Source organism: Duganella sp. CF517 (genome assembly GCF_900110275.1).
GTDB lineage: Bacteria > Pseudomonadota > Gammaproteobacteria > Burkholderiales > Burkholderiaceae_D > Rugamonas.
The window spans coordinates 1-230,686 of sequence record NZ_FODC01000003.1 but is presented as its reverse complement, the minus strand read 5'-3'; the positions used below and the strand labels follow the sequence as shown (position 1 = coordinate 230,686).

At 65.6% G+C, this 230,686-nt stretch carries 189 protein-coding genes, 4 pseudogenes and 2 riboswitches (1 of these 195 cut by a window edge); of the genes and pseudogenes, 97 read left to right on the top strand and 96 right to left on the bottom strand.

Translation table 11 applies throughout. From position 1 onward, the window contains the following. Both BMX85_RS12805 and BMX85_RS12800 read left to right on the top strand, forming a co-directional pair. Positions 1–44, top strand: partial view of a TonB-dependent receptor gene (locus BMX85_RS12805; RefSeq protein WP_090318283.1) — the end only. It extends 3,640 nt beyond the left edge of the window; 44 of the gene's 3,684 nt are visible here — the last part of the coding sequence; its start codon lies beyond the left edge, outside the window; the stop codon is at positions 42–44. 171 nt (positions 45–215) lie between these two features. After that, complete coding sequence (locus BMX85_RS12800; RefSeq protein ID WP_090318279.1) at positions 216–737, top strand: hypothetical protein; 522 nt, start codon at positions 216–218, stop codon at positions 735–737. A 1-nt stretch (position 738) separates the two neighbouring features. On the opposite strand, the gene BMX85_RS12795 is transcribed toward BMX85_RS12800, so the two are convergent. The 5 genes from BMX85_RS12795 to queE form a co-directional block, all read right to left on the bottom strand. After that, entirely contained in the window at positions 739–1,659 is a 921-nt protein-coding gene (locus BMX85_RS12795) for an LD-carboxypeptidase (RefSeq protein WP_090318276.1), read from the bottom strand. Positions 1,660–1,686: 27 nt separating this feature from the next. After that, positions 1,687–2,634 (bottom strand): alpha/beta fold hydrolase, encoded by a 948-nt coding sequence (locus BMX85_RS12790; protein ID WP_090318273.1) that lies wholly within the window; start codon positions 2,632–2,634, stop codon positions 1,687–1,689. 108 nt (positions 2,635–2,742) lie between these two features. Beyond that, the gene (tadA, locus tag BMX85_RS12785; RefSeq protein WP_373923585.1) at positions 2,743–3,249 is read right to left on the bottom strand and encodes a tRNA adenosine(34) deaminase TadA; all 507 of its coding nucleotides are present in this window, start codon (positions 3,247–3,249) and stop codon (positions 2,743–2,745) included. Next, complete coding sequence (gene queD / locus BMX85_RS12780) at positions 3,242–3,688, bottom strand: 6-carboxytetrahydropterin synthase QueD (RefSeq protein WP_090318268.1); 447 nt, start codon at positions 3,686–3,688, stop codon at positions 3,242–3,244. Before queD ends, tadA begins: the two co-directional genes overlap by 8 nt. Positions 3,689–3,698: 10 nt before the next feature. Further along, a complete protein-coding gene (queE, locus tag BMX85_RS12775; RefSeq protein ID WP_090318265.1) occupies positions 3,699–4,334 on the bottom strand; it encodes a 7-carboxy-7-deazaguanine synthase in 636 nt (211 codons plus the stop codon). Positions 4,335–4,519: 185 nt separating this feature from the next. Between queE and BMX85_RS12770 the strand changes: the two genes are divergently transcribed. Together BMX85_RS12770 and BMX85_RS12765 are read left to right on the top strand one after the other, a co-directional pair. Continuing rightward, the gene (locus BMX85_RS12770) at positions 4,520–5,440 is read left to right on the top strand and encodes a sensor histidine kinase (RefSeq protein ID WP_090320003.1); all 921 of its coding nucleotides are present in this window, start codon (positions 4,520–4,522) and stop codon (positions 5,438–5,440) included. Positions 5,441–5,516: 76 nt separating this feature from the next. After that, positions 5,517–6,533: a sensor domain-containing diguanylate cyclase gene (locus BMX85_RS12765; protein ID WP_090318264.1), complete on the top strand. Its 1,017-nt coding sequence runs from the start codon at positions 5,517–5,519 to the stop codon at positions 6,531–6,533. Here BMX85_RS12765 and BMX85_RS12760 read toward each other — a convergent pair. The 5 genes from BMX85_RS12760 to BMX85_RS12740 form a co-directional block, all read right to left on the bottom strand. Beyond that, a complete protein-coding gene (locus BMX85_RS12760; RefSeq protein ID WP_090318260.1) occupies positions 6,520–8,235 on the bottom strand; it encodes a DUF4214 domain-containing protein in 1,716 nt (571 codons plus the stop codon). The genes BMX85_RS12765 and BMX85_RS12760 overlap by 14 nt on opposite strands. Before the next feature lie 127 nt (positions 8,236–8,362). Beyond that, a complete protein-coding gene (locus BMX85_RS12755) occupies positions 8,363–8,623 on the bottom strand; it encodes a hypothetical protein (protein WP_090318259.1) in 261 nt (86 codons plus the stop codon). Then, a complete protein-coding gene (locus BMX85_RS12750; protein WP_090318256.1) occupies positions 8,611–9,447 on the bottom strand; it encodes a DNA/RNA non-specific endonuclease in 837 nt (278 codons plus the stop codon). Before BMX85_RS12750 ends, BMX85_RS12755 begins: the two co-directional genes overlap by 13 nt. A 218-nt stretch (positions 9,448–9,665) precedes the next feature. Continuing rightward, positions 9,666–9,878, bottom strand: a complete 213-nt coding sequence (locus BMX85_RS12745) for a hypothetical protein (RefSeq protein ID WP_090318254.1) — start codon at positions 9,876–9,878, stop codon at positions 9,666–9,668. 107 nt (positions 9,879–9,985) lie between these two features. Further along, the gene (locus tag BMX85_RS12740) at positions 9,986–10,642 is read right to left on the bottom strand and encodes an HAD family hydrolase (RefSeq protein ID WP_090318251.1); all 657 of its coding nucleotides are present in this window, start codon (positions 10,640–10,642) and stop codon (positions 9,986–9,988) included. Between the two features lie 186 nt (positions 10,643–10,828). Here BMX85_RS12740 and BMX85_RS12735 point away from each other — a divergent pair, with 186 nt between their 5' ends. Then, positions 10,829–13,150, top strand: coding sequence for a diguanylate cyclase domain-containing protein (locus BMX85_RS12735; protein WP_090318248.1), 2,322 nt, complete (start codon positions 10,829–10,831; stop codon positions 13,148–13,150). 82 nt (positions 13,151–13,232) lie between these two features. Here the strand turns inward: BMX85_RS12735 and BMX85_RS12730 are convergent. Together BMX85_RS12730 and BMX85_RS12725 are read right to left on the bottom strand one after the other, a co-directional pair. Then, positions 13,233–13,457 (bottom strand): annotated as a pseudogene (locus tag BMX85_RS12730) (Tn3 family transposase); the annotation flags it as partial. Then, complete coding sequence (locus BMX85_RS12725) at positions 13,457–13,582, bottom strand: DUF4158 domain-containing protein (protein WP_177196736.1); 126 nt, start codon at positions 13,580–13,582, stop codon at positions 13,457–13,459. The pseudogene BMX85_RS12730 and the gene BMX85_RS12725, both read right to left, overlap by 1 nt. A gap of 239 nt (positions 13,583–13,821) precedes the next feature. Here BMX85_RS12725 and BMX85_RS12720 point away from each other — a divergent pair, with 239 nt between their 5' ends. From BMX85_RS12720 to BMX85_RS12705, 4 genes are read left to right on the top strand one after another with little or no spacing between them, the layout of a single operon-like run. Then, complete coding sequence (locus tag BMX85_RS12720; protein ID WP_090318245.1) at positions 13,822–14,097, top strand: CopG family ribbon-helix-helix protein; 276 nt, start codon at positions 13,822–13,824, stop codon at positions 14,095–14,097. Then, positions 14,097–14,372 carry a type II toxin-antitoxin system RelE/ParE family toxin gene (locus BMX85_RS12715; protein WP_090318242.1) on the top strand — a complete coding sequence of 92 codons (276 nt, stop codon included), beginning with the start codon at positions 14,097–14,099 and terminating at the stop codon, positions 14,370–14,372. Before BMX85_RS12720 ends, BMX85_RS12715 begins: the two co-directional genes overlap by 1 nt. Before the next feature lie 54 nt (positions 14,373–14,426). Beyond that, complete coding sequence (locus tag BMX85_RS31490) at positions 14,427–14,807, top strand: helix-turn-helix domain-containing protein (protein WP_090318238.1); 381 nt, start codon at positions 14,427–14,429, stop codon at positions 14,805–14,807. Next, positions 14,807–15,526: a hypothetical protein gene (locus BMX85_RS12705; RefSeq protein ID WP_090318235.1), complete on the top strand. Its 720-nt coding sequence runs from the start codon at positions 14,807–14,809 to the stop codon at positions 15,524–15,526. The genes BMX85_RS31490 and BMX85_RS12705 overlap by 1 nt, the downstream gene beginning before the upstream one ends. Before the next feature lie 195 nt (positions 15,527–15,721). Here the strand turns inward: BMX85_RS12705 and BMX85_RS12700 are convergent, their stop codons facing one another. Then, the gene (locus BMX85_RS12700; RefSeq protein ID WP_090318232.1) at positions 15,722–16,690 is read right to left on the bottom strand and encodes an MBL fold metallo-hydrolase; all 969 of its coding nucleotides are present in this window, start codon (positions 16,688–16,690) and stop codon (positions 15,722–15,724) included. Between the two features lie 182 nt (positions 16,691–16,872). Here BMX85_RS12700 and BMX85_RS12695 point away from each other — a divergent pair, with 182 nt between their 5' ends. Continuing rightward, a complete protein-coding gene (locus tag BMX85_RS12695; protein ID WP_090318230.1) occupies positions 16,873–18,162 on the top strand; it encodes an NCS2 family permease in 1,290 nt (429 codons plus the stop codon). Here the strand turns inward: BMX85_RS12695 and BMX85_RS12690 are convergent. Beyond that, on the bottom strand, positions 18,143–18,409 hold the full coding sequence (locus BMX85_RS12690) for a hypothetical protein (RefSeq protein ID WP_090318227.1): 267 nt from the start codon (positions 18,407–18,409) through the stop codon (positions 18,143–18,145). The two genes, BMX85_RS12695 and BMX85_RS12690, sit on opposite strands and share 20 nt — an antisense overlap. A gap of 125 nt (positions 18,410–18,534) precedes the next feature. Between BMX85_RS12690 and BMX85_RS12685 the strand changes: the two genes are divergently transcribed. Both BMX85_RS12685 and BMX85_RS12680 read left to right on the top strand, forming a co-directional pair. After that, on the top strand, positions 18,535–18,993 hold the full coding sequence (locus BMX85_RS12685) for an Lrp/AsnC family transcriptional regulator (RefSeq protein ID WP_090318224.1): 459 nt from the start codon (positions 18,535–18,537) through the stop codon (positions 18,991–18,993). Between the two features lie 140 nt (positions 18,994–19,133). Then, on the top strand, positions 19,134–20,186 hold the full coding sequence (locus BMX85_RS12680; protein ID WP_090318221.1) for a GGDEF domain-containing protein: 1,053 nt from the start codon (positions 19,134–19,136) through the stop codon (positions 20,184–20,186). Here BMX85_RS12680 and BMX85_RS12675 read toward each other — a convergent pair. Beyond that, on the bottom strand, positions 20,165–21,181 hold the full coding sequence (locus BMX85_RS12675; protein ID WP_090318219.1) for an NAD(P)H-binding protein: 1,017 nt from the start codon (positions 21,179–21,181) through the stop codon (positions 20,165–20,167). The genes BMX85_RS12680 and BMX85_RS12675 overlap by 22 nt on opposite strands. Before the next feature lie 93 nt (positions 21,182–21,274). Between BMX85_RS12675 and BMX85_RS12670 the strand changes: the two genes are divergently transcribed. After that, positions 21,275–22,192: a LysR family transcriptional regulator gene (locus tag BMX85_RS12670; protein ID WP_090318216.1), complete on the top strand. Its 918-nt coding sequence runs from the start codon at positions 21,275–21,277 to the stop codon at positions 22,190–22,192. On the opposite strand, the gene BMX85_RS12665 is transcribed toward BMX85_RS12670, so the two are convergent. Further along, positions 22,189–22,593, bottom strand: a complete 405-nt coding sequence (locus tag BMX85_RS12665; protein WP_090318213.1) for a DUF4124 domain-containing protein — start codon at positions 22,591–22,593, stop codon at positions 22,189–22,191. The genes BMX85_RS12670 and BMX85_RS12665 overlap by 4 nt on opposite strands. 154 nt (positions 22,594–22,747) lie before the next feature. Between BMX85_RS12665 and BMX85_RS12660 the strand changes: the two genes are divergently transcribed. Continuing rightward, positions 22,748–23,497 carry a DUF481 domain-containing protein gene (locus tag BMX85_RS12660; protein ID WP_090318210.1) on the top strand — a complete coding sequence of 250 codons (750 nt, stop codon included), beginning with the start codon at positions 22,748–22,750 and terminating at the stop codon, positions 23,495–23,497. A 30-nt stretch (positions 23,498–23,527) separates the two neighbouring features. Continuing rightward, positions 23,528–24,739 (top strand): formate-dependent phosphoribosylglycinamide formyltransferase, encoded by a 1,212-nt coding sequence (gene purT / locus BMX85_RS12655; RefSeq protein WP_090318206.1) that lies wholly within the window; start codon positions 23,528–23,530, stop codon positions 24,737–24,739. Between the two features lie 51 nt (positions 24,740–24,790). On the opposite strand, the gene BMX85_RS12650 is transcribed toward purT, so the two are convergent. From BMX85_RS12650 to BMX85_RS12635, 4 genes are read right to left on the bottom strand one after another with little or no spacing between them, the layout of a single operon-like run. After that, the gene (locus BMX85_RS12650; RefSeq protein WP_229210428.1) at positions 24,791–25,537 is read right to left on the bottom strand and encodes a LytR/AlgR family response regulator transcription factor; all 747 of its coding nucleotides are present in this window, start codon (positions 25,535–25,537) and stop codon (positions 24,791–24,793) included. A gap of 53 nt (positions 25,538–25,590) precedes the next feature. Continuing rightward, positions 25,591–26,781 (bottom strand): sensor histidine kinase, encoded by a 1,191-nt coding sequence (locus BMX85_RS12645; RefSeq protein WP_090318199.1) that lies wholly within the window; start codon positions 26,779–26,781, stop codon positions 25,591–25,593. Then, on the bottom strand, positions 26,778–28,271 hold the full coding sequence (locus BMX85_RS12640) for a carotenoid oxygenase family protein (protein WP_229210427.1): 1,494 nt from the start codon (positions 28,269–28,271) through the stop codon (positions 26,778–26,780). The genes BMX85_RS12645 and BMX85_RS12640 overlap by 4 nt, the downstream gene beginning before the upstream one ends. 8 nt (positions 28,272–28,279) lie before the next feature. Beyond that, the gene (locus BMX85_RS12635; RefSeq protein WP_090318194.1) at positions 28,280–28,702 is read right to left on the bottom strand and encodes a DUF2141 domain-containing protein; all 423 of its coding nucleotides are present in this window, start codon (positions 28,700–28,702) and stop codon (positions 28,280–28,282) included. 210 nt (positions 28,703–28,912) lie between these two features. Here BMX85_RS12635 and BMX85_RS12630 point away from each other — a divergent pair, with 210 nt between their 5' ends. The 3 genes from BMX85_RS12630 (at position 28,913) to BMX85_RS12620 (ending at position 34,607) form a co-directional block, all read left to right on the top strand. After that, complete coding sequence (locus BMX85_RS12630; protein WP_090318191.1) at positions 28,913–32,677, top strand: CHASE domain-containing protein; 3,765 nt, start codon at positions 28,913–28,915, stop codon at positions 32,675–32,677. Positions 32,678–33,007: 330 nt separating this feature from the next. Continuing rightward, positions 33,008–34,186: a porin gene (locus tag BMX85_RS12625; RefSeq protein ID WP_229210426.1), complete on the top strand. Its 1,179-nt coding sequence runs from the start codon at positions 33,008–33,010 to the stop codon at positions 34,184–34,186. Positions 34,187–34,196: 10 nt separating this feature from the next. Then, positions 34,197–34,607 (top strand): type 2 periplasmic-binding domain-containing protein, encoded by a 411-nt coding sequence (locus BMX85_RS12620; RefSeq protein ID WP_090318185.1) that lies wholly within the window; start codon positions 34,197–34,199, stop codon positions 34,605–34,607. A gap of 66 nt (positions 34,608–34,673) precedes the next feature. Here BMX85_RS12620 and BMX85_RS12615 read toward each other — a convergent pair whose 3' ends face one another. The 3 genes from BMX85_RS12615 to BMX85_RS12605 all read right to left on the bottom strand — a co-directional run bounded on the left by BMX85_RS12615 (position 34,674) and on the right by BMX85_RS12605 (position 38,820). Then, positions 34,674–36,056, bottom strand: a complete 1,383-nt coding sequence (locus BMX85_RS12615) for an MATE family efflux transporter (RefSeq protein WP_090318182.1) — start codon at positions 36,054–36,056, stop codon at positions 34,674–34,676. A gap of 91 nt (positions 36,057–36,147) precedes the next feature. After that, positions 36,148–37,767, bottom strand: coding sequence for a methyl-accepting chemotaxis protein (locus BMX85_RS12610; protein WP_090318179.1), 1,620 nt, complete (start codon positions 37,765–37,767; stop codon positions 36,148–36,150). A gap of 102 nt (positions 37,768–37,869) precedes the next feature. Continuing rightward, on the bottom strand, positions 37,870–38,820 hold the full coding sequence (locus BMX85_RS12605; RefSeq protein WP_090318176.1) for a 2-hydroxyacid dehydrogenase: 951 nt from the start codon (positions 38,818–38,820) through the stop codon (positions 37,870–37,872). A 283-nt stretch (positions 38,821–39,103) separates the two neighbouring features. Between BMX85_RS12605 and BMX85_RS12600 the strand changes: the two genes are divergently transcribed. Then, complete coding sequence (locus BMX85_RS12600; RefSeq protein WP_090318173.1) at positions 39,104–44,074, top strand: hybrid sensor histidine kinase/response regulator; 4,971 nt, start codon at positions 39,104–39,106, stop codon at positions 44,072–44,074. A 103-nt stretch (positions 44,075–44,177) separates the two neighbouring features. Then, a complete protein-coding gene (locus BMX85_RS12595; RefSeq protein ID WP_090318171.1) occupies positions 44,178–44,432 on the top strand; it encodes an NHLP-related RiPP peptide in 255 nt (84 codons plus the stop codon). A gap of 67 nt (positions 44,433–44,499) precedes the next feature. Here the strand turns inward: BMX85_RS12595 and BMX85_RS12590 are convergent, their stop codons facing one another. The 8 genes from BMX85_RS12590 to cyoA form a co-directional block, all read right to left on the bottom strand. After that, positions 44,500–45,648: a putative peptide maturation dehydrogenase gene (locus BMX85_RS12590; protein ID WP_090318168.1), complete on the bottom strand. Its 1,149-nt coding sequence runs from the start codon at positions 45,646–45,648 to the stop codon at positions 44,500–44,502. A 185-nt stretch (positions 45,649–45,833) separates the two neighbouring features. Continuing rightward, positions 45,834–46,373: a response regulator transcription factor gene (locus BMX85_RS12585; RefSeq protein ID WP_090318165.1), complete on the bottom strand. Its 540-nt coding sequence runs from the start codon at positions 46,371–46,373 to the stop codon at positions 45,834–45,836. Continuing rightward, positions 46,363–47,739 (bottom strand): ATP-binding protein, encoded by a 1,377-nt coding sequence (locus BMX85_RS12580; protein WP_090318162.1) that lies wholly within the window; start codon positions 47,737–47,739, stop codon positions 46,363–46,365. The genes BMX85_RS12585 and BMX85_RS12580 overlap by 11 nt, the downstream gene beginning before the upstream one ends. 5 nt (positions 47,740–47,744) lie before the next feature. Beyond that, positions 47,745–48,542 carry an SURF1 family protein gene (locus tag BMX85_RS12575; RefSeq protein ID WP_090318159.1) on the bottom strand — a complete coding sequence of 266 codons (798 nt, stop codon included), beginning with the start codon at positions 48,540–48,542 and terminating at the stop codon, positions 47,745–47,747. Then, on the bottom strand, positions 48,539–48,955 hold the full coding sequence (cyoD, locus tag BMX85_RS12570) for a cytochrome o ubiquinol oxidase subunit IV (RefSeq protein WP_090318156.1): 417 nt from the start codon (positions 48,953–48,955) through the stop codon (positions 48,539–48,541). Before cyoD ends, BMX85_RS12575 begins: the two co-directional genes overlap by 4 nt. Continuing rightward, on the bottom strand, positions 48,952–49,581 hold the full coding sequence (gene cyoC, locus BMX85_RS12565; RefSeq protein WP_090318154.1) for a cytochrome o ubiquinol oxidase subunit III: 630 nt from the start codon (positions 49,579–49,581) through the stop codon (positions 48,952–48,954). The genes cyoD and cyoC overlap by 4 nt, the downstream gene beginning before the upstream one ends. Continuing rightward, positions 49,574–51,586, bottom strand: coding sequence for a cytochrome o ubiquinol oxidase subunit I (cyoB, locus tag BMX85_RS12560; RefSeq protein WP_373923576.1), 2,013 nt, complete (start codon positions 51,584–51,586; stop codon positions 49,574–49,576). Before cyoB ends, cyoC begins: the two co-directional genes overlap by 8 nt. After that, positions 51,583–52,575, bottom strand: a complete 993-nt coding sequence (gene cyoA / locus BMX85_RS12555; protein ID WP_090318148.1) for a ubiquinol oxidase subunit II — start codon at positions 52,573–52,575, stop codon at positions 51,583–51,585. Before cyoA ends, cyoB begins: the two co-directional genes overlap by 4 nt. Positions 52,576–52,710: 135 nt before the next feature. On the opposite strand from cyoA, the gene BMX85_RS12550 reads away from it, so the two are divergent. Both BMX85_RS12550 and BMX85_RS12545 read left to right on the top strand, forming a co-directional pair. After that, entirely contained in the window at positions 52,711–54,048 is a 1,338-nt protein-coding gene (locus tag BMX85_RS12550) for an MFS transporter (protein WP_090318145.1), read from the top strand. Positions 54,049–54,149: 101 nt separating this feature from the next. Beyond that, positions 54,150–55,130, top strand: coding sequence for a 2-dehydropantoate 2-reductase (locus BMX85_RS12545; protein ID WP_090318142.1), 981 nt, complete (start codon positions 54,150–54,152; stop codon positions 55,128–55,130). A 101-nt stretch (positions 55,131–55,231) separates the two neighbouring features. Here the strand turns inward: BMX85_RS12545 and BMX85_RS12540 are convergent, their stop codons facing one another. After that, positions 55,232–55,654 (bottom strand): hypothetical protein, encoded by a 423-nt coding sequence (locus BMX85_RS12540; protein ID WP_143067965.1) that lies wholly within the window; start codon positions 55,652–55,654, stop codon positions 55,232–55,234. A gap of 252 nt (positions 55,655–55,906) precedes the next feature. Between BMX85_RS12540 and ppk2 the strand changes: the two genes are divergently transcribed. Further along, entirely contained in the window at positions 55,907–56,752 is an 846-nt protein-coding gene (ppk2, locus tag BMX85_RS12535; RefSeq protein WP_373923729.1) for a polyphosphate kinase 2, read from the top strand. A gap of 168 nt (positions 56,753–56,920) precedes the next feature. On the opposite strand, the gene BMX85_RS12530 is transcribed toward ppk2, so the two are convergent. Then, positions 56,921–57,346: a hypothetical protein gene (locus tag BMX85_RS12530; protein ID WP_229210425.1), complete on the bottom strand. Its 426-nt coding sequence runs from the start codon at positions 57,344–57,346 to the stop codon at positions 56,921–56,923. A 104-nt stretch (positions 57,347–57,450) separates the two neighbouring features. After that, positions 57,451–57,900 carry a hypothetical protein gene (locus BMX85_RS12525; protein ID WP_143067964.1) on the bottom strand — a complete coding sequence of 150 codons (450 nt, stop codon included), beginning with the start codon at positions 57,898–57,900 and terminating at the stop codon, positions 57,451–57,453. A 280-nt stretch (positions 57,901–58,180) separates the two neighbouring features. On the opposite strand from BMX85_RS12525, the gene BMX85_RS12520 reads away from it, so the two are divergent. Next, positions 58,181–58,888 (top strand): PEP-CTERM sorting domain-containing protein, encoded by a 708-nt coding sequence (locus BMX85_RS12520; RefSeq protein ID WP_177196735.1) that lies wholly within the window; start codon positions 58,181–58,183, stop codon positions 58,886–58,888. A gap of 69 nt (positions 58,889–58,957) precedes the next feature. On the opposite strand, the gene BMX85_RS12515 is transcribed toward BMX85_RS12520, so the two are convergent. The 3 genes from BMX85_RS12515 to BMX85_RS12505 form a co-directional block, all read right to left on the bottom strand. Further along, entirely contained in the window at positions 58,958–59,380 is a 423-nt protein-coding gene (locus BMX85_RS12515) for a hypothetical protein (RefSeq protein WP_090318127.1), read from the bottom strand. Between the two features lie 117 nt (positions 59,381–59,497). Next, positions 59,498–61,843, bottom strand: coding sequence for a GH92 family glycosyl hydrolase (locus BMX85_RS12510; RefSeq protein WP_090318124.1), 2,346 nt, complete (start codon positions 61,841–61,843; stop codon positions 59,498–59,500). 131 nt (positions 61,844–61,974) lie between these two features. Next, complete coding sequence (locus BMX85_RS12505; RefSeq protein ID WP_090318121.1) at positions 61,975–63,216, bottom strand: cyanophycinase; 1,242 nt, start codon at positions 63,214–63,216, stop codon at positions 61,975–61,977. 172 nt (positions 63,217–63,388) lie between these two features. On the opposite strand from BMX85_RS12505, the gene BMX85_RS12500 reads away from it, so the two are divergent. Continuing rightward, positions 63,389–64,756: an amino acid permease gene (locus BMX85_RS12500; protein WP_090318116.1), complete on the top strand. Its 1,368-nt coding sequence runs from the start codon at positions 63,389–63,391 to the stop codon at positions 64,754–64,756. A gap of 205 nt (positions 64,757–64,961) precedes the next feature. On the opposite strand, the gene BMX85_RS12495 is transcribed toward BMX85_RS12500, so the two are convergent. Beyond that, the gene (locus BMX85_RS12495; protein WP_090318113.1) at positions 64,962–65,231 is read right to left on the bottom strand and encodes a GlsB/YeaQ/YmgE family stress response membrane protein; all 270 of its coding nucleotides are present in this window, start codon (positions 65,229–65,231) and stop codon (positions 64,962–64,964) included. Positions 65,232–65,899: 668 nt separating this feature from the next. Here BMX85_RS12495 and BMX85_RS12490 point away from each other — a divergent pair. From BMX85_RS12490 to BMX85_RS12475, 4 genes are all read left to right on the top strand, one after another. Then, a complete protein-coding gene (locus BMX85_RS12490; protein WP_143067963.1) occupies positions 65,900–67,588 on the top strand; it encodes a hypothetical protein in 1,689 nt (562 codons plus the stop codon). 47 nt (positions 67,589–67,635) lie between these two features. Beyond that, positions 67,636–68,145 carry a TspO/MBR family protein gene (locus BMX85_RS12485; RefSeq protein WP_090318107.1) on the top strand — a complete coding sequence of 170 codons (510 nt, stop codon included), beginning with the start codon at positions 67,636–67,638 and terminating at the stop codon, positions 68,143–68,145. Between the two features lie 103 nt (positions 68,146–68,248). Then, positions 68,249–68,788, top strand: a complete 540-nt coding sequence (locus tag BMX85_RS12480; RefSeq protein WP_229210424.1) for an REP-associated tyrosine transposase — start codon at positions 68,249–68,251, stop codon at positions 68,786–68,788. Then, positions 68,785–69,594, top strand: a complete 810-nt coding sequence (locus tag BMX85_RS12475) for a hypothetical protein (protein WP_090318104.1) — start codon at positions 68,785–68,787, stop codon at positions 69,592–69,594. The genes BMX85_RS12480 and BMX85_RS12475 overlap by 4 nt, the downstream gene beginning before the upstream one ends. 4 nt (positions 69,595–69,598) lie before the next feature. On the opposite strand, the gene BMX85_RS12470 is transcribed toward BMX85_RS12475, so the two are convergent. From BMX85_RS12470 to BMX85_RS12435, 9 genes and pseudogenes are all read right to left on the bottom strand, one after another. Next, entirely contained in the window at positions 69,599–72,994 is a 3,396-nt protein-coding gene (locus BMX85_RS12470) for an exo-rhamnogalacturonan lyase family protein (protein ID WP_090318101.1), read from the bottom strand. A gap of 17 nt (positions 72,995–73,011) precedes the next feature. Further along, positions 73,012–75,609, bottom strand: a complete 2,598-nt coding sequence (locus BMX85_RS12465) for a TonB-dependent receptor (protein WP_177196734.1) — start codon at positions 75,607–75,609, stop codon at positions 73,012–73,014. 115 nt (positions 75,610–75,724) lie between these two features. Then, the gene (locus BMX85_RS12460) at positions 75,725–76,087 is read right to left on the bottom strand and encodes a FecR family protein (RefSeq protein WP_090318095.1); all 363 of its coding nucleotides are present in this window, start codon (positions 76,085–76,087) and stop codon (positions 75,725–75,727) included. 33 nt (positions 76,088–76,120) lie between these two features. Continuing rightward, a pseudogene (locus tag BMX85_RS31565) lies at positions 76,121–76,216 on the bottom strand (hypothetical protein); the annotation flags it as partial. Further along, positions 76,192–76,665, bottom strand: coding sequence for a DUF4880 domain-containing protein (locus BMX85_RS12455; RefSeq protein WP_090318092.1), 474 nt, complete (start codon positions 76,663–76,665; stop codon positions 76,192–76,194). The pseudogene BMX85_RS31565 and the gene BMX85_RS12455, both read right to left, overlap by 25 nt. Continuing rightward, entirely contained in the window at positions 76,665–77,177 is a 513-nt protein-coding gene (locus BMX85_RS12450) for a sigma-70 family RNA polymerase sigma factor (RefSeq protein ID WP_090318090.1), read from the bottom strand. Before BMX85_RS12450 ends, BMX85_RS12455 begins: the two co-directional genes overlap by 1 nt. A 127-nt stretch (positions 77,178–77,304) precedes the next feature. Further along, positions 77,305–79,998 carry a hybrid sensor histidine kinase/response regulator gene (locus BMX85_RS12445; protein ID WP_090318087.1) on the bottom strand — a complete coding sequence of 898 codons (2,694 nt, stop codon included), beginning with the start codon at positions 79,996–79,998 and terminating at the stop codon, positions 77,305–77,307. A 43-nt stretch (positions 79,999–80,041) separates the two neighbouring features. Continuing rightward, positions 80,042–81,187, bottom strand: a complete 1,146-nt coding sequence (locus BMX85_RS12440; RefSeq protein ID WP_090318084.1) for a glycerate kinase — start codon at positions 81,185–81,187, stop codon at positions 80,042–80,044. Between the two features lie 12 nt (positions 81,188–81,199). Beyond that, positions 81,200–82,522 carry an MFS transporter gene (locus BMX85_RS12435; protein ID WP_090318077.1) on the bottom strand — a complete coding sequence of 441 codons (1,323 nt, stop codon included), beginning with the start codon at positions 82,520–82,522 and terminating at the stop codon, positions 81,200–81,202. A gap of 184 nt (positions 82,523–82,706) precedes the next feature. Between BMX85_RS12435 and BMX85_RS12430 the strand changes: the two genes are divergently transcribed. Next, a complete protein-coding gene (locus tag BMX85_RS12430) occupies positions 82,707–83,882 on the top strand; it encodes a sugar diacid recognition domain-containing protein (protein ID WP_090320001.1) in 1,176 nt (391 codons plus the stop codon). Between the two features lie 183 nt (positions 83,883–84,065). Beyond that, positions 84,066–85,454: a branched-chain amino acid transporter BcaP gene (locus tag BMX85_RS12425; RefSeq protein ID WP_090318074.1), complete on the top strand. Its 1,389-nt coding sequence runs from the start codon at positions 84,066–84,068 to the stop codon at positions 85,452–85,454. 81 nt (positions 85,455–85,535) lie between these two features. Here BMX85_RS12425 and BMX85_RS12420 read toward each other — a convergent pair whose 3' ends face one another. Then, positions 85,536–87,005: a pectate lyase family protein gene (locus BMX85_RS12420; protein WP_218147328.1), complete on the bottom strand. Its 1,470-nt coding sequence runs from the start codon at positions 87,003–87,005 to the stop codon at positions 85,536–85,538. 537 nt (positions 87,006–87,542) lie between these two features. Next, positions 87,543–88,226, bottom strand: a complete 684-nt coding sequence (locus BMX85_RS12410) for a pentapeptide repeat-containing protein (protein WP_090319998.1) — start codon at positions 88,224–88,226, stop codon at positions 87,543–87,545. Between the two features lie 28 nt (positions 88,227–88,254). On the opposite strand from BMX85_RS12410, the gene BMX85_RS12405 reads away from it, so the two are divergent. The 9 genes from BMX85_RS12405 to BMX85_RS12365 all read left to right on the top strand — a co-directional run bounded on the left by BMX85_RS12405 (position 88,255) and on the right by BMX85_RS12365 (position 96,642). Further along, positions 88,255–89,535: a DUF445 domain-containing protein gene (locus BMX85_RS12405; protein WP_090318063.1), complete on the top strand. Its 1,281-nt coding sequence runs from the start codon at positions 88,255–88,257 to the stop codon at positions 89,533–89,535. 65 nt (positions 89,536–89,600) lie between these two features. Further along, positions 89,601–90,521, top strand: a complete 921-nt coding sequence (locus BMX85_RS12400) for an ROK family protein (RefSeq protein WP_090318061.1) — start codon at positions 89,601–89,603, stop codon at positions 90,519–90,521. A 4-nt stretch (positions 90,522–90,525) separates the two neighbouring features. Then, a complete protein-coding gene (locus BMX85_RS12395; protein WP_090318057.1) occupies positions 90,526–91,269 on the top strand; it encodes a copper homeostasis protein CutC in 744 nt (247 codons plus the stop codon). Positions 91,270–91,374: 105 nt separating this feature from the next. Next, positions 91,375–92,046: an amino acid ABC transporter permease gene (locus BMX85_RS12390; protein WP_090318054.1), complete on the top strand. Its 672-nt coding sequence runs from the start codon at positions 91,375–91,377 to the stop codon at positions 92,044–92,046. Then, positions 92,046–92,717: an amino acid ABC transporter permease gene (locus BMX85_RS12385; RefSeq protein ID WP_090318051.1), complete on the top strand. Its 672-nt coding sequence runs from the start codon at positions 92,046–92,048 to the stop codon at positions 92,715–92,717. The genes BMX85_RS12390 and BMX85_RS12385 overlap by 1 nt, the downstream gene beginning before the upstream one ends. 1 nt (position 92,718) lies before the next feature. Beyond that, complete coding sequence (locus BMX85_RS12380; RefSeq protein WP_090318050.1) at positions 92,719–93,459, top strand: amino acid ABC transporter ATP-binding protein; 741 nt, start codon at positions 92,719–92,721, stop codon at positions 93,457–93,459. Beyond that, positions 93,456–94,376 (top strand): isoaspartyl peptidase/L-asparaginase, encoded by a 921-nt coding sequence (locus tag BMX85_RS12375; RefSeq protein ID WP_218147327.1) that lies wholly within the window; start codon positions 93,456–93,458, stop codon positions 94,374–94,376. Before BMX85_RS12380 ends, BMX85_RS12375 begins: the two co-directional genes overlap by 4 nt. Positions 94,377–94,393: 17 nt before the next feature. Further along, entirely contained in the window at positions 94,394–95,170 is a 777-nt protein-coding gene (locus BMX85_RS12370) for a transporter substrate-binding domain-containing protein (RefSeq protein ID WP_177196733.1), read from the top strand. A 167-nt stretch (positions 95,171–95,337) separates the two neighbouring features. After that, positions 95,338–96,642, top strand: a complete 1,305-nt coding sequence (locus tag BMX85_RS12365) for a cation:proton antiporter (protein WP_090318047.1) — start codon at positions 95,338–95,340, stop codon at positions 96,640–96,642. Positions 96,643–96,651: 9 nt separating this feature from the next. On the opposite strand, the gene BMX85_RS12360 is transcribed toward BMX85_RS12365, so the two are convergent. Next, complete coding sequence (locus tag BMX85_RS12360) at positions 96,652–97,107, bottom strand: MarR family winged helix-turn-helix transcriptional regulator (protein ID WP_090319988.1); 456 nt, start codon at positions 97,105–97,107, stop codon at positions 96,652–96,654. 117 nt (positions 97,108–97,224) lie between these two features. On the opposite strand from BMX85_RS12360, the gene BMX85_RS12355 reads away from it, so the two are divergent. The 7 genes from BMX85_RS12355 to BMX85_RS12325 all read left to right on the top strand — a co-directional run bounded on the left by BMX85_RS12355 (position 97,225) and on the right by BMX85_RS12325 (position 106,839). Continuing rightward, entirely contained in the window at positions 97,225–98,058 is an 834-nt protein-coding gene (locus tag BMX85_RS12355) for a p-hydroxycinnamoyl CoA hydratase/lyase (RefSeq protein ID WP_090318045.1), read from the top strand. Positions 98,059–98,087: 29 nt separating this feature from the next. Next, the gene (locus tag BMX85_RS12350; protein WP_090318042.1) at positions 98,088–99,533 is read left to right on the top strand and encodes an aldehyde dehydrogenase; all 1,446 of its coding nucleotides are present in this window, start codon (positions 98,088–98,090) and stop codon (positions 99,531–99,533) included. Positions 99,534–99,545: 12 nt separating this feature from the next. Continuing rightward, positions 99,546–101,417 (top strand): feruloyl-CoA synthase, encoded by a 1,872-nt coding sequence (locus BMX85_RS12345; RefSeq protein WP_090318040.1) that lies wholly within the window; start codon positions 99,546–99,548, stop codon positions 101,415–101,417. 23 nt (positions 101,418–101,440) lie between these two features. Then, positions 101,441–102,619 (top strand): ABC transporter substrate-binding protein, encoded by a 1,179-nt coding sequence (locus BMX85_RS12340; RefSeq protein WP_090318038.1) that lies wholly within the window; start codon positions 101,441–101,443, stop codon positions 102,617–102,619. 119 nt (positions 102,620–102,738) lie between these two features. Next, positions 102,739–104,466: a tannase/feruloyl esterase family alpha/beta hydrolase gene (locus tag BMX85_RS12335; RefSeq protein WP_090318034.1), complete on the top strand. Its 1,728-nt coding sequence runs from the start codon at positions 102,739–102,741 to the stop codon at positions 104,464–104,466. Positions 104,467–104,669: 203 nt separating this feature from the next. After that, positions 104,670–105,785, top strand: coding sequence for a DUF3466 family protein (locus BMX85_RS12330; RefSeq protein ID WP_090318031.1), 1,116 nt, complete (start codon positions 104,670–104,672; stop codon positions 105,783–105,785). A gap of 31 nt (positions 105,786–105,816) precedes the next feature. Next, on the top strand, positions 105,817–106,839 hold the full coding sequence (locus tag BMX85_RS12325) for a hypothetical protein (RefSeq protein WP_090318028.1): 1,023 nt from the start codon (positions 105,817–105,819) through the stop codon (positions 106,837–106,839). Here BMX85_RS12325 and BMX85_RS12320 read toward each other — a convergent pair. Beyond that, entirely contained in the window at positions 106,836–109,442 is a 2,607-nt protein-coding gene (locus BMX85_RS12320) for an excinuclease ABC subunit UvrA (protein WP_090318025.1), read from the bottom strand. The two genes, BMX85_RS12325 and BMX85_RS12320, sit on opposite strands and share 4 nt — an antisense overlap. Before the next feature lie 220 nt (positions 109,443–109,662). Between BMX85_RS12320 and BMX85_RS12315 the strand changes: the two genes are divergently transcribed. Together BMX85_RS12315 and BMX85_RS12310 are read left to right on the top strand one after the other, a co-directional pair. Next, entirely contained in the window at positions 109,663–111,378 is a 1,716-nt protein-coding gene (locus BMX85_RS12315; protein ID WP_090318023.1) for a thiamine pyrophosphate-dependent enzyme, read from the top strand. 232 nt (positions 111,379–111,610) lie between these two features. Further along, on the top strand, positions 111,611–113,257 hold the full coding sequence (locus tag BMX85_RS12310) for a GH35 family beta-galactosidase (RefSeq protein ID WP_090318020.1): 1,647 nt from the start codon (positions 111,611–111,613) through the stop codon (positions 113,255–113,257). Between the two features lie 48 nt (positions 113,258–113,305). Here BMX85_RS12310 and BMX85_RS12305 read toward each other — a convergent pair whose 3' ends face one another. The 5 genes from BMX85_RS12305 to BMX85_RS12290 form a co-directional block, all read right to left on the bottom strand. Continuing rightward, the gene (locus BMX85_RS12305; RefSeq protein ID WP_090318017.1) at positions 113,306–115,690 is read right to left on the bottom strand and encodes a glycoside hydrolase family 3 N-terminal domain-containing protein; all 2,385 of its coding nucleotides are present in this window, start codon (positions 115,688–115,690) and stop codon (positions 113,306–113,308) included. Positions 115,691–115,786: 96 nt separating this feature from the next. Beyond that, the gene (locus BMX85_RS12300) at positions 115,787–116,659 is read right to left on the bottom strand and encodes an SMP-30/gluconolactonase/LRE family protein (protein ID WP_090318014.1); all 873 of its coding nucleotides are present in this window, start codon (positions 116,657–116,659) and stop codon (positions 115,787–115,789) included. Further along, on the bottom strand, positions 116,656–116,799 hold the full coding sequence (locus BMX85_RS30460; RefSeq protein WP_177196732.1) for a hypothetical protein: 144 nt from the start codon (positions 116,797–116,799) through the stop codon (positions 116,656–116,658). Before BMX85_RS30460 ends, BMX85_RS12300 begins: the two co-directional genes overlap by 4 nt. A gap of 48 nt (positions 116,800–116,847) precedes the next feature. Beyond that, complete coding sequence (locus BMX85_RS12295) at positions 116,848–118,041, bottom strand: fumarylacetoacetate hydrolase family protein (protein WP_090318011.1); 1,194 nt, start codon at positions 118,039–118,041, stop codon at positions 116,848–116,850. Then, on the bottom strand, positions 118,038–119,435 hold the full coding sequence (locus BMX85_RS12290; protein WP_090318008.1) for an enolase C-terminal domain-like protein: 1,398 nt from the start codon (positions 119,433–119,435) through the stop codon (positions 118,038–118,040). The genes BMX85_RS12295 and BMX85_RS12290 overlap by 4 nt, the downstream gene beginning before the upstream one ends. A 51-nt stretch (positions 119,436–119,486) precedes the next feature. Between BMX85_RS12290 and BMX85_RS12285 the strand changes: the two genes are divergently transcribed. From BMX85_RS12285 to BMX85_RS12270, 4 genes are all read left to right on the top strand, one after another. Then, complete coding sequence (locus BMX85_RS12285; protein ID WP_090318005.1) at positions 119,487–120,803, top strand: SGNH/GDSL hydrolase family protein; 1,317 nt, start codon at positions 119,487–119,489, stop codon at positions 120,801–120,803. A 47-nt stretch (positions 120,804–120,850) separates the two neighbouring features. After that, the gene (locus BMX85_RS12280; RefSeq protein WP_090318002.1) at positions 120,851–123,721 is read left to right on the top strand and encodes a glycosyl hydrolase 115 family protein; all 2,871 of its coding nucleotides are present in this window, start codon (positions 120,851–120,853) and stop codon (positions 123,719–123,721) included. Positions 123,722–123,745: 24 nt separating this feature from the next. Further along, on the top strand, positions 123,746–125,938 hold the full coding sequence (locus BMX85_RS12275; protein WP_090317998.1) for an alpha-glucuronidase family glycosyl hydrolase: 2,193 nt from the start codon (positions 123,746–123,748) through the stop codon (positions 125,936–125,938). Between the two features lie 75 nt (positions 125,939–126,013). After that, entirely contained in the window at positions 126,014–127,108 is a 1,095-nt protein-coding gene (locus BMX85_RS12270) for a LacI family DNA-binding transcriptional regulator (RefSeq protein WP_090317995.1), read from the top strand. A 6-nt stretch (positions 127,109–127,114) separates the two neighbouring features. Here BMX85_RS12270 and BMX85_RS12265 read toward each other — a convergent pair whose 3' ends face one another. After that, positions 127,115–130,915 (bottom strand): ATP-binding protein, encoded by a 3,801-nt coding sequence (locus BMX85_RS12265; protein ID WP_090317992.1) that lies wholly within the window; start codon positions 130,913–130,915, stop codon positions 127,115–127,117. A 605-nt stretch (positions 130,916–131,520) separates the two neighbouring features. Here BMX85_RS12265 and BMX85_RS12260 point away from each other — a divergent pair. After that, a complete protein-coding gene (locus BMX85_RS12260) occupies positions 131,521–132,234 on the top strand; it encodes a hypothetical protein (RefSeq protein WP_090317989.1) in 714 nt (237 codons plus the stop codon). Between the two features lie 2 nt (positions 132,235–132,236). Here the strand turns inward: BMX85_RS12260 and BMX85_RS12255 are convergent, their stop codons facing one another. From BMX85_RS12255 to BMX85_RS12180, 16 genes are all read right to left on the bottom strand, one after another. Continuing rightward, complete coding sequence (locus tag BMX85_RS12255; protein ID WP_090317986.1) at positions 132,237–133,859, bottom strand: DUF4394 domain-containing protein; 1,623 nt, start codon at positions 133,857–133,859, stop codon at positions 132,237–132,239. Positions 133,860–134,016: 157 nt separating this feature from the next. Continuing rightward, positions 134,017–134,583, bottom strand: a complete 567-nt coding sequence (locus BMX85_RS12250; protein ID WP_090317983.1) for a HupE/UreJ family protein — start codon at positions 134,581–134,583, stop codon at positions 134,017–134,019. A 44-nt stretch (positions 134,584–134,627) separates the two neighbouring features. Beyond that, positions 134,628–135,737 carry a CobW family GTP-binding protein gene (locus BMX85_RS12245; protein ID WP_090317980.1) on the bottom strand — a complete coding sequence of 370 codons (1,110 nt, stop codon included), beginning with the start codon at positions 135,735–135,737 and terminating at the stop codon, positions 134,628–134,630. Continuing rightward, positions 135,734–137,278, bottom strand: a complete 1,545-nt coding sequence (gene cobJ / locus BMX85_RS12240; RefSeq protein WP_090317977.1) for a precorrin-3B C(17)-methyltransferase — start codon at positions 137,276–137,278, stop codon at positions 135,734–135,736. The genes BMX85_RS12245 and cobJ overlap by 4 nt, the downstream gene beginning before the upstream one ends. Next, positions 137,278–138,042 carry a cobalamin biosynthesis protein gene (locus BMX85_RS12235; protein ID WP_090317974.1) on the bottom strand — a complete coding sequence of 255 codons (765 nt, stop codon included), beginning with the start codon at positions 138,040–138,042 and terminating at the stop codon, positions 137,278–137,280. Before BMX85_RS12235 ends, cobJ begins: the two co-directional genes overlap by 1 nt. Continuing rightward, positions 138,039–138,812 carry a precorrin-4 C(11)-methyltransferase gene (gene cobM, locus BMX85_RS12230; RefSeq protein WP_090317971.1) on the bottom strand — a complete coding sequence of 258 codons (774 nt, stop codon included), beginning with the start codon at positions 138,810–138,812 and terminating at the stop codon, positions 138,039–138,041. Before cobM ends, BMX85_RS12235 begins: the two co-directional genes overlap by 4 nt. 1 nt (position 138,813) lies before the next feature. Next, complete coding sequence (cobI, locus tag BMX85_RS12225) at positions 138,814–139,548, bottom strand: precorrin-2 C(20)-methyltransferase (protein WP_090317969.1); 735 nt, start codon at positions 139,546–139,548, stop codon at positions 138,814–138,816. Continuing rightward, positions 139,545–140,717 carry a cobalt-precorrin-5B (C(1))-methyltransferase CbiD gene (gene cbiD / locus BMX85_RS12220; protein ID WP_229210423.1) on the bottom strand — a complete coding sequence of 391 codons (1,173 nt, stop codon included), beginning with the start codon at positions 140,715–140,717 and terminating at the stop codon, positions 139,545–139,547. Before cbiD ends, cobI begins: the two co-directional genes overlap by 4 nt. Continuing rightward, on the bottom strand, positions 140,680–142,293 hold the full coding sequence (locus BMX85_RS12215; RefSeq protein ID WP_090317965.1) for a precorrin-8X methylmutase: 1,614 nt from the start codon (positions 142,291–142,293) through the stop codon (positions 140,680–140,682). Before BMX85_RS12215 ends, cbiD begins: the two co-directional genes overlap by 38 nt. Then, positions 142,290–142,994: a cobalt-precorrin-7 (C(5))-methyltransferase gene (locus BMX85_RS12210; RefSeq protein WP_090317962.1), complete on the bottom strand. Its 705-nt coding sequence runs from the start codon at positions 142,992–142,994 to the stop codon at positions 142,290–142,292. Before BMX85_RS12210 ends, BMX85_RS12215 begins: the two co-directional genes overlap by 4 nt. A gap of 23 nt (positions 142,995–143,017) precedes the next feature. Then, the gene (locus tag BMX85_RS12205) at positions 143,018–144,940 is read right to left on the bottom strand and encodes a putative cobaltochelatase (protein WP_090317959.1); all 1,923 of its coding nucleotides are present in this window, start codon (positions 144,938–144,940) and stop codon (positions 143,018–143,020) included. 1 nt (position 144,941) lies between these two features. Next, positions 144,942–149,039 (bottom strand): cobaltochelatase subunit CobN, encoded by a 4,098-nt coding sequence (locus BMX85_RS12200; RefSeq protein ID WP_090317956.1) that lies wholly within the window; start codon positions 149,037–149,039, stop codon positions 144,942–144,944. Continuing rightward, entirely contained in the window at positions 149,032–149,370 is a 339-nt protein-coding gene (locus tag BMX85_RS12195) for a (2Fe-2S) ferredoxin domain-containing protein (protein ID WP_177196731.1), read from the bottom strand. Before BMX85_RS12195 ends, BMX85_RS12200 begins: the two co-directional genes overlap by 8 nt. Next, positions 149,367–150,119 (bottom strand): CbtA family protein, encoded by a 753-nt coding sequence (locus BMX85_RS12190; RefSeq protein ID WP_090317950.1) that lies wholly within the window; start codon positions 150,117–150,119, stop codon positions 149,367–149,369. Before BMX85_RS12190 ends, BMX85_RS12195 begins: the two co-directional genes overlap by 4 nt. 29 nt (positions 150,120–150,148) lie before the next feature. Continuing rightward, a complete protein-coding gene (locus BMX85_RS12185; protein WP_090317946.1) occupies positions 150,149–150,352 on the bottom strand; it encodes a CbtB domain-containing protein in 204 nt (67 codons plus the stop codon). Between the two features lie 158 nt (positions 150,353–150,510). Further along, a riboswitch (cobalamin riboswitch) is annotated at positions 150,511–150,740 on the bottom strand. A gap of 76 nt (positions 150,741–150,816) precedes the next feature. After that, the gene (locus tag BMX85_RS12180; RefSeq protein ID WP_090317942.1) at positions 150,817–151,338 is read right to left on the bottom strand and encodes a GNAT family N-acetyltransferase; all 522 of its coding nucleotides are present in this window, start codon (positions 151,336–151,338) and stop codon (positions 150,817–150,819) included. A gap of 218 nt (positions 151,339–151,556) precedes the next feature. Here BMX85_RS12180 and BMX85_RS12175 point away from each other — a divergent pair, with 218 nt between their 5' ends. After that, positions 151,557–153,107, top strand: coding sequence for a sensor domain-containing diguanylate cyclase (locus BMX85_RS12175; RefSeq protein WP_090317938.1), 1,551 nt, complete (start codon positions 151,557–151,559; stop codon positions 153,105–153,107). Positions 153,108–153,135: 28 nt separating this feature from the next. Here BMX85_RS12175 and BMX85_RS12170 read toward each other — a convergent pair whose 3' ends face one another. Then, the gene (locus tag BMX85_RS12170; protein WP_090317935.1) at positions 153,136–154,140 is read right to left on the bottom strand and encodes a ribonuclease T2 family protein; all 1,005 of its coding nucleotides are present in this window, start codon (positions 154,138–154,140) and stop codon (positions 153,136–153,138) included. 227 nt (positions 154,141–154,367) lie between these two features. Between BMX85_RS12170 and BMX85_RS12165 the strand changes: the two genes are divergently transcribed. The 21 genes from BMX85_RS12165 (at position 154,368) to BMX85_RS12050 (ending at position 186,065) form a co-directional block, all read left to right on the top strand. After that, positions 154,368–154,940: a Pvc16 family protein gene (locus BMX85_RS12165; protein ID WP_090317932.1), complete on the top strand. Its 573-nt coding sequence runs from the start codon at positions 154,368–154,370 to the stop codon at positions 154,938–154,940. A 3-nt stretch (positions 154,941–154,943) separates the two neighbouring features. Continuing rightward, positions 154,944–155,882, top strand: a complete 939-nt coding sequence (locus BMX85_RS12160; RefSeq protein ID WP_090317929.1) for a hypothetical protein — start codon at positions 154,944–154,946, stop codon at positions 155,880–155,882. Between the two features lie 40 nt (positions 155,883–155,922). Continuing rightward, positions 155,923–157,920 carry a phage tail sheath family protein gene (locus tag BMX85_RS30960; protein ID WP_229210422.1) on the top strand — a complete coding sequence of 666 codons (1,998 nt, stop codon included), beginning with the start codon at positions 155,923–155,925 and terminating at the stop codon, positions 157,918–157,920. Between the two features lie 45 nt (positions 157,921–157,965). Further along, positions 157,966–158,427: a phage tail protein gene (locus tag BMX85_RS12145; RefSeq protein ID WP_229210421.1), complete on the top strand. Its 462-nt coding sequence runs from the start codon at positions 157,966–157,968 to the stop codon at positions 158,425–158,427. Positions 158,428–158,440: 13 nt separating this feature from the next. Then, on the top strand, positions 158,441–158,917 hold the full coding sequence (locus BMX85_RS12140; RefSeq protein WP_090317926.1) for a phage tail protein: 477 nt from the start codon (positions 158,441–158,443) through the stop codon (positions 158,915–158,917). 24 nt (positions 158,918–158,941) lie between these two features. Next, complete coding sequence (locus BMX85_RS12135) at positions 158,942–159,136, top strand: DUF5908 family protein (RefSeq protein WP_090317923.1); 195 nt, start codon at positions 158,942–158,944, stop codon at positions 159,134–159,136. After that, complete coding sequence (locus BMX85_RS12130) at positions 159,137–159,820, top strand: CIS tube protein (protein ID WP_090317920.1); 684 nt, start codon at positions 159,137–159,139, stop codon at positions 159,818–159,820. Positions 159,821–159,829: 9 nt separating this feature from the next. Next, complete coding sequence (gene vgrG, locus BMX85_RS12125) at positions 159,830–161,626, top strand: type VI secretion system tip protein VgrG (RefSeq protein WP_090317916.1); 1,797 nt, start codon at positions 159,830–159,832, stop codon at positions 161,624–161,626. Between the two features lie 40 nt (positions 161,627–161,666). Further along, positions 161,667–161,966 carry a PAAR domain-containing protein gene (locus tag BMX85_RS12120; protein WP_090317913.1) on the top strand — a complete coding sequence of 100 codons (300 nt, stop codon included), beginning with the start codon at positions 161,667–161,669 and terminating at the stop codon, positions 161,964–161,966. 4 nt (positions 161,967–161,970) lie between these two features. After that, entirely contained in the window at positions 161,971–162,402 is a 432-nt protein-coding gene (locus BMX85_RS12115; protein ID WP_090317909.1) for a GPW/gp25 family protein, read from the top strand. Beyond that, positions 162,389–166,150, top strand: a complete 3,762-nt coding sequence (locus BMX85_RS12110) for a baseplate J/gp47 family protein (RefSeq protein ID WP_090317907.1) — start codon at positions 162,389–162,391, stop codon at positions 166,148–166,150. Before BMX85_RS12115 ends, BMX85_RS12110 begins: the two co-directional genes overlap by 14 nt. Continuing rightward, on the top strand, positions 166,131–166,970 hold the full coding sequence (locus BMX85_RS12105; RefSeq protein ID WP_090317901.1) for a hypothetical protein: 840 nt from the start codon (positions 166,131–166,133) through the stop codon (positions 166,968–166,970). Before BMX85_RS12110 ends, BMX85_RS12105 begins: the two co-directional genes overlap by 20 nt. Further along, positions 166,970–167,254, top strand: a complete 285-nt coding sequence (locus tag BMX85_RS12100) for a hypothetical protein (RefSeq protein ID WP_143067960.1) — start codon at positions 166,970–166,972, stop codon at positions 167,252–167,254. Before BMX85_RS12105 ends, BMX85_RS12100 begins: the two co-directional genes overlap by 1 nt. Then, positions 167,251–169,638: a hypothetical protein gene (locus tag BMX85_RS12095; RefSeq protein ID WP_090317895.1), complete on the top strand. Its 2,388-nt coding sequence runs from the start codon at positions 167,251–167,253 to the stop codon at positions 169,636–169,638. The genes BMX85_RS12100 and BMX85_RS12095 overlap by 4 nt, the downstream gene beginning before the upstream one ends. 3 nt (positions 169,639–169,641) lie before the next feature. Beyond that, positions 169,642–174,894, top strand: a complete 5,253-nt coding sequence (locus BMX85_RS30055) for a contractile injection system tape measure protein (protein WP_143067959.1) — start codon at positions 169,642–169,644, stop codon at positions 174,892–174,894. Continuing rightward, the gene (locus BMX85_RS12075) at positions 174,878–176,272 is read left to right on the top strand and encodes an ATP-binding protein (RefSeq protein ID WP_090317882.1); all 1,395 of its coding nucleotides are present in this window, start codon (positions 174,878–174,880) and stop codon (positions 176,270–176,272) included. The genes BMX85_RS30055 and BMX85_RS12075 overlap by 17 nt, the downstream gene beginning before the upstream one ends. A 7-nt stretch (positions 176,273–176,279) precedes the next feature. Next, entirely contained in the window at positions 176,280–179,006 is a 2,727-nt protein-coding gene (locus BMX85_RS12070; RefSeq protein ID WP_090317879.1) for a hypothetical protein, read from the top strand. A gap of 36 nt (positions 179,007–179,042) precedes the next feature. Continuing rightward, positions 179,043–181,037 (top strand): eCIS core domain-containing protein, encoded by a 1,995-nt coding sequence (locus BMX85_RS12065; protein ID WP_229210420.1) that lies wholly within the window; start codon positions 179,043–179,045, stop codon positions 181,035–181,037. Positions 181,038–181,195: 158 nt separating this feature from the next. Further along, entirely contained in the window at positions 181,196–183,070 is a 1,875-nt protein-coding gene (locus tag BMX85_RS12060; protein WP_090317875.1) for a hypothetical protein, read from the top strand. 122 nt (positions 183,071–183,192) lie between these two features. After that, positions 183,193–185,418, top strand: a complete 2,226-nt coding sequence (locus BMX85_RS12055) for a protein kinase domain-containing protein (RefSeq protein WP_177196730.1) — start codon at positions 183,193–183,195, stop codon at positions 185,416–185,418. Continuing rightward, positions 185,415–186,065: a hypothetical protein gene (locus BMX85_RS12050; RefSeq protein ID WP_143067958.1), complete on the top strand. Its 651-nt coding sequence runs from the start codon at positions 185,415–185,417 to the stop codon at positions 186,063–186,065. The genes BMX85_RS12055 and BMX85_RS12050 overlap by 4 nt, the downstream gene beginning before the upstream one ends. 321 nt (positions 186,066–186,386) lie before the next feature. On the opposite strand, the gene BMX85_RS12045 is transcribed toward BMX85_RS12050, so the two are convergent. Further along, on the bottom strand, positions 186,387–187,898 hold the full coding sequence (locus BMX85_RS12045; protein ID WP_090317867.1) for a sigma 54-interacting transcriptional regulator: 1,512 nt from the start codon (positions 187,896–187,898) through the stop codon (positions 186,387–186,389). Positions 187,899–188,106: 208 nt separating this feature from the next. Between BMX85_RS12045 and BMX85_RS12040 the strand changes: the two genes are divergently transcribed. Both BMX85_RS12040 and BMX85_RS12035 read left to right on the top strand, forming a co-directional pair. Further along, positions 188,107–189,810 (top strand): diguanylate cyclase, encoded by a 1,704-nt coding sequence (locus tag BMX85_RS12040; RefSeq protein ID WP_090317864.1) that lies wholly within the window; start codon positions 188,107–188,109, stop codon positions 189,808–189,810. 99 nt (positions 189,811–189,909) lie between these two features. Continuing rightward, positions 189,910–190,338, top strand: coding sequence for a DUF1801 domain-containing protein (locus BMX85_RS12035; RefSeq protein ID WP_090317861.1), 429 nt, complete (start codon positions 189,910–189,912; stop codon positions 190,336–190,338). A 26-nt stretch (positions 190,339–190,364) separates the two neighbouring features. Here the strand turns inward: BMX85_RS12035 and BMX85_RS12030 are convergent, their stop codons facing one another. The 8 genes from BMX85_RS12030 to BMX85_RS11995 all read right to left on the bottom strand — a co-directional run bounded on the left by BMX85_RS12030 (position 190,365) and on the right by BMX85_RS11995 (position 197,991). Beyond that, positions 190,365–191,753: a sensor histidine kinase gene (locus BMX85_RS12030; RefSeq protein ID WP_090317858.1), complete on the bottom strand. Its 1,389-nt coding sequence runs from the start codon at positions 191,751–191,753 to the stop codon at positions 190,365–190,367. Beyond that, entirely contained in the window at positions 191,750–192,415 is a 666-nt protein-coding gene (locus BMX85_RS12025; RefSeq protein ID WP_090317855.1) for a response regulator transcription factor, read from the bottom strand. The genes BMX85_RS12030 and BMX85_RS12025 overlap by 4 nt, the downstream gene beginning before the upstream one ends. A 20-nt stretch (positions 192,416–192,435) precedes the next feature. After that, a complete protein-coding gene (locus BMX85_RS12020; protein WP_229210419.1) occupies positions 192,436–193,098 on the bottom strand; it encodes a tetratricopeptide repeat protein in 663 nt (220 codons plus the stop codon). Between the two features lie 12 nt (positions 193,099–193,110). Beyond that, positions 193,111–193,905: an SDR family oxidoreductase gene (locus BMX85_RS12015; RefSeq protein WP_218147326.1), complete on the bottom strand. Its 795-nt coding sequence runs from the start codon at positions 193,903–193,905 to the stop codon at positions 193,111–193,113. Between the two features lies 1 nt (position 193,906). After that, positions 193,907–194,581 (bottom strand): iron-containing redox enzyme family protein, encoded by a 675-nt coding sequence (locus BMX85_RS12010; protein ID WP_090317852.1) that lies wholly within the window; start codon positions 194,579–194,581, stop codon positions 193,907–193,909. Then, entirely contained in the window at positions 194,578–196,077 is a 1,500-nt protein-coding gene (locus BMX85_RS12005) for an AMP-binding protein (RefSeq protein WP_090317850.1), read from the bottom strand. Before BMX85_RS12005 ends, BMX85_RS12010 begins: the two co-directional genes overlap by 4 nt. Continuing rightward, on the bottom strand, positions 196,061–196,696 hold the full coding sequence (locus tag BMX85_RS12000) for a thermostable hemolysin (protein ID WP_090317847.1): 636 nt from the start codon (positions 196,694–196,696) through the stop codon (positions 196,061–196,063). Before BMX85_RS12000 ends, BMX85_RS12005 begins: the two co-directional genes overlap by 17 nt. Before the next feature lie 74 nt (positions 196,697–196,770). Next, on the bottom strand, positions 196,771–197,991 hold the full coding sequence (locus tag BMX85_RS11995; protein ID WP_090317844.1) for a D-amino acid dehydrogenase: 1,221 nt from the start codon (positions 197,989–197,991) through the stop codon (positions 196,771–196,773). 163 nt (positions 197,992–198,154) lie between these two features. Next, positions 198,155–198,254, bottom strand: a riboswitch (glycine riboswitch). A 234-nt stretch (positions 198,255–198,488) separates the two neighbouring features. Between BMX85_RS11995 and BMX85_RS11990 the strand changes: the two genes are divergently transcribed. Beyond that, positions 198,489–199,016, top strand: coding sequence for a flavodoxin family protein (locus BMX85_RS11990; protein ID WP_090317841.1), 528 nt, complete (start codon positions 198,489–198,491; stop codon positions 199,014–199,016). Positions 199,017–199,050: 34 nt separating this feature from the next. Here the strand turns inward: BMX85_RS11990 and BMX85_RS11985 are convergent, their stop codons facing one another. Further along, on the bottom strand, positions 199,051–199,878 hold the full coding sequence (locus tag BMX85_RS11985; protein ID WP_177196729.1) for a lipid-binding SYLF domain-containing protein: 828 nt from the start codon (positions 199,876–199,878) through the stop codon (positions 199,051–199,053). A gap of 261 nt (positions 199,879–200,139) precedes the next feature. Here BMX85_RS11985 and BMX85_RS11980 point away from each other — a divergent pair, with 261 nt between their 5' ends. After that, positions 200,140–200,673 carry an ankyrin repeat domain-containing protein gene (locus BMX85_RS11980; RefSeq protein WP_090317834.1) on the top strand — a complete coding sequence of 178 codons (534 nt, stop codon included), beginning with the start codon at positions 200,140–200,142 and terminating at the stop codon, positions 200,671–200,673. A 37-nt stretch (positions 200,674–200,710) separates the two neighbouring features. Here BMX85_RS11980 and BMX85_RS11975 read toward each other — a convergent pair whose 3' ends face one another. Both BMX85_RS11975 and BMX85_RS11970 read right to left on the bottom strand, forming a co-directional pair. Then, the gene (locus BMX85_RS11975) at positions 200,711–202,066 is read right to left on the bottom strand and encodes a 3-oxoacyl-ACP reductase (protein WP_090317831.1); all 1,356 of its coding nucleotides are present in this window, start codon (positions 202,064–202,066) and stop codon (positions 200,711–200,713) included. Between the two features lie 59 nt (positions 202,067–202,125). Next, entirely contained in the window at positions 202,126–202,968 is an 843-nt protein-coding gene (locus BMX85_RS11970) for an NnrS family protein (protein ID WP_218147359.1), read from the bottom strand. Here BMX85_RS11970 and BMX85_RS31305 point away from each other — a divergent pair. After that, entirely contained in the window at positions 202,968–203,096 is a 129-nt protein-coding gene (locus BMX85_RS31305; RefSeq protein WP_255372381.1) for a hypothetical protein, read from the top strand. The genes BMX85_RS11970 and BMX85_RS31305 overlap by 1 nt on opposite strands. Positions 203,097–203,106: 10 nt before the next feature. Continuing rightward, positions 203,107–203,319 (top strand): DUF3079 domain-containing protein, encoded by a 213-nt coding sequence (locus BMX85_RS11965; RefSeq protein WP_090317824.1) that lies wholly within the window; start codon positions 203,107–203,109, stop codon positions 203,317–203,319. Between the two features lie 24 nt (positions 203,320–203,343). Here the strand turns inward: BMX85_RS11965 and tssK are convergent, their stop codons facing one another. Further along, a complete protein-coding gene (tssK, locus tag BMX85_RS11960; protein WP_090319967.1) occupies positions 203,344–204,702 on the bottom strand; it encodes a type VI secretion system baseplate subunit TssK in 1,359 nt (452 codons plus the stop codon). A 148-nt stretch (positions 204,703–204,850) separates the two neighbouring features. Between tssK and tssF the strand changes: the two genes are divergently transcribed. From tssF to BMX85_RS11920, 8 genes are all read left to right on the top strand, one after another. After that, positions 204,851–206,677 carry a type VI secretion system baseplate subunit TssF gene (gene tssF, locus BMX85_RS11955; RefSeq protein WP_090319965.1) on the top strand — a complete coding sequence of 609 codons (1,827 nt, stop codon included), beginning with the start codon at positions 204,851–204,853 and terminating at the stop codon, positions 206,675–206,677. After that, entirely contained in the window at positions 206,641–207,711 is a 1,071-nt protein-coding gene (gene tssG / locus BMX85_RS11950) for a type VI secretion system baseplate subunit TssG (RefSeq protein ID WP_090317821.1), read from the top strand. Before tssF ends, tssG begins: the two co-directional genes overlap by 37 nt. A gap of 89 nt (positions 207,712–207,800) precedes the next feature. Further along, a complete protein-coding gene (locus tag BMX85_RS11945) occupies positions 207,801–209,843 on the top strand; it encodes a phospholipase D-like domain-containing protein (RefSeq protein WP_090317818.1) in 2,043 nt (680 codons plus the stop codon). 87 nt (positions 209,844–209,930) lie between these two features. Then, the gene (locus tag BMX85_RS11940; protein ID WP_143067956.1) at positions 209,931–211,466 is read left to right on the top strand and encodes a tetratricopeptide repeat protein; all 1,536 of its coding nucleotides are present in this window, start codon (positions 209,931–209,933) and stop codon (positions 211,464–211,466) included. A gap of 22 nt (positions 211,467–211,488) precedes the next feature. Beyond that, positions 211,489–214,230, top strand: a complete 2,742-nt coding sequence (locus BMX85_RS11935; protein ID WP_090317812.1) for a type VI secretion system Vgr family protein — start codon at positions 211,489–211,491, stop codon at positions 214,228–214,230. 33 nt (positions 214,231–214,263) lie between these two features. After that, positions 214,264–216,300 carry a phospholipase D-like domain-containing protein gene (locus BMX85_RS11930; RefSeq protein WP_090317809.1) on the top strand — a complete coding sequence of 679 codons (2,037 nt, stop codon included), beginning with the start codon at positions 214,264–214,266 and terminating at the stop codon, positions 216,298–216,300. Continuing rightward, complete coding sequence (locus tag BMX85_RS11925) at positions 216,301–217,917, top strand: tetratricopeptide repeat protein (RefSeq protein WP_143067955.1); 1,617 nt, start codon at positions 216,301–216,303, stop codon at positions 217,915–217,917. Positions 217,918–217,945: 28 nt separating this feature from the next. Beyond that, a complete protein-coding gene (locus tag BMX85_RS11920) occupies positions 217,946–218,200 on the top strand; it encodes a PAAR domain-containing protein (protein WP_090317804.1) in 255 nt (84 codons plus the stop codon). 67 nt (positions 218,201–218,267) lie between these two features. Here BMX85_RS11920 and BMX85_RS30955 read toward each other — a convergent pair. After that, positions 218,268–218,918, bottom strand: a pseudogene (locus BMX85_RS30955) (carbonic anhydrase). Here BMX85_RS30955 and BMX85_RS30455 point away from each other — a divergent pair. Continuing rightward, entirely contained in the window at positions 218,892–219,302 is a 411-nt protein-coding gene (locus BMX85_RS30455) for a hypothetical protein (protein ID WP_177196723.1), read from the top strand. The pseudogene BMX85_RS30955 and the gene BMX85_RS30455 sit on opposite strands and share 27 nt — an antisense overlap. Next, positions 219,221–219,484, top strand: coding sequence for a hypothetical protein (locus BMX85_RS30450; RefSeq protein ID WP_177196728.1), 264 nt, complete (start codon positions 219,221–219,223; stop codon positions 219,482–219,484). Before BMX85_RS30455 ends, BMX85_RS30450 begins: the two co-directional genes overlap by 82 nt. A 119-nt stretch (positions 219,485–219,603) precedes the next feature. Here the strand turns inward: BMX85_RS30450 and BMX85_RS11905 are convergent, their stop codons facing one another. From BMX85_RS11905 to BMX85_RS11895, 3 genes and pseudogenes are all read right to left on the bottom strand, one after another. Continuing rightward, positions 219,604–219,957 carry a ubiquinone anaerobic biosynthesis accessory factor UbiT gene (locus tag BMX85_RS11905; RefSeq protein WP_177196727.1) on the bottom strand — a complete coding sequence of 118 codons (354 nt, stop codon included), beginning with the start codon at positions 219,955–219,957 and terminating at the stop codon, positions 219,604–219,606. Next, positions 219,954–220,721 carry a U32 family peptidase gene (locus BMX85_RS11900; RefSeq protein WP_090317801.1) on the bottom strand — a complete coding sequence of 256 codons (768 nt, stop codon included), beginning with the start codon at positions 220,719–220,721 and terminating at the stop codon, positions 219,954–219,956. Before BMX85_RS11900 ends, BMX85_RS11905 begins: the two co-directional genes overlap by 4 nt. 22 nt (positions 220,722–220,743) lie before the next feature. Next, positions 220,744–221,778, bottom strand: a pseudogene (locus tag BMX85_RS11895) (peptidase U32 family protein). Positions 221,779–221,923: 145 nt separating this feature from the next. Between BMX85_RS11895 and BMX85_RS11890 the strand changes: the two are divergent. The 3 genes from BMX85_RS11890 to BMX85_RS11880 are packed head-to-tail and all read left to right on the top strand — an operon-like array spanning position 221,924 to position 223,726. Then, positions 221,924–222,175 carry a DUF2249 domain-containing protein gene (locus BMX85_RS11890; RefSeq protein WP_090319962.1) on the top strand — a complete coding sequence of 84 codons (252 nt, stop codon included), beginning with the start codon at positions 221,924–221,926 and terminating at the stop codon, positions 222,173–222,175. Beyond that, on the top strand, positions 222,172–223,536 hold the full coding sequence (locus BMX85_RS11885; protein WP_177196726.1) for a permease: 1,365 nt from the start codon (positions 222,172–222,174) through the stop codon (positions 223,534–223,536). The genes BMX85_RS11890 and BMX85_RS11885 overlap by 4 nt, the downstream gene beginning before the upstream one ends. Next, a complete protein-coding gene (locus tag BMX85_RS11880) occupies positions 223,508–223,726 on the top strand; it encodes a hypothetical protein (protein ID WP_090317797.1) in 219 nt (72 codons plus the stop codon). Before BMX85_RS11885 ends, BMX85_RS11880 begins: the two co-directional genes overlap by 29 nt. An 8-nt stretch (positions 223,727–223,734) precedes the next feature. Here BMX85_RS11880 and BMX85_RS30950 read toward each other — a convergent pair whose 3' ends face one another. From BMX85_RS30950 to BMX85_RS11855, 5 genes are all read right to left on the bottom strand, one after another. After that, positions 223,735–224,286, bottom strand: coding sequence for a PEP-CTERM sorting domain-containing protein (locus BMX85_RS30950; RefSeq protein ID WP_090317794.1), 552 nt, complete (start codon positions 224,284–224,286; stop codon positions 223,735–223,737). Positions 224,287–224,366: 80 nt separating this feature from the next. Further along, on the bottom strand, positions 224,367–226,355 hold the full coding sequence (locus tag BMX85_RS11870; protein WP_090317791.1) for an LTA synthase family protein: 1,989 nt from the start codon (positions 226,353–226,355) through the stop codon (positions 224,367–224,369). A 19-nt stretch (positions 226,356–226,374) separates the two neighbouring features. Beyond that, on the bottom strand, positions 226,375–227,217 hold the full coding sequence (locus BMX85_RS11865) for a hypothetical protein (protein WP_090317788.1): 843 nt from the start codon (positions 227,215–227,217) through the stop codon (positions 226,375–226,377). 18 nt (positions 227,218–227,235) lie between these two features. Further along, positions 227,236–228,021, bottom strand: a complete 786-nt coding sequence (locus BMX85_RS11860) for a hypothetical protein (protein ID WP_090317785.1) — start codon at positions 228,019–228,021, stop codon at positions 227,236–227,238. Next, on the bottom strand, positions 228,018–229,142 hold the full coding sequence (locus tag BMX85_RS11855) for an exo-alpha-sialidase (protein ID WP_229210416.1): 1,125 nt from the start codon (positions 229,140–229,142) through the stop codon (positions 228,018–228,020). The genes BMX85_RS11860 and BMX85_RS11855 overlap by 4 nt, the downstream gene beginning before the upstream one ends. A gap of 409 nt (positions 229,143–229,551) precedes the next feature. Between BMX85_RS11855 and BMX85_RS11850 the strand changes: the two genes are divergently transcribed. After that, positions 229,552–230,292 carry a hypothetical protein gene (locus BMX85_RS11850; RefSeq protein ID WP_143067954.1) on the top strand — a complete coding sequence of 247 codons (741 nt, stop codon included), beginning with the start codon at positions 229,552–229,554 and terminating at the stop codon, positions 230,290–230,292. 129 nt (positions 230,293–230,421) lie between these two features. Next, the coding region (locus BMX85_RS30050; RefSeq protein ID WP_143067953.1) for a hypothetical protein at positions 230,422–230,686 on the top strand (265 nt) is incomplete at its 3' end.

Below are 230,686 nucleotides of genomic sequence, written 5' to 3'. Positions count from 1 at the left end.
ACGCCGGCCGCCGCATCATGGTGGGGGTCAATTTCAGGAACTGACGCCCGCCAACCGGCATCCACGAGCGCCCACGAGCACCAAGAGCACCAAGAGGAGGCGGTCTCCCTCCTCTCTTCGACAGCCCGGACGTTCACGCGCCCGGGCTTTTTTTTCCTACCGCTGCTGATCGGCGTATCGATATAATCAGGACATCTCAACCTGGAAGGTATTCGATGAAAGTTTTGCTTGTATTGCTGGCAATTTCCGGTTCCGCGCTGGCCGACGATCGCGCCCTGCTCCATTGCCGCACCATCGCCGACGTGGCCGGCCGCGTGGCGTGCTACGACGCGATCCCGGTAGGCGCAGCCGGCGCGTCGAAAGCCGCCGCGATCGCGGCGCCTGGCGCCATGCCCGCCGCAGTGGCGCCGGCGGCGCCCACCGCTGCGGCGGTCCCCGCGGCGTCGGCGCCGGCCGCCAGCGCCGACGCCGGCTTCGGCATGGAGACGATCGCCAAACGTAAAACCGACACGCCATCGTCGATCGAAAGCACCGTCGTCGGCAAGATCGAGGGCTGGGGACCGAACACCCGCTTCACCTTGGCCAACGGCCAGGTCTGGCGGGTGGTCGACGGCAGCTCGGAGTGGTTTATCGAGCGCACCAATCCCAGGGTGGTCCTGAGCCGCAACGCCATCGGCACCATCTTCTTCGAAGTCGACGGCGCCAAGCAACCGCCGCGCGTGCGCCGGGTGCAGTGATCTATAAGGTCGGATAGTCGCGCACGGTCAGGTCGAAGCCGCGCGCGTCCGACACCAGCCGCGCCATGCCGCCGTACGGCAAGGTGGCATGGCGCTTGATGTGGCCGAACGGCAAGCCGGTCAGCACCGGTATCGGCAAACGCTGGCGCAGATAGGCCAGCATGGTCTCGAAGTCGTAGCCGTTCTCCAGCGCACCCAATTTATAGCCGGAAAAATCGCCCAGCACCAGCGCCCGCTGGCCGTCCAGCGCGCCCGCATACAACAACTGCAACACCATGCGCTCGATCCGGTACGGGTGTTCGGAAATATCCTCGATGAACACGATGCCATCGTCGAGCGCGTGGAAATACGGCGTGCCCAGCAGGCTGACCATCATCGCCAGGTTGCCGCCCCACAGCCTGCCGGCGACATCGACCAGCGGATTGTCGGCGCCGCCGTCGGCCACCTCGCCGCGCACGGCGTGCGCCGGACCGCGCAGGCAATCCCAGAACTGCCCCAGCGTGTAGGCATCGGGCTCGTCGGGGAGGAAATCGGCGCAGACCATCGGCCCGGCGAAGCTGACGCGGCCGGTTTGCTTCATCAGCGCCATCTGGAAGGCGGTGAAGTCGCTATAGCCGACAAACAGCTTGCCGCTGTCGGCCATGGCGGCGAAATCGATCGCCGGCAGCAGCCGCGTCATGCCGTACGAACCGCGCAGGGCGATGACGACTTGCACCTCCGGATCGCTGGCGGCGGCGTCGAGCTGCGCCAGGCGGGCGGCGTCGGTGCCGCCGAAGCGCTGGTGGCGCTTGTCGTGCTCGTAGTAGTTGTGGACCAGGAAACCCTGGTGTTGCAGTCGGGCGATGCCGGCGTCGAGCGCGGCGGCGTTGGGCGCGGCGCCGCCGGGCGCGACGATGGCGATGCCGATGTTGTTGGTGTTCAAGTGGCGTCGGAGCTCGGTTGTGAAGCGCTATTGTTGAGGAGTGTCGCTGCCGGCGCGGCGCGCGATCAGCGCGGGCATGTCCGGCGTCATATTACCGCGCAGATGGCTGTCGAGCAAGGCGAGCAGGCGCTCGATGAGCTGCGGCGGCAGGTCGTGGCCCATGCCCTCGATCACGTGCAGCTTGGCGCCCGGGATCGCCTCGGCCGTGTCCACGCCGCAGGCCACCGGCACCAGCGGATCGGCCGCGCCGTGGATGACCAGCGCCGGACAGCTGATCTTGCGCAGCAGCGGCGTGCGGTCGCCCGAGGCGACCACGGCCACCATCTGCCGCGCCACCCCCGCCGGATTGACGTTGCGGTTGAGCGCGCGCTCGATATTGGCGCGCAACAGGCGCTCCGGCGTCGGGAACGACGGGCTGCCGATGGTGCGGAACACGCCGACGGCGTGATCGACCACCTGTTTGCGGTCGCTGGCGCTGCCGGGACCGCGCATCAGCGCCGCCCGCGCCGCCGCCGTCGGCCCGGGCAGGCCGCGGCGGCCGCTGCTCGACATGATCGACGTCAGGCTCAGGGTGCGGTCGCCGAAGCGCGACGCGAAGATTTGCGCGATCATGCCGCCCATCGAGGCGCCCACCACGTGCGCCCTGGCGATGCCGAGCGCGTCGAGCAGGCCGAGCGCATCGTTGGCCATGTCGTTGAGCGTGTAGGCCGGCGACTGCCGCCAGCCGACCAGCGACTTGAGGTAGGCCAGCATCAGGTTGGGCTTTTTGAACTGGTCGAACTTGCTCGACAGGCCGATATCGCGGTTGTCGTAGCGAATCACGTAATAGCCCTGCTCCACCAGACCGTCGACCAGGTCCTGCGGCCAGGCGATCAACTGCATGCCCAGGCCCATGATGAGCAACACGGGGATATCCTGCGGGTTGCCGCTGGTTTCGTAGGTGATCGTAATGCCGTTTGCTTTTGCGGTAGCCAAAGCGGTCTCCGGGAGGGGGCTGGCGGCGAAGCCGACGATGCGCCGCGCATCGTGGCGTCAGCATACCATTTTTGCCGGCGTCTGGAAACGCGGGCCCCGGGAAACCGTCTATTCGGCGGCGGCGCCACGCCGGGCGGCGGCGGCCGCGGCGCGGCGCGCGGCGAAGAAGCGCTTGAGCATGGCGCCGCACTCCTCGGCCATGACGCCACCGCGCACTTCGGTATGATGGTTGAGTTGCTCCTGTCCGAACAGGTCGAGCACCGAGCCGCAGGCGCCGGTTTTCGGATCGGTGGCGCCGTACACCACTTTGGCCAGGCGCGCGTGCATCATCGCCCCCGAGCACATCACGCACGGCTCCAGGGTCACATACAGCTCGCAGCCCGGCAGGCGGTAATTGCCCAGCACCTCGGCGGCCGCGCGCAGGGCGACGATTTCGGCGTGCGCGGTCGGATCGTGCTTGCCGATCGGCTGGTTGTAGCCGCGCGCGATCACCACGCCGTCCTTGACGACGACGGCGCCGACCGGCACCTCGCCCAGATCCCACGCGTGACGGGCCTGTTCGAGCGCCAGCCGCATAAAATCGTCGGACATCGCATGGGACATCGCGTCAGGCATCGGTGATCTCGGCCCAGCAGTTGGGCGTTTCGTGCAGCACCAGCTTGTGCAGGTGCAAACCGGTGCCGTAGCGGTCCTTGTAGGCCGCCTTGAGGATGGCGAACGCCACATGGGCCAGGTTTTCCACGGTCGGAATGCGGTCGATGACGACCGTCTTATGGCCCGGCAAGGTCGCCAGGAAGTCGCGCACCGCCGCATCCTGCTCGTAGACGATGAAGGCGTGGTCCCAGACATCGACCAGATGCTCCTTGGCCAGCGCCTTGATGTCGGAAAAATCCATGATCATGCCGTTGTCGGAATTGCCTTCGGCCGTGATGATGTTGCCCGTCAGGGTGATTTCCAGCGTATAGCGGTGGCCGTGCAGGTTGCGGCACTGGCTCTTGTGGTCGGGAATGCGGTGGCCGGCGTCGAATTCCAGCTTGCGGGTAATAGTCAGCATGACATCTTTTCTAGGGTATTTGTAAAAGTTTATGGGTTTGCAGGCTCAGCTTCCATTTCGGATTGCGCTTGCAGGTCTCGATCGCCAGACGGGTGTTGAACTCGGCCAGCGGGCCGTCCATCGCCTGCACATAGAAATTGTCGAAATCGAGTTGTTCGTAGGCCGCCAGGTCTTGGCCGGCCTGGGGAATCACGACCTTGATCTCGCTGCCCCTGGTCACCACCAGGGTCGAGCCCATCTTGGGGCTGACGCAGATCCAGTCGACGCCCTCGGGCACCGGCAAGGTGCCGTTGGTTTCGATGGCGATGGTGAAGCCGACGGCGTGCATGGCGGCGATCAGCGCGGTGTCCAATTGCAACAGCGGTTCGCCGCCGGTGAACACCACGTACTTGCTGGCCGGATAGGTGGCCGGCCACAGCGCGTCGATGGTCGCCGCCAGCTCCTGCGGCGTCTTGAACTTGCCGCCGCCTTCGCCGTCGGTACCGACGAAATCGGTATCGCAGAACTGGCACACCGCGCTGGCGCGGTCGCTCTCGCGGCCGGTCCACAGGTTACAGCCGGAAAAACGGCAGAAAACCGCGGGGCGGCCGGCGTGCGCGCCTTCGCCCTGCAGTGTGTAAAAGATCTCTTTGATGCTGTAAGTCACGATAATTCCTGATTGGACAACCCTCAATTATATCCCACGCGACACTTTCTCGCGGTTTCCGGCCGAAGTTGACCTTGCACAATGCTGCTCTGCGGCAACCACGGTATTTTCACAGGGTGCCGACCGACTTTACGCAGCTCACCGAGTGCAGCGGTCCGGCGCCCGACCACAGGGGACGAACCACCATGAACTACGCGCCGCAAGTCATCCAGATCGATCTCATCGTCAGCGGCGTTTGCGCGCTGGCCTGGCTCGCGCTGCTGCTGCTGTGGCGGCAGCAGCGCCAACGCGGCGCCTTCGCCCGCGTCGAAGCGCGCCTGCAGGCCAGCCTGTCGCACGAACGCGGCAACCGCGCGCTGGCCGAGCAGGCGCTGACCGACACCCGCCGCCAGGTGTGCCACCTGAGCAAGAGCCAGCAATCGCTGCGCGACGCCGAGCGCCGCCGCATCGCCCGCGACCTGCACGACGACCTCGGGCAGCAGCTGCTGGCGATGAGCTTTGAACTGGGCGCGCTGGCCGCGCAACACCCCGAGCTCAAGGAGGCGCTGCACAAGGTCGACGAGCGCATCGCGGCGACGCTGCGCTCGATGCGCTCCATCGTACGCGATTTGCAGCCGGAGGGCCTGCGCGACGGACTGCGCGGCGCGGTCGAGCAACAGGTGGCGCAATTCTCGCGCCTGAGCGGCATCGCTTGCCAGCTCGACGCCGAAGCCATCGCCGCCGACGCCGCCATCGATGGCGGCATGGACCAGGTCATCTACAGGATCTTGCAGGAATCGCTCAGCAATATCGCCCGGCACGCCAAGGCCTCGCAGGTCTCGGTCGGCATCAGCCGCGCCGAAGACGGGCTCAGCCTGACCGTGCGCGACAACGGCATTGGCATCGGCGGCCTCGGCCTCGACGGCGGCCACGCTGCCGGATCGGCCCGCGCCCCGGCCCGGGTAGCGGCGCCGCCGACGCCCCGGGCCGCTCCCCCGGCCGCCGGCCGGCGCGGGCATGGCTTGCGCGGCATGGCCGAGCGGGTCGCCGAGGCCGGCGGGCGGTTCGACGTCGCCAGCGCGCCCGGCATGGGCACGGCGCTGACGATGTCGTTCCCGCTGCCATGAGCACCCGCCGCCCGCCCCCTGCCAGCCCCCTTATTTAGCTCCCTGATTCAGCACCCTTCTCCCAAAGGCCGCCGTCATGAACCGCAAGCCCAAGATTCAACATGTGATGCAATACCCGCAGCCGGAGCAGCCGCACGGCTTCGCGCTCAAAATGCTGGAATTGCTGGTCATTCCAACCTTCGTGCTCGACTGCCACGGCAAAGTCATCATCTGGAACCGCGCGTGCGAACGCCTGACGGCGGTCGACGCCTGGGAAGTGCTGGGCACCACCGACCACTGGCGCGGGTTCTACCATGAACAGCGCACCACCTTGGCCGACCTGGTGCTCCAGGGGCGCGGCGCCGACCCGCACGGCCAGCGCCGCGCCGAGCCCGACGGCAACCTGCGCGCGGAGAACTGGTGCGACATGCCGCGCATCGGCCGGCGCCGCTACCTGGCGGCCGACGCCAGTCCCATCGTCGACAACGAGGGCAAGCTGCTGGCCGTGGTCGAGACGCTGCGCGATGTGACGGACGAGAAATGCGCGCAAGTGGCGCTGGAACAGCTGGCCACGCGCGACGGCTTGACCGGCCTGGCCAACCGGCGCTGCTTCGACAACACGCTCTACGCCGAGTGGCAGCGCGCGCTGCGCCAGCAACAGCCGCTGTCGCTGCTGATGGTCGATGTCGATAATTTCAAACAATATAATGATGCCTACGGCCACCTGGGCGGCGACGAATGCCTGCAACGCATCGCCAAGGCGGTGGCCAGCGAGATGCGCACCAACGACCTGGTGGCGCGCTATGGCGGCGAGGAGTTCGCCGTGATCCTGCCCAACCAGTCGCTCAAGGGGGCGGCCATCGTTGCCGAGCGCATCCGCTGTCGCGTCGAACAGCTGGACATGCCCAACCTGGGCAGCGAAGGCCACGTGGTGACGGTCAGCATCGGCGCGGCCACCGCGCTGGCGGCGCCGGACAACGATTCGAGCCAGCTGGTGGCGGCGGCCGACTCGGCGCTCTACCGCGCCAAGCACATGGGCCGCAACCGCATCAGCCTGCCCTCGGCGGACAGCGACATGGCGGCGGCCATCGCCGAAGCGCTTAAACGACCGTGAAGTCGATGCCGTTGCTGGTGACGCCGACCAGCGCGGCGCGATTCTCGGCCGACTCCGAAAAACCCATCAACACCACGGCTCTGGTGTTGATGCCGGACGTAAGGTTCCCGAGATGGAACTCGTAGCCGGCCGCGTCGGGCGCCCGGTGCAGCACGTTGGCATATAAGGTGGTCACGAACTGGGCATCGCTCAGCGTCCCGTAATCGGCCACGCCCTCTTGACTCTGCAGGAAATTCTGCGACATCGTGAGCAGTTCCATGCCGCTATCGAGGTGATTGAGCCAGAAGCCCATCCCGGGCAAATCCGGGGTGCGGTCGAAGGCGGCCTGGTACAGGCGATAGGTCTGCCCGGCGTGGCCGTTCACATCAAGCGCCACCCCGCTGCCGTCGGAAAACAGCAAGCGCTCGACCCCGCCCACCACATCGACGCCACCGGCGCCGGTTTTGTCGCTGACCGTGAACGAACCGCCGCCGCGGCTGCCGGCGATGGTGAAATTGGCGCGCGCGCCGTTGTAGGAGATGGTGTCGGTGCCCGCGCCGCCCGAAAACAACTCGCTGCCGGCGCCGGCGATGAAGGCGTCGGCGCCGGCGGTGGCGCCGTGCAAGGCGCTGAACTTGGACAGTTCCAGGTAGCGGTCGGTGAAATCCAGGGTGCCGATGCCGGTCAGCACGTCCACGCCCTCCCCCGCCACCGTCAACGCGGTCTTGCTACCCGAGAGCGCGTAGTAGCCGAATGCCATCTCGAAGACAACGGTATCCGACCCGCCGCCGCCACTGATCGTATCGCTGCCCTTGCCCTGATAGATCCAGTCGGCGCCGGCGCCGCCCATGATCACATTGCCGGCGTCGTTGCCGAAAATGCTGGAGCCGCCGCTGCCGGCGATCGCCCGTTCGATCGTCACGCCGTAAGCGATGGAAATATTGTAATAGCCCGGCGCGGTCGAGCTGAAACCCATCTGGTTCAAGTCGATGTCGGTGCGGCCGGTGCAGGCCGAAAAGTCGAGCGTATCGATGCCGTCGGCATCCCAGATGCACTGCAGCGCCGCGTCCTTGCCAAACCGGTAGGTGTCGGCGCCGGCATGGTACGACATGTTGGCGCCGTACATATACTGGATCGCCAGAATGTCGTACATCATCGGCGTAATGCCGTAGTTGCCGTTCAGTTCGAAGCCGTCGCCGGTGTTATACGACATCTGCGTGTAGTCCAGATTGTCGGTGGCGGTCGGCAGGAACGGACCGTCGACGTCGTTGCCGCTGGAATCGTAATCGCCCGGGTGCTTCAAACCAAGCGTGTGGCCGAATTCGTGGATCAACACGGCGCGGCCGTAATCACCCTCGCCAAAGCTGTTGTTGTAGCTGGCCTGGTTGTTGGTGTACATATAGGTCGGCCCCCAGCCGCTGGGCAGATAGGCGTAGGCGCCGCTGTCGTTGCCCTGGTTGTTGGTGCCGACCTGGATGTCGCCGCCCGACGCCACTTGCGTGAACGTGACGTTCGCCACGGCCGCCCAGGTATCCAGCGCCACCTTGACGGCGGCCTGCTGGGCCGCCGTCATCGGCTTGAAACCGTTGGCGTCGTCGGCGCTGGCGCCGCTCGGCGCGGCACTCAGGAAACTATAGGTCAGCGCGGCGCCGGCGCCCGGTGTGGTTGTCCAGCTGCTGTGCAGCAGCGCGTCGATGGCGTTGATTCCGGTGGGGGTGACCATGATTGTGCGGGCATAGATTATAATTGCCCCATGGTAACATCATCTCGCCGGGTTTGCTGGATTTACCCCTGGATTTAACGCCGCGGACACCCGGATGTTGCAAATTAGCCGTCACGGCGCCGGCGCGTTATTCGAACGGATTGTCCACGGTCCGCGTTGCCGGCGCCGGCAACGTCGCCGGCAACGCCATCGCCTCCAGCCGCGCGACGATATCGCCCAGCAGCCGGTGCAGCACGCGCGCGTCGGCCAGGCCGGCCTGGTCGGCCGTCAGGTCGACGTCGCCGCACAGGGTGACGCGGTCGACCCGGTTCTCGATCGTCAGATGCCCGATGTTCAGCACGTCCGACTCATTCGCGTAGGGAACGAATGTCTGGCTTAATTGGCCCATTGCCTGCTCCTCTCCTTGCCCTTGCGCTGCCGCACATTGGGCAGACGCAGCAGCTCCTGCTTGCGCGCCGCCGGCAACGACGGTAACAGATCGATGCCGATCCTGCTTTCCAGTTCGGCCACGCTGAGCGTCTCGTATTCCGCCTCGGCGCGGTTTTCGACGAAGTAGGCGGCGCCGGCGCGCTGGCGCGGGCTGTAGACCAGTTTATATAAATGCGTCGGCACCAGCACGTTGCCGACTTTTTGCAGGTCGCGGCCGAGGAAGGCCGGGCCGGTGACGACATACAGCTCGCCCTCCCTCTGCGCCAGCTTGCGCACCACGGCCTCGATGCCGGCCCACAGGTGGCGGTTGTTGTCGGCGTCCTGCGGCACCATGTTGGCCAGGGTGAAACTTTCGTGCTGCGTGCGCCGGTCCGGCATGTCGCCGTTGGGCGCCATGTGGCCGCGGTCGTAGCCGCTGCGGGCGTAGTCGTCCAGTTCGGCGCGGACGCCGGGCGGCAAGCGCTGCTCGGGGTGGAAGCTGTCCTCGCGCGATAGCGCCTTGGCGGCAGCGATGTTGTCGGCGGTCAGGTGCTCGGCCGACCACAACGGCGTGCGCGTGATTCCGGAATGCATGACGCCAAATACGCCATAACACAACTCGGTGGTGGCGGCCGCCAGCTTGTGGTTGGCGATCCGCGGCAGGCGGCCGTCGACATAGTGGGTGGAACAGCGGCTGTTCGCGGCGCGGGCCTCGATCGCCAGCGCGACGGACGACAGGCCCGACGTGGCGATCAGGCCGCAAGCGATGGCCGTCGCGGCCACGCTTCGTTGAAACAAATTCATATTTCCCTAGGGCGGATTTTGGAGGCGGCATTCTAGCGGAGCGCTCGCCAAACCGAAAGGACCAAACAAAAAGGGCCGAACCCATCAGGATTCGACCCTTTCGAAAAACATCCGCCCTACCAGAGGCCTTGTTTTATATTTCAATTGCTATAACACTGCTTGTTATTTTACATTGTTTTTCGCCGCTTGGGTAAAATAATGACAACGAAAACCAAAAGTCACGACGGCTTGTTGCGGCGCGTGGTGTTGCGGCGGCGATGGCCGGTGCCGGTGCGCCCCGGCTGCCCGGCCTCGCCGGCGTCGGCGCGCTGCTTGTTGACGATCCTGGCCGCCACCTCCTCCTCGCGGCCGGGATAGCGTCCTTCCTGTTCGAATGTACGTTCCAGCTCCTTGTATTCGTGCTCGCGCTTGGGGCTTGCTCCTCGGGGCATGATGGACTCCTTTCGTCAGAACATGTTCAGTGTCTACCCGAACCATGCTACTGAAAGCGGGGCGAGGATGTCGCACGGCTGCTACGCCGCAATCGCTGTTTCGCTTGTCAGCTTTCCGCCGACAACAGCAATTCGATTTCCGCGAGCAACTCCGCCATCGTGTCGACCACCCGGTACGCGCCGGGGAAAGCGTAGCCGCGCGTGAGCGCGTTGCGCAGCACCACGCAGCGGATGCCGGCCGCCATCGCCGCCCGCAAGCCGCGCGGCGAATCCTCGACCACCAGCGCGTCGGCCGCTGCCACGCCCAGCCGCTCCAGTCCGAGCAGATACGGGTCCGGCGCCGGTTTGCTGTTGGCGTACGATTCGTGCGTGAGCACGAATTCGAAGTGCCGCCGCAGCGGCAAGCGCGCGTGGATGATGTCGAAGTGCGCGCCGATGGAACTGGTGACGACGCCCATGCGCACGCGCGGCGCCAGGCGGGCCAGCACCTCGGCCACGCCGTCGATGGCCGGGATGTGCTCGGACGCCAGCCGCAGCGCGTAACGCCGGTTGCGGTGCGCGCGCCACTGCTGCTTGCTCGCCTCGCTCATGGCCGGCTCCAGCAAGTGCCAGGCGCCGCAGTTGTCGGCCAGGTACCAGTCGAAGAAGTGCTGCTCGCTGAGCTCCAGCCCAAGCGGCCTGAACAGCTCGCGGTTGGCTTCATAAAACAGCCGTTCGGTGTCGACCAGCACGCCGTCGTTGTCCCACAAAATTGCTTGCAGCATACTCCGCATTCCTTGTAAAGGCCGGCGAGCGGCCGCCAGATGGTCGCCACCGGCGCCCCTGCGCGCCCGCGGCAGCGGCGATTGTACCCGCTGGCCTTGCCCGTCGGGGTATGCAATACTTGCTCCAACGCATATAGGAGCGACATGGCCGTTTTTGCACGACTTCCGCGCAGCCTCAAATGCCGCATGACCGCGGTCGTCGTGATGCTGGTGCTGGCCGCCACGATGACCGTGGCCTGGGTCGCGCTGGTGCTCGCCGAGCGCGACATGAAAAGCGTGATCGGCGACCAGCAATACGCGCTGCTGTCGTCGGCCGCCGCCCAGGTCGACGCCCAGTTCACCGCCCGGCGGGTGCTGCTTGCCAGCCTGGCCGACACCGTGAGCGAGGGCGACGGCGCCAGCCCTGCGGCCATGCAGGCCTTCGTCGCCCGCCATCCGGTGGCGCGCGGGCGCTTCCTCAACCTGCACATCTACAACCGCCAGGGCGCGCTGCTCAACACCGACGGCGCCGGCGGCGGCGTGACCGTGCTGGACCCCGGCCAGTCCGCGCGGACCTGGTTCGAGCGCGCGCTGGCGGCCGGCAAGCCGGCCGTGTCGCCGCCGTTCAAGAGCATCCTGACGGGCCGGCCGGCCATCATGATCGTCCATCCGGTGCTCGACGGCGGCCGCGCGCTCATGCTGCTGTGCGGCAGCATCGACCTGAGCAGCCCATCGTTCACCGAACAGGTGGCCGCGCAAAAGCCGGGCAAGACCGGCTACACCTACATGATGACGGCCAAAGGCGTGGTGCTGCACCACCCCAACACCACGCTGCTGCTCAAGCGCGTCGACGAGCGTCCGGGCCACAGCAAGGCCACCGCGCTGGCGCTGACCGGCTTCGAGGGCTGGACCGAGACGACCGGCCGCGACGGCGTGCAGGCCATCTACTCGTTCAAGCGGCTGCGGGCCACCGACTGGATCATCGGCGCCCGCTTCCCGGTCGAGGAAGCGTTCGCGCCGATGATCGCCATGCGCCACAAGGCGATGCTGGGCGCGGCCGCGTTCGCCGCGCTGGCCGGGCTGATGGCGTGGGTCGCGGTGCAATGGATGCTGCGCCCGCTGTGGCGCCTGCGCGGGCACATCGACGACATCCGCGGCGGCCGCGCCGACATCGGCGTGCTGCAGCGCGGGCGCGCCGACGAGATCGGCGCCTTGAGCATCGCCTTCCACGAGCTGATGGCCGAACGCGAGGCCGCGCAGACGGCGATCCGCGACAGCGAGGCGCTCATCAGCAGCATCCTCGAGCGCGCCCCGGACGCCTTCGTCAGTTGCGAGGCCACCGGCATCATCACCAAGTGGAACGCCGCCGCCGAACGCAGTTTCGGCTGGACCCGCGAAGAGGCGATCGGCCGCGACATCGCCGAGCTGATCGTCCCGCCGGCGCTGCGCGGCCAGCACGGCGCCGGCATGCGCGCCTTCGCCGACGGCCACGCCGGGCGCCTGATCAACTCGCGGGTGCGGGTGGCGGCGCTGCACAAGGACGGCGGCGAGGTGCCGGTCGAACTGTCGCTCGGCGCGCTGCGCCACGAAGGGGCCTACTACGCCACCGCCTTCCTGCACGACGTCACCGAGCGCGTCGCCTACGAGCGCCAGATCGCCGCCAGCGAAAAACGCCTGCGCACCCTGGCCGACAACCTGCCGGTGCTGATCTCCTACCTGGACCACGCGCGCACCTTCCAGTTCCTCAACGCCACCTTCCTGCACTGGTTCGGCATGGACCCGGTGAAGATGATCGGGCGCCACCTGGTCGAAGGCATCGGCAACACCCAGTACGCGCTGGCGCAGCCGCACCTGGACCGTGCCTACCAGGGCCACAACGCCACCTACGAACACACGGCCCGGATCGACGGCGGCGTCCACGCGCTGGAAACCACCTTCGTGCCGGAGCTGGGCGCCGACGGCGCCGTCATCGGCATCTACTCGCTGACCCACGACACCACGCGCATGAAGGACATCGAGCAGCGCCTGACGCAGCTGGCGCGCATCGACACGCTGACCGGCATCGCCAACCGCCGCATGTTCGAGGAAATCCTGCAGCTGGCGATCGTGCGCGCCAAGCGCAACCGCAAGCCGCTGGCCCTGGCCTACCTGGACATCGACCATTTCAAGGCCATCAACGACAGCCGCGGCCACGGCGCCGGCGACGCCGTGCTCAAGGAATTCGCGGCCCGCCTGACGGCCAACGTGCGCGCCTCCGACACCGTCGCCCGCGTCGCCGGCGACGAGTTCATCATCATTTTCGAACAGGTGGCGCACGTCGAGGAGGCGGCGCGGATGGCGCTCAAGATCGTCGAGGCGGTGCGGCGGCCGTTCGCCGTGGCGGGCACCGACATCGCGGTCACCACCAGCATCGGCCTGGCGCTGCACAACGGCGAGGGGGAATCGGCCGCCGCGCTGGTGGCGCGCGCCGACAGCGCGCTGTACGCGGCCAAGCACGGCGGCCGCGACGGCTACGCGATCGCCGACTGAGGCCTTACAGGGGCAAATAGGGAAAACGGAAAAAATCGGGCGCTAAGCCCTATGACCGGTCTTTGAGGCCGCGCAGCGGCCGCTATTTGCCCTCATCGACCTTCCTGCTCTGGCGCCAGACGTAACCCCTCAGGTTGATGTGCTTCCAGCCCAAGCGCGGCAGGAATTGCAGCATGTCGTCGTCGGCCGGCTTGCCGGCCTCGCGCAGGGCCTGCGTTGAGCGCTCCAGATACACGGTGTTCCACAGCTTGATGGCGGCCGTCACCAGGTTCAGACCGCTGGCGCGGTACCGCTGCTGCTCAAACGTCATAGCTGCACGGCAAAACCCAAGCGGTTGGCGGCGCCACGGCGTTGCCGGATCAGCGCCAGGTCCGCGTCGGTGAAGCTGTAATGCTGAATCAGGTCATCCTGACTCTCTGGCAATATCAACAAACTATCTCTTTCCGTAACGGAAAGCAGTGCGCGCTGCGGCACTCGATCGGCCCTTTCAGCCTGCGCATGGGCTGAAGCACGGCGTGAAGCTCACGTCGCAAGGCTGGGAAGCCAAGGGATTGGATTCGGCGTTTTGATATGTCGTAGCAAGGCCATGCTGTACGCAACATGGCTCTCAGCGAGGATTCGCCCGTAGCTCGCATCCCCGCTCCGCCACCAGACTTTTGAGGAGAAACACCATGGCACAGGCCGAAACCAAAGTGCTCACCGCACACGTCCCTCTGCCGCTGGCCGACAAGGTCGACCTGCTGGCCGCGCGCCTGGAACGATCGCGCGGCTGGGTCATTAAACAGGCGCTCAGCGCCTGGGTCGACCAAGAGGAGGAACGCAGCCGCCTGACCCGTAACGCGATGGCCGACGTCAAGGCCGGCCACGTCATCGACCATCAGGCGGTGCAGGCGTGGGCCGACAGCCTCGATACGGACAACCCACTGCCGGCGCCGGTGGTACCCTGATGCGGTTGCAGTGGAGCGGCAAGGCATTGTCGGGCCTAGTGCGCCTACATGAGTTTCTGGCCGCCGTGAACCAGCCTGCTGCGGCGCGCGTGGTCAAGTCATTGACGGCCGCGACCGCAGGCCTGATCGCCAATCCGCGCCTCGGCGAAAAGCTGGAGGAATTCGAGCCCGGCGAGGTACGGCGCATCCTTGTCGGTCACTACGAAATGCGCTATGAAATCGTTGAATCGACGGTCTATGTTCTGCGCCTGTGGCACACGAGGGAGGAGCGATGAGCATGGCGCCCCCCCCAACAACCAGGGCAATTCCAATAATGGCATAATGCATCGATGACAACGAGCGACCCCGGCAATCTTCCCGATGCGCCCAATCTGCAATTGCGCGCCGCGCTGATCGCACGCATCCAGATGCTGGCCAGCAATGACTGGACACAACAGGAAGCCGCGCGCATCTGCGGGCAAACCCAGCCGCGTATCAGTGACTTGCGACGCGGGGCGACGGAGCGCTTTTCGCTCGACGCCCTGGTCAACATCGCCGCCGCGCTGGCGCGGCACACGACAACCACCGAAGGGGACCTGATGGAATACACCGAAGCGGACGGCGGGCTCAAGCGTTTCGACGTTGAAGACGGCGAGCTGATGGGCTACAAGGCCAAGCTCCTCGACGAACCCAAACGGACCAAGGCCACCACGTTGCCGGATCGCTTGTGATGAGGCTGCGCGATGTCGCCGCCCAACTGCGGCATTTGTGGCGGTGCCGTTCTGAATACAAGTTGCTGGAACGTCAGCACGCGACGATTGCTGAAACGCTCGCGGCACCTCTGCCGGACGGGTTCAGCGCACTGCATCTCGCCATACTGCGAAACCTGCGTGTCACATGGTTGACGGTCGAATCCGGGGCGCCGGGCCTGCGGCAGTTTCTCCCTTTCGGTGCGAACCGGTCCACCCTCAAAGTTGGGTTTGAACTAATCGGTTGCCGCAATGAGGCGTTGCTTGCGCGAACCTTAGTCGAAACCGGGCGACTGATACCCGCTTTCTGCACGAAAGCGGTGATGTCAGCGGGCAGTTATGCCGTTCCCGCCGACATGCGCAACTATTTCGCCGATCCGCAGACCGGGGTCTCGACTGACGGAACGTTCGAGTTCCGTGAAGAACACGCCGTCTTGCTGCGCCAGTCCTGCTGGCGCACCGATATGCTTGATCCTCCCTCGTGGCCGCTGCCGGGCGTCGATGGAAAGCGTCCCTACGGTGACTGTTCATATTTTCAGATCGATATGGCCTCCCATCTGGGCATGCCGTACCAGATCAGTAGCGACGGTGAGGTGCAGACAGACGAGGTGCGCGATGCGGAACTGGAAAGCCTGCACTGGCAGATGCTTACCGCCTTACAGATATTTTTGTTGCATGCCTGTGTTCCGGACCGGGTGTGAACTGCCCTCGCGCGTCAAGCCTGGCTGATGGCGAATGGATGGGTAAAGTCACTATACCCGTACCAAAACTTTACCCTTTCCATTTCCAGCCCAACAAATCAAGGGCTTACGAGAGCTGGTAAATTTGAACCGGGCACGCGTCGACGAGACTTACCAGCTTAGCGCCCGATTTTTTCCGTTTTCCCTGTTCGCCCCTTACAGTTCGATCACCATGCCGTCGTAGGCCGACACCACCTCCAGCGGCGTCTCGCCGGTGGCGGCGGCGTAGCGGCGCGTCTCGGCCAGCACGCCCGAGATGCGGGCGTCGTCGTAGATCGGTTCGTGGTGGAACAGGCACAGCGTGCGCACGCCGGCCAGCCGGCACAGCTCCACGCCCACCGCGCCGCTCGAATGGCCCCAATCGGCCTTGGCCGACACGCACTCCGCCAGCGAATACATGGCGTCGAAGATCACCAGGTCGGCGTCGCGGAAGAACTCGACGAAGGCCCCGCGGCCGGCGGCGTCCTCGAGTTTATGTTCGGAGTCGGTGCTGTAGACCATCGCCTGGCCGCCGCGCTGTAGCCGGTAGCCGTAGGAATCGCCGTGGTGCAGCTGGCGCTTGGCCGTCACCCGCACGTCCTTGACCATCACCGGCACGCCCGGCTCCATGCGCACGAATTCGATGGTGGCCGCCAGCTGGTCGAAGCCGACCGGGAAGCTGATCGGGTCCTGCTGGCGGCGGAACGCCGCCTCCAGCTGCGCGTGGCAGCCGTAGATGATGATGCGGTTGCCCGGGATATAGGCCGGCGTGAAGAACGGGAAGCCCATGATGTGATCCCAGTGCAGATGGGACATGAACACATGGTAGGTCTGCGGCTTGGCCGGACCGTAGCGGGCCAGCTTGGCGCCGGCCAGCGGCCGCGCGCCCGAACCGAGGTCGAGGATGATGTGGTCGGTGGTGGCCGCCGGGTCCCAGGCCTCGACTTCGACGCAGCTCGAATTGCCGCCATAGGTGCCGCGCACGTCGAAACCGAGCTCGTTGTCGACATACGACGCCACCTTCGCGGACGTGTCGAGACCGCGGCCGATCGCCCCCTCCAGCGCCGAGACCAGCTTGGCGCGGATGTGCTTGTGGTTCAGCGCCACCGGCAGCGAGCCGCGCGCGCCCCATATACGGGCTTTCATAAAGCGGATTCCATGGCGGTGCGGCGCATCCCTTAACGATAAAACAAGCAGTGGTGTCAAACAGGCAGCATATTTTGCATTCTGGCACCTTTGTATCTAAAAGGCAATGCCTTGTGCGTTGTCGAGGCCGCGGGCGGGGACGTGCTATTCTTCGCCCTCCCGCGCCACAGTACTCAATACCCATGTCACTCAACCGATTCTTCCAGCTCGCCGAGCACGGCACGACCATCCGCACCGAGGTCATCGCCGGCGTCACCACCTTCCTGACGATGGCCTACATCATCTTCGTCAACCCGGCCATCCTCGGCGACGCCGGGCTGCCGAAGGACGCGGTATTCGTCGCCACCTGTGTGGCCGCCGCGCTGGGCACGCTGATCATGGGGCTGTACGCCAACTACCCGATCGGCATGGCGCCCGGCATGGGCTTAAACGCCTACTTCGCCTACGCGGTGGTGCTCGGCATGGGCGTGCCGTGGCAAACGGCGCTCGGCGCGGTGTTCATCTCCGGCTGCCTGTTCATCGTCGTCAGCGTGTTCAAGGTGCGCGAGCATATCGTCAACGGCATCCCGCAATCGCTGCGGGTCGCCATTACCGTCGGCCTGGGCCTGTTCCTGGCGCTGATCGCGATGAAAAGCGCCGGCCTGGTGGTGGCCAATGCCGAAACGCTGGTCACCGTCGGCGACATGCACAATCCGCACACCTTGATGGCCATCTTCGGCTTCCTGCTGATCGTCACGCTGGACCGGCTGCGCGTGCCGGGCGCGCTGTTGATCGGCATCGTCGCCGTCACCGTGCTGAGCTTTTTCTTCGGCGGCAACACCTTCAAGGGCTTCATGTCGCTGCCGCCGTCGATCTCGCCGACGTTGTTCCACTTCGACCTGGCCGGCGCCATCTCGATGGGGCTGTTCAACGTGGTGCTGGTGTTCTTCCTGGTGGAGCTGTTCGACGCCACCGGCACGCTGATGGGCGTGGCCAGCCGCGCCGGCCTGCTGGTCAACGGCAAGATGGAACGCCTGAACAAGGCGCTGCTGGCCGACAGCTGCGCCATCGTGGCCGGCTCCATGCTGGGCACCTCGAGCACCACCGCGTATCTGGAAAGCGCGGCCGGCGTGCAGGCCGGCGGGCGCACCGGCCTGACGGCGCTGGTGGTGGCGCTGCTGTTCCTCGCCGCGTTGTTCTTCGCGCCGATCGCCGGCGTGGTGCCGGCCTACGCCACCGCCCCAGCCTTGCTGTTCGTCGCCTGCCTGATGCTGCGCGACCTGGTCGACGTCGACTGGAGCGACACCACGGAAAGCGTGCCGGCGGCCATCACCGCGCTGGTGATTCCGTTCACGTATTCGATCGCCCACGGCATCGCCTTCGGTTTCATCACCTACGCCGGCCTCAAGCTGCTGACCGGCCAGGCGCGCCAGGTCAAGCCGGTGGTGTGGGTCATCGCCATCGTGTTCCTGGTTAAATACAGCCTGACGTGATGCCGGCCATCTCGCGCACCGCCTGGACGCCGATGACGTTGTGCAGGCGCATGCGGCACAGCACCAGCGGGTCCTCGTCCGGCGCGGCCAGGCGCAGGTGCACCTCCAGACCGTGGGCGACGGCGGTGGTGCGCAGGCCGCGCAATTCGATGCCGAGCCGGCGCACGACGGCCAGCGCGGCCTCCAGGGTGGCGATGGGCGCATCCGGTTCGATGCAAAAGCGGTAGTGTTTGTGTGTGGTATTCATGCAATCAGAATATCCCGGGCCGCAGAAAATAGGCTCCCTGGATTGTTGCCGGATAGCGCTTCTTGAAGAAGATTATCCCGATGTCTGTAAAATACATGGGAGATTCATCTTTATGGAAGCGAAGCATGGAAATCGACGAGATCGACCGGCGCATTTTGCGCGAACTGCGCCAGGACGGGCGCCTGAGCAATACCAAGCTGGCCGAGAAGGTCGGCCTGTCCACCACCCCATGCTGGAACCGCGTGCGGGCGCTGGAGGACGGCGGCATGATCGAAGGCTATACCGCTCTGCTGAGCCAGACGGCGCTGGGCTATCCGGATACCGTCATCATCGAGGTCACGCTGGACCGCCACGACGATGACATCTTCGACAAGTTCGGCCAGGCGCTGGCGGAGCTGCCGGAAGTGATGGAAGCCTATTTGCTCACCGGCGAGTACGACTACCTGATCAAGGTCGCGGTGGCGGGCACGGCGGGCTACGAAGAGTTCCTGCGCCGCAAATTGTACAAGCTGCCCGGGCTGCGCCACAGCCGCTCGACCTTCGTGCTGCGTTGTCTGAAGCGCACCTATTCGGTGGCGCCTTGAGCGGCGCGGCCATCAGTTGCTCTTAGGGAATTGTTGATAAGTTTGAGCAACTCCTGTGAATTAGCTTACATTTACACGAGAATCACTATTTTTTCCCGATCACAAGATTTATACTCTCGGGAAATTATATGTGAATCTGCATGCGAAAACTCTTTGCTTACTCTTATTTCATTGGCGATCCGGAACAGCAGCGGCAGTTTTTTGTCGAAGGCCGTCCGATCGTCATCCTGACCCAAGCCTTCGGACTGATCGCCTGGCTATGCGCCATCACCTTGCTGTTCGGCTCGAACGGCGACGGCCTGCTCAAGGTGACGCTGGGCGCGCCCGGCATCGTCGCCAGCCTGCTCCTGACCATCCGCGCGCGATCGCTGCGCCAATTGATCATCAGCGGCGTGCTCGGGGCCGTGAGCACCGCCATCGCCTTCCGGCTGTTCCTGGACCAGACCGAGCAACCGGTGTTCTGGGTGCTACCGATCGGCATCGCCATGGCGCTGGCCGCGGCGCCGGTATTTAGCGGTCTGATCAACTACGTGGCCACCGTCGTCGTCATCTGGCTGGTCCTCGGCGTCGGCAATTTCCCCGGGCAGCCGGGACAGCTCGACTTCAACCTGGCGCTGGTCGCCGTCTGCGGCAGCCTGTGCATCGGCGTCTATCTCAACATCTTTTTCCTGGCTCTGCGCGTTGGAAATTTCCGCGCTCGCAAGGAGCTGACGGTGCTCGCCTTCAAGGACAGCCTCACCGGACTGGACAACCGCCGCAAGTTCACGCTCGACGCCCGCGCCGCCCAGCAAACCGCCGGATCGCTGCACTTCCTGATGATCGACATCGACGACTTCAAGAAGATCAACGATACGCTCGGCCACGACGCCGGCGACGAAGTGCTGAAAAAGACCGCCGCCGTCATCGGCAATCTGTCCGCCGGCCACCTGTGCGGCCGGCTGGGCGGCGAGGAGTTCGGCGTCGTCTTCCACGGCGAGCTCGCCGAGGCGTGCGCATTCGCGGGCCGGATGCTCGACGAGGTGCGGGCGGCCTGCGTACCGGCGCGCACCATCAGCATCGGCATCGCCGCTTTCGACAAGCAGGCCGACCTCTCGGTCAGCTACCGCCATGCCGACCGGGCGCTGTACTCGGCCAAGCACGCCGGCAAAAACCGCTATGTCGTGGCGGCCGATCAGCGCGTAGCGGCGGCCTGACGCCGGTCCGGCGCTTCGTCCTTGCGCCCTGCCCCGCCCTCCACACACCCCAAGCCGATCAGCGTGGCGCGCAGCGCCGTGTCGAGCGGGGTATGCGGTTCGCCGCCCAGCACCGCGCGCAGCCGCGCGTTCGACATCCGCAGCGGCTGGCGCCACAGATAGCGCATTTCGCGCAGCTCGCGGAACACCGGCACGAACGGCGACGCCAACGTCACCAGCCACCACGGAAAAGCGCGGACCGTCAGTTCCGGCTTGCCGGCCGCGCGCGCGATGGCGGCCGCCATCCGCGTGCCGTCCGGGTCCCAGTGGCCCTCCATGTGGTAGGTCGCGAACGTCGGCAGCAGGTCGGCCTGCTCCACCAGTCGCACCATCGTCTCGGCGACGTCCGGCAAGTAGGCCCACTGATGGCCGACGCCGGGGCTGGACGGATTGCTGATCGCCGTCACCGGCTTGCCCGGCTTGATCAGGCCTTGCGCCAGCCAGCTGTTGCCGGCCCGGGGACCGAAAAAGTCGCCGGCCCGTACGATCAGGCTACGCACGCCGTCGGCTGCGGCGGCCCGCAAGCGCGCCTCCAGCGCGACGCGGATCGCGCCTTTGCGCGTGACGGGACGCTGCGGCGAATCCTCGCGCAGGTCGGGAAAGGCGTCGGGGCCGTAGTTGTAGACGGTACCGGGGAGCAGGATGCGCGCGCCGCCGGCGCGGGCGGCGGCGATGGTGTTGTCGATCATCGGCAGCACCAGCGCGCCCCAGTTGCGGTAGCCGGGCGGATTGACCGCGTGGACGATCAGCACCGCACCCTTCGCCGCCGCGACCACATCGTCGCGTTCCATCGCGTCGCCGGACAGCCATTCGATGCCGTCGCCGCCGACCGCCACCCGTTCCGGCGCACGGTGCAGCGCCCTGACCGTCCAGCCGCGCGCCACCAGCAGACGCGCGACTTCACCGCCGATACCGCCCGTCGCACCCAATACCAGTGCCGTGTTTTGCTGTTCCATGCCGTTCTCCAGTGAATGTCGATGGAGTCAGTGTGGACCGGAACGGATTAAAAGAAAATTACCGAAATGTGAATAGCCGCTATACAATTTCGTATGACAATCGGTGAACCGAACTGGGATTTATACCGCTCCTTCCTCGCAGTGATGCGCGAAGGATCGCTATCGGCCGCCGCGCGCGCGTTGGGCTTGACCCAGCCCACCGTCGGCAGGCATATCGAGTCGCTCGAGCAAGCGCTCGGCTTGTCGCTGTTCACCCGCTCGCAGGCCGGCCTGATCGCCACCGACGACGCCAACGCGCTGCGCCGGCATGCCGATGCGGTGGCCTCGGCTTCGACTGCGCTGCTGCGTGCCGCGTCGTCGCTGGGCCGCGGCGCCGGGGCCATACACGGAACGGTACGCGTCACCGCCAGCGAGGTGGTCGGCGTCGAAGTGCTGCCGCCCATCCTGGCGCGCTTGCGGGACCGCCATCCAGGCATCACGACCGAGCTGTCGATTTCCAACCGCATCGAAGATTTGCTCAAGCGCGACGCCGACATCGCGGTGCGCATGCAGCGCCCGCAGCAGAATGTGCTGATCGCGCAGCGCATCGGGGACATCGAGTTGGGATTTCACGCGAGACGGGATTATCTGGAGCGCCATGGCACGCCCCATACCTGGACCGAGATGGATGGGCATGCGTTGATCGGCGTCGCCACCGAGAACGCGTTTACGCGCAAGCTGCGGCCCAAGCTGGCGGCGCTTGACGCCGGCGCGCTTGCGCTGCGCAGCGACAGCGACTTGGTGCATTTGGCGTCGATCCGCGCGGGACTCGGTATCGGCATATGCCAGGTTCGGCTGGCGCAGCGCGACCCGTCACTGGTGCGGGTACTGCCCGATCTGTTGAATATCCCGCTCGACACCTGGCTGGCGATGCACGAAGACCTGCGCGCCAATCCGGCCTGCGCGGCTGCGTTCGCGGCGCTGGCCGAAGGCCTGGCCGGCTATCTCGCCGGCCAGCGCAACACGGACTAACGCGATGCCACGCGGCTCTGGCGGCGCATTTCATCCTGCATCTGCAAGCTGCTGCGGGCGGCCTGCAGGGTCGCGGCATCGGTGCCCGAGGCCTTGCGCAGCAGTGGGCGCGGCAGATCGGCCCAGCGGCTGCGCGGCAGACTGGCGCCGCCCAGCATGCCCGGGACCACGCGCTCGACCCCGGTGTTGATGACAATGCCCTCGGCGCCGGTGTCGCTGACGCCGGCGTCGTCGTTGGCCACGCGGCTACCCTGCGGGCATTCGGCGTCGGTCAGCAGCACGGATCCTTGGGCGTCGACGCAGCGGTTGATGCCGGCGCTGGCGAACGAGGTGGCGCAGGCGGTAGCGGCGAACACGCCGGCGCACAGCAGCATTTTTGTCAGTTTCAGTGATGTTTTCATGATCGTTACCCCGTTCAGCTAATGGGTCGATGATCCTCCGTTGAGCCGGCGCGCTCTGTACGGAACCACACGTAATCGGTGTCGGGTACAATAGCGGCTTCTTCCGTAACAACACGACGCACCGCCGCCCCCCCGGCCCCGCCGTCCCATGCCTATGAAACCATTGCTGTTCGTCCCCGCGCTAGCGCTATCCTTCACCTGCGGCCAAGCGGCCGCCGTCGATCTGGACCCACCGTACGGCTGGAGCACCTCCGCCGAATTGGGCGCGATTTCCACCTCTGGCAACACCGTCGGTACCTCCGTCACCGGCAAGATCGATTCCAAGCAGGAACTTCCCGACTGGAGCAACGAGTACATCGCCACCGGCTACTTCAAGGACGAGCAGGTCACCACCGATGACGGCGAAAAAGTGCGCGAACGCTCGGCGCAGCGCTACTCGCTGTCGGCCAAGGCCGCGTATAAGCTGATGCAGGACCGCGACCGGCTGTTCGCGCTGGCCACGCACGTCGACGACAGGTTCGGCGCCTACATCCGCTACTCGACGATCGGCGTCGGTTACGGCACCCAGATCTACCAATCGGAGACCAAGACCCTGGACGTGGAGATCGGTCCGGGCTACTTCCGTGGCGCGCGCGACACCGGCGAGACCGAGAACGGCATGACCGTTCGCGGCGCGGGCAACTTCAAATGGCGCCTGAGCGAAAACGCGCTGTTCCAGCAGACGCTGATGGTCGAACGCGGCACCTCGAACACGCACTCGGAGGCGGAAACGTCGCTGCGCACCAAAATCAACAACACCATGCAGTTGAAGGCAGCATTCAGCGTCCGCAGCGACACCAATGTGCCGGACGATAAAAAGAACACCGACACGCAAACCTCCGTGACCCTGGTCTACTCTTTCTGACGCCTTTACTTTTTTCTTTTTGAACCAACCATGAATACTCCACGCATCCTCGGCACGCCGCTGTCCCGCACCGCCACCAAAGTCATGCTGCTCGGCTCCGGCGAACTAGGCAAGGAAGTCATCATCGCGCTGCAGCGCCTGGGCGTGGAAGTGATCGCCGTCGACCGCTACCCGAACGCGCCCGGCCACCAGGTCGCGCACCGCGCCCACGTCATCAACATGACCGACGGCGCCGCGCTGGCCGCGCTGATCGAACTGGAAAAGCCGGACCTGATCGTGCCGGAGATCGAAGCCATCGCCACCGACACGCTGGCCGCGCTGGAACAAGCCGGCAAGATCACCTGCATCCCGACCGCCCGCGCCGCGCAGTTGACGATGAACCGCGAAGGGATCCGCTGCCTGGCCGCCGAGACGCTCGGCCTGGCGACGTCGCCGTACCGCTTCGCCAGCAGCCTGGCGGAACTGGAGGCGGCCACCGCCGCCATCGGCTTCCCGTGCGTGATCAAGCCGGTCATGTCGTCGTCCGGCAAAGGCCAGTCGAAGATCGACAGCGCCGCCGAAGTCAAGGCCGCGTGGGACTACGCCGCCGCCGGCAGCCGGGTCGACTCGGGCCGCGTCATCGTCGAAGGCTTCATCGACTTCGACTACGAAATCACGCTGCTGACGGTGCGCTCGATCGGCGCTGGCGGCCAGGTGGAAACGCAGTTCTGCGAACCGATCGGCCACGTGCAGGTGCAGGGCGACTACGTCGAATCGTGGCAGCCATGCCGCATGGACCCGGTGGCGCTCGAACGTGCACGCGACATCGCCGGCAAGGTGACCGGCGACCTGGGTGGCCTCGGCCTGTTCGGCGTCGAGCTGTTCGTCAAGGACGACATGGTGTGGTTCTCGGAAGTGAGCCCGCGTCCGCACGACACCGGTATGGTGACCATGGCGACGCAGGTGCAAAGCGAATTCGAACTGCACGCCAAGGCGATTCTGGGCCTGCCGGTCAATGTCGCGCTCAAGGCGCCGGGTGCCTCGGCCGTCATCTACGGCCAGCACGAAGCGGCCGGCATCGCGTTCGAAGGCGTGGCCGAAGCGCTGCGCGTGCCGGGCAGCGACATCCGCCTGTTCGGCAAGCCCGAATCGTTCGCGCGCCGCCGCATGGGCGTGGCGCTGGCGACGGCGGACGACGTGGAAACGGCGCGCACACGCGCCAAGGAAGCGGCGGCCAAGGTCAAGCCGGTCGTCGTCAAGTAAATACGTGGGGCGGCGCGCGCGCAGCGATCCGCCCCACGTGTTTGGAATTTCCTACATCTGTTTGAACAAGTCCACGTAATTCCGGCTCACCACCAGCTGCTCGCCACGCCCCTTGAGCTGCACCATCAGGCGTCCGCGAAAATCCTGCCGCGTTCCGGCCACATGCCGCGCCGCGACGATCACGCTCCGGTGGATCTGCCAGAACTGCCGTTCATCGAGCTGCTCGCGCAATTTGCTGATCGGCGTGCGGATCAAGCTCTCGCCATCGGCCAGGAACACGCTGGTGTACTTGTCATTACTCTGGAAGTAAATCACCTCGTCGATCGAGATCAAGCGGGTCTGGTCGCCCTGTGACGCGCGTATCCATTGCAACGGCTCCGCCGCTGCCACGGGAGCGGGCACACCACCACCACCGAGCTGCGCCAACAACGCCTGCAAGGCGGCCGCCGTTACGCCGCCCGCCGCCGCGCCGGCGGAACCTTGGCCGACTTCGCGCCTGGCCCGCAACGCCGCCTTCAACTTGAGCACCGTCTTCGCCAACCGATCCAGGCTGGCCGGCTTCAACAAATAATCCACCGCCGAATGCTCGAACGCCTCCACCGCGTATTGGTCGAAAGCCGTGACGAACACGATGTGCGGCGGCTTGACTCCCTCCACCAGCCGCGCCGCCACGTCGAGTCCCGTCATGCCAGGCATGCGGATATCCAGAAACACCACATCCGGGGCCTCCTCGTCGATCAAACGCAGCGCATCGAGTCCGTTGGCCGCCTTGGCGACCACGCGCAGTTCCGGCCACACGGCGTTGAGCTGCCCCTCCAGGTAATCGCGCAGGTGCGCTTCGTCGTCTGCTATCAGGGCGTGGAAGGTATCGATGTCGGACTCGCATTCAAAGGCAGCATCAGGCGCACCGTCATGCCGCAGGGTTGGTTTTCCAGTAATTCTACCCGAGCCGCGCCGCCGTACAAACTGGCCAGGCGCTCGCGCAGATTACTCAAGCCGACGCCGCCGCCGGGCTTGCGCGACGCCGCGCCTTGGCCGGCCAGGCCGACGCCGGTGTCGCTGATCTCGACGCACACACGGTCGCCGAGCACGCGCGCGGCGATGGCGATCTCGCCGCCCTCCACCTTCGGCTCCAGGCCGTGGGTGATCGCGTTCTCCACCACTGGCTGCAGCAGCATCGGGGCGATGGCGAAGCCGCGCAGGTCGTCCGGCAGGTCGATGCGGTAGCGCAGCCGCTCGCCCATGCGCACCGCCAGCACATCCAGATACGCCGCCAGCAGGGCCGCCTCGCTGGCCAGGGTGGTCTGGTCGCCGCGGCTGGCCGCCAGGCTGGCGCGCAGGTAGTCGATGAACCGTTCCAGCATATGCTGCGCGCGCGCCGGCTGGGTGCCGATCAAACCCACCACATTGGCCAGCGTGTTGTACAAAAAGTGCGGCTCGATCTGCGCCTGCAGCGCGCGCAGGCGCGCCTCTGCCAGCAGCCGCTGGCTGGACGCGATCAACTCGTTGTTGCGCGCCGTCGCCATCGCCGCCTGCATACGCTGTTCCCCGGCTCGATGAACGAGGTACATAAAGCCGCCGACAAACACCGCCGTCGCCAGCGAATACACCCACACGCCGCGCTGCGCCAGCACCACCAGTGGATTGGTACCGCGCAGCAGCACGTTGCCCAACCCTATGCCAAGCGGCACGCCGACCGACATCAGCGCCACATAGAACAGCATGCGCCTGAACCCGCGCAGGCGCGCCACCCAGCCGTCAAGCGAGCGATTGAGCACGAGCATACCGCCGTAAACCAGCGCGCCGATCAGGTTGGAGATCAACAGCGTGGCGGGAAAGTCGGCGCGCAGCACTTGTGCGCTCGCGCCCCTGGCGCTGTCGACCGCCGTCAACACCAGCGCCACCGCGCAGCTGAAGATGATCGTATAGAGCACGTTGCGCGGCACCGACGACGGCCAGCGCCGGAAAACCGGGATCACTTCGAGCGGATGCGCGATCGGTGGCGGTCTGCCGCCGGGGATGGAATTGGATGGAATATTCATGTCGCCAGAAAGTTACCATGAAAGCAAACCGGCGCGCGATAGGACAATCGCGCAAGCGCCCTCGGACCGGCTTTGATGTTGTGCGCATCGAACACCGTGAGCACCGTTTGGCCGCGCCGGGTGTCCTGCGCCACGCCAAGCAGGTAGCCGTCGGTCTCCGCGCGCGCTCCGCGCCGCGGCACCAGCACGTGCTCCTCCACCTGCCAGCCGGCGCCGAAGGCGTAGCTATCGGCCTTGCCGCTGTCGGTGTCGATCAAATTGACGGTATTCAGGATCAAATCCTTGCCGACGCCATCGGCGCCCAGCACCACAAGCCGGCGATGGCGCGCCGATACCACCTGCGGCGCCACGCGCGGGAACTCGCTGACGCCGAACAGGCGCGCCTCGCGCGCCCGGCCGCTGGCATAGTCCAGCGTGATCTGCACCGTGGCGCTGCGTCCCTCGCGATAGTCGCGCATATCCCCGCGCATCGGCAGCGCGGGGTCGGGCAGGACGTCGCCTTCGTGCAGCACCGCGTCCAGCCGGGTGCAGCCGCCGTCCTCGAACGCGTTCCCGAGGTGGAACACCGAGCGCGCCGGCAGCTCGAACACCTGGCGCAGTTCCAGCGTATTCTTGTCGATGACGACCGCGCGCAGCGGCCGCGCGCCGCCATCCCATCGCATGCGTTCGGCCAGACTGAGGCCGGCATCGGCGCGCATGGCGTACGGCGGCACCAGGAAGATCAGATGGCGGCCGCTGACGACGAAGTCGTGCACCATGTTCAGGCGGGGCACCGCCACCAAGGCGCTGCGGGTCACCTCGCCGGCGGCGTTCAGGCGGTATACGGCCAGCTGGTCGCCGCCGGGCGCATTGCCGAAGTTCCACAGGCCGCCGTCCGGGTCCATTTTCGGATGGGCGGAGAAAGGCATGGCCTTCAGATCGGCGCGCCATGTCTTGACGCCGCGCGTGGCCAGCGTTTCCGGATCGAGTTCGATCGCCGATCCGCCCTCCCACAGCGCGTACACGGCGCCATTGAACGGCAGCAGATTGGTATTGGCGACGTTGACGCTGTCATTGTTCTTCACCGCCCGGCGCGCGATCCGGGTGCCAAAGGCGGGATACAGGAAGCGGCCCGCCCTGCTCTCCTCCTCGAATTTTTTCGTCATCACGAAACGGCCCCGGTGAACCGCCTGGCCGCCACCGACTTGCCAGCGCTGGGCAAAGCCGTCGCCGTCGAACCAGTGGTGATAGCGCTCGCCGCCCAACTCGAAGCGTCCCGGCCCGTTGCGGTAAAACACGCCGTTCAGGTCCGGCGGCATGCTGCCCCAAACCTGCGCGGCGCCGGCCTGTTCGCCACTGCTATCGGCGTACACGGACAGGCGCGGATTGCGCTCGAGCGCCTGGTGGAAGCGGCGCGATGTCTCGCTGTCGGCAAGCGCCGGCCCGGTGGACGCGCCCAGGGCGGCAAGGCCGATGCCACGGACAAGGAATTGACGGCGTTGGTTCATCATCTTCCCTTTCAGCGCAGGTTGACGTTGACGGCGGCGCCGCCGGCCGGCACCTGGAAGCGGGCGTCCTCGTAGGCCGGCGCGCCGCGATTGCCCATGGCGTTGTTGCTGAATGCATAGTCCTCGACCGGCATGCCAAGCGCGTTCAAATCCAGTTTGCCATTGCCGTTGGCGTCGTGATAGACCGCGAACGCATAGTCGCCGGCCGGCAGTTCCTTGAGCTCCAGCGTGACGGCGCCCGCCGACGCGGGAGTCATCCGCGCCAGGTAAGGTTTGCCGCGAAATGTCCCGGCGGAGTTGTACAAGGCGACCATCACCCGGCCATCGGCGCTGGCGACGCCTTCGACGGTGATGGTGAGGTCGGCCGCCCCGGCGCCGGCTGCGGCGGAGATGGAGGCAAAGGCAAGGAAGGCTGTCGTGGTATGGCATGGCATGTCCGGCTCCGTCGGTGTGGTGGTTGTAATGCATGCATCAGGATTCCACTGTAGACAGGGGCCGGCCCCGTCGGCGGCCGATGCGACGAACCGCGCGGGGAAGGCGCGGAATGCATGCCGGCGGCGCGAAATGCGCGAACCCCGCGCAAACGCCGGGGCAAATACGCTATAGTGGCCGGGTGCCACTCAGATAACCCACAACATGCTGCCATGCGCGTAGGTCACGATACGGATTCCCCGGCCGCAAGCGAGCGCTCGCTGCTGTTTGCCTGGACCGCGGAAGCCGGCGCGCCGCCAACACCGCTGGGCGGGCTGGCGCGGCTGGCGCTGCTGGCGCTTTGCTACGCGCTTGTCGCCCGCGCCAGCCTGCTGCTGGCCTTCGCCAACACCAACGCCACGCCGGTGTGGCCGCCCTCCGGCATCGCTTTCGCCGCCATCCTGCTGATCGGCTATCGCGCCTGGCCGGCTATCATGTTGGGAGCCTTCGCAGCGAATCTCGCCACCTTCCACGCCAACGGCCTGCCCGTGGGCGGCGCCCTGGCGCTGGCCTCGGGCGCCATCGCCGCCGGCAACACCCTGGAGGCGCTGGCGGGGAACTGGCTGCTCCGCCGCTACGCCGACGCCACGCAGCCGCTCGGCCAGCTGCAGAACGTCTACAAGTTCGCGCTGGTCGCCATGGCCATGTGCCTGGTCAGTTCCGGCATCGGCACCACCACCCTCGTGCTTTTCGGCCTGGCCGGCGCCGACGCCTACGCCACCGTCATGCTGACCTGGTGGGTTGGCGACACCGCCGGCGTGCTGCTGGTGACGCCGGCGATCATCGCCTGGTGGGTCGGCCGCTCGCGCGGCTGGCGCTGGCGCGGGGCGCTGGAGGCGGCGCTGTCGCTGGCGGCGTTGCTGGCGCTGATCGCCATGGTGTTCTTCCGCGCCCACTCGCCCGACGACCACCTCGGATGGCTGCCCTATCTGTTCGTGCTGTGCGTGGCCTGGGCGTCCTACCGCTACGGCCTGCGCGGCGCCAGCGCCGTGTACCTGTGCGCCGCCGCCGGCGCGGTGCTGGGCACCGTCAACGGCCTTGGTCCGTTCGCCGCCGGCACCCTCAACGACGCGCTGATTTCGCTCGACAGCTTCATCGTGCTGTGTTGCCTGATCGGCCTGGTGCTGAGCGCCGATGCCAGCGAACGGCAACGACTGCAAACGACCGTCCAGGAACACAGCGCCGCCCAATGGACAACCTTGCTGGTGGGGGTCGGACTGACGGTGCTGGTGTGGCATCTGGTGGCGGTGAACACCGAACGGCGCGCGCGCGAACGGTTCGACGCCGAGGCCGCGGAGATCGCCCAGCGCATCGTCCAGCGTATGAACCTGTATGAATCGGGCCTGCGCGGCGCCCAGGCGCTGTTCAATGCCGAACCGGCGCCGACGCGCGCCCAGTGGCGCGAGTTCGCCGCCGGCCTTGACCTGGCAAACAACTTCCCCGGCGTGATGGGGCTGGGCTACGCCGTCTTCCTGCGCCAGGACCAGCGCGGCGCGTTGGAGCGGCAGGTGCGCCAGGAAGGCTATCCGGAGTTCCGTATCTGGTCGCTCAATGCGGCCGATGCCGCGCAGCCGCCGCCATCGTCGGCGCCGGTCTACTATCTCGAGCCGTTCGACGAGCGCAATCGCCGCGCCTTCGGCTACGACATGTTCTCCGAACCGATCCGCAAGGTCGCGATGCGCAACGCCGCGCGCTCGGGCCTGCCGGCGCTCAGCGCCAAAGTGGAACTGGTCCAGAGCGCCCGGAGCGGGCATCAGCCGGGATTCCTGATGTACTTCCCGGTCTACCGCAAGCAGGCGGCATTGGCGGCCGGCGCCACGCCGGCGCAGCGTCTGGCGGCGCTGCAGGGTTACGCCTACAGCCCGATCCTGGCGGAGGAATTGATGCGCGATCTGCTCGTCGGCGGCGGCCGGGCCGACGACCGCGCCGGCACGCACGCGATCCGGCTGGAGATCTTCGACGGCGACGAGGCCGACGCCAAGGCCCGGCTCTACGCCAGCGCCGCCGACCGCACCGAAAACGACCGCCTGCATTATCCCAATCCGTTCGTGCGCGAAATGCCGCTCGAATTGCTGCAGCACCGCTGGACGCTGCGTTTCACGTCGCTGCCGGCGTTCGAGCGCTCCATCGACCGCCAGAAATCGCATATCGTGCTGCTGGCCGGCGTCATCATCAGCCTGTTGTTCTTCGGCGTGGTGCGGGCGCTGACCGCGCGCCACGTCTACGCCACCGCGCTGGCGCGGCAAATGACGGGCGCCCTGCGCGAGTCGGAAAGCTCGCTGATCGCCGCGCGCGACCTGGCCGAAGCGGCCAGCCGGGCCAAGACCGAGTTCGTCGCCAATATGAGCCACGAGATCCGCACCCCGCTCAACGCCGTGCTGGGGATGACGCATTTGTTGAACAACACGCCGCTCTCGCCGGCCCAGCAAAAGTACCTGGAGATGATACGCACATCCGGCAACTCGCTGCTCGGCATCCTCAACGACGTGCTCGATTTCTCCAAGATCGAAGCGGGCCGCATGGAGCTGTCGCCCGCGCCGTTCCAGCTTGGCGCCGTGCTCGAGGCGCTGGCCAACATCATGACCGTCAACGGCGGCGAGAAGGACCTCGAGCTGGCGATCGGCATCGAGCCGGGCGTGCCGCAGGCGCTGGTCGGCGACGGCCACCGGCTGCAGCAGGTCCTCGTCAACCTGGTCGGCAACGCCATCAAGTTCACCGAAAGAGGCTCGGTGGCGGTGTTGGTGGAGTTGGTGGAGTTGGCGGACGCGCCGGCCACGCTGCGCTTCACCGTCAGCGACAGCGGCATCGGCATTCCCGCCGACAGCCTGGCGCAATTGTTCGCGCCGTTCTCCCAGGCCGACGCCTCGATGACGCGCCGCTTCGGCGGCACCGGCCTGGGACTGGCGATCTCGCGCCGCATCGCCGCGTTGATGGGCGGCGCGATCGAGGTCCGCAGCACGCCGGGCGTGGGCAGCGAATTCGTGCTGACGGTGCCGATGCCGCACGCCGACGCCCCCGCCGCCGACGCCGGCGGGCTGCCCGCGCCGCATCTGCTGGTGGTCGAAGACGATGCGCTCAGCGCCGCCTATCTGTACAAAACGATACGCGCGCAAGGCTGGCGCTGCGACTGCGCCGGCTCGGGCGAGCAGGCGCTGACGTTGCTGCGCGGGGCCGGTGGCCGCTACGGCGCGGTGCTGGTGGACTGGAACATGCCCGGCATGGACGGCCTGCAGACCATGGAGGCGATCCGCGCCACCGTCACCGCCGCGCCGCCCATCGTCCTGATGGTCAGCGCCTTCGGCCAGGGCAAACTGCTGCACACCGACGGCGCCCGCAGCGCCGACGCGGTACTGCTCAAACCCGTCACCGGCCAGCGCCTGCAAGACGCCGTGCGGCTGGCGCGCGCGGCCCGCGAAACGTCGGCGGCGGGCAAGGCGAACTCGGAACAAACCGGTGATGCGGCGGCGGCGGAACGCGCGCCGGCGATGGAGGCTGCACATGCGCAGGCTTCGGCGGGTGCCTCGGGACCGCCCGCCGGCCTGCGGGTCGACGGCGTGCGCATCCTGCTGGTGGAAGACAATCCGATCAATCAGCTGGTCGCCAGGAGCATGCTCGATTACGCCGGCGCCACCATCGATTCGGTCGACAACGGCCGCGCGGCGGTCGATCTGCTGCGCACCGAATCGCACCGCTACGACGTGGTGCTGATGGACGTGCAGATGCCGGAGATGGACGGCTTCGAGGCGACCCGCCTGATACGCTCGGAACTGAAACTGACGCTGCCCGTGCTGGCGATGACGGCCGGCGTGCTGGCCTCGGAACGCGAACAATGCACCGCTTCCGGCATGAACGACTTCATCGCCAAGCCGATCGACGTCGAGGAAATGCTGCGCGCGATCCTGCGCAACCTGAGCGCGCCGTCCGCCGACAGCCGCTAACGCCCTCCGCCGCGCAATTGTGTCGTGACCGGCGACCGCGCGGCGCCGGCGCGCGTGGTAAAAGTCGCGGACATGGCGTAGGCAAGCTTGGCGTTTCAGTCACGGAACAGCGGTCCCATGTCGCAAGTCGTTGCCCTATAACAACGAAAATGTGACATTTCGGTATAAATTCAACCTAAATCAAGCCCTTCCGGGCCACACTAAAAAAGAGGTCGAGGACGAACGAGTACGTCCAGATATAACCACCGGAGGGTACACATGAAACAAAACCAGCTCGCAACCCGCACTTTAGCCAGCAACACAGTTTTCAACCCCGCGATGAAATCGCTGATGGCATTGACGATCCTCGGCGCGTTCTGCGCCACGGCCGACGCGCAAGACAGCCTCCCCATCACGGTCAGCGGATTCGGCACCGGCGCCGTGACGCGGACCGACACCAACGACGCCGAGTTCTCGCGCCTGAACCAGGCCAGCGGCGCGGCCAAGCACTGGCGCACCGGCGTCGATTCCAATCTGGGACTGCAGGTCACCGGCAAGTTAAGCGAGACCATTTCGTTCACCGCCCAGGGCCTGGTGCGCAAGTACGGCGAGGAAGACAGCTACGGCGCCGAGTTGACCTGGGCCTTCGCCAAATTCAAGATCAATGACGATTTCTCGGTGCGCCTGGGGCGGGTCGGCCTGCCGGTCTACATGATTTCCGATGTGCGCAACGTCGGCTACGCCAACACCATGCTGCGCCCCCCGACCGAAGTGTATCGTCAAGTGCCCTTCGACAGCGCCGACGGCGGCGACATCACCTACCAGCACGCGTTCGGCGACAGCACCGTCACCGCCCAATTTGGCATCGGCAGGGCCAAAGTGCGCCTGGATGATGGCGTCGAAGTCGAGTTCAAGCCGGCCATGGCGGCGCAGCTGCTGCTCGAGAACGGGCCGTTCACCTACCGCCTCGGCCACTCGCGCACCAAATTGACCATCAACGACAGCGTCAATGTGCGCACGCTGACGAACGCATTCACCGCCCTGAATATGACCGGCATTCTGGCGCAGATACCGTCGCGCGATGTCACCGGCACGTTCAATTCGGCCGGCATCAGCATGGACTACCGCAACATCATCGGCATGGCCGAATACGCCAAGCGCAAGACCGACACCCGCCTGGTGCACGACACCACATCCTGGTATGCGATGCTGGGCTACCGCATGGGTAAGTTCCTGCCGTTCGTGATGCACGGCGACGTCAAGCAGGACAGCATCCGCAGCTTCTCGACGCTGCCGACCACCGGTCCGCTGGCGCCGCTGACGGCCGGCGCGAACGGCGCGCTCAAGGCGGGGCTGCAATCGAGCACCGCGATCGGCCTGCGCTGGGACTTCTACAAATCGGCGGCGTTCAAGGTCCAGATGGACCGGGTCAAGACACGCGATGGTGTCGGCTACCTCGTCAACCCCCAGCCAGGCTTCGCCGGCGGCACGGTGAATGTGTATGCCGCCGCGGTCGATTTCGTCTTCTAAGGAGAGCCACATGAAAACGACTATCGGCAAGCTGCTGCTGGCGGCGGGTGTTTGCGCCTTCGGTGCGCCTTCGTTCGCGGCGGAGATCGTGGTGATCGTCAGTCCGAAGAACCCTGCCACGCGCATGTTCAGCGAACAGGCGGGCCAGTTCTTCCTGGGTAAATCGACCTTGTTCACTCCCATCGAACACACCGACGGCGCGCTGCGCAACGAGTTTTATAAAAAGGTGCTGGACAAGGATGCGACGCAGGTCAAGGCCATCTGGTCGAAGCTGGTCTTCACCGGCAAGGCCAGCGCGCCGAAGGAATACGCCTCCAGCGCCGAGGTGAAAAAGGCCGTGGCGGCGGATCCGACCGCCATCGGCTACATCGAGAAATCACAGGTCGACGACACGATCAAGGTGATCCTCAACGTGCAATGACGATGTGCGATGACGATGTGTGATGATAACGCCCGGCGGCGACGGAAACGGACCCCGGGCGTTTCTTCATCCTTCGACCACGATCGCGGGCCGCAGGCGCTTGCGCGACGCCCGCGCATGCGGCACCCAGGCGTGGGTTTGCCAGCGGTGCCACATGATCAAGCCGCGTATCCATTCATCGGCGACGTAGGCGATCCAGACGCCGACCAGGCCCCAGCCCAGCACCACACCCAGCACCCAGCTGCCGCCGGCCAGTACCAGCAGCATCGACAAGGCCCCCGCCATCACCGGAAAACGGGCGTCGCCGGCCGCGCGCAGCGCGTTGATGACCACCAGGTTGAAGGTGCGGCCCGGTTCGAGCAGCACCGTGATCCACAACAGCGTGATGCCGGCGTCGATGATGTGCTGGTCCTGCGTGAACCAGCCCAGCAGCCAGCGGCCGCCCAACGCCGCGGCGGCGGCGATCGCCACGCACGCCACCAGGCCGATTTTGAGCGCCCGCCGCACCACCGCGTGCGCCTCGCGCAGGTCGCCCGCGCCGATCAGGTAGCCGACCACGATTTCCACCGCCAGGCCGGTGGCGATACTGAACATCATCACCCCGCCCATCAGCTGCAGCACGTAGGCCTGCGTCGCCAGCGAGGTCGCGCCCAGTTGCGCCGCCGTCGCCACGCTGAACATGAACGCCAGGCGGTAGGCGATGTTCTCGGCGGCGCCGGGCAGGCCGATGTGCAGCACCGCAGCCAGTTCGCGGCGCGGCAGTCGCCACCAGTCGCTGCGCACCAGGGTGACGCCGAGGTGGATGCGCCACAGCCACAGATGCAGCGCCAGACCGATGGCGCGGCTGACCGCCAGCGCCGCCGCGAAGCCGGGCAAGCCCATGGCGGGCACCGGCCCCCAGCCGTACATCAGCGGAATCGCCAGCGCCAGGTGGCTCAGGTGCATGGCGATCAGCACCAGCAGCGTGTCGCGCGTGCGCAAATGCGCGCGCATCACGCTGGCCATCGACGCGTTCCAGGCGTCGAACAGCAGCGACGGGGCGAGCGCCATCAACAGCGGCGCGGCCAGCGGGAACACCTCGGGCGGCGCGTTGAGCAGGTGTAGCAGGCCGTTGGCGCCGGCCAGCGCCGCCAGCGCCGCGACGGCGCCGAGCCAGGTGCTGGCGCCGACGACCGCGCGGGCGACCTTGTCGGCGGCGTCGCGCTGGCCGCCACCGAGGTTTTGCGTGACCACCACGCTGACGCCGGCGCCGATGATGCGGAACAGGATGAACAGCGTGGCCGAGACCTGGCTGGCGATCGCGAAGGCGCCGCCGGCGGCGTCGGAGATGCGCGAGGCCAACGCGGTGCCGACCACGCCGGCGCCGATCGCCAATCCCAGTTCGACCAGCAGCGGCCACGCCAGATTGAACATCGGTGGGGTGCCGGACGGGGATTTGGTAGCGGACATGGGGAGTTCGGGAGAGTTAGTAGTGCTGAGCTCCCTCAGTTTACAGCAATATCGGCCGGTTTATAAGTCGCCGCAACGCGGGCATGGCCGATCACGCCGCGCCGATCCGCCCCACCTGAATCAGGGCTGTGCTTGATTTCGTCGGCATCGGCGCTTTCGTTGTCGTGGCGTCGATCTTGAACGATCCGACCAGCTGCGCCAGTTCCCTGGCCTGCGCCCGCATCGCCGCCGCCGCCGCTGCCGCCTCTTCAACCAGCGCGGCGTTCTGCTGCGTGACGCCGTCCATCTCGCCGATGGCGGTGGTCACCTGTCCTATGCCGTGTTCCTGCTCGGCGCTGGCGCTGCTGATCGCGGCCATGATGGCGGTCACCTTGCGCACGCTCAGCATGATTTCGTCCATCGTCGCGCCGGCGGTTTCGGCCAGCGCGCTGCCGCTGGCGATCTGCCCGGCCGAGTCGTTGATCAGTTTTTTGATCTCCTTGGCCGCCGCCGCCGAACGCTGGGCCAGATTGCGCACCTCCGACGCCACCACCGCGAAGCCGCGACCCTGCTCGCCCGCGCGCGCCGCCTCGACGGCGGCGTTCAAGGCCAGGATATTGGTCTGGAAGGCGATGCTGTCGATCACGCCGGTGATGTCGACGATCTTGTGCGCGTAGGCGTTGATGCCGGCCATCGTCCGCACCACCTCCGACACCACCTCGCCGCCCTTGCCCGCCACCTCCGACGCCGACAAGGCCAGCGCGTTGGCCTGGCGCGCGTTGGCGCTGTTGTCGCGCACCGCCGACGTCAGTTGCACCATCGCCGACGCGGTTTCCTGCAGCGCTCCGGCCTGATGCTCGGTGCGGCGCGACAGATCCAGATTGCCGTTGGCGATTTCGCGCGAGGCCGAGTCGATCGCCACCGCGCCGTCGCGCACCCGGCCGACGGTATCGGCCAGGCGGCCGGTCATGTGGCTCAACGCGTCGAACAGCTGGCCGATCTCGTCGCCGCGCCCATGTTCGATGACCACGTGCAGCCGGCCGGCCGCCACCTGTTCGGCCAGCGCCACCGCGCGCGTGAGCGGACGCACGATACTGCGGGTCAGCATCAGCGCCAGCACCGCGCCCAGCGCCAGCGTCGCCACGCCAAGGCCGATCAGCAGCGCGCGGCTGCTTCGATACTGGACGGCCGACAGCGCCGCCATCGTCCTGGCCTCCTGGGTTTGATATTCCAGCAGTTTTTGCAGCGCGCCGGTGTAAGCGCCGAAAGCGGCGGCCAGGCGGGTGTCGAGCAAGTCGGCCACTTCCTGTATCCGCCCGCCCTCCTTCAGCTTGAACAGGTCGGCGCGCAGCGCCAGATACGCGGACCACCTGGCGCCGACGGCCAACAGCAACGCGTGCTCGACGCCGTCGGCCGGCAGCGCGGCCAGTTGCCGATCCATGCCCTCGGCGACCTTTTCGCCGGCGGCCAGCTGCGCCTGGAAGATGTCGCCCACTTCCAGGCTGTCGCTGCGGGCGATCGAAATGGCCCGCAGGCCATTGAGCTCGGCCACGCCCAGCAGTTCGGACGTCAACTGCTGTTTGGCCAGCTTGTCATCGACCAGATTGGATGTGGTGTCGTTGGCCGACTGCAGGCGCCACAACGACACGGCCGACATGCAGGCCATCGCCAGCAGCAGCGTGGCGAACGACGCCAGCACGCGCGCGCCGGTTCTTAATTGAGGGAGTTTCATCGCGACAGTTCTTCCGAGTAATTAATGTTATAAGACCGACATTAATCACTATACGCGACGAATATGACGCCTTAATTACCGCAAGGCAATTCTCGGCGCCACCTATGCCACGGGCGTGAGCAGCGGGCGCCCGTCGAAATGCGCCACCAGGTTGTCCACCACCAGCTGACCCATCGCGTGGCGGGTCTCCACCGTCAGGCTGCCCACGTGCGGCGCCAGCACCACGTTTTCGAGTTCGCGCAGCGCGGCGGGAACGCGCGGCTCGTCATCGAACACGTCGAGCGCCGCCATCCCCAGGGAGCCATCGCGCAGCGCGGCGATCAGCGCCTGCTGGTCCACCAGCGAACCGCGTGCGATATTCACCAGCGTGCCCTCCGACCCCAGCGCCGCCAGCACCTGCGCGTCCACCGCGTGCCGGGTGGCCGCGCCGCCCGGCGCGCACACCACCAGATAGTCGCTGGCCCGCGCCAGCTCCAGCAGCGACTCGCTCCGTGGCTGGACCACGCCGGCGATCGCGCGCGGCTGGAAGTACCGCGTGCGCATGCCAAACGCCTCGGCCCGCGCCGCCACCGCCTGGCCGATGCGTCCGAAGCCGAACACGCCGCACACCTTGCCGCGCAGCGCGCGCGTCGGCGCCAGCGGCTGTCCCGCCTCCCAGGCGCCGCTGCGCACGTAGCGGTCCAGCGCCGGCAGGCGCCGCGCCGCAGCCAGCAACAAGGTCAACGCCAGGTCGGCCACGTCGTCGGTCAGCACGCCGGGAGTATTGGTGACGGCGATGCCGCGCGCGCGCGTCGCCTCCAGCGCCACCGCGTCGGTGCCGATGCCGTTGACGGCGACGATTTCCAGCGCCGGCAACTGGTCCAGCAGCGCCGGGCCGACGCCGATCGCGCCGGTGGTCAGCAGGCCGCGCACACCGGCGGCCACGCCGCGGATGTAATCGGGCTGCGCCTCGCGCGGCTGGCGCCACGCGTGGTGGCATTCGAAGCGGGTGTCCAGCTGTTCCATGACGGCGGCCGACGGGCTGGCCGCCAGCACCAGGAGTTGTGGTTTCATAGCGAAGTCTTTATGTAGGGTGGCTTGTAAATTGATGCTAACGGCGTGCTCACGGCGATTGTACAAGCGCCGGCGAATTCGCGCCGCAAGCATGGACTTTCGGCCGGCTATTCCGTATGCTGATAATCACTTGCCGGGAGAGTGCCCTGATTTGAACATCCATGCCCTATCGCCGCATGCCTGTATCGCCGCCCTTTGTCGGCTGTTTCGGCTACGCCGTGCCGTCCCGCTGTCCCGTGTCGCCTTCGCGCCGGCGGCATGCCTGTGCCTTGTCGCCGGCGCCATGTTGTTCGGACCCGCCAGGGCCGGCGCGGAGCGCTGGGATAAACTGGCCACCCCGCTGTTTGAACACCTCGGACTGGAACAAGGCTTGCCGCATCCGGTCAGCATGGCGCTGGCGCAGGACGGCGACGGCTATATCTGGATCGGCACGCAGAGCGGCCTGGCGCGCTGGGACGGCTACCGCGTGCGCAGCTTCCACCACAGCGCCGCCGACCCCACCAGCCTTCCCGGCGATTTCATTCAAACCCTGCACGTGGACCCGCGCGGCCGCCTGTGGATCGGCACCGCCACCGCCGGCCTGGCGATGTACGACAATCGCAAGGAGCACTTCGTTCGCCTCGACGATAAGTTGAACCAGGGCCTGGTCAGCGCGATCGCCAGCGACGCCAAGGGCAACCTGTGGATCGGCACCCCCACCGGCCTCAAATTCTACGACACCGTCGCCGGCACGGTCACCAACCATACCCGCGAGACCGCGCCCGGCCTGCCGGACAACCAGATCCGCGCGCTGCTGGTGGACCGCTCCGGCAACCTGTGGATCGGCACCGGCACCGGCCTGGCGCGGATGAAGCCCGGCGGCGCCATCGCCGCCATCCCGGTCGTCAACGCCGGCCAGGGCGGCTGGAGCGACACCGTCATGGCCCTGGGCGAAAACAGCCGTGGGCAGATCGCCTTCGGCACGCTCAAAAGCGGCATCGGCACGGTCGATCCGCTGGCCGACAGCGCCCGCCTGATCGCACTCAAAGGCGTCAAGGACATGGAATCGAACATGGTGCTATCGGTCGCCGAGAGCACGCCGGGCAACTGGTGGGCAAGCACCTATGGCGGCGGCATCGTCGAGTACCACACCGCCACCGGCCGCGGCAACCGCATACTGCACCAGCCGGCCGTTGCGCTCAGCCTCAGCAACGACCGCACCGCCGCCTTGCTGCGCGACCGCAGCGGCATGATCTGGGTCAGCACCGAGCGCGGCGTCGACATCCACGACCCGCACAGCGAAAGCATCGACTCGGTGTTCGGCGGCGAGGGCAAGCTGGAGGCGGCGGTCACCGCGCTGATGACCGACAGCCGCGGCGATGTCTGGATCGCGCTGGCCGACCAGGGCGTCGACATCGTCGCCACCGACGGCGCCCGGCGCGCCGCCCTGCGTCCCGACCCGCAACAGCCGGAGACGGCGCTGCCCAACCGGGTGGTGCTGGCGCTGGCCGAGGCGGAGGCCGGCGAAGCCTGGATCGGCACCCAGCTTGGTTTGTACCGCACCAGGGGCGGCGGCCGCGCCGTCAAGCGCATCGCGCTGCCGCAGGAGAACCAGTATCCGCGCATCGGCACCATCCTGAAGCGCGACGGCCAGCTTTGGCTCGGCACTTTCGAGGGGCTGCTGCGCTACGATATCGCCGCCGACGCCATCACGCGCTACGTCCAGGGACCGCCCGAAGCCGGCGGCCTGACCGACAACCGCATCCACGCCGTGGTGCCCGACGCCGACGGCGCGCTGTGGATCGCCACCCGCAACGGCCTCAATCGCCTCGATCCGGCGACCGGCAAGATCGAGCAAATCCATGCCGCGCCGGCCGTCCCCACCGCGCTCTCCGAGGCCGTTATCAGCTCGCTGGTGATGGACGGCCGCGGCAGGCTATGGGTGGGCACCTACGGCGGCGGCATCTGCGTGATGACCGGGCGCGATGCCAGGGGTGGGCCGGTGTTCGAGCGGGTCGGCGTGGACGAGGGACTGTCGACCGGCACCATCATGGCGCTGCAGTCGGACCCCGCCGGCCGCATCTGGGCCGCCACCTCCGACAGTATCGCGGTGGTCGACGCCGTCACGCTCAAGGCGCGCGCGCTGGCCCGCGCCGACGGCCTGGCGTTCCGCACCTTCTTCATCGGCGCCAGCACCGTCACCAGCGAGCGCGAGCTGCTGTTCGGCGCCACCTCCGGCATGGCGGTGGTCTACTCGGGGCGCCTGAACGACTGGGGCTTCCGCCCGCCGCTGGTCATCAGCGCCGTGCGGGTCGACCAGCGCCCGCTGACGCCGGACCAATTGAGCGCGCCCGAAGGTCCGACCCTCATCCTGGCGCCGGATACCCAGAGTTTCGAGGTCGAGCTGGCGGCGCTGGACTACTCCGCGCCGCAGCGCAACCGCTACGCCTACCTGCTCGAGGGCTTCGACCGCCGCTGGACCGAGGCCGACGCCAGCCGCCGCGTGGCCAGCTACAACCGGCTGCCGCCCGGCGCCTACCGCCTGCGCCTGCGCGGCAGCAACCGCGAGGGGCTGTGGAATGTCGAGGAGCTGTCGCTGCGGGTGGTGGTGCAACCGGCCTGGCATCAAACCTGGTGGGCCAGGACCGGCTACCTGCTGGGCGCCTGCCTGCTGGCGTGGGCGCTGGTGCGCTGGCGCGTCAGGCAGCTGCACAACAAGGGCGAGGCGCTGCAGGCGCTGGTCTACTCGCGCACCCGCCATCTGGAAAAACTCAACGCCATCGTCAAATCGATCAACGAGCAGCTGGACTTCGACGCGCTGCTGCAGACCATCCTGCAGGAGTCGACCGTCATCAAGGGCATCGATTCGGCACTGGCGCTGGTGCGCGAGGCCGGCACCGAGACGCTGACCCTGCGCGCGGCCTGGGGCCGCATCGACGCCGCCACCGACGCCTACAGCATCGACCTGCGCCAGGCCGAACTGCGCTACGCCCCGTCCGAATCGATGATCGCGCCCGACATCTTCGAAATCCACCACCCCCACGCGCTGCCGGGCGATGTCTGCGCGATGCTGGCGGTGCGCGTGGTGCTCGACGGCCAGGTCGAGGGCTACCTGATTTTCGAGAACTATCAGTACCAGACCAGGTTCGAAGCGAGCGACCTCGATCTGCTCAAGGCGCTCAAGGAGCCGTTCGTATCGGCCTACCAGAAGGCGCGGGCGCTGCGCATGATCGAGCAGGCGCGCGCCAACGCCGAAGCGGCCACCCGCGCCAAAAGCGAATTCCTGGCCAACATCAGCCACGAGATCCGCACGCCGATGAACGCCATCCTCGGCTTCGCCGGCCTGGGCACCCACCTCGACCTGCCGCCGCAGCCGCTGGACTACTTCCGCAAGATCGGCCGCGCCGGACAAAGCCTGCTCGAGATCATCAACGACGTGCTGGACTTCTCCAAAATCGAATCGGGCAAGCTGGAACTGGAGGCGCTGCCGTTCGACCTGCCCGACACGCTCAACCAGCTGGCCGACCTGTTCTCGTGGCGCGCCGCCGAGCGCGGTCTGGAGCTGGTGATCTGGTCGGCCCCGGACGTGCCGGCCAACCTGTTGGGCGATCCGCTGCGCCTGAGCCAGATCCTGGTCAACCTGGTGGGCAACGCGCTCAAATTCACCGCGCGCGGCCACATCGAACTGCGGGTGGAACTGGACCGTCACATCGACGCCGCCGACGTCGCCCCGGGCGCGTTCGCGCTGCGCTTCACCGTCGAGGACAGCGGCCTTGGCATCAGCGGCGAGCAGCAGGCGCGCCTGTTCCAAGCCTTCGCCCAGGCCGACGCCAGCACCACGCGGCTCTACGGCGGCACCGGACTGGGATTGGCGATCTCGCAGCAGCTGGTGCGCAAGATGGGCGGCGTGATCGCCGTCGACAGCGAACCCGGCGTCGGCAGCAGCTTCAGTTTCACCGTGCAGCTGCAACCGGCCGCCGACCAGGCGCCACGCCTGCTGCCGGTGCCGGCGCAGGTGCTGGGCAAGCGCGTGCTGGTGGTCGACGATTGCGAGGCGGCGCGCCACATGCTGAAGATCCAGCTGGGCGGCCTGGGACTCCAGGTGCGCGCCGTGACCTCCGGCGCGGCGGCGGTGGCCGCGCTGCAGCTCGATCCCTACGACATCCTGCTGATCGACGCCGACATGCCGGACCTGGACGGCGTCGAAACGCTGCACCGCATCGGCACCGACGCGGCGCTGGCGGCGGTGCCGGCGATCCTGATGGTCACCGCCTACGCGCGCGAACACAATGCCGCCGCCGCCGAGCAGACCCGCCGCATGCCGTTCATCGACAAGCCGGCCAATCCCTATCTGCTGCGCAGCGCGATCATGACGGCGCTCGGCCTGGACGCCGGTCAGGCCGCCGTCAAGCTGCCGGCGACGCCCCCGTTCGCGGTCCAGCGCATCCGCGGCGCGCTGGTGCTGGTGGTCGACGACAACAGCATCAACCAGCAGGTGGCGAGCGAAATCCTGCAACGGGCCGGGGTCCGGGTCGACCTGGCGGGCAGCGGCGACGAGGCCGCGCGCATGGTCCACGCGCGCAAGTACGACGCGGTGCTGATGGACATCCAGATGCCGGACATGGACGGCTACCAGGCCACGGCGCTGATCCGCGCCGACGAGCGCCACGCCGCGCTGCCGATCATCGCCATGACGGCCCACGCGGTGGCCGGCTACCGGGAGCGCTGCCTGGCCATGGACATGAACGACTACGTCACCAAGCCGATCGATCCTGACACGCTCTACGCGGTGCTGGCCACGTGGGTGGAACCCGACGCCGGCCGCGCGCCGCTGGACGAACCGGAAGCGTTGCGCGCCACGGGCCAGGCGCCGGCGGCGCCGTCGAGCGCGCGGCCGGGCATCGACATGCACGCCGCGCTGGAACGCCTGGGTGGCCACGGCGCGCTGTTGACCCGGCTGCTGAGCATGTTCGCGCACGATTTCGGCGCCACTTTGCAACACATTCAGGATGCAATCGACACCGGCGACCTGGCGCAGGCGGCCGATCTGGTGCATAAGATCCGTGGCGCGGCTGGAAACATTTCCGCGCCAGATCTGTTCGCGGCGGCGACCGCGCTCGAGCAGCGTTTGAGAGAGCGGGAGAGCGCGCTGCCGCAATTGCTGCGCGATTTCGCGCAAGCGTTCGAGATCGTCATGCACAGCGCGCACGAGGAAATCGCCAAGCAAATGCCGGCGCCGCCGGCGCCCACCGAAAACACCGGGCAGTCTCACTAGCATATTGCTATGTAGAAATCTCTTGAGATCGATCAGGCTTTGCCCTAGCATGGGCTTGCGTGTTGATACGCGTCAATCTGCCCATCAAATGAAAGGTGACCACATGGCTACGCATTCCCCGCAAGATCTGGACCTGCTGCTGTCCAAACTGTCCGCCGACGACAACTTCCGCCAGCGTTTTCTGAGCGATCCGCAAATCGCGCTCGGCGGCATGGGCATCCGCATCGACGCCGCCCAGATTCCGGCCCTGCGCAGCCTGCCGTCCAAGGAAGTCCTCGCCGCCAATCGCCACGCGATCAAGGGCAAGCTGGAAAACGCCGCCGGCGCGATTCCATTCTTCCTGTCGGGCCAACGCTGAACCCTGTCCGCCCTGGCCGTCCCGCCGACGGCGCCGGCGCGTGCGCCGTCCGGCGCCGCGCCACGAATCAAGGTTCGTAGCGCATCTCCACCGTATCCCGCGCGCCCGACGCCGCGCCGCAGCCGCACACCGCCACCACCATGTCCTTCAACGGATCGAGCCCCAACGCGCGCTCGATATCGACCTCGTTGACCGCCGCCGTCACAAAGGCCGGCAGGCCCGCCTCCGTCGCCAGCAGATAGAACGTCTGCGACAAATGCCCCGCGTCCAGCAACAGCGCGCGGTAGGCCTTGGCGTGGTTACGGTACTTCCAGAAATTGCGCTCGACGCGCGCCGCCAGCACCACCATCATCGGCGCGTCGACAAACCAATCCTGGTCGGCCACCATGCGCATCGCCAGCTCCGCCGTCTGCGTGGTATCCATCGCCACCAGCGGCTCCAGCGCGTGCCGCACCGGATGGTAGTGATACAAGCCGGGCGCCACGCCCTGCACGCGCTGCGCCAGCACATAGGCCTCGGTCGGATGCAGCCCGCCGGCGGAGGGACTGAGCTTCTTCAGCACGAACGCGTCCGGCGCCATCTCGCGCTCCCCCTGCGAGCCGAAGGCGCGTTGCAGCAAGCGCGCGGCGGTGGCCAGCGGCAGCGTGGCGACGGGATCGAAGTTACGGCCGGTGTAACGCTTGAACAGCGTCTCGTCCAGACCGGCGCGCGCGGGAACCGGCAGCATCAACGCGTCGATGGCGGCGCCGCGTTCGATGGCCGGTTGCGGCGGCGCGCCGTACGACTCGACCAATTCCTCGAAGCTGGGGAACTGCATGCCCTTGTCGACCCGCATATCGCCCCAGCGGCTGAACATGTGCGCGGTGGCCGACAAAGGCCGCCAGTGCTGCGAGCGCAGCACCTCGTCGCGTTCGCGCATCGCCGCGCCTTCGGGCGAATCGCTCAGCAGCAGGCCGTGCGCGAGCAAGCGCGCGATGACCTCGGCCGACGACTTTTGTTCGCAGGCGGCGCGCTCCTGCCACAACGTCAGGCTGATGCAGCCCAGGGCCTGCAGCTCGTCGCTGCCGATCTCGACCTCGTTGCCCAGGTGCGGCGCCAGCGCGATCCAGCGCACCGTCGCACCCAGCGCGCTCTCGCCGGCGAACAGCGACGACCAATCGATATCGAGCTCTTCGCGAGGCTCGACAAACAGCACGGCGCAACGTCTGATCAGCATGATGGTTTCACCTTCAGCGATTATGGTGCGATTTCGGTCAACTGGTAGCCTGTACTGCGTCCCCCGGCATCCATTTTACGCAGAACACCGCGCGCGACCAAATCGGTGATGTCACGCAACGCCGTGCCGGCCGGCGCCCGCAGAAGGTCGCCGGCGGCCGGATTCGCCGGTTGCCCTTCCCGTCGTTATTTCACGCGCTGCTTTTCCAGCTTGCGCGCCAGCGTGCGGCGGTGCATGCCCAGCCGGCGCGCCGCTTCCGAGATATTGAAGTCGGTCTCGGCCAGCACCGTGTGGATATGCTCCCACTCCAGGGTCTTGATCGATGTCGAGCGGTTGGTCAGCTCCAGCTCGGCCGCGCCGGCGACGTGCTCGAACGCGGCCTCGATATCGTCGGTGTTGGACGGCTTGGCCAGGTACTGGCACGCGCCCAGCTTGATCGCCTCGACCGCCGTGTTGATGCTGGCGAAGCCGGTCAGCACCACGATCAACATGTCCGGATCGTGCTGGTGCAGCATCTGCACGCAGGCCAGCCCGGACGAGTTACCCTTCAGCTTCAGGTCCACCACGGCGTAGCCGGGCGAGTGGTCCACCAGCACCGCGCTGGTCTCGTCGACGTTCTCGGCCAGCAGCACCCTGTAACCGCGCCGTTCGAACGAACGGCTCAAGGTGCGGGCGAACGCGGCGTCGTCTTCGACCAGCAACAGCAAACGTTCTTCAGTACTCATGATTAACTTGTTCCGATTTGATTTCGATGGCCGACAGCGGCAGCGCCAGCCGCACCATCGCCCCGCCCCGCTCCAGATTGCTGGCGGTGACGGCGCCGCCCAGCGTGCGCGCGACGTTCACGACCAGGAACAGCCCGAGCCCTCCGCCCGGACGCCCCTTACTGGAATTATATGGTTTGCCGAATTGCGCCAGCATCGCCTCGGCGAAGCCGGGGCCGGCGTCGGTCACCTGCAGCACCAGCGCATCGTCCTCGCGCGAGGCCTCCATGCGCAGCCACTGCGGCGAAGCCTCCAGCGCATTATCCAGCACATTGCAGATCATTTGCTTGAGCGTCGAATCGGACACCACCGGCAGGTCCGGATCGATGCGGTTTTCGAACTCGAACGCCACCACCGGACGGCCGATGCGCCACTCGGCCACCACCTCGTCGAGGAAGGTGTTGATGGTGGTCGCGGCCGACGATTCGCCGCGCGTCTCGCCGGCCGACAGCAGGATGCCGCTGACGATGGACTTGCAGCGCTTGAGCTGCGTCTGCATCTCGGCGATTTCCTCCAGCAGCACCGGGTTGCCCTTGAACTCGGGCATGTGCTTCCAGTCGCCGAGGATCACGGCCAGGGTGGCCAGCGGCGTGCCCAGTTCGTGCGCCGCGCCCGAGGCCAGCAGGCCCATGCGGATGATGTGCTCCTCCTCGGCCGCGCGCTGGTGCAAGGCGGCCAGCTTGGCGGCCGTGGTGCGCATATTGCGCGTGATGCGGCTGATGAAGATCACCAGCAGCGCCGCGTCGAGGATGAAGCACACCAGCATCCCCTGCACGTACAGACTCATGATGCCGCGCTCGTGGTCTTGCGGCAGCCGCAGCGGCTCGGAGAACAGCGCCAGCCAGGCGATGCAGGCGCCGGTGACGGCCACGATGGTCCAGGTCGACCAGGCTTCGAGCAGCACCGCGCCCAGGATCACGTGCAGCAGGTACAGGAAGACGAAGGGGTTGGTGGCGCCGCCGCTCAGGTACAGCTGGGCGGTCAGGCTGGCGACATCCACCGTCAGCGCCAGCAGCAGTTCGTTGTTGGAGACGAACTGGTTTTCCTGCCAGCGCAGGGTGCTGGCGATGTTGAAGGCGATCAGGCAGGCCAGCACGTTGAGCATGGCCGGCATCGGCAGTTGCACGTCGAGCAGTTGCGAGGCGGCGGCGATGGTGGTGATCTGGCCGATCACGGCGATCCAGCGCAGCTGGATCAGCTGCTGCATGTTCTTGTGGCCGGCCGCGTGCGTGATGGTGTTGGCCGACGCTTTCACGGCGGCCAGCGGTTCGACCACGGGGGCGTTGGGACGACCGCGGTCGAAGGGGTTGGGGTATTTTGTCGCCATCCGTCTTATTTTACGTGATCGGCGCCCTTGCGCGCATCCCTTGCCACCCACCACGCAGCGCCCGCCACCATCAACGCCAGTCCGAACCAGGTGATGGCGTAGACCAGGTGATTGTTGACGAAGGAGATCACCGTCAACCCGCCTGCCGGGCGCACGCTGTCGCCGGGCAGGTCGGCCTGCGCGGAAGCGGCATCGGCATCGACGAAGTATGGCGCCACCGCCGGCAAGCCGCGCGCCCTGGCGATCGCCTGCACGTCGCGCGTGTACCAGTAGTTGCGCTCCGGTTGGTTGCTGCGCAGCGAGCTGTTCTTTTCGCCGATGCGCAGCAGGCCGGTGACCGTCACCGCCGGAGCGCCGGCGACCGCAGCGCAGGCGTTGGCGGTGGCCGGCGCGGGCGACGGGCGCGGACTCCAGCCGCCGGCCCCGGCCGGCACGAAGCCCCGGTTGACCATGACGATGCCGCCGTCGGCCGTGCACAGCGGCGTCAGCACCCAGTAGCCGATGCCGCGCTCGAGCGACGCCAGGGTCCACGTGGTCGACCCCGGCAGGTACGCGCCGCTGATGCGCACGCGGCGGTACTCGTCGTCCTCGGCGCGCAACCGCGGCCAGTCGGCGACGCCGGGGGCCGGCGCCGGCGCCGCGTGCACGCGCTGGTCGACCCGTTCGATCAACGCCAGCTTCCATTGCAATCTGAATATTTGCCACGTCCCCAAAGCAAAAAACCCTGCGAACATCACCCCGGCCACGAGGGCCAGGATGACGCGCAGGGCGCGGGAACGTTGGCGCGATGCGCCAGTCGTCATTTCATGTCGTGCATGCTGTGCACATCCGAGCCCATCGAAGGCATCATGTTCAGGTTCATGTGGTACATGACCCAAATCGAGCCGGCCAGGACGATCAGCAGCAGCACCAGCGTGAACAACAACGCCAGCAACGACCAGCCGCCTTCGTTCTTGCCGTTCATGTGCAGGAAGTAGACCATGTGCACGACCACCTGGACGGCGGCGAAGGCCAGGATCACGGCGGCCGTGGTGCTGGACTTGTCGAACACCTTGGCCATCACCAGCCAGAACGGAATGGCCGTCAGGATCACCGACAGCACGAAGCCGATGGCGTAATCCTTCAGGCTGCCGTGGGCGCCTTCCGCGCCGTGGCCATGATCGTCATGGCCGTGGCCGTGGCCGTCGCCGTGGCTATGGTTGTGTGGCGCGCTCATGGCAGAACTCCCATCAGGTAAACAAAGGTAAACACACCGATCCAGATCACGTCCAGGAAGTGCCAGAACATCGACAGGCACATCATGCGGCGGTTGTTCTCGACCGTCAGACCGTGCTTTTTCAGCTGGAACATCAACGTGATCAGCCAGATCGTACCGAAGGTCACGTGCAGACCGTGGGTGCCGACCAGCGCGAAGAACGAGGTCAGGAACGCGCTGCGCTGCGGACCGGCACCGATGTGTATCAGGTGCATGAACTCTTCGATCTCCAGGAACAGGAACGCCAGGCCGAACAGGCCCGTGATGCCCAGCCAGATGATGGCGAACTTCAGGCTCTTGCGCTGGGCGGCGATCATGGCGAAGCCATAGGTGATCGACGACAGCAGCAGGAACGCCGTGTTCAGGGCGATGGTGCCCAGTTCGAACAGCTCGGCGCCCGACGGGCCGCCCGCGTAATTGCGGCCGAGCACGGCGTAGGCGGCGAACAGGCCGGCGAACAGCAGGCAGTCGCTCATCAGGTACAGCCAGAAGCCCAGCAGGGTGCCGTTCTCCGGGTGGTGGTCGGCTACGTAGTAGCGCGCGCTTGGGTCGTCGCTCATGGCGGCGTTAGCGGTTATATCAGACATGGCTTTCCAGCAAACGAGTGTGCGCTTCTTCGGTACGGATGACTTCTTCCGCCTTGATGTAGAAATCGCGCTTGTAGTTAAAGGTGTGCTTGATGATGGCGACCATCATGGCGACGAAGCCGACGATGGCCAGCGCCCACATCTGCCAGACCAGGGCGAAGCCCATGACGAACGACAGCGACGAGATGATGAAGCCGGCGGCCGTGTTCTTCGGCATGTGGATATCGACGAAGCCCTTGGTCGGACGCTTGTAGTTGTGCGCCTTCATGTCGGCCCAGCTGTCGCTGTCGTGCACCACCGGGGTGAACGCGAAGTTGTAGTCCGGCGGTGGCGACGAGGTCGCCCACTCCAGCGTACGGCCGCCCCATGGGTCGCCGGTGACGTCGCGCAGCTTCTCGCGGTCGCGCCACGACACATAGATCTGCATCAGGAACGCGCCGATACCGCCGGCGATGATCAGCGCGCCGATGGCGGCGATGACGAACCAGATTTGCAGCGACGGATCTTCGAAGTGGTTCATGCGGCGGGTCACGCCCATGAAGCCCATCACGTACAGCGGCGTGAACGCGACCCAGAAGCCGACCAGCCAGCACCAGAAGCAAACCTTGCCCCAGAATTCGTCGAGCTTGAAGCCGAACGCTTTCGGGAACCAGTAGTTCATGCCGGCGAACAGGCCGAACACCACGCCGCCGATGATGACGTTATGGAAGTGGGCGATCAGGAACAGCGAGTTGTGCAGCACGAAGTCGGCCGGTGGCACGGCCAGCATCACGCCGGTCATGCCGCCGATGACGAAGGTCAGCATGAAGCCCACGGTCCACAGCATCGGCACGTCGAAGGTGATGCGGCCCTTGTACATGGTGAACAGCCAGTTGAAGATCTTGGCGCCGGTCGGGATCGAGATGATCATCGTCGTGATGCCGAAGAACGAGTTGACGCTGGCGCCCGAACCCATGGTGAAGAAGTGGTGCAGCCATACCAGGTACGACAGGATGGTGATGACGACGGTGGCGTACACCATCGACGTGTAGCCGAACAGGCGCTTGGCGCTGAAGGTCGAGACGATTTCCGAGAACACGCCGAACACCGGCAGGATCAGGATGTAGACCTCGGGGTGGCCCCAGATCCAGATCAGGTTGACGTACAACATCGGGTTGCCGCCGAGGTCGTTGGTGAAGAAGTTGGTGCCGACCATGCGGTCGAGCGACAGCATCGCCAGGGTGACGGTCAGGATCGGGAAGGTGGCGACGATCAGGGCGTTGGTGCACAGCGCGGTCCACGTGAAGACAGGCATCTTCATCAGGTCCATGCCCGGCGCGCGCATCTTGACGATGGTGGCGATCAGGTTGACGCCGGACAGGGTCGTGCCCACCCCGGCGATCTGCAATGACCAGATATAGTAATCAACCCCCACGTCCGGACTGGCCATGATGCCCGACAGCGGCGGGAACGCCAGCCAGCCGGTCTTGGCGAATTCGCCGACGAACAGCGACACCATCGTCAGCATGGCGCCGAAGGTGGTCATCCAGAACGAGAAGTTGTTCAGGAACGGGAACGAAACGTCGCGCGCGCCGATCTGCAGCGGCACCACGTAGTTCATCAGGCCGGTCACCAGGGGCATGGCCACGAAAAAGATCATGATCGTGCCGTGGGCCGTGAAGACCTGGTCGTAATGGTGCGGCGGCAGGAAGCCGGCGTTGTCGCCGAAGGCCATCGCTTGCTGGGCGCGCATCATCAGCGCGTCGGCGAAGCCGCGCAGCAGCATGATGATGCCCAGGATCATGTACATGATACCGATCTTCTTGTGGTCGATACTGGTGATCCAGTTCTTCCACAGCGGGCCCCACAGGCGGAATTTGAACATGACGGCGAGGAAGGCCAGGCCTCCGATCGCCACCATGGCGAAGGTGCCGATCAGGATGGGCTCATGCAGCGGGATCGATTCCCACGACAGGCGACCCAGGATCGGGTGGTTGGGTGTCAAGGTATGTTCGGACATGGTCATTCTTTACGGATGGGTTGGGCGGTGGCGGCAACGTCGGTCTCACAGACGTCTTTGTCCAGCGCTTTGACTGCGGCCGCCGCCTTGATGCGTGTGGCGTCCTGGTGCATCAGGGTGTTCATGCAGACCGAACCTTCAACCACGCAACGGTTCAGCACGAGGTCGTACAGACCCTTGTCGACGGTACCGAAGTGGGTGATCTGATGCTTGATGGTCGGCTTGTCCAGCGCCACGTACTCGGCGCGGGTGAGCGCCGAACCGGCCTTGGTCTTGGCGACCCAGGCGTCGAAGTCGCCCTGGTTCACGCCGTGGTACTTGAAGCGCATCTGCGAGAAACCGGCGCCGCTGTAGTTCGACGAGAAGCCGTCGTACACGCCCACCTTGTTCATCACCGCGTTCAGCTGCGTTTCCATGCCGGGCATGGTGTAGACCATGCCGGCCAGCGCAGGAATGTAGAAGGCGTTCATCACGGTCGAGGACGTCATCTTGAAGCGCACCGGCACGTCGATCGGCGTCACCAGCTCATTGATGGTGGCGATGCCCTGTTCCGGATAGATGAACATCCACTTCCAGTCCATCGACACGACCTGGATCTCGAGCGGCTTGACGCCGGCGGCCACCGGACGCTCGGCGTCGATGCGGCTGAGCGGACGGTACGGGTCCAACAGGTGGGTGTAGATCCAGGTGATCGCGCCCAGCACGATGATGATCAGCAGCGGCGCGCCCCAGATCAGCAATTCGAGCTTGGTCGAGTGATCCCAGTTCGGTTCGTATTTGGCGGAAGTATTTGACTTCCTATAGCGCCAAGCGAACAGACAGATCAAAATCATAACGGGTACGATAATCAACAGCATCAGCAATGTGGAAACAATGACAAGGTTTCCCTGCTGAGCGGCGATATCTCCGGACGGGTTCAACACGACCGTGTTGCAGCCAGCAAGCCACAACAACGGTGCGAGGAATAGCCCACGACGAGCGATAGGAGGAATCATGCGGTAATTTACGTCACAGATTATGGATAACATGCTACTGTACCTATTACGGAATGTTCTTGCCATTGGACACTTTGTCCTAGTGGTCCGGGGACATGATCGTAATAAAAATTAATTTACTTACGAGACGAGACCATGGCCAATACGACTACATTAACGGGCGTCGTCCCAGAGCATCAAACCAGCCAAGGCGCGCGCAACATCAATGCCCGGGATGGGGATATTTCACCAGGCGAAATCGCCATCGGCGTGGTCATCGGCCGCGCCTCCGAATACTTCGACTTCTTCGTCTACGCGATCGCCTCGGCGCTGGTGTTCCCGTCGGTGTTCTTCCCGTACGAGAGCCGCCTTGACGGAACACTATACGCTTTCGCGATTTTCTCGCTAGCATTTATTGCCCGACCGCTCGGTACTGTGGCATTTATGGCAGTGCAACACCGGTTCACCCGGGAAGCCAAGCTGATGCTTGCGCTGATGGTGATGGGCGTGTCCACCGCCGGCATCGCCTTCCTGCCCGATTACGCGTCGCTGGGCACCACCTCCATCGTCATCCTGTCGCTGCTGCGCATCGGCCAGGGCATCGCCCAGGGCGGTTCGTGGGACGGCCTGCCGTCGCTGCTGGCGCTGAACGCGCCCGAAAACAAGCGCGGCTGGTACGCCATGCTCGGCCAATTGGGCGCGCCGATCGGCTTCCTGATCGCCGCCGGCCTGTTCGCCTACATGATGGCCACCTTGAGCTCGCTGGACTTCCTCGACTGGGGCTGGCGCTATCCGTTCTATGTGGCGTTCGCCATCAACGTGGTGGCGCTGTTCGCCCGCCTGCGCCTGGTGACCACCCATGAATACTCGCACCTGCTCGACGAGCGCCAGCTGGAACCGGTCAGCGTGGTCGAGCTGCTGAGCAAACAGGGCCGCAACGTGCTGATCGGCGCGCTGGCCGCGCTAGCCAGCTACGCGCTGTTCCACCTGGTGACGGTGTTCCCGCTGTCCTGGATCAGCCTGTACTCGCCGCGTTCGGTGTCCGGCTTCCTGCAGGTGCAGATGGTCGGCGTCGTATTGATGACGATCGGCATTATTATTTCGGGCCTGGTGGCCGACCGCTACGGCCGCCGCCGCACCCTGGGCACGCTGGCCATCATGATCGCGGTCTTCAGCGCCGCCGTGCCGTCGCTGATCGACGGCGGCGAGCTCGGCCAGGATATCTTCATCCTGGTGGGCTTCGCGCTGCTGGGCCTGTCGTACGGCCAGGCCGCCGGCGCCGTCACCGCCAACTTCGAACAGCGCTTCCGCTACACCGGCGCGGCGTTGACGTCCGATATCGCCTGGCTGGTGGGCGCCGGTTTTGCGCCGCTGGTGGCGCTGGGCGTGTCGGCGCACTTCGGACTGGCCTACGTCGGCCTGTACCTGCTGTCGGGCGCGGTCGCCTCGCTGGCCGCGCTGAGCCTGAACCGCAGGCTCGATATCCGTAACTGAAGTTAGCAACTAATATAACAAGTCACTAATAAGATGCAGTAAAACCTGCTTCAGGAGGCGGGGCCGCACATCGCGGCCCCTTTTCTTTCAGAGGAGACAACATGAAAGTATGTATCGTCGGCGCCGGGGCCATCGGCGGCTTCATCGGCACCCGTTTGGCGGCTGCGGCCGCGTGTGATCTGAGCGTGCTGGCGCGCCGCGCGGCACTCGTTTCGCTGCAAGAACATGGCTGGCGGCTGCGCCAGGGCGACGTCCTGACCACCGCGCCGGCGCGCGCCAGCGACGACGCCGCGCAGCTGGGCCGCCAGGACGTGGTCATCGTCGCCGTCAAGGGCCAGGGCTTGACCGCCGTGGCGCGCGAGATCGGCCCGCTGATCGGGCCGGACACGGTGATCCTGCCGGCCATGAACGGCGTGCCATGGTGGTTCGGCCAGGGCGTGGCCGCCATCGGCGACCAGCCGCTGGCCAGCGTCGATCCGGAAGGCACGATCACCGCCGCCCTGCCCTACGCCCAGGTGCTCGGCTGCGTGGTGCACGCCAGCACGTCGTCGCCGGAGCCGGGCCTGACGGCCCACAAAATGGGCAACGGCCTCATCATCGGCGAACCGGGCGGCGGGGAGTCGGCCCGCGCGCGCCAGCTCGGCGCGCTGCTGGGCGGCGCCGGCTTCGACGTCACCGTCTCCGACAACATCCGCTACGACATCTGGTACAAACTGTGGGGCAACATGACGTTGAACCCGGTATCGGCGATGACCGGCGCCACCGCCGACCGCATCCTCGACGATCCGCTGGTGGCCGAGTTTTGCCGCGCGGCGATGCGCGAGGCGGCGCTGATCGGCGACCGCATCGGCTGCCACATCGCGCAGACGCCGGAGCAGCGCCACGAGGTCACGCGCAAGTTGGGCGCCTTCAAGAGCTCGATGCTGCAGGACGCCGACGCCGGCCGCGTGCTCGAACTCGACGCGCTGGTCGGCGCCGTGCGCGAAATCGGTCAGCGGCTACACCTGCCCACGCCCCACATCGACGCCCTGCTCGGCCTAACCCGCCTGTTCGGCCGGGTGCACGGCCTGTATCCGCAGTAACTCACATTCGCAGCAACCCACATCGGCAGCAATTCATATTACCGCCAAAGAAAAGGGACGCCGACCGGCGTCCCCGTACCCTGGCCGGGCGGCCGGCCATCTCACATGCCCAGCGCCGCGCGCGTGCCCAAAATACTGAACACCTGCTGGCGCAGCTCGCCCGGACGCCACAGCAGGCCGCCGGCGATAATGTTGCTACCGATGAAGTTGAACTGCATGTCGAGGCGGCGCCGCGGATCGGTGCTGCTGAGCAAATTCGTCAGCGTCGGCCCCAGCAGCGCGACGAACGAGAGCCCCTCGACCGGCACCGGCGTGAAGCCGGTCAGCAACGGCACCGACAAGGTGCCGGCGAGCTTGAAGAGCGACAACTCGAAGGTGTCCACCTGCTGCGCCTGCTCCATGAGCGCCGACAGCTCGCCCACCCTGAGCGCCTCCAGGTCCGTGTAGCGGTAGCGCAGGGTGCCGAGCAGCGTCAAACCGTTCGGACTCTTCAACAACAAGTTATAGACCAGCTCATCCATCATAACCTCCCAAGTAAAGTCACCGCAAACATGCCTGCCTCGCTCGCGAGCCAGGAGTTCAGCTTACCGAGCCGGGCGGACCGCATCATGATCAGATCGACATCGGGGCGATATTGATCCGTCATCGCCAGGTCACATTGCGCGCGTAAGCTGTGCCCGGACCACACCGAGGAGCACTGCGTGAAATTGAACGAGCAAGATTTGCTGGAGCGCGTGCACCGCGAGCTCACCGACAGCTACGACGAGGAACTGGAGATGGAGCTGGAGGACCGCGAGATCGATCCGGTCACCAAGCTGGTCATCGAAACGGAACGCAGCGAAGCGGCCAAGGCCGCCCGCCGCCACTACTTCCGCGAACTGTTCCGCCTGCAAGCAGAGCTGGTCAAACTGCAGGACTGGGTGGTGCACACCGGCCACAAGGTGGTGATCCTGTTCGAGGGCCGCGACGCCGCCGGCAAGGGTGGCGTCATCAAGCGCATCGTGCAGCGCCTCAATCCGCGCGTGTGCCGCGTCGCCGCGCTGCCCGCGCCCAACAACCGCGAGCGCACGCAATGGTACTTCCAGCGCTACGCCTCGCACCTGCCGGCCGCCGGCGAGATCGTGCTGTTCGACCGCAGCTGGTACAACCGCGCCGGCGTCGAGCGCGTGATGGGTTTCTGCAGCGACGAGCAATACGAGGAATTCTTCCAGACCGTGCCGGAATTCGAGCGCATGCTGGCGCGCTCCGGCATCCAGCTGATCAAATACTGGTTCTCGATCTCGGACGAGGAGCAAAACGCGCGCTTCCTCGGCCGCATCCACGATCCGCTCAAGCAGTGGAAGCTGAGCCCGATGGACCTGGAGTCGCGCCGCCGCTGGGAGGAATACACCAGGGCCAAGGAGATCATGCTCGAACGCACCCACATTCCGGAGGCGCCGTGGTGGGTGGTGCAAGGCGTGGACAAGAAGAAGGCGCGCCTGAACTGCATCCACCACTTGCTGGGACAGATGCCGTACGTCGAAGTCGAGCATCCGGCGATCCAGCTGCCCGAGCGCGAGTACCACGACGACTATGTGCGCCGCCCGGTGCCGTCGGAAATCATCGTCCCGGAAATATACTAGGGGGCTTTTCCATAGGAATCCGCGTGGCCCCGGGCCCATCGCGCAAGTCCCATGACCACGCCCGCCCGGGCAGCAAAACCTCGCCATGGGGCAGGCGCGCGATGACGGCCACAGGTCCTCCGGCGACCGGCTCATTGGCGAGTCCGGCACGCGGCCGGTCGCCGAACCTCAAGCCGGCTCGCCCCGGGGAGCCGCCTCGTCGAGCGCGGCCGCATCGCCCTGCAGGCCGAACGGAAGCTGGGTGCCCAGCAGGCTGAAAATCTGCTGGCCGAGCTGCCCCGCCCGCCACACCAGGCCGCCGGCGATGTCCTGCACCTCCAGGTTGTTGAACAGCAGCCGCAGCGGACGCGCCGGGTCGGTGCCGTCCAGCACATATCCGATGGGGCCGGCCGCCGTGGCCAGGCCGACGCCCGCCACCGGCACCGCGCGCGCGCCGGTCAGCAGCGGCACCGACAGCGTGCCCACCAGCTGGAACACCGCCACGTCGATGGCCACCGGCTGCGGGATCCCTGCCAGCACGGCGCCGATGTCGCCATTGGGCATCAGCGCGTCCAGGTCGGTGAAGCGCAGGCGCAGGGTGCCGGGCAAGCTCAAACCGAACCCGCTCGTCAGTATTATGTTAAAGGCAATCTCATCCATCATAACCTCCATCCAAGTTGAATGGCCACCATGCGCGGGCAACGGTGACGAAGGGAATTTCATTGGGAGACGTCGGCGGGCATGCCGAACGGGCGCTGCGTGCCGAGCAGGCTGAACTTCATTTGTTGCGGCGAGCCCGGTTGCCACAACATGCCGCCACCGATGTGGGTGGCGTCCAGGAAGCTGAACTGCAAAAACAGCTGGCGCGTGGCGTCGCCGGCGCTCAACAGCGCGTTCAGCGGTAGCGGCGTCATGTCGAAGCTGAAGATGCGGCCGGCGCCCGGCAACGGACGCGGGCCGGTCAGGAACTGTACCGCGATGCTGCCCTCGAGGTCCTGGGCGTTCATGGTGATGAAGGGCCGCTCCAGCGTCGCGGTCAATAGCGCCGCCACATCGCCGATGCCGCGGCCGGCCGCCGGTTCATCGAAAACAACGCGGAAACGAAGCGTCCCCAACAACGCGAATCCAAGCGGACTCTTCAATAACAGATCGTAAATAATCTCATCCATCATAACCTCCATGCGGGTTGAGCGGCCACCATGCGCGGGGCAATAGTGACAACGAGAACTTCCCTGCCCGAGGGGCAGTAGTTCAGCTTACCCGGCCAATCCGGACGCATTCTGATCAGATCGATATTGCAGTCGCGGCGCGCCGCCACCGCCGCGCCGCGCGGTCAAATCGGCAACGGCGGCTATCTTACGTCCCGCACGCTTGCGATTTTACATTTACAATTCCTCAGTGCAATTATTATAATAAGTTCCCTACTTCACAACCGAGATTGGAATGGCTATGACCTGGACAAGCAAGATGAATGCAGGCGTCGGCGCGGTGGCGCTGGCGTTGCTGTCGGCCGCCGCCCCGACGCATGCCGAGACCGTGACCTACACCTTCACCGCCGTGGTCGACCGGGTGATGGCGCTGTCGAAAGGCCAGGGCGGCTATGTCGACAGCGCCGAGCTGGCGGGGCATCGCATGGCGGTGAACGATCAACTGACCGGCCGCATCAGCTTTGATGCGGCCAACCCGTCGTCTTTCTTCGACTACGGCACCTTCAGCCTGAGCACGCTGCCCACGTTCAACATGGAATACAGTTTCAAGTCGGGCCTGAACAACTACGCCAGCGCCTACATGGGAGCGGTGACGGTGGTGAACGCGGTCGGCAGCGACTCCATTTCGCTGGACAACACCAATTACGAGGGGGGCGCGCAGCCCGATGTCAGCGGGGGTGCCGGTCTGGGCTTCAACGATGCCAGCGGCACCTACCTCGACTCGACGGCACTGCCCTCGACGCTCGACACCGCGTACAAGGGTCTGGTGTCGACCATCGGTGGCGGCTGGTACCGCCAGAGCGACGAGTACGGCGTTTCCTTCTGGGGCACGCTCACCTCGATCCAGCGGGTCCAGGCCTCCGCCGTTCCCGAGCCGGAATCGGCGTTGCTGATGCTGGCCGGCCTGGGCGCGATCGGCGCGGCGGCCCTGCGTCAACGCCGGGCCTAGGCGCCGCCCGGATGCGGCGAGGGCGCCACTCCCGTGGCGCCCTCGCCCATCGTCCCACCCGCCCTCGGCTCACATGGCGAATCCGGTCTGCGTACCGAGCACACTGAACAGCAACGTCCCCGGCTCGCCTGGTTTCCAGGTCAGGCCGCCGCCGATGTGGGTGGCGTCGATCGGATTGATTTGCAGACTGAGGCCGCGCGTCTCGTCGGTGCTGCTGAACAACACCGTCAACAGGCCCGCCGGACTGCCGAAGCCGATGCCGCTGATCGGCACCGGCGTCAGGCCGGTCAGCAGCGGCACCGAGAGCGTCCCCTCCACCGGCAAGATGAACAGCTCGATGGTGGGCCGGTCGACCGCCGCACCCATCAACGCCTGCAGGTCGCGGGCGCGGGCGTCGGCGGTGAGATCGGTGAAGCGGTAGCGCAACGTGCCGAGCAGCGTCAATCCCTGCGTACCCTTCAACAGCAGACTGTAGACAAATTCATCCATCATAACCTCCGTCCAGGTTGAGTAAGAGAACTTCCCGCCCGATATGGCAGAAGTCCAGCTTACCCAGCCCAACGGAAAGCGCTATGATCAGATCGACATTGGCTGCTGGTCGCCGAACGCTCAGTACGCCGTTTGCGTGTACGGCCGCGCCGCCGCACCCTTGCCCCACGCCTGATTCGGTTGTTTGTCCATCGTAAACACCAGCTCGCCGCCGGCCATGATTTGCTCGTGGCGCAGGAAGGTTTGCGCCAGCGGTTTGCCGTTCAAGGTCACGCCGGCGACATAGGCGTTGTCGGCGCTCATGCCGACGGCGCGGATCGTGAAGGTCTTGCCGTTGGGCAGATTCATCACCGCCTTATCCAGGAAGGGACGGCCGATCACGTACTCGTTGCTGCCTGGCGCGACCGGGTAGAAACCCAGCGCCGTGAAGGCCAGCCAGGCCGACATCTGCCCCAGGTCGTCGTTGCCCGACAAGCCCTGCGGCGTGGCGTTGTACTGCGACGCCACCACCTGCGTCAAGCGCTGCTGGGTCTTCCACGGGGCGCCGGCGTAGTTGTACAGATAGGCCACGTGGTGCGACGGTTCGTTGCCGTGCGCGTAATGGCCGATCAGCCCGGAGATATCCTCCATGTGCGCGTAGACGTTGTCGTCGACCTTGGCGTCGAACATCATGTCGATCTTCTTTTGCAGGCCGGCATCGCCGCCCAGCATCTTGATCAGGCCGGCGTTATCGTGCGGCGAATACCAGGAATATTGCCAGGCGCTGCCCTCGGTGTAATCGCTGCCGAAGTTCGAGCGCACCGGGTCGAACGGCTCGCGGAACTTGCCGTCCGATTTTTTGGCGCGCAGGAATCCGGTCTTGGTGTCGAACGAATTGCGGTAGTTCAGCGCCCGCTCGTAATAGCGCGCGGCGACATCCTTCTTGCCCATCTTTTCGGCCATGCGGGCGATGGTCCAGTCGTCGAACGCGTACTCGACGGTCTTCGACGCCGCCTCCGGCTCCAGGTCGATCGGCACGTAGCCAAGCTTCATGTAGTGCTGCAGCCCGCCGTATGGGCCATATTCGGCGCTGCTGGTCATGGCCTTGAGCGCCTCCTCGGCGTCGAAGCCCTTCATTCCTTTCATGTAGGCGTCGGCGATGACCGGCACCGCGTGGTACCCGATCATGCACCACGTCTCCAGCCCGTGGTACTGCCACACCGGCAGGATGCCGTACGGGCTGGCCTTCTGCGAGGCGATCAGCGAGCGCACGAAATCGACGTTGCGCTGCTCCGGCTGGATCAAGGTCAGCAGCGGATGCAGCGCGCGGTAGGTGTCCCACAGCGAAAAGGTCGAATGGAAGCGGAAGCCGTCGGCTTGGTGCACCTCGTTGTCCGGCCCGCGATAGCGGCCGTCGCGGTCCATGAACAGTCCGGGCGCCAGCATGCTGTGGTACAGCGCGGTGTAGACCATGGTTTTCATCGGCGCGGCCGCCTCGATCGCCACCGCGCCCAGCGCCTGGTTCCACGCGGCCGAGGCGCTGGCGCGTTCGGCGTCGAAGTCCCAGCCCGGCATCTCGGCCAGGTTGGCGATCGCGCCCTCCTCGCTGACGGCCGATATCGCCACCTTCACCAGCAGCTTGCCGTCGGCCGGCACGCCGAATTCGAGCGCGCCGACCAGCGCCTTGCCCTCGACGAAGGGCTTAAGGTTGGGATCGGCGCCGGGACCGCTGCCGGGACTGGCGAAGCCCTTGTATTCGACATCGGTCTCCGTGTTGCGCAGCGCGCGCGCCGTCAGCGGCTGCGAGAACGCGATGGCGAAATACAGTTGGCGGCCGGCCGCCCAGCCGCGCGTCTCGCGCATGCCGGTGACCAGTTTGTCGTCGCGCACGCGCAGGCGCGACCACAGGTTCTTGGCCTTGTAATCGTAGATGCTGCTGCGCAGGTCCAGTATCACCTTCGCGGTCGCGCCGGCCGCGTAGCGGTAGCGGTGCAGGCCCACGCGCTCGCTGGCGGTCAGTTCGACATCGACCTCGTTGTCGAGCAGCTTGACGGCGTAGTAGCCCGGCTCCGCGCGCTCGTCCTTGTGGCTGAAGCGCGAGCGGTAGCCGCTAAAGGGCCGCTCGGGATAGCCCGGCTCCAGCTTGGTCTCGCCGCTGTACGGCATCAGCAGCACGTCGCCCAGGTCCGAATGGCCGCTGCCGGAAAAGTGCGTGTGCGAGAAGCCGAGGATGCTGTCGTCCTCGTAGCGGTAACCGGCGGCCCACGGGTAGCTCTGGCGGAACGGCCGCACCTGGGTGTCCGGGCTCAGTTGGATCATGCCGAACGGGCGCGCCGCGCCCGGGAAGGTGTGGCCGTCGCCGCCGGTGCCGATGAAGACGTTCACCGCGGCGGCGGGCGTGCCGGGCGCGGTTTGCGCCGCCGACATCGAGGGGATCAACAAGGACAGCAGCAGCGCGCCGGCGGGCAGTAAGGTAGTCGCGTTCATCGGGTTCCTGGCATCGTGGGAGACGAACCAAGTTTATAGCGCCACCGTGACTGCTGGTCAACAAAATCGGCGCGCCGGCAGCGCTGTTTAGTAAATGCGCTAAACAAGCGGCGACCGGCGACGCGGGCGCGCTATTTGTACCAGGGCCGGGTGACCTGCAACGGCCTGACGTCGAGCCGCATGTTCAACACCGTATAGGCGTCCATCGTGGCGGAACTGTAGCCGGTGGTGGCGGCGTCGCGCGTCAGCTTGAACTCGAAGCCGAGGTCCTGGCGCGGGTCCAGCGGACCGGCGATGGCGATGCCGATCGCCTGCGTTTCGCTGTTGTCGACCAGCTTGGACATCAGGATCAGGATGGTGTTGTGGCCCAGGACTTCGGTCGAATACACCGGTTCCTTCAGATACGGTTTGTCCGGATCGACCTTGCCCTCGACCTTGTCGGCCGACGGCGTATACAGGCCGGTGGCCAGGTCATAGCGGTCGTCGCGGTCCAGATAGCTGAGGCGCGCGTTGGACAGGTTGAAGTCCTTGACCTGCTTGTCGACCTTGGCCTGCGCCAGGTCCACCAGTAGCGCGCCCTGGTAGCCGACCACCTCCACCTGGCGCCGCCCGGTGATGATGACGGCGGAGTTCTCGTCGATGCCGATGCCCAGCTTGTAGCCCTTCTTTAGCATCGCCGGCAGCATGCGCGCGAAGCGTCCGCGCGCCAGCAGGTGCTGGTCGACGAAAATCCCGTCGCCGATAAACCCCAGGCCGGCGGTCAGCTCGCGGCCGTTGACGCCTTCGCTCAAGGTGCCGAACACGGTCTTGGCGTCGTAGAACATGGTGCTGCTCATGATGGCCGCGCCGGCGCTGGTGCCGGCGATGACGCCGCCGCGCTCGTAGACATCCCAGATCGCCTGCAGCACCGCCGTGCGGGTGCCGTCCGGCCGCACCAGCGCCTGCGTGATCAGGGCCTGGTCGCCGCCGGAGAAGTAGACGCCGCCCGCCTCGCGGATCGAGCGCGCCAGGCCTTCATCCTCGGCGTCGCGTTTGTAGTCGCGGTCTTTCATCCGCACCGCGAGCGGCACGACGAAGCCCTCGGCGCCGTACTGCTTCAGTCCGGCGACCAGATATGCCCCGGCCCGGGCCGGATTGGCCGAGGCGCTGGGCAGCACGGCGATGCGGGCGCCGGGGCCGCCGGCCAGCTGCACCACGCGCTGCCAGATGGCCGCGTTATCCCCGCGCACCGCGCCGCCGGCGATGACCAGCGACCCTTTCGGCGCGGGTTTTGCGGCGTCGGCGGCCAGCGCCGGGGTGCCCAGGGGCGCCACCGCCAGCGCGATCAATACCCCCCGGCCGAGGCGGCGTACCGCGCGAACGAAACTCGACATACCGTATTCCTTGAATGTGTGGCGTAAAAATTATCAATCTTGTCTGAACAATCAGCCATAGACTACCATAGCGGCAGGCCGAAACCGCCATCAACCACCTGCACGGCGTGCGCAAGTTGTGCCAAAATGAAACTCTTTCATTAATTTCTTTCATCCAACGACCGGGGATCCAGTGGCCTACAAGAATGACCGCCCACAGAACGAACTCAAACGGGGCCTGAAAAGCCGCCACATCCAGCTGATCGCGCTGGGCGGCGCCATCGGCACCGGACTTTTCCTCGGCATCGCGCAAACGATCCAGATGGCCGGGCCGTCCGTGCTGCTGGGCTACGGCGTGGCCGGCATCATCGCCTTCTTCATCATGCGCCAGCTGGGCGAGATGGTGGTCGACGAGCCTGTGGCCGGGTCGTTCAGCCACTTCGCCGACAAATATTGCGGCAACATCGCCGGCTTCCTGTCGGGCTGGAACTACTGGGTGCTGTATGTGCTCGTCAGCATGGCCGAACTGTCGGCGGTCGGCATCTACGTGCAGTACTGGTGGCCGGCGATACCGACCTGGGTCTCGGCGCTGGCGTTCTTCGTCATCATCAACGGCATCAGCCTGGCCAACGTCAAGGCCTTCGGCGAAATGGAATTCTGGTTCGCCATCATCAAGGTGGTCGCCATCGTCGGCATGATCGGTTTCGGCGGCTACCTGCTGCTGTCGGGCGATGCCGGGCCGCAGGCGAGCATCGCCAACCTGTGGCGGCACGGCGGCTTCTTCCCCAACGGCTTCGGCGGCCTGGTGATGGCGATGGCCGTCATCATGTTCTCGTTCGGCGGCCTGGAACTGATCGGCATCACCGCCGCCGAGGCGGACGACCCGACCCGCACCATCCCCAAGGCGACCAACCAGGCCATCTACCGCATCCTGATCTTTTACATCGGCGCGCTCGGCATCCTGCTGTCGCTGTATCCGTGGCAGAAGGTCGTCACCGGCGGCAGCCCGTTCGTGCTGATCTTCCAGGCGCTCAACAGCAATATGGTGGCGCACGTGCTCAACGCGGTGGTGCTGACGGCCGCGCTGTCGGTGTACAACAGCTGCGTCTACGCCAATACGCGCATGCTGTACGGCCTGGCGAAACAGGGCAACGCGCCGCGCGTACTGCTAACCGTGAATGGACGCGGCGTGCCGCTGGCGGCGCTGGGCGTGTCGGCGCTGGCGACCGGCATCTGCGTGGCCGTCAACTACTTCATGCCGGGCAAGGCGTTCGGCTTCCTGATGGGGCTGGTGGTGTCGGCGCTGATCATCAACTGGGCCATGATCAGCTGGATTCATTTGCGCTTCCGCGCGCAGAAAAAAATCGAGGGCAAGACCACGCTGTTCCGCAGTCTTGGCTACCCGCTGACCAACTACCTGTGCCTGGCCTTCCTGGCCGGCATCCTGGTGGTCATGTACTTGACGCCGGACCTGCGGCTGTCGGTATATCTGATTCCGGTGTGGCTGATCGCGCTCAGCGCGGGCTATTGGTTGCGCCAGCGCCGCGCGGGCCCGCGCTAGCGCGCCTCGCTGGCCCTGACCTGCGCCGAGCTGGGCATAGGCATAGGCATAGGCCAGAACATGGTCGCCAAGAACGGCACGTCCGCGCACTTGGCGCCGCGCCCCGGGACGGCCGGTGGCGGCCGGTCGCACAAAGGGCTCCATCCGGAGCCCTTTGTGCGGGTTGATCCCTGTCCGCGCCGCGCCGACCGCACGGCGGCTTTTTTCAGCGCACCCGGCCGCGCCGCACCAGGTTGACGATCGCCAGCAGGATCAGCGCGCCAATAAACGACACGCCCAGCGACGCCAGGCTGAAGTCGTCCGAGTTGATGGTGCCGGTCCCCAGCATCGGCGCCAGCAGCCAGCCGCTCAGCAACGCGCCAACGATGCCGACCACGACGTTCAATATCAACCCTTGCTGCGCGTCCGTCTTCATCACCAGGCTGGCCAGCCAGCCCAGTATGCCGCCTATGACTATCCAAAGTATCAGGTTCATCGCATCCCCCTTGTTGGTAAAAGCCGGCCGGGCGGCCGGTCGAGTGATTATCCGAAGCCTGAGACAGCGCTGCTATCGGCTCTCACGCCGCCCCCGCGTGGGACTGATCCTAGCTCGCTTGACTGCCATTTTGTTGTGCTTGCCGGTCCGGTGGCCCGCCGGCGCGTCGCCTTCCAGCCGATACGGGCCGGGGTGCTGGAGCGCGTCGCGCAGCACCTCCCCGACTAGCTTGCGCAGGCCGAAGCAGTCGATATCGAGCGGCAGTTTTTGGGCGCGGTTGAGCGCCGCCGCGTCGGGTATGAACGACTTGCCTTTCGATCCGATTAAGCTGATGCGCGAACATGGAAGAACCGAAGTTGACGAAAGGGACGACGCTGCCGGGCGCGATCAATAGCTGTAAAGGGTTGCAGGCGTCCGACACCCGGTTGGATTGCGATCCAACGCACGCTATCGAACCAGCTACCGATTGATCCGATACAGCAGATGCGCGAACAGCCGTAACAAATGCGCGCTCCGCAAGCCCGCGACGTTCAAAACATGGCATCATGGATCGACTCCGATCCTTGATGGATGTTAAGAATGTCGCACGGCAACTCCCGTACAGTGGTGATTCACGACGCCGGCCGGTATACGGCGGCGATCGCCCGTCCACCAACACGGAGCGCCACATGCCGCAACCCCGCCGCTTGCCTCATTCCGCACGCCTGGCCCTGACCATGGGCGCCACCTTTTACCTGATCTCCGCCTCGCCGGCCACGTGCGCGGAGCCCGTAGCCGTCCAGCCCCGCGACGCACTGACCGCAAGCTTTATGGGCCTCTATCCCGGAACCGATTTCCGCGTCACCAGGGCCGACTGCAACGACTGCCCAGAAGCGCCGCAAGCCCTCTGGTACTTCGGCGACGACACCGTCGCCGTCGCCGGTAAAAACGCTGTCGGTTCGACGCCACATCTGCGCGCGCAGGACGACGTTCGGGCGTGGCTGGCCGCCACTTCCGCCAAGGCGCAAGGCAAGCCCCCGCAGTTGCTGTGGATCGGCTCTCCGCAGGTTGCCGAAGGGCGCCTCGCCGCCGATGCAGCATCGCTGCTCGGGACGGGCGCCGACGCAGCGCTGCCGGTGGCGCTGGCGGCAAGACTGGCCAGCAACCGCTCGTACTTCGACGCCAGCAGCAAGGCCTACTTCGCCGGAAGCGGAATCAAGGCGCGCGGGGTGCTCAAGGATGGCACCTTCCACGCTCGCACGTTGTGGCCGAAGGACTACGCCCTGTCCGCCCTGCCCGTCCTTGCTCCGCTGAAGAACGGCGAATCCATCGAGAGCCTGGTGCGCGCCAACGGCGGCGGCGCGCGCGATCCCTTCGCCGCACGCACTCTGTGGCGACGCGGCGGCGCCGTTGCGGCCGACGTGCCCCTGGCTGGCAAACCGGCGCTAGCGTTCATCCTCAACGGCGCGCAGGGCGACGACGACGAAGCCCACGGCGGCCACTTCGCGGTGGCCACCGGCCGCTTCGATCCGCACGGGGGATGGGACAACTGGTTGGTCAATAACTTCTACAACCTCGGATCGGTCAGCGAAAAAGGTATCATCGCCTCGAGCTTGCCGATGGATGCCTACATGGCCGATTTGAACAGCGGCCAGTCCTGGTACCGGCCCTCGTACATGCTGGTCGCGGTCATGAAGGACCAGCGCGTGCCCGCACTCTACCAGGAAGCGATCAGCCGCGTTTTCAACCACTTCTACAGCCAGGACTTCCACTACCGCCACGCCGGCACCAACTGCGCCGGCATCAATGTCGAAACGCTGCGCACCCTGGGCTGGGGCATTCCCCGGCTGGGCGGCGAAAGTCCGTTGAAAGCCGCCGTGGCGCTGCCGTTCATGGCGCTCAAGGAGGTCAGTCTCGCCAGCGGACAAAGCGCCTACGACTACCTCAAAACCGAACGTACCGAATTGTTGCCCTTCGTCGCCTTCAACACGATAGGCGAAGATTTGTTGAACCGCCTGACGACCAAAGACGGGCCGCGCGGCGCGATCGAGGCGCAATTGGCGGACGATCTGGAGGCGATCGTCTTCGTGCGCATCCCGCAGTTTCCATCTTCCCGCGCCTTCGGTTCAGATCCGGTGATGTCGCTGAGCGAATATCAAAAGCGTGCCCCGGCCGACCGCGCCGACTGGAAAATCATCCCGGTGGGGCCGCGCGAGTTTCCGGCGTCGATGAAAAATCCACTGGCGCCGAAGGAAAAGAGACCGCAATCGGTCACCGCGACCTATATCCTGGCGGCCGGCGTGCTTTGCCTCTCGGGCGGCGTCGCCATGGCTTGGCGCAGACGGCGGCAAAAGGTATGCTCGCGTACAGACAACTGAGCGGCGGCGCGCTAGACTTGCGCCACCGAGATTAAAGATACCGAATCATGACCCCAGCCACCACCGCCCCCGCCCGACCATTCCGACTACCGGCGCTCGCCGGCTGGTTGCTGTTGACGTTCGCCTTCGCTGCGATCGGCGCCTTCGCGTCGGCGCAGGCGGGGGCGTTCTACATGCAGCTGGACCGGCCGTTTTGGGCGCCGCCGGCTTGGCTGTTCGGACCGGCGTGGAGCGTGCTGTATCTGTTGATGGGCATCGCCGCGTGGCGCGTGCAGCGCACCGACGACCGAGGCGGGGTGCGGACCGAGATGACGCTGTACCTGGTTCAACTTGCCCTGAACGCATTGTGGACATGGCTGTTTTTCGCATGGCGCCAAGGCGCCTGGGCGTTCGCCGAGATCCTCGTGTTATGGGTGCTGATCGCCGCCACCATCCGCGCTTTCGGGCGGCGCGACCGGATCGCCGGGATGCTGCTGGTGCCCTACATCCTGTGGGTCAGCTACGCCACTGCTTTGTGCTACAGCATCTGGCAACGCAACCCAATGGCATTGGGTTAGCGGCGTCCACCCGGGGGGAGCACACGACCGATTCCCCGTTTGCGATTCCACAACCGCGCTTTTTCACGACGGACTAGGCTAGTGACTCTCCAAGGAGACTCACATGTCGGACCTCAAGCCCCTATTCGCCGACGGCGATACCTATTTTCTCACCATGGTGACGGCGCATCGCGCGCCGATATTCTCCGCGCCCGAAGCCCGGATGATATTGCGCACCGCCATACAAAAAGTGCGCCGACGACATCCCTTCGAGATCGTCGGCATGGTCGTCCTCCCCGACCATCTGCATGCGCTGTGGCGCCTGCCTCATGACGACTACGACTTTTCATTGCGCTGGCGCCTGATCAAGACCCATATGACCCGCTACGCCGGACACGGGAAGCGAGTTTGGCAACAGCGCCACCGGGAACATACGGTGCGCGACGAGCGCGATCTGTCCCACCACCTGGATTATTTACATTGGAATCCGGTCAAGCATGGATTGGTCGAGCGGGTGCAGGATTGGCCGTGGTCGAGTTTTCATCGTTATGTCGCGGCCGGGGTTTATCCCGTCGATTGGTGTGGATCGAGCGAATTGACCTCTGTTGTTCACTATCCTCCCGCCATGATACGATCGCCAAAAAGCCACGAAGGAGACGAATGAAGCACCAATTTCTGGCCATCGACGAGGGCCACCAGAAGCTGTCGCTGATCGACACCACCAATCCCCGCTACGGCTGGACGCGCAGCCTGGCCGATTTCCCCGCCGCCCGCGATATGCAGCGTATCGGCCCTAATCGCGCCCTGATCGGCTTTGAACGCGGATTTTTCGAACTCTCCATCTCCTCCGGCGAAGTGCTCGCCGCCTGCGACCGCTGGTCCAACGTCACCTCCGCCCGCCGCATGATCAACGGCGCCACCCTGGTCACCGGCCACAACCTCGACGGCACCGGCGGCGTCAACGTGCTGACCCTTGACCGCGAGTACCGCCAGGTCTCCAGCGTCCGCCGGGACGGCGGCTACGTGCGCCTGATGCGCACCACCGATCTTGGCACCTACCTGTTCTGCATGAACGACCATATCCTTGAAACCGACACCTCGCTGATCGCGCTCAACGCGATGCGTGGGCCTGGCTTCGAACATGCATGGAAGGCCGAGCGCATGGCCGATGGCTACACGCTGGTGTCGGCCGGCTACGGCGCCTTCATGGCGCGCTTCGACCGGCGAGGCAACCTGACATCCACTTTCGGCGGCGTCAATCTCATGCCCGAGGAAGTGTCGCCGTTCTTTTACGCGACGTTCCAGGTGCTCGACGATGGCCGCGTCATGGTCGCCAACTGGCAGGGCCACGGGCCCGGCAACGGCGACAAAGGCCGCCAGCTGCTGGAATTCAGCGCGACCGGAAAGCTGTTGGATAGCTGGTCCGACCCGCACAAGATCTCCTCGCTCCAGGGCATCCTGATGCTCTGACCTGTCAGGCCACCCGCCGCACCGCGAAGTTCTCGATCTTTTGCCGGGACTGCGTGGTGCGCAGGCCGAAGTAGCCGCCCCCCGCCAACGGCCCGGGCGCCGAGAAGAACTCGCGATCGTCGACATACAAACGCGTCCCCTTGGCATCGACGACGATGCGAATGCGGTATGGGTGGTTGGACTTGAGCAGATACTCCGTCGTCAGATATTCCTGTAGCAGCTTGCGCTCGCCGCTGCCGTCGTAATAGCGGAAACGCGACGTCGTATTCGTATTGCCGCCGATGCCGGCATAGAACATCTGCACCTTGTCGTATTCTTCCAGCTTGCCCGACCGGTGGAACGGCTCCGGCGCCTCGCCCCCCGCCAGCTGCGCCTCCCAGAAGAAGTTCAGATCCGACAAGCGCTCGTGCGGTTTGCCTTCCGCCAGCACGGTGCGCGTGAAACTGATCTCATAGTGACCGATCAACTGCCTGCGCAGCCAGACCGTCAGGCCACGGCTGGCGTCCAGCACCAGCGCGCCTGCTAGCGCCTGTGCCGCTTTCGCGGCGTCGCCGGCCTCCGCCTCCACCGCCCACGCCTGCCGATCGAAGCGCTGGAAGTCGTCCTTGTAGACGGTGGCGCCGGCCGCGTCGAGCGCCATCATACCCAGCGCGCCAAGCCCCCATTGGGCGATCGCATTGGTCGAGATCCTCGGCGCCTCTTCCACCTCCGTCAACACCGTCGGCGGCTTGACGCGGCGCGACACCAGGTCCTTCTCGACCAGCCCCGCCCGACCCTCGTAGAACTGCGCCCACGCGCGCTTGAGCATCGCGCGGTCCTGCCACTCCACCGCGGCATAGGCCAGCAGGCGCGCGTGGCCCTGCCCCAGATTCAGCTTGCCGAGATCCTGGCCAAGTTCCGCCTTCTGCTCCTTTTCGCTGGCGTTATACAAGCGGCAGTAGCGCAGCCACGCGTCGCGGAACGCCGGCTGCGGCACCGTGCGTATCAACTCGCTGCAAATCTCCGGCAGCCCGAACACCGCGCTCAGATGCGAAACGCTGATTTTCTTCTCGCGATCGTCGACATACGCGCCGGTGCGCAAATCCATCACGCCGCCGCCGGCGAGGAAGCCGAGCGGCTGCGCGGCGATGCTCGCCATGCTGGCCAACAGCTTGTCGCGATACCGAGGTTTGCCGCTGCGTTCCCATTCGGTGAACCAGGCCGCCGCCACCGCGCCCCAGTCGGTTCCGAAGGCCACGCTCGCATAATTCTCCGGATCGTCGGCCGGCGCCACCTGGCCGATTTTGCGCCCCGGGATCACGGTGCGCAGGCGCTCGACCGCGTCGACCTGCTCGGTCAGCAGATCGCCGATTCGTTCGTCCGCCGTCAGGTAGTACATGAAGCGCCGGTTGACGGCGGTCGATATGCGCAACTGCTTGGCGCTGTCGCCCCAGTGCTGAACACTGTGGCGCGAACCGAGCGGCGCGAACGGGCCGATATGGTGGACATCGACCTCGCCGGTGTGGCGCGTCATCGCCTCGGCCATCCGGAACACGTCGGCGCGGCCGCTGTGCAGGAAGTAGTGCCAAAGCCAGATATCGGTACTCAGTTCTGAATTGTCCCAGGCGTAGCCACCCACGTCATAGCGCCAGACGTGGCGCTGCTCGTCGTAGGTGTGCATCACATCGCCGTAATCCCAGAAGCCGTACCACTTGCGGTGCTCGACCTGGTTCCGGTAAAAGTCGAAACTCCAGGCCAGCTGTTTTTCCAGCTTGGCCGCCTCCGGCGACGGACGCTCCTGCGCCGGGCTCCAGTATTCGCTGAACACGCCGGCCTGATACAGCCGGGCGGGCGTCGCCAGCAGCTGGGGTGGCGACTGGATACGGCGGCTGATGGCCACCAGGTCGTCGGCCGACGGCGTCGCCGGCAGCAGTTGCCATTCCAGTTCGCTGGTGCGGGCGACGCCATATGGCGTGCCGAATGCCGGCTCGTAGTCCTCGTAGGTGATGTCGAGCGCCGCGCGCTGCTTCTCGAACGTGTCCTCCCCCATGCCGTCATGGTAGAAGCGCAGGTCCATCGCCGCCGCCTTCGGCGCCCACAGCCACATGGTGACGGTGGCGAGCGAGGTTTCGGCACCGCGGATGTCGATTTGGCCCGGATAGCTTTGCCAGAAATTGCGCACGCCGAAGGCGACACCGCCGTCCGGCGTGCCGACGTAGCCGGTGCCGGTGGCGCGCGCGCCGGTGGCGGCATGTATCCAGCCCTGGCCGGCCTTGGTGCGCTTGCTGATCGAGAACCCGTCCGGATGCGATTGCAGCAGCGTGTAATGGCCGAAGGCCGGAATGTAGGGCAGTCCCTTGGTCACCGCCGCCGACATCTCCTTCAGCGGCACCGCGCGGCCGGACAACTGTGCCTCGTAGACCGATTGCCCGGCATCGCGGCGCAAGCCGGTCAGGCCGCGCACCGCCTCGCCGAACACGCCGCCATTGTCGCCGACGAAGCGGATGTGGCGGTCGTGCAGGGGGCTGGCCAGCGGCACGCCGAAGCGCAGGCCGACGCCACGGATATAGGCCTTGGCCGGGTCGGCGTCGTACACCAGCGTGTGCACCAGGCGTACCGTATCCGAGTTCTTGTAGAAGTAAAGCCGAACCACGAACGGCAGCAGCCTGGCGCCATCCGCGTGCTGGTGGCTGCCATCGACACGGACCACTGCGCGCAGCGGGCCGTTCTGCTCCAGCGTCACCTTGTCGATGGCGCCCTCGTACGAACGGCGCGCGGCGCCGGCCGATTCGTCGTCGATGCCATCGTCCACCAGCAGCACCAGCCGGCCGTCGCGCAATTGCGCGTTGCCCGACCGTTTCATCGCCGTCACCAGCACCGTGCCCGAGCGAGGCAGCGCGCATTGCAGCACGCCCGTATCGACGTCGATGCCGCCCGAACCTTCCTTCGCCAGCATCGCGCCGGGCGCGATGGCGTTGGTAGCGTTGGTGGCGTCCACGCCGATCAGCGGATGCAGCGTGTAGGCCGCTTCCGGCTTGCCGCCGCCCGCCCCGGGTGGCAGCGCGTGCGCCGACCATTTGAGCGTGCCGTCGGGCCAATACGCCAGCGGCCAGGATTGCACCGCCGTCACGCGCGCGTCGCCGCCGGTGGAACCGGCGGCGCCACGCAACTCGAACGCCGCATTCTTCGGCACCCGCCCCTGCGGCCATGGCACGCCAAAGGTAGCGCCGCCAAAGCTGGCGGGCGCGCCTTCCAGCCAGTGCAGGGCTGTCTCGCCGGCCGGCATCGGCGCTGGCACGGGAGCATCCGGGCGATCGGCGGCGAACGCCTGGCCGGGCAGCACGTCCGCCAGCACGGCGACGCCGCCCGTCAGCAAGGACGCCAGTTTAAGAAAGTGACGCCGTTCCAAAGAATCGCTCATTTGCCGCCGCTCCGTACTCAATATTTGTAGGCCAGTGTCGCGCCGATCGTGCGCGACTCGCCCAGCCAGCCCCAGACCGTACCGTAGTCGCCGCTGGAGAGACGGCGGTAGTACGTTTTATCGAAGGCGTTATTGACCCAGAGCGAGGCGCTCCAGTCGCCGCGTTGGAGCTTACCACCGGTGCCGGCGGAAAACGAGGCCAGGCCATAACTACTCACGCGGGTGAGCGAAGAATTGTCGACCGTGCCGTACATCCAGCCGCGATAGGCATAGCGCGCGCCGACGAAGTTGTTCAGGCCATTCTCGCTGCGCCAGCTATAGCGCGCGCTGGCGTTCCATGTCACCTTGGGCGCGTTGAACACCCGCTTGCCGTTCAGGTCGCAGGACGGCGGCGGCTTGGGGGACAACGTCACCTCCGGCGCGCAGCGCGCGTTGTCATAATCGGTGTAGGTGGCGTCGTTATACACGGCGGCGAAATCGACCTGAAGGTTGCGCGTGAGCGCCGCACGGATGCTGGTCTCGGCGCCGCGCGAGCGGAAGCTGCCGGCGTTCATCAGGTAGGTCTGCTGGTCGTCGGGATTGTAGCCCTGGGTCTGGAAGTCGCTGATTTCGGTCAGGAACAGGGCCGCCTTTACCGCTACCTTGTCGTCCCACAGCGCGCCTTTCACGCCCCATTCGGCGGTCCTGGTCTTCTCGGGTTTGATGTAGAGCGAATCGTTGCCGGCCTGGCGCGCGGCGCCCGCCGAGACGTTGATACCACCGGACTTCTCGCCGTACGAGCCGGCCAGATAGGTGTTCCACTCCGGGGCCAGCTGATACTTCAGCACCAGCGTCCCCGATGGCAGCTGGTGGTATTCCTTCAGATTGCCCGAATTGAAGGGAACGCGGTTCAGGCGCACGAACCGGCCGCTTTTCTCCTCGTAGGTGAAACGCAGGCCGCCGTTCAAATCCCAGCCCGGCGCGATATGCCACGTACCCTGCGCATAAGGGGACAGCATATGATCGCGCAGTTTTCCGAATCGGATCACATCCAGGTTGTTGTAGGCCGCCGACGCGTAGTACACACCGGCCAGGGTGCCGGCCGCATAGCGGGTATGCGCCACAGTGTCCAGATTCTGGCCCAGATAATTCAGGCCGACCGCATAGTCGTAATCCTCGCCGATCGGCGATTCCAGGCGCAGCTCCTGCGACCACGTATGGTCGCGCACCTGGGTGCCGGTGTTGTTGTAGATATTGACGCTGAATCCATCGGCCATCGTTGGATTGGTGCGGAAGTAGCGCACGGATGTCACGGAGCGCAGCTTGTAGCCGCTATCGAGCTGCCAATCGGCGACGGCGGATGCGCCGCCCTGCACCACGTGAATGCGGTTTTCATCGTCCAGATCGACCTGTGGGCCGAACACGATATTGTTCTTTATGACCCGGGACTTGGCCACGTAGCCGTCGGTGCCGCTGAAGACATTGGTGGCCAGCAGCACCGGTGTCGGTGTGCTGTTGGAGTTGCTGTAGTCCGCGCTCAAACGCAAACGGAACGCGTCGCCCTGCTTGAACAGCAGTTGTCCGCGCGCGCCGGTGCTCGAGCCGCCATTCAGACGGTGGCCGTTACGGACGTTGGTGACCGCGCCATCGTTGTTGCTGTAGACCAGATTCAAGCGCCCCGCCCAATTACCGGCCAGCGAGTCGGAAAGTGGCCCGGACACCATCGCCCGTCCGCGCCTGTAGCCGTTCTCGCCGATCGATACCGTCGCCGAGGCTTCCGGCGTGAACGATGGCTCGCGGGTATGGATGTTCAGCACGCCGCCGGTGGCGTTGGCGCCGAAAGCCGCCCCCTGCGCGCCGCTCAGCACCTCGGCGTAGGCGATGTCGCCCAGGCCATTGCCCAGCATTCCGGCACGCGCGAGGTACACGTTGTCGACATAAATCGCCACGCTGCTCGGCATGCCGATATTGGCGTCGCCGCTGGCCTGCCCGCCGCCGTCGCCGACGCCACGGATGGTGATCTGGGTATCGGACGGATCGGTGCTTTGTATCACCAGGCCCGGAATCAGCTGCTGCAAGTCCTCCAGCGTCGTCAAGTTCTGCTGCTCGGCCTCATCGCCGGTCACGCGGTACGACGACGTTGGCGCGCGCTGGATATTATCGGTCTCCTGGTCCGCGCTGTTGCGGCGGGCGCCCTTGACCGTCACGCGCGCCACCGCCTCGGTGGCCGGCGCCGCTGCTGCGGCGGCCGCCGGCTGCCGCGACGACGCCTGCACAATCGGCGCGTGGACCGGCGGGGCCGCGCGTACCGGCGCCACGGAAGCGGCCGCGCGGCGTATCGTCAGCGTGCGCCCGCCACCGCTGGCCAGCTCGAAGCCTGTACCTTCCAACGCGCGCGTGATCGCCTCGGTGGCGCTGAAATTGCCGCTGACGGGCGCCGAGCGCGCCGTCTCCACCAGCTTGGGATCGTACGCCAGCGCCACGCCGCTTTCGGCGGCGATGCGCAATAGCGTTTTGTCCAGCGGCGCGCCGGCCAACTGATACGGTTGTCGTGTGGCGTCCTGCGCCAGCGCGGCCGGCAATGCGAGTAACTGGGTGGCGGCCAGGATCGCCAGCATGTGGTGTGGTTTCTTCAAAACGTGCCTCACTAGAGTGGTTATGCACCTCAACCGAGGGGCTTCACAATCCATGTGCGGCGAGAATCCCAAAGCGTCAGCAGGTTGCAAAAATATTTTTGCCGGGAGCGCGCGGTCAGCTGAAAACGGCCACGTAGCGGCCATAGCGCGTCAGCTTAACGGGCAGCGCGGCGGCCACCTGTAGCAGCGCGCTGTCGATATCGTCAAGGCGGAATACACCGCTGATCTGCTGCGCCGCGGCGTTGCCACTGGCGCGCAGCAGCCCCGTACGATAGCGGCCGAAAACCTCCAGCAATTCGGCCAGCGGAAGGCGATCGGCGACAAAAACGCCGCGCGTCCAGGCGCTGACGGCGGCAAACGACAGGTCGCTGGCCCGGACGCCGTGGCGATCGAAATAGAAGGTCTGGCCGGCCTCGATCGGCAAGGCTGCGCGTCCGGCGGGCCGCAGCAGCGCGCTGCCCGTGGCAACCGACACCACGCTGCACTCGCGCAGCCGGCCGACATTGAAAACCGCGCCATCGGCGACAACGGCGCCATGCGCGGTGGAGACGGTGAGGTGGCTGGCGGATCGGGGAGAAGGCTTCAGCAGCAGTTGCCCCTGGCGCAGATGCAGCGAAGGCGCGGCGGCGCTGCCAGCCAGGTAGATACGGCTGTCCGCGTCGTAGGCAGCGGCGTGCCATCGGCCAGAACGCCCGCGCCACGTTCACCCACGGCGCTGCGCCAGTCGGCGTCCAGCCCCAGTCCATGCGCGCCCTCGCGCGCTCCCCAAGCGCCGATGCCCAGCGCCAGCAGGGCGAAGGCGCCGCGCAAAGCCCGCCGCCGTTCCGCCGATGGCGTGCGCAGCGCATGCGCCATCGCCGCCGAAGCCCGGGAACCGCGCGATCCGCCGCCGATCCGCGCCAGCCGCTCCTGCAGGGCGTCCCAGGCATGCGCATTGTCCGCGGCGGCGCCGCGCCAGTGCTCGAACGCGCGCAACTCGGCCTCGCCGGCGTCGCCTTCGCGCAGGCGAACCTCCCACATCACCGCCTGTCGTTGCGGGGTCGCCGCCGCAGCCATCACGCGCACTCGCAGCAGGCCATCAGTGCCTGTGCGACGTATTTGCGTACCATGCTCACGGACACCCCCAGGCGCAGCGCGATCTCCGCATAGCCCAGTTCCTCGAACTGGCTGAGGATGAACGCTTCGCGCGCCTTGGCGCTGACCCGTTCCAGCGCCGCGTCGATGCGCAGTAGTTCATCGACCGCCAGGCAGACCTCCTCCGGCGAAGCGTCGAACTGCTCGGGCGCCAGCGCCAGCTCGGCCAGATAATCGCGCTCCAGATCGCGCCGGCGCCAGAACTCGTAGGTCAGGCGCCGGGCGATGGTCGTCAACAGCGCGCGCGGCTGGCGGATATGGCCCACATCATCGAATCCGGCCAGTTCGGTGAAAGCCGACGCGGCCAGGTCCTCGGCATCGTAGCGCGAGCCGACCAGCCGCTGCATGCTGGCGGTCAGCCAGCCGTAGCTGCGGCGAAATTCACTGCCCAGGAAAGCGTCGCGCGTGGCGGAAGCGAAGGAAACGGTACTCATGGCCGCCAATATAAACGGGCGGCTTGCGTAATAAAACGAACAATTCCGCTCTAGCTTATTCGGAAATCGGTCGCCGGAGGCAGGAACAAACCGCGATAACAAAAGCTGATCGCGGCGGCGATTTTGGTTATCGCGGCGGCCCGCCTTGCGCCATCGCCAAATGACGCTGGATCGTCGCGAACATTTGCTCGACATCGATGGGCTTGGCGATGAAATCATCCATGCCCGCCGCGATGCATTGCTCGCGCTCGGACTCCATCACCCCGGCCGTCATGGCGATCACCGGCAGGTGCAAGCGCAGCTCCTCGCGTATCATGCGGGTGGCGGTAAAGCCATCCATGACCGGCATCTGCACGTCCATCAGCACCAGGTCGTAGCGTTCTGCGCGCAGCAGCTCAACCGCCACGGCGCCGTTTTCGGCCACCGCCACCACCGCCCCGGCCTGTTCCAGTATGCCTTTGGCGACATTCTGATTGATCGCGTTGTCCTCGACCAGCAGCAGGCGAACGGCCGCCAGCTGCGGCGAATGCGGCGCCTCGGCGACGCCGGCGGCGCCCGGCTCGCGCCGTGCGAGCGCCGTCTGCACCGCGTCGAACAGGCTCGAAGAAGTCACGGGTTTGGTCAGATAGGCCGAGGTGGAGACTTCCGCCATGTCCTCCATCAGTCTCCCGCGTCCATAGGCGTTGACCATGCAAATCACCGGCACGCTGGCGTCGGCCATCTGCGACTGGATCGCCTTGATCGTCTCGACGCCGTCCATGCCGGGCATATGCCAGTCGACCAGCACCACATCGTAGACGGCGCCAGCGCCCAAGCGCCGCAGCGCTTCCGGTCCGGACGCCACGCTGTCGCAGGCCCAGTTCCACGCCTCGATGGTCTTGCAGATGAACGAACGGCTGGTGTGGTTATCGTCCACCACCAGCAGATGCAGGCCGGCGGGCGCCGAGCGCGCCGCCCGCGCCGGCGTGTCGTCGCCGATCGACATCGGCAGCGTGAAACGGAACTCGCTGCCGGCGCCCGGGGTGCTGCGCGCCTCGATGGCGCCCCCCAGCAGCTCGACCAGCCCCTTGGAAATGGTCAGTCCCAGGCCGGTGCCGCCGAAGCGCCGCGTGGTCGACAGGTCGGCCTGCGTAAAGGGAGAGAACAGGCGCGCCAGCTGCTCCTCGTTCATGCCGATGCCGGTGTCGCGCACCACGAAGCCCAGCGTCAGGGGCTGCGCCGCCACCAGCTCGACCCGCACCGACACTTCCCCGTTCTCGGTGAACTTGATCGCGTTGCCGGCCAGGTTGACCAGCACCTGCTGCAGGCGCAACGCGTCGCCCACCAGCGCGCGCGGCACATCGGGCTCGACGCCGATACACAATTCCAGATCCTTGTCGCCGGCGCTGACGCTCATGATGGTCGCCAGCGCGTGCAGCACTTCGTCCAGGTTGAAGCGCACCGGATGCATCTCCACCTTCCCGGCCTGCATCTTGGAGAAATCGAGGATGTCGTTCAGGATGCCCAGCAGCGACTGGCCGGACGCCCGTATCATTTCGAGGTAGCGGCCCTGCTCCGGCGACAGCCCGGTGGTGCCCAGCAGATGCGCCATGCCCAGCACCGCGTTCATCGGCGTGCGCAACTCATGGCTCATATTGGCGACGAAAACGTCCTTGGCCGCGTTGGCGGTCTGCGCCTGCCTGACCGCCGATTGCAGCTGCAGCGTGCGCTGCTCGATCAGGTTTTCCAGGTGATGGCGGTAGCGCAGCAATTCCGCTTCGACCGTGCGCAGTGTCATGATGGCGTCGTCGGCCTCGCGAAAGCTCAGGCGCTGGGGGGTGGGCGGCATCCCGCCCTTCGCCGCCAGCCGCACCACGGCGGACGACAAGGCGCTGACCGAGCGCGCGATATTGCGCGCGAAGTACCACGCCACGCCGAAGCCGGCGGCCAGCAACCCCAGCAGGAAAACGCTGATCCACTTGATCGACGCCAGCATCTCGGACAGCACCACGCTGCGCGGCACGCCGATGACGACGGTCCAGTTGCTGGTCGACGAACGGCTGAACATCGAATACACCGGAATGCCTTCGAGGGTGACCGCGTCGATCGCGTCTTCCAGCTTGAAAGGCAGCTTGGCCAGCAGCGACGGCGAACCCTTGTGGCCAACGAACCGCGCCGATTCGTGCGTGCGCGCGACAATCACGCCGGTCGAATCGAGGATGGCGATCACCCGGTTCGGCGGCAGGCGCTGCTCCTTGAGCACTTGCCCGAGACGCTCCGGCACAAACGCGGTGGAGACGACGTAGAGGACCTTGTCATCGCGCAGCACCGGCACGTGGATCGCCACCAGCGGCCGTTTCAACGCGCCGCCGATGAACAGGTCGGAGATCACCGGCTTACCGGTCTCGAACACCTTCCTGATCCGCTCCGCGCTGCCGGGATCGGGCAACAACGGGCCGAACGGCCGCACGGTGTTCATCAGCTGCACCGAATCGCGGTCGCTCAGGACGAAATTCAAACCGGGGAATTCGGGACGCAGCACGCCCGCCGCCTGCTTGTAGAATGCGGCGATGTCGCCGCTATCGAGACTGGGCGAGTTGGCCAGCGCCAGCGCCACGGTGATGCCGGTGTTCAGGTCCCGGTCCACCGCCTGGATCAGCGCGCGCGCGGTGATCAGCGTGTCCTGCTGGATCTGGGTGCGCTCGCGCTCGTAAAAATTATCGGTCAGCAGCGCGAACCCGATGATGGCGGGTAAAGCGCAGGCCCAAACCAGACTGTATATCTGCGATCTGATGGTCGGCAACGTGGCCACATAAGCCTGGTTCCCACGGTCCTGCGCCATAAAAGTCCTTCCTGACCGGTGTCTTACTCAGGAAACAACTTTATCACAACCGCAGCCGCGTCCCCAAGCGCAATACCGCGGCGATGTTGCGCGCCGACACGCGGACATTGCGCGCCGCGTCGGCCAGCGCCTGCTCCACCGTGCACGGGCGGCTGACCGCGCCGAATACGGCGTCTATCCCGTGCTGGTGCACCGCCGCCGCGCCGGGCGCCAGGCCGCCGGCGATGGCGATCACCGGCTTGCCGTGGCGCTGCGCCACGCGCGCCACGCCGACCGGCGTTTTGCCGTGGATGGTCTGGCTGTCGATGCGGCCTTCGCCGGTGAGCACCAGATCGGCGTCCGCCACGGCGGCGTCCAGGCCCACGGCGGCGGTGACGATCTCGCTGCCGGGGCGCAGCCGCCCGCCCAGGAACACCAGCATCGCCGCGCCGATGCCGCCGCCCGCGCCGGCGCCCGGCACGTCCGCCACCGCATACGCAAGATCGCGGGCGATGATGCCGGCGTAGTGGCGCAAGCCGGCGTCCAGCAGTTCGACCATCGCCGGCGTCGCGCCTTTTTGCGGCCCGAAGATGTGCGAGGCGCCCTGCGGCCCGACCAGCGGATTACTGACATCGCAGGCGACATCGAACACGCAAGCGGCGATGCGGGTGTCGAGGCCCGACAGATCGATCCTGTCCAGCGTCGCCAGCGCGCCGCCGCCGGCCGCCAGGTCCTGGCCCGCGCCGTCCAGCAAGCGCCCGCCCAATGCCTGCAGCATGCCGGCGCCGCCGTCGTTGGTGGCGCTGCCGCCGACGCCCAGCACGAAGCGCCGCGCGCCCGCGTCGAGCGCGTCGCGGATCAATTCGCCGGTGCCGTAGCTGGTGGTGCGCATCGGATCGCGCAGCGCCGCCGGCACCAGTTCCAGCCCGCTGGCGGCGGCCATCTCGATCACCGCCGTCTCGCCGTCGCCCATCATGCCGTAGAACGCCGGCACCGGCTCGCCCAGCGGACCGCGCACGCGCAATTCAACCAAGCGTCCGCCGCTGGCGTCGATCATCGCCTGCACGGTACCCTCGCCACCGTCGGCCACCGGCACCTTCAGGTACTCGGCGTCGGGGAAAATCTCGCGGAAGCCGGCCTCGATCTCGTTGGCGACGGCCATCGCCGACAGGCTCTCTTTATACGAATCAGGCGCTATGACGATTTTCATCGGCACTCCATTTCAACGGTTGACCAGCTTGGCCGGCACACGCAGCACCAGTATCGCACCAAGCAGCATCACGCTGGACAGAATATACAGCGCCACGTCGGTGCTGTCGGTCGCATCCTTGATCCAGCCGACCAGGAACGGGCTGACGAAACCGGCGATCTGGCCGAGGGAATTAATCAGCGCCAGGCCGCCCGCCGCCGCAGCGCTGCCCAGGAAGGCCGCCGGCAGCGCCCAGAACATCGACAACGCCGCCAGCGCGCCCATGGTCGCCATGCTCAGCCCCGCGATGACGATCACCGGATTGCTGGAGAAATTGGCCGCCAGGGTCAGGCCGACAAGGCCCATCAGCATCGGCGCGGTGACGTGCCAGCGGCGCTCGCCGTGGCGGTCGGCCGAACGCCCGGCCCAGATCATGAACACGGCGGCGAACAGATACGGCACGGCGCTCAGCCAACCGACCGTGACCGCGCTCTGGTAGCCGAGCGACTTGATGATCGACGGCAGCCAGAAATTAATCGCATACACGCCCATCTGGATACAGAAGTAAATCACGCCCAGCATCCACACGCTCCCGTTGCGAATCACGTCGCCGAACGACTGGCCGACCGTGCTGGTGGACCGGCGCTGCTGCTCGTCGGCCGCCAGCGCGTCCTGCATCGCGCGTTTTTCATCGGCGTTGAGCCAACTGGCCTGCGAAATACCGTCGTTCAAGTAGAAATACACGCCAATGCCGAGCAACACCGTCGGCACGCCCTGCAGCAGGAACAGCCACTGCCAGCCCATCATGCCACCCTGGCCGGCCGAAAAGTGCGCCAGCATCCAGCCCGACAGCGGGCCGCCGATCAGGCCGGAGATCGGAATCGCCGACATGAACAGCGCCATCACCTGGCCGCGTTTCTGCGAAGGGAACCAATGCGTAAAGTACAGCACCATGCCCGGGAAGAACCCGGCCTCGGCCACACCGGTGAAGAAGCGCAGCACATAGAACGACAGCGGCGTCGTCACGAACAGCATGCAGGCGGACAAGGCGCCCCACGCCACCATCATCACCGCGATCCAGCGCCGCGCGCCGAGTTTGTGGAGGATCAGGTTGCTCGGCACGCCGCTCAGCACGTAGCCAATGAAGAAGATGCCGGCGCCGAGTCCGTAGACGGTGTTGCTCAGCTTGAGCGCGTCGAGCATCTCCAGCTTGGCGAAGCCGACGTTGACGCGGTCGAGGTAATTAAAGAAGTAGCAGACGAAAATAAACGGTATCAGGTGCCACGTCGCCTTTTTGTACGCCCCCTCGAGAACGGATGCCGCGGGCTGTCGCGCGGCGATGGACGGATTGCTCATTCCAGGTCTCCTAAGTTTTATAGTGGTGCTGATTATCTGGAATAGCCCGATAGAAAACATCGGCCAAACGCACGAGAATTAGCGGCCCGCCGCGCGAATTACTGGGCATCCGCACAAATATTGCCGCAATAAAAGGTTAAAATCGCCGTCATCCTTGGGAAAACCGTACAACATAAAAACCGCCATGAGCATACTCAGCACCCAGCTGGCGCAGGACATCGTCACGCGCACGATGAAAATCATCCCCTACAACGTCAACGTCATGGATGTCAGCGGCAGCATCATCGCCAGCGGCAACCCGGCGCGCATCGGCGAGCTGCACACGGGCGCGATGCTGGCGCTGGCCAAGAAGCTGGCCGTCGAGATCGACAGCGCCAGCGCCCGCAACATGCACGGCGCCCAGCCCGGCATCAACCTGCCGCTGACGGTCAACGGCCAGCTGTGCGGCGCGGTCGGCCTGAGCGGCGCGCCCGACGAAGTGCGCCAATTCGGCGAGCTGGTGCGCCTGACGGCGGAAATGATCCTCGAGCAGGCGCAACTGACCGGCGAACTGCAGCGCGATAGCCGCTACCGGGAAGCTTTCGTTCTCAAACTGATCAACGGCGACGACGCCGACCACGCCGGGCTGGAGGCGTGGGCGCGGCGCCTGGGGGTCGACTTCGGCCGCACGCACCAGGTCTTCGTGCTGGAGGTGGACGACAAGGCCGGCACGGTGGAGGCGCTGACCGAGATCCAGCGCCTGCAAATGCGCATGCTGACGCGCCAGCCGGCGGCGCTGACGGCGGCGGCCAGCGCGCACGAAATGGTCATCCTCGACTTCCACAATGGGCCCGGCACGGCCAAATCCCAGGCGCACATGCCGGCGCAGGACGCCCAGGCGCGGGCGCAAAAGCGGCTGCAATCGCTGTCCGCCATGTTAAGGGAGGAAGGCGGCGAAGCCCATACCGTGACGATGGGCATCGCCCTGACCGGCATCGAAGGCGTCGCCATTTCGTACCACAGCGCGCGGACGGCGGCCCGGATCGGCCGTGCGCGCCAGCCGCGCGGCACCCGCTTCAGCTACTACGAGCAGGCGCTGCCGGTGCTGCTGTCCGGCCTCGGCTCGGGTTGGCAAGCGGCGCAACTAAAGCTGCCGCTCGCCCGGCTGCGCGCGCAGGACAAACACAAGGAACTGCTGCAGCGCACGCTCGACGCCTGGTTCGCGCACGACGGCCACCCGGCGGCGACGGCCGCAGCGCTGCACATCCACCGCAACACGCTCGACTACCGGCTGCGCCGCATCGGCGAGATCACCGGCCTCGACCTCGCCCGCCTCGAAGACCGCTTCCTCCTCTACGTCTCCGCGCTGCTAACGACCTAAAAACCACCGGGGTCAAGTCTGTCATTCGGACACGACCCCGTCAGTCGTACGGTTTCTTGCACTAAAGCAAATCATTAATTCATATCAAGTTCCTGTATCATTTGGCGGCGCCGCGATCCGGCGCGAGGGGCAGCCCCCCACACCACAGACACAGACAAACACAAAAATAAACGGAGCCCAATTTTGAGCCTTTTTAGAACGAAGAATCTGGATGAGATGATCGCCAACGCCCGCAAACCCGGCGGCTTGGCCAAGGTGCTTGGTCCCTTCGACCTGATATTGATGGGCATCGGCGCCATCGTCGGCACCGGCATCTTCGTGCTGACCGGCACCGGCGCCGTCACCGCCGGCCCCGCCCTGACCTTGTCGTTCATCGTCGCCGCCGTTGCCTGCGGCTTCGCCGCGCTGTGTTACGCCGAATTCGCCTCCACCGTGCCGGTCGCCGGCTCGATCTACACCTACACCTACGCCACCCTGGGCGAACTGGCCGCCTGGATGATCGGCTGGGACTTGCTGCTCGAATACGGACTGGCCACGTCGGCCGTCTCGGTCGGCTGGTCCGGCTACTTCCAGTCGCTGATCTCCGGCTTCGGCCTGCAGCTGCCGACGGTGCTGACCGCCGCGCCAGGCGCCGTGCCCGGAGTCACCACCTGGATCAACCTGCCGGCGCTGATCATCATGCTGATCCTGACGGCCATGCTGAGCTGGGGCGTGCGCGAATCGGCCCGCCTGAACAACATCATGGTCGCCATCAAGGTCGGCGTGGTGCTGCTGTTCATCGTCGTCGGCGCGCGCCATGTGCAGCCGGCCAACTGGCAGCCCTTCATGCCTTACGGCTACAACGGCATGCTGAGCGCGGCCGCGCTGGTGTTCTTCGCCTTCATCGGTTTCGACGCGGTGACCTCGGCCGCCGAGGAAGTCAAACGTCCCGAGCGCGACCTACCGATCGGCATCATCGGTTCGCTGGCGGCGTGCACGATCCTGTACGTGGTGGTGTCGGCGATCATGACCGGCATCGTGCCTTACCAGCAGTTCCTCGGCGTTGACCACCCTGTCACCCTGGCGCTCAAGTACGCCGGCGAGAACTGGGTCGCCGCATTCGTCGATCTCGGCGCCATCCTCGGCATGACCACCGTGATTCTGGTGATGGCTTACGGCCAGACCCGCGTGATCTACGCCATGTCGCGCGACGGCCTGCTGCCGAAACGTCTGTCGACTGTGCATCCGCGCTTCCACACGCCATTCTTCGCGACCTGGCTGGTGGGTATCGTGTTCGGCCTGATCGCCGCAGTCGTGCCGCTGAACATCCTGACAGAGCTGATCAATATCGGCACCCTGGCCGCGTTCAGCCTGGTGGCGATCGCCGTGGTCATCCTGCGCAAGAAGCGTCCCGATCTGAAGCGCGCGTTCCGTTGTCCCGGCGTGCCGGTGATTCCCGCGCTGGCGGTGATCTTCTGCGTCATGCTGATGACTTACCTAAGCTGGCATACGTGGGTCGCGTTCATTATCTGGATGGCGATCGGCCTGGTGATTTACTTCGGTTACGCGCGCAAGCATTCGGCGATGAACTAAGACCTGAACGATCGACACCTCAATGAAAAAATCCGGCGCGCCCTCATGGACGCGCCGGATTTTTGCTAACTACTCCCCGACTTAATTCACGGTCAATTTCCCGGTCCCCGCGTTACTCAGCACCGACGCCTTTACCGCCGACGCCCCCAGCGGCGAATACGAATAAGGCACGGTCCAGCCGACAGCGTTGCTGAAGCTGCACGCCCCCGCCACATTCAACGCGCTACCGTTCAACAGCGATCCCGTATCGACAATCGCCCCGGTCATGCTCGACGAACCCGGATTCTTGACGATATCCGGGCAACTGCTGGCCCCGGCGATCTCGAACGCATTGTTAGTCGAGATCATCTTCGCCTTATACGCCACGCCCAGGCTGTACTGGTGCTTGTACACCGGATGGCTGCGCGAGCCCTCGAAGTAGTTGTTGTAGACGTGAACCTTACCGAAACGCACACGCGGTGCGCGGTCGCTGATGTTCAGGTAGTGGTTGTTGTTGAAGGTAACCGTCAAATGGCCATCGTCGGTGGTCCGGCTATCGGACGAGCCGACCAGGTTGTTCTTCGCGTGCAGCTCGAAGCGGTTGTTCGATACGGTCACATAGTCCGAGGCATTCTTGACGTCCAGCGCGCCGTCGTGGCATTGCTTGAGCATGCCGTTCTCGGTCGGCGACTGGTCGTCCGTCTTCGGTGCGTCGGTGAAGACGTTGTGGTCGACCCAGACGTTGGTCGAGGCCAGGATGGTGACGCCGTCATACTCCGAATTCCAGTTGCCGTTGGCGCCGTCTTCCGGGTCCCACAACGGATACTTGTCGCATGGCAGGCTGATGTTCAGGTTGCGCACGATGACGTTCTTCTTGCCGTTGATGACAAGATTGGCGTTGACCAGCCTCGCATCGCTGCCGACGCCGATCAAGGTGGTATTGCTGCCCAGCTTGATCTGCAGACGCGCGGCTTGGTCGTCCTTGCTGGTGTAAGGGCCGCCATTGTCCGACGAGGTCGGATCGATGGTGCCGTACAGTTTGATGATCTTGGGATTGTCGCCCTGCGCCTTGATCGCCGCCATCAGCTGCGAAGCGGAACTGACCTTGTAGATCGCGGTCGATGGCGCGGCCGCGCCGCCGGTGGTGCCGCCGTTGGTGCCGGCCCAGCCGGATGCGGGTGCCGATTGATAGGTGGCGTCGCCCGGTGTCGGTGTTGGCGTTGGTGTTGGCGTTGGCGTTGGCGTTGGCGTCGGTGTTGGCGTAGGCGTTGGGGTTGGCGTCGGCGTAGGTGTGGGCGTCGACGACAGCGGACCGACCGCGCACTTCTCCGTGGCGCCCGCATTCGGATCGGAACCGAAGGTCGCCGTGGTGCAGGCGACGTTGCCGGACAAGGTCTTGATCACCCACTTATCCTTCAAGCCGAACGAGACCTGACGGCTGGTGGTGCCCGCCTTGCAAGTGCCGCCCTCGTCGGCGCACTTCGAAAAGCCGCTCGGCCAATCGGCGGCTTGGACGCCGGTTGAAAACAGCGCGGCCAGCGCCGCACACATTACGGAATATTTTGGTGCCATGATTTTTTCGTCTCCTAACGGGTTAGTTACGGGCCTTCGGACAGGCCACTTGAAATGACAACTGCAACAGAACCGCGCCCGGGGAGATATCTTGGCGCCACCGTGGTAGCCTGGGGGACAGGCTAAAGGGAACGCCCCCCGGTCATAGCGGGGCGAGATGCGAGAAAGCAACTCAAGATTAGCAGCCGACGCTGGCAAACGCCCGCCGGAATCAAATAATCAGACCCTTGATTATTTGCCATGTCGTCCGATATCGTATGACCATATTTGACAGACTAGCGCCGAGAAACCATAGCGTTCTACCGCCAAGCCACATCCCGGACGAAGATGGCTCCGTCATGACAAGCCATTGATTACAAACATCTTATCGCCACACCGAGGTCGCATGTCCAGGCCTATGCAGTCCTCGCCAACGCAGAAAATTTCTCTTTAGAAATAATATCTCAATCGCAAGGGGTATGACAAGTCAAGTTTTCCGGTAGTTGTTTTTTCGGGAACTTCGCCTTGCATGATGCAATCGGCACCAGCGACCGCCCGCTAGCTGACGATGAATCCCAGCTCCCGAAGAAAGCCCGCAGCCTGCGAGTGGGAGATGACGGCGCCCTTGAACATGCCGGCGTCGGCCAGCTTGACGCCCTCGATGTCGGTTCCGCGCAGGTCCGCGCCCTGAAACTTGGCCAGCTTCAGCACGGCGTTACGCAAACTGCCCCCTTCGAAGACGGCATCGCGGAAATCGCAGCCGGCCAGATAGGCGTCGGACAGGTCCAGCTCCTTCAAGGTCGCCTTGCGGAAGGAAAAGCCGCGCATGTCGGCGCCGACCAGCAGGCTCTCCTCGAAATGGATGCCCAGATGCGACACTTCCTCGAACGAAGCGCCGGTCAGCTTGCAGCCACGATACGATGCCGATGCCAGCTTGGCGCGCCGCCATTGGGTGTTGTTCAGGTCGCAGCCTTCGAAGCGCGCATCGACGGCGTCGGCCGATTCGAAGGCCGCGCCACCGGCGCGGCAACGCAGCCAGCTGGTGCGTGCCATCTTGCAAGCGAACAGTATGGCGCCAAGAAAAGTGCAGCGTTCGAAGGTGCAGCCCTGCAGGTCGAGCCGCGACAGGTCGGCGTCGTCGAAGGTGCAGCCGTCGAAGTGGCGCACCGATTGCGACAGGTGTTGTTCAAGTTCCGCCCTGTCGAGCGTGATGCCGGAAATCGTAGAGTTGTCATGTATCATCAGCCAGAATTTTATCAGAAGCGACCGCATGAAACGTGATATCGACATCATCCGCCAACTGGACGACACCGAGGACGCCATCAAGCGCGCCCGGCTGCGCACCATGCAGGCGGTCGCGCTGGGCCTGCTGGTGCTGGCCGCCCTGCTGTTCGCGCTGGCGCGCTCGCAACACGGCGGCCATGCGGCCTGGGGCTACCTGGAAGCGTTCTCCGAAGCGGCCATGGTGGGCGCCATCGCCGACTGGTTCGCCGTCACCGCACTGTTCCGCCATCCGCTCGGCATTCCGTTGTGGCACACGGCCATCATCCCCAACAGCAAGGACAGCATCGGCAAAAGCCTGGGCAACTTTGTCGAGAACCACTTCATCACCGAGGAAGGCATCGCCCAGCGCATCCGCCAGGTCGATATCGCCGGCCGGGCCGGCCGCTACATGCAAACCAACGCGGCGCAACTGAGCGCCTGGGTCGGCCCGGCACTGGAAAAGCTGTTGCAAATGGCCGACCACGACAAGATCCGCCGCATGCTGCGCGAGGTGGCGACGCGCGAGCTGGCGCGCATCGACCTGTCCGGCCTGGCGGGCGATTGCGTCGAGGCGCTGGTCGCCGAGGACCAGCCGCAGCAGCTGGTGGACGCCGCGCTCGACCAGTTCGAGATCTACCTGTCCGATCCGGCCAACCATCCCACCATCGAGGCGATGGTGCAAAGCGCCGTGAACACGGAAAGCTCGGTGCTCAAGTATGCGTTGCGCAAGGCCATGCCCCGCATCATCCGCTCGACGACCGAAAAGGTGGCCGAGATGCGGCTGAACCGCGCGCACGAGGTGCGCCAGCGGCTCGGCGTGTGGATCGCCAACAGCGCGCTGCGGCTCAAGGGCGATCCGGCCTGGCAGGAAGCGATCGGCCGTTATCAACAGCAGGCGCTGACCAGCGACACGGTGCAGCAGATGCTCGACGGCATCTGGGATACCTTGCGGGCGCGGCTGCTGGCCGACCTGCGCAGCGAGACGCCGAGCATTCCCGCCAGCGCCCGGCGGCTGGTGGAAAACGCCGGCAAGCTGCTGACCGACAATCCGTCGGTGGGCGACAGCCTGAACCGCGCGATCGAGGCCGGCAGCGCCCAGCTGGTTAAAAAGTACCGCGGCGAGGTCGGCCTGTTCATCGAAGCGCAACTGGCGACGTGGACGAAGGAAGAAATGAGCAACCGCATCGAGCTGTCGATCGGGCGCGACTTGCAGTTTATTCGCATCAACGGCACCTTGGTCGGCGGCCTGGTGGGTGTGGCGCTCCACTTCATCGTCACGATGTTTTAAGCAGGTATTGTCAAACGCCAACGGAACGTGCATCCTGATGCTATATAAATTGCGACGTTGGAACCATGATCACTTGCTTTGACATCGGCGGCAGCGCCATCAAATCCGCCGGCGCCAGCGCCGACGGCCAGATCGGCGAGCTGCGCCGCGTCCCGACGCCTGCGCACGACTTCGCCGCCTTCAGCGCCGCCATGACGGAGCTGATCGCCGCCGCCGGCCCGTCGCGCGGCGTGGCCATCTCCATCGCCGGCGTCATCGACCCCGCCGACGGCCGCATCAAATGCGCCAATATCCCCTGCATCGACGGCCGCGCCCTGGCCGCCGACCTCGCCGCCGAACTGCGCCTGCCGGTATGGATCGCCAACGACGCCGACTGCTTCGCGCTGGCCGAAGCGCATGCCGGCGCGGGACGCGGCCACGCCAACGTCTTCGGCCTGATCCTCGGCACCGGCGTCGGCGGCGGCCTGGTGATCGACGGGCGCCTGATCGGCGGGCCTGGCGGCTTCGCCGGCGAGTGGGGACACGGCCCGGTATCGCCCCACTTCGCCGGCACCCCGCCGCAAGCGATTCCGCGCTTCGCCTGCGGCTGCGGACAGACCGGCTGCCTGGACGCCATCGGCGGCGCGCGCGGACTGGAACGCGTGCACGCCGCGCTGCATCCCGGCGCCTCGCCGCTCGACAGCCGTCAAATCATCGACGCCTGGCAGGACGGCGACGCCAACGCCGCCCGCACCATCGACTGCTTCGTCGACATTCTTTCCGGCCCGTTGGCGATGCTGGTCAACACCATCGGCGCCTCCGTGCTGCCGGTCGGCGGCGGCCTGTCCAACAGCGCGCCGCTGATCGCCATGCTCGACCAGGCGGTGCGCGCGCGCATCCTGCGCAAGACCGGCGCCGCCATCATCGTCCAAGGCCAATCCGGCGCCGAACCGGGATTGATCGGCGCCGCCTGGCTGGGGCTCGCTGAATCGGCGAAGGCGCCGTAACGCCATGACCGATAGCGCCGCCGCCATCACGCTGGAAGTCTGCGTCGACAACGTCGAAGGCCTGTCGGCCGCGATCGCGGGCGGCGCCGACCGCATCGAGCTATGCGGCGCGCTGGAAGTCGGCGGCCTGACGCCCACATCCGGCCTGCTGCGCGTGGCCGCCGCCAGTCCGCTGCCGGTTGTGGCGATGATACGGCCTCGCAGCGGCGACTTCTGTTTCGACGACGTCGAGGTCCAGCTGATGCTCAACGAGATCGACACGGTGGCCGCCATCGGCCTGCAAGGCGTGGTGCTCGGCGCCTCGCTGCGCAACGGCGAGCTGGATCACCGGACGCTGGAACGGCTGGCGCGGCGCGCGCGCGACCACCGGCTGGAAACCACGCTGCACCGGGCCATCGATCTTTGCCCCGACCTCGCGGCGGCGACCAGGCTGGCCATCGACCTGGGTTTCGCGCGCATCCTCACTTCGGGCGGGGCACCCCGGGCATTGGAAGGCCTGAATGGTTTGCAGCGTTGCTTCGACGCCGCCGGCGACCGCATCACGATCATGCCCGGCGCCGGCATCAACGCCGACAATGTCGACCGCCTGCTCCACAAGCTGCCGGTGCGGGAAGTCCACGCATCCTGCTCCGCGCCGGTGGCGGCCAGCACGCCGCCGGTGCGGGCGTTCGGCTTCGACACCGGCGCGCGGCGGCAAACCAGCGTGGCGCATGTGGCGGCGTTAAGAGCCGCGCTGCGCACCAAATAATGTGTTTACGCACCGCGTAGTGCCGCTTGAAACGTGCCCCGCTTTGTGTGACACTCGTGACTATTGATGTGAAACCGGTATCGCTTTCAGGTTGGAGCCCGCTGTTTGACGTTCGACCCCACGCTCCTCGCGCCCTATCTCCCCGACCTCGCGGCCGGCGCACGCCTGACGGCGCTCGCTTGCGCGCTCTCGCTGGCCGGCGCACTGGCGCTGGGGGTGGTGGTGGCCCTGCTGCGCGCCTCGGCGGTCCCGGCTTCGCGACGTCTGGCCGGCATCTACGTCGACATCTTCCGCAACGTCCCGTTCATCGTCCAGCTGTTTTTCCTTTTCTACGGCCTGCCGGAACTCGGCATCGAGCTCGACGCCTTCAGCACCGGCGTGCTGGCGCTGTCGCTGGCCGGCGGCGCCTTTACGTCGGACGTTATCCGCTCCGGCATCCTCGCCATCGATCCTGGCGTGATCGAGGCGGCCCAGGTCAGCGGCCTGTCGCGCCGCGTCATCTACCAGAAAATCGTGCTGCCGATCGCCTTGCGCACCTCGGTGCGGCCGCTCGGTTCCGTGTTCGTCAACCTGATCCTGACCTCGTCCATCCTGTCCACGATCACCCTCAACGAGTTGACGGGCGCCGCCAAGATCGTCGCCGCCGACACCTTCGCGCCGTTCGAGGTGTACGCGCTGCTGCTGGTGGCCTACATCACGCTGACCTATCTGGTGTCACTGACTGCCGGCGCCCTGCACCGCCGCCTTAACCGCGAACGCGCATTGGGTACCGACTGATGCGCTACACCGACTTCACCGCCCACGACATCCTGTTGCTGCTGCAAGGCGCGGGGGTCTCGGTCGCGCTGTTCGCCGCCACCACCGCGATCGGGCTGATGATCGGCCTGGCGTGGGCGGTGCTGCGCTATTACCGCACGCCCGTCCTGGCGCCCTGCTTCGCCGCCGTGGCGGAAGTGCTGAAAAATTCGCCGGTGCTGGTGCAGCTGTTCCTGGTCTTCTTCGGCCTGCCGGTGCTGCTGGAGACCGACATCACGCCGGTGCAGGCGGCCGTCATCACCTTGTCCGGCAACACGGCGGCATTCATCTACATCATCGCCGTCTCGGCGATCGAGTCGGTCGGCCGCGAACAGCTGGAAACGGCGCGCGTGTTCGGCTTGAGCCACTGGCAAATCCTGCGCAAGGTCGTCGCCCCGCAGGCGGCCGCCTTCGGCCTTGGACCGCTGACCGGATTGCTGGTCAACCAGTTGCAGGTGACGTCGCTGATCTCGGTGATCGGCGTGCTCGATCTGACCAAGGTCGGCGCCATCCTGAACCTGCGCACGCTCAAGCCGTTCATCGTCTGGACGGTGGTCGGACTGCTGTACTACCTGATGGCGAAGCTGATCGCCAGCACCTGCGCGCGCCTGGAAAGCCGGCTGCGCGCCCATAGCCAATGGAAAGGCCTGTAGCATGATTCAGATCGATGGCGTCGGCAAAAGCTTCGGCCGGACCAAGGTGCTCGATGGCGTCAACCTGCGCCTCGCGCCGGGGGAAGTGGTGTCCATCCTGGGCGCCAGCGGTTCTGGCAAGTCCACGCTGATCCGCTGTATCAACGGACTGGAAAAGCTGGACAGGGGCCGCATCTCGATCGACGGTTTCCGCGTCGACGACCCGAAGCAACTGCAACAGGCGCGCCGCTGCTCGGGCACCGTGTTCCAGCTGTTCCACCTCTACCCGCACATGACGGCGCTGCAAAACGTCACGCTGGCGCCGATCGAGGTGCTGAAGGTGCCGCGGAGCGAGGCCGAAGACGCCGGACGGGCGCTGCTGGCATCCGTCGGCCTGTCCGGGCGCGCCGACGCCTATCCCGCGCAGTTGTCCGGCGGCCAGCGCCAGCGCGTCGGCATCTGCCGCGCGCTCGCCATGAAGCCGCGCTACCTGCTGCTCGACGAAGTCACCAGCGCGCTCGATCCCGAAATGACCGCCGAAGTGCTGGACATCCTCGCCAGGCTGGCGGCGGCCGGCACGACGATGCTGTTCGTCACCCACGAAATCGACTTCGCGCGGCAGATTTCCACCCGCATCGTCTTCCTCGAACAGGGCCGCCTGCTGGCCGACCTGCCGACGGCGCAATTCTTTGCCGCCGACGGCGGCCTGGCGCACCCGCGCATCGCCCAATTCCTCTCCAAGATGAAGAAAGACCATCAATGAAAATGCTGCTAGCGAACGCCGAAGCCTGGCCGGGATTCGACACCACCGTCGATCTGCTCAAACAAGGCGGCGCCGGCATCGACGCCATGATCGCCGGCATCGCCAAAGTCGAACGCGAAGCCAGGGTGCGCAGCGTCGGCTACGGCGGCTGGCCCAATATGCTGGGCGAGATGGAGTTCGACGCCGGCGTCATGGACGGCACCACGCGCGACGTCGGCGCGGTCGGCGCGGTGCCGGCCACGCTGCCGGTGTCCGCCCTGGCGCACGAGGTGATGAAGCACCTGCCGCATGTGATGCTGACCGGCGCCGGCGCGCGCCGCTTCGCCACCGAACGAGGATTCGCCGTCGACGACACGCTGCACCCGGACAGCAAGCGCGTATGGTGGGAACGCCTGCAAAAGGAAATGACGCCGCAGCAGCTGGCCGCCTTCCCGGACATCCCCCTCGCCCCGCTCAGCAACACCATCACCGACCCGGAGCGGGTGCGCGACACCACCGTCTTCCTGGCCCGCGACGCCTCGCGGGGGCTGGCCGTGGTCACGTCGACCTCCGGCTGGGCGTGGAAGTATCCGGGCCGGCTGGGCGACTCGCCCATCGTCGGCGCCGGGTTCTACGCCGACAGCCGGTACGGCGCGGCCGCCTGCACCCACACCGGCGAAATGACGATGCGCTGCGGGACATCGCGCAGCATCGTGCTGGCGCTGCGGCTCGGGCATTCGCTCGACGACGCCGTCAAGCTGGCGGTGGAGGAACTGGGCGAGTTGAAGACCGGCTTCCTGGCGGGTGTCGTCATCCACGCGGTCGACGCGGCGGGCAACCACAAGGTGGTCGGCTTCCGCTGCGACGAAGAGATACATTACTGGTACTGGGACGAACGCATGGCCGCGCCGGAACTGCGCGTCGCCAGCGCCGCCTAACCTAAAAGGGAGTCAACATGCCGCAATTGAAACGCATCGCCGCCACCGTGCTGCTCACCATGATCGCCGGTTCCGCCGTCGCCGGCCGCATCGAGGAAATCAAGGCACGCGGCTACGTGCGGATCGGCGTCTCGCTCGGTGGCGAGCCGGTTGGATTCCGCAACGCGAAGAATGAGCCGGTCGGCTACGACGTCGATGTCGCCACGCAGCTCGCGGCCAGGCTCGGCGTGCCGGCGCGCTTTTCGGACGTTTCGTCGGACGCGCGCATCTCGATGCTGATGTCCCGGCAGCTCGACCTGGTGGTGGCCAATGTCTCGATCACGCCGCAACGCGCGCGCGTGGTCGACTTTTCGACGCCCTACAATATGGCCGGGCTGCGCGTGATCGTGCAGAAGAGCGCCGGCATCAAGACGCTGGCCGACCTGAAAGGCAAGCGCGTGGTGGTCGGCCGCGGCACCACGGCGGACGCCTTCCTGAAGCAGTCATCGCCCCAAGCGATGTTCGTCTACACCGACAACTTCGCCCCGGACGGGGTGCTGCTGCTCAAGCAAAAGCGGGTCGACGCCGGAATCGAGGACTCGTCGCTGCTTGACTACCTCGCCAGCAAGAACGACCAGCTCGAAGTCCTGCCCGGCATCCATGGCCAGACCCCGATCGGCATCGCCATGGCCAAGGGCGACCCGGAGCTGCTCAAGCTGGTCAACGGCTTCGTCGCCGACTACGTCAAAACCGGCGCCTACGCGGCCAATTACCGCAAGTGGTGGGGCCAGAAAAGCGTACCGCCGGCGTTGTAGTTGGCGCCCGTGTGCCCTAGCCCACAGACAACCCGCGCCGATCTTCCTATGCTTCCCCAAGGAGTATCGCCGCCAATGACAAAATACCGCAAGCAACCTTTCGATCCAGCCAACACGCGGCGGGTTTCTGGCCGCGCCGCCAACCGCCACCATCGGCTGGAGAGCGCGTGAACACCAACCATTGGTTCCTGCTGGTCGGCCTGCTGATGCTCGCGCGCGGCATGGCCGCCACCACCATCTCGCGTTCGCCGTTCACGTCGGCGATGGTGTACCTCGGCTTCGGCATCGTGCTCGGCCCCACAGTGTTCAACATCCTCGACTTCGACCCGATGCAGCAATCGGACCTGCTCGAGGTGCTGACCGAAATCGCCATCCTGATCTCGCTGTTCTCCGCCGGGATCAAGATGCCGGTGCCGTTCAAGCTGCGCCACTGGGACGCGCCGCTGCGGCTGGCGTGGGTGTCGATGACGTTGACGGTGGCGCTGGTGGCGGCCTTCGGCTTCTTCGTGCTCGGCCTGCCGCTGGGCGCCGGCATCCTGTTGGGCGGCATCCTGGCGCCGACCGATCCGGTGCTGGCGACCGACGTCCAGGTGCGCCACGCCGGCGACAAGGACCAACTGCGTTTCACCCTTACCTGCGAGGCCGGCATGAACGACGGCAGCGCCTTCCCGTTCGTCTTCCTCGGCCTGGCCATGCTGGGCATGGGCGACGACCCCGGCGCCTGGCACTGGCGCTGGTTCATGGTGGACGTGGTGTGGGCGACGGGAGCGGCGGTCGCCGTGGGTTACCTGGGCGGCACCTTGACCGCGCGCCTGGGCTGGCGCCTGCGCATCATCAAGCCGCGGCACGAGATCATGGACGATCTGGTGGGGCTCGGCCTGATCGCCGTGGTCTACGGCGTCTCCAGCCTGATACACGCGTGGGGCTTCCTGGCGGTGTTCTTCGCCGCCGTGGCGCTGCGCCAGACCGAGTTGATGCTGGCCGGCGCGCCCAAGGACCGGCAAGGCATGCTGGAACAGGACGTGGCGAAATCGGCCGCCGCCAGGACCAGCGAGACGCATGAAGTGCCGATGACCGTGAGCACCGAGTCGCTGGTGTTCAAGGAGCACCTTGAGCGGCTGTCGGAGCTCACCCTGGTGCTGCTCCTGGGTGGCATGATCTCGCTGCATGACATGGATTGGGACGCCCTCTGGATGGCCGTCTTCCTGTTCTTCATCGCGCGGCCGGTCAGCGTATTCCTCGGCCTGGCCGGCAGCGACACCAGCATGCGACTGCGCTCGATGACCGCGTGGTTCGGCGTGCGCGGCATCGGCTCGATCTACTACCTGATGTACGCGATCGGGCAGGGATTGGCGCCGGACCTGGCGCAGCGGCTGACGCACATCTCGCTGTTCGTCATCATGCTGTCGATCGTGGTCCATGGCTTGAGTGTCAAGCCGTTGATGGAAAGCGTGTGGCCCCGCCGTCGGTGACGGACCCCGTCAAATACCTTCGAGGCTGAGCGCGCGCACCGCGCCGCGAAGCAGGCCGTGCAGGCGCACGCGCTCCTCGTGGTCCATATCCGGGAACATCTGCATCTCGACCTCCCTCACCTTGCCGTCGCACTGCGCCAGGATCGCGTGCCCGGCCTCGGTCAGCTGGATCTGGATAATGCGCCCGTGCGACGGATCGGGCGTGCGCTCGATCCAGCCCTTGGCCTCGATCGACTTCACCATCTCGTTGGCCGACTGCGGCGACACCATCGTCCGCACCGCCAGCTGCGCGTTCGATAGCGCGCCCTGCGCGCGGAACACCGACAACGCCGTGTACTGCGGCACCGTCACGCCGGCCGGCGCGCAGCAATCGCGCAGCCGCTTGTTCAACACGTGATCGAGACGCCCCACCAGGTAGGCCAGACCCAACGGTTTAGTGCTATCGGAAAAATCTGCTTTGACCATAAAAATTTTCTTGTAAAACAAAAGAGGTGGGTATAGTATAAGTCATATATCAGGTAGCCTGATACTTAAATCTAAAGCTTAGCCTGAAGATCAGCCAACTAAAAGGAGACACATTGTATGTCCAAATATGAAGCCCGCTGGGAAACCGTCAAGGTCGATGTTGAAAAAGGTATCGGCTGGATCACGCTGAACCGCCCCGACAAGCGCAACGCCATGAGCCCGACCCTGAATCGCGAGATGATCGACGTTCTGGAAACACTGGAACTGGACGAGGACGCGCAAGTGATCGTGCTGACCGGCGCCGGCGACGCCTGGACCGCCGGCATGGACCTGAAGGAGTACTTCCGCGAGAACGACGGCAAGCCGGAGATCTTCCAGGAGCGCCTGCGCCGCGACTGCTCGCAGTGGCAATGGAAGCTGCTGCGCATGTACAGCAAGCCGACCATCGCCATGGTCAACGGCTGGTGCTTCGGCGGCGCGTTTTCGCCGCTGGTCGCCTGCGACCTGGCCATCGCCGCCGACGAAGCGGTGTTCGGCCTGTCCGAGATCAACTGGGGCATCCCGCCCGGCAACCTGGTCAGCAAGGCCGTCGCCGACACCATGGGCCACCGCCAGGCGCTGCACTACATCATGACCGGCGACACCTTCACCGGCCAGGAAGCGGCCGCCATGGGGCTGATCAACAAGAGCGTGCCGCGCGCCCAGCTGCGCGACGAAGTGGTCGCGCTGGCCGAAAAACTGCTGGCCAAGGCGCCGACGGTGCTGCGCATCGCCAAGAACGGCTTCAAGCGCTGCCGCGAACTGAATTGGGACCAGAACGAGGACTACCTGTACGCCAAGGTCGACCAGTCCAACTACCGCGATCCGGAAAAAGGACGCGCGCAAGGCCTCAAGCAGTTCCTGGACGATAAGACGATCAAGCCGGGTCTGCAGACTTTCAAACGCGGCTAAACTCTACAATAAAAATACAGGAGACAACCATGTTTGATACCGATCTGCTGATCGGCGGCCAAGGCGCCGCCGCCCAGGACAAAGCCGCCTTCGAGCGGCGCAGCCCCGCCACCGGCGAGGTGGTCACCCGCGCCGCCGCCGCCCAACTGGCCGATGTCGACCGCGCCGTCAAGGCCGCGCAGGAAGCCTTCCCGGCCTGGTCGGCGATGGCGCCCGGCGCCCGCCGCGCGCTGCTGCTCAAAGCCGCCGACACGATGGAACACTACCGCGCCGAATTCGTCGCCCGCGGCGTCGCCGAAGCAGGCGGCAGCCCGATGTGGTACCAGTTCAATGTGACGCTGGCGTCCAACATGCTGCGCGAAGCGGCGTCGATGACCACCCAGATCAGCGGCGAGGTCATTCCGTCCGATGTCCCCGGCTCGATGGCCATGGGCCTGCGCCAGGCGTGCGGCGTGGTGGTCGGCCTGGCGCCGTGGAACGCCCCGGTGATCCTGGGCACCCGCGCCATCGCCATGCCGCTCGCCTGCGGCAACACCGTGATCCTGAAGGCTTCCGAATTGTGCCCGGCGCTGCACCGCCTGATCGGCACCGTGTTCGAGGAAGCCGGGTTCGCGCCCGGCGTCGTCAACGTCATCACCAACGCGCCGCAAGACGCGCCGCAGGTGGTGGAGCGCCTGATCGCCGCGCCGGCCGTGCGCCGCGTCAATTTCACCGGTTCGACCAAGGTGGGCCGCATCATCGCCCAGCATTGCGCCCGCCACCTGAAGCCCGTGCTGCTGGAACTGGGCGGCAAGAACCCGCTGCTGATCCTGGACGACGCTGACCTCGACGAAGCCGTCGAAGCGGCCGCGTTCAGCGCCTTCTTCAACCAGGGCCAGATCTGCATGTCAGCCGACCGTATTTTGGTCGACAACAAGGTGGCGCCGGCCTTTTTGAAAAAGCTGGCCGCCAAAACCGCCAGCTTGAAGGCGGCGCACAGCGACGCCCCGCTGTCCGGCATGATCGATCCGTCGGCCACCACCCGCGTCGCCGCCATGCTGCAGGACGCCCGTGATCGCGGCGCCAGGGTGACGCAAAGCTCGGCCGAAGTGGTCGGCAACATCATGCAGCCGGCCATCGTCGACGGCGTGACGCCGGAGATGAAGGTCTATCAAGAGGAGTCGTTCGGCCCGATCGTCTCGATCCTGCGCTTCGACACCGACGAGGAAGCCATCGCGCTGGCCAACGACAGCGAGTACGGCTTGTCGTCGGCGGTCTTCAGCCGCGATATCGGGCGCGCGATGGCGGTCGCGCGCCGGATCGAATCGGGCATCTGCCACATCAACGGCCCGACCGTGCACGATGAGGCGCAGATGCCGTTCGGCGGCGTCAAGGGCAGCGGCTACGGGCGTTTCGGCGGCAAGGCGGCCATCGCCGAGTTCACGGAGCTGCGCTGGATCACGATCCAGACGACCTCGCGCCACTACCCGATCTGACAGGAGCTCCGCATGAATCAATCGATGATCGCGGAGCAGTCCGGCGGCACGGTAAAGCGACGCCCGGTCAGGCTGGGCAATCCGCAGATCGCGGCCTACCAGGCCGACGGCCTGTGGCACGTGGACGCGGTCACGCCGCTGGAGGCGTTCCCGACGCGCTTCACCGACCGACTGGAATCGGGCGCCGCCGCCCACCCGGAGCGCACCCTGGTCGCGCGCCGCGCGGCCGATGGCGACGGCGAATGGATACGGCTCTCGTACGCCGAGGTGCTGCGCCGCGCGCGCAGCATCGGCCAGGCGCTGCTCGATCGAGGCCTGTCGGCCGAACGTCCGCTGGTGATCCTGTCCGGTAACGACCTGGAACACTTCCAGCTCGCGCTGGGCGCCATGTATGCCGGCATTCCGTATGCGCCGGTGTCGCCTTCGTATTGTCTGGTGGCGGCCGATTTCACCAAGCTGTCCGAGATGCTGGCCAAGCTGACGCCAGGCGCGCTGTTCGCCTGCGACGGCGCCGCCTACAGCCGCGCCATCGGCGCGGTGATGCCGGCGGACGCGGAACTGATACTGGCCAACGGCGAAGTCCCGGGCGTCGAGTCCACCAGCTTCCAGTCGCTGCTCGACGTCGCACCGTCGACCGTCGAAGCGGCGCATGCCGCCGTCGGCGTCGACACGGTCGCCAAGTTCCTGTTCACCTCCGGATCGATCAAGAAGCCGAAGGCTGTCACCACCACCCACGGCATGTTGTGCAGCAACCAGCAGATGCTGCTGCAAACCTTCCCGTTCATGGGCGACGAGCCGCCGGTGCTGCTGGATTGGCTGCCATGGAACCACACCTTCGGCGGCAGCCACAATGTCGGCATCGTGCTTTACAACGGCGGCACCTTGTATCTGGACGACGGCAAGCCGACCCCGCGCGACTTCCCGACCACCCTGAGGAACCTGCGCGAGATCGCGCCGACGATGTATTTCAATATTCCGAAAGGGTTCGAGATGCTGACCGACGCCATGAAGACCGACGCCAAATTGAGCGCCAACTTCTTCTCGCGCGTGAAGCTGTTCCTGTGCGCCGGCGCCGGCCTGTCGCAGGCGGCGTGGGACCGGCTCGACAACGCCGCCATCGCCGAAACCGGCGAATCGGTGCGCATCATCACGGGACTGGGCATGACGGAGACGTCGCCGTCGTGCACCTTCGGCACCGGCAACATCATCAAGGCGGGATATGTCGGCGTGCCGGCCCCGGGCTGCAAGGTCAAGCTGGTGCCGTTCGGCGACAAGCTCGAAGCGCGCTTCAGCGGCCCGCACGTGATGCCGGGCTACTGGCGCGCGCCGGACCTGAACGCCGCCGTCTTCGACGAGGATGGCTACTATTGCACCGGCGACGCCCTGCGTTTCGTCGATCCCGAAAAGCCGGAGCTGGGCTTCATGTTCGACGGCCGCATCGCCGAGGACTTCAAGCTCGGCACCGGCACCTTCGTCAGCGTCGGACCGCTGCGCGCGAAGGTGATCAGCGCCGCCGCGCCGTATGTGCTGGACGCGGTGGTCACCGGCATCGACCGCAACGCCGTCGGCCTGCTGCTGTTCCCGCGCATGGAGCATTGCCAGGCGCTGTCGGAGCTGGGGCCCGACGCCGGCGCCGCCGAGGTGCTGGCCAGCGCGCCGGTGCGGGCCTGGTTCGAGCGCTTGCTCAAGTTGTTGAACCAGGACGCCAGCGGTTCGTCGATGCGCATCGACCGGCTGCTGCTGCTAGCCGAACCGCCGTCCGTCGATCATCGCGAGATGACCGACAAGGGTTCGATCAACCAGTCGGCGGTGCTGACGCGGCGCGCGGCCGTCGTCGAGGCACTGTATGAAGGCACCGATCCACAAGTAATCATCGCGGCATAAACCAAAAAAGACGGAGACAAGCAATGAAACTTAAAAAACTGGCCAACCTCGGCATGGTCGTCGGCGTGGCCCTGATCGGCATGAACGCCGGCGTGGCGCGGGCGCAGGACACCATCAAGGTCGGCGTCATCGCCGCGCTGACCGGGCCTTTCGCCAACACCGGCAAGCCGTTCGAGGATGGCATCAAGACCTATATGCAGCAATACGGCGCCACCGTGGCCGGCAAGAAGATCGAAATCATCTACCGCGACGACGGCGGCACCAACGCCGACATGTCCAAGCGCGCCGCCCAGGAGCTGATCGCGCGCGACAAGGTCAGCTTCCTGATCGGCTTCTCGCTGACGCCCAGCGCGCTCGCGGTGGCGCCGATCGCCACCCAGGCCAAGATCCCGATGATCGTCATGAACGCCGTCACCACCGGCATCACCGCCAAATCGCCGTACATGCTGCGCACCAGCATGACGATGCAGCAGATGACCGAGCCTTTCGGCACCTGGACCGCGCAAAACAAGGTCGGCAAGGTGTACACGCTGGTGAGCGACTACAGCACCGGCATCGACGCCGAGGCGCGCTTCGGCAAGGGCTTCACCGCCGGCGGCGGCAAGCTGGTTGGCGCGTCGCGCGTGCCGCTGGCCAATCCGGACTACTCGCCGTTCATCCAGCGCATCAAGGACGAGAAGCCGGACGCGCTATTCTTCTTCGCCCCCGGCGCCGAAGACGGCACCGCCCTGCTTAAAGCCTTCAGCGACAAGGGGCTGGACAAGGCCGGCATCAAGTTCCTCGGCGTTGGCGACATGACCAGCGACCACCCGACGCTGGAAGCGCTGGGCGACCGCGCGCTGGGCGCCATCACGGTGCTGAACTACTCTACGGCGCTGGACAACGCGGCCAACAAGTCCTTCCTGGCCGCCTACGCCGCCGCGCTGCCGAACGCACGTCCGCCGACCTTCGTCACCGTGGCCGCCTACGACACCATGGCCATGCTGTACGAAACCATCCGCAAACTGAACGGCACGGTCACCGGCGACACCGCCATGAAGGTATTGTCGGGCATGAAGCTGGACAGCCCGCGCGGCCCGATCAGCATCGACCCGGCCTCGCGCGATATCGTGCAAAACATGTACGTGCGCGAAGTCAAGAAGGTCAACGGCAAACTGGTTAATCAGCCGATCAGCACGCTCAAGGACGTGATGCCCAACTGAGTTTAATCCGTACCCCGCAGCACCCCGAAACACCCAAAAGCAGGTCCCGACGCAGCCGTCAGAACGCCGCGCGGGACCCGCACGTCCATCGCTTTGCCAGAACAGAGGAGACAACTCGCATGAAAAGCCGCAGCACCAACCCATCCACGATCCCGACGATGCCACTGGCCACCGCCATCGCGGCGGCATTGCTGCTGAGCGCTTGCGCCGGCGGCGGCGACAGCGTCGACAGCGCCGGCCTGCCCCGCCTGGCGGCCGCCACCGGCGCGGCGCTGCCATCCTGCACCGACCTGGTGACGAAGGTTCAGCTCGCCAACACCACCATCACCGGCGCCAACAGCGTCGCCGCCGGCGTCGTGCGCATCGCCGGCAAGCCCGTGCCAGCGCATTGCCAAGTGACCGGCCGCATGTTCGACCGCGTCAGCACCGTCGACGGCGCCCGCTACGCGATCGGTTTCGAGATGCGCCTGCCGCTGAACTGGAACGGCCGCTTCTTCTATCAAGGCAATGGCGGGCTGGACGGCTCGATCGTGCCGGCCACCGGCCAGGTCGGCGGCGGCGGTCCGCTCGACAGCGCGCTCAACATGGGCTTTGCCGTCATCAGTTCCGACGCCGGACACGGCGCACCCAACCCCGCCTTCGGCATCGATCCGCAAGCGCGGCTCGACTACGGCTACCAGGCGGCCGGCAAGCTGACGCCGATAGCCAAGAACCTGATCCAGATCGCCTACGGCAAGGCCCCGGAACGCTCCTACTTCGGCGGCTGCTCGAACGGCGGGCGTCACGCGATGGTGGCCGCCGCCCGCTTCGCCGACCAGTACGACGGCTTCCTGGTCGGCAATCCAGGCTTCCGCCTACCGCTGGCGGCGATCGCCAACATTGCCGGTGGACAGGCCTACAATGCGCTGGCCACCACGCCCGGCGACCCGTCGACCGGCTTCACCAAGGCCGAGCGCACCACCGTCGAGAACGCCGTGCTGGCGAAATGCGACGCGCTCGACGGCGCCAGCGACGGCTTGATTCAAAATACGCAGGCGTGCCAGGCCGCCTTCAAGCTCGATCGCGACGTACCGACCTGCACGGGCGGGCGCGACGGCAGCTGCCTGAGCGCCGCGCAAAAAACCGCCATCGGCGGCCTGTTCTCGGGCGCGACCACCAGCACAGGGACCAAGTTCTATTCCAGCTGGCCTTACGACGCCGGCATCTCGACTGGCGGCTGGGCCGACTGGAAATTCAACAGCCCGCTGACGCGCGATTCCGGCGCGGTCGGACTGATCTGGCAAGCGCCGCCCGAAAACCTGGCGACCTTCAACGGTCCGCAGTTCGCGCTGACCGGCAATGTCGACAGCATGCTGGCCAGGGTCGGCGCCACCACCTCCGTCTATACGGAAAGCGCGCTGTCATTCATGCTGCCGCCCAACCCGACCAACCTGGCCACGATGAAAAATCGCGGCGGCAAGATGATGGTCTACCACGGCACCGCCGATCCGATCTTCTCCAGCGACGACACCACCGCCTGGTATGACGGCTTGCGCGCGGCCAACGGCGGCGATGCGTCGAGCTTCGCCCGCTTCTTCCGCGTGCCCGGCATGAACCACTGCGCCGGTGGCCCGTCGGCCGAACAGTTCGACATGCTGACACCGCTGGTGAACTGGGTAGAGCGCGGCCAGGCGCCCGACAACGTCATTGCCAGCGTGCGCGGCGCCGGCAACGCCGGTGGCGTCAATGCCGACCTGCCGGCGAGCTGGTCGGCCAACCGTACCCGTCCGCTGTGCCCGTATCCGAAGGCGGCCAAGTACAAGGGCAGCGGCAACGTCGAAGACGCCGCCAGTTTCAGCTGCGAGTGACACCGCTGCGGAGCCGGCCGTCCGGCTCCGGGTAGCAATCCGAGCGCACCCGCCGGGGCGTGGTTATCCCCGGCGAAAACTTGCGCGCGGACGGACCCTCCGACAACGGCAGGCCCTGTCGCTCGTTTGATTTTCCGCAGACGTGTTCCGGCGTGAGCCGTTAGGCTGGTACGGCTGGCCTGACTAATCTGTCGGAGAATGTCATGAAACCCACGAGCAACATCTGCCTGGCCTGGCTGTCGCTGTGCCTATCGTTGGCGGGCGTGACGGCGCAGGCCGCGGCCCGCTACAACATCGTCGAAATCGGCGTTGGCACGTCCGCCAACGCGATCAACGGCAGCGGCCAAATCGCCGGCGACGTCAGCGACAGCGTCGGCACGCCGCAAGCATTTCTGTACACGAACGGCGCGCTGACGATGCTTGGAACGTTGGGCGGCGCCGAGAGCACCGGGTCCGCCATCAACGACCATGGGAACGTGGTCGGCATGTCGACCACCGCCGACAATTCGCGGCGCGCCTACCTGTATTCCGCCGGCGGCATGACCGACCTTGGCACCTTGGGCGGCAACGAGGCGATGGCGTTGGGCATCAACAACGCCGGACAAATCGTCGGCAGCGCCGCCAATGGCGAAGGCTACTTCCACGCCTTCCGCTACACTTCCGGCGCGATGCAGGATCTCGGCACGCTGGGCGGCAGCGTCAGCAACGCCTTCGACATCAACCGGCACGGCCAGGTGGTCGGCAACGCCTCGGTCAGCGACGAATTCCGCTGGACACACGCCTTCATGTACGACAACACCGGCATGCGCGACCTGGGCACCTTCGGCGGCAACTACAGCGCCGCCTGGAGCGTGAACGACGCCGGCCACGCGGTCGGCTACGCAGCCACCACCGACAACGCCGCCGACCACGCCTTCCTCTATGCCGGCGGCGTCATGCACGACTTGGGCACGCTTGGCGGCACCTACAGCTTCGCCAGCGGCATCAACAACCGCAACCAGGTGGTCGGCAATTCCAATGTGCCGGGCGATGCCGGCAGCCACGCGTTCCTCTACGCCGACGGCAGCATGACGGACCTCAATTCCCTGATCGATCCGGCCTCCGGCTGGACCATCCTGCACGCGTCCGACATCAACGACCACGGCCAGATCGCCGCCACCGGCTGCCGCGCCGGCGAATGCGTGGCGCTGCGGCTGGACCTGGCCGTCACGGCCGTGCCGGAGCCATCGGTGTGGGCCACGCTTCTATGCGGCCTCGCGGTCTTGATGATGTCGCTGTGGACGCACCGCGCACCACCCGGCTTCCGCGCGCACGGATGACCGATTTCCACCTTCCACCGGAGAAAACACCATGGCTTACCTGTCCAACAAAATCCGGCCGCTGTGGCGGCTGGCGATGCTGATGCTGCTGTCCGGCGCCGCGCAGGCGCAGAACCGCTATGACATCACCGCGCTGCGCGGCCCGTCGGGCAATATCTTTGCGACCGCCCTCAACAACCGCGCCCAGATCGCGGGGATAACGGTCGTCGACGGGACCACGCAGGCGATAATGTACGATCGTGGCAACGTCACATTTTTACGGCCCCAAGATGGCGGCTACAGCTATGCCAGCGATCTGAACGAACGCGGCCAGATCGTGGGGCAGGCGTACACCAGCGCGGGACAGTCGCGCGCGTTTCTGTATTCGAACGGCACGATGCGCGACATCGGCACGCTGGGCGGCTCCAGTTCCGACGCGCAAGGCATCAACGACGCCGGCCAAATCGCCGGCAGCGCGGCCACCAGCAGCGAATCGTGGCGCGCCTTTCGTTACACGCGCGGCGTCATGACGGACCTGGGAACGCTTGGCGGCGACGCCAGCTTCGGAACCGATATCAACGTCCGCGGCGAGGTTGTCGGCTATTCGTCCACCGCCGACGGCGCCGCGCACGCCTTCCTGCATGACGGCAGCAACATCAGGGATCTCGGAACACTGGGCGGTGTGACCAGCATCGCGTTTGCCAACAACGACCGCGGCCACGTCGTCGGTCACGCCGAGCGCGTCGATGGCGCCATGCACGCCTTCTTCTACGCCAACGGTGCGATGCGGGATCTCGGCACGCTGGGGGGCACCTTCAGCATCGCCCAAGGCATCAACTCGCGCGACCAGGTCGTCGGCGTGTCGCTCCTCGCGGACCCCAACGCTGCGAGCCATGGCTTCATCTACACCGGAGGCGTCATGCGGGACCTGAACTCGCTGATCGACCCGGCATCGGGTTGGGTCGTCGAGACCGCGTGGGACATCAACGAGCGGGGGCAGATCCTCGCCTACGGCTGCCAGGCGGACGACTGCACGGCGTTGCTGCTCACGCCGGCCCTGCGCGCGGCGGATTAACGCGCCGGCGCCGCTCCGTTTAATGCGCGGGCCAGATAGGGCGCGGTGCGGCTGCGCTTGTCCTTGGCCAGCACGTCCGGCGAACCGGCGGCAACGATCCCGCCGCCCTCCTCGCCCGCGCCCGGGCCGACATCGATGACCCAATCGCTGTCGGCCAACACCTGCATGTTGTGCTCGACCACCACCACCGTGTTACCGGCATCCACCAAGCCGTGCAGCTGCGTCATCAGCAATTCGATGTCCGACGGATGCAAACCCGTGGTCGGTTCATCCAGCACGTACAACGTGTCGCCACGGCTGGCGCGCTGCAACTCCGTGGCCAGCTTGATCCGCTGCGCCTCGCCGCCGGACAGCTCGGTCGCCGGCTGCCCCAGCCGCAAGTAACCCAGCCCCACCGCCCGCAACACGTCCAGCGCGTGCCGCAACGGCGCCTCCTCGGCGAAGAACTCCCACGCCGCGTCCACCGTCATTTGTAGCACCTCGGCGATATTGCGGTCGCGGTAGCGCACCGCCAGCGTCTCCGGGTTGTAGCGCGCGCCTTCGCATTCCGGGCACGGCGCGTAGACGCTCGGCAGGAACAGCAGCTCGACCATGACGAATCCCTCGCCGGCGCAGTTCGGACAGCGGCCCTTGGCGACGTTGAACGAAAACCGCCCCGCATCGTAATGCTTCGCGCGCGCCGACTTGGTGGCGGCGAACAGTTTGCGCACATGGTCGAACAAACCGGTGTACGTCGCCAGGTTGGAACGCGGCGTGCGTCCGATAGGCCGCTGGTCGACCTGCACCAGGCGCCGCACCCCCTTCATGCCGGCGACGATGCGGCCGCGCACATCGCCGCCGCCCGTATCGTCAAGGGCCGCCTCGACCAGATCGGTGTCGGCCTCGGTGGCGGCGGCGCTCTGTCCCAACTGAGCCAGCACCAGCTGGACCAGCGCCTGGCTCACCAGGCTTGACTTGCCGGAACCGGACACCCCGCTCACGCTGGTCAACACGCCGAGGGGGAAATCGGCGTCCACGCCATGCAGGTTGTTGCGCTCGACGCCGCGCAGGCGCAACCAGTCGCCGGGCGCGCGCGCCTGGCGGGACGATCGCTCCACCCGCTCGAACAGATACCGCGCCGTACGCGACTCGGTGACGTCGGCCAGCCCATCGGGCGCCCCGCTATACAGCACACGGCCGCCCTGTTGGCCGGCCTGCGGTCCCACATCGACGATCCAGTCGGCATGTCGGATCACGTCCAGCGCATGTTCGACGACGAACAGCGAATTTCCCGCCGCCTTGAGCCTGTCCAAGGCCCGCAGCAGCGCCTCGGTGTCGACCGGATGCAGCCCTGCGGACGGCTCGTCCAACACATACACCACGCCGAACAAACTGGATCGGACCTGCGTGGCCAACCGAAGCCGTTGCAGTTCGCCGGGCGACAAGGTCGGCGTGCCGCGTTCAAGACTCAGGTATCCCAAGCCGAGGTCCAGCAGCACCGACAAGCGCGCCACCAGATCCTGGGCGATGCGCTGCGTGACGATGGCCTTCTCCGGATGGCGTTCGGCATCCTTCGCCCTGGCCTTGGTTCTGGCGGCCGGCGGTTTGCCCTCCGCGTAAGGCTCCAGCAACTGCGCCAACCGCTGCAAGGGAAGGCGCCCGATTTCGGTGATATCGTGACCGCAGAATGTCACCGACAGCGATTCCGTGCGCAGCCGCTTGCCCTCGCAAGTCGGGCAATCCATGCCGACCAAATACTGCGACACGCGCTTCTTCATGATCGCGCTTTCGGTGCCGGCGAATGTCTGCAGCACGTATTTGCGCGCGCCGGTGAAGGTGCCCTGGTAGCTCGGCGTCTCCTTTCGCTTGTGCGCGCGCCGCGCCTCGGCCGGCGTCAGGCCGGCGTACACCGGCACGGTGGGCTGCTCGTCGGTGAACAGGATCCAGTCGCGCTGCTTCTTGGGCAGCTCGCGCCACGGGGTGTCGACGTCGTAGCCGAGCGTCACCAGGATATCGCGCAGATTCTGTCCGTGCCAGGCGGTCGGCCACGCCGCCACCGCCCGTTCGCGTATCGTCAGGGTGTCGTCCGGCACCATCGAGCGCTCGGTGGCCTCGTACACACGTCCCAGCCCATGACACTGCGGGCACGCGCCCTGCGGCGTATTGGGCGAGAACGATTCGGCGTACAGCAGCTCCTGGCCGGGCGGATAGTCGCCCGCGCGCGAATACAGCATGCGCAACGAATTGGACAAGGTGCTGACGCTGCCGACCGATGAACGGGTGGTCGGGGCGCCCCGTTGCTGCTGCAACGCCACCGCCGGTGGCAGGCCGTCGATGGCGTCGACCTCCGGCACCGCCATCTGATGGAACAGGCGCCGGGCGTATGGCGACACCGACTCCAGATAGCGCCGCTGCGCCTCCGCATACAAGGTGCCGAAAGCCAGCGACGATTTGCCGGAACCGGAGACGCCGGTGAACACCACCAGCGCGTTGCGCGGGATGTCGACATCGACATTCTGGAGATTGTGCTCGCGCGCGCCGCGCACGCGGACATAGCCCGAGTCGGCGGTCTCGATGGCGGAACCGGACTGTTCTCCGGGGCTTGAAGGGCGGTGCTTGGCCATAAAACGTTCCTATGATAATTTAAACCCAGCATCATCGATTCGCGCAAATTAGTATGTACGGCAACGTACCGGATCGCCAACCGCAGCGTTCCCGCCAGAGGTTTTTGCGCCGGCCGCCACTGTGGCGTTGCCTATCGTCAAGACACCAAGACGCGTGCGCTCCTTCCGCGTTACCAACGATAAACTGCACTGATCCAATCATTGAAACGGGAATCCAGTCATGGCCAAAACAGTCGCCGAAGTCGTTATCGAAACCCTGCAGCAAGCCGGGGCCAAGCATTGCTGGGGCATACCCGGCGATTCGCTGAACTACATCACCGACGCCATCCGCCGCAGCGAAATCGAATGGGTGCACGTGCGCCATGAGGAAGCCGCCGGTTTCGCCGCCGGCGCCGAGGCCATCGTCGCCAGCCGCCTGACCTTGTGCGCGGGTTCCTGCGGGCCGGGCAGCCTGCATTTCATCAACGGCTTGTTCGAAGCGCACCGCAACCGCTCGCCGGTGGTGCTGATCGCCAGCCAGATCACCCGCGACGAACTGGGGACCGACTTCCCGCAGGAAGTCGACTACAAGCCTATCTACGACCAGTGCAGCGTGTTTTGCCAGGAGATCCGCACGCCGGCGCACGCCAGGCGCATCACCGCCATGGCGGCGCAGGCGGCGATGACCAAGGGCGGCGTGGCGGTGATCATCCTGCCGGTCGACCTGTCGAAGGAATCGGCGGCCGACGAGCCGCACTTTTCGGTGCACCTGCCGCAGCCGCAAACCAGGCCCTCGGACACGGAAATGAACCGCATCGCCGAAATCATCAACGACGGCAAGAAGGTCGCGATCTACGCCGGTTCCGGTTGCGAAGGCGCGCACGGCCAGCTGACGGCGCTGGCCGAGCGTATCAAGGCGCCGATCGCGCACACCTCGCGCGCCAAGGATTTTGTCGAGTACAACAACCCTTACAACGTCGGCATGACCGGCATCTTCGGCATCGACTCCGGCTACCACGCGGTGACCGAGTGCGACACCCTGCTACTGCTTGGATGCGACTTCGCCTGGCGCCAGTACTACCCTTCGCACGCGCGCATCATCCAGATCGACATCGATCCGACACACCTCGGACGGCGCCACCCGGTCGAAGTGGGCGCCGTCGGCGACATCGCCACCACGCTGGCGGCGCTGCTGCCGCGCGTGCAAATACGCGGCGACCGCGAATTCCTCGACCACTGCGTCGAGCGGCACCAACAGGCGGTCGAACACCTGAACGAGCGCGCCACGCCGGGTGATGGCACCACGATCCGCCCGCAATACCTGACCGCCTTGATCGACAAGCACGCCGACGACGACGCCATCTTCACCGCCGACGGCGGCTCGCCGATGGTATGGGTGCTGCGCCATACCCGCGCTACCGGCAAGCGCCGCACCCTGGTCAGCCTGACGCACGGCACCATGGCCAACGCCATGCCGCAAGCGCTGGGCGCCAAGAAGGCCTTCCCGCAGCGCCAGGTGATCTCGCTGTCCGGCGACGGCGGCCTGACCATGATGATGGGCGACTTGATCACGGCGGTACAGGAGAACATCGCTATCAAGGTCGCGGTCTACAACAACGGCTCGCTGGGATTCGTCGAGCTGGAACAGAAGGTCGAAGGCCTGCTGGACGCCTACACCGAACTGAAAAATCCCAACTTCGCGGCGGTGGCGGAGGCGATCGGCATCTACGGGCGCCGCGTCGAATCGGCGGCGCAACTGGAATCGGAGGTGCAGGCGTGGCTGGCGCACCCGGGTCCCGCGCTGCTCGACGTGACGACCGACCGCTTCGAACTGGTTATGCCGCCGAACATACAAGCGTCCCAGGTGCTGGGCACCGCGCTGTACTCGGTTAAGGCGGTGCTCAGCGGACGCGGCAGCGACGTGGTGGATATGATCAAGGATAATTTCGTCAAATAAGCGCCTCGGCCACACCGAATGATTGCGTCCAACATTTTTTGGCAACTTTATGTTGACAAGCCCGGGGGGTCGAACCTACACTGAAATGGTCGCGCAATCATTTAGCTTTATCCAAATGATTCGCATTTTTTCTGTAACGGGTTCTAGCTCTCCTGCCCCGCCCCGGGGCAGTTTGTACACCGTCGCGTGACAGCGGCGGTGTCTTTTTTTTAACCGAATTTTCAGGAGCACCATGCGAGCACCAACACGACGCGCCGCGCTGACCTGCGCCTTGGCGCTGTTTCTGCTGGAGAGTGGCGCCGCACTGGCGGCCGATTCCGTCCCTTATCTGCGCAAGCAAGGCACGGCCACGCAGTTGATGGTCAACGACCGGCCTTTCCTGATCCTCGGCGGCGAGCTGCATAATTCGTCGGCTTCCCACCTGCCCTATCTGAACAAGCTTTGGCCCGCGCTCAAGGGCGCGGAACTGAACACCGTGCTGGCGCCGGTGCAGTGGGACCAGATCGAACCGGTCGAAGGACGCTTCGATTTCACCGTCCTCGATGGTATGCTCAAACAGGCGCGCGCCAACGACAAGAAGCTGATCCTGTTGTGGTTCGGCGCCTGGAAGAATTCGATGTCGACCTACGTGCCGCCGTGGGTCAAGCGCGACGCCCAGCGCTTCCCGCGCTCGCTCGCGCGCAACGGCGCGCCGCAAGAGGTGCTGACGCCGTTCAGTCCCAAGACGCTGGCCGCCGACACCGCCGCCTACCGCGCGCTGCTGGCGCATCTCAAACAGGTCGACGCGGATCGCACCGTCGTCATGGTGCAGGTGGAGAACGAGATCGGCATGCTGCCGGACGTGCGCGATTACAGCCCGCTGGCCAACGCCGCCATCGCCGGCCAGGTGCCGAAGGCCTTGACCGATTACCTGGGTGCCAACCGCGCCAGGCTGCACCCGTCGGTACAAGCGCTGTGGGCCGCCAACGGCCACCGCACCAGCGGCACCTGGGCCGAGGTGTTCGGCACGTCGGTGGCGGCCGAGGAAGTCTTCCAGGCCTGGGGCTACGCCTCCTTCGTGGAAACCATGACCGCCGCCGGCAAGGCCGCCTATCCGCTGCCGATGTACGTCAACGCCGCGCTGAACCGCCCCGGCAAAAAGCCGGGCGAGTATCCGAGCGCCGGCCCGCTGCCGCACCTGTTCGACATCTGGAAGGCCGGCGCGCCCTCGATCGATGTACTGGCCATCGACACCTACTTCCCCAACTTCACCGACTGGGCGCCGCAGTTCAAACGGGCCGACAATCCGCTGTTCATCCCGGAGGCCGACAACGCCGGCCGGCATGACGCGGCGGCCAAGGCTTTTTATGCGATCGGCGAGTTCGATGCGTTCGGCTTCTCGCCTTTCGGGGTCGAGGACAGCGAGCCCACCGATCCGCTGCCGAAGGCGTACCGCCTTCTGCGCCAGTTGACGCCCTTGATCAATCAGGTACAAGGCAGCGGCAACATGCGCGGCTTCAAGGCCAAGGTGTCGTACGACGGCGTGGTCGACGCCGCGCCGCAGCAGGTGACCATGGGCGGCTTCAACTTGCAGGTCAGCTTCAGCAACCCGTGGGCCAAGACCGACAGCAAAGACCTGGAAGGTTGCGGCGGCTTGATCATCAAACTGTCGGACGACGAATTCCTGCTGGCGGGTAAAGGGCTGACGGTGAAGTTCACCGATGCCACCGGCGCGGGAGATCAGGTCGGGCTGGAGAAGGTGACCGAAGGGACCTACGAGAACGGCAAATGGAAGGATGGCCGCTGGCTCAATGGCGACGAGATCCACCAGGGGCGTCAGATCATGCTGGTGACCGGCGACTTCACGATGCAGAAGGTGAAACTGTACCGTTACCGGTAAGTCGGAGATGGCGGGTTACGCGCTTCGCGCAACCCGCCATTTTGCTTTTTACCCCACCATCAACTTCACGGACTTCAATTTCACGCTATCCGGACCGGCGTGGATGGTAAAACTCCCCGGCTCCACCACCCGTTTCATCTGCGCGTTAAAGAACCACAAATCCGACGGTTTGATATCGAACGTCAGCGTGCGCTTCTCGCCCGGCTGCAAGGTCACGCGCTTGAACGCCTTCAATTCCAGCACCGCCCGCGTCGCGGAACTGACATCATCCCGGATGTAGATCTGCACCACCTCGTCGCCCGCCAGCTTGCCGGTGTTGGTCACATCGACCTGCACCGACGTCGAGCCGGCAATGCCGATCGACTCCTTGGTCAAACGCGGCGCCGAGATATCGAAGGTCGTGTAACTCAGTCCGAAACCGAACGGATACAGCGGCTTGGTGCTGCCGTCGATATACCCGCGGCGCGCCGAAGGCTTGTGGTTGTAAAACACCGGCAATTGGCCGACGTTGCGCGCAATCGACACCGGCAGCTTGCCGCCCGGGTTGGCGCGGCCGAACAGCAGATCGGCGGCGGCATGGCCGGTCTCCTGCCCCATGTACCAGCCTTCGATCAGCGCATCGGCCTTCTCGGCCAGCAGGTTGACCGACAACGGACGCCCGTTCAACAGGAACACCACCGTCGGCTTACCCAACGCGAAGATCGCCGCCGCCAGATCGTTCTGCTGGCCCATCAGGTCCAGGCTTGCGCGGTCGCCCAGATGCTCGTCGGCCCACGCCTCGCGGCTGGTCTGCTCGTTGTCGCCCAGGACCATGATGATGGTGTCGGCCGATTTCGCCGCCTGCACCGCCTCGGCGATCAGCTTCGCATTCACCTCGGGCTTGACGAACTTGATCTCGTCCTTGCCCCAGATGCGCTCCTCGGTGATACGCACGCCTTCGGAATACGCCAGCTCGAAGCCCTGCGCCTTGCTCTCGCCCAGCAGGCCGTCGTAGATCGAGACCACATGGCGCGGTATGTCGGAGTATCCGCCGATCGGTGTGTCCTTGGCATGGGTCCCGACCAGCAGCACCTTGCCGACCTTCTTGGCGTTGAGCGGCAGAAGACCCTTGTCGTTCTTTAGCAGCACCGGCGTGCGCGTCGCCGACAGGCGCGCCAGCGCGATCGCGTCCGGCGTGGCGGTCAGGCTGTCGGCCACTTTGGCGTCGACGTACGGCTGCTCGAACAGGCCGGCCTGGAATTTCAACGTCAGCACGCGGCGCACCACGACATCGATCTCTTTTTCGCTGATGCGCTTTTCCTTCACCAGCGCCGCCAGCGTCAGATAGCCCTCGCCGTCCGGCGTTTCGACGTCGACGCCGGCCTTGAACGCCAGCAGGCCCGCCTCTTTCGAGTCGGCGGCCAGCTTGTGGCGCGTGACCAGCTCCTTGATGCCGAAGTAATCGGACACGGTCAGGCCCTTGAAGCCCCACTCCTCGCGCAGCACCTTGTGCAGCAGCCAGTGGTTGGCGTGCGACGGAATGCCGCCGATCTCGTTATACGACGGCATGACGGCGCCGACATTGGTTTCCTTGATCAGTTTTTCGAACGGCGGGAAGAAATCCTCGCGCAACGTGCGTTCGCTGATTTCGGCCGGGCCGATATTGGTGCCGCTCTCCGGCTGGCCGTGGCCCGTCATGTGCTTGAGCGTGACGAAGACCTTGTCCTTGGCCAGGATCTTGTCCTTGCCGGCGAAGCCGATCACCGCCGCCTTGCCCATCTCGCCGCACAGGTAAGGATCTTCGCCGTAGGTCTCTTCGATGCGTCCCCAGCGCGGTTCGCGCGCCACGTCGACCACCGGCGCCAGCGCCAGATTGGCCCCGCGCACGCGCATCTCGCGCGCCGCCACGCTGAAAATCTTCTCGACCAGCTCCGGGTCGAACGACGAGGCCAGGCCGATCGCCTGCGGGAAGCTGGTGGCGTCGCGCGCGACGTAGCCGTGCAGCGCTTCCTCGTGCGTCAGCATCGGAATGCCAAGGCGGGTCTGCTCGACCGCCCATTTTTGCGCCGCGTTGACGTAGTTCGCCGTCTCCAGCGCGTTGCGGTTGGCCTTTTCGCCGGTGTCGCCGGCGCCGGCGGCCTGGCCGAGCTGACGGTCGGATGGACGGCCCAGCATGCCCATGCCGTTCGGGTAGTTCTTCTTGGCCTTCTCGGCGGAGAACTCGCCGGCGGCGTCCTGCATCTCGGTCTTCTTCTGCCAGATGCACTGCAGCTGGGCGATTTTCTCGTCCAGCGTCATGCGGCCCAGCAGATCGTCCACGCGTTTTTCCAGCGGCAGCGAAGGATTCTTGTAAGGCGCCTGCGCGGCCGCCGCCAGCGCCATCGGCGCCGACATCATGGACAGGCCGGCGACGCCGGTCATCGAGGACAGGAACTGCCTGCGGTTACTTTTCATGTGCTGCGTCTCCAATTGTTTTTAGTTGGTCTTCCGATGCTACTTTTTGCATTACTATAATATGAAAACGATTTCAGGGGTGTGAAAACCCGATCTTCAGAACTGGTGCTGGATCTGGCCCGGCGTCGGCACGCGGAAGCGGAACAGGCCGCCGGCCAGCGGCTGCGTAGCCAACTCCTCCTCCGACAAGCCCTTGCGCGCCGTGGTCACGAACACCGTGCGCAGGTCATGGCCGCCGAAAGCGATCTTGGTGATATTCGAACAAGGCATCGGCACCGTATCGATCAACTCACCCCGCGGCGAGTAGCGCTCGATGCGCGCGCCGGCGAACAAGGCGATCCACACGGCGCCGTCGGAATCGACGGTGGTGCCATCGGGGTAGCCTTCGCCCGCGATCCGCACGAAGACGCGCTTGTTGGTCAAATGACCGGCATCGTCGATATCGAAGGCATAGATGGTCTTTTCGAGGGTGTCGGTGTGATAGAAGGTGCGGCCGTCCGGACTGCAGGCCGGCCCGTTGGTGATGACGTAGCCCTTGTCCTTGCGGCGTGGTTGCCCCTTGCGCTGCACGCGGTACAGCGAACCGCTGGCTTGCACCTCGGCGTTGTCCATGGAGCCGAACCACAAGGCGCCGTGGCGGTCGATATAACCGTCGTTCAAGCGGTTGCCCGGCAAATCCGTCTCCACTTCGTGCAGCAGGTCCAGAGCCCCGCTGTCGAACGAAAACCGCATCAACTGGCCCGGCAGGCCGCAAACGAAATCGCCGCCGCGCATCGGCAGCGCAAAGCCCACTTCATCGGGCAGGCTCCAGCTCTGGCGCAAGCCGCCGTCCTCGCCGCAGCGGTGCACCCTGTGCTGCTTGATATCGACAAAATACAGCGCATTTTTCTCGGAGTGCCACACGGGGCCTTCGCCCAGCGTCGCGCCAAGGGCCCAGATGCATTCGGGTTCGATCTGGAATGTACTCATGCGCCGTACCACCCTGCATCGACGAAGTAATCGCGGCCGCTGCCGCCGCCGGCGATCGACACGCGCTTATGTGCCAGGTTGGGATACGTCGCATACACCATCTTCTTCCGCGCGGAAGTTGCTTGGACCATCTTGTTCATCTCCGTTTTATTAGTATTGATACCGGTCCCGCTATGACGATCGTTAAGTTATTCCCCCAACAGCCCGCGTCGCGCCAGATTGCGGTACAGCGCGCGCACGCCGAAGGTCCATGGCGCGATGGCGTCGCTGCGCTGCACGTGATTGACCAGCGTTCCGAGCGCAGGACTGGCGATGCTGACCCGGTCGCCCAGCTTGTGGGTGAAGCCCGCGCCGGGGGCGCCGCGGTCCTTGATCGGCGAGAACATCGTACCGAGGAAGAGCATGAAACCATCGGGATACTGGTGGTGCGCGCCGGCGGTCTGCGCCACAAGGTCCAATGGATCGCGGCTGATTTCGCGCATGCGGCTTTCGCCGTCGAGACGGAAGCCATCATCGGCGCCCTCGATCAGCAACCGCAATTCGGCACCGCGCACCGTGTCGATGGTGAAGGAGCCGTCGAACAGCCGAATGAATGGCCCCATGCCGCACGAGCCGTTGTTGTCCTTGGCCTTGCCCAGTAAAAGCGCGCTACGGCCCTCGATGTCGCGCAGGTTGACGTCGTTGCCGAGGGTGGCGCCGACCGCCTGCGCGCGGCTGTTCACGGCCAGCACGATCTCCGGTTCCGGGTTGTTCCATTTCGAATCCGGGTGCAGGCCGACGTCGGCGCCGAAGCCGACCGCCGACATCGGCTGCGCCTTGGAGAACACCTCCGCATATGGCCCGATACCCACTTCCATGTACTGCGACCAGGCGCCGCGCTCGATGAACTGCTGCTTGAGTTTTTCCGCTTCCGGCGAACCGGGTTTGATGGCCGACAGATCGGCGCCGATATCCTTGAGCAGGGTGACGCGCAGCGCATCGGCGCGCGCCGCGTCGCCGCCGGCCTGTTCTTCGATCACGCGTTCGAGCAGGCTGACCGCGAAGGTCACGCCGCACGCCTTGATCGCCTGTACGTCGCAAGGCGCCAGCAGGCGCGGACTGTGCGTGGAGGCGTCCGCGCTCAGCGCAGCCTCGATCAGCGCCTCCACCCGGCCCAGCGGCTCGCCCTGCGCGGTGCGCGCGAAGCCGGCGGGGTCGTCCCTGTCCAGCAGATCGGCGACAGTGGGGCTGCCGGCGGTGATGTCGAACACTTCGCCGTCGCGCACGACCACCACGCACGGGCCGTTGACATCGTCGCGCCATACGCGGCCTACCAGCAGTGCCTGCGGCAGGTCGGCCGGCAGATGGACCGCCGTTGGCGCGTGCTTCAATTGATTTTTCATGTGCGTCCCAGACTCGGTTTGTTAGGGTAATACGTCCATTCGGGCACCAGGTAGCGCATCGCCAGCGCGTCGTCGCGCGCGCTGGACGCCACCTTTTTATACAGTTCGTGCGCGGCCTCGATGCGGTCCATGTCCGGCTCGACGCCAAGGCCCGGCGCCTGCGGCACCTGGACCTCGCCACCGACGATCTGCAGCGGTTCGCGCGTCAGCCGTTCCTGGCCTTCCTGCCAGATCCAGTGCGTATCGATGGCGGTGATCTTACCCGGCGCCGCCGCCGCCGCATGCGTGAACATCGCCAGCGACACGTCGAAATGGTTATTCGAATGGGAGCCCCAGGTCAGGCCCCATTCGTGGCAAAGCTGCGCCAGCCGCACGGAGCCCTGCATGGTCCAGAAGTGCGGATCGGCGAGCGGAATGTCGACCGCGCCGAGCAAATGCGAGTGGGCCATCTGGCGCCAGTCGGTGGCCACCATATTGGTCGCCGTCGGTATGCCGGTCGCGCGGCGGAATTCGGCCATGGTTTCGCGTCCCGAATAGCCGTTCTCCGGCCCGCAGGGATCTTCGGCGTAGGCCAGCAAGTGACCCTTGCCGCGGCAAATCTCGATCGCTTCCCGCAAGGACCAGGCGCCGTTGGGGTCCAAGGTCACGCGGGAATCGGGGAAGCGCGCCTTGATCGCCGCGACCGCGTCCATCTCCTCGGCGCCGTGCATCACGCCGCCTTTGAGCTTGAAATCGCGGAAGCCGTATTTTTCCACCGTCGCCTCGGCCAGTTTGGCGATGGCGGCCGGCGTCATCGCCTCCTGGTGGCGCATGTGGTACCAGTCGTTTGCCGCGCCCTGCCCGGCCAGATAATCCAGGTCGGTGCGATGGCGGTCGCCGATGTAGAACAGATACGCCAGCATCGGCACGCTGTCGCGCTGCTGGCCGGCGCCCAGCAGCTCGCACACCGGCACGCCCAGGTGCTGGCCGAGCAGATCGAGCAGCGCCGCCTCGACGGCGGTGACCACGTTCTCCAGCCGCAGGTTGATCTCGTGCGGCTGTTTGAGGACCTGGGCCTCCGCCTCGGACGTCACCTGATACTGCTGGCCGCTGACATCCTTGTTGGCGATGGCGTCGCGGATGCCGTTGAGGGTCCGGTTATAGCGGCCGATGTGCGTGCCGACCACCAGCGGGACGGCGTTTTCCAGCGCCCGCAATATGCCTGCGCCGCCGGGAACCTCCCCCATGCCGGTATGTCCGGAGCTATCCTTCAACAGCACCAGATTGCGGGTGAAGTATGGCGCATGCGCGCCGCACAAATTGAGCAGCATACTGTCGTGGCCCGCCACCGGAATCACGCGCATTTCGGTGACCACCGGCGCTGCCGACTTGTCTAAATTTGTTGCCTGTACCATGCCTTTACCCTAAAATGATAAGCGCTAACATTTAACCAGTGTGAAGGATTTATGCGACCAAGTCAACACGCGTCATACGTCCGCTTAGGCGGACTGTTCGTCACCGCCCTGGCGGCGATCGTACCCGCTCTGGCGCTGACGGCCTGCGCATCGCTGAACGGACCTGCAGCCGGCGTTGACGGTCCGACGCCGGATAGCCGCTGGGTCGCCTCGTGGGGCGCGGCGCAGCAGATTCCCGACGCGGCCAACGAGCTGGCCGCCGAGAACTGGCGCGACGGCAGCTTACGCCAGACGGTACGCCTGTCACTCGGCGGAAGCAGCCTGCGGGTGCGACTTAGTAACGTCCACGGCACCGCGCCTTTGACTGTGGAAGGAGCCAGTGTCGCCCTTGCGCCGGCGCCGGGCAAAGCGCGGATCGACGGCGCCACCGCGCGCACGCTCACCTTCGACGGCAACCCCTCGGTGATGATACCGGCCGGCGCCGAATATTACAGCGACCCGGTGGCGCTGGAGGTTAAGCCGGCCAGCGACCTCTCAATATCGCTCTACTTCAAGGAGGCGCCGCCACGCCAGACCAGCCATTCCGGTTCCCGCGCCACCAGCTTTTTCACCAAGGGCAACCGCATCATGGACGCCGACTGGGCCGGAGCCGGCACCATCGGACGCTGGTTCCTGGTGAGCGACGTCGATGTGCAGGCCGCGCGCGGTGCCGGCGCCCTTGTCGCCGTCGGCGATTCGATCACCGACGGCTATGGCGTCACCACCGACGGCAATAACCGTTGGACGGACTTGTTGGCGGCGCGGCTGCGCCAGGATGGCCAGCAAGTGGGCGTCGTCAACGCCGGTATCGGCGGCGGCCGCGTGCTGCGCGACGGCCTGGGCCCGAATCTCGCCTCCCGCTTTGACCGCGACGTGCTGTCGCGCGCCGGCGTCACGCACGCGCTGGTGTTCATCGGCGTCAATGACCTCGGCGGCCAGCACCGCAACACGCCGGACCTGCCGGCCGACCGCAAAAAACTGCTTGCCGATCTGCGCCTCGCGCATCGACAGCTGGCCGCACGTGCGAAGGCCTGCGGCATCTGTACGATCGGCGCAACCATCACGCCATACTTCGGCAGTGACTACTACCATCCGGAGCCGGAAAACGAAGCCGACCGCCAGGAGATGAACGACTGGATACGCAAATCCGGCGTATTCGACGCCGTGGTCGACTTCGACGCGGCCCTGCGCGATCCCGCCGACCCGAAAAGGATCAGCAAACCACTGGACTCGGGCGACCACCTGCATCCTTCGCTGGCGGGCTACCGCGCGCTGGCCGACGCCGTCCCGCTGGAGCTGCTACGCAAAACATGCATGCCCGCCAAATAACGGCCCCGCACTACCCATAAACAAAAAAAATGGATAACCATTAAAAAATGAGACAACTCTACCTCGCAGGCGCGGCCCTCCTGGCGCTGTTGACCTGCGCCCTCCCCGTCCACGCGCTGGGGCAAAAGCGCCTGACCACCTTCGACACGCCAGCTCCCGACGCCGTTACGGTCGCCAACGCCGGCCGCGCGGCCACCATCTACGTCGACAAAACCGACCACCCCGGCGTGCTGCGCGCCGCGCGCGACCTGCAAGAAGACATCGCCCGGGTCAGCACCGCCCGCCCGTCCCTGGAGCAAACCGGCAAACCCACCGGCGCCGACGTCATCATCATCGGCACCATCGGAAAAAGTCCGTTGATCGACCAGCTGATTAGCGCCGGCAAGCTAAACGTCACCGCCATCAAAGGCAAATGGGAAGGGTGGCAGGTGCAAACGCTGCGCAACCCGCTGCCCGGCGTCGAGCGCGCCCTGGTCATCGCCGGCAGCGACAAACGCGGCGCCATCTACGGCATCTACGAGATCTCCGAGCAGATCGGCGTATCGCCGTGGCAGTGGTGGGCCGACGTGCCGGCGCAAAGCCACGCCAGCATCTACGCCTCCGCCCCCGCCGCCGTCAGCGACGCCCCGGTGGTGCAGTACCGCGGCATCTTCCTCAACGACGAACAGCCGGCGCTGACCGGCTGGGTGAAGCAACGCTACGGCGGGTACAACCACGAGTTTTATACCAAGGTATTCGAACTGCTGCTGCGCCTGCGCGCCAACTACCTGTGGCCGGCGATGTGGAATTCGGCCTTCTACGACGACGACAAATTGAACGGCAAACTGGCCGACGAATACGGCATCGTCATGGGCACGTCCCACCACGAGCCGATGATGCGCGCGCAGCAGGAATGGAAACGCCAGGGCAAGGGGCCGTGGGACTACAACAAGAACGCGCGCGTGCTCGATGACTTCTGGAGCAAAGGCCTGCGCAACACGCGCGACTACGAGAAGATGATCACCATCGGCATGCGCGGCGACGGCGACGAGCCGATGTCGGAGGAATCCAACGTCGCGCTGCTGGAACGCATCGTCAGCCGCCAGCGCGAGGCCATCGTCAGGCAAATCAACCCGGACGTCACCAAGGTCCCGCAAACCTGGGCGCTGTACAAGGAAGTGCAGGAGTACTACGAAAAAGGCATGCGCGTGCCCGACGATGTCATGCTGCTCTGGTGCGACGACAACTGGGGCAATATCCGCCGCCTGCCAACGCAGGAAGAGCGCAAGCGCGCCGGCGGCGCCGGTGTCTACTACCACTTCGACTACGTCGGCGGTCCGCGCTCGTACAAGTGGATCAACGTCACGCCGCTCCCCAAGATATGGGAACAGATGCATCTGGCGTGGCAGTACCAGGCCAACCGCATGTGGATCGTCAACGTCGGCGACCTCAAACCGATGGAAGTGCCTATCGAATTCTTCCTGACCTACGCGTGGAACCCCGCCGCATGGCCGGCGCAGCGCCTTCCAGACTACCTGAAGCTGTGGGCGACGCGTGAATTCGGCCCCGAGCATGCCGACGAGATCGCCGACATCGTCGCCAGGTACGCCAAGTACAACGGCCGCCGCAAGCCGGAGCAGCTGGAGCCGACCACCTACAGCCTGGTGAACTATGGCGAAGCGGCGCGCATCGTCGACGAGTATCGCGACATCGCGGGGCGGGCCGAACGCATTTCGGCCGCGCTGCCGGCAGCGAAACGCGACGCCTTCTTCCAGCTGGTACTGTATCCGGTGCAGGCCGGCGCCGTGGTCAACGAGCTGTATGTCAGCGCCGGCATGAACCGCCTTTATGGCATGCAGGGACGCAGCTCCACCAACGACCTGGCGGCGCGCACGCGCCAGCTGTTCCAGCAGGATGCGGAACTGGTGCGGCGTTATCACGAGGACATCAGCGGCGGCAAGTGGAACCACATGATGTCGCAGACCCACCTGGGCTACACCTACTGGAACCAGCCGCCGCGCAACGTGATGCCGGCGGTGACCGAGGTGCAGGTTCCAAAAGAAGGCGACATGGGGGTAGCCGTCGAAGGCAGCGCCAACGTATGGCCCGGCCCCGCCGGCGACACCCTGGCGCTGCCAGCCCTCGACGCGTTCGAGGCGCGGCCGCGCCACATCGAAATCTTCAATCGCGGGCAGCAGCCATTCGATTACAAGGTCGGCGCCAGCGACCCGTGGATCGTGCTCGATAAACCCGCCGGCCGTGTGGAACGCGAGCAACGCGTCGGCGTCGATGTTCGCTGGGCCGACGTTCCGGCCGGCGTGGACCACGCGACCTTGACCATATCCGGCCCGAACGGCGCCAAAACCACGGTCGGCGTGCCGCTGCGCCCGGCCACCGGCATGTCGAAGGCCGCCACTGGCGACTTTATCGAATCCGCCGGAGTGGTGTCGATGGAGGCGGAGCACTACACCCGCGCGGTGGCGCCCGCGAAGCGCGAGTGGCTGCGCATTCCCGACCATGGCCGCACGCTATCGGGCATGACCACGCTGCCGGTCGATGCGCCACCGGATGACGTGCCGCACATGCGCCTTGAATATCAGATGCACCTCGCCACGAAAGGCAAAGTCGCCGTGCACGCCACGCTGGCGCCAACCCAAAAGATCCAGCCGGGACCCGGTTTGCGCTACGCGATTTCATTCGACGACGAGGCCCCGCAAATCGTCAACCTGCACGCGGACAGCTCCGAGAAAGCCTGGGAGCGCACCGTCTCCGATGGCGCCACCGTGATGACTTCCCGGCACATGATCGACAGCGCGGGCAAGCATACCTTGAAATTCTGGGTGATCGATCCCGCCCTGGTGCTGCAAAAACTGGTGGTTGATACCGGCGGCCAGCGCGACAGCTATCTCGGCCCGCCCGAAAGCCCGCGCGCACGCTGATTAAAAAATATAAACGGAGACAAGATGGCAAACATATTCATCAAGCTGATGGCGACGGCATTGCTGTCGTTAGCGGCCGCGATTCCGGCATGCGCCGCCGACGAAGACGGCTATGACCTGTGGCTGCGCTACCAGCCCCTGGAACGGGCGGCGCAGGCCGAACTGCAACCGCAGGCCCGCACGCTGGTCCTGGCGGGCCAGCCTTCCCCCACCTCGCAGGCCGCGCTCAGCGAGCTGCAAAAGGGACTGCGAGGCATGCTGGGAAGCGCGCCGGCGACATCGGCGACGATACGCGAGGGTTCGCTGGTGCTGGCGACGCCGGCGACGCTGCCGGAACTGGCCGCGTCCTCCTTTGCGCTGCGCGGCGAGCTGGCGACGCTGGGCCAGGAGGGCTACCTGCTGCGCAAGACGCGCCTGCAGGGCCACAATGTGACGCTGATCGCCGCCAACAGCGACATCGGCCTGCTGTACGGTTCCTTCGCCTGGCTGCGCGCGGTCGCCACCGGCGCGCCGCCGGAGGCCAGTTCGGCGCCCAAGCTGCAACTGCGGATGTTGAACCACTGGGACAATCTGGACCGCACCGTGGAACGCGGCTACTCCGGATTTTCGATCTGGGACTGGTGGGCGCTGCCGGACATCGCCGACCGCCGCTATACCGACTATGCGCGCGCCAACGCCTCCCTCGGCATCAATGGCGCGGTGCTCAACAACGTCAATTCCAAACCCGAGGTGCTGACCGCCGCCTTCATCGCCAAGGCCGCCGCCGTCGCCGACATTCTGCGCCCGTACGGCATCAAGGTTTACCTCTCCGCGCGCTTCTCGACGCCCCTGGAGCTGAAGCAAACCGACACCGCCGATCCACTGTCGCCGGCGGTCCAGGAATGGTGGCGCAAGAAGGCCGATGAAATCTACCGGGCGATCCCGGACTTCGGCGGCTTCCTGGTCAAGGCCAATTCGGAGGGCCAGCCGGGCCCGCAGGACTACCACCGCACGCACGTCGACGGCGCCAACATGCTGGCCGCCGCCGTGGCGCCCCACAAGGGCATCGTCATGTGGCGCGCCTTCGTTTATGCACACGGGGAGGACAAGGCCACCGACCGCGCCAAGCAGGCCTACGACGAATTCACGCCGCTCGACGGCAAATTCGCGCCCAACGTGATGGTTCAGGTGAAGAACGGCGCCATCGACTTCCAGCCGCGCGAGCCGTTCCACCCGCTGTTCGGCGGCATGCCCAGGACGCCGCTGATGATGGAGTTCCAGATCACCAAGGAGTATCTCGGCTTCGCCACCGACCTGGCCTACCTCGGCACCATGTTCGAAGAGACGCTGCACGCCGACACCCGGCGCGCGCCGCAAGGCCTGACGGTGGCGCAGGTCATCGAGGGCAAGGCGCTGCCGGCGGCGCCGGCCCAGCGCCCGCCGCTGACCGGCATGGCCGGCGTGGCCAACATCGGCACGGACCGCAACTGGACCGGCCACCATTTCGACCAGGCCAACTGGTACGCGTTCGGCCGCCTGGCGTGGGACCCGCAAGCGTCGGCGCGCGACATCGCCGTCGAATGGGCCGCCCAGACCTTTAGTCCCGACGCCCGCGTCACCGCGCCGGTGGTCGACATCATGATGATGTCGCGCGAAACCGTGGTCGATTACATGACCCCACTGGGTCTGCACCACATGATGGGCACCTCCCACCACCACGGCCCGGCGCCATGGATCGACAACCTGGAACGCGCCGACTGGAATCCGGTTTACTACCACCGCGCCGCCCGCGACGGCATCGGCTTCGACCGGACCGCCGGCGGCACCAACGCCCTGGCCCAGTATGCGCCGGAGATCGCCCGCCAGTATGCCGATCCGCGCACCACGCCGGCGCAATTGCTGCTGTGGTTCCACCATCTGCCGTGGGACTACGCGATGCCGTCGGGACGCACCTTGTGGGCCGAACTGATACACCGCTACGACACCGGCGTGCGCGGCGCGCGCGAACTGCAATCGCGCTGGATGGCGCTGCGGCCGCTGATCGACGCCCGACGCCACGCGGAAGTGGCCCAGCGCCTGCGGCGCCAGGTCGCCAACGCCGAGTTGTGGCGCGACGCCTGCATCGCCTACTTCCAATCGGTGAACGGCCTGCCGCTGCCGCCCGGCGTGGCGCCGCCGCCTAAACCGCTGGACTACTACAAGGCGATTCACTTCCCTTACGCGCCGGGGCGGGGATAACAGGGACATCATTTGCTAAAATCGCATCTATAGCCCAGCTCGTGTAGCATTGGCGGACCTGACCCTGGAGTGAAGATGACAAGTAGAGAGCAAGGCCCCCTGGACCCGCCGGCGCAAGCACCGACGATGACCGATGTCGCCAAACTGGCCGGCGTGTCCCCGATGACGGTGTCGCGCGTGATGAACGGCGACGCCAAAGTGAGCGAGAAGACCCGCAACCGGGTGGCCGACGCCGTCGCCGCCCTCAGTTACGTGCCCAATCAGGCGGCACGCCGCCTGGCCGGATCGCGCTCGATCCGCATCGGCTTCTTGTACAGTAACCCGAGCGCCGGCTACCTGAGCGAATTCCTGGTCGGCCTGCTCAACCAGGCGGGCCCGAACAACGTCCAGCTGGTGGTGGAAAAATGCGAGGCCGACGAACACGGCGTCGAACAGGCGCGCCGCCTGATCGCCAATGGCGTCGATGGCCTCATCCTGCCGCCGCCGCTGTGCGACTCCAGGCAGCTGATCGACCTGGTCACCGACGCCGGCACGCCCACCGTGACGGTGGCCTGCGGCCAGCCGGACCTGCGCGTGAGCGGCGTGAGCATCGACGACTACGCGGCGGCCCATGCGATGGCTTGCCATCTGATCGCGCTGGGGCACCAGCGCATCGGCTTCGTCGCCGGCCATCCCAACCAGAGCGCCAGCGCGCGCCGGCTGGCCGGCTTCAAGGCCGCCATCGCCGAACATCATGCGCAAAGCGCGCCGGAGCTGATCGTGCCCGGCATGTTCACCTACCGTTCCGGATTGGATGCGGCGGAGATCCTGCTGGCCCAGGAGCCGCGTCCGACCGCCATCTTCGCCAGCAACGACGACATGGCCGCCGCCGTGGTGGCGATCGCCCACCGCCTAGGCCTGGACGTGCCGGGCGACCTGACCGTGGCCGGCTTCGACGATACCGCGCTGGCCACGACCATCTGGCCCGAGCTGACCACGGTGCGCCAGCCGATCACCGGCATGGCGGAAGCGGCGCTGCGCTCGCTGGTGCAGCAGGTGCGCGCGCGCCACAGCGGCGCCCCGCAAGCGCCGGAGCACGCATTGATGGACTACGCGCTGATACGGCGCCAGTCGGACGCCGCCCCGCGCATGCGCCCACCGGCCAGGATCGCCAAGCGCAGCGCGCGATGACGCGCGCTACATCATTTCGCTCATCAAGTTGATCAACGTCGACGGCGACACCGGCTTGACCAGATAATGGTCGAACCCCGCCGCGACTCCCTTGTCCCGGTCCGACGCCTGCCCGTATCCCGTCAGCGCCACCAGCACCATACCGGCGCTGCGGCTGTCGGCGCGCAGTCTCCTGGCCAGCTCATAGCCATCCAAATCGGGCAGGCCGATGTCGAGAATGGCGACGTCGAAGGACTCGCCGTCGTGCGCGCGCCGTAAAGCGTTGGTCGCGTTATGTTCGGCGACGACCTGGTGGCCGACCGCGTCGAGCATAATCGCCAACATCTCCGCCGCGTCGATATTGTCGTCGACCACCATGATCTTCAGGCCACGCTCTCCCGCGGCCGCCGGCCGCAAAGGCAACGGCGCGGCCGCCGCCGCGCGCGCGCTGGTGCGCGGCAGCGTGACCGTGAAGCGGCTCCCCATGCCGGCTCCGGCGCTGTGACAACTCACCGTCCCGCCGTGCAGCTCCACCAGGTTCTTCACCAGCGCCAGGCCCAGACCAAGCCCGCCTTGCGTGCGGTCCGGCGTGCGCTCGGCCTGGGAAAACAGCTCGAACACGGCCGACTGCAAGTCCGGGGCGATACCGGCGCCGTTATCCTCCACCACCAGTTCGACCTCGTCCCCAACCAGCTCGGTGCGCACGGTGATGCGGCCGCCGTCGGGCGTGTACTTGGCCGAGTTGTTCAGCAGGTTGCTGACGATCTGCACCAGCCGTTTCTGGTCGCCCATCACCGATCCGACATCCGGCGCCAGATCGGTGATGAGCCGGTGACGTTTGCCTTCGATCAGCGGGCGTACCTGTTCGATCGCGTGGAACACCACGCTGCGCACGTCCTGCGGCGTGCGCTCGATATCGACCAGTCCCCGCGTCACGCGCGACACGTCGAGCAGATCGTCGATCAGCGCCGTCATGTGGCTGACCTGGCGGGCGATCACGCCGCTGGTGTGGCGCAGACGCTCGTCCGACAGCTTCGCCATGCCGATCAATTGGGCGGCGGCGCTGATCGGCGCCAGCGGATTGCGCAGCTCGTGCGCCAGCATGGCCAGCAATTCGTCCTTGCGCCGGCTCGCCTCGCGCAGTTCGTCCTCCGCCTGTTTGTGGGCGGTGATGTCGAGGATCACGCCGACCGCCCGCGTCGGCACCTTGTCCACGTGGTACAGGCTGCCGTGCACCGCCACCCAGTGGATGCTGCCATCGGGCCAGACCACGCGGCATTCGATGTCCCAGCCGGTGTGCGCGGCGATTGCCGCGTCGACCGCCGCCCTGGCGCGGGCGCGGTCATCCGGATGTACGTGTGCGATGAAATCGGCCATGCCCCAATGGGCCAGCGGCTCGGCATAACCAAAACACTGGTCGTGGCGCGGCGAACGCTGGGACGTGTCGTCCAGCAGATTCAAATCCCAGTCGCCGATTTGCGCCGCATCCAGGGTGAACTGCAGGCGGGCCGCCAGTTCGCGCATGCGCTCCTCGGCCTTCATCTCCGCCTGCAGCGCGGCCTCGCGCGCGGCCGAAGTGCGACGCTGGTGCGACAGGTTGATGGCGCCGTCGATGCGCGCCACCAGCTCGCGCGCATCGAACGGCTTGACCATGTAGTCGTCGGCGCCGGCGGCCAGGCCCTCGACCCGCGCCTCCGGACCGGCGCGCGCCGACAGCAGGATCACCACCATGTCGCGCGTGGCCTGGTCGGCGCGCAGCGTTTTGAGCAGGGTGAAGCCGTCGGTGTCGGGCATCATCACGTCGGTCAGCACCAGGTCTGGCAGCGGTCCGGCGGCGATCGCCTCAAGCGCCTCGCGGCCGTTCCTGACCAAGGTGACGGTGTGGCCGTTCTTTTCCAGGATACGCTGAATGTAGGCGCGCATGTCGGCGTTGTCGTCGGCCAGCAGAATGCGCGCGCTGATGGCGCCGGCCGGCGCCGGGTCCCGCGCCGGCCCGGACGGTGGCTCGTTACGATCGAGCCACCCCACCGCCTCCTCCAGATAGCTGGCGGTGCCCGCCCAGCGCCCCGCCTGCGCGGGCTGCTCCACGATCTGGTCCGGCGGCAGGTGCGCGGTCCCGAATTTGAGCCGGACGCTGAAGACCGAACCTTTGCCGTCTGCACTGCGCACGCGCACGGCGCCGCCGTGCAGCGCGACCATCTCCTTGACCAGCGACAGGCCGATGCCGCTGCCCTCCATCGAGCGGCCGCGCTGTCCCTCGACGCGATGGAAGCGGTCGAACACCAGCGCCGCATCGGCCTGCGGAATACCGACGCCGCTGTCGGCCACCTTCAGCTCGACGCCATCGCCACGCACCTTGAGCGCGACCTTGATGCCGCCCTCCAGCGTGAACTTGAAGGCGTTCGACAGCAGGTTAAGGACGATCTTTTCCCACATCGCCCGGTCCACGTACACCGGCTCGGGCAGAGGTGCGCAATCGACGGCCAGTTCCAGCCCGGCCTGCGCGCAGGCCGACTGGAAGTGGCTCGCCAGTTCGGCGGTCAACGATGTCAGGTCGGTGGCGCTGAAGGTGGCCTGGGCGCGCCCGGCCTCGATGCGCGAGAAATCCAGCAGCGAATTGACCAGCCGTAGCAGGCGGTGCGCGTTGCGGTCGGCGATCTGCAGCCGTTCGCGCTGGCCTTCGCGCATCGGTTCCGCCAGCGCGTCGCTCAAAGGACCCAGCATCAATGTCAGCGGCGTGCGGAACTCGTGGCTGACGTTCGAGAAAAACAGCGTCTTGGCGCGGTCGGCGGCGGCCAGCGCCTCGATCCTGGCTTTTTCCTGCTCCTGCGTGGCGATGCGGTCCATCGCCGCATCGATGGCGGCGAGTAGCAACTGCTGGAATTCCTGGTACGTCTCGTCCCAAGGCAGCCTGGCGCTGGCGCCCAGCATCATCAGCATGCGCGGATGGCCGTCCTGCTGCAGGCGCGTCGGACAGGCGAGCGCGTAGTCGGGCGCTTCGTCGTACGGGCCGCAGCGCTCGGCGGCCAACACGGCGCGCAAGCCAGAGATCTCCACCGCCGCCTGGGAGCGCGACAGCCGGTCGACCTGCCAGCAGGAGTCGGAGCCGGCCGACAGCAGCGCAGGGCTGATCGCGCCTGCCGGCGCCACGCCGTGGCGCCCGGTCAGCGCATAGCCGCCGAACGCCTTGTCGAACGCGTACAGCAGCACGAAGGGAATATCGAACTCGAACTGCGCCAGCGCGGCGATGGTCAGGCGCGCCACGTCGTCGGCCGATTCCGCGGCCGCCAGGCTCGAGGTCAAATCCCGCAGCGCCCGCGTGCGCCGCTCGCTGAGCATGGTGCGCGTGGTTTCGGTGACCGGATGGAACAGGCCGCAGACCAGGCCGTCCGCTCGAATCGGGCTGAGCGAAAAGGTGAAGAAGGTCTCTTCCAGATAGCCGTTACGCTGCAAAAACATCCGTTGATTCTCGAGGAACGACGTTTCGCCCGCGACCGCCCGCTCGAAGGGTTGCCCGATCGCCGGCCATGCCGACCTCCAGCACTCGCGGTAGTCCATGCCGAGCGAAAACGGGTGCTTGTCTCCGCAGAGGATCCGGTAGCCGTCGTTGTAGAGCTGGATATGCTCGGGCCCCCAGATGATATTGATGGGAAAGTTAGAGGCGAGACACAAGCTCACCGTCGTGCGCAGGCTGTGCGGCCAATCGGCGATGGGACCGAGCGGGGTGCGCGACCAGTCCAGCGAAGCGATCAGGCGCGCCATCTCGCTGCCGCTCTCGGCGGCCAGAAACGTGTCGGCACTGTCCGCTTGATTGGTGGGAATGGTCATGGGCGGCGAAAAAAAATGATTTCCTCAAGCCTAGCATGAGTCGGCGCGACCAGCGCGCTCCACTGTGAACTGCCTTTTCGTGTTACGACACGATTTAAGACTAGTCCTACAAGCAGGCCGCAAGAACGCCTATACCGCGCAACCTCAGGTGTAGATAAGATACGTTTCAACACTACACCAAGGAGGTCACCATGAAACAACTGAATGTACCCGCCAAGTTCGCCTTTGCGTTGATCCTGACTGCCGCAGCCGTCACCGGTTGCAAAAAGCAAGAAGCCGATCCAGTTACACCAGAAGCCACGACCGTCCCGGCCCCTGCTCCGAGCGCAACGCCTGCGACGCCGACCCCGGCTCCCGACGCGACCACGCCGCCGGCAGCTGGCACCCCTGCCCCGGCAGACGGCGCCACTCCACCGGCCACCACCACGCCAGAGTCGACTCCACCGGCTCGCTGATCGGTTGCGGCGCCGCGCACCGCGGCGTAGTATGATGCACCACCGGCCTGAAGGCGGCATCGCCGCCCTCGGGCTGTTGCCTTGTCTACTCCCTGAGTTATGCCGATAGACTCCCCGTTACCGTCGATGGCGCAGCCTCCCCGCACCACTATGTTCCGTCCCCATCCGGTCACGGCTTTCGACTGCACGCAGCTGCTTGGCGGCCGCGCCAACGCGGTCCGCTACGCGACCGCCTCGATCGACGATCGACACCGCAGCATTTCGATTCAAGTGGCGATGAATTACCGTATGCCATCGCTCGCGGCACGGGTTCTCGGGCAATCCAGACGGGTCGCGGCAGACCGCTTCGCCCACTACACCCGACTGGCGGACCTTGGACTAGGCAAGTACTGGAGCCGGACCATCACCCTGAATGGCGCCGACTACGACGTCACGGTGACGGCACGAACAGCGGCCGACGGCCTGCCGCTGATCCTGGCGCATACCGGCAGCCCGCTGCTGGGACCATTAAGTAGCCGCTCCAGCAACCCCTACCCGCTATTGCGCGGGAATCTCTACTACGAACCCCATCACGAGGGCGACGCCGACGCCATGTTCGCGATGACGGCGGCGCACGAGATCGGCCACGCCTTTCTCACCAGCGCCTTCGGCATCCACTGGTCGTGGGGGCACGGCGGAACCTCCTCGATCTTCGGGCGGATGGCGGCCGGCGCGCCGCCGTACCCGACGTCCGGAGAAATCGCGCTGATGACCTACTACCGCAGCAACCCGACCGCGACGATCTATCGGCAGGATATCCTGCGCAGGACCATCGCGAGCGAAAACGACGTCAAGACGCTGCTATACATCGCAGGCCGGGAGTAGCGTCACTTCAGGGAGATCGCCAGATCGATCAAGCCCACCTGGCCATTGCCGATCGCCGAATTGGCCACCGTCCCGGCGCCGTTGACCGGCACTGCGGCGCCGGTGCCCAAGTCCACCCGATACAACACGCTCGCGCCGTTGATCGAGCCGCGCAAGGCCGCCAGCGCCAGGCCATTGGCGCCGCCGGCGATGTCCATTGCCACGTCGCCCACCGCGTTGGCGCCGAGCGATCCCACGTTGACCAGAATGCCGTCGTTCGGCGGGTTCTGTGTCACCAGGTTGCCGCCGCTGGTATTGATATCGTAAAGCACGGTCGCCGTGGCGCCGGCGTAGCTGTTGGTGTACGCCGCGGCCGTCACGCCGGTGCTGTTGATCGGACCATCGGTCGTGGTGGCGCCGGTATCGACGTTGATGCGCAGGTTTTGACCGGAATCGCTGATCACGCGCAGGCGGTCGGCGACCGGATTAAAGTCGACCGCGAAGCCGGTGCCGATCAAGTTCGAGAACGGCGACGAGCCGTCGGCCGCGTCGGCGGCCAGCGTGGCCTTGGCGGTGACGGCCCCCGTGCCAGCATTGATGGTGACGATGCGCCCGGTCGAGGACAAGCCATACAGCACACCATCCTTGGGACGAATATCGAAGCCCAGCAGCCGCTCGCCGCCGGTCAGGCCGGTGATCGCCACGTTGGTATCCAGCGTATTGGGCGTGGAGGATTTGAACGAGACGATACGGCCGTCGGATGTCAGGCCGTAGACGACCGGCGCGGCGGGAGTGCGGACGGCGATGCCGCGCAAATCCTCGCTGGCGCCAATGGCGGCGACCAATGTGGCCGGATTGGAGGCCGCGCCCAGGTTGATGGTGTACAGGTTGCGCGCCCCGCCGACGGTCATGACGGCGTAGCCGGTGTTGGTGCGCGCATCGATGTCGAAACCTGCCACGCTGGCGGCGGCGACGCCCAGCGACACAGGGCCGGCCAGGGTGCCGTTGTTGGGCGGGTTCTGCGTGTACAGCGTGCCGTTGACGGCATCGACAACGAACAGTGTGGTGCCGGCCGTGCCGGCGAAGCTGTTGGTGTAGGCGGCGGCGTTGATGGCGGTGTTGGCCGCGCCGCCATTGATCGATCCGTCGGTGGTCGTGGCGCCCGTGTCGACATTCACGCGCAAGCTTTGGCCGGTGTTGCCGACGATGCGCAAGCGGTCGGCCGCGGGATTGAAATCGATGCCGAATTCGGTGCCCGCGAGCGCCGTGTAGGGCGCGCTGGTGTCCGCGCTGTCGGCCGCCAACGTGGACTTGAGCGTGGCGGCGCCGGTCACGCCATTGAGCGTATAAATCCGGCCGGTGCTACCGACGCCATACAGTTGGCCGTCGGCGGGACGATAGTCGATACCGATCAGGTTTTCGCCGGCCTGCAAGCCCGTAACGGTCGCGGTGGTGCGGATGGCGGCCGGGGTGGCGCGGTCGAACGACAGCAGCTTATTGCTGACGGTCAAGACAAATACATCGCCGGTTTCGCTGGCCTGCGGCGGTTTGTCGTCGTCCCTGTCGATGTCCTCGGTGAACCCGCAGGCGGACAGCGAAGCGGCGACGGCGGAAACCAATAACAGTTTGCTGAATGGCAGTGGCATGGTTAGTCTCTTCTTTTAAAAGTGAGTGGGCGTGCCGCCCGGCCTTCATGACGAGGAGCGCACCCACACACTACCCATGGCCACCGCGTTTGGATGCAGCGCACGTAAAAAATATTTATCGCTAAGATTTTACGCTATTTGCCCACCGCGCAAATACTCAGGCGGCCATGCCGAGCCAGATGCCGGCCAGCGCGATAAAGCCGCCGCCGGTGCGCAACCAGCCACTGTGGCTGCGGACGGCGCGTCCAAGTCCGAGCCCCGCGATATGCAGCGCGGCGCTGGCGGCAACGAAGCCCATGCCATACAACCAGGCGTTGCCCATGGCCGGCATCTCGGTGCCGTGCGCGTAGCCGTGGAAGACGGCGAAGCCGCCGACGATCAGCGCGGCCGGCAGGGTTTTCAACTTGACGGCGAAGCCGATCAGCAGGCCAAGCAGCAGCACCGACGTGACGATGCCCGCTTCGACCATCGGCAGCGACGCGCCGCTCATGCCCAGGGCGCCGCCGGCGGCCAGCAAAGCCACGAAGCTGGCCGGCAGCAGCCACTGCGCGCGCCCGCCCAGCTGCGCGCCCCACAGGCCGACCGCCAGCATCGCCAGAATATGGTCGATGCCCGTCAGCGGGTGCATCAGGCCGGCCATCGCGCCTTCAGAGTGGCCGGGATGGGCCAGCGCGGCGCCTCCATAGGTCAGCGCCAGCAGCGCCAGGGTCGGTTTGGATTTCATAGGTACTCCTTCAGGTAGATAAATTGGATGTGAATCGTGGGCGGTTAGCGCCACGCGGTGCCGGTGCGTTCGGTCAGCAGCGCGGCGACCTTGACGCGGTTGATGTGATAGCCGATGAAGACCAGCTGCGAACGGGGCGCCGCAACCCTGGCGGCATCGGCCTGCAAGGTCAGACGGGCGCGCACGCCCTGCACCAGCACCGCGTTGGCAGTGTCGCGCAGGCGGATATAGCCCTTGCTGCGCAGAATAGGTTCGGCGCGCGCCGCCTCGAGCAGCGCGGATTTGAGCTGCTCCTCGTCCTGCGGCGCGTCGCTGCGCAGCACGAAGGACAGCCAGCCCGGGTCCTGCTCGTGGAAATGCTTGTGGGTGGCCAGTCCGTGGCTGTGCGCGCCCAGCCCCGAATGGGCGTGCCCGTTCAGGCGATTCTGGCCGGCCAACGGCGCCGCCTGCGTTCCAGGCATCGTCGCCAACGGCGTGAAGACGTGGGTATGTTCGGTGCGGGTGGGCTGGTGCAGCCGCAGGCCCAACGCCAGGCGGATATCGAGCTGCGCGCGGTACGCCAGCTCCAGAAAGCGCACCTTGGGCGCGCGCCGGCGCACGCGCGTCTCGGCCAGCAGCAGCGCCGCCTCGTCCAGCTCATCGATCTTGTTCAGCACAACGACGTCCGCATATTCCAGCTGCTGGTCGAACATGGTGGCGGCGGCGCTCTCGCCTTCCCGCGGTCCGTGCTCGAAGCGGTCGGACAGCAGCAACGGCGTATCCACCACCGCCAGCGTCGCGTCGAGGATGAAATCGCCGGCCAGCGCCGCGCTTTGCAGCAGCTCCATCACCGCCGTCGGCAACGCCAGGCCGGAGGTCTCGATCAGCACGTGGTCGATCTGCGCGCGCCGCTCGGCGATCGCCCGCATGGCCGGCACGAACAGCACATCGTCGCCATACGCGATCAGGCCGTGGGGAAAATCCTGGATGCATACTTGGGGGTCGTCGCCAACGCCGTCGCGCACCAGCGCGCCGTCCACCGAAATCTCGCCGAACTCGTTGATCAGCAAGGCAAGACGGCGCGTCTGCCGCCGCTCGACCAGGCCGCGCAACAAAGTCGTCTTGCCGGCGCCAAGGAAGCCGGTGACGATGGTCACGGGGATCAGCTGCTTCATAACGCCGCGCATTCCCTGATCGCGTCCGCGGCATCGGCCACCAGCGCCGGGTACGCGATACGCGGACGCGCCACCACCAGCAAACGAATCCCCAGCGCGCTCGCCGCCGCCACCTTGGCCTGGTAGCCGCCCGCGCCGCCGGAATCCTTGGTCACCACGCAATCGATGCCCCAGTCGCGCCACAGCGCCGTATTGAACTCGGCGGAAAACGGTCCCTGCATCGCGCAAATGCGTTCGCGCGGAATCCCGAGGGCCAGCGCGCGTTCGATCAGTTCCGGCTCGGCGGTTTGGCGCACGAACCACTGCTTGCCGGCGGCGCCTGGCGTGCGCATGAACGTCGCCAGATCCTTCGATCCCGTCGCCAGGAAAATCCGCGATCCGAGGGCGGCGGCACGCTCGGCCGCCTGTTCCATCGAGGCGCACAACTCGCCGTCCTGCGGCTGGTACTCGCCCGGGCGTTCATAGCGCAGATAAGGGATGCCCAGTTCCTTCGACAAGCCAATCAGCTGTTCCGACATGCCGCAGGCATAGGGATGGGTCGCATCGAGCAGCACGCGGGCGTTTTTTTGCGTCAGTACGCGGCGGCGCGCTTCCATGCCCTGCCGGCCCGACCACACGCTGACGCCGGGACAATCCTGGCGCGCCAAGTCGCCGCCATGGTCGCTGGCCGCCGATACCACCACGTTCCTGCCCTGCCCTTGCGCCAACTGCGCGGCCAGTGCGTTGCCGTCGCTGGTGCCGGAGAATACCCACAGGGCGTTGTCCGGCAGCTCGGCTTCCTGCGCCGTGTCCTTGGCCTCCGGCTGCGCCCAGTCGTTATAGCCACGCGGCGTGAAGATGCTGCCACGCTTGCGCATCGTGAAGCGGTTGCCGACCACGATGGTGGTCAGCATGTCGAACTTCAGCGACGGTAGCTCGTCGAGCCGGTAAATCGCCACTTCCTGGCCGGGACGGTATGCATTCTTGACCACGCCGCACAGCGTGTGCGGGGCTTTCGCTTCCAGCATCAACTGCAGCACGCGGTAGACGCCCTCCTGCCGGCTGGCGCTTTGCACGTTGTACATCACACAGGCCAGATCCGCCTGCGCGATATGTCGGGCGCGGTGCTCGATCCACTCCCAGGGGCACAGCAGGTCGGAGAGGCTGAGCGTAGCGAAATCGTGGGACAGCGGAGAGCCCAGCAAGGACGCGCAGGCATTGGCGGAGGTGATGCCCGGGACCACATTCACTTCATAGGTATCGTCCTCGCGCATTTCCTCGAATGCCAGCGCGGCCATCGCATAGATGCCGATGTCGCCGCTGGAGATCAGCGCGACCCTGGCGCCGGCGCGCGCCTGCTCGATCGCCAGCATCGCGCGTTCGCGCTCCTGCGTCAACGGCGGCGTGTGGATTTCCTTGCCTTCGATATGGGGCGCGATCCAGCGCAGATACAATTCATAAGCCACGATGACATCGCTGTCGCGCAAGGCCGCAATCGCGCGCGGGACGATCAAATCGCCGAAGCCCGGCCCCACCGACACCAAATTCAAAACACCACTCATCAGATTTCCATCCATTTATCCATTACCACTGCGACGGCGACGCCGTCCAGGCTTGTTTTCGGCACCAGCAGCGCGCCGCGCGCACTCGCCACCAGGGCGCACGGCTCGCACACGCCGTCCAGTCCCACGTTTTGCCGCACCCAGTCGGACGGCTTGCCGACCCAGGGCCGCGCGGCCAGATCCGCCCGCGCGAACACGCGCAGCGGCAGATCGTGCCGGGCGCAGAATTCGAGCAGGCCCGGTTCCCCGGCCTTCAGGTCGACGGTCGCCATTTCCCGCACGTCGCCGATGCCGTAGTCGCCGCCGGCTCGCAACGCCTGCGACACCGCCGCCTCGATGCGTTCCGGCGCGACGCCCTTGCGGCAGCCTATGCCCACCGTCAGCGGCTTGAGCGCCTCGGTGGCCGTTGTCACCACCGGCACCGCGCCAACCACCCGGGCGGCACGATAGGCCAATGCGTTGGCGCCGCCCTCGTGGCCAGCCAGCAGCGCGATGGCGAAACGACCCGCTTCGTCCAGCACGACGACGGCGGGGTCGGTGTGCTTGTCCGCCGGCAGACCGTCGAGAAACCGCACCGCGATCCCGCTGGCCGCGACCATGATCCATTGGTCGTGGCGCCGGTAGCTGGCGGCGAATTGCGCCTTCTGGCCGCTCTCGGGCGACAGCCATGGGCGGTGCACCTCCCCGCCCAGACTCCGTTGCAGCGCGGCCGCCAGCGCTTCGCCTTCCGCGCGCACCAGCCAGATGCCAAGTGTCGGCGTCACGCCGCGTCCTTCTTCTTCACCACGCGGAACAGATGGGTGAAGTCCTTCGAATACAGGCTCGATTCGGCGGCGACATTTTTATCCAGCGCCGCGCCGATCAGCATCATCGTGGTCAGGTTCCACGCGCCGCGCTTGGTGTCTTGCAGCACCGTTCCCAGCGTGCCCTGGTAGATCTTCTCCTGCGGCCAGCTGGCGCGGTAGACCAGGCTGACCGGCGTATCCAGCGGGTAGTGCAGCGACAGGTCGGCCACGATCTTCTTCAGGTGCGGCCCGGAAAGGAAGATGCACATGGTGGCGCGATGTTCCGCCAGGCGCGCGATCGATTCGAGTTCAGGCACCGCCGAGGCGCGGCCCGAGACCCGCGTCAGTATCACGCTCTGCGACACTTCCGGCTTGGTCAGTTCCGACTGGATCGCGGCGGCGGCCGCCGTGAAGGAAGACACGCCGGGCACGATCTCGTACTCGATGCCCAGCGCCTCCAGGCGGCGCATCTGTTCCGCCGTGGCGCCGTAAATCGCCGGATCGCCGGAATGGAGCCGCACCACATCGGTGCCCGCCGCCTGCGCCCGGACGTAGCAGGCCTGCTGCTGCTCCAGATCCAGTTCGGCGGTGTCGATCAATTCGGTGCCCGGCACGCAGTGGTTCAGCATTTCGGTGGGTACCAGCGAGCCGGCGTACAGCACCATGCTGACGCTGCCCAGCAGACGCGCGCCGCGCAGGGTGATCAGGTCGGCCGCGCCGGGACCGGCGCCTACAAAATATACTTTCATTTCAACGTTCCTTTCGCGGTGACCGACGAACCAGCAAAGTGGCCAGATAACCCATCGCCTCGTCGGCGACCAGATCGCCGACGCCGGAAGCGAGCAGCTCGCCCGGCAGTCCGATACGGCGCGCGAACGCGCAATACCTGGCGATGTCCATCTCGCGCAGCAGGTCGAGCACCCAGCCCAAACGGGCGCCCACTTTCATCAGCACGACGATATCGTGGCTCTCGATGTCGCGCCGCAGCTCCTCCGGCGTTTCGGGACACGGCAAAATCAGTACGCGCTCCTTGCCCTCGCCCAGCGGCCATGACAGCGCCGAGGCGGCCGCCGCGTAACTGGTCACGCCGGGAAAGGTACGGTGCGGCAGCCCGGGAATACGCTCGCGCAGCGCCGCCAGCACATAGCCGTAGGTCGAATAGGTCAACGTGTCGCCGATGGTCAGGTAGGCGACATTGCGGCCGGCGCGCAGTTCGGCGGCGATCATGTCCGCCAGTTGCGCGTAATGCTCGGTGAGCACCGCGCGGTCCGGGTCCATGTTAAATTCGATTTCGCGCAGCTTGCCGGCGTCCGGCTCGAATCCGGTGCCGGCCAGGCATTGCAGCGCCACCGAGTCGGCCGCGCCCCGCGCACGCGGCGCATACACCAGGTCCGCCTGGCGCAAGGCCTCCAGCGCAGCCAGCGGCAGATAGCCCGCCGGGCCGGGGCCGACGCCGATGCCCCACAAGGTGCCGACGCCGCTCATGCCCGTTCCCCGAGCAGATTGCCGGCCAAGTCGAACAGACGCACCTCCAGCCGTTTGACCGACGGCACGCGCGCGTGCGCCAGTTCGCCGATGCGGCGCTCAATCTCGCGCCAAAATGCCGGCGCACCGGGTTCCTGCTTTAATCGTTCCATTGCCGCTTCCACTGTATTTGCCGTTTCAATATCGTTCACCACTTGCGGGCGGTAGCCCCACTGCGCGGCCACCCGCGCCACGCCGCCCATGGCCATGTTGCTCTTGCTGGAATGGGTATCCCAGGCGCCGTCCAGCACCTTGGCCAGCTTGCCGGGATGGCCCGCCAGCCACAGGACATCCAGCGTGCGTTCATCCTCGGCCAGCACCGTTTGCGTGAAGTCGAGCGCATCGCCCAGAAAATTCGCGATCTGCACGGTGCGCTGTTCCGGCAGCCGCAGCACGTCGCGCGCATACTCCCTGCCTATCTTCCCCGGCAGGTAGGCCACGCATTGCTGGCCGCCCGCCAGCGCCACCCGCACATACACTTCGATCGAGGCTATCCAGGTCGACAGCGACATCGGTTCGACGATGCCGGAGGTACCGAGAATCGAGATGCCGCCGACGATGCCCAGCCTCGGATTAAAGGTCTTCCTGGCGATGATCTCGCCGCCCTCGCAGCCGATGGTCAGATCGAACCCGGCATCGGCCGATTCGGCCATCGCGTCTTCCAGCACCTCCCGTACCGCACGCCGCATCATCTGGCGTGGCACCGGGTTGATGGCCGGCTCGCCGACCGCCACACGCAAACCTGGCGCGGTGGCGATGCCGACGCCACGTCCGGCAAAAAACCGCACCTCGCCGGCGGCGTTGCGACGCACCTCGGCGAAGATGGTGGCGCCATGCGTGTTATCCGGGTCGTCGCCGCCATCCTTCAGCACCTCCGACCTGACCGCCTGTCCGTCCAGCCAATCGACACGCTGTATCGGCACCGTCAAAAAATGCAGCCCATCGGGCAGGCTGATGTCGATCTGCGTGTCACGTTCGCCGTGCAGCAGCAGCTTCAGCGCCGATTTAACGGCGGCCGTGGCGCAGCTGCCCGTTGTGCGGCCGCGCCGCAGGCCATTCATGGCCGGCACGCTCAGATCGAACGGCTGGCGTTCAGCCAGCGGTGTTTCCAGCGTCATCGCCAGCTTCATCTACAGCGCCATAGCCCGCAAGCTGGTTCAAGCCATCGATCATCAAACCGTTGACGACGCTGGCCGCCCACGGCGAACCACCGCGCGTGCCGCTGTTGGTGATGCGAGGCACCTGCAGGCAGCGCCGCAGCGCATCCTTGCTCTCGCGCGTGCCCACGAAACCCACCGGCAGCGCGATCACAAGCTGCGGGCGCCAACCGTGGTCGCGGATCAACCGCACCGTTTCAAAGATCGCCGTCGGCGCGTCGCCGATCGCCACCACCACGTCGTTGCCGAATTTTTCCCAGCCGCGCCGGATGCCGGCCGCCGAGCGCGTGATGCCGTATTGTTCGGACATCAGATGCGTCTCGCGGTCATGCACGCCGCACCAAGTATCGATGCCCAGCTCCTCCAGCAAAGCGCGTTTCAGGCCGGTCTGCACCATCGTCACGTCGGTCAGAACACGCTTGCAGCGCAACAGCGCACGGATGCCGCTATCGACGGCGCCCGGCGAAAAATAGATGTCGTCGACGGCGTCGAAATCGCCGCTGGTGTGAACAAGGCGTTGCAGCACCGTCAGCCGATCCGATGGAAAAGCCGACCAGTCACGGCCCGCCGCGATGATGCGGAAGCTCTCCGCCTCGATCGGGTGCGGATCGTAAGGTTTGTAGACCGGTCCCGCGCTGGCCGGTTCTTCATTGGCCGCATCCGCCTTCGCCAGCAGTCCGCGCACAGCGAGATGGTGCGCGCGTTGCGGCTCGCCGACCTGCTGCTCGAAGCCGACGATCTGTACGCGGTATTTGCACAGCGAGCAGTTCATCGCCGCGCGGCCGGCGACCGCCTCGCGCGCACGATCGATCATCACGTCGGCGACGATGGGGTGGACGCCGAAGTAGCCCGCCTTCAGCACCTCCAACCCCGGTTCGCGCTCGCGCAAATCGTCCGCCGCCGCATAGATCCGCTTCACCAGAACGCCGTCGAACAGGAAGAACGGCAGCACCACGATGCGCGCATAGCCCAGCCTTGCGGCGCTGCGAAGCCCATCCGCGACCAATGGTTGCGCCGTACCGGAGTAGCACACGAAGGCGGTGCCGAAGCCCATCCCTTCCTCCAGCATGCGTGCCAATTTGGCCACTTCGCCATTGGCGTCCGGGTCGGTCGTGCCGCGTCCCACCACCACCAGGCAGGTGTCGGAGCGCCTGATCGTTTGCGGCGACGTGGCTTCGGCGGCGACAATGCGCTCCTGCGCCAGCTGCAGCAGCTTGGGATCAAGGCTCATCGGCGCGCCGAAGTGGAAGTCGATCTCCGGATGGTCGCGCGCTACCGCCTGCATCTCGGCCGGCATGTCGTTCTTGGCGTGGCGCGCGGCCAGCAGAACGCCGGGCACCACCGCCACCTGCCGCGCGCCGGCCGCCAGATTGTCCGCCACCGCCTGGGCGATGGTCGGGCTGGCGAATTCCAGGTAGCCATGGCTGACCGCATCCTGTGGCGCGCGCTCGCGCACCAGTTCCACCAGCGCCTCGAACTCGCGCACGGCGTCCGGATCGCGGCTGCCATGGCCGGCTATGACGATGCCGAATTTCTCGCTAGCCGTCATTTCAGCGGCGCCGCTTCGATCTGGCTGTCCATCGGAGCCAGCGTGCGGATCAACATAATGCTCATGTCGGAGCATTGATGGCCGGCGCATTCGGCCAGCGTGCCATGCCACTCGGCCTCGCCCCGTGTCAGGTTCTCCCACACCTCTGTCGGATGCGAGGGCGGAATGCCCTGTTCGATCAGGTAGGCGGCGATATGCCACGGCATGAACGAGCGCGCGGCATCCCATGGACACGGAATGACGATGGCGTTGCGCTGATCCTGCAGCACATGCACAAGGTGGCGCTTGAACGGTTCCAGGTCGCCCCGGCGGTGGAAGGTGATGAACGTGGTTTCGTCGAAGCAGACCTTGGCGCGCGACGCGAGTATCTGTGCCGACGATATGCCGGGCAGCGATTCGACCGGGTGGCCGCAGGCGCGTTCGACCCGCTCCAGGTACTGGAAGCCGCTGAAATGGATATCGCCCATGAAAACGACCACGCAGCGCTTGCCGGCGTGATGTTCCAGCGCCACCTTGTCCAGCTGCTCCACCTGGTCGCGGTATCCCATGCTGACCACCTTCGCGGCCTCCGGTATCAGGCTGCGCACGACATTGAGCACGGCCTCGAAACCGGCGACGACATCCGCCTCGCGTATCAGCTGCGCGCCGCGCTGCGTCAGATAGCCAATGTCGCCCGGCCCGGCACCTATACAAATGATCATGCAACTACTCCTAAGTTATCTCTTTATGCGCCGGCCAGCCGGGCGCGCACGGTCAGCGCCAGGTTATCGGCGGACAGTTCTTCCAGCGTCAGGCACTCCGCTTCCAGCGCCTCCGCCAGGTGCGCGGCGCGGCCGAAACGCGTATAGCCGCTCTCGGTGTCGATCACCAGCGCTGGAATGCGCCGCTCGGACAGCATTTCCGCCAGCTCCAGCGACTCGCGCCAGGCGTCGCCGGCATCGGCCAGCGACACATTCGCTTTACCGTCGGTCATCAGCACCAGCAGCGGCGGGCCGCTTCGGGCGCCCTTGCGGGCGCTCCCTACTATCTCCAGCGCCATCCGAAGCGCGTGTGGCAGCGGCGTGCGCCCACCGGTCGGCAGCTCCCGCAAATTCCGTTCGGCCAGGTCGACGCTGCGGGTTGGCGCCAGCAGCAATTGGGCATCCTGGCCACGGAAGGCGACCACCGCCACCTCGTCGCGTTGCTGATAGGCGTCGGTGAGCAAATTCAGCACCGCGCCCTTGAGCGCCTCCATTCGGCGCTGCGCCGCCATCGAGCCGGAGGCGTCGACCACGAACACGATCAGGTTGCCGCTGGTGCCGGCCTTGACCTGCTGATGCAGGTCGGCGCGGGAGACGCGCATGTTCGCGGGGTCGCGCATCGCCGCGCTGCGCAACGTCGGGCCGATGGCGATGCTGGTCGGCTGTTCATTCGGCACCGCGCGCAGCATGCGTCCGCGCGTCGTGTTGTTCGCCGCGCTGCGGCGTCCCTGTGTCGGCGCGAAGTCTGCCGAGCACTCCACCGCAATGCGCGGGGCGGCGCCGCCGGCGGATGCGGCGAAGATCTGCTCATCGTTGCCCTGGCCCGACTGCGCTTCCTCCGCCGCATCGTCGCCATGCTCGCCGGACGTTTGCTCCGGCGGCTGCGGCTCGTTGGCCGCCGGCGGCATCAGCTCATCGAGGCGCTGCTGGTCCAGGCCTGGTTGCTCGAAAGGCTTGCGCCGGCGCCGGTGCGGCAGCACCAGCTCGGCCGCGCCGCGTATGTCCCGCAAATCCACCACCGCCCTGCCCTCCAAGGCGGCGAGCGCGCGCGCGGTCTTGTGCATGACGATATCGGCGCGCAGACTGGCAACATCGAATTCGCAGCACAGGTGGCTGATCAGGTCCAGCATGGCATCGTCCAAAACCACCGCCGGCAGCAAAGCCTGGGCTGTCGCCAACCTGGCTTGCAGCGCGTCCTGCTGGTCGCGCCACTGCCCGACATAGCCGGCCGGATCGGCCTCGAAGGCGATCCGGCGCCGCACCACTTCCGACCGTTCCGTCTTCTCGCGTGGCGCCGTCACCTCGACCATCAGGCCGAAACGGTCCAGCAATTGCGGACGCAAATCGCCCTCTTCCAGGTTCATCGTGCCAACCAGCGTAAAACGCGCCGCGTGCCGGATCGACAGCCCGTCGCGTTGTACGCTGTTGACACCCATCGCCGCCACGTCCAGCAGCACGTCGACCAGATGGTCGGCCAGCAGATTGACCTCGTCGATGTACAGCAGGCCGCGATGGGCGGACGCCAGCAAGCCAGGTTGAAACGCCTTTTGACCGCCTTGCAGCGCACGGGATATATCGAGGCTGCCCAGCACCCGGTCCTCGGTCGCGCCCAACGGCAGCGTGACGAACGGCACGGCGGAAAGTTCCGGCACCCGGTCTCCGCACACGCCGCAAACGTCACAATGCTCGCACGCCGCGCCGGCGGCGCAGTTGAACGCGCATCCGGCCACCCGCTCGATACGCGGCAAGACGTCGGCCAGCGCGCGCGCGGCGGTGCTCTTGGCGGTACCTTTGTCGCCCCGTATCAAAACGCCGCCGATGCTCGGGTCCACCGCGCACAACATCAGCGCCGTGCGCAAGGTCGATTGGCCGACGATGGCGGTGAAAGGGAAATTCATATTGCGCATCCTATCCATGGCGCGGGGTCTCGCCGCGCTCCTCAAGTAGTTCTTCGCTGCGCAGATACAGTTCGCGCAGTTGGTCCAGCGTCTCCGGGCGCGGCTCGGCCCACATGCCGCGGCTGGCCGCCTCCAGCAAACGCTCGGCGATGGCGTTCTGCGCCCAGGGGTTGGCGTCCTGGAGGAACTGCCGCATCGCCGGGTCGAAGGCGTAGGATTGCGCCACGTCCTCGTACATCCAGTCGTCCATGACCTGGGCGGTGGCGTCGTAGCCGAACAAATAGTCGACGGTCGCGGTCAGCTCCAGGCCGCCCTTGTAGCCGTGCCGCTGTATGCTGGCCAGCCACTTCGGATTGACCACGCGCGAACGGAACACGCGCAGCGTCTCTTCCTTCAGGTCGCGCACCTGCGCGCGCGACGGATCGTGGCTGTCGCCGAAATAGTGGCGCGGCTGCTGGCCGCTCAGCGCGCGGATGGTGGCGATCATCCCGCCGTGGAATTGCAGGTAATCGTCGCTGTCGAAGATATCGTGTTCGCGGTTGTCCTGGTTGTGCAGCGCTATCTGCACGCCGCCCAGGCGCATGCGGAAAGCGTCGCGCTGGTCCGCGCCCTGAGTGCCGCGCGCGTAGGCGTAGCCGCCCCAGTTGACGTAGGCCTCGGCGAAGTCGGCGTCCGCCTCCCAGTTGCGGTGCTGGATCAGCGGCAGCACGCCGGCGCCGTAGGCGCCCGGCTTGGCGCCGAAGATGCGATAGCCGGCGCGCCGCGTGGCTTCCTGCTTGTCGATGCCCTGCCCCAACCAGTCCGCCAACTCGGTCAGATAGTGCTTGCGCACGAAATTGTGCGTGAGCGGTTCGTCCAGCGCGATGACCTGATTGACGGCGTCGTCGATCAGATCGATCAGTTGCGGGAAGGCGTCGCGGAAAAATCCGCTGATGCGGGTCGTGACGTCGATGCGCGGGCGTTTCAGCTCGTCCAGCGGAATGATCTCCACGCCGCTCACCTGACGGCTCTCCGCCCGCCACACCGGCCGCACGCCAAGCAGCGCCAGAATCTGCGCCACATCGTCGCCGTGGGTGCGCATCGCGCTGGTGCCCCAAATGCTGATGGCGACACTCTCTGGAAAATCCCCGCTCTCGCGCTGATAACGTTCCAGCACTTCGCGCGCCAGTTGCTGGCCAACCCGCCATGCCGATTGCGACGGCACGCTGCGCGGATCGACGGAGTAGAAGTTGCGGCCGGTCGGCAGAATCTGCGCCATGCCGCGCGTCGGCGAACCGCTTGGGCCGGCCGGCACGTAGCGGCCCGACAGGCCATTCAACAGGTTGTCGATTTCGTCGGTCGCGCGGGTCAGGTTCGGCACCAGCTCGCGGCAGGCAAAACCGAGGATGCGGCGGATGGCGTCGAAGCGCGCGGGGCCGCTTGCGAGGGCTGTGGCGGGCGACTGTGGACGCGGCTCCGCGGGCTTGGGACGCGGCTTCCCCATCTGCGACAGCACATTGGCTTTGGCGCGCAAGGCTGGTTGCAGCAAAGGCGTGGCGGCGGAAGCCGTGTCGAGCGCGCCGAAGACGCGGTCGATGGCCGCATCGATACGCGCCGGATCGTACCGCCAGGCGCCCAGTTCTTCGTACAGGCGCAGGCACAGTATATCCACGGCGTCCAATGCGTTGGCGCGCGAGACGACGGCGCGATCGGCCAGCCGCGCCAGCGCCGGCACGACATTCAAACGGCGCGTCTGCTGGTCCAGCAGCATGTCCATGGTCAGGCCGAACAGCCGCGCCACTTCCGATTGCAGGCCGGGGATGTCGAGGTTGGGCAGGCGCGTCAGCGATACCAGCATGTCCGGCATCTGTTCGTCGTCCGGGCAGCGACCCAGTATATGCAGGCCGTCACGTATCTGGGCCGAACCCAGTTCGCACAGATAGCCGTCCAGGTCCTCGATCAGGTGGGCGACATCGGAGCCGCCCATCGCCGCCAATGCCGCCGGCAGGCCTTCGCCATGGTCATGGTCGTGGTCATGGCCGTGATGGTGGTTATCGTGATGGTGGTCATGGTCATGGTGGTGATGCGCATGGCCGTGACCGTGATCATGATCGTGGTCGTGATCATGATGCAGCAGCCGCATCTGCAAATCGGAGTTCAGATTGGTCTGCTTCACCAGCTCCCAGATCTGCTGCTGCAACAGCGGCAGCTTGGCCGGGTCCAGCACCTCGACCTGATAGTACTCGTCGACCAGTTGCGTCAACTGCGCCAACGCGCCATAGGTATCGGCGGTGGTCATCGGCGGCGTCAAATGATCGACGACGACCGCGTGGCCGCGCCGCTTGGCCTGCGAGCCTTCGCCCGGGTCGTTTATGATGAACGGGTAAAACAGCGGCAAATCGCCCAGCAGCGCGTCCGGGAAGCACTCCTCCGACAAACCGACACCCTTCCCCGGCAGCCACTCCATCGTGCCGTGCTTGCCGACGTGGACGATGGCGTCGGCGCGCCACTCGTCCCGCAGCCAGCGATACAGCGCGTAGTAATGGTGCGTCGGCGGCAGGTCCGGCTGATGGTAGATCGCGTCCGGGTCCATGCCATAACCGCGCGGCGGCTGCAACGCGACGAACACATTGCCCATCTCGATGCCGGCCAGCGACAGATGGCCGTCATGGACATACGCCTCGCCCGGCGCCTCGCCCCACTGCTTGGTCATCTTTTCCCGCATCGACACCGGCAGCTCCGCGAACCATTGCGCATACCGCTCGGCCGGCACGCGGCCGGCGGCATTGCGCAACTGCTCGGCGGTCACGTAGATATTGTCGTACGAGCAGCGCGCTATCAGGTCATGAATCAACGCCGTGCCGTCGCCAGCTGGTTGGCCCGCATCATAGCCGTCGGCCCGCATCGCCGCCAGGATGCGGATCAGCGACGCCGGCGCGTCCAGTCCGACCGCGTTGCCGATCTGAGACGCCTTGCTGCTTGAATTGGTGAACATGAAGGCGACGCGCTTCTCGGCGTTCGGCAGCCGCTTCAGGCGCGCGAAGCGCGCGGCGATGCCGGCGATGCGCGCCACCCGGTCCGGCAGCGGGTCGTACTCGACCGCCTCGTTCGGCAAGCCGGCCGCGCGCGCCTTGAATGACAGCGGCACCGTGATGATGCGGCCGTCGAATTCCGGCAGCACCACGTTCATCGCCGTATCGAGCGGATTGAGGCCGCGCGCCGACTGGCTCCACTGTTCGAGTGTCATGCCGCTGGTGATGGCCTGCAGCACCGGCACGTCGAGCGCCTCCAGCACGCCGACCGACCAGCCGGCCGGCGTCGGACCGCCCGCCGTGATCTCGCCCATCGCGAAGGAGGTGGTGTTGATCAGCACATCGATGTGCGCGCCCGAGGCGTCGGCCACATGGCGCAACGCGCTGGGCAAGCCGCCGCCATCGCCGGCCCCGGCGCGCAGCGACGACGTAAACACCGGCAGCACGTTCATGCCGCGCGCTTCCAGCGCGGCCAGCATGGCGTCGATGAAGCGCGTGTTCCCGCTCATCCAGTGGGCGCGGTAAAACACGATGCCCACGCTGGGACGCGCCGGATCGCGCAGCGCCAGCCAATCGGCCAGGCCGGCGCCTGGCGCCAGATCGGGGTGATAGATGCCGTGTTCCGGCAACGGGTGGGCCGGCTCGAAACCGAAGCCTGTCAATAGCAGGTGATCGGAAAGATAACGCAGCAGCTGCGCCAGATTGGCGCTGCCGCCGGCCTGGAAATACTTCAACGTCATTTGCAGCACGTCGGCCGATGCCGCCGACACGGCGGCCAGTTCCGGGTCCGGCTCGCCCGTGCCGCTGATGACGATCAAATGCCGGCCATGCCGGCGCGCGTGGTCGACCAGCTCCGCAAATCCGGGAACCCCGCCCAGCCGGCCCAGCACGCGCACGACGATGACCCTCGCGGCGCGCAAATTACCCGCCAACAACACCGCCATCGAGGTATCCGCATCGAGCGATTGCAGGTTCACGCCCGCCACCCCGCAAAAACCCGAAGGTAGCTGCGCCCGCGCTTGATGCAGCACCGTCAAATCGTTGGAGGCGTGCGTCAGCAGCGCGATGTGCGCCTGGCCGGCTGTGGTTTCAGTCATCTTTAGGGTCCGGTGCGCAGGTATCGCCTTCACCAAGGCGATGGAATATCAGGTCATCGACTTCGCGGCCGCCGATCAGGTGTTCGTTGACGATGCGCTCCGCATTGGCCTCGTTCACGCGCTGGTACCACACGCCTTCCGGATAGACCACCATCACCGGCCCCTCGTAACGGCAGGCCACCATGCAATGGGTGCGCGTGCGCTTGACGGCAAGCTCCGGATGGGCGTCGATCATTTCGCCCATGCGCTCGAACACCGCCTGCGCGCGCCCCTCCACGGGAGCGCAACGCGGGCCGACGCACATGAATAGATGACGATGATGGGTTCTCATCGATCGGCGAAGCGCTGGTGGAACAAGCCTGTCAGGGCGCCCAGCGCCAGCCAGAACACGCCGTTGGCGAGCGCGGTGGCGTAGACGAAGGAACGCTGCAGATGTTCCGGCGCGACGCTGGCATGCACCAGCGGCTGCGGCGCGCCGACCAGATGCGGCACCACCAGCAGCGCGACGGCCGCCAGCTTCAGCGCCCAATGGCGGCCGAAGGCCAGCATCGCCAGCGCGGTGGCGGTCGACATCGCGGTCGCGATCCACCAGCCCTGGCGCGCGGCCACCGGCGCGGCGGCGGTGCCGGGTAGCTCCGGCGGCAAGCCGACCGACGGCGCCAGGAAGAACACCGCGTAACCTGCGGCGCCCCACAGCAGGCCGGAACGCCAGTCGACCGCGCGGCCGCGCAGCCCGATGGCGGCCGCCAGCAGCAAACCATAGCCGACAGCCATGCTGACGTCGGCCAGCGCGGTGTAGAGCGTGCGCTCGACGCCATCCTCCGGCTGCCAGCCGCCATGTTCGTGCGGGGCTTCGTGCGGTTCTTCATGCGCTGCGCCGTGCGCCGCCTCGTGGGCCCCTTCGTGCACGTGCTGCGCGCCGTCGGCGTGCGTATGCGCCGCCGGCTGCGCCTCGCCCGCCGACTCCAGCACCTCGGCCTGCGCGATGATGCGCGTCACCTGCAAGTGCTGCACGCCGGTCAGCATCAAGCCGGCCAGCAGGCCGGCCGCCGCCGCGGTGCGCACCATGCGATTGAACATGCCGGCGCCCGCACCGGCCCCGGTACGGCTCAATGACACGGGAAGCCCGCCGAGTGGCGGCTGTCGTGGGCGGCGTTATGCAGCGCTTCCATCGACGCGAAACCGGCGCCGAACAGCAGCACGGCGCCCAGGCTCGCCGCCATCAAGGCCGCGACCAGCTTGTCCTTCAGTGCGACGGGACGGGCATGCGCGGAGGCGTGGGCCTGGCCGGCTTGGATAGAGTTGATGGACATATTGGTTTCTCCGAAAAGCAGCGACGACCACGGGGTCGGAAAGCTCGTATCGGAAGATGGACCAGGGGAGAGACGAATGCGGCGCCAGGGAGAACCGGAAAGAAGATGCGCGGATCAAGCCGTGGCAGTTCTCCACCCGTATCGCCCTCCGCGATACAAACGTGTTTACCGCTACTGGCTGGTTTCCGGGCTGGCGAGTGGGCGTCCATGTGGAACACCTGGATTTGCGCCTTCCCATGCAATCGCACAGTGGCATCATACAAATCCTTAACCTCGCTTACCGTTGCGGGGGCAGCGCCGGCCTTGCCGTTCCAGCGGAACGACGCACCGGCTTCCCATTTAAATCTGCAAACGATCATTTGCAGATACCAGAAGCTGACTACCGGCGCAGTATAGGTCTGCGACTGCGGAATTGCAAGACGATCATGCCATCGTGCGCGGGTCGGGGATGAGCCGGGCCGGCGTCAGCCGTCCACCGGATGCGCCGGCGTGGCCAGCATCAGCTGATAAAACGCCAGGTCAAGCCAGCGGTCGAACTTGAAGGCGGCATGGCGAATAGTGCCGGCGTGCACGAATCCCGACTGCTCGTGCAGCGCGATGCTGGCGGCGTTGGCTGCGTCGATGCCGCCGACCAGGATGTGCAGGTCGGCCTGCCGCGCGGCGTCGATGATGGCGCTTAGCAAAGTGCGCCCCAAGCCCTTGCCCCGCTGGTCGCCGCGCACATAAATCGAGTGCTCGACCGAGTACTTATTGGCCGGAAAGCCCCGGAACGCGCCGTAACTGGCGAATCCCAGCAGCTCGCCGGCGCCGTCCTCCAGCCCGATGACCGGATAGCCGCCGCCGCGCTTGGCCGCGAACCAGTTCTTCATCGTCTCCATCGTGCGTGGATGGTATTCATACAGCGCGGTCGAGTTGGCGATCGCGTCGTTGAAGATGGCAAGAATGGCTGGCGCGTGGCGCTCTTCCGTACAGCTGACGAGTTGCATTGAGGCTCCGAAATAGTGGCTTGGATTGAGACTGCTCAACATGATAGACGATAAATCTCAAGCCTTTCAACGGCCATTTCTGCCACCCGAACATTTTCGTACAGAAAATAAAAACAAAAGGATAGACTGGCTTACGCACGCACTTTCCTTATTGTAATATTATGAAAAAGGGGGTATCGCGCCTCATTTAGAATAACGACAGCGAGGTCGCATCAATCATGAAATTAGCTCATGCGCCGTCGATCCGGACCAGGTTGATCTGGCTGGTGGTGGCTTGCATCGTCCCCGCGTCGCTGATGGTGGTGAGGATGATCGGCTCCGACTACGAACTCGCGCGCGCCGCCTTCATCCGCAGCGCCATGACGACCGCGCACGCCAACGCGATGGCGATCGACAAGGAGTTCGCCGTCATCGAATCGACGCTGAAGGTGCTGGCCATCTCCCCCAGCCTGCTGGGCGAGGACCTCAAGCCGTTCTACGACCAGGCGCGCGCCGTCTGCGCCAGCCAGGATATATTCAACATCGTGCTCGAAGACGGCGCCGGCCAGCAGTTGATCAACACCTTCAAGCCGTATGGCAGCGAGCTGCCCAGCTCAAGCGTCGATCACTTGTTGACCTATATGCAGAACAACGACACCACCGCCATTTCGCAGGTGTCCATGGGACCGCTATCGAAGCGCTACATCGTCGCCGTCGCCGTGCCGGTCACCCGAAGGCCGAACGGCTTCAACGCGCTGAGCGCGGTGGTGACGGTGGAGCGCTTCGGCACCATCCTCAAACAGCAGCAATATCCCGAACACTGGATCGCCACCATCCTCGACAACAAGGGCACGGTGGTGGCCCGCACCAGCGACATGCAGCGCTACGTCGGACAGCACGCCATTCCGGAGGCGCTGGAACGGTTGCAGGAACTCCCGGAGGGCACCTTCGAAACCAAAACGCTCGACGGCAAGCCTATCCTGGCCGTGCTGGCCAAAGCCCCCAATTCGCAGTGGACGGTGGCCATCGGCATTCCCATCGAGGTGCTGAACTCCCAGCTGCTGAGCAAACTGTGGACGCTGGTGCTGTCGACCATCCTCCTGCTGGGCGGCGGCCTGCTGTTCGCCTGGCACATCGGCAACCGCATCAGCCGCTCGATCCGCGACCTGGTGGCGCCGGCGCTGGCCCTGGGCGCCGGCGACAGCATCGAGCCGGCCACCTACGGCCTGCGCGAGGCGAACGAGGTCGGACAGGCGCTGGTCAAGGCGTCGAGGATGCACGCGCTGGCCAGGCACCAGGCCACGCACGATCCGCTGACCGGCTTGGCCAACCGCGCCATGTTCACCGAGTTCCTGGCCCGCCAGCTCAGTCTCAGCGAACGCAATCAGGAATCGATGGCGGTGCTGTATCTGGATCTGGACAACTTCAAATTCATCAACGACACCTACGGCCATGGCGCCGGCGACGAGCTATTGAAAACCGCCGCCGACCGCCTGCTCACCGAACTGCGCAAATCCGACATGGCCGCCAGGCTGGGAGGCGACGAATTCGCGGTGGTGCTGGTCGCCAGCGGCGAGGAGGACGCCGCCGGCGTCGTCGAGAAGCTGTCCCAACGCCTGGCCATGCCGTATGACATAGAGGGCCATGAATTGCTGGCCGCCGCCAGCATCGGCGTGGCCATCTATCCGCAGTCGGCCAGCACCGCCGACGCCTTGATCGCACGCGCCGACGACGCCATGTACAAGTGCAAGGCGGAGCGCAAAAAGGCGCGCGCCGTCACCATCGACTAACGCCTGTCGAGTAGTCTTCGACGGCCGCTCAATCGCGGCCGGCGCCTTCCACGTACACCTCGTCGCCGCAGCCCACGGCGCGCGCGCGCGCCGGCACGGCGCCGCCCACCATCTGCTTCAACTCGCCGTCGGTGCTGAATTCCAGCGGCAGCGACACGCGGATCTCCTGCAGATATTTACGCTGCGTGCAGATCAGCGTGATGCTGTCGGCCACCTGGGCGCCGTAGCTGGCCTTGACCCGCTCGAAGAAATCATTGACGCGGAACGACTTGCCCACGCTGCCCAACACGATCTTGCCCACTTCCGAATCGTTCACCACCCGCACCGCCGACACGGCCTTGACGAAATAGTCGTCCGGCGACAGCGATTGGCATTTGCCATGTTTGTTCCACTCGTACGCGCCGAAGGTGCGCTCGTAGAAGAAATTCGGCATCCACGGCGCGACCTTGTCGATGGTTTCCTGCTTCAGCGAGAACTGCTCGCCCTGGCAGCTGCCGTAATTGGTGCCGCATTCCTTCTTGTTGGGCCACAGCCCGTGCAGGTTCAGGTTCTTCGCCTCCAGCTTGCCCCCGTTCATGGCGTCGCATTCGGGCTTTTTGCCGTTGTATTTAACGTGCTCGCAAAAACCTGGCTGCCAGGTGATCGCAAGAAGATAGCTGTCCTGCTTGTTGGCGATGTTGCAGGCGCTGCCGGCGGCCGCCGCCGCGGCGATCTCGCGCTGGCGTTGCGCCTTGGTCGGCTTATCGCTCAGCTCCGGCGTGCCGCACTCCTTGCGCACCCAGCGCAACGACGGCTGCGCGCCCGGCACCTCCACCCTGAGCCAGTCGTAATCGACCTTGTTGATTTCGCGCACCTCGTACTCGGTGCCGGGCACGATTTTCTGCGCGCCCGGGTTGCTCTGTTTGGCGAAGGACGAGTAAGCCTCGCAGCTCTTGGTGGCGGTGAAACTGCCATTGGCCGATTCGCTGGCGCTGCAACCGAACGCGGTGAAAACCAGCAACAAGGCGGCTACGGGGATGATTGGGCGCGGCATGACGGCTCCTGAATGAACGAAATGCCAATATCTTAGCGGACTTTCTTGATAAAAGGCATGTGTAAGCAACAGTGTCAACGAAAAGGCCGACATGTAAATTTACATCGGCGGCGTGTCACAACCGGCCGCAAACCCGCATGAATCCATGCTTGCGGGGCTGGCACATGAATTGCTGAATATGCCACATCAATCCAGTTACCCATCGCCCGGGAAGAAAGCAGGACATCGTGATCAGCGCCGCCATCAACCATATCGCCCAGCACCTGAACCAGTTCCTGCGCCACGCGCACCAACTGGGCGACGACATCGTCGTGGTGTCCAACCTGCTGTCGCAGGACGGCGCGCTGGCGCGCGACACCGCCAACAAGGTAGTCGTGTTGCTGGCGAATATCGAAAAGGACACGATGCCGCAGCAAGCGCCGTCCACCGCCTCCGCCGGCGGCCGCGTGGGCGTGCACGGCAGGCCGCTGTTCCTCAACCTGGAAATCGTCGTCGCGGCCAATTTCGGCGATAAAAACTACTCCGAGGCGCTCGCCTTCATCTCCAGCGCCATCGGATTTTTCCATCAGACGCCGGTGTTCGACCACCTGCTCACGCCCGACCTCGACGACCGCATCGAAAAACTGTTGCTCGACATGGAGAACCTCACCCACCACGAGTTGAGCAACCTGTGGACCATGTTGAGCGGGCGCTATCTGCCGTCGGTGCTGTACAAGGTGCGCATGATCAGCTACGGCGGCGGCACGCTGGTCGGCCAGGCGCCGGTTGTCAGCCGCCCGCACACCAGCGCCGGACTGTGAGCCATGGACGCCTACGCCACCCTGCTGCACATCGGCGCGCGCCACGCCTTTTTCGGCGAGCACGCCGTCGGCCGCTTCCGCTTCGCGCCGAGCGCCGCCACCGCCGCCCTGCTGGCGCGGCACGACATCCTCGCCCGGACCGGCGCCGAAGGCCTGACCCTGGTCTGCCCGAGGGCGACGCGCACCGCGCTGCAAGCGGGCGCGCTCCCGGCGCTGGAACTGGAGTTCGACGCGTGGAGCATCGGCGCCAGCTTCTCGCTGGTGACCGCGCCGGCGCCGCCGGCGGCGGACGCGCGCCTGGTTTTCCACAGCGCCGGCGCGGTGCACGAGCAACAAGGCATCTGGCGCCTGCACGCGCAGCCGCAGGCCGGCGCCTCGGCGTGGAGCCGGGCGGTCATCCCCAACCGCGCCGCCGGCCTCGACGACGGCGGTCCGCGCGCGCCGCGGCCGGCCTTCCATCTGCTGCTGTCGGCGGCCGCGATCGCCGCCGCGCTGGCCGGCCACGCGGCGCCGCGCTTCCTGGTGCGCTTCGGCGCGCGCCAGACCAGGTGGCGCTATTACCTGCTGGGCGACGCCCTCGGCGGCGGGCCGGCGCGCGCCGACGCGATCGACCCGGCCGACACGCGGGACCAGGCGGACGGCCCGCAGCCGGCCATCATCGACCTCGACGGCGTGCTCAGTTTCACGCCCGGCGGCTACACCGAACTCGCGGGACAACACAGGGCGCTGACCTTCATCAGCGAACAGGCGATCGACATGCGCCAGCACCCGCCCCAACGCCTGCAACTATGCGAGCGGAGGGGGCCGGACAGGCAGGTCAACCGGATTCTCATCAAGCGACTGCCGAACGCAAGTGTGGCCGCCGTCGGGAGGGAAGTGGCACCAGGCAGTAACGAAACGGGCGGCCAGGCCGTGCTGGTTTCGGAGATCTACATCCGCTGATGAATCACCTCACTCATCTATCACCTTAAAAGGACACAAGATGGCGCAATACAAAACTCCCGGGGTCTACATCGTTGAAAAAAACGCCTTCCCCAACTCGGTCGTCGAAGTGGCCACTGCGGTGCCCGCTTTCGTCGGCCATACCGAAACCGCCAGCTACAAAGGCGGTTCGCTCGACAACAAGCCATGGCGCATCACCTCGATGGCCGAATACGAGGCCTGCTTCGGCGGCGCCCCGCGTCCCGTGTTCACCATCGCCAAGGCCGCGCCGGCCGACGAGAAGGACTTCAAGGCGGTCGCCGCCCGCGCCGACGAAGGCGGCGCCGACAGCGCGCCGGCCACGCCCGAGGCCAGCGCCGCCGCCGAGGCCCGCAAGGTGCTGGCCGCCGCCCGCGCCACCTTGATCGCCGCCCCGGCCGCCGAACTCGAAGCGGCGCAGACGGCCTACGCGGCCGCGCTCGCCGCCGCCGACGAGGCGGCCAAGGCTGCCGGGCTGAGCCTGTCCGCCGACGAGGCGCTCGACGCCGGCGGCATCGCCGCCCTGCCCGCCGTCAACGCCATCCGCAAGCGCGCCGCCGCCGACGCCGCCAAGCAGGCGCTGGAAGGCGAGACCGACGAAGCGGCCAGGAAGACCAAGGCGGAGGCCCACGACGCCGCCGAGGCCGAGGCGGTCAAGGCGGAAAAGACGGCCAACACCGCCGCCATCGAAGCGGCCAAGACGGACAGCGCGGCCCGCATCAAGGAAGAGCGCCAGCGCCCGGCGGCCGACTACCACGTCGAACTGAGCGACGGCAAGCACCTGCTCTACAACAGCATGAAACTGTTCTTCCAGAACGGCGGCGGCGCCTGCTACGTGGTGTCGGTCGGCAACTACCATGGCGCGCCCGACAAGGACACCCTTGCGGCCGGCATCGACACCCTGCTCAAGGAGCAGGAACCGACCATGCTGGTGATTCCGGAGGCGATGCTGCTATCGCAAGAGGACTGCTACAGCCTGCAGCAGCAAATGCTGCTGCACTGCGGCGTCAAGATGAAGAGCCGCTTCGCCCTGCTCGACATCCACGAGGGCTTCCGCGAGCTCAAGGATGGACCGGTCAACCACTTCCGCGACCACGTCACCAGCACCGTGCTGGCCTTCGGCGCGGCCTACTATCCGTGGGTCCACACCACCATCGTCGCGCTCAAGGACATCAACTTCACCCACCTCGACCCGGCGCCCGAGCAGCGCGCGCTGCTGGCCGACATGCTGCGCAACGAACTGGCGCCGCTGCTCAACCCGGACGGCAGCAACGCCAGCGCCAAGCTCAAGGCCAAGGACGTCGGCGACCTGATCGACAGCCTGGTCCTGGCCTGGTCCGACGACGAGGACGTGCGCCGGCGCATCGAGATCGTCCACAACGCCATCGCCGCCCTGAGCAAACTCTATGGCGAGGTGCTGCTGGCGATGCAGCGCAAGGTCAACCTGCTGCCGCCGAGCGCCGCCATGGCCGGCCTGTACACGATGATCGACAACACCCGCGGCGTCTGGAAGGCGCCGGCCAACGTCGGCCTGATGTCGGTCAGCTCGCCGGCCGTCAACATCACGCACGACGACCAGGAGGACCTCAACGTCAGCACCACCGGCAAGTCGATCAACGCCATCCGCAGCTTCATCGGCGAGGGCACGTTGGTGTGGGGCGCGCGCACGCTCGATGGCAACAGCCTGGACTGGCGCTACGTCAACGTGCGCCGCACCATGATCATGCTCGAGGAGTCGCTGCGCCTGGCCAGCAAGGCCTATGTGTTCGAGCCCAACGTCGCCAATACCTGGGTCACGATCAAGAGCATGGCGCGCAACTTCCTGACCGGCATCTGGAAGCGCGGCGGCCTGGCCGGCGCCTCGCCGGACGACGCCTTCAGCGTCGCCGTCGGCCTCGACGAGACCATGACGGCCGACGACATCCTCGAAGGCATCCTGCGGGTGACCATCCTGGTGGCGATCAGCCGGCCGGCCGAGTTCATCGAGATCACCTTCCAGCAACAGATGCAGAAATCCTGACCGCGCCGATAACGCGGTTCCCTTTGAATACTGATAGCGAGGTTAATGATGGCTGATGACGGCTCAAAACAATCGACGGCGGTATGGCCGCTGCCCAAGTTCTATTTCCAGGTGAAATGGGATTCCCAGGTCATGTCGTTCCAGGAGGTCAGCGGACTCGACGTCCAGTCCGAGGAAATCAAGTACCGCCACGGCGACAGCCCGGAATTCGCGGTCATCAAGATGCCGGGCATGAAGAAGGTCGGCAACGTGACGATGAAAAAAGGCGTGTTCAAGTCCGACAACAAGTTCTGGGACTGGTTCAACCAGATCAAGATGAACACCGTCAAGCGCGTGCCGGTGACCATCAGCCTGCTCGACGAGACCGGCGCCCCGACCATGGTCTGGACCCTGGCCAACGCCTGGCCGACCAAGATCACCGGCACCGATCTGAAGGCCGAGGGCAACGAGGCGGCGATCGAGACCATCGAGATCGTCCACGAAGGCCTGACCATCGCCAACGGCTAGGGAGGACGGCGCCATGTCCCTGCTGGATGCCTTGTCCCTCGGGGACGACTACCCGCCGTCGGCCTTTTACTTCAAGGTGGTGCTCGGCGCCACGCTGGGCATGACCGACGCCTCGTTCCAGGAGGTGTCGGGCATGAACGCCGAGCTCAAGACCGAGGAGGTGGTCGAGGGCGGCGAGAACCGCTACGTCCATACGCTGCCCGCCGGCATGAAGGCGCGCACGCTGGTGCTCAAGCGCGGCATCGCGCCGTTCACCTCGCCGCTGGTGATCTGGTGCCGCTCGGTGTTTGAAATGGACTTCATGGTGCCGATCGTCGCACAGCCGGTCGGCGTCTACCTGATGAACGTGCAGCGCATCCCGATCCGCGCGTGGAGCTTCGCCAACGCCTATCCGATCAAATGGGAGGTCGAAAAGTTCGGCTCGACCAAGAACGAGGTGGCGATCGAGAACATCACGCTGAGCTACAACTATTCGAACCGCCTGATCTGAACATTATAAGGTTGCACCATCATCATGCCGATCGACATCCAGAACCTGCACATCAAGTCCACCGTGGTCCAGCGCGCCGGCGGCGACGAGGCCGCCGGCGCGGCCGGCGAGCCGGCGCAACCGGTCGACGAGCGCGCCGCCGCCCGGTTGCGCGAGCAATTGCTGGCCGAGTGCAAGCGCATGATACGCGACGCCCTCAACCAACGGCAGGAGCGCTAGATGGGCGTCCTGAGCACAGGGTTGAAGCAGAAGCTGACGATCTACCCCGTCATCGGCGGCAGTCCCCCCAGGGCGGACGAAAGCAAGGGCCTCGAGGTGCTGATCAATCCGTCCGGCTACACGCGCAACCTGCGCGTCCAGTACAGCGACCGCTACTCGCTGGGGCAGCCCACCGGCATTCCCCGGTTCAGCTTCATCTCGTCGGAGGAGCTGACGCTGCCGCAATTGGTGTTCGACGGCACCGGCGTGGTGGCCCTGGTCGGCATGAAAGGCGTCAATGAAATGATCGACGAGCTGCTCGCGCTGATCTACAAGGTCAACGGCAACGAGCACCAGCCGAACGTGGTCTGCTTCGCCTGGGGCGACCTGATGTTCTACGGTGTCGTGCACGCCATCGACATCGACTACACGCTGTTCAAGCCGAGCGGCGAGCCGTTGCGCGCCAAGGTCAAGCTGAAGGTGAAATCGACCATGGCGGTGGAGGAAATGATCAAGCGCGCCAACCTCAGTTCGCCCGACCTGACCCACCTGGTCGACGTGCGCGCCGGCGACACGCTGCCGCTGCTGTGCAACCGCATCTACCGCGACCCGGCCTATTACCTCGCGGTCGCCCGCGTCAACGGACTGGTCGATTTTCGCGACCTCCAGCCCGGCATGCGGCTGCGCTTTCCGCCATTGAACTGAGCCACCGCCATGCCCGCTCCCAGCCCCCTGGCCGCAACCGACGGCCCCGTCAACCTTGTCATCCGCAGCAACGGCACCAAGCTGGCCGACCAGTACCGGGTGATCTCGCTCGTCATCGGCAAAGGCGTCAACAAGCTGTCGCAGGCGCGCCTGATCGTCGCCGACGGCGACATGGCGCAACAGCAGTTCGAGCTCAGCGACGGCGACGCCCTCGTGCCGGGCGCTAAGATCGAGATCGAGGCCGGCTACGGCGCCGCCGCCACCCTGATCTTCGCCGGCGTGGTGGTGCGCCATGGCCTGCAAGTGGGCGGCGACAACGACAGCCGGCTGGTGATCGAGTGCCGCCACGCCGCCTTCCCGCTGACCCTGGCACGCAACAACGCCAACCATGTCGCCACCACCGACGGCGACGCCATCGGCGCCATCCTCGCGGCCGCCGGCGTCGACGCCACGGTCGCCACCACCGAGGCGGTCTACGACGGCCTGGTGCAGTTCTACAGCAGCGACTGGGATTTCGTGCTGGCGCGCGCCGAGGCCAACGGCCTGCTGGTGGTGGCCGGCGACGCCGCCGTCACGGTCAAGGCGCCATCCACCGCCACCGAACCGGTGCTGACGCTGACCTACGGCATCGACCTGCAAAGCTTCGAGGCCGACATCGACGCCCGCACCCAGTACGCCGAGGTGACCGGCGTGTGCTGGGACCCGGCCACCCAGCAGGTGGTCGAACAACAGGCCGAACCGCCGTCGCTGGGCCTGCAGGGCGACCTGACGGCGGCCAAGCTGGCGGAGGTCGGCGGCGTCGCCGCGCTGCGGCTGCAGACCCCGGTGCCGCTGGCCACCGGCGCGCTCAAGGCCTGGGCCGGCGCGCGCCAGATGAAGGCGGCGCTGGCCCGGGTGCGCGGCACGATGCGCTTCCAGGGCAGCGCGCTGGCCCTGCCGGACACCACGATGAGCGTGGCCGGGGTCGGCACGCGCTTCAGCGGCCAGGTGTATGTCAGCGCCGTCGAACACACCTTCGCCGACGGCAACTGGTATACCGACGCCGAGTTCGGCCTGGCGCCGGAATGGACGGCGGCGGCGGGCGGCGCAGGCGGCGGCGCCGAGGCTGCCTCCGGGCTGTTGCCGGGCGCCAGCGGCCTGCACATCGGCGTCGTGAGCAAGCTCGACGAGGACCCCGCCGCCCAGCACCGGGTCCAGGTGGTGATGCCGGTGTCGCAGAACAAGACCAAGGGCGTGTGGGCGCGCCTGGCCAGCGCCTACGGCTCGGAGACGGTGGGCGCCTTCTTCATCCCCGAGATCGGCGACGAGGTGCTGGTCGGCTATTTCAACAACGATCCCGGCAACCCGGTCGTGCTCGCCAGCCTGTACAGCAGCAAGCGCGCCCCGCCCTACCCGCTGACGGCCGACAACTTCATCAAGGCGATCGTCACCAAAGGCTTGTTGAAGGTCGAGTTCGACGACGACAAGAAGGTCATGACCTTGCTCACGCCGGCCGGCAACACCGTCGTCATGAGCGACGACGCCAAGTCCATCGTCATGACCGACCAGAACGGCAACAAGGTCGCGCTCGACGAAAAAGGCATCCTGCTCGACAGCCCGTTCGACGTCGTCATCAAGGCCGGCGGCAAGATCACGCACGACGCCGGCGCCAACATCGAGTCCACCGCCGGCGCCGACCTCAAGCAATCGGCGCTCAACATCAACAGCAACGCCTCGATGTCGCTGGTGGCCAAGGGCGCCTCCAGCGCCGAACTGTCGGCGGCCGGCCAGGTCACCGTCAAGGGCGCCATGGTGGCGATCAACTGATCCGCGCCGCCGCGCCAACCCAACCAATCCAAGGACCGCCATGCCACCCGCCGCCCGCCTGACCGACATGCACGTATGCCCGATGGTCACCCCAGGACTGCCGCCGATCCCGCACGTGGGCGGGCCCGTGCTCGGGCCCGGCGTGCCGACCGTGATGATCGGCAAGCTGCCGGCCGCCGTCGTCGGCGACCAGTGCCTGTGCGTCGGCCCGCCCGACGCCATCGCCATGGGGTCGATGACGGTCACCATCGGCGGCCAGCCGGCGGCCCGGGTGGGCGACGCCTGCGCCCACGGCGGCACCATCACGCTCGGCTGTCCGACCGTGCTCATCGGAGGTTAGCGCCATGCATCCCGACCACGCCTTCCTCGGCCGCGGCTGGGCCTTCCCGCCGGCGTTCAGCAACGGCCGCGCCGACGGCAGCGGCGGCGCGGCGGCGATGACGGCCGGCGCCGACGACATCCGCCAGAGCCTGCACATCCTGCTGTCGACCGCGCCGGGCGAGCGCGTCATGCGCCCCGAGTTCGGCTGCGGGCTGAAAAACCACGTCTTCGCCAACGTCAGCCATGGCGTCATCGTGCAGATGAAGGACTTGATCGAACGCGCCATCCTGTTCTTCGAGCCGCGCATCACGCTCACCGACATCGAGGTCAGCGACGCCGCCATCGCCGACGGCCGCCTCGACATCAGCCTGCATTACACGGTGCGCATGACCAATACGCGCAGCAACATGGTCTATCCGTTCTACTTCATCGAGGGCACCAATGTCCAGCCATGACGCGGCGGCGCGCCGCTTGATCGTGCGCGACGGCACCAGCCAGGACCGGCGCCGGTTGGCGCCGCTGCAGGACGGCTACTTCGCGCTGGCCGAGATGCCGTTCGCCGACCTGCTGGCGATGGCGCGCGGCCACGCCGCGCTGGTCACGTTCTACCAGGGCGACAACCGGCCCGACGGCGACTGGCTGGCGTATTTCTCGGCCGACGAAACGTTCGTGCTGGCGCGCATGCTGGCCGCGCGCCTGCCGCCGCACCACGCCCGCTTCGAACAGTGGTGGAACGCCTGCCGCGAGCGCCGCGACGACCGCCCGCGCGCCTGGGACGCCGAGGCCGGCGAGTTGCCGATGGCGCCGCTCGCCGAACTGCTCGACGGCTGGGTCGCGGCGCTGGCCAACGCCCCCGGCGCGGTGGGCCGCAAACTGCACGCGCTGCTGGCGGGCGTGATCGCCAGCCTGTGCGACGAGCGCACCGGTTTCGCCGCGCTGCTGCCGGCGGCCGGCGCCACGCTCGGCCCGATCTGGCGCGCGCCGCCCGGCGCCCACGCCGCGCTCAGGCCGTCCGAGCTGCGCTCGAGCTACCATTCCTACGTCAAGGCCATCGAAATGGTGCAGCAGGAGGCGCGCCGCCAGTTGCCGGCGTCGCTGGTCAGCGGCGAGCACGAGCCGGGCGCGGCGCTGCTGATCGCCTTCATCCGCATGGCGCAGCGCCTCGACACCCGGCTCAACCGCTTTACCGGACGCCACATCGACTTCTACTACGACCGCGTGCTGCGCGCCGGCCGGCTGGCGGCGGTGCCGGACCACGCCTACCTGGTGGCCGCGCCGGCGGCCGCCGGCGCCAAGGTCGAGATTCCGGCCGGCGCCGCCTTCATCGCCAAGCGCGACGGCCAGGAGCTGGCGTATTTCTGCGACGACGGCCTGGTCGTCAGCGACGCCCGCGTCCAGGCGCTGCACACGCTGTACTTCCACCGCGATCCGCACGTGTCGCCGGAGACCGATATGGACCGGGGCGGCGCGCTGCCGGCGGCGCTGGCCTGGCCCAGCAGCGCCTGGACGCGCGACATCGCGCCGCCGCCCGGGCAGCCGGCGCCGCCGCCGGCGGGCCAGCCGCCGCTGCCGCTGCTGGGCGCGCCGAGGAACGGCGCGCCGGCCGCGCCGGCGCGCGACGCCCGCCTGGGCTTTGCCATCGCCAGCAACGTGCTGCTGATGCGCGAAGGCCGGCGCCGCATCACGCTGGAGCTGCATTTCACCTCCGGCAAGCTGAAGACGCGCCTCGACCGGCTGGAAAAGGTCATGCGCGGGCGCCAGCCGCAGGCGGGACCGGACGCCGCCGGCGGCGGCGAAGGCGCGGCGCGGCCTGCGCCGAACGGCGTCGTCGACCAGATCGAGCAGGAGGCGACGATGCTGCGCATCCTGGGCGGCCTGTTCAAGATCGAACTGACCGGCCCGGCCGGCTGGATTGCCGTGCCCTGGTACTACCCGTCCACGCCGGACACGCGCGAGCGCTACGGCAGCGCCGGCTTCACGCTGTCGCTGCAGTGCGAACTGCCGCTGGAGGCGCCGCCGGTGGTCGCCTACAGCCCGGCGCTGCATGGCGAGAACCTGGCGACCGGGGTGCCGGTGATGCGCCTGCTGCTCAATCCGGACAGCTACGTCTACCCGTACGGCCTGCTGCGCGACCTGGGCGTGGGCGCGGCCACCGTCACCGTCGAGGTCAGCGGCTACCGCCAGCTCAGCCTGAACAACCAGCTCGGCCAGCTCGACCCGGCCAGCCCGTTCCAGCCATTCGGCCCGCTGCCGGTGGTCGGCTCCTACCTGATCGTCGGCAGCGGCGAGGCGGCCGCCAAGGACTTGACGCGCTTCCACCTCGACCTCGAATGGGGCGAGCTGCCCGAGCTGGCCGGCGGTTTCGCCGAGTACTACCGCGACTACGCCGCGCCGCCGTCGACCGACGAATACCTGGCCCGGGTCGAGGCGCTGACCGACGGCGTGTGGGGACCGGACGACAGCCGCGCGCCGCAGCTGCGCCTGTTCGCCGACGACTACCGGCGCAGCGCCAGCCGGCGCCTGCTCAAGCGCACCCGGCTCGACTGCGACAGCGTGCTCGGCCGCCTGCACCCGCTGGACCCCGCGCAGGCCACCGGCGCGCCGTACAGCACGGCGGCGCGCGACGGCTATTTTAAATTCACCCTGGCCGGACCGCGCTTCGCCTTCGGCCACCGCGAGTACCCGCAGGCGCTGGCGCACGCGATGAAACGCAGCCTGCGCAACAAGGACGGGCGCTTCATGGCCGGCGTGCCGGAGGCGCCGTACACGCCGCTGGTGTCGGCCATCACCGCCGGCTACACGGCGCGCGCCGGCATCGCGCTGCACCATGGCGGCGGCGCCCCGGCGGGCGGCTTGAACAACGCGCTGCTGCACCTGCATCCGCACGGCTGGGAGGCGGTCGATGTCGCCAGCGCGCGCGGCCCGACGCTGATCCCCAGCTATGCGCAGCTGGGCTATCTGCACATCGGCCTGTCGGCCAGCGACTTCGACACGGCGCTGACCCTGTTCTTCCACCTGCAAAACGACGCGCTGCCGGACGCGCCGCCGGCGGCCGAATGGAGCTACCTGTCCGGCAACAAATGGCAGCCGCTGCCGCTCAACAATGTGCTCTCGGACAGCACCGGCAACTTCATGACGTCCGGCGTGGTGACGTTGCGGGTGCCGTCCGACATCGGCCTGGAGCACACCGTCATGCCCGCCGGCCTGTACTGGCTGCGCATCGGCGCGGCCGGCAAGCTGGGCGGCTTTTGCAGCCTGTACAGCGTCCATACGCAGGGCTTTTGCGTGCGCCGCGCGGTCGCCGACATGCAAGCGAGCTCGCTGCTGACCCTGCCGGCCGGCAGCATCGGCCACAGCCGCGCGCTGATCCCCGGCCTGGGCAAGGTCAGCCAGATCATCGCCAGCCGTGGCGGACGCCTGGTCGAGGACCGCGCCCAGCGCCACACCCGCATCGCCGAACGGCTGCGCCACAAGGGCCGCGCCGTCACCCCGGCCGACTACGAATCGCTGATCTTGGAGCGCTTTCCGGAGATTTACAAGGTCAAGTGCTTCCCCAACCTGTGCATGGACGGCGCCGACCCGCAACAATGGCTCAGTCCGGGCCGGGTGCTGATCGTCGTGTTGCCGCCGCTCCCACCGGACGCGCCGCCGCACGGCATGCCCCAGCTCAACGGCCTGCTGGTGGCCCAGGTCAAGGCCTTCGTCCAAACGCTGGCGCCGCCGGCGGCCGTGGTCGACGTGCGCCATCCCGTCTACGAGCAAATCCAGGTGCGCTGCACGGTGCGGCTCAAACCGGGGCTGGCCGGCGGCCGCTACATCACCCGCCTCAACGACGATCTGGCGCGCTTCCTGTCGCCGTGGGACCCGCGCCACGGCCGCGTCCACTTCGGCTGGAGCCTGCGCGAGCACGACGTCGAATCCTTCATCATCGGACTCGACTATATCGCCGACGTCGGCGCCTGCTCGCTGCTGCGGGTCGCGCCCGCCGCCGGCGGCGGCTACAGCTTGACCGACACGGCCCACAACGGCGTCACGCAAGTGTCCTGGAAGTATCCGTGGAGCGTGGCCGTGGCGATCGACAAGCACCTGATCGACGTCAGCGACAGCAAGGGCCCGGCGCGTCCGGCCAACCTGCACACGCTCGATATCGGTTCGACATTCATCATTTCACCGGAGGCCAACGATGGCACAGCAAAGTCGTGAGTCGCTCAAGCGCTCGTTCAAACAAGGCCAGATGCCGGCGCAAAACGCCTTCAGCGACCTGATCGAGTCGATGCTCAACATCGTCGACCAGCAGTTCGACAAGACCGAGGCCGACGGCCTGAAGGTCGGGCAGATCAAGCAGGGCCGCCTGATCAGCTTTTACCGCGACATCACGCACAAAAGCGCGATCTGGTCGGTCAGCATGAACACCGGCAGGAACGGCCTGGTGTTCGGCACCGGCGGCGTCGACGACGACGGCGCCGACGGCCAGCACGGCGGCGCCTACAGCAAGGCGATGGAACTGCGGCCCGTGCCGGAGGTGCCGTTCGCGCCGACCACGGGCGACCCGGTGCCGCCGTCGAGCCAGTTTCAGCTGGAGCTGCAGGGACGCATGGTGGCCGACGGCCGCAGCGGGCGCGCCGTGTCCGGCGTGCTGGCCGACGGCGAGTGGCACGACCTGACCGGACCGCTGACCGGCTGCCACGCCTTCGAGGTGATGGCCGGCACCGGCAAAAAGGGCTCGGGCCGCTACGCGCTGCTGCACGCCTTCGCGCTCAACACCTTCCATGGCGGCAAGGACGAGATCACCTACCACCAGGCCCATTTCGGCAGCAAGTGCACGCGCATGTTGTTGCGCTGGACCAAGGAAAAGGGACCGGCCGGCCACACGTATCAGTTGCAGATCCGTACCGGCTGCCCGCTCGAGGAAGCGGGTACGCCGGACAAGCAGCGCACCCGCATCCAGGTCTGCCTGACGCAGCTGTGGTTCGATCCGGCCATGGACGCGTGCGCGCCCGAGGGACGGCAGGGGGACCAGTGATGCACACCATAGACATCGCGCTGCGCGACGACGAGGGCCGGCTGGTGATCGAGGCACTGGCCGAACTGCCGTTCAAGACAGTGTTCGAACTGATCGGCGACCTCAACCGGCAGGCCGTCGACGGCGCCGGCCCCGCCGGCGCCGGCGGCCGGCGCTACCAGGTCGACCGGGACAGCCTGGAATTGATGCTGCGCGCGCTGGCGCAACTGCCGTATGAGCGCGTGCACCGGCTGCTGGCGGCGCTGCGGCTGCAATTGACCCAGCCGCAAGGCGGTGCGGAATGAGCGCGCCGCTGACCATCGGCCGCCTGGCGCCCGACCCGGACGGGCTCGACTTTGCCGCCCTGCAGCAGGCCGGGCTGGCCTTCGTGCAGGAGCTGGCGGGCAAGCAATGGACCGACTTCAACGCCCACGATCCCGGCGTGACCATCCTCGACCAGCTGTGCTACGCGCTGACCGACCTGGCCTACCGCTCGTCGCTGCCGCACGAGGACTACCTGGCCGCCGGCGACGGCGCCATCGACCTGCGGCGCCACGCCTTGCACCGGCCCCAGGACATTTTTCCCAGCGAACCGGTCACCGACGACGACTGGCGCCGCCTGCTGTACGACCGCGTGCCCGAGATCGACGACGTCTGGTTCGACCAGCTCGGCGCCGGCCTGGTCGACATCAAGCTCAAGGCGTGCGACGAGCCCGGCGGCGCCAACCTGGCGCCGGCGGCGGTGCGCCGCATCTTCGCCGCCAACCGCGCGCTGTGCCAGGACATCGCCAGCGTCACCGTGCTGCGCACGCGTAACTTTTACCTGGGCGGCGACATCGAGGTACGCAGCCTGCGCGACGCCGCCGAGGTGTATGCCGACATCGTCTTCCAATGCGCGCAGCAGGTCGGCTCGGGCCTGCAACTGCACGACTACGACCATGCGGCCGGCGACACGCCGGCGCTCGACGAATTGTTCTCCGGTCCGTTCACCGAGCACGGCCTGATCCGCGCGGAGGGCCGCCGCCACGCGCACGCGGCGATCTCCACCCTGCGGCTGATCGGCGTCATCCGCGGCATCGAGGGCGTGCGCAAGGTCCACCGCCTCGAGGTGCTGGACGAAAACGGCGAGCCGCTCGATAGCGATCCGACCGACCTGCCGCCGGGCGAGGTGCCGCGCATCCCCCTCGATCAGCAGCACGGCAGCCGCCTGAACCTGCACTTCATGAGCAAATCCGAGGCCGAGCTCGGCGATGCCGACGACGCTAGCGGGGACGGCGCGCCCGCCGTGTCCAACGCCGCCTTGCGCGACGCCGCCCGCCCCCACCTCAACAAGCTCAAGTTCGAACGCCGCACCGTGCGCGAGCGCAAGGCCTCGCTCGAACACCTGGTGACCGAGCCGCGCGGCTCGGGCGTGGCGCTGGACCACTATTATTCCATCCAGCACCAGTTCCCGGCCATCTACGGCATCAATGCCTACGGCGTGCCCGCCAGCGCGCCGCCGGAGACGCGCGCCGCCGCCCGCCAGCTCAAGGCCTACCTGTACATCTTCGAGCAGACGATGGCCAACTACGTCCATGGCCTGGCCAACATCGGCCAACTGTTTTCCACCCAGCGCAACGCGCGGCGCTCGTACTACACCCGCCCCATCACCGACGCCATGCTGCCCGACATCGAATCGCTGTACACGATGGCGCCGGACGGCGTCGCCCGCCAACTCGAGCAGATCCGCCAGTGCTTCGACCCGCACGAGGACCGGCGCGAGCGCGTGCTCGACGTCATGCTGGCCATGTACGGCGAAGTCTACACACAGCAATCGCTGCGCAAGTTCAATTTCTATTTCACGACGCGGCGCGCCATGCGTGCGTGGCTGCTGGAGAACAAGCGGGCGTTCCTGGTGCGCATCGCCGCGCTTGGCAAGCATCGGGCGGCCGGATTCCGCTACGACCTGCCGGCATGGGACACCGACAACGTCAGCGGCGCGCACCGCAAGATCGCCATTCTGCTCGGCTTGCACAGCCTGCGCTGCTGCCGTCCGCTGTGCGGCGTGCTGCGCCGTCACGGGCTGCGCATCGTCGAGCGCGGCGATGCGGGCGGCGCCACCTTCGCGCAGCTTTTGGAACGCCTGGACGCGCCCGCCACCACACCCGAACTGCGCGTGCCGCGCGCGCTGCTGCACCAGGCCTTCCCGCATGACGGCAACAGCGCGCCGGCCGACGTCACGGTGTTGACGCCGGCGCAACAACGCCGTTTGCGCCTGCTGAACATGAAGAGTGAAGGCTTCCATCTGATCGAACACACGCTGCTGCGCCCGCGCCAGGCGGCGGCGCCGGGCCAGCCGACGGCAAACGACGACTTCCACAACCTGCAGGTGAGCGTGGTGTTTCCGGATTGGACGGTACGGTTCGCGTCGCCGGAGTTCCGCAAGCTGGCACAGGAGACGGTCTCGCTGAATCTGCCGGCGCACGTGATGCCCCATTTCTATTGGCTCGGCCACGATGACATGGAGCAGTTCGAGTCGCTGTATCCCAGGTGGCTGAACCGGCTGCGCGCGGTCGTCAACGCGTCCGAGCAGGCGGACCAGCCCGGCATCGAGGCGCGGCTCGGCGCACTGGACGAGGCGTCGGCCTACCTGCGGCGTTTTCTGCAATCGCTGCCGGCCGACGCCGTCACGCGTGCCCGGTGGGTGTGAGCGATGAAGACGACCCACCGCATCGCCGACCTGCATCTCGACCTGAGCTTCGAGAGCGACGATCCGCGACCGCAGCCGATGGCGGAGGACGATTTAATGGCACTGGCGCGCGAATATCTGCTGTCGACGCTGGCCGACACGCTGGAGCGCGAAGACGACAGCCGCCATCGGCATATCGCGCGCCTGGATATTGATCTGGGCGAATGCGAGGCCCACGACTACGCAGCTGAAATCCCGCCGCTGCTGGCAAGATTGTTACGCGAGGCGCTGGCGCGACATGACGACGAGCTCGCCAGCGCCCCCCAAGGTGGCCATGCGGCCGGGCCGGCGGTCAACCATGCGGTCGGGTTGGCGGTCGAACATTCGGCAGGGCTGATGGCCGGATCTTCAGCCGGGCAGGCGGCCGAGCGATCGGCCAAGCCGGCGGCCCGGCAGTCGGCGGGTACGGCAGCCAGGCATACAGCCGGAACGACGGCCGTCAGACGCGAGCCGCTGGAGCATTTTTTGCTCAGGGGATTGATTCCAGTGTTGCCCGGCAACGTCGGGGCGGCGACTCAGGCGGCGCATGAACGCCTGCTCGCGCTGTCGCTGGCCTCGCCGGCTGCTGACGACCTAAAGGCCTTGTTGCGCCGTTGCGCGACGTCGCCGGAGGCAGTGCGCCGCCTGGCGCAGCAGTTCGAGCCAGCGTCGTTGCGCCGGTTGGTGCTGCGCGTGGAAGCGCCTGCGAAGGCGGCCATGTGGCTGTCGCTGCTCGATGACATTGACGCCGCCTTGCGGAACACCGGCGCGGCGCGTCGCTACGATCTCCGGCAATTCTGGGAAATTTTGCTGACGGATGTGCTGGGAGGCGCTGCGAGTGTGGCTTCGATGCCGGTCTCGACCGCACTGCGCGAGGCGATCGCTGTTGCACTACATACAAATAACACCGTTGCGCCGCAAGCGGCTGCGCTGCTGCGGACGATCGCCTCGGATCGTCTGGCGGCCACGGCAACCGCGCCCAACGCCTCGGCCTCCGCCTCACAGCAGCGTTCGTTACAGCAACCTGCAAGAACGGTGGCGTCATCTAGTCCCGATGATGCCGAACGCTATTCCGCCCCCGGGGACCCATTGCTTACGCAGCAAGAACACCATGCCGTGCCGCCAAAGCAGCCCGACCCGACGGCAACTACAGAGGAAACCGGCGAGACCCTGTGGACGGCGATCGAACGGCACATCACCGCAACCGCCGGCGCTGGGGCCACACTGATGCTGACCGCCATCCGGGCCAGCGCCGGCCGCAGCGCCGACCGACTGGCCTTCATCGAGCGCGTCGCGGCGGCCCTGCGTCAAGATCAAGTTGTCGATCTGGAAGAAATCGAGTCGGCGATTACGGCAGCACGCAACGCGAACATTCGGCGAATCGGCACGGCGCCGCCGGACATGGAACACCGTCCGGACGCAATACCATCTGCTTCCCCGGCGCCATCCGCACCGAAGATAACGCCGGCACCAAAAGGCTTGAGCGAGCTGCCACCCGATCCGATCTTGCTCGATGCGCCAGCCCCCGAAGTAGGCACCGCCTACCTATCGAGCGTGGTTGAAGACGTTACGCAAACGGACAGCCTCATACAAGCCCTGCTGGACGCGGATGTGGCGCGTGTGAGTTCGGCACTGGTGGGGACGTCCCAACTCGCCGTGCTCGGCGCGATTCGGGACGTTGGCGCCAGATCCGACGTCTGGCACCGCGTCGCCCATTTCCCGCCCACTTTGCTGCTGCAACTGACGTGGGCGGCATCGCCGCAAGCGACAAACATCCTCCTAACGCTGCAATCCGTAAACGGCGAGGCGCCGGGTCTTCACACCGGGACCAAGGCTACCGAGGCCGCCTTGAACGATCCATCGCTCTGGCAGCGCTGCCTGATATATTTGGCGAGCAAGACTTTCGAGCCCGACTCGTTTCGCACGGCTTTGAGGCCGGTCACGGCTGCCGAGGCCGACGAATCGCTGGCGGCGCCCGCGCCGGCTACGCCGCTCGTTCCGTCCGCCATCGTGTTGAAATCGGCCCTTCAAAGCTCCGCACCCCACGCCACGCAGGCTTCGGGCCACCACGCTCATTCTGAACCCCACCTTTCGCAAGAAGAACGGCCAGCCCCGCCCACGCCTGGGGAACGAAACGCTGCCGATTTGGCGATCGCTGAACCGAACGCGACCGGAAATGCCGGGCAAGTCGACCTGCTGCGTGAAGCGCTACTGGAAGCCAACCAAGCACGGGTCGACTCTGCACTGGCTGCGACACCCGGCGAGCTTGTACTCGCGGCAATGCGGCAAATCGGCGCCAGTTCCGCCATCTGGTTACGCGTTGCCCGTTTTTCGCCAGCGCTCCTCACGCGAATGATAGTGGCGGCCGCACCGCCGGCTCGAAGTATTTTGCTTTCCCTGCAATCGAGCGAGGGCGGTGCGCCGGCCCCATCAACCATTGCGGCCTCTTCCGAGGATGCTCTGGACGATCCCCTGCTTTGGCAACGTTGTCTGCGCTACCTGGCAAGCACCGCGTTTGAAGCGGACGGCTTTAGCAATGCCTTGCGGTCGATGGCGCCGGCCGAGATCTCCGTGCCAACCGCTGCGAGCGCGCAATCCGATCACCTGCTTCCGCCTAAAGCCATCCTGTCCAACTCGCCGACGCAATCTGTCGTATTCGATGCGACGCGGGCGTCACATCGGCCCACTCAACCACAGCAGTACCTTTGGACAAACAGGCCGTTGGCCGCGTCCAGCGGGGAGGAGCGAACCGCCATCGGCCCTCGGCTCCCTGAATCGCCCGCAGCCGCGTCTGCCAAGCAATCCGACCTACCTCGGCAGGTATGGCTAAACGCCGACGAGGCGCGGGGCAGTTTGGTATCAGACCCGGCGCTGGTCCAACCCACCCTTGATGTGATGCGACAAATCGGCGCCAATCCCGACATCTTGCGCTCCGTCGCGCCCAGGGCATTGCCAGGCCCTGGCACCGAGCCCGATGAAGCAATGTCTTCCGGAGCCGTCTCCGCCGAAGTCGTGACCGCCGAAGCGATCTCCGGCGATCCGGGCGAGCCGCGTTTAAGCGGAGCGAAGACTGATTCCAACGAATCCGATCACGTGGGCCAGCGGCACCTGCCAATTTCACCGTCCGATGCTGCCGGCCTCGCCGCGAGCACCGCGACGACATCATGGCCAGAAGCCCTATGGCATGAAGTCAACGCGCTGATGACCGCGCGAAGCGCCGCGACGCCGGCCACCGGGCGCCCCGGACTGCTCGCCCTGGCGGTGCGGTCGCACGCTACCGAAAGCCGGAATCCGGGGGCGTTCTTGCAAGCGGTCCTCGCCGCGCTGCGAGACAAACAATTACTGGACCTCGATCACATCGAGGAGCAAATCGGTCACGCGGAGAACCCGGCAATTCAGCCTGCCGAAACGGCGGACGCCAGCAGCATCCTGCGGCGTATCGAACAACAGCTGGGCGCCCTCACCGGTTCCGGCAGCGCTGGTTCCAGTCATCTCATGATGGAAGCGATATCGGCGCACGCTGAACACAGTCCGTCTGCCGCCGCCTATTTGCTACATGTATTGGAGGACATCATGGAGAGTCGCCCAATCGATCTGGAAGCGCTGGATATGCTTTACGGTCAGCTTGCCGAGCCGAGCCAAACCGGCAAGTCCGTTACCGCCACGCGCCTTGTACCTCCGCCGAGTTCCCCGACAACAGCGAGCCCGCGGACTGTGGTGCCGCAAATAGCGGAACGCAGGCCAATAGCCGCTTGTTCAACGGCAGAATTGCCATCAAAGCTGGAATCTTCTCTGGCAGCTATACCGGTGCCGCCACGTCCCCAATTGTCGGCGCCAATGGCACCCACGACGACGGCGGCAGCGGCAGCGGCAGCGGCGGATGCTGCCCATGCAGCGGCGTTGGATGCTGCCCATGCGGCGGCGTTGGATGCTGCCCATGCGGCGGCGTTGGATGCTGCTCATGCAGCGGTCGCGAATGCAAGGCATGCGGCGGCGGACGCCGCCCATGTGACAGTGGCCCATGCGGCGGATGCTGCGGATGCGGAAACTGTCGCGGCTACGACAGAGGCGGTGGCGGCATTAGCTACCGCTACCACAACGCAGGCACCGGCTAACGCAACGTTGGCGTCGGCATCCGCACCGCCAACAGCGTCCGCACGCGCATCCCTCCCATTGGCCAACAAAGCCGAGATCGTAGAACTCCATTCTGCCTCCCCCCGCCGCGCCGCCGGCGGCCAACTGGCCCAGGTACTGGCCCGTCACGTCCCGGCCCGGCGCGCGGCGCTAACCGCCATGGTGCGCGAGGCGGCCGACGATATCGCACAGCTGACGCCAGCCATGATCCAGGACATCATCAAGTTGCTGGTCGGCTCCGATATGCAAACAAAAGCACGTTACGCCAGCGAAGTCTGCGCCCTCGCCGCCCAGCATCTGCCGGGTGGCACCCTGTCGAGTGTGGAATTCGAGACCGACCAGTTCGACCTCGACTGGTTCTTCATCCAAGGCAAGAACTTTACGCCCGCCACCTACGCGCATGCCCTCGCCGCTTGGTTGAGCCGCAACGAAAGCGCCGCCGCGCCGCTGCACGAGGCCTTACACAACAAGCTCGGCATAGCCCAACCGGCCGCCCCGCCACCGCCTCCCGCCACCAGGACTAACAGCGCCGGCACCACCACTGGCACCTTGTGGCGCAGCCCCGCGTCCGCCGGCACGCCAGCCGAGCCCGACATCGTCATCGACGCATTGATCGTCGACAACGCCGGCCAAGTCCTCATCGGCCCCTACATGCCGCGCCTGTTCTCCACGTTGGGACTGACCGAGGCGAACCAATTCAAAAACGCCGAAGCCGCCGAGCGCGCAGTCCACCTGCTGCAATGCGTGGTCGGCGGACCGTCCGACACCCCCGAAGCGCTGCTGGGCCTGAACAAAATCCTGTGCGGCGTCCCGGCCGCGACCGCCATCGCGCGCGAGGTCGCCATCACCGACCAGGAACGCGATACCGTCGAGATGATGCTGCGCGCCATCATCGAACACTGGAAAAAGATCGGCAACACCACGCCCGACGGCCTGCGCCAGTCCTTCCTGCGCCGAACCGGCCGCATGCACTTGAAGGACGATGCCTGGTACCTCGACGTCGACCCGGGCACCTTCGACATGCTGCTCGACAGTCTGCCGTGGTCGTTCTCGATCATCAAACATCCGTGGATGGAAAGGGCGGTCCATGTCAACTGGCGCTAACCCCATCGACGCGGCCGCGATGCAAGCCAACGCCCTGAGCCTGGAGCGCGAGATCGCCTGGTTCACGCGCCTGCTGAACCAGCGTATCGAAACCTATTTTGCGCACGAGGACACGGCAATGGGGCAAACCGCGCCGACGCCGCCCGACGTCAGCGACGACCCGTCGCTGTATGCCCAAACCGTGCGCGAAAGCGGCGCGGGCGGCATGAGCCCCGACGAACGGGTCGTCCTGCTGCTGGCGCTGTTGCCCAGCCTGCGTCCGCAAACGCTGGACCTGCTGCTCACGCGAAACAAGCTGATCGACAGCATCTTCACCGAATTCGGCGGCCTGCGCGGTCAAACGCACAATGGCTTCCTGCCCACGTGCGAGACGGCGCTGTTCATCCTCGCCGGCGACGACCAGCTGCGCCGCTTCGAGCTGATGCGGATGTTCGAGCCGGACCATTTCTTCGCGCAAAAAAACATGGTGTGCATGCTGCCGCCGGAACACGGCGAACCGATGCCGCGCGCCGCCATCGTGGCCGAACCCACCTACCTGCAACGTTTCACCACCGGCCAGCAGCAAAAGCCCGACTTCGGCGCCGGCTTCCCGGCCAAGCGGATGGTCACGGCGATGGAATGGGACGATCTGGTCGTGGCGCACGAAGTCAAAGACGAGCTCGATCAAATCCGCAGCTGGATGCGGGGCGGCGCCGGCCTGCTGCACCGGCTCGGACTGGACCGGATGGTCAAGCCAGGCTACCGCACGCTGTTCTACGGTCCGCCCGGCACCGGCAAGACGCTCGCCGCCACGCTGCTGGGCAAGGACGCCGGCGTCGACGTCTACCGCATCGACCTGTCGATGCTGGTCTCCAAGTACATCGGCGAGACGGAGAAAAATCTCGCCAACGTCTTCGACCAGGCACAGAACAAAAATTGGATCCTGTTCTTCGACGAGGCCGACGCGCTGTTCGGCAAGCGCACCGAGGGCAGCTCCTCCAACGACCGCCACGCCAACCAGGAAATCGCCTACCTGCTGCAACGGGTCGAGGATTTCCCCGGCGTGGTCATCCTGGCCACCAACCTGCGCTCCAACATGGACGAGGCGTTCGCGCGCCGTTTTCAATCGGCCATCCACTTTCCGCTGCCGGACGGGCCGCAACGCGCGCTGCTGTGGCAGAAACTGTTCACCGACCGCACCATCCTGGCGCCCGATGTGCGCCTGGAGGCCCTGGCCGACGCCCACGTGCTGGCCGGAGGCGCCCTGCTCAACGTGGCGGTCTCCGCCGCCATCCGGGCCGAACGCCGCGCCAAGCCCGGGCAGAGCATCCGCATCACCAACGACGATCTGCTGCGCGCCATCAAGAAAGAATTCATCAAAGAAGGACGCACGCTTTAGGCCCCCTATGAAACCACATACCTCCTGGCACCTCCCCTCCCGCGCCGCGCTCGGCTTCGCGCTTGCGCTGGCCACACCGGCCGCCGTCACGGCCGATCCGACGCCGCCCGCCGCGCCGCCGGCGGTCGCCGTCCAACCGGCCCAACCGGTGCAGCCGCTCCACCCGCTCCAGGCGGCCCAGGTGGCCCAGGTGGTCCAAGTGCCCAAGCCGGCGCCGGCGGCCACGCCGCGCCTGCTGTCGGTCGAGGTGCTCCAGCAATACGAGCTGGCGCGGCGCAAGAACATCCAGAGCGCGCTGAAGTTCATCTTCGCCGACGACCCGGCCTACCTGGCGGCCTACAAGCAGACCGGCGCGCCGCTGTCGGACCAGGTGGTGGGGCCGATCACGCTATCGTTCATCGCCCGCTTCTGGACCTACTACAACCTCGACCCGGCCGGCAGCCTGACCGACGCCTCGGTCGACGTCATGCTCAAATTCGCCGAGCGCCTCAAGGCGCGTCCGGAATGGCGCGCCGATCTGGTCAGCGCGCGATTCGGCCACTGGATCGACCAGCAGACGGACCGGGTCGAGCTGTACCGCATCCGCCTGGCGGTCGATCCGGTGCTGTTGCCGCCGGTGCTCAAACGCTATCACGCGGTCGACTTCGCGCTGGTCAACGGTGTCGATACCGAGGACGAACCGCTGGCGATCTATTGGTACGGCTTGACCATGGAAGACCTGGCGGCCATCGGCTCGCAGGCGGTCTTCCCGGAAAAAATGCTCAAACCGCTGGCGCCGCTGACCGCCTTCACCTACGCCACCGCCTCCGATTTGGCCGAGGATGTGCGCAAGGCGCTGCGCCCTTCCGGCCAGGACGCCGCCGCGCTCATCGCGCAGCTGGAAAGGGTCGCCAAGACCGACGATGGCTACGAACTGACCGACGACCTGCTGGCCGACCTGGCCAAACCCACGCTGCTGCCGCCGCAACTGACCAAGATGTTCGGCGACATGATCGGGATGCAATATGTGCGCCGCTCGCTGTTCGACCAAGCCATGGTCCAGCGCCTGCGCATCGGCCTGAGCGCATGCCGGGCCCACCTTCCGCACGAGGAATGGATGCGCCGCAAGACCAGGCTATTGAGCAAGGAGGACATGGACGCGCTGCGCGCCACCGTCAACGCCGACGGCGTCGACAGCGCCAAGGCCGATGGCGCGCGGCTCGGCGACCGGCTCTACAGGCTGTGGGACGGGCTGCACTGCGACCAGGGCGGCACCGACGCGGCCGCGTTGCAGGAGCTCTACAACCGCTACAGCAAACTGATCGCGCCATACGTGCGCAAGTTGCCCGACTATAAGCAGGCCAAGCCGTTTCTGCTGACCTCGAACATGTGCGGCTGCAACACGGACAAGTCGAAGGACGAGGTATTCCACTTCCTGCCGTTCTGGCTCGGCGGCCCGCCCCAGCCGACCGACTTCAGCCTGATGAGCCGGTTGAACTACTACGGCCTGACGTTCGACAACAACGGCGACCTGGCCATGGGACTGACGGGGCAGCCGATCGACGACCTGTTCACCGGTAAAAACGCCGAGCAGTTGGCGTTCGTCAGCGAGGCGCGGCGGCACCGCGTCAAGGTCGACTGGATCGTCCACCGCACCGACTGGCGCGTGTGGGGCGCGATGAAGCCCAGGGTGAGGCAGGCGCTGCTGGCCAGGCTGTCGTTCAATATCGTGCGCATGCTAAGCATGCCGATGACGGACCTGGCGTCCCGCTCGGTGCCGTGGCTCAGCTTTGGCACCACCGGCGTGCCGACACGCGGCGACGGCGTCACGCTGTACTTCGACGGCTACCCGCCGGACCAGGACTCGATGGCGCTGTACGCGGAGTTCATCAACGACCTGCGGCGCCGGCTGACCGAGGGTGGTTTCGACCTGAACATCATGCTGCGGCACACGGAGATGGGCAAAGGCATCTACGGCTACGAAAAACTGTCGTCCGTGCTGCAACTGGGGGAGGAGCCGGAGCAGCCGGCCCTTTACGGCTGGGCGCAGCACAATTTCAAACACGCGTTCGGCATCCCCGAGGGCGGGCAGTATGTGCAGCCGCGCTACCTGGTGCTGCTTGAGGAGCCGACCACGGAAATCAAAAAGCAGCTGCGCAGCGAGGTCGAGGACGCCACGATGGGCCAGGCGCGCGCCGCCCTGCTGCGCCGCATGGTTCCGGTCGTCAATTTCAACGGCATCGCCTGGGCCCAGCTGGAAGACGACCTGATCTACTTCGACGACAACTTCGGCGGCGTCGGTTTCTGGCCCGGCACCAAGCAACCGGAGCCGGACGCAGCCCAGGTACCGGCGCACGGCGTGGCCCGCTGCGGCGACCTCAAGCTGCTGGAGGATTGCATACAGGACCACTTCCGCGACCCGCCAGGCGAGCGCGACGCCCTCGCCTGCCGGTTCGTGTGCAGCTACCGCCTGCCGCTGCGCTTTACGCTCGACATCCTGTTGATCGCGCTGGCGGCCACCGTGTTCGCCTACGTGCGCTGGTGCGACGCGCGGCCGGTGATCGTGAAGTTCTACGTGGCGCCGGTGGCGGCGATCGCCGTGGCCGCCGCCATCTTCGCCGGCCTGATGACGTGCGATCCCTACCTCAACAACCTGGGGGATGGCTTACTGGTGCCGGGGGTGCTGGTGCTGGCGTTGATCGCGATGTACTTCTATTTCCGCAGCATTTTGAAGGAACGGGATGCCAGGCCGTAGGCTTGGCTGGAACAATATTTTTAGAGGGAGGTTTCCATGTCCTACAGTTCATACCGCCGTCAATCGAAGTCCGAGGTGGCGCAGCCCGTCGCCCAACGCCACGGGGCTGCATCGATCATGGACCAGCGCGCGTCCGCAGCCGACCATCTGCAGCTTAAACAAAAAATCGATGGAAGCGCGGTCGCAAACGCCTCCCGGCCAGTCAAACAACTGATGGTCGACGAGGAAGAGCTGGAGGGAGCGGCGCCGGCGCAGCTGATGGAGGACGAGGACAAGACGTTGCAAGGAAAATTCGCGCCGGTTCAACGCGCCGCATTCGAAGACGACGAAACGCTACAGGGAAAATTCACCGGTTCCGCAACCGCGCAATTGGCGGAGAACCAGCAGGCCCAAGTTAACAACACCGGCTTGCCCGACCAACTCAAGTCGGGTATCGAAAATCTGTCTGGTATGAGCATGGACCACGTCAAGGTCCACTATAACTCGGCACAGCCGGCGCAACTCAACGCCCACGCCTACGCGCAGGGAAGCGATATTCATGTCGCGCCTGGACAGGAACGACATTTGCCGCATGAAGCTTGGCACGTGGTGCAGCAAGCACAAGGGCGAGTGAACCCAACCATGCAACTGAAGGCTGGTATCGCCGTCAACGACGAGGTTGAATTGGAAACGGAGGCCGATGTGATGGGCGGGCAAGCTCTGCGAATCGGGCATGTATCAGCGCGCGGTGCGGTCGGAGACTTGGCGGATGGCAGGTCAAACTCTCCGCTTCAGACAAAAGGATCGATTCAGCGCTTCGCCGATGACGCCAATGCCGAGAGACGAAAGGAGGTCACCGGAGGAGATGCGCAGTTGGATCATGCGATATCACAGGACACCCTCGACGATTTCTGGAACGTGCTGAGCACTCTGAAACAACTTCTAAATACCAGCAAGCCTGAACAACTGGCGCCGTTGATGGCGCAGTTGGATGCACTCTACAAGCAACAGGACATCAAGTTAAAAGACAAGAATGCGATATTAAACATCCGGAACAACATCACGCCCGGGTATCGCAACACGATCGGCAACCCCGGTTTTAAATACGATCACCAAGTTGAAATTTACGACGACGACAGTGTAGCGATTACCGAGCAGTCAGAACAGCTTGAAAAGATGGACCGCGCCATACGGTCGCTGACGCGTCAATTACCTATCATTAAAAAACTAGCTGTGGTCGATATGGATGAAACGGCAGATGCCTTTGTCGCTAAGATTGACGGCAACCTCAAAACGATAACCGCCACCTTGGAGTATCTCAATGGCGACAAGAGCACGAAACCGCGTTTCGATAAGGATCTCTGGTATGGCGTGAAAGGAAAAAAAGTCAAGAAAGTGCCTGCCGAATATATCGGCGTAGACGACCCATTGCTGCATCACCGAGGAGCGAACAAACAATTATTGGGCGTAGATTTGCAAGCCATTCGTATCCGGTCTGAATTGCCGCTTTCATCTTATAAGATCGAAAGCAACGGAAGAACTGGAAGAAAGGAGGTTAATTCAATACGACGCACCAATCCGGTGGTGGCTATTGAAACGACCATATCGGAGAAGGCCTGGGCGCACATCTATAACCGCCATACGATAGACGGCTTTGCGGGCGAAGTCAAAGCCATCAACACGTTTTGGAAATATGATCCGAAGAAAATACTAACAGCCCACTACGACAAGGTGCTGGCCGAACTTATGTTGATTATCGACCGGCAAATGGATTTGGCGCATGGGTTTGCGACGCTGGACGAAGGCGCTGAGTTTGAAAACCCGATCAACGAAGCCGGCGCGGCATTCTTTTTCCAAGGAAAATATGTGGGGACCTCCGCCTATACGCTCGCAATCGAACTCGAATCGTTCGCGCCGCAGAGCCCTGAATTTGCCTATGGGGTCCTGCCAAGTGCGGAATTGGGTCACGAGCAACGCAAATTCTTCGACGAATCCTACGGAATGTCCCCCGGCCGCGAGGCCGAGTCTGACGACACGGAAGGATACGCGTAAGGCCGCAGCCGCCGGGAGTGGCCCGCAGCGGGCAGAGGTCCGTCGCCACCGTTCCCTCCCGACCGTGGCGTCTCAAACAAACCATAACCCGGCCGGGAGCAGGATTAATCGGACCGTTGGCACCCGTCGAAAAAGCGCGTTTATATTGTGAGGTTAGCATGCTCTACAGCTCCGAAAATCGCCAAAGCACAAAGTTAGAAGAACGCACGAACACACAGCACCAGAGGGCGGCCTCAATTGTCGACCAGCGCACCTCCTCCGCAGTGCACCTCGGACTGCAACAAAAAATCGGCAACAGCCAAGACGCCGCCTCTCCACGAGCACTCACGCTCGTCCAACAAGCGCATGGGCGCGCGTCACCCACGGAACAGGTGCGCGGGGCAAGGGTGAACGAGAATCCGATACAGGAAAACGAGGCGGATCCAATGGGCGAGCGCGCACTGACGCAGCCTGGCCCTGGCGAGGCCGCCAGCATGCAATTACATACCGCGCCCTCGGCCTCCGCGCCGATCCAGCGCGCCGTGGGGTTCGAATTCCAGACATACCAATCGGGCACCCTGGTGCAAATCGACACGGCCAACGAAGCGTCCTCGTCCGACTCCACTTCGTCGTCAAGTAGTGATCACGCCGACGCAGAAGAGAAAAAGGAAGACACATCAGCTGCCGCAGTCGTCAATACATCCACACAGGCCCGCATGCCATCCCACTGGGAGCCTTACAACAAGGATAACGAGGAACGTTACGCCGAGGGCAACGGCGTCAAGGTTGAGAAAGATGGGCAAGACCTGGAATTCGTGACCAACGCCTTTCCAGAGTCGGACGCCGGCCGCGCCGCCTTGACCCTGGCGATCCGCACCGTCGTTCTGACAGCACTCGGACTAGAAGGCGGCGTCTTACCCACCCCCTTGTTACCGATGCTGGGAACGGGCTTGAGCGCGGCACCCCACGCTCGGGACACGGTACGCATTGCATCGGAGGGGAACATGACCGCATCGGCTCAGGCGACTGCCGGGGTCAGCCTGGCCCGAGTCAACGAACTACTTAGCTTGCTCGGGCGAGCGAAGCCACGGCAAACGAATACCAACTTGGCAAGCATCTTCAACAAGGAGAATGCGCGCCCGGGAGAGCGAGATTACAAGGCGGGGGCTACGCTGGAGCGTAGCCTCGCCGCCGAAGCAGGGAACAATGACACGAACACCACCCAAAAGAAGCTGGTCGGCTTCGCCTATCCCTTCGCGGAAGGGTTCGTAAAAAAGCATTTCGGCAACGAAGATGCCCGCCTCAAGGGCGTCGTTCACCTCATCGCGCTATATGTCTTTGGACGCAATACAAAAGCCGTGTACGCCAAAGCGAGGACGCCGGTCATGTCGAGATCCAATTTAGCGGACGTCGTTCTCTCGCTGCCGAAAGACCAACAGGATCGTTTTACAAAAATGATCCCTCACTTGCAAAGCGCACTGGGGGTTGCCGCCAACACGAGTGCCGCCAATCTGCTCTATAAGCATGTCCCCCCTGGCGACACGGTAGCGACAGGCATCGGTGAGGCGGAGTCGGCGCAAATCACCATCAAATCCTGGTTGGAAGGACTGCCCCAGGGACACGACGCAATGGAACGGTTCGAAGGATTCGCGATCATCGCCAACCAAAACAAGGTTGACCATGCAAGTCCAAACGACCCCGAGTATTTCAAACAAAAATGGTTTAGCGCGGAGTATGGCGCCGGCCTGGACTCGTCGACCGACATTGGCACCCGGGAATTAAGCTCGGACGTCGGCGAAACGGCGCACCGGGTCGACGGCATCATCCTCGAAATGCGGAATCTGGGAAACGACAGCTTGGATATTTCCGAGTGGCCCAGTTTTGCCCTGTCCTTCTTCGACTTGATTTTGCTGGTCAATGCCGCATCCGAGGAAGAAAAAAATGCCATGGCACAGGCCATGCATGAGCAGCGCTCATTCGAGACCGATCTCGGCGACCAGCCAGTGCGGGGGGTCTTTGCCCAGGCCCGCGATATTTTGGCTGGAGGGCAATAACGCCAACGGGTTCCCCATGGGACTGTTCAGCAAATAGAAGTTGACTTTCAATACTTGCCAATTGATAATCAATTACCCATTTGCTAATGCGCGTCCGCCGCCGGCGGCACAAGGAGTTTGCGATGATTTCTGTACAAACTTCCCCTGCCACACTGGACCGGTTCGGCCATTACCAACTGCGCGGCAGCCTCGGCGAAGGCGGCTTCGGCCGGGTGTACGAAGCGTGGGACCCGACGCTGCGCCGCACGGTCGCCCTCAAGTGCCTGAAGGCGGCCCACCACCACGCCGCGCCGGACGCGCTGATCGACGAGGCGCGCCGCGCCGCTTCGCTGCGGCATCGAGCCTTCGTTAAGATCTACGCCTTCGAGGAATGCGACGACGCCCAGGCGATCGTCATGGAACTCGTTCCGGGCGCGACCCTGCGCTCCAGCATCGGGCGCCAGACACCCGATGCCGCCCAGGCGCTCGACATCATCGACCTGGTGGCCGAGGCGATGGCCGAGGCGCACCGGGTGGGCCTGATCCACGGCGACATCAAACCCACCAACCTCATGCTCGAGCCGTCGGGCGCCGTGCGCATCCTCGATTTCGGCCTGGCGCGCAAGGTCGATCCGCTGGCCACCGACCTGACGGCCGCGCACGACGGCGCCGCCACCGTGGCCTACACCGCGCCCGAGCGGCTGATGGGCTGCCCGCTCAGCCGTGGCAGCGATATCTACTCGCTCGGCGTGGTGCTGTACGAATTCCTCACCGGCGAGCGCCCGTTCGCCACGCTCAACGGCCTGGCGCTGGCGGCCGCGCACGTGCACACCACGTCCGACAGCTGGCCCTTCCCCGCCAGCACCGACCGCTCGCTGGTCGAACTGGTGCGCAAGATGACGGCGCACGATCCGGCCCAGCGGTTGGCCTCGATGGAGGCGGTGCGCGAGCGCGTCGCGGCGCTGCGCGCGGCCCTCGGCAACGACGCAACGACACACGCACCGGCTCAAGCCGAGACTACACCTATGCCCGAGTCCCGGTCCAAAGCCATCTCGACCTCGGTGACCACACCGCCAACGTTTGTGCAACGCTGGCGGTGGCCACTATTCGCCACTGCGGCTGCGGGGGCTGCCGTGGCAACGCTGCTGACGCTGCCGACAGTACCGCTTGTGCACTGGCTCGATAAGCTGGCGCCCTATTCCGAATCACAGGCGATGGCGGTCGGGATGGAAAAACTCGGCATGGCCGATCGAGATGGCGCCCTGGAGCAGGCGGTACAAAGCTTCAATTCCATCCTTGAACGCAATCCGCGCCACGCGGCGGCTGCCGCTGGCGCCTCGATCGCCTACAGCATGCGTTACCTCGGCGATGGCCGCGACGAAAACTGGCGCCGTTTCGCCGAGGCAGGCGCCCAAGCAGCGCTCAATGAGGACGACCACTTGGCGCTGGCGCACGCCGCTCAGGCTTGGGCACTGACGCTGAAGGGTGACAGATCTGCAGCGCTGGCGGCGGCCGACCGCGCGCTGGCGCTCGACCCGCTCGACATGTCGGCGTTGAACGCCAAACTCGTTTTGCTGCTTGAGCTACGCCGCTTCGACCAGCTTGCCGCGCTACTCGATGTCTGCAAGAGCAAATGGCCCAGGGAACGCATGTGCCACGACATCGAGGGCACGATGTATCATCGGCGTGGCGACGACGCGCGCGCCGAACAGGCCTTCCGCCGCAGTGTGCAATTAGAACCGGAAGGTATTCGGGCGTACTCCAATCTTAGCGCGGCACTTTTGCGCCGCGACAGACTCGACGAAGCGCTGCACGTGCTGCAGCAGGGCTTGCGCGTGCACCCCAGCGGCGCGCTGTACACCAATCTGGGCAACGTGCTGTTCACGCGCGGGGACTACCCCGGCGCCGCACGCGCATTCGAGCAAGCCGCCTCCGGCGCGCGCGGCAGCCCGAACGACTATTTGAAATGGGCCAACCTGGCCGACACGCTTAACTGGATACCGGGCCGGGGCGAGGATGCGCAACGCGCCTATCACAAAGCGATCCGCTTGCTGGCGCCAAGGCTGGAGCGCGACCCAACCAATGAGGCCTACCTGAGTCGGATGGGTTTATACGCTGCACACGTGAAGGACGACGCCGCGCTGGGCTGGATCGCACGCGCCGTGCTACGGGCCGGCGACAGTCCGGACGTGCGCTTCCGCGCCGCCGTCGCCAGCGAACTTGCCGGCAGGCGCGACTTGGCCTTGAGCCACCTCGCCATCGCAACCAAATTGGGCTATCCGATCAAATTGATCGAATCAGAACCAAATCTCATCGCGCTTCGGCGCGATCCCCGCTACTCCAACAGTATTGAGGAAAATGTACGATGAGCACTAAACCGGTCAAACCTGTTAAGCCTGTTAAACCTAAACCTGTTAAGCCAATCAAACCCACCCAACCAGGCCGCGCCGTGCTCGAGGTGACTTTCGATGCCGACCAGGACAGCACCGAATTAGATCCGGTGTTGCGCAGAGATCCGCCCATCGAGCAGGACGATTCAAATCCGGCCCGCGGTAAGCATGCCGATTCGCTGTATTTCATCGCCGGCGACGAGCTCGCGCTGCGCGTCATCGGCGGTGGCGACAGGACCGGGAAGTCTGGGTTTGTCGCCTTTCAGATTGTCGATTGCGCCATCATCACCCGGCCGAAGGTGGCCCGCCGTGACGCCGACGTGCGCACACTGTACTTTCCGCCGTCGCTATTCACCCAAGCCACTGGCGCCAGCTATCAGCTCGCGCTCGACTTCGCACCCAAGGTAAGCCAGAATGACAAAGACTACCTGCAGATCACCCAGGACTGGAAACCCACGCTCAACGTCGGCTTCAGCCCCGGCATGTGGGAACTGTCGTTTACGATGACAGTTCGTATCGCGCGTGGACTTGGCGAGATCGACGAGATCCGGGTGTTTACGTTTGATCCGGAAACCGAAGTCGGTGGTCCGGGCACCACGCCCAAATCAGCCAAGCCAGTCAAATAGATCGTGCCGGCCACATCGACCAGACCTCAGTCGTGTTAGTGGCCGTCCATCAGGACCGCCCATTTTCGAAGGCAGCTACTTAACAACCATAGAACCCTACCATGCGCAATTTCTTGATCTCCGTGGTTGCTTCCACTTCGGAGCGCTGCGCTGCGCGCCGCACAGAAAAAAAATACGCTAACCATGAGCGCGTCCCCGATCACCGACTTGTTACCTAAGGAGTATTCGGCGGTCTGTGGCGGCCCCGAAGCCGAAGTCGGCGGCACCGGCACGATCCCGAAATGAGCCGGTGGCGCTCAGACGCGCCGCACCGACCGCCCCTCAGCCGAGCAAACCCACGCCGCGCAAATGCCGGCGCAACGCCTCGCTCGGCGTCTTGAGCGCCTGCGCGCAGCGCGCGATGTCGTCGCCGAATTCGGCCACCACCCGGTTCAACTCGTTGAGCGGGATGGCGGCCGGCGCGCGGATCCCCGGATGATCGTCGATCAGTTTATACATCGACGGCCGCGACACGCCGAGTGCCTGCGCGGCCGCGCCGACCCGCCAGCCGTTGCCCTCGAGCGCGGCGAGCACGGCGTCGTGATCGAGGTCCGACAGCCGCACCCGCCGCCCCACCGCGCGCACCGTGTCCCCGAGCGGCACGGTGGCGTCGGCGTCGAGCGCGGCGTCGGGCACCAGCGCCTCGAACGGCAGCGGCTCGCCGGCCACGGCGCCGATCAGCGCGCGCCGCACCACCATCGCCAGCTGGCGCACATTGCCCGGCCAGTCGTAACGGCACAATTCGTCCACCAGCGCCACCGGCAGCACGGCCGGGGCGTTGCCGGCGCGCTCCCATTCCTCCATCATGTGGCGGATCAACAGCCCGATATCCTCGCGCCGTTCGCGCAGCGGCGGCAGCCGGATCACGAAGCCTTCCAGCCGGCGCAGCAGCGCCTGGTTGAATCCCGGCCCCAGGTCCTGGTCGGTGGCGGCGATCACGCGCGCGCCGGTCTTGACGTCGGCCGGCGCGCCCAAGGGCCGGTACTGGCCGGTCTCCAGCACGCGCAGCAGCATCGGCTGCACCGACACCGGCGTGTTGCCGATCTCGTCCAAGAAGACGGTGCCGTCCCCGGCTTCGGCGAACCAGCCGCGGCGCGCGTTCTGGGCGCCGGTGTAGGCGCCCTTGACGGCGCCGAACATGTCGGCCGCCGCCAAGGTGTCGCTCAGCGTGGCCATGTTGACCGCCACCAGCGGCCGCTCGCGGCGGGCGCTGGCGGTGTGGATAGCGTGCGCGGCGACCTCCTTGCCGGTGCCGGTCTCCCCCAGCAGCAACACCGGCAGTTGCGTGCCGGCGGCCTGCCGGATCAGCTCGTGCATGCGCAGCACCGCCCCGCTCACCCCCAGCAAGGTGCTGCTGTTGTTGAGGCGCGGCAGTTGATCGCTCCAGTGCAGGCATAGCAGCACGGCGCCGCCCAGGGCCAGCACCACGCCGCGCTCGACGGCGGGGCCGGCCAGCGTCGAGGCGCCCGTCAGCATGCGGCCGTCGACCTCGATACTCATGCGGCTTTGCGGCGTGACGATGGTGATCTGGTCGGCCGCGTCGCGCAGCAGCATCACGGGGTCGCGCGCGATGCGCCGGTCGCCCAGCGCCAGCGGCGAGCCGCCCGGCCGCGCGAACAGCGGCGCGAAGCGGTTCAGCGGCATCTCCATCGATCCCGGCCGCGCGTACGCCTGTTCGCCGACGCGTTCGAGCTGCGGATGCCAGAGGATCGTGAGCGTGAGCAGCCGTTCCGCACTCCCCTTCAGCGACGATAGGTGCGAGGTGAGGGTGTGCTCGGGGTCCTGGTCGATCAAAGCTGCATCCCAAAAATTGTTAAATGCCAATATCTTAACGGACTTATCGACCAAGAGTGTCAATTCAACTATTCTAGTCTGCTAATGTTGCGAACGTTGCCAACCAGCCCGGCGCCGAGTGTGGCGACGGCACGACGAATCCCCGCGCCGGACTGCGACGGCGCACAAACTTGCTTTGAGACACCATGTTTTCGATTCATGATTGGGCATGCACACGCCGCCCATGACCATGATCTCCAGTGAATCCCGCATCAAGTGGCTCGCTTTCATCTTGCTGGTGTTCATGGGCGGGGTCGGCACGTTGCCCTATCTGACCAACCGCAGCGTTCAGCACACCATGGCGCAGCTGAAAGTCACCTCGGCCAAGGAGCGCCATTACCAGTCGATACTGGCGCTGGTGGTGGACGCCGAGACCGGACAGCGCGGCTTCATCCTGACCGGCAAGGAGGAATTCCTGCAGCCCTACCATGCGGCCGTGAGCATGATCGAGCCGCTGCGGGCGACGCTGTGGCAAGAAAGCACCGATCCGGGCGAGCGCGAGGCGCTGGCCAGCATCAAGGTCTCGCTGGACCTCAAGCTCGGTTTGATGGCCGAGACGATCGCGATGCGCCGCGAGCAGGGATTCGCCGCCGCCGAAAAGGTCGTCGCGGCGGGCGCCGGCCGCACGCACATGGAAATCCTGCGCAACCTGATCGGCGGCGAGCTGTCGTCGCTGTCGGTCCACCGCGACGAGTTGCGCGACAAGCTGACGCGCGGCGCCCGCAACGCCATGTACATCAGCGCGGCGGTCAATATCGCCGAGATGATACTGCTGGCGGTGGCGTTGCTGGTCGGCCTGCGCTCGCTGCGCGCGCGCGCCAACGCCGAACGGCTGGCGGCGGAAAACACCGAGGCGCTGCGCCGCGCCGCCGCCGCGTCGGAGCTGCGCAACCAGCAGCTGGCGGTCAGCGCCGACATGCTGCACGCGCTCGAATGCGTCTCCACCGTCGAAGAGGCATCGCTGATCGTCTCCACTTTCTGCCGGAAGCTGGTACCCGGCGTGTCCGGCAGCCTTTACCTGTACCGCAATTCGCGCGATACGCTGGAGCGCAAGGCCAGATGGGGCGAGCTGGCCGACGATGCCGACGTCATCGAACCGGAACAATGCTGGGCGGTGCGGCGCGGCACCGTCCACTTCTGCGCGGGCGACGGCGATTTGCATTGCCGGCATGGCAGCGCCGACCACGCCGGCGCCGGTCCGCGCGTCTGCATGCCGCTGGTGACGCAGGACGCCGTGCTGGGGTGCCTGACGCTGTACGCGGCGCCCGCGCAGCACGACATCTTCGACCGCCAGCGCGAGCTGCTCGCCACACTGAGCGAAGAGATTTCCATGTCGATGAGTAACATCAAATTGCGCGAGACCTTGCGCCTGCAATCGATCATCGATCCGCTGACCGATTTGTACAACCGCCGTTACATGGACGAGACGCTGCGGCGCGAACTGATACGCTCGCAGCGGAGCGCCAAGCCGCTGGCGATCGTGGTCCTGGACCTGGATCACTTCAAGCGCACCAACGACACCTACGGCCACGACGGCGGCGACACCATCCTCAAGCGGGTGGCGCAGGTGCTGCTGACGAACATCCGCGCGTGCGACGTGGCTTGCCGCTTCGGCGGCGAGGAGATGGTCGTGCTGCTGCCCGATTGCGACATCGGCCTGGCGGCGCAGCGCGCGGAGGTCATTCGCGGCTTGATCGAAGCGCTCCAGGTGACGCACGGCGGCCACACCGTGCGCACCACCGCGTCGTTGGGCGTGGCCGGCTACCCGGACCATGGCGCCGAGCCGGCGGCGCTGTTCCAGGCGGCCGACAAGGCGCTGTACCAGGCCAAGCATGATGGCAGAAATCGGGTCGTCCGGGCCGCCGCTCGGTAGACGGCTGGCGCCTGCACCGATGCGCCGACGCGGCGGGCGTGATCGGCGTACAATCGGGTATCCTGGACGGTTCACCCATCCATCCGTGGAGCTGACGCCATGGCGACAAAACCCGTTACCACAACCGGGCCGGCCCTCCTTTCGGGCGGCAATCCGCAAATTCCGAAGGCCTACGGCGACGCGCCGGTGCAGGCCTACATCGCAGCCATGCCGGGCTGGAAAAGCGACCTTGGACGACGCTTGGACGAGATCATCGTCCGCACCGTCCCCGGCGTGGCCAAGGCGGTCAAATGGAACACGCCCCTATACGGAATCGCCGACCAGGGCTGGTTCCTGGGCTTCCATTGTTTCACCACGTATGTGAAAGTGACCTTCTTCAACGGCGGCTTTCTCGATCCGCTGCCGCCGGGCGCGTCCAAAACAGCCGGTGTGCGCCACCTCGACGTCCGCGCGGAAGACCCGCTCGACGAAATCCGGTTCGCCGAATGGGTGCGCCAGGCCAGCCTGCTGCCGGGACAGCGGATGTGAGGGGCGCCCGGCGATCGCGCGGCGCACTACGCCAGCGGCAAACTCACCAGCACCAGCGTGCCGCGCCCGTCTTCCCTGGTCTGCACGACGATGCGGCCGTGGTGCTGGTCGACGATCTCCTTGACGATGGCCAGGCCCAGCCCGTGGCCGCCGACGGCCGCGCCCGGTAGCCGGTAATACGGCGTGAACAGGTTGGCCAGCTCGTTGTCCGGGATCGGCACGCCGTCGTTCGACACGCCCAGCAGCGCCATGCCGTCGACGGCGTCGAGCGTGACCAGGATGTCGCCGTGGGCGGCGCCATGGACCGAGGCGTTATCGATCAGGTTTTGCAGCATGCGCTGCAGCTGCGACGGCTCGCCCCGCACATGGCACTCGTGCTGGGCGTCGAGGCCGACGCTTTGGCCGCGGCGGTCGATCAGCGGCTCGACGGCGCCGATCACCTCGCAGCACAGCGCACGCAGCGACAACCGCTGCATTTGGCAGGCGTCGCCGCCGGCGGTGATGCGGCTCAGTGCCAGCAGCTGCTCGGCCAGCTTGCTGGTGCGGCGCGCCCCGGCCATCGCCGATTCGAGCGAGCTTTGCCGCTGGGCCGGCGTGCTCGCGCGCAGCGCGTTTTCCATGTGCAGCTGCACCGCCGCGATCGGCGTGCGGATCTCGTGCGCGGCCGCGTTGAGGAAGCGCTGTTCGCGCTCGAAAGCGGCGCGGATGCGGTCGAGCAGGTGGTTGAGCTCGGTGATGATGGGCGCCAGCTCCAGCGGCGTGGCCGGCAGCTCGACGATGTCGAGCGACTCGGGCGCGCGCGCGGCGATCAGCGCGGCCAGCGACGACAGCGGCCGCATATTGCGCAGCAACAGGAAGTTGACGGCCACCAGCATCAGCACACCGCCGGCGGCGAGCGGGGTCAGGATCGACATGCCGACGTCGTGCGACATCTCCTGGCGCACCTCGTCCTTTTCGGCCGTCAGCACCCAGACGTTGCCCGAGCGCAGTCCAAACACCTGCCACGGCACGCCGCCGATCGGATGTTCGGAAAAGCCGGCCCGCAGCGGCGCCAGCGCCACCGTCGGCGCCGACGCCGATTTGGCCAGCAAGGCGCCGTCGTCGCGCCACACCTGGAACGCGATCTTGGTCTCGTAGCGGTGGCCGTACACCTTGGGCTCGTTGCTGGTGCTGGTCTCGAGCTCGCGCGGCAGCGCGATCACCAACGGCTTGTTGATCGTGGCCGACGTCAGTTGATGCGCCACCAGCGCCTCGAGCACGCGCGCCGACGTCGCCAGGCGCGCGCTGAACAGCTCGTCGGACTCGCGCCGCGCCACGTGGTGCGCGCCCAGGCCGATGCCGCCGAAGATGGCCAGCATGCACAGCAAGGTGGCCGCCACCAGCCGGCGCCGTCCGGAATACAGTTTGGTGCTCATGGCGCCAGGTCGCCGATGCGGTAGCCGACGCCGCGCACGGTCTTGATGATGGCCGGGGCGATTTTCTTGCGCAGGTGGTGCACGTGGACATCGATGGTGTTGCTCTCGGCGCCCTCGCCCCAGCCGTACAGGGTCTCCTCGAGCTGGGCGCGGTTGAACACGCGTCGCGGGTTTTCCGCCAGCTGTTGCAACAGCAGGAATTCGAGCCGCTGAAGCTCGACCGGCCGGCCCTGCCAGCTGGCCGCCAGGCTCTCCGGCTGCAACACCAGCGCGCCCAGCACCAACTGGTTGACCTGGCGCCCGCTGCGGCGGCGCGCCAGCACCCGCAGGCGCGCCAGCAGCTCGTCGAGCTCGAACGGTTTGACCAGGTAGTCGTCGGCGCCCAGATCGAGCCCGGCGATGCGGTCGCGCGTGGCGTCGCGCGCCGACAGGATCAGCACCGGGATCGGGTCGCCGCCGGCGCGCACCGCGCGCAGCACCTCGGTGCCGTCGAGCGTGGGCAGGCCCAGGTCGAGCACCGCCAGATCGAAGTGGTTGTGGCCGAGCGCGGCGAGCGCGGCCGGGCCGTCGTCCACGTGCTCGACGGTGTAATGGGCGCGCCGCAGCGCCACCAGCAATCCGCTCGCGATCAGTGGATCGTCCTCTACCAGCAAAATTCTCAAGTGGCCGCCTCCCTGTCCGATTATTTGCGCTTGGCGGCGATTTTGTCCAGCAATTGTTGGATCTCGGCACGACGGCCCTCGTCGGCCACCTTGCGGCCCGGACGCGGCGGCGCCTGCAGCGCCTTGTTGAGCGCGCGGCCGGCCTCGGCGTAGTCGCCCTTGCGGAACAGGTAGTCGCCGTAAAAAAAGTTCGGATCGATGCCGTCCGGATTGACCGCCAACCCTTTTTTAAGCAGCTCGAGCGCCTTCTTGTCGTCGCCGAAGCCGATCGGCCAGCCCGGCACCTGGTAGTACAGCGAGCCCAGGCTGGTGTAGGCGGAGCCCGCCAGGGCGTCCGGATCGATGGCCAGCGCCTGCTCCAGCGCCTGGCGCGCGTTCTTGGCGTTCGACAGCGCGCCCAGGCCGCCCCTGGCGCCGGCGTAGGTCGATTCGATGATGGCCTGCCAGATCAGCAGGTCGGCGCTGCCCGGGTGCTGGGCGGCGCTGGCGCGCGCCTCGCCCAGCAGGCGTTCGTACTGCGGCTCCTGGGCGTCGGCCGGCGTCTTGTAGCGGATCTGCTCCCATTGCTGTTGCAGTTTGGCGACATCCTCCGGCACGCCGGCCAGCGCGGCCCATGGCAGGCAGGCGGCGGCCAGCAGCGCCAGCGCGCGGCGGCGGAAGTGTTTCATGGTGGTGGCTTGCATGGTCGATTTCCTTTACTTGGGCAGGTGTTTGCGGATCACCGGCAATTGCTTGCGGATCGCGCCGTCGGGCAGGCCCGGCAGCAGCTTATTGAGCAGCACGAAAAAGCGCTCGCCGGCGCCCAGCGTGCGCTGCCAGGCGGCGCCTTCGAGGAAGGCGATGAACTCGGCGGCGACCGCCTCGGGCGTGTCCTCGGCCGTCTTCAGTTCGCCGTTCATGGCGCTGACGGCCTCGCTGTTGATGCCGGTGCGGGTGGCGCGCGGGGCGAAGTGGCGCACCTCGACGCCGGTGTCGGACAATTCGCGCCGCAGCGCCTGCGAAAACCCGGCCAGGCCGGCCTTGCTGGCGCCGTAGGCGGCGAAGCCGGGAAAGCCGAGCGCGCCGAGCACCGAACCGATGTTGACGATCTGCGCCGACGGCGCCTGCCGCAGCAGCGGCAACAGCTGGCGCGTGAGCAACATCGGCGCCAGCAGATTGGTGTCGAGCATGGCACGGATGGCGTCGGCCGGCTGCGTCTCGAAACTGTGGAAGCCGCTCACGCCGGCGTTGTTGACCAGCAGGTTGACGCCGCCGGCGGCGCGCGCGGCCGACTCGATGGCCGCCAGCGTGGCCGCCTCGGTCAGGTCGCCGCACACCAGTTGCACCGGCACCGGCAGCTCGGCGCGCAGCGCCTGCAGCGGCGCGGCGCGGCGCCCGACCAGGATCAGCGCGTCGGCGCCGGGCGCCAGCCGGCGCGCGATGGCCGCGCCGATGCCGCCGCCGGCGCCGGTGATGACCGCGCGGTGGCGGGCGGGGATGCGCGCGCCCACGTCAGGCCCCGCCGTCGAACAACGCCGCGCCGTGCGGCAGGCTGCGGAACACGTCGCCGTACAACCCGTACATCATGCGCGCCACGTGCAGCACGGCGCCCTGGTCGTCGCTCGCATCGAGCCGGTTCATCAGCGTTTCGAAGAAGGCCACGTGTTCGAGGTCGAGGCTGCCGTGCGAGCTCAGATAGCTGAACGCCTGCGGCGGCAGCCCGAGCGCGCCGCGCATGGTCTCGGCCGCGTGCGTGGCCAGCGCCGTGCTGGTGCCCTCGAGCACGTGGACCATGCCGAAGAAGCCGACCGGGTTGCCGCGGTCGACCTGGTGGTAGGCGTAGGCGACCATCAACTCGGTGCTGGGGTGCGGCCGGCCGTGGCGCACGGCGTCGGCGTCGCCGCCGCACGCCTCGATGTCGGACAAGATCCATTCCTGGTGGCCGACCTCCTCGGCGATATAGTCGGCGATGGCCTCGCGCAGCCATTCGCGGCGCGCGTCGAGGCGGCTGCCGCAGGCCATCAGCAGCGGTACCGTGTGCCGCACGTGGTGGTAGGCCTGGCCGAGGAAGGCCACATACTGGGCGGTGGTGACGTGGCCGCGCAGCGCGTCCTGGATGATCGGGATGGCGAACAGGCGCTGGCGCTCCGGCTCCGAGCCGGCCTTGAGGGTGTCGAAGAAATTCATGCGGTGGTCTCCGTGGTGTCGTATAGCGCCGCGATCTGCGGCGCGTAATGTTGATGGATGACGGCGCGGCGCGGACGGCCGTTGGCGGTGGCCTGGCCGTTGGCCGGCGTGAACGGCTCGGCCAGCGACCAGCGCCGCACCTGGGCGTAGTCGGGCAGGTCGAGGTTGGCGCGCGCCACCGCCGCGGCGATCTGGTCGGCGCCGATGTGGGGGGCCAGCGGCACGATCAGCGCGGCCAGATACGGCTGGGCGTCGCCGACCACCAGCGCCTGGCCGATGGCGCCGGTGCCCAGCAGCGCCGCTTCCGGCCATTCGGGCGAGACGTTGCGGCCGTAGCCGGTGATCAGGATGTCCTTCTTGCGCCCGTCGATGTGCAGGAAGCCGTCGGCGTCGAGGTGGCCGAGGTCGCCCGTGGCCAGCCAGTCGCCCGGCCGGCCAGGCGGCTGGCCCAGATAATGCGCGGCGTCGCCGCCGACCTCGATCTCGCCGTCGGCGGCGATGCGCACCGGACGGTGCGCCAGCGGCTTGCCGACGCTGCCCTCGCGTGCCGCGCCGGGCAGGTTGAGCGCCACCACCGAGGCGCACTCGGACAGGCCATAGCCCTCGAACACGGGCAGCCCGCGCGCGCGCGCCGCCGCCAGCAGCCGCGGCGGCGTCCTGGCGCCGCCGACGGCCACGAAGCGCAGGCTGGCCAGGCGCGGATCGTTTGGCGCGCTCACCGCCACCAGCGCCTGCAGCATCTGCGGCAGCACGATGATGCTGTGCGGGCGGTGCCGTTCGATGGCCGCCAGGCACACCAGCGGATCGAAGCGGCTGGCGCCGGCCAGCCCGGTCTCGGCCAGCGGCGGGCAAATGGTGGTGGCGCCGCTGAGCAGCGCCGTGTACGGGCCGGCGATGTTCTCGAGCAGCACGGCGAACGGCAGCAGGCACAAATGGCGCTCCAGTGCCAGGCCGGCGACGCCGTCGCGCAGCGCCCGCGCCACCTGCCACTGCTGCTCAAGGCTCAGGCAGACGCCCTTCGGGGTCGACGTGGTGCCGGAGGTGAAGGTGATCTTCTGGATGCCGGCCAGCGCGTCCGGGGGGCGCGCGGCGGCGGTGTCGGCCGCCTCGCACAGCACCAGCGCGCCGCCGCAGGCAACGGCGCCGACGAAGCCGAGCGCCGCGCCCTGCGCGGGGTTGGCGCAAAACAGCGCGGTGGCGCCGCTGTCGGCGAGCACATGCATCCATTGCGCCGCGGTGAAAAATAGCGGCAGCGGCACCAGGGTCAGTCCGAGCTGCTGGGTGGCCAGGTCGACGGCGAGCCATTCGGGGCTGTTGTCGGCCAGGATGGCCACCGGCGCGCGCGGCGCCGTGCGCGCCAGCAGCACGGCGCAGATCTGCGCCACCCGCTGGCGCAACGCGGCGCCGTCAAGGGTGTGCGCGCCGTCGCTCAGCACCGGCGCGCCGGCGCCGAAGCGGCCCGCAAGTGGATCGACAAGGTCAGGTAAGTTGTGCATAGCCGTAGCGGATGTCGCCAAACATCACTTTAGGTTGGGTGTCGTAATAGCTGCCCCAGCGCCGGCCGGCATCGGCCAGGCGCGCCGGATCGGCAGGCGCGAGCACCTGCGGCTGCAGCCGCAGGCGGGTGAAGGAATTGAGCAGGCTGACGGTGGCCGTGAACGCGACCCAGCGCAAGCCCTGCGCGTGCAGGTGGCGCGTGGTGCTGACGATCAGCGCGCGCGCCGCGCCCGGGTGGCCGGACGCCAGGTTGCCGACCTCGACGATGTCGGCGCGCGCCACCGGCGCGCCGGCGCGCCCGCCCAGCGCCGACTCGATCGGCGTGTCCAGATACTGCTCGAGGAAGACCGGGCCGTCGGCCGCCAGCGAGTAGCCGAGCGCGGCCACCCAACGGCCGTGGCCGTCGCGGCAACCGAGCAGCACGTCGCAAAAATGGCTGACCTCGGCGCCGTAGGCGTCGCGAAAGGAAGCGGCGATGAACGCTTCGAGTTCGCGCCGGCCTTCCTGGCCCGGCCCGTAGCGCTCGACGGCGAACCGCGTCGCGCGCCGCGCCCGCCCCGGCGGCGGGGCCGGCGCGCGGGCGGCAGCGCCGGCCGGCAAAGCTATGGTATCGATCATGACCACCCCACAATTCGTTGCATTGGGGTGACTGTAAGCAACCAACATTACGCCCAGATTAACCGGGATTTAATTTAGCGGCCCGCCGCGCCCACCGTTTCGGCCAGGATCTCGGCCGTGGCCGCCGACAGCGTCCAGCCCAGGTGCCCGTGGCCGGTGTTGTAGAACACCGTCGGCGCCCTGCCGCGTCCGACGCGCGGCATCAGGTCGGGCATCATCGGCCGCAGTCCCGCCCACGGCGTCACGCTGCGCGTGCCCACCCCCGGGAAGCATTGCTGCACCCAGTTCACCAGCGGCGCGATGCGGTCGGCGCGGATATCGCGGTTAAACCCGTTGAACTCCGCCGTGCCGGCGACGCGGAAACGCTCGTCGCCCAGCCGGCTGGTCACCAGCTTGGTCGCGTCGTCGAGCAGGCTGACGGTCGGCGCGGCCGCCCGGCTGGCGGCGTCGTCCAGGTGCACCGTGATCGAATAGCCCTTGACCGGATAGACGTTGACGCGGTCGCCCAGCATCGCCGCCATCGCGCGGCTGGCGGTGCCGGCGCAAACGACCACCGCGTCGTAGCGGCGCGTGGCGCCGGAGTCGTCCGCCTCGACGGTGATGTCGACGCCGTCGACGCCGGCCCGCATGGCCGTCACGTGCTGGCCGAAGCGCAGGTCGGCGCCCAGCCGTTGCGCCGCCCGCGCCAGGCCGGTGGTGAATTTATGGATATCGCCGGTGCTGTCGCTGACGGTGTAGTGGCCGCCGTAGTAGTCGCCGCGCAGGGTCGGCTCGATGGCGCGCATCTCCTCCGGCGTGACGGCGCGGCGCGACAGGCCGCCCTGCAGCAACAGTTTCGAGACCCCGGCGGCGTGCTCGAATCCGGCGCGGTCGCGGTAGATGTGCAAAATGCCTTCGCGCTTGAGGTCGAAGGCGATGTCCTCGTCCCTGGCCCATTGGAAAAGGTGCTCGCGCGCGGCCAGCGCCAGCCGCGCGGTGGCGACGGTGTTGTCGCGGTAGTGCGGCATGGCGGCGATGAATTCGGCGAACCAAGACAGCTTGTGCCAGCTCGGTGTGGGATTGACCAGCAGCGGCGCGTCGCTCCTCAACATCCACTTCAGGCCCTTGGCGATGGTGGAGCTGTGATTCCACACTTCCGCGTTGGAGGCCGACAGCTGGCCGCCGTTGGCGAACGAGGTTTCCATCGCCGCATAGCGGTGGCGTTCCAGCAGCGTGACGGCGAAGCCGCGTTTGGCGAGGGCGTAGGCGGTGGTGACGCCGGTGATGCCGCCGCCAATGATTGCTATTGTTTTCATGGGGGACTCCAGACCGTCAAAGGGGATGGTCTCGGCGCACATGCGCAAAGACACCCCCTCTGTTCTGGACCTGAGAGATTCACGCCGGGCCGCGATGGCGGCAGCGTTTGCTCCTTCGGTGCGGGTGGACGACGTCCAAGTCCTGCCGCTCTTCAGAGTGTAAAGTGCTGTATCGGTCCTTTTGCCTGAGAGTTTCCGGGGCGGTTGCTCCTTCGGCGCCGTTCGTCAGCCTGTGCTGGAACGGTCTCTCCCGATACGGCGGTGGCTTTTGGCCACAACGGCGCCAGCTTACCTGAAAAATCGCGGCCTGACCATTCGTCCCGCACATCGGGTTACTAGCAACCCGCCCAGGTGCGCGCACCGGCATTTGCGCCGGCGCAGCACCGATGGCGACGGGCGGCGGACAATCGGCACGGCGGGGAACCGTCGTCACCCCTATTGGTCAAACCAGCAACGACCCCGCCCCGCCGGTCGCCATGCGCTGAAAAGGAGCTGCCATGAAACTATGCCTCATCGTGTACTACTCTCGCACCGGAACGACCGCCAAACTGGCCGATGCGCTGGCCCAAGCTTGCGGCGCCGACGTCGAGCGGCTTCAGGACTTGCACCCGCGCGACGGCGCCCTCGGCTTCATGCGTTCCGCATGGCAGGGATGGCGCAAGGCGCCGGGCGACATCGCGCCGCCGCAACGCCGCCCTTCGGACTACCCCTTCATTGTGCTGGGCACGCCGGTCTGGGCCGGGAACATGAGCGCGCCGATGCGCCGCTACATCCTGCGCCAGCGCGAGCATTTCCGCCGGGTCGGACTGTTCTGCACGGCCGCCGGCGGCGACGGCCGGGACGCGCTCACGTCGATGGCGGCGATGTGCAACAAGCTGCCCGTGGCCAGCATGTCCCTGCGCCAAGGCGACGTGCTGGCCGGACGCTATCAACAAGCACTGGCGGATTTCACCAGCGAGCTGGCGATCGTCCAGCGGGACGAAGCCCGGACGGCGCCGTCCGCCCCGCTGGCATCTCCGGTCTAGACCGAGGCGTCGCAGCGCGGCGGCGCTTCCGGCGTCAACGGGCGATGGTCGCCGCCTGGCCCAGCGCCTGCCGCAGCGGTTCGGACTGCGGATTGCTGGCGGTGCCCGCCGCGATCTCCCTTGGCGACAAGGTCCGGCCATAGTAAGCATTGGTCAGGCTTTGGTTGAAGCGGATATCGTTGATGCCCACCGCGACCACGTCGCCGAACAAGCCCTTGGTCCCGCTCCAGGCCACGACGTCGCCGGTGCCCGCCGTTCCCTGCGCCAGCCTGCTCCAGTTCAGCACCGTAAGACCGGCGTCGGCGCTCAGCGCGAGATTGTTTTTCTTCATGAACTCGCCGACCGCCTTCTCGTTATTGAGAACCAGCGCGATCGGTCCGCCTTGCGCGCCCGCCTGCAGCCCGACCGTCAAGCCACCCAAATCGTAGAACGCCGGCCCGCTCCAGCCGCCGTCGGCCCCTTTCAGCAGCAACAAGCCGGCGCCGCCATGGGCGCCGACGCCCAGCGCCGCCCGGCCATAGGACGGCACGATCAGCACGCCTTTTGCCTGTTGCAGCAATTGCTTCATGCGCGGTTCCGCCTCCAGCTGGCGCACCACGGCCAACGCGTCGCCGACCCGCTGCGATGCCCGCTGGGCTGGCTTTGCGCCGAGACCGGCGGTATCGGTTTGGCCGCTGCGGGAGCTCTGCCCGGTTTGGCCGCCCGTGCCGGCCGCGCCGGACTGTCCGCCCGGTCCCGTCTGGCCGCTTTGACCGCCGGAGCCGCTCTGCCCGCCTGCTGACTGTGCCACCGCCGCGCCCGATATCAACATCGCGGCCACCCATGCAAACGCCCTCGCCTGCTGCTTACGTTCGATCGCCATATCTCCCCCCCTTTTTATCCGCTGCATGTCGTACGCGGGTTGCGTACCCAAACCATGCTAGCGCCGGACGCCCGGCAATGCCCTTGATCTCACGCAAAGTGTGCGGGAAAACCGGCTGTCAGGTGATAGGCCGCAAGAAGATCATTCCTTGAGTCCGCTATTCGCGCGACCCTGCCTTGCGCGTGCGACAGCGTACATCGCTTAAAATCGAACGTAGGCATACTTATCGTCATCCCGAAACTAACCTGATGAAAGCTCGACATGGCAGAGAATGACAAGACGGCAGCGCCGGCCCCGGTGATGGACGCGGACACCCTGGAATTCATACGCGGCGTTTTCAATCTGGTGCGCGCCGGCGAAGCCGAACGCCTGGCCGGCATGGTGGCCAAGGGCTTGCCCGTCAGCTTCCGCAACGAGAAAGGCGACAGCCTGATCATGCTGGCCTGCTATCACGGCCACCTGGACACGGCGCGCGTGCTGCTCGAAGCCGGCGCCGACCCGAACGTGCCCAACGACCAGGGCCAGACCCCGCTGGCCGGCGTCGCCTACAAAGGATACCTCGACATCGCCAAACTGCTGCTGGCCCATGGCGCCAATATTGAAGGCGCCAGCCCGGACGGCAAGACGCCGCTGATGATGGCGGCCATGTTCAACCGCACCGACATCCTCAATCTGTTGATCGAACGCGGCGCCGCCGTCGACGCGGTCGACAGCCGGGGCATGACGGCGACCTCGCTGGCGCAGACCATGGGGGCAAAAGATACGGCCGCGCTGTTGGCTGAAAAAGCCGCATAAGCCTCATAGGCCACGTCGCGGTCGCCGCGCCCCCCGCCTACGCCCCGATTAGGCCCTGCCCGCAAACGCGCAGGGTCGCGCCGCTGATGCCGAACGCGCCCGGGGTGGCCAGGAAGGCCACCAGCTCGGCGACATCGCGCGGCTGTCCGCTCTGTTTCACCGAATTGAGGCGGCGGCCGATCTCCCGCACGACCACGGGCATGGCGTCGGTCATCGGCGTATCGATGAAGCCCGGCGCCACGGCGTTGATGCAGATGCCGCGCGCCGCCAGCAACGGCGCCTGGGCAGCCACATAACCGATCAACGCGGCCTTGGACGCGGCATAGTTGGTCTGCCCGAAATTTCCCGCCACACCGCTGACCGACGACAGGCAGACGATGCGCCCCTCGTCGCGCAGCACCCCACTTTCCAGCAACCGCTGGTCGATCGCCATCACGGCGGCGAGGTTGACCTGCACCACCAGATCCCAGAAATGCGCCTGCATATTGGCCAGCGTGCGGTCGCGCGTGATACCGGCGTTATGGACCACGATGTCGATGCCGCCGAAGCGTTCGAGCAAAAAGTCGGCCAGACGCTCGGCGCTGTCCTGCGCCGCGATGTCGGCCAGGAAGGGAACGGCGGCATGCCGCTCGCACGCCGCGTGCAGCGCCTCCGCTGCGGCCGGCACGTCGAGCGCGACGACGGTGGCGCCCTCTTGCGCCAGCCGTTCCAGCACGGCCAGGCCGATGCCCCTGGCGGCGCCTGTCACCAGCGCGATCTTGCCGGACAAGACCCGCGTCGACGGCATGCCGGAGGGAGCGGCGACGCCGCCGCCGAGATAAAACGCCTGCCCAGTCACATAAGTGGTGCGGGCGCCGCAGAAGAAGCGCAACGGGCCGTCGAGCCGGTCGAGCGCGTCGCGGGCCACATAACCGAGGTTGACCGTAATACCTTTTGCGCCGACTTCTTTTGCCAGCGAGCGCACGAACCCCTCCACGCCACGGGCGACGGCGGCGGCAACCGGCGTTGCCGCTTCGCCGGGATCGGCCGCCAGTATCAGCACCCGCGCATTGCGAGCCAACTGCCGCACGATGGGATGCAAACCGTCATAAAATCCCCGATAATCCTGTGGCGTCACGCAACCGGTCGCGTCCATCGCGACAATATCGAGCGGCCCGGCGCCAATGGACGGCGCGTCCAACGCTGCCGTGCCGGCGCGGGCAAAGACCGCCGCCATTGCCTCGGCGGCATAGCCGCCGGCGGTGCGACACAACAAAACGCGCTTGCCATCGAACGGCCGCTCCACATACGGGCCCGCCTCGCGCGCCAGCGGCACGGGATTCGGCAGGCCGACAGCCTTGGCGATCGCGCCGGTCAGCGGATTGGCGTTCAAGCGCATTAACAAGTCGGACATGTGATTCTCTTGGTTGCGGGTAACACCGCATTATGCCCGCATCGGCGGCCGGCGCCGATCTAGCCCGATTTTCCGTCCACCCGCGCGTTGGCCAGATAGGGCCGGTAGACCGCCGCATGCAGCCCGAATGCGACCGCCCAGCAGGCCGCACTGACCAGCAGCAGCGCCCCGGCCGCATTGTCCCAGCCCAGCGCCGACAGCACGCGCGACAAGGCGCTGAGCTGGATCAGCACGAACATCGCGCGCTCGGCGCGGCCCGCCTTGAGAGGACGTCCGGTGTGGCCCAGGGTCGTGCGCGTCATCATACCGAGCATCAGTCCCGCCATCGATCCGACCGCCAGCGCGTGGAACCCGGCGCTGGCGCTCGCCAGTTGCCAGCTCGCCAGCGCGAGCAGCACGAAGCCGACCGCGATCCACCCATAAGACAGGTGCATGATCCACAGCAGCGGCACCGACAGCGTGCGGAGCGCCTGCCAACGCCACAAGCGCAGCAGCACCAGCGCGGCGGCCGCCAGCACCAGCGGCGCGAACAGCCACGCAGGCGCCGCCGCCACCCACGCCAGCGCCGAGGCCGCCACCAGGCCGATCGACACGCGGTCGAGCTTGGGCTGCACCAGCGGCGGGGTGCCTGGCGCGCCGTTGCGGGTGAATATCGGGATGATGCGGGTGCCGATGGCCGTCTCCATGATGACGATCACCAGGATCGCCGCCTGCACCGGCACCACCGGCGTCAGCGCCAGCCAGCCCAGTGTGATCGCATGGAACACGCCGTTGGCCACCGCCATCAGACCCAGCAGGACAACCAGGAAGTAATTGCGCTTGTTGCCGGATTGGCGCATCACGCGCCACAACGGCCACGCGGCCAGCGGCAGGAACAGCCAGTCGACCACGGCGGCGGCCAATGGCGGCGCCAGCAGCATCGCCGCAGACCGACGCGGCGTTGAACAAGATGCTCTCGGCGATCCAGAACGGCCAGATGGACCGGCTGCTGGCGTTCGACCGCAGCGGCGACCTGTTACGCCACGCGTGAGGCGGCGGCCATGGCCAAAATCTTTCCGCTGCGCCCGGCCAAGCCGGAGTTGATTTGCTGGGGCTGCGACAAGTATTGCGCCGCCAGCGACATGATCTGCGGGAACGGCTCGGACCGCACGCAGCATCCGGTGGAGCTGTTTGGCGAGGATTGGGATACGTACGGGCTGAACGCCAAGGACACGCCGCCGGAACCGAAAAAGTCCGGTACCGACAAAGCCTGATTCGTCGTGGTGTCTCGAATCGATTCAACCGGAAATGGCGAACAGTTCCAATTTCAGGCCGTCGAATCCTTGCGGTGGCACGAAAATCGTGATCGCTTGTGATTTCATCATCGATTCATACAGCGCGCCTTTCGGTTCGATGGAAAAATAATAGGTATTGGGGCGTACCGGAACCGCCGATGGCACTTGCGCCATATGCACCAATTCGATACCGCGCAGCGCGGAATTAACGATCGCGGAGATATCGTCGGGGCCGGCGATCTTGAAGCGCAACGGCACAATCTGCACCAGCTCGAGCGCCGGAACGTCGGCGTTGACCGCAATGCCCAGGCGTGTGCGTTCGTCGATCTTGGACGCATCGAGCGGCGCGCGGAAGTGCCTGGTGCGCTGCTCGTCGTCCTGCGACAGGGGGATGGTGAAATACTTCGACGAGATGACGGTATCAAGCAGGTCGCGCACGATGAGGTTCAGCCGTTGAAACGCTGGCGCCGAGTTTTCATGTTCATACTGCGGCAGCTCGGCCAGCGCGTATTTGGTCGACAGCGCCATTAGTCCTCCCGCAAACTTCATCAGCTGCTCGAAAAAATGTTCCGGATGATGTTGCCGCTGTCGCGCCAAATGAATCAAACCGGCGGCACCGCTGCTGACGGCATGCAGCATCCAGAATGAGGCGAGATCTCCACTCTGTACCTCGACCACATGTTTGGAAGGTTGCCGATGTCGCTGGTACAGCGCCTCGATCTTAGCGCTCAGTTTGGCTAACAGGCCGTCGAGCACAACCGACAGCCCGGCAGAGGCCCGGATGGACACGCTGGGCGGGAAAAATCCTGGATCGACCTCGAAGCCGCCGCTGACCATGCGTGCAATCCGCACCACCGGGAAACTAAGATAGTCGCCCCGCGTCTCCAAGTGAGACAGTAAATGCACCGCTTTGCGCAAGCAGCTGACCTCTGTGCTCAGCGCCTCGCCGAACAAGTCGGGCATGTCCCGGTCGACCGGGAGATAACGCGCTTGGGAACGCGCCACGTCGGCGTCACCCAGGTTGCCTCCGTGTGCCTTGAACGCCGGCAGCGCGGCGTAAAACGTAAAAACTTGCACATCGGCCGGCAACGCGGCCAGGTCCACCGGCATCGGCAACGCATCCGCGTGCGGCGCCTCGTAGATTTCTCCGTCCGGGAATACCAACGATAGCGCATCGGCGCTGAGCATATTACTTGCCAGCGCATCCGCATTCCACTGCACCTCGCGCACTCCCCACAGATGGGGATTGAGCATGGAGGCGATGCGTTGCAGGCGCGCTTCGTGATAGCGATCCTGCTGCTGCAATTGTTGCGGCCCCAGTGTCAGCCCCTCGGTCCATAAAACTTTTAGTGGCAAGCTCATCATCATCCTCGAAGTGGCTGTGTACGTAGCTCCAAGCGTCGCCGATCCTGTCGCCTAACTTCTTGCGTTACAACAAGTTGTCGAGAGGAAAGGCGCTGATAATGATCTTTCGTTGCGGCTCTCGACGCTGCGTCGTCAAAGGAAAACGATGGAAGATTTGCTGCCCTATTTTGAACGCGAGCTGGTGTTGTTGCGGCGACAGGGACGGGAGTTCGCCACGCGCTTCCCGAAACTGGCCGGGCAATTGCATTTGAACGGCGACAGTTGCGCCGACCCGCACGTTGAGCGACTGATACAGTCGACGGCCCTGCTGGCGGCGCGCATTTCCAAGCGTCTGGACGACGACTACCCCAAGCTTACCGAGGCGCTGTTCGAAACGCTTGTGCCGCATTACCTGCGGCCCTTTCCATCGTGCGCGATCGCCAAATTCGAGCGCCACGACCAGAGGCGTGGCATGCAGGGGACGGCGCCTCTCGCACCGCGAAACACACGCCTGCTCTCTCCATTCATCCATGGCACGCCCTGCACGTTCAAGACCGCGTATGCCATCGAAAATACGACCCTGCAAATCGCAAGAGCGAGCTTCGCCGCCTTGATGACGCCCCCCGCAGGCGTCACCGCGCCGCGCGGCGCGACCTCCGCCATCAGCATGGAATTCGAGGCCGGCGCGACCATCGGGCCAGGGGCGCCTCCCCCACTCAGGGTCTTTATCGACGGCGAGATGTCCTTCTGCGCCGCGTTGCGCGACGCCCTGTTCATGCATGTGGCAGCTGCGTACATAGAGACTGACAACGGCCACTGGATCGCGTTGGCGGACGTGCCGATCACCCCTGTCGGATTTTGCGAGGAAGAAGCGCTGCTCCCCTTTTCAGCCCGCTCCCATCCCGCTTACCGCCTGCTGATCGAATACTTCGCCTTTCCGGAGAAGTTCGGCTTTTTCGACATCGACGTGGCCGCCCTCATCAAGAAATTGTCCCCCGGGCAGAAAAGAATCACGCTACATCTGGCCATCGCAGGCCTGCGGCACGATTCGCGCAGCTCGCGCCTGCTGTGCAGCCTGTCGGCGAACAACCTCCGTCTTCACTGTACGCCCATTGTCAATTTGTTCGAGCAACACGGAGAGCCCATCGCGGTGACGCACACAAAGTACGACTATCCGGTGCTCGCACATCCCACGATACCGCGCAACTTTGAAGTCTATTCGATCGATTCGGTACGCTACCGCGTTGCGCGCAGTGGCGGCGTGACGGAGGTAAAGCCGTTCTACTCGCTGCATCACGGAGAGGCGGTAGATACCCAACAGCGATACTGGGTGGCGCGACGCGACCAATCCTTGGCCGCATGCAGCCCGGGCCACGAAACCAGCATCACATTGGTCGATGGGCAGTCAACTTTGATTGCCGCGCAGGCCAGTCTGTCCCTTGAGTTGAGCTGCACCAACCGCGATCTGCCCACTTCGTTGAAGTACGGTCAGCCAGAGGGCGATCTGCACATCGCCGACGATGCCGACGGCGCGCGGGTAAGCCTGCTTCAACGCCCCGCGCCCTCTTGTCGCTTTGGACAGGAGGCCGGCATGCACTGGCGGCTGATCGCGCATCTGGCGTTAAACCACCATGCGCTGATGCAGGACGGCTTGCCTGCTTTCCGCGAAATGCTGGCGTTGCACGACGTGCGGCAGTCGCCGGTATCGGTGCGTCAGATCAGCGGCATTGTCGGCCTGGCGCACGCACCGGCGACAACATGGATGCGCCACAAACGCGGCGCATCGCTGGTCCACGGGATCGAGGTGCGCCTGACACTCGACGAGGACGCGTATGTCGGCAGTGGCATCCACCTGTTCGTCCAAGTCATTAACGAATTCCTTGCGCTGTACGTGCAAGCCAACAGCTTCGTCACCCTGGTGGCGCTGTCCCAGCAATCAGGAGAGGAGCTGATCCGATGCGGACCACGAAACGGATCCCTGCAGCCGGCGTGATCGAACAATTGGCCGAGGAACCTTATCGGTTTCAGTTGTCCCAAGCAGTACGCCTGCTGTTGCGCTGGCTGGGGCAGCGTGGCGTCGGCTATGAACAAGCGATGACAGAGGTTCTGCGCTTCAAAAACAGTCTTGCGCAAGCCTTCCCCGCCAGCGAGATCGAATCCTTACATGTGAGCGGTGGCGACCAGGGACACCTCGCAGACGTGAGCCGCCTAACCGACTTGCCCGCATCGCTGTCGGGCAAGGTTCCCGCCTGCGTGGTCATCACACCCACGGTGATCGGTTTTCTTGGCGTGAGCGGCACCCTGCCCTTCCACTACACCCAACGGATCGGCGCCCAGCACTGGAGCGACAAAGACGAGTCGGCGCAGGCATTCATCGACAGCCTGTCCAATCGGATGGTGATGCTGTATTGCCAGACTTGGGGCAAGCACCGCGTCGAATATGCGCGCGACGTACGGGGGGTGGACACACAGCTCCCGCGCCTCTTGGCACTGGCGGGCGTTCAAGGCAATCCCTTCCACAGTGGCGAACTCAGCACCGATGTCGCGGCTTTCTATGCCGGCTTGCTGCGGATGCGTCCGGTCTCCGCCAGCGCCATTGCAAATGTGCTCAAGGGCTACTTTAACGTTCCTGTGAAGGTTCAAGAGTTTGTTGGGAGCTGGGATGCCATTCCACCACCCATGCGCAGCACGCTCGGGACCGAGAACCCCTCCTTGGGTTACGGCGCCACGCTGGGAAGCCGGCTCTGGCGGCACGATAAACGGTTACGCTTGGTCATCGGCCCACTTGATTCCAGCAAGTTCACACGTTTCCTCCCCAAGGGCGACGCGACAGCGGCGCTGAGCAAACTGGTCACCCTGTTTGCAACGCAAGGATTGGAGTATGAGGTGGAGATATCGCTAACGCCGGACTGCGTATCGCCGTTGATCATCGGCAGTGGCAAACGACTGGGATGGGAGACCTTCCTGCTTGGCCCTTCCAGCAACGGTCGGCACAAGAGCATCGGCTATCTCTTGCGGCCGAGCTGACGATTGCCGATTGCTATGTTTGCGTCCGCTCAACGCGCTGCTTGTGCGGCATCCTATAGTAGCCGATTCTCAGCGCCAAGGATATCTGCATGACCGACCCGATCAAACGCAAGGAAACCACGCACATCGACGAGGTTGCCCGTACTGCGACTAGCACGGTGCAATGGTTCGCGGAGATGCGCAACCAGAAAGGCAATGCGACCCATCCGATCACCCACAACAACCGGCTCACCATGTTCATCTGCGGGGAAGAAGGCTTTGCCGACATCGCCGGGCAAATCAAACTGGCGGAAAAGAGCGTCGATATATGCTGTTGGGGCTTCGATCCGGGCATGGAACTGGTGCGCGGCGATGGCGGCACGTGGCCGCGCGGCGAGACTTACGGCGATCTGCTGATTGCCGCCGGCAAGCGCGGCGTGAAGGTGAGATTGCTGGTGTGGTATGACGCGATCGCTGTGGCCTCGCCGGCAAATCCCCTCAATATGCCGGGACACAGTCACGGCCTGCATCCATGGTGCGTGAACCCGAACATCAGCGCGAAATATGCATCGCAGATCGGCGCCAGGCATAGCCTCGCGATGGTCATGGCCGAGCGTCGAAAGCCGAAGTCCCTCTACAGAAAAATCACGGGGGATCAGTGCATCGAACCCATGGTTTATTTGGCGAAAGAAGACGACGTGCCGTTGCTGGCGCGGGAAGAGTATTGCTTCACATGGTACAAAGCCGCGTTCAGCCACCAGTTCCAAAACATCGAAGTCCGTGTGCGCGACTGCGATTCGGGTGCGACCAACAAATCGCTGGAAACGCATGCAGAAAAAACGACATCGGTACGGCCTAAAACCATCGAGTTCGGCATCTTGAAGAACTTCGGCAGCCATCACCAGAAGCCGATCGTGATCGACTACGCGCACAACGACGGCGCGAAAGCGGTGGGCTACATCATGGGCCTCAATTCGATCACCGATTACTGGGACAGGCTGCCGCATCGCGTCGACGATGCAAAACGCGAGCGCTGCGTCCAGGGCGGCTTCGATACGCTCAAGCCATTCCAGGATTACGCCTGCCGTCTCGACGGCGGCGGCGCGCTCATCGCGGTTCACGAGAATTTCATCTCGGCGTGGCACAAAGCCGGTAACAACGGCAAGTCGCCGGAGCGCGCGATGGCCCTTGCCGCGGCGATCAACGCGGAAGATACCGTCCCGGCGGCGTTGAAGCGTCCCGCGTCGCCGGGCGATTGCAGCGTCCAGGTCATCCGCACCCAGCCCGAAGACCAGGATACCAGCATCCGCGATGTGTATTTCCAGGCCACCGATATCGCCACCATGGCGGCCGGCTACATGTACATCGAAAATCAGTATTTTCAATACGAGGACTGGTCGCGGCGCTTGCTTGAATCGCGACGAAAGGTCGCCGAACGTTGGAGCCTGGGCTGCAAGAAGGCGGGAAAGGACGCCGAAAGCATGCCGGTCATGCACATTTTCGTGGTGGTGCCTTTGCCGGAGAAGAAGCAAATGGTCCCGCGCACGTACGACGCCTTGGCGGTGCTCGGTCAGCAGGGAACCATGACAGGGCAGGAAAAAATGATCAAGGACGCGAACGAGCTCGCGGAGTCACAACAATACGACGCAATGGGCAATCCTGTTCCGGGGCGCGGCGCGCTAGCCGAAGTTGTTGCCTATGCCAACGCGATCGATAAGCCCACGGTATTGACGCTCGAAAAGAAATTTGGCTTAAAGGTGTCGGTCGCAATGCTGAACGCCTGCGACAGCCTCGGTGGTGAGTTTCGCTACCGCGAAGTCTACATCCATTCCAAACTGATGCTGATTGACGATACCTTCATGACCGTCGGCAGCGCCAACCTTAATCTGCGCAGCATGGCTGTCGACAGTGAAATCAATCTCGCCACCGTCAATCCGCAATTGGTCCGTGAACTGCGTAAGCGGATTTGGGAAAGTCATAGCGATGGCGAAATTAACGGTGGCGCTGGCCGCAGAGATGAAATCAGAGAAGCCTACAGGCAATGGACAGAACGCATGCTCACAAACCTAGAAATAAAGAAAGGTAAGCGACGCATGAACGGATTGCTGCTGCCGCTAGCTGATGACCGCAGTTCTACCATGCGAATAGGTTAAAAGATGCCCCGCGCCCCTCTCACTTCCCTATACCTGACCCTGGCCGCAGTGCCAATTATCATCACATCCGTCGTAATGGGCCACATCATGACCACCGATCCAGAAGAAATTCCGTTGCGCTCACGCAGCCTTCCGCTGTTCAACCCCCACATGCCCTCTTTTGATTGTGCCATCGAGGCGTCCAAACTCCCGCCTATCGATGCGCAGGGAGAAGCTTGGTTTTTCCAAGCGCGGGCGTTGGATAACCCTCAAATATTGCTGCAGGATCGCAACCCGCAACAAATACTCCACTTCACGCGTCTTGCGGCCCAACGTAACCACTGGAAGGCGGTGCTCAACCTGGCCAGTTACTACGTGGAGGGAACGGACCCGGCGAACGGCCAAAACGATGCGGTGGAACTGGTTGAGAAAGCCATGAACCTGGGAGTTCCCGCCGCCTATGACAGAATGGGAACCTACTACAAGAACGCGACGGGCGTAAGGGGCGACTATACGCGCGCTTACGCCCTGTGGCAAAAAGCCGCATTGATGGGAAATCCGGACGCGATGGCGTTTCTAGGGAAAAATATGGGCGCAGCGGAGGACAACCCAGCGGCGGCCTATTGGGCAAACAGGCCGGTCGCGCTGCAGATGCTGACCTGTTCAGTTGGCCAAGGCAACGGTGACGCAGGCTATTTTCTCGCGTTGAAACTTCAGATCCCACCTTTACGCGAATCGACGAAAAAAGAGAGAGAACTGGCTTTTCTGGTTCTACACCAAGGCGCAAAACTTGGCTGTGAGAACTGCGCGAACAAGTTGTCCCTTGAGTTCGGCCACCCTAGAAGTATGGCAGAAATGCTGGCCCCATTCATTGACAGGGCACGTGCCGAACGCTACGCACTCTTAGGTGACGCACTCTTCTTCGACAGCGACCGGCGCTTTCCGAACTTGGACAAAGTGCTGCCGCTCCCGCCAGCGACGCTGCCCCCCTGGAACGGCGACCGCGACACCCTGGTGCGCGCCGCCATGGGCGTCACGCCCGTCGCTTCACTCAACATCCCGGTCATCCCACCAAACAGCTCGCGCTTTTTCGTACCACCCGAGTTGGTGTTACGTAAGACCGACATCACGACCCAGGCGCCGCGCGCGCCATACGAGGGCTACTGGCGTCCGCTGACCGCCGCCAAGGTGCCGGTCGCCGATAATCAGCATAGGCCGATCCAGCCGGGCTTGTACAAACAAAACGAGCCGTTCAGCCGATTTTTCATCGATGACACCAAGCCGGAGACCCTCATCCCGGAGGTCACCTGGGAATATTGGGTCACCGCCTGGCATGCCGAAGACGTGGTGGAACCGCGAGCGCCGATGCATTTGATCCGCCATGTGCCACGTCCTCAACCATTACTGAGCCTCGGCGCGAACGAGACGTGTTCGAAAACCGGCACCTGGCAACCGTGGCTGCCGGCGAACCACCCCATGGCCGGCGCCGTCAACCAGCACTGGCGCCAGGCATGGGTGGTCGCCGGACAGCCATTCCCGCAGCCGAAAGCCGACTGGTGGCTCGACATTCCGGCCACCGACATCACTTGGCATTTGATGGACGACGCGCCGGTCGATATCAACCGCCCCGTCCCAAAAAAGTAACGCACGCTCCGAGGAGATTGGTATGTCACAACTTGGCAAAAGCATCGATACTCTGGCGCTGTCGGCGCTCGGCCTGGAATCTCAAAACAATCGACTGTTGCGCATGCATTTCCCCCGCGACGACGGCCCGGCGGGAACCGTTATGCTGGCCAACAGCATCAAAGCGCGCGAAGAAATATCGCGCGACTTCTGTTTCGATGTCGAAGTGCTTTCCGACGACGCCCGCATTCCGCTCAAAGCCATGATGGCGCGCATGGTCACCGTGACACTGGTGCGTGACGATGGGTCGCTGCGCTATTTCAACGGCTACGTCACCGAGTTCCGCCATGAGCGCACCGACGGCGGCTTCGCCTTCTACCAGATGCGGCTGGAACCTTGGCTGGCGTTTAGCAAACTACGCCAGGACAGCGTCTCCTTTATCAATCGCAGCGTTATTGAACTGACCGAGGAGACGCTGGCGCAATACGACCAGCACGACTGGAAGACCTGCCTATTCAATGACTATCCCAAGCTCAGTTGCGCCAACCAGTACAACGAAACCGACTATAACCACCTTCACCGGCGCTGGGAGGCGCACGGCCTTCACTACTGGTACGAGCACGGCGCCGACGGTCACGTGCTGTGGCTCGGCGACGACAGCACCCTTTCACAAGCGACCGACGCCACCGGCTACGGCAACGATGGAGGCTTGATGCCGTTCCGCGCGCAGTCCGGTTCTATCGAAGGTGACGGCGTGGTCGAATGGCAGGCGGTACGGCGCGTCGGCTCCGGCTCGATGGTTTTAAGCAGTTTCAACTACAAGCAACCCAGCGCGCAGCACAGCAACGCCTACTCCCGCAATCGCCAAGGCGACGTACCGGCGCTGGAATGGGCCGAAAACACCGGCGCCTATGGTTACAAAAACAGCCAGGACGGCGAGCGCCTGGCGCAGCAAAGAATGGACGCGCGAGACGCCAACACGCAATACTTCGAGGCGTCGGGCAACGACAGGACGGCACAAGCGGGCAGACTATTCCAACTCGACGGCCACTTCAGCGCCGTCGCCAAACCCGCAGCCCCTGGCGAGGGGCCACGGCCCAGCATCGCCGAGCGCGAATACCTGATATTACGGGTCGACCATGAGGCGAGCAATAATTATCAGGCCGGCCGGGAGGCGGTGTCGCACTACGCGAACAGATTTAGATGCGTGCGCAAGGAGGTGCGCTGGCGTCCGTGCCGCGGCTTCAACAGCGATCCGGTGGTCTTTGCCGGCGTTCAGACGGCGATCGTCACTGGACCGGACGGCGAAGAGCTCTACACTGACGATCTGAACCGCATCAAATTGCAATTTCATTGGGACCGGCGCGGCAAATACAACCAGAACAGCTCGGCATGGGTGAGGGTCATGATGCCGATGGCGGGCGGCTATCTGGGTCAGAGCGGCCTGCCTCGCGTCAGGCAAGAGGTTGTGGTTCAATTCCTCGAAGGGAATATGGACTACCCGATCGTCATTGGGGTGGTCCACAACACCGTCAATCCGCCACCATGGGATCTGCCGGGCCAGCAGGCCTTGGCGGGACTGCGTAGCAGCGAACTTGGCAATGCTCAGCGAGGGAACCATGTGCTACTCGACGACACTCCCGGAAGAATACAGGCACAACTGAAAAGCGACCATCTCCATAGCCTGCTTGCGCTCGGCCACATTAGTCGCATCAATGACCACCTTGGCCGCAAAGACGAGCGCGGCGAAGGCTGGGAGCTGCGTACCGATGGCCATGGCGCCTTGCGTGCGGCCCGGGGCATGCTGGTCACGACCGAGGCCAGGCCGGACGCGGCTTCGCACATCAAGGACCTGCACGAGACGGCGCGGCGGCTCGCCACGGCCGGCGAGTTGCACCGCACCCTGGCCGATGAAGCCGTTCAACATCGCGCCCAAGAAGGTCCGGGGCAGCAAGGCAGCGTCGCCAGCGCCCTCGACGTGCAATCGGACGCGATCAAGGGCAGCGGCGGCGACTTCCCCGAACTTTCGGCCGCCCACCTTGTGCTGGCAAGCCCGGCGGGAATCGAGGCAACGACCGCGCAATCGACGCATATCGCCAGCGGCGAACACACCGCTTTGACGGCGGGGCGAAACATGTCGCTGGCTGCGGGCGACGGGTTGTTTGCCAGCATCGGCCACACCTTCCGGCTATTCGTGCGCAAAGCAGGCATGAAGCTGATCGCCGCGGCGGGAAAGGCCACCGTCGAGGCGCAGACCGATGAAGTCGAGATTATCGCCAACAAGGTGCTGAACCTGATCAGTCAAGCGGACTGGGTAAATGTGCGTGGCAAGCAGGGCGTGCGCCTGCATGGATCGAACTGCATGATCGAGATCGGCGACAAGGTGCAGGTGTTCACCTCCTCACCCACCCTCTTCCACGGCAATCTGGAGACCTTGGCGCCGAAGAATCGGCCCCAGCCGGCGCCCGAAGCGCCGGCCAAGCCAGCGAGCGGCCAGCTGCATCAAACCGTACAGGCGCACGCCGCAGGTGGACACTACGCCCACGTTCCCTATACGCTCTACAAAGGCAGCACCAAGATCGAGGATGGCATCACCGACGAGCACGGACGGATATCGATTGAGCATCAGGATGGCGACGGGGAATATCAAGTGGTGCTGGGGCCGGGGGAGCCATTCGCGCTGGCGGTCGCGCCACGGTTCGCTGACAAGGACGACGAGCAGCGATTGTCCAATCGTGGACTCCGGGCCCTGGATGACGCCACCGAAGGCCGCAACTACCACTAAACGCGGCCTTGCCATACCTATACGGAGAAAGCTATGACCGATCCAATCAAACGCAAGGAAACCACGCATATCGACGAAGTTGCCCGTACCGCGACGAGCACGGTGCAATGGTTTGCGGAGATGCGCAACAAGCGGGGACACGCGTCGCATCCAATTACCCACAATAACCGCCTCACCATGTTTATCTGCGGCGAAGAAGGCTTTGCCGACATCGCCAGGCAAATCGCGCTAGCCGAAAAGAGCATCGATATTTGCTGCTGGGGTTTCGATCCGGGGATGGAACTGGTGCGCGGCGATGGCGGCACGTGGCCGCGCGGCGAAACGTATGGCGATCTGCTCATTGCGGCTGGCAAGCGCGGCGTCAAGGTTCGCTTGCTGGTCTGGTATGACTGGGGCGCTGTGAATACGAAAAACCCATGTAATATGCCCGGCCATACGCATGGTACGCGCCCATGGTGTCAGACGGATATCGACGTGAAGTATGCTGCCCAAATCAGCGCGCAAAGCAGCCTCGCCATGCTAGCGGCCCAGCGTCAAAGGCGCTCTACCATCTACAGAACACACACCCGCAACCAAGTTGTCGAACCATGGGCTTTCACGGCAAAGGTTGATGACGTTCCCTTGCTGGCGCGCGAAGAATACTGCTTTAGCTGGTATAAAGCCGCCTTTAAGAATCTGCTTGAGAACGTTGAAGTCCGCCTGCGCGGCACCGATGCGAAAGCGATCAAGATGTCGCTGGAAGCACATGCGAATCAGACAAAGTCTCCAACGCCATCGACTGTGGAATTTGGAATCTTGAAAAATTTCGGGAGTCACCATCAAAAGCCTATCCTGATCGATTTTGCCTACAAAGACGGCGCCAAGGCCGTCGGCTATATCATGGGCCTCAATTCGATCACCGACTACTGGGACACGAATACGCACAAGGTTGACAACCCAAAGCGCGAGCGCTGCATAGACGATGATTTCCATACGCTCAAGCCGTTTCAGGACTACGCTTGCAGGTTGGACGGCGGCGGCGCGCTCATCGCCATTAACAAGAACTTCATTTCGGCCTGGCACAAAGCCAAAAGCGATTCCGGCACGCTGGAAGGCGCGATGGCCGTCGCCGCCGCAACGGGGACGGAAGATATCGTCCCCGCCGCTTTGAAACGCGCCGCAGAACCCGGCGATTGCAGCGTCCAGGTCATCCGTACCCAGCCCGAGGATCAGGATACGAGCATCCGCGACTTGTATTTCCAGGCCACGGATATCGCCACGATGGCCGCAGGCTACATGTATATCGAAAATCAATATTTTCAGTACGAGGACTGGTCGCGGCGCTTACTGGAATCACGTCGCAAGGTTGCCGAGCGCTGGAGCCTGGGCTGCAAGAAGGCGGGGAAGGACGCGGAAAGTATGCCGGTCATGCACGTTTTTGTGGTTATTCCTGTGCCCGAAGTGACACAAATGGTTCCGCGCACATATGACGCGTTGGCGGTTCTTGGACAACAGGAAACGATGACGGGTCAGGAAAAGCTCATCAAGAGTGCTAACGAGCGCGCGGCAGGGCAGCAAAATCACGGCTCGACGCAGCGCTTTGCGGGGCATACGGCTGTATCGGACGTCGTCCGTCACGCCAACTCGATCGACAAACCTACGGCGATGAGGTTGGAAACCGAATTCGGACTGAAGGTGTCCGTCGCCATGCTCAATGCTTGCGACTGCGTCGGCTGCGAATGGCGCTACCGGGAAATTTACATTCATTCCAAGCTTTTGCTGGTTGACGACACGTTCATGACGGTAGGCAGCGCGAACCTGAACATCCGCAGTATGGCGGTGGACAGTGAAATCAATCTCGCCACAGTGAACCCCCAACTTGTCCGGGATCTGCGCCAGAGAATTTGGTCAAATCACAGCAATGCTTCGGCAACCGGTGGGGATGGGGGCAGGAAAGACATAAGTGAGACGTATGTCCTCTGGAAGAAGTGCATGTCGCAGAATAAGGAATCGAAAAACGGTGGACTCGGCTTATATGGCTATCTATTACCTCTAGAAGATGAACGCAGCTCTACCATAAGGATAGGTTAAATGCGACCTCCTCTCTCACCTACAGTCTATATCTCCTTGGCCGTCGTGCCAGCTATCGTCATCTCTATCGTATTGGGCCACATCATGACAACCGCTTCAGAGGATATGCCAATCCGCTCTGTCAGTCTTCCCTTGTTTAATCCTCACATGCCTGATTTTGATTGCTCCATCGAGGCCGCGAAACTCATCCCAATCGATGCGCAAGCAGAGGCTTGGTTTTTCCAGGCACAGGCCTTGGAAAACCCCCAAATATTTCTCCAGGATCGCGACCCGCAGCAAGTGGTCCACTTCACGCGCCTGGCGGCTCAACGCAATCACTGGAAAGCGATGATTAATTTAGCCAGTCTTTTTGTGGAAGGAAAAAGCCCCAGCCATGATACTAATGATGCGGTGAAACTAATAGAAAAAGCCATGGAGTTAGGAATCCCTGCGGCCTATGACCGGATGGGGACCTACTACAAAAATGCCACGGGCGTGCAAGCAGATGCCACGCGCGCATACGCGCTCTGGCAAAGAGCTGCATTGATGGGCAATCCGGAGGCGATGGCATATTTGGGCGAAAGGTTAGGGGCAGCAGCGGACAACGACACACGCAGCTACTGGGCAAACAGGCCGGTCTCGATGAAAATGCTAGCTTGTTCCGTTGGGCAAGGCTACGGGCAGGCGGCATATTTCTTAATGTTAAAACTCAAAATACCTGCCCTGCGTGATCCAACTAAAGAAGAAAAAGAACAAGCATTCCGCGTTTTACATCATGGCGTCAGGCTTGGCTGTGAGGATTGCGCAAATGATCTATCCATTGAATTCAGCAAGCCGTTCAACCTGGCCGACATGTTGGCCCCATTCATTGATAAGGCACGTGCAGAACGTTACGCACTATTAGGGGATGCGCTGTTCTTCGACCGCTTCCGGCGCTTTCCGAACTTGGATAGGGTGCTCCCTCTCCCGCCGGCCGCGCTGCCGCCCTGGAATGGCGACCGCGACACTCTGGTCCGAGCCGCCATGGGCGTCTCTCCGGTTGAATCCCTAAACATATCCGTGGCGCCGCCAAACAGTTCGCGCTTCTTTGTGCCGCCAGAACTAGTCTTACGCAAGACAGACATCACCACGAAAGCGCCACGGGCGCCCCACGAGGGCTACTGGCGCCCTCTCACCACCAAGATGGCTCCTGTTACCGACGCCCAGAGCCAACCGATCCAACCTGGCCTCTACAAACAGAACGAACCGTTCAGCCAGATACCGATGTCCAATCATGCGCCTGAAAAATCGCTCCCGGACGTCACTTGGGAGTACTGGGTCACCGCCTGGCACGCGGAGGACGTGGTCGAACCAAGGGCTCCAAAGCATCTGATCCGACACGTTGCACGGCCGAAGCCGTTCGTCAGCCGCCGGGCCGATGAGACATGCACCAGGACCGGCACTTGGCAGCCATGGCTTCCGGCCACTCACCCATTGGCCGGCGCGGTTAATCAGCACTGGCGTCAAGCCTGGGTTGTCGCCGGCCAGCCTTTCCCGCAGCCGAAGTACGACTGGTGGCTCGACATATCCGCCACCGAGATCACATGGCATCTGATGGACGACGCGCCTGTTAACATCAACACCGCCATCAAAGAGTAACTGCTCAGCTCATCGAAAAGGAAATGTCATGAAACATGAAGGACGGGGTGTCATCCGCCTCGGTGACAAAACAGACCACGGGGGCAAGGTGATCGCGGCCTCCTCAGACACGGTGGTGATGGGCAAACCAGCAGCACTGGCTGACGACATGACCTTTTGCCCACAATGCAAAGGGAACTTCCCGATCAAACCAGATGGTGTCGGCGCCAAACATGAAGGCCGTTCTTATGCCTATCACGACGACCTCACCGCTTGTGGCGCGAAGTTGATCTCGTCGTTGTAACCGTGCTTTCGCCAACCGTAGTCACCAGGCCATCTTCGGCTTCCGCCGGGTATGGGAGGCGAAACTGTTACGCGGCCACCTCGTCCAGCGCGCGGCGGGCGGGCAACGGACAAACCAGCGGCAGGAACTGCTGTTGCCTGGCCGAGTAGGCCATCAAAGTGCCGCTCTCCAAATCGAAATACTAGCCGTGCAGCTTGAGCTTGCCTTCGTCGACGCGGCGCTTGAGCCAGCGATACGTCAACAAGTTAGCGAGCGACAACAGGATGCTGGCCAGTTCGCACGCGTGGTGCTGCTCGGCGCTGTCGCGATGGCCCAGGTCGCGCCGGACGCGGGCGGCCACCGGCTCGGCGATGCGCATCCACTGTCCGACGAAGTTAGTTTCGCGTTCGGCCTTGCGCGGCGCCATCAGCGCGCGGATGCCGCCGCAGCGCGCGTGCCCTAATACGATCACGCGCTCGACCTCAAGCTCGCAAACAGCGAACTCAATCGCCGAACTGACACCGGCCGACGCCGTCGGCGTGCACGGCGGCACCAAATTGGCGATGTTGCGCACGACGAACATGTCACCCGGGTCGCTGCCGGTCATGAGCGCCGGAGCGACCCGCGAGTCGCAGCAGCCGATCAGCAACGTACCGGGCCGCTGCCCCGCGCGCAGGTTGTCGTACAGGGATTGGCTGTGTGGAAATAATGAATGCGGGAAAAATGCTCGGGCCCGCATTTGCAGGAGCGCACCCGCGACAGTCCGCTGTCGTGGAGCACGCTGCTGGCGGGGCTACAGCGGCGCGTCGGCCTGCTCGATGCGGTGGTGTTCTGCGGCGGCGAGGCCACCATGGACCCGGCGCTGGGCGGCGCAATCCAGCAGGTGCGCGCGCTGGGCTTCAAAGTCGGCCTAGAGACCGCGTGCATCTATCCGGAGCTGCAGAAAGTCCTGCCGATGTGGGATTGGGTCGGCTTCGACGTCAAGGCGCCGTTCGACCGCTATGCGGAGATTACCGGCGTCGCCGGCCGGCGCGCGAGAGTGTGCAGGCGATCATCGCCAGCGGCGTCGACTACGAATGCCGCACCACGGTGCATCCGGCGCAGTTGCCACCGCCGGTGCTGATGGAGCTGGCGAACACGCTGGCCGGCATGGGCGTCGCCAACTACGTGCTCCAGGAGTTCCGCGCCACCGGCTGCGACAACGAAGCGCTGGTTGCCGCCGCCATTGCCGGCTATCCCGGCGAGGACACGCTGGCGAGCATCGCGCCATTGTTCCCGCGCTTCGCTATGCGCCGCAGCCACTGATGCCCCAAACGCGAACGATCTTCTAAATCACGTAGTGCGGATTAGCGAAGCGTAATCGGCCATGCATGCGTTATCGACGGCTTAACGATGGCCGACTGCGGCTTTCCGCCTAATCCGCCCTACGTGACTCCTCGCAGGTCCTGCTCGCGCCTGGCCAGCGCGACGAAATCCCGCGCGCTGGCCCCGATCTCCAGATCCGGCACGGGCCCCGCCTGCAAAGCCGCGAACCCCGCATCGCGCCACGTGAAGTCGAACCCGACACCCGCATCCTTGACATGCACGCGCAGATGCCTGCCTTCCAGGCTGGCGCGCACGTCGTCGGGCAAATGCGGCCGCAACACCAGGTTCAGCGCGGCCACGCACAGCAGCGATCCCGGCCAGGCCGGCAAGCGCCGTCCCAGCGCGCCCAGCACCGGGGGCAGCGACGACGGCGCCTGCGCGCCGCCGGCGCGATGTGTAGTACCCGGCGTCATACCGCAGCCTCCGTCAAATGCTCAAGCCCCGGCTTACCGTACCAATAACCGTTGCAGGCAGGCGCCGGCAGCAGCGGCGACACCATGCGCGCGCTGGCCGCCGCCGGCGCGGCGCCGCGCCGCACCGCGTCGAACGCGCCGATGATCTTGCCCATGTGCTGCGACTGCGGACTTAGTCGCACCACGTCGACGCCCAGTTCGCACAACCGCCCCAACTCGCCCAGCAAGTTGTAGACCAGCGCCGACTGGCTCTGGATACCGTTGAGGAACAGGAAATCCTCCTGCTCGCGGGTGCGCATGACCAGCCCGTCCGGATGCTCGATGCAGCTGAAGCGGCAGTCGTCCTTTGCAGGTTGCGGTTCCGCGCCGTGAAGCAGCCCGGCCAGCAGCGCCAAGGTCGGCGGGTTGTAGATGTTCAGGTGCGGCCCGGCGACGAACGGCGCCTGTCCGGACAGCAGCTGCACCGCGCCCATGTCGCTGGCTTCGACGGTGAAGTGGCCGTTGGCCGTCAGCCGGCGCAGCGCGGTCACGTCCGCGCTCGACTCGATCAGCGCCAGGGTCGACATCACCACCTGCTTGCCTTCGGCCTCCAGCATCGCGCCTAGCGCCAGCCAGTCGGCGGCGCGCATTTCGTGGCGGCGCGAGCAAACCGTCTCGCCCAGGTAGACGATGTCCACCGGCGAGGCCGCGACCTCTTCGTAAAACGCCATCACCTTCTCGCGCGGCCAGTAGTACAGCAGCGGTCCCAGGGCCAGTTTGAGCATAGTTTCTCCGTTGTTTATGTCGTCATTTCCAGGCGCGGTGGTAGGCCCCCAAGGTGTGTTGCTGGCCCTCGGCCAGCGTGTTCAATTCGGCCATCCAGCCCGGCTTGACGGCATAGCGCGCGGCATTGTGCAGGCACTGGTCGAGCGCCTCGCGCCACACGCGCGTGACCTGCGCAAGGTAGGCGGGGCTGCGCTGGCGCCCATCGATCTTGATCGCGCGCACGCCCATCGCCAGCAGTTGCGGCAGCAGTCCCAAGGTGTTCAGGCTGGTCGGCTCCTCGACCGCGTAATAGGTTTCGTCGTTAACCTCGAAACAGCCCTTGCACAAGGTCGGATAGCTGGCGTGCTCCTGCGGGGTGTAGCGGTCGATCAGCACGCCGTTCAGGCGCGACTCCAGGCCGCGCGGGTTTTGCTGCCAGCGCACCGCCTTGGCCGGCGAGCAGACGCCATGCGTGTTGGGCGACTCGCCCGTCACATACGACGACAGCGCGCAGCGGCCCTCGACCATCACGCACAGGCTGCCGAAACCGAACACCTCGATCTCGACGTCGGTGTTGTTGGCGACGTGTTCGACCTGCGCCAGCGACAGCACGCGCGGCAGCACCCCGCGGGCGATACCGAACTGGCGGTGGTAAAAATTGATCGCCTCGGCGCTGGTGGCCGAGCCCTGCACCGACAGGTGCAGGCAAAGATCGGGATAGTTGTCGGCGGCGTGGCGCATCAGGCCGGGATCGGCCAGGATGACGGCGTCGATGCCGGCGGCGGCCGCGCGGTCGATGGCGCCGCGCCATAGCGCGCTGGTCTCCGGCTACGGATAGGTGTTCAGTGCCAGCAGCACCTTGCGGCCGCGCGCGTGCGCGTAGGCGATGCCCTGGGCGATGGCGGCGTCGTCGAAATTGAGGCCGGCGAAGTTGCGCGCGTTGGTGGCGTCGCGAAAGCCGAGGTAAACGCAGTCGGCGCCCAGGTCGACGGCGGCCTTGAGCGCCGGCAGGCTGCCGGCCGAGCACACCAGCTCGATGGGCGGCGCGGCGGATGAAACGGAATCAGCATGAATCATAGGATGGCGTGGGGCTAAAAAGTCGATGCCGGATGGCGGACGAACTGTAGCGCGCCGTCAAGCCCGGAATCCTTGATGTGCATCAAAGAAATTGTGCCTGGGCCAATGGGACAATGCCGTCCAGCACATCACCAAGGACCACACGATGCACAACAACCACGACCGCAGCGCCCGCCTGCTCGACGTCGGCGGGCTGGAGCCGCCCCAACCCATGGTCCTCATCCTCGAGGCGCTCGACACGCTGGGGCCGGACGAGCGGCTGCGCGTGATGATCGACCGCGATCCTGTTCCGCTGTACCAGGTGCTAAGCCGCTACGGCTGCGCGCACCGCACGACGCCGTGCGAGGCGCGCTACGAAGTGTTGATCTGGCAGGTGCCCGACTGCGGTGACGCATGAAGCTTGCCGCCGCGCCGCGCCGCGCGCTCTCCTCCGATAACAACCCCACATTGTCGCTGCCGCTGCGCTACTTCCTCACCGCGCCGCTGTTCGCCGCGCTGGCGGCGGGCCTGCTGACATGGCAGGGCGAGGCCGCGCTGCTGACGCGCTGGTCGCCGCGGACGTTGGCGCTGACGCATTTGCTGGTGCTCGGCTGCCTGAGCATGACAATGATCGGCGCGCTGCTGCAAATGCTGCCAGTCGTCGCCGGCATCGCCGTCCCGCACGTGGGCCGCGTCGGCGCGGCGGTGCACCTCGGTTTGAACGCCGGCACGCTGCTGCTGGCGCTCGCCTTCTGGTCCGGGTTGCCAACGCTGTTCGCGATGGCGATGGCGGCGCTGCTGGCGTCATTGCTGCTGTTCCTGGGCGCCTGCACGGTCGCCATGTGGCGTCCGCACGCCAACGGTTCCGGCGCGGTGGTGGCCGGCATCCGGCTGGCGCTGACGGCGCTGGTGCTGACCGCCGCCCTGGGAGGCATGCTGGCCGGCGCCTTCGCCTGGCCGGCAGCGGCCCAGCTGCCACTGATACGCCTGACCGACCTGCACGCGATGTGGGGGCTGCTCGGCTGGGTGGGGCTACTGGTGATCGTGCTCGCCTTCCAGGTGGTGCCGATGTTCATGCTGACCGAGCCCTACCCCTCGTTCTTGACCGGAAGCTACACGATGTGGCTGTTCCTGCTGCTGGTGGCGGCGTCGCTGTCGAGCGGACTGTCAGGCACCGGGCTGGTGTTTCACCAGACCTGCCTGGTGTTGCTGGCCGCCGGCTTTGCGCTGTTCGCGGGCGTCGCGCTGCACCTGCTGGCGCGCCGCAAACGTCCCCAGGCCGATCCGACCACGCTGTACTGGCGCATGGCGATGGCCAGCTTGGTGACGGCGCTGGTGCTGTGGCTGTGGTCGCACGCGGAAGTATCGAACGCCACGCCTTTGGCGCTGGGCGTGCTGCTGATCGCCGGCTTCGCGCTGTCGGCCATCAACGGGATGCTGTACAAGATCGTGCCATTTTTAGCCTGGCATCACGCGCAGGACGCGACAGCGGCACGGGGCGGCAAGCTGCCGGCGGTGGGCAAGATCATTCCGGAGCGGCTGGCGAACCTGCAATGGGCGACGCATACGGCGGCATTGCCGCTGCTGCTGGCCGCGTGTTACGAGCCCCGGCTGACGCCGTGGGCCGCAGGACTATTGTGCGTCGCGTGCATCGGGCTGTGGCTTAACCTGCGCTGGGCCGCCACGCTGGCACGCCGCACCAGCGCATTTGCACCACGCCGACCGCGTGGATTGAAACAAGAGGAGCGACATGGAACACACAACTCAAGACACCTATGAGGGCCCCGCGCTGAGCATGACCGTCAGCCGCGAGGGCAACCGTATCCACCGGTTGATTGACGACACCAACTACCCGGTGCGTCCGAGCACCGTGGTGGTCCGGCGCGATCCGATGGTGGCGGCGCTGTTCGGCGCGGCCACCATCGGATTTGCCCGGGCGGCGCCGAGAAAAATCCGTCTAGCGCGTTGACTCGGCAATCAAGCGTGCTTGCGCCGACGCGCAACCGCGCCGAGCAGACCCAAACCTGCCAACAGCATCGCATACGTCTCGGGCTCGGGAACGGTGGTGACGGCAGTCAGCGTCCAGCGGGCCAAGGTGCCGCCGGTGGTGACGGTATATATCTCGCTACTCTTGAAGCCGCGTGTCGATTCCACCCAGCTGAAATCGAGACCGGGCCCGCTACGTTGGGTGAAGTAGTTGACATTGTAGGAACCGGGAAAAAGGCCATCCGTGAAAAGGAAATTATTTTCCAGGCCGGTGAAAGAGACCACCGCATCGTCACGCCAACCTGTCCCGTCGTAGCGGGCCGAGAGCAGCGAACCGCTGCCCGCGAAATCGACGCCGTTGACTTTGACATAGATGTTCGACAGATCGGTGACAAGGTTGCCGTTGGCCGTGCCGTCAAGCCTCCCGGTGATGACCCTGCTGTCGGCGAACGTGTAAGAAAAGTCGAACGTTTCCGCGTGGGCGGAGGCGGAGGCGGAAACGAGCGTGGCGGCCAGCACGACCAGCCCTAGTGTTTTTTTCATTGCGATGCCTCGTCAGAATGGTTAACTTTCGGATACTTTTATATAATATATCATTATCTAAAAGAAAACATCCATGACATTTACTTCGGCAATTTGTAGCGCTGCTCGCGGTACAGGATCGAAGGCAGCACCACGTGCGACATGGCTTTGTCCACCAGTTGCGGATCGGCTGGCGTTGAACTCGTGGTCAGCGTCTTGGTGGCGGCGTCGTACTTGCCCAGCAACGGCTCCTGGCCCGGCCGCAGGATGGTGGCCGACGAGCCCTCCAGCCACGCGAAGTAATTGTCGAACTGGATCAACGCCCGGCCCGGGGTTTCGCTGTCGCGCGCGAAGTCGCGGCCGATCATCGGGTGCTCGCTCGACACGCCCATCAGCGACAGCATCGTCGGCGCCAGATCGATCTGGCTGGCGATGGTCTTGATGACCTTGGGCTGGATGTCGGCGCCCATGATCAGCCCCGGGATATGGAATTTATTGATCGGCACCAGGCTGTCGCCGTAGACCCGGTTGTCGTGGTCGGCGACGATCAGGAACACGGTATCCTTCCAGTAAGCTTCCTTTTTGGCCTGGGCGATGAAGCGGCCCAGCGCGTAGTCGGCGTACTTGACGGCGTTGTTCACGGTCTGCTTCTCGGCGTCGTGCAGCGTGATGCGGCCGTCCGGGAACTGGAACGGCTCGTGATTGGACGACGTGAAGATCAGGCTGAAGAACGGCTTGTTGGCCGCGTGCAGGGTCTTGAGCCGCTCCAGCGATTTGTCGAACAAGTCCTCGTCGGAGGCGCCCCAACTGCCTTCGAACACCGGCTTCATGTCGCGGCGGTCGACCACCTTCTGGAAGCCGTTACCGGTGAAGAAACCGCGCATATTGTCGAAGTGCGCCTCGCCGCCGTAGACGAACTCGGTGTGGTAACCCTTCTGGCCCAGGCCCAGCGCCAAGGTGTAGAAGTTCTGCTGCGCCAGCGACAGCTTGACCACGCTGCGCGCCGGCGTCGGGCCGTAGCCGGCGACGACCGCCTCGATGCCGCGCACCGAACGGGTGCCGGTGGCGTACAGCTGCTCGAACCACCAGCCTTCCTTCTTCAACTTTTCCAGCTCGGGGGTGACCGGCACGCCGCCGAGCGATTCGACAAAGGTCGCGCCCAGGCTTTCCTCGAGCACGATGACCAGGTTGAGCGGACGCTCGCGCTGCGCGGCCGCGACCTGCTTGTGCAAGGTCGGCAACTCGGCGGACGTGAACTGCGCATCCTTGAGCCACGGCGCGCTCTTGACGACCTGGAAAACTTTCTCGCGCGGGTATTTGCCGTAGATCTCGGACGAGTTGGCTTCTTTGCTCATCGAGTTGAGCGCGTCGAACACCGACCATGCGGAGTTGATGATGAGCGAGTTGACCATCGAATCGCCGGTTAGCGCGAACAGCGCCGGATTGGCCGGACGGTGCGCGGTGGTCGAGCGGACTTGCACGAACACCAGCGCCACCAACAGCGGCCACACCAGCAGCAACTTGAGCGGACGCCAGCTGGTCATGTGGGCCGAGGAAGCCTTGAGCAGCCGGTACAGGCCCACGCCCAGCAGGATGGTGGCAATCACGCCCAGCACCAGCGCGATGCGGAAGCCGTTCCACAAGGTGGCGATGACCTCGTGCGGATAGGACAGGTATTCGATGAACAGGCGGTTCGGACGCACGTCGAACTGCATGATGAACTGCGGCGTGGACACTTCCATGAAAACGATGAAGATCAACGCGAACGTCGCCCAGCCGACCGACAACAGGCGCCACAGGCGCTGCGTGCGCTGGTGCGCCAGCAGCGGCGCCAGCACCAGCGGGATCGCCAGGAAATATCCCAGCAAGATCAGGTCGGCGCGCACACCCTGGACGAAGATCCGCAGCGGAATGCCGGTGGGCCCCACCCTGCTCCACTGCCAGGCGACCAGGCCGGCGCGCGACAGCGACAGGATGAGCAGCCCGAGCAACAGCAATTGCAGCGTGGTGGAAAACGGGCCGGCCCAGGCGGTCAGCCTTTCCAGTCTCGCCGCGCAGCGGTTCAGCAGGCTATTCGAACGTGGTGTCATGGAATCCCCTGTCGACGGGTCAGTCGGCGCTGGCGCCGGCGGCGATCGGATGCGAGGCCATGTACTGCGGCGCGCCCGCGCCGGCGCTCATCAGCCAGGCGGTGAACAGCAGGAACACTACCACCATCGCGAACAGCGTCGACACGCGGCGGCTGTCGGCCGGCTGTTCGAACACCGGCGGCTTGCCGTAGCCGACGCCGATGTAGTAGGCGGCGAACACGGTGGTCATGTAATGGACGGCGCCGAACATCTCGCCCAGCTCGCCCTTGCGCGGATGGTCGATGACCAGGTGCGACACGGCCACCAGCGCGACGTAGATCACCGACACCGACAGCGGCGGCAGGTACAGGCCGAAGCGCTCGACGAACGCGCGCACGGCCGGACGCTTGCGCGCCAGCAGCGGCAAGATGATGTTGTGGGTCAGGCCGACGATGGCGATCACCTTCAGCAGCACCGCCTTGTGCAGGCTGGCGCCGCCGACGGCGAGGTTGTGCAGATTGGTCTCGGACTGGCGGTTATGCGACAGGAAGTACTCCGGCGAGGCGATGTGCAGGATGCGCTGGAACCAGCTGATTTCCTCCAGCGCCGCCAGCGCCACCAGCGCCGTCAGGCCGGCGAAGGCGAGCAGTTGCAGGTTGATCTTCGGCGTGCGCTGCCATTGTTCGACGGCGAGGAAGCCGAGCATGCCGGCGGTGACGGTGAAGCACAGGAACTGCATCCATTCGACGATGCCGTCCTCGACCAACAGGCGCCAGATCGCCGTCTGGTCGCCCTTCCACAAGATCGCCAGCAGCATCACGAAGACGTTGACGAGGACCCCGACCGCGACGACCGGATGAACATACCACTTGTTCTTTACCATGCACTACTCCATTGCTGATTAAATTTGTTTGTTACCGGCCGCGTGCGCAAGCACCGGCTCCGGGATGGGCGACGCGTCGGGCTCGGCCAGCGGCGCCACCAACTCGGCGCGGCGGGCGGCGCGCTGGCGCACCATGACCACCACCGTCGAGCCCAGCGCCCACGACCACAGCAGCGGGTCGAGCAGCGCGTCCCACAGATTGCCCGAAGGCAGGCGCAGCACGGAAAACAGCAACACGGCCACCAGCAGCGCGGCGGCGCCGGAGCCGGCCTGGCCGCGCGCGATGGCCACGGCGCAGGCGATGGCCATCGCGCAAGCGGCCAGCGGTGCGGCGACCGCGCCGAAGCCGCTGGAATATAGACCCAGCGCCAGCACGCCGAAGGCGTCAAGATACAACACCAGCCCGGCGACGACCAGCGGCAGCGCCAGGGCCGCCGGCATGACCAGCCGGACCGGCCGGCCCTGCCAGCGTGCGTGCAGCGACACCACGCTGAAGCCGACCAGCAGCGCGCTCGGGTATTGGAACACCAACGTCAGCCAGTAGGCCGGCGACGCCGCGTCCGGCAAGGCCATCACCACCAGCATGGCGATGACCACGCCGGGAACGAAGGCGGCGTTGACCATCGAGCGGCGCGGGCGCAGCGCGAAGACGACCGGCGACGGTTTGGGGGACAGCCTGGACATCCAGGTCGACAACAGCGCCGGCTTGAGCACCGGCAGGATCGCCAGCAGCATGGCGGCGGCGACCAGCGCCCAGGCCAGGCGCCCGTAGACGATCTGCAAGGCGAGATCAGGCAAGCTCATAACGGGTCCTTCCCCGGATGGATTTTCAGGCGGTGGTGCGCGATCGCGCGGCGCTGGTACGTGTAGGTGATGTGGAGCTCGTCGCCCACCTGGTACATCGCCGGATACGAAAACTCGTCGCCGGGCTTGCCGCTGACGATGTCGGTCAGCGGGCGCCACGCGTGCGCGTCGGTCGAGACCGACAGCGACAAGGTGCTGCGCGCCATGTTGTGGTCGGTGGCCGCGTTGCGCAGCATCAGGAAGCTGCCGCTGGTCAGGCGCAGCACCGCCAGCGCGGTGCCATGGTTGGTCATCGGGGTGGCGTCCATGTCTTCCCAGCTGTTGCCGCCGTCGCGGCTGAACGCCTGCTGCACGCGCCGCTCGCCGCCGGCGTCGCGCATCCAGGCGCGCACCTCGCTGGCCGACACCGGCACCAGCGTCGGCTGCAGCGATTGCGTGCGGGCGCCGATGCGCGTCAGCCGCTGCGGCGTGCCGTTGGCGTCGAACGCCATCAGCATCGGGTATTTGTTGCCGATTTCGAAGTAGGCCGGCAGCCACCAGCCGCCGTCGGCCAGGCCGATCGGCGCCGAACGCACCAGCACGCTGGTATTGAAGACCGGGGACATCGGCAGCACCCGGCGCACGGTGAAATGGGCGCCCTGGTCGCGCGATTCCATCTGCACGATGCGCGAGGCGGCCCAGCCGCCCAGGCCGGTGGAAACGACGTACAGGTGGACGGTGCCGTCGGTGGCGGTCCAGGCGACCGGGTTGCCGATGCGGCGCACACCGTGGCCGAGCACGGCCCCGAGCGACTCGCGGCTGGCCACGACCCAGTTATCGCTCCACTTGCCGTTGGACCAGCGCGAGGCGTAAACCTTCACGTCCGGACCGCTCTCGCGGCTGCCGGCCCACCAGAAGGAGATCAGGTCGCCGCCGGGCAGGCTGGCCAGCGCGCTGGCGTGCGCGGACGGCACGCCCTTGGGCATCGGAATGATGGCGCGGGACAGTTCGGTCAGGGTGGGGTCGGCCGGCGCGGCCGAGGTCTGGGCGCCGGCCGGCTGGCCGCCGGGCGGGGCGGCACGCGACCAGCGCCACGCTTCGGCCGCCACCGCGGTGGTCACGGCCAGGACACATGCCAACATGATCAGGCCGGCTGCCCGCTGTAAAGGTGGGCGCGAAGCTCCCATTCCGTCTCCAAGAGATCGGGACATGAAGGAAGCACGTGCAATGATCCTCTTGCCCTAAATTAACAACCTTCCGCGCTCGCCTTGCGGCGGGCGGTAATCACTACCATTTTTTCGTCACGTATGCTTTGACGAATCCGGTATCGTACATGAAAACACGAAAGAAATGTTAGGGCAAAGCACTTCTGCCGGGGGAGGAGATCGGACGCCCGGGGTACCTGCGGGACTTGTTGCCGCGACTTAATCAAATCGCGCTTGTCAAATAGTAATTTCTGAGTTGTAATGTTGTCTGGATTGCACCCACGGTCGATAAGCGCAGCGGCAACCATCCTCGCGAAACGTATCTCACTCATAAAGAAGACAAGTATTGTTAACTGCGTTTTCACTCTTCTTTATGCTGTTGGGATCTGCGCTTGGCTGGTGGATCATTCATGAGCTGATTCATCCGGATGCTGCAGTGCTTTTCTTGTATGGCGCGCTCAGCGTTAGCGCCGCGGTCCTGTACGTGCAGGGCTTACTTTCAATAAAAGCCGGTAACCGGCTAGTTCCACGGCTGCTTTTACAGGGCGTGTTTTACGTTACGATGGCATGGGCCGCCCTCTGCCTTTTTTTGCCATTGATGTTCTTCCAGGACTTGGGAGGCTATACGAAACTGCTGTTCGCGTGTTTTGTGATCCTATTTTTCTTGAAAAATATTCACGTCTCCCTGCGTAGCGAGAAAGCATTGTGGAGCCGCTATGGTTTTGGAGTATTTACCAATCATCTAGATATAGATAACTCATCCGTCGACTGGGAGAAGGTCGCTCGCTCCATGGATACCCACAGAAATGTCAGGGCGATTGGCATTCCTCATCGTTGGCATTCCGTCATTTCGAAAACAATGTACACGTTCGCAGTGGCCGGGTTGTATGTCGCCGGGCTCTATTCGGTGTTCGCAGTGATGACCTGGGCACTGCCTGGGACAGTTATTGCCGGCGTAATGCTCCAGCATGCGAGCCATTTGTTCTTTCAAGCGTACCGCGTGCGGCTTTGGGAGAGAGAGAATGGCACGACGCTCAAGTCCGCGCCTTTCCGCCATCGAAAAAAGAGAACGCAGTCTTCTCGCTAAGGCTCGCTATTCACCTCCGTCAATCGAATCGCTCTTGTCAAACAGTACTTTCTAGGGTGTAATCTTGCATGGATTATATCTAGCCCGGCGTTGGAGGTACCAGCGCGGCATATCTGGAGTAGAAGTAACATGACAGAACCGGTTTCGTCGCAAAACAGCTCGTCCTCTCCATCTGCACTGCTCGCCGGTTTCTCGCAAAGCACTCGGATACTCAAACTCACCACGCCCCTCGGCGCCGACGTGCTGCTGGCCGAGTGCGTGCGGGGCGAGGAAGGCATAGCCACCGGCTTCAGCTTCAAGATCGCCGCGCTCTCGACCGACGCCGCCATTTCGCTCAAGTCGCTGATCGGCCAGCCGGTGCTGCTGGAGTTGATGACGGCCGCCAGCCGCGACC

Bases quoted from the DNA above. Each gene is read 5' to 3' on its own strand.
- BMX85_RS12800 (WP_090318279.1), top strand. From the start codon at position 216: ATGAAAGTTTTGCTTGTATTGCTGGCAATTTCCGGTTCCGCGCTGGCC.
- tadA (WP_373923585.1), bottom strand. From the start codon at position 3,249: ATGCCTGACGCGATGTCCCATGCGATGTCCGACGATTTTATGCGGCTG.
- queD (WP_090318268.1), bottom strand. From the start codon at position 3,688: ATGCTGACTATTACCCGCAAGCTGGAATTCGACGCCGGCCACCGCATT.
- BMX85_RS12770 (WP_090320003.1), top strand. From the start codon at position 4,520: ATGAACTACGCGCCGCAAGTCATCCAGATCGATCTCATCGTCAGCGGC.
- BMX85_RS12765 (WP_090318264.1), top strand. From the start codon at position 5,517: ATGAACCGCAAGCCCAAGATTCAACATGTGATGCAATACCCGCAGCCG.
- BMX85_RS12760 (WP_090318260.1), bottom strand. From the start codon at position 8,235: ATGGTCACCCCCACCGGAATCAACGCCATCGACGCGCTGCTGCACAGC.
- BMX85_RS12755 (WP_090318259.1), bottom strand. From the start codon at position 8,623: ATGGGCCAATTAAGCCAGACATTCGTTCCCTACGCGAATGAGTCGGAC.
- BMX85_RS12750 (WP_090318256.1), bottom strand. From the start codon at position 9,447: ATGAATTTGTTTCAACGAAGCGTGGCCGCGACGGCCATCGCTTGCGGC.
- BMX85_RS12745 (WP_090318254.1), bottom strand. From the start codon at position 9,878: ATGCCCCGAGGAGCAAGCCCCAAGCGCGAGCACGAATACAAGGAGCTG.
- BMX85_RS12740 (WP_090318251.1), bottom strand. From the start codon at position 10,642: ATGCTGCAAGCAATTTTGTGGGACAACGACGGCGTGCTGGTCGACACC.
- BMX85_RS12735 (WP_090318248.1), top strand. From the start codon at position 10,829: ATGACCGCGGTCGTCGTGATGCTGGTGCTGGCCGCCACGATGACCGTG.
- BMX85_RS12720 (WP_090318245.1), top strand. From the start codon at position 13,822: ATGGCACAGGCCGAAACCAAAGTGCTCACCGCACACGTCCCTCTGCCG.
- BMX85_RS12715 (WP_090318242.1), top strand. From the start codon at position 14,097: ATGCGGTTGCAGTGGAGCGGCAAGGCATTGTCGGGCCTAGTGCGCCTA.
- BMX85_RS31490 (WP_090318238.1), top strand. From the start codon at position 14,427: ATGACAACGAGCGACCCCGGCAATCTTCCCGATGCGCCCAATCTGCAA.
- BMX85_RS12705 (WP_090318235.1), top strand. From the start codon at position 14,807: ATGAGGCTGCGCGATGTCGCCGCCCAACTGCGGCATTTGTGGCGGTGC.
- BMX85_RS12700 (WP_090318232.1), bottom strand. From the start codon at position 16,690: ATGAAAGCCCGTATATGGGGCGCGCGCGGCTCGCTGCCGGTGGCGCTG.
- BMX85_RS12695 (WP_090318230.1), top strand. From the start codon at position 16,873: ATGTCACTCAACCGATTCTTCCAGCTCGCCGAGCACGGCACGACCATC.
- BMX85_RS12690 (WP_090318227.1), bottom strand. From the start codon at position 18,409: ATGAATACCACACACAAACACTACCGCTTTTGCATCGAACCGGATGCG.
- BMX85_RS12685 (WP_090318224.1), top strand. From the start codon at position 18,535: ATGGAAATCGACGAGATCGACCGGCGCATTTTGCGCGAACTGCGCCAG.
- BMX85_RS12680 (WP_090318221.1), top strand. From the start codon at position 19,134: ATGCGAAAACTCTTTGCTTACTCTTATTTCATTGGCGATCCGGAACAG.
- BMX85_RS12675 (WP_090318219.1), bottom strand. From the start codon at position 21,181: ATGGAACAGCAAAACACGGCACTGGTATTGGGTGCGACGGGCGGTATC.
- BMX85_RS12670 (WP_090318216.1), top strand. From the start codon at position 21,275: ATGACAATCGGTGAACCGAACTGGGATTTATACCGCTCCTTCCTCGCA.
- BMX85_RS12665 (WP_090318213.1), bottom strand. From the start codon at position 22,593: ATGAAAACATCACTGAAACTGACAAAAATGCTGCTGTGCGCCGGCGTG.
- BMX85_RS12660 (WP_090318210.1), top strand. From the start codon at position 22,748: ATGAAACCATTGCTGTTCGTCCCCGCGCTAGCGCTATCCTTCACCTGC.
- purT (WP_090318206.1), top strand. From the start codon at position 23,528: ATGAATACTCCACGCATCCTCGGCACGCCGCTGTCCCGCACCGCCACC.
- BMX85_RS12645 (WP_090318199.1), bottom strand. From the start codon at position 26,781: ATGAATATTCCATCCAATTCCATCCCCGGCGGCAGACCGCCACCGATC.
- BMX85_RS12640 (WP_229210427.1), bottom strand. From the start codon at position 28,271: ATGATGAACCAACGCCGTCAATTCCTTGTCCGTGGCATCGGCCTTGCC.
- BMX85_RS12635 (WP_090318194.1), bottom strand. From the start codon at position 28,702: ATGCCATGCCATACCACGACAGCCTTCCTTGCCTTTGCCTCCATCTCC.
- BMX85_RS12630 (WP_090318191.1), top strand. From the start codon at position 28,913: ATGCGCGTAGGTCACGATACGGATTCCCCGGCCGCAAGCGAGCGCTCG.
- BMX85_RS12625 (WP_229210426.1), top strand. From the start codon at position 33,008: ATGGCATTGACGATCCTCGGCGCGTTCTGCGCCACGGCCGACGCGCAA.
- BMX85_RS12620 (WP_090318185.1), top strand. From the start codon at position 34,197: ATGAAAACGACTATCGGCAAGCTGCTGCTGGCGGCGGGTGTTTGCGCC.
- BMX85_RS12615 (WP_090318182.1), bottom strand. From the start codon at position 36,056: ATGTCCGCTACCAAATCCCCGTCCGGCACCCCACCGATGTTCAATCTG.
- BMX85_RS12610 (WP_090318179.1), bottom strand. From the start codon at position 37,767: ATGAAACTCCCTCAATTAAGAACCGGCGCGCGCGTGCTGGCGTCGTTC.
- BMX85_RS12605 (WP_090318176.1), bottom strand. From the start codon at position 38,820: ATGAAACCACAACTCCTGGTGCTGGCGGCCAGCCCGTCGGCCGCCGTC.
- BMX85_RS12600 (WP_090318173.1), top strand. From the start codon at position 39,104: ATGTTGTTCGGACCCGCCAGGGCCGGCGCGGAGCGCTGGGATAAACTG.
- BMX85_RS12595 (WP_090318171.1), top strand. From the start codon at position 44,178: ATGGCTACGCATTCCCCGCAAGATCTGGACCTGCTGCTGTCCAAACTG.
- BMX85_RS12590 (WP_090318168.1), bottom strand. From the start codon at position 45,648: ATGCTGATCAGACGTTGCGCCGTGCTGTTTGTCGAGCCTCGCGAAGAG.
- BMX85_RS12585 (WP_090318165.1), bottom strand. From the start codon at position 46,373: ATGAGTACTGAAGAACGTTTGCTGTTGCTGGTCGAAGACGACGCCGCG.
- BMX85_RS12580 (WP_090318162.1), bottom strand. From the start codon at position 47,739: ATGGCGACAAAATACCCCAACCCCTTCGACCGCGGTCGTCCCAACGCC.
- BMX85_RS12575 (WP_090318159.1), bottom strand. From the start codon at position 48,542: ATGACGACTGGCGCATCGCGCCAACGTTCCCGCGCCCTGCGCGTCATC.
- cyoD (WP_090318156.1), bottom strand. From the start codon at position 48,955: ATGAGCGCGCCACACAACCATAGCCACGGCGACGGCCACGGCCACGGC.
- cyoC (WP_090318154.1), bottom strand. From the start codon at position 49,581: ATGTCTGATATAACCGCTAACGCCGCCATGAGCGACGACCCAAGCGCG.
- cyoB (WP_373923576.1), bottom strand. From the start codon at position 51,586: ATGACCATGTCCGAACATACCTTGACACCCAACCACCCGATCCTGGGT.
- cyoA (WP_090318148.1), bottom strand. From the start codon at position 52,575: ATGATTCCTCCTATCGCTCGTCGTGGGCTATTCCTCGCACCGTTGTTG.
- BMX85_RS12550 (WP_090318145.1), top strand. From the start codon at position 52,711: ATGGCCAATACGACTACATTAACGGGCGTCGTCCCAGAGCATCAAACC.
- BMX85_RS12545 (WP_090318142.1), top strand. From the start codon at position 54,150: ATGAAAGTATGTATCGTCGGCGCCGGGGCCATCGGCGGCTTCATCGGC.
- BMX85_RS12540 (WP_143067965.1), bottom strand. From the start codon at position 55,654: ATGATGGATGAGCTGGTCTATAACTTGTTGTTGAAGAGTCCGAACGGT.
- ppk2 (WP_373923729.1), top strand. From the start codon at position 55,907: ATGGAGCTGGAGGACCGCGAGATCGATCCGGTCACCAAGCTGGTCATC.
- BMX85_RS12525 (WP_143067964.1), bottom strand. From the start codon at position 57,900: ATGGATGAGATTATTTACGATCTGTTATTGAAGAGTCCGCTTGGATTC.
- BMX85_RS12520 (WP_177196735.1), top strand. From the start codon at position 58,181: ATGACCTGGACAAGCAAGATGAATGCAGGCGTCGGCGCGGTGGCGCTG.
- BMX85_RS12515 (WP_090318127.1), bottom strand. From the start codon at position 59,380: ATGATGGATGAATTTGTCTACAGTCTGCTGTTGAAGGGTACGCAGGGA.
- BMX85_RS12510 (WP_090318124.1), bottom strand. From the start codon at position 61,843: ATGAACGCGACTACCTTACTGCCCGCCGGCGCGCTGCTGCTGTCCTTG.
- BMX85_RS12505 (WP_090318121.1), bottom strand. From the start codon at position 63,216: ATGTCGAGTTTCGTTCGCGCGGTACGCCGCCTCGGCCGGGGGGTATTG.
- BMX85_RS12495 (WP_090318113.1), bottom strand. From the start codon at position 65,231: ATGAACCTGATACTTTGGATAGTCATAGGCGGCATACTGGGCTGGCTG.
- BMX85_RS12490 (WP_143067963.1), top strand. From the start codon at position 65,900: ATGCCGCAACCCCGCCGCTTGCCTCATTCCGCACGCCTGGCCCTGACC.
- BMX85_RS12485 (WP_090318107.1), top strand. From the start codon at position 67,636: ATGACCCCAGCCACCACCGCCCCCGCCCGACCATTCCGACTACCGGCG.
- BMX85_RS12480 (WP_229210424.1), top strand. From the start codon at position 68,249: ATGTCGGACCTCAAGCCCCTATTCGCCGACGGCGATACCTATTTTCTC.
- BMX85_RS12475 (WP_090318104.1), top strand. From the start codon at position 68,785: ATGAAGCACCAATTTCTGGCCATCGACGAGGGCCACCAGAAGCTGTCG.
- BMX85_RS12470 (WP_090318101.1), bottom strand. From the start codon at position 72,994: ATGAGCGATTCTTTGGAACGGCGTCACTTTCTTAAACTGGCGTCCTTG.
- BMX85_RS12455 (WP_090318092.1), bottom strand. From the start codon at position 76,665: ATGGCTGCGGCGGCGACCCCGCAACGACAGGCGGTGATGTGGGAGGTT.
- BMX85_RS12450 (WP_090318090.1), bottom strand. From the start codon at position 77,177: ATGAGTACCGTTTCCTTCGCTTCCGCCACGCGCGACGCTTTCCTGGGC.
- BMX85_RS12445 (WP_090318087.1), bottom strand. From the start codon at position 79,998: ATGGCGCAGGACCGTGGGAACCAGGCTTATGTGGCCACGTTGCCGACC.
- BMX85_RS12440 (WP_090318084.1), bottom strand. From the start codon at position 81,187: ATGAAAATCGTCATAGCGCCTGATTCGTATAAAGAGAGCCTGTCGGCG.
- BMX85_RS12435 (WP_090318077.1), bottom strand. From the start codon at position 82,522: ATGAGCAATCCGTCCATCGCCGCGCGACAGCCCGCGGCATCCGTTCTC.
- BMX85_RS12430 (WP_090320001.1), top strand. From the start codon at position 82,707: ATGAGCATACTCAGCACCCAGCTGGCGCAGGACATCGTCACGCGCACG.
- BMX85_RS12420 (WP_218147328.1), bottom strand. From the start codon at position 87,005: ATGGCACCAAAATATTCCGTAATGTGTGCGGCGCTGGCCGCGCTGTTT.
- BMX85_RS12410 (WP_090319998.1), bottom strand. From the start codon at position 88,226: ATGATACATGACAACTCTACGATTTCCGGCATCACGCTCGACAGGGCG.
- BMX85_RS12405 (WP_090318063.1), top strand. From the start codon at position 88,255: ATGAAACGTGATATCGACATCATCCGCCAACTGGACGACACCGAGGAC.
- BMX85_RS12400 (WP_090318061.1), top strand. From the start codon at position 89,601: ATGATCACTTGCTTTGACATCGGCGGCAGCGCCATCAAATCCGCCGGC.
- BMX85_RS12395 (WP_090318057.1), top strand. From the start codon at position 90,526: ATGACCGATAGCGCCGCCGCCATCACGCTGGAAGTCTGCGTCGACAAC.
- BMX85_RS12385 (WP_090318051.1), top strand. From the start codon at position 92,046: ATGCGCTACACCGACTTCACCGCCCACGACATCCTGTTGCTGCTGCAA.
- BMX85_RS12380 (WP_090318050.1), top strand. From the start codon at position 92,719: ATGATTCAGATCGATGGCGTCGGCAAAAGCTTCGGCCGGACCAAGGTG.
- BMX85_RS12375 (WP_218147327.1), top strand. From the start codon at position 93,456: ATGAAAATGCTGCTAGCGAACGCCGAAGCCTGGCCGGGATTCGACACC.
- BMX85_RS12370 (WP_177196733.1), top strand. From the start codon at position 94,394: ATGCCGCAATTGAAACGCATCGCCGCCACCGTGCTGCTCACCATGATC.
- BMX85_RS12360 (WP_090319988.1), bottom strand. From the start codon at position 97,107: ATGGTCAAAGCAGATTTTTCCGATAGCACTAAACCGTTGGGTCTGGCC.
- BMX85_RS12355 (WP_090318045.1), top strand. From the start codon at position 97,225: ATGTCCAAATATGAAGCCCGCTGGGAAACCGTCAAGGTCGATGTTGAA.
- BMX85_RS12350 (WP_090318042.1), top strand. From the start codon at position 98,088: ATGTTTGATACCGATCTGCTGATCGGCGGCCAAGGCGCCGCCGCCCAG.
- BMX85_RS12345 (WP_090318040.1), top strand. From the start codon at position 99,546: ATGAATCAATCGATGATCGCGGAGCAGTCCGGCGGCACGGTAAAGCGA.
- BMX85_RS12340 (WP_090318038.1), top strand. From the start codon at position 101,441: ATGAAACTTAAAAAACTGGCCAACCTCGGCATGGTCGTCGGCGTGGCC.
- BMX85_RS12335 (WP_090318034.1), top strand. From the start codon at position 102,739: ATGAAAAGCCGCAGCACCAACCCATCCACGATCCCGACGATGCCACTG.
- BMX85_RS12330 (WP_090318031.1), top strand. From the start codon at position 104,670: ATGAAACCCACGAGCAACATCTGCCTGGCCTGGCTGTCGCTGTGCCTA.
- BMX85_RS12325 (WP_090318028.1), top strand. From the start codon at position 105,817: ATGGCTTACCTGTCCAACAAAATCCGGCCGCTGTGGCGGCTGGCGATG.
- BMX85_RS12320 (WP_090318025.1), bottom strand. From the start codon at position 109,442: ATGGCCAAGCACCGCCCTTCAAGCCCCGGAGAACAGTCCGGTTCCGCC.
- BMX85_RS12315 (WP_090318023.1), top strand. From the start codon at position 109,663: ATGGCCAAAACAGTCGCCGAAGTCGTTATCGAAACCCTGCAGCAAGCC.
- BMX85_RS12310 (WP_090318020.1), top strand. From the start codon at position 111,611: ATGCGAGCACCAACACGACGCGCCGCGCTGACCTGCGCCTTGGCGCTG.
- BMX85_RS12305 (WP_090318017.1), bottom strand. From the start codon at position 115,690: ATGAAAAGTAACCGCAGGCAGTTCCTGTCCTCGATGACCGGCGTCGCC.
- BMX85_RS12300 (WP_090318014.1), bottom strand. From the start codon at position 116,659: ATGAGTACATTCCAGATCGAACCCGAATGCATCTGGGCCCTTGGCGCG.
- BMX85_RS30460 (WP_177196732.1), bottom strand. From the start codon at position 116,799: ATGAACAAGATGGTCCAAGCAACTTCCGCGCGGAAGAAGATGGTGTAT.
- BMX85_RS12295 (WP_090318011.1), bottom strand. From the start codon at position 118,041: ATGAAAAATCAATTGAAGCACGCGCCAACGGCGGTCCATCTGCCGGCC.
- BMX85_RS12290 (WP_090318008.1), bottom strand. From the start codon at position 119,435: ATGGTACAGGCAACAAATTTAGACAAGTCGGCAGCGCCGGTGGTCACC.
- BMX85_RS12285 (WP_090318005.1), top strand. From the start codon at position 119,487: ATGCGACCAAGTCAACACGCGTCATACGTCCGCTTAGGCGGACTGTTC.
- BMX85_RS12280 (WP_090318002.1), top strand. From the start codon at position 120,851: ATGAGACAACTCTACCTCGCAGGCGCGGCCCTCCTGGCGCTGTTGACC.
- BMX85_RS12275 (WP_090317998.1), top strand. From the start codon at position 123,746: ATGGCAAACATATTCATCAAGCTGATGGCGACGGCATTGCTGTCGTTA.
- BMX85_RS12270 (WP_090317995.1), top strand. From the start codon at position 126,014: ATGACAAGTAGAGAGCAAGGCCCCCTGGACCCGCCGGCGCAAGCACCG.
- BMX85_RS12265 (WP_090317992.1), bottom strand. From the start codon at position 130,915: ATGACCATTCCCACCAATCAAGCGGACAGTGCCGACACGTTTCTGGCC.
- BMX85_RS12260 (WP_090317989.1), top strand. From the start codon at position 131,521: ATGTTCCGTCCCCATCCGGTCACGGCTTTCGACTGCACGCAGCTGCTT.
- BMX85_RS12255 (WP_090317986.1), bottom strand. From the start codon at position 133,859: ATGCCACTGCCATTCAGCAAACTGTTATTGGTTTCCGCCGTCGCCGCT.
- BMX85_RS12250 (WP_090317983.1), bottom strand. From the start codon at position 134,583: ATGAAATCCAAACCGACCCTGGCGCTGCTGGCGCTGACCTATGGAGGC.
- BMX85_RS12245 (WP_090317980.1), bottom strand. From the start codon at position 135,737: ATGAAGCAGCTGATCCCCGTGACCATCGTCACCGGCTTCCTTGGCGCC.
- cobJ (WP_090317977.1), bottom strand. From the start codon at position 137,278: ATGAGTGGTGTTTTGAATTTGGTGTCGGTGGGGCCGGGCTTCGGCGAT.
- cobM (WP_090317971.1), bottom strand. From the start codon at position 138,812: ATGAAAGTATATTTTGTAGGCGCCGGTCCCGGCGCGGCCGACCTGATC.
- cobI (WP_090317969.1), bottom strand. From the start codon at position 139,548: ATGAGCGGCGTCGGCACCTTGTGGGGCATCGGCGTCGGCCCCGGCCCG.
- cbiD (WP_229210423.1), bottom strand. From the start codon at position 140,717: ATGAAGCTGGCGATGACGCTGGAAACACCGCTGGCTGAACGCCAGCCG.
- BMX85_RS12215 (WP_090317965.1), bottom strand. From the start codon at position 142,293: ATGACGGCTAGCGAGAAATTCGGCATCGTCATAGCCGGCCATGGCAGC.
- BMX85_RS12210 (WP_090317962.1), bottom strand. From the start codon at position 142,994: ATGATCATTTGTATAGGTGCCGGGCCGGGCGACATTGGCTATCTGACG.
- BMX85_RS12205 (WP_090317959.1), bottom strand. From the start codon at position 144,940: ATGCGCAATATGAATTTCCCTTTCACCGCCATCGTCGGCCAATCGACC.
- BMX85_RS12200 (WP_090317956.1), bottom strand. From the start codon at position 149,039: ATGACTGAAACCACAGCCGGCCAGGCGCACATCGCGCTGCTGACGCAC.
- BMX85_RS12195 (WP_177196731.1), bottom strand. From the start codon at position 149,370: ATGAGAACCCATCATCGTCATCTATTCATGTGCGTCGGCCCGCGTTGC.
- BMX85_RS12190 (WP_090317950.1), bottom strand. From the start codon at position 150,119: ATGTTCAATCGCATGGTGCGCACCGCGGCGGCGGCCGGCCTGCTGGCC.
- BMX85_RS12185 (WP_090317946.1), bottom strand. From the start codon at position 150,352: ATGTCCATCAACTCTATCCAAGCCGGCCAGGCCCACGCCTCCGCGCAT.
- BMX85_RS12180 (WP_090317942.1), bottom strand. From the start codon at position 151,338: ATGCAACTCGTCAGCTGTACGGAAGAGCGCCACGCGCCAGCCATTCTT.
- BMX85_RS12175 (WP_090317938.1), top strand. From the start codon at position 151,557: ATGAAATTAGCTCATGCGCCGTCGATCCGGACCAGGTTGATCTGGCTG.
- BMX85_RS12170 (WP_090317935.1), bottom strand. From the start codon at position 154,140: ATGCCGCGCCCAATCATCCCCGTAGCCGCCTTGTTGCTGGTTTTCACC.
- BMX85_RS12160 (WP_090317929.1), top strand. From the start codon at position 154,944: ATGGACGCCTACGCCACCCTGCTGCACATCGGCGCGCGCCACGCCTTT.
- BMX85_RS30960 (WP_229210422.1), top strand. From the start codon at position 155,923: ATGGCGCAATACAAAACTCCCGGGGTCTACATCGTTGAAAAAAACGCC.
- BMX85_RS12145 (WP_229210421.1), top strand. From the start codon at position 157,966: ATGATGGCTGATGACGGCTCAAAACAATCGACGGCGGTATGGCCGCTG.
- BMX85_RS12140 (WP_090317926.1), top strand. From the start codon at position 158,441: ATGTCCCTGCTGGATGCCTTGTCCCTCGGGGACGACTACCCGCCGTCG.
- BMX85_RS12135 (WP_090317923.1), top strand. From the start codon at position 158,942: ATGCCGATCGACATCCAGAACCTGCACATCAAGTCCACCGTGGTCCAG.
- BMX85_RS12130 (WP_090317920.1), top strand. From the start codon at position 159,137: ATGGGCGTCCTGAGCACAGGGTTGAAGCAGAAGCTGACGATCTACCCC.
- vgrG (WP_090317916.1), top strand. From the start codon at position 159,830: ATGCCCGCTCCCAGCCCCCTGGCCGCAACCGACGGCCCCGTCAACCTT.
- BMX85_RS12120 (WP_090317913.1), top strand. From the start codon at position 161,667: ATGCCACCCGCCGCCCGCCTGACCGACATGCACGTATGCCCGATGGTC.
- BMX85_RS12115 (WP_090317909.1), top strand. From the start codon at position 161,971: ATGCATCCCGACCACGCCTTCCTCGGCCGCGGCTGGGCCTTCCCGCCG.
- BMX85_RS12110 (WP_090317907.1), top strand. From the start codon at position 162,389: ATGTCCAGCCATGACGCGGCGGCGCGCCGCTTGATCGTGCGCGACGGC.
- BMX85_RS12105 (WP_090317901.1), top strand. From the start codon at position 166,131: ATGGCACAGCAAAGTCGTGAGTCGCTCAAGCGCTCGTTCAAACAAGGC.
- BMX85_RS12100 (WP_143067960.1), top strand. From the start codon at position 166,970: ATGCACACCATAGACATCGCGCTGCGCGACGACGAGGGCCGGCTGGTG.
- BMX85_RS12095 (WP_090317895.1), top strand. From the start codon at position 167,251: ATGAGCGCGCCGCTGACCATCGGCCGCCTGGCGCCCGACCCGGACGGG.
- BMX85_RS30055 (WP_143067959.1), top strand. From the start codon at position 169,642: ATGAAGACGACCCACCGCATCGCCGACCTGCATCTCGACCTGAGCTTC.
- BMX85_RS12075 (WP_090317882.1), top strand. From the start codon at position 174,878: ATGTCAACTGGCGCTAACCCCATCGACGCGGCCGCGATGCAAGCCAAC.
- BMX85_RS12070 (WP_090317879.1), top strand. From the start codon at position 176,280: ATGAAACCACATACCTCCTGGCACCTCCCCTCCCGCGCCGCGCTCGGC.
- BMX85_RS12065 (WP_229210420.1), top strand. From the start codon at position 179,043: ATGTCCTACAGTTCATACCGCCGTCAATCGAAGTCCGAGGTGGCGCAG.
- BMX85_RS12060 (WP_090317875.1), top strand. From the start codon at position 181,196: ATGCTCTACAGCTCCGAAAATCGCCAAAGCACAAAGTTAGAAGAACGC.
- BMX85_RS12055 (WP_177196730.1), top strand. From the start codon at position 183,193: ATGATTTCTGTACAAACTTCCCCTGCCACACTGGACCGGTTCGGCCAT.
- BMX85_RS12050 (WP_143067958.1), top strand. From the start codon at position 185,415: ATGAGCACTAAACCGGTCAAACCTGTTAAGCCTGTTAAACCTAAACCT.
- BMX85_RS12040 (WP_090317864.1), top strand. From the start codon at position 188,107: ATGCACACGCCGCCCATGACCATGATCTCCAGTGAATCCCGCATCAAG.
- BMX85_RS12035 (WP_090317861.1), top strand. From the start codon at position 189,910: ATGGCGACAAAACCCGTTACCACAACCGGGCCGGCCCTCCTTTCGGGC.
- BMX85_RS12030 (WP_090317858.1), bottom strand. From the start codon at position 191,753: ATGAGCACCAAACTGTATTCCGGACGGCGCCGGCTGGTGGCGGCCACC.
- BMX85_RS12020 (WP_229210419.1), bottom strand. From the start codon at position 193,098: ATGCAAGCCACCACCATGAAACACTTCCGCCGCCGCGCGCTGGCGCTG.
- BMX85_RS12010 (WP_090317852.1), bottom strand. From the start codon at position 194,581: ATGAATTTCTTCGACACCCTCAAGGCCGGCTCGGAGCCGGAGCGCCAG.
- BMX85_RS12005 (WP_090317850.1), bottom strand. From the start codon at position 196,077: ATGCACAACTTACCTGACCTTGTCGATCCACTTGCGGGCCGCTTCGGC.
- BMX85_RS12000 (WP_090317847.1), bottom strand. From the start codon at position 196,696: ATGATCGATACCATAGCTTTGCCGGCCGGCGCTGCCGCCCGCGCGCCG.
- BMX85_RS11995 (WP_090317844.1), bottom strand. From the start codon at position 197,991: ATGAAAACAATAGCAATCATTGGCGGCGGCATCACCGGCGTCACCACC.
- BMX85_RS11990 (WP_090317841.1), top strand. From the start codon at position 198,489: ATGAAACTATGCCTCATCGTGTACTACTCTCGCACCGGAACGACCGCC.
- BMX85_RS11985 (WP_177196729.1), bottom strand. From the start codon at position 199,878: ATGGCGATCGAACGTAAGCAGCAGGCGAGGGCGTTTGCATGGGTGGCC.
- BMX85_RS11980 (WP_090317834.1), top strand. From the start codon at position 200,140: ATGGCAGAGAATGACAAGACGGCAGCGCCGGCCCCGGTGATGGACGCG.
- BMX85_RS11975 (WP_090317831.1), bottom strand. From the start codon at position 202,066: ATGTCCGACTTGTTAATGCGCTTGAACGCCAATCCGCTGACCGGCGCG.
- BMX85_RS31305 (WP_255372381.1), top strand. From the start codon at position 202,968: ATGGCGGCGCCAGCAGCATCGCCGCAGACCGACGCGGCGTTGAACAAG.
- BMX85_RS11965 (WP_090317824.1), top strand. From the start codon at position 203,107: ATGGCCAAAATCTTTCCGCTGCGCCCGGCCAAGCCGGAGTTGATTTGC.
- tssK (WP_090319967.1), bottom strand. From the start codon at position 204,702: ATGAGCTTGCCACTAAAAGTTTTATGGACCGAGGGGCTGACACTGGGG.
- tssF (WP_090319965.1), top strand. From the start codon at position 204,851: ATGGAAGATTTGCTGCCCTATTTTGAACGCGAGCTGGTGTTGTTGCGG.
- tssG (WP_090317821.1), top strand. From the start codon at position 206,641: ATGCGGACCACGAAACGGATCCCTGCAGCCGGCGTGATCGAACAATTG.
- BMX85_RS11945 (WP_090317818.1), top strand. From the start codon at position 207,801: ATGACCGACCCGATCAAACGCAAGGAAACCACGCACATCGACGAGGTT.
- BMX85_RS11940 (WP_143067956.1), top strand. From the start codon at position 209,931: ATGACCACCGATCCAGAAGAAATTCCGTTGCGCTCACGCAGCCTTCCG.
- BMX85_RS11935 (WP_090317812.1), top strand. From the start codon at position 211,489: ATGTCACAACTTGGCAAAAGCATCGATACTCTGGCGCTGTCGGCGCTC.
- BMX85_RS11930 (WP_090317809.1), top strand. From the start codon at position 214,264: ATGACCGATCCAATCAAACGCAAGGAAACCACGCATATCGACGAAGTT.
- BMX85_RS11925 (WP_143067955.1), top strand. From the start codon at position 216,301: ATGCGACCTCCTCTCTCACCTACAGTCTATATCTCCTTGGCCGTCGTG.
- BMX85_RS11920 (WP_090317804.1), top strand. From the start codon at position 217,946: ATGAAACATGAAGGACGGGGTGTCATCCGCCTCGGTGACAAAACAGAC.
- BMX85_RS30455 (WP_177196723.1), top strand. From the start codon at position 218,892: ATGCGGGAAAAATGCTCGGGCCCGCATTTGCAGGAGCGCACCCGCGAC.
- BMX85_RS11905 (WP_177196727.1), bottom strand. From the start codon at position 219,957: ATGACGCCGGGTACTACACATCGCGCCGGCGGCGCGCAGGCGCCGTCG.
- BMX85_RS11900 (WP_090317801.1), bottom strand. From the start codon at position 220,721: ATGCTCAAACTGGCCCTGGGACCGCTGCTGTACTACTGGCCGCGCGAG.
- BMX85_RS11890 (WP_090319962.1), top strand. From the start codon at position 221,924: ATGCACAACAACCACGACCGCAGCGCCCGCCTGCTCGACGTCGGCGGG.
- BMX85_RS11885 (WP_177196726.1), top strand. From the start codon at position 222,172: ATGAAGCTTGCCGCCGCGCCGCGCCGCGCGCTCTCCTCCGATAACAAC.
- BMX85_RS11880 (WP_090317797.1), top strand. From the start codon at position 223,508: ATGGAACACACAACTCAAGACACCTATGAGGGCCCCGCGCTGAGCATG.
- BMX85_RS30950 (WP_090317794.1), bottom strand. From the start codon at position 224,286: ATGAAAAAAACACTAGGGCTGGTCGTGCTGGCCGCCACGCTCGTTTCC.
- BMX85_RS11870 (WP_090317791.1), bottom strand. From the start codon at position 226,355: ATGACACCACGTTCGAATAGCCTGCTGAACCGCTGCGCGGCGAGACTG.
- BMX85_RS11865 (WP_090317788.1), bottom strand. From the start codon at position 227,217: ATGGTAAAGAACAAGTGGTATGTTCATCCGGTCGTCGCGGTCGGGGTC.
- BMX85_RS11860 (WP_090317785.1), bottom strand. From the start codon at position 228,021: ATGAGCTTGCCTGATCTCGCCTTGCAGATCGTCTACGGGCGCCTGGCC.
- BMX85_RS11855 (WP_229210416.1), bottom strand. From the start codon at position 229,142: ATGTTGGCATGTGTCCTGGCCGTGACCACCGCGGTGGCGGCCGAAGCG.